The organism is Dyadobacter fermentans DSM 18053, from assembly GCF_000023125.1.
Lineage (GTDB): Bacteria > Bacteroidota > Bacteroidia > Cytophagales > Spirosomataceae > Dyadobacter > Dyadobacter fermentans.
Map to the genome: position 1 here is coordinate 6,157,240 of NC_013037.1, position 230,686 is coordinate 6,387,925.

A 230,686-nucleotide genomic window follows, 5' to 3' on the forward strand; every position below is an offset into this window, starting at 1 on the left:
TCAACTTGATCGACCAGACCTGTATTTTCTTTTCCGATCGGCTGAATATCAATAATTTGTAATAACCGGGCTGGTATGTCAGCTGCACGGGCATTTCCGAAGGGATAGCCTTGTCGCCGAGCCGTCTGCCGTTGACATCAAAAACCGTCGAATAACTGCCCGATTTGATCGTGATAAACCGGTTGTCCACCCCGAAGAAATGGTATCGGATCACCGCATTGGGCAAAATATCCTTGATTTCGAACAACTCGCGGCCTTCTTTGGTAATAATAGCGGTTTTTGAGTTAACCGACCGCACAAGTATCCAATCCAGCGAATTGCGATCGAACAAAATGCGGAAGCGCGACCCGGGCTCGGGGCGGAGCAATTGTTTCCGCGAAGTAACTTTTCCGTCGAGGCTAATGCGGATCAGCTCGCCCGAAACGCTCGCTCCCACAAGTTCGGGCTGGCCGGTTTGCGGGTCCTGCGCCCAAGTGAACGGGCTTTCCGCACGTGTAAGGATATCCACCGGGAAGCCGGGCCTTACCGTCCCATTCTCTTTGAGCAGGTAAATCTTCCCATTCTGCTGCGTCACAATGAAGCCGCGGTTGCCGATCTGGTTAAGCGCCACCACCGGGCCCACGATTTTGTCGAAACGGACCGAATGGTTCAGCTTTCTGAGGGGGCGCGTCACGCTTTCCCACACAAACAATTCTTCCGCCGAGCTTTTCAAAATGAAACGGTTACTGCCGTCCTCGCCGCCGTCGATCAGGTATAATGCCGAAATCGCGTCCTGTCCGGGCAAATGCGCCTGGAAAGTGGAGACGTTCGTCGAGTCGTCTTCGTCGAGCGCGTACACGGTGCGATCGGTCGCAAAAATGCGCTGCTGGCGGCCGATATTAAGGAAATCCACCTTGTAAGCAGCCGTGGCGATCGGGCCGTTCAGTTTCGCTATTTCTTCGGTTTTGCCTTCGCGCAGGTTGTTGGTGCGAAGCAGCTTGTGTTCCTTGTCGGTGAGCAATATTTCCGAACTTCCGTCGATCGGGTTTTGCAATGCGGCCAGTTCGGAATCGTAAATATCCGGCCACTCAATGTCGATATTCAGAAACGTCCGGTTGAGTACCTTGCTTGCCGTTTGCCGCTTTTTCGGGCGGAATGTGAGTTCGGGATAGGCCTCGCTGCCTTCGAAATGGCATTGTAATGTGATGGACTCCATTTTGGCGGTCAGGTCGCTGTATTTTTTGCTCACCTGCGTTTCTTCGCCCGACTGTGCCTTGCGAAGGTTTACGATCATCGAGAGCTGCGCCTCATTGTTCACGTTGGTGAGCACGCTGTCGTATTCAGGCGATTGCTGCCAGGTGATCTGGTTTTCGTAGTCGACAATGTAGTTCTGCAAAACCTGCGAATTGTTGCTGATCACCAGGTAGGGCGCCACGTAAGTAATGTAGCTGCGCGGAAATCCTGTAAACATCGGCCCGTACAAGCCCGACGGCAGCTCGGCAATGGGTACGGAGTAAATGTCGTAACCCTGGTACTGATCCGCCGATACGTTACTTTCCTGATTGGCAAGGCGCGCGAGTTTTTGCAGTACCGGGCGTAGTTTGTCATAGTTGGAGAACTCAGCCAGCAGGATTTTGCCGTCGGTAATGCTGTTGTTCTCTTCCAATTGGCATAGCACAAACTCCGAACCGATGTTGTCGATCAGCAGATTGCTTTCTCCGGCAATGTAATAGTTCAGCTTGTCCCAGGCCGGGGATTTGTATTTTTTGTGCCATTTCGAAAATGCGGCTTTGAATGCAGCTTTATCGGAGGCCGCTGTGCGGTACAGAAATGACGTTTGCTGCGAAATATGCTTGTGGCCGATGAACGGCGTGCCCGGGTTGTCTTTCAGAAGGTCGGCCAGGTAATAATCCGGCGCATCCGCGCCATCCGATTTGATGGTCAGGTTTCCTTTGTTTTCCGTTTTTTCAATGTGAAAATCCTGGTAAACCGGGAATGCCCTGCCAAACTCGGCTAGCGTAGCCACATTTTCCATCGACATGACGGACTTCCAGGCGTCGGTGCGCAGGTAAATGCTCGTGCCGTAGTCGGAGTCGTTGATGTTCGAAAAGCGCGAACGCAGCCTGAACGAGCTGATATTGAGCGAAGAGGCACGCACGGCATCTTCAATCAGGTCGCCGTAGTAGCTTACGATCAGGAAATGGTCTTTGACGAGATAGGAAAACAACGGCCGCGAATTGGCGTCGATGGCGTCGGTAATGCGGTGGTCCTGGAAATTGTGGTGCAGCAGGCGGATATTGGCGTGCTGGGGGCTGGCGAGCCATTTGGTTTCTTCCTCGGTGACGGGAATGTACATGATCACCCCCCATTCCGTGCTGGTGCGCGGGTGGTAGGAGTAGGAGAGGTCTTTGCCTTTGAGGAATGTTTTGAGCTTCTTAGGGTCCTTCGTGAGCAGGTTCAGCAGCGTCAGGTTATCGCTGGCGATGTCGAGAAGCGGAAGGCGTTTGAGGTCCAGGGAGGCTTCGGTGGCCGTGTAGGCCGAATCTTGCAAATGCCCGCTGGTGATTACCACAACGGCATTGGACGGGATGAATTGCCAGGCTGCCGACGAGCCCCTCGACCATTTGAACAGGAAATATCCTGCCGATGCGAGAATGACGATCAGCAGGATAGCAATCAGTTTTTTTTTCGACACAAGCCTGTTTTTTAAGCGCGGATCGCTTTCACTTTACCATTCAGTTCGAGGCGAAACCGCAAGAGTTCTTTAAAGCTTCGGATACAAACTTTCCACAGGTTCCATTTCACAATCGAAACGGTGCCGGTTTCCCGGTCTTTGTGGGTGATAGGGATGTCGAACAGCTCCTGTCCCGATTTTTTCGCCATCACAGCCAGGAAGATGTTCGGTGCGAACGGCTCCGGGTTGGGCAGCTGGTTCATCAGTTTTTGCAGGAATGTCCCTTTGATCAGACGGAACGGAATGTTGCTGTCCATGATGAATGTGCCATACACAGTCGAGATCGTGCCGCGGAGAAATTTCGTGATAAAGAGGCGCACGCCGGCATCGTGCCGCACCTGGCGGTAGCCGAGTATGAATTGCGATTGGGAACGCTTGTCCCAGAGTTTGTCAAAGTCTTCGGAAACGAACTGGTCGTCGCTGTCGGTCTGGAACACATATTCCGAGCCGAGTTCCAGCGCCTTGCGGTAGCCGTTAACGACCGCATTGCCATGTCCGCCGTTTTTCTGGTGAACGACCGTCAAATTGTCGATCTTCTTGTCCAGCTCATCCAGTAACGCTTTCGTATTGTCTTTCGATCCGTCGTTGATGACGATCAGGGTAGTGTTATCGTTGGGGAATTTGGTTTTGAGGAAGGAGGTCCAATTATAAACTACTTTTTCGATACAATCCTGCTCATTGTATGCGGGCATTACTATACTCAGAAGATATGACATGCAAAAGCGTATTTGGTATGGTTGCGCGAAATTAATAAATAAAGCCTGTAACCGGGCTATGGGGTATTATTATTTAGTAAGCGTACTTGTCTTTCAGGGCATTAATCGGCTTTTCGAAGAAGTGCCACGACACCGATGCCACTAAGACAGTGAGCGCTACTACCACCGTTGCTTCGAACGCGATATTGCCTTCGAGAACGGGGACATATTGATAGATTTTCCTGAAAAGCCTGACCGTCGGGTGCATGGGGCCACTGTGAAAGTGGTTGTAGACAAAGTTGTGATACAGATAAAGGCCATAGCTTATTCTTCCCAAATAAATACATACCGGATTTTCGAGGAACGCCGCCATCCAACCCCTGAAACCCATCACAGAGCGTCCTATCAGCATAAACCCGAAAATGGACGACATGGTTCTGTCCAACACCACGTAGGGGAAGTTGAACGGCTGCGCCAGCGATTTGGCCCACCATTGCACCAGCACCCAGCCGAGCAGCCCCAGCAGCACCGGCCACGATTTGTCGAAAAATTTAACAAACAATTCATTCTTGTACAGCTGCATCCAGGCCATAAGCCCGCCTAGTGCGAAGGAATCGAAACAGGTGGGTGTGGAAACGTACGCGACCGTCCATTCACCCATTGTAACGAAGTTCGTACCCGGAATCCGGCCCGAGTAAAAGATGTAGGCACGCAGCAGAATGCTGAAAACGCCCATCAGTCCTAGCACAGGCACCAGCCGGTTTTTTGGAATGAAGAATATCAGGAACGGGAAAAAGAGGTAAACCTGCTCTTCCACGGCCAGCGACCACAAATGGTCCACCGAGCCCATCCAGGTTTTGTGCAGGGCAATGTAAATGTTGGTCCCGTACAATGCGAGCCACGCGAGATTGTCGCGCACGGGCGGTACATTGAAGATGAACAGCAGGGCGATAATCAGGTAATAAACAGGAAAAATACGGATCGTCCTGCGAATGAGGAATTTACGCAGGTATTTTTTGAAACCGCCCGGCGTTCCGTACGTTTTTTCCTTGCTTTTCAGGAGAATGCGTGAAATGAGGAAACCACTCAGTACAAAGAAAATGGTCACTCCCAGCGCCCCGAATGGGATGATGTTGATTTCTACGATGAGGTGATCCAGCAGTACCAATCCCACTGCAATGAAGCGCACGCCGTCAAGTTGAATAATGTGTCCTTCCGAATTGGTGCGCATGGTTACCAGTTAACTTTCACTTCTTTTTTATGCGTTTCTTTGACCGTCACTCGCTGGTCTTTGAACAAAATGCCGGTTTGGTCGCCCTGCTGATGAATCAGCGCAACCTTGTAATTGCCCTTCTGCATTTCCGAAAACGGAATGTCGGCATAGAAGCCTGGAGCAAAATAATACTGTTTCAGGAACAACTGCTTGCGGCTCGTGTTGCGGGTGCGCAAGGCCGGGAAAATGTAAAAGCATTCATCAGAGCTCAGGAGCACATACACGCCGCTATCCTGCAAGCGCTGGCTGGTGAACGTCGTGTTGCTTACCTTAATGGACGCCGTGTCGGTCGTAAAAGTTGTTTTATCATACAAATTCACCATTCCGCGCGAGCTGCCGGCGAAATTCTGCCGGTCGGCGATGGAAATGAGCGAGAGCCATTTGTCGTAAATGACCGGCGTTTTCTCGACGATATTTGCTTCAAATGAAGTGTCATCGGGGTATTTCAGCGATTTATCGGTATAGGTCCAGTTGAACTGCGACGTCACCAGCTGCTTCCGCAGATTGTACGCATCCACGAGGTGATAATGGTAGCTGAACACATTGAATGTCACGGCCAACGCGATTATCGCCGTAATGTAAGGCGATAGGAAGCTGCCGCGGATGGGCACTACCACGTAAATGTAAGCGATGATCAGCAGGAGCACGGAGTAGATTTTGTACCGGCTGGTAATCAATCCTTCCAGCCCGAAACCGGCCCGGGTGTACACGACGATCAATGCGGTCCCCAAAATGAACAAGATCGCGCCGAGGCAGAACAGATCGGTCGTACGCTCAAACTTGACGGAATATTTATTCCTGACAATGCGGAAAAGCGTGGTGGACGCAATGGAAACTGCGACCAAAAACAGCACGACACCCAGAAAGAGGCATACCTTGAAGTGGTCAAGCACCGGAATGGATTCGGCAAACGAACCCAAAAATGCCATGTAGCCTTTGGCCAGCTGCAAAATGCCCGCCTTCGATTCCGGGTTGGATTCCGGTTTGGTATACCAATAAAAATAGCAGAAGATTTCGGCAATGCTGATGACGATCCACAATGCGAACCGCTTCCTGTTACCGGCCAGGAAAAGCAGCAGGGCTCCCAACGGCAGCACCATCAGCCCGTTTCCGCTTGTGAGCACGGTGATTACACTCAGGATGATGGCAATGGCAAATGGCAGCGTTTTGGGGTTAATAACCAGGTATAATGTCCAGAGCACGAGCGTTACCACGCCCAGATTCTGCACAGCGGCCATTCCCCAGTACATATTTTCCCAAAACGCCAGCGTCATCCACAAGAACGGGATGGGTACCAGCGCGAAAAGCGGCTTTTTGTTCTTTTTCAGCAAATCATACCATAGCGGAATCGCACCGAGGAGCAGCAGGTTGCCCGCGGTCATGAGATGCCGGTAGTTGAGTTGCCCGAAAACAGCATAGTCGATCCACGCGAAGAGGCGCGTAAGCGCGATGCGGTGCTCGTTATGCTGTTTGAAAAGTGCCCGGATTTTTCCCTGCCAGTCACCGGCCTGCGCGTACTCGACGATGAACGTCTTCAATGCATGGTCGTCCCACTTGGGGATATTGATGGCATAGTAATCCCAGACCGTAAAATAAATAGCGACGGGTAACAGCAGGATCAGGCTCAGAATAATGGTAAAAGCCTTTTTTGTCATGCCGTGATCATTAGTTGGCTGATGCTCGACAGGATCGAATCCGGGTCAAGGCCTGAAAGTTTCTGGTGGTAAGCCTGGCTGCCGTAGCGGCCATTGGGATAGCCTTCCGCTTTGAGGCTTTTGAAAACCGTCGGAAAAATGCCTTTTTCAAGTAATTGAACTGAAAGCTGCTGCGCGAGGCCCCCCGTGCTGATGTGTTCTTCGGCCACAAGCAGGGCAGGGGCCTTTTTAACCAATGCAAGAAGTTCGTCTGTCAGTTCCAGCGGGAAATGCAGGGCGCTCACTACATTCACTTTGTCAGCGATTTCGGGTGAAAGACCCAGCGCGGAAAGCACATTGTTAGCCACCGGCCCCAGCGCAAAAACCGTAATTTCGGCATTCGCAGGCTGATGAAGGACTTTAAATGAGCCTGTTGCGTAGCTGTTTGCCGGCGCGGTTTTACCGGCTCCGAGACGCAAATAAGCGGGCCGCGCGTCGGCAACGATCTGCTGCACCACCGGTCCTACCTCGTCGGCAAAAGCCGGCACCCACATCTGCGCATTCTGCTGTCCGCTCAGGCATGCCAAATCCTCGATCGTGTGGTGGCTGCTGCCCATGATACCATAGCCATAGCCGCCGCCGTTGCCCACCAGGAATACTGGTAAGTTATTGAAACATACATCATTACGAAACTGTTCGAGACAGCGGTAGACGATGAATGGCGCAATGCTGTAACAAAAAACCTTGTAGCCTTTATGCGCAAAACCGGCCGCTACGCCCACCATATTCTGCTCGGCAACGCCCGCATTGATAAACCGCTTGCCCATTTTGGCCTGCAAGTTTTCCAATGCATTATATCCGAGGTCGCCGGTGATAAAAATAATGGACTCGTCCGCTACGGCAAGCTCTTCTATGGCTGTTGAAAATTCCTTTCTCATCGTTAAGTGGGCCCGTGGCCGGTTATTGTCTTAACTTAAAATACCTACTTTCTCAATTGCTTCACCAGAGCGCGGATCTCGTCGGCCGTTTTATAGGCTTTCGGGCCGCGGCGTATTCTGGTGCGGATGTATTTCGGCCGTTTCTTGGTCTCTTCAAATATCTTGGTAATGTATTCTCCCAAAAACGAAATGCCGAGGATCGTTAATCCGCCGAAGAAAACGATCAGGATAATGACGGTGCTGAGGCCTCGTGGCGTATCCGGGAAGAAGAAAAACTTGGCGAATATTTGCCAGATGATCCCCAGAATGGACAAGCCCGTGAGGCCGAAACCCGCATAACTCATCAGTTCCAATGGCGCGAAACTAAATGAGAAGATCGCCTTTTTGGCCCACCAGATGTTCTTCGTCCAGTTGTTGGTGGACACGCCGAACATCCTTTCCGGCCGCACATACGGCACGCCGGTTTGTTTAAAACCAACCCAGGCACGCAGCCCGCGCAGGAATTGTTCCGTTTCGGGCAGGTCCACGAGCTCTTTCACCACTTTCCGGTCGATCATCGAAAAATCGCCTGCGTCGCGCGGGATAGGTATGTAGCTCAGCCCCTGGAACACCTTATAAAACGATTTGTAGAAGAAATGAATATGCGGCTTCATCTCGCGCTGCACGCGAACGCCGTACACGACGTCGTAGCCATCCATCCATTTTTCGTAAAATGCGGGGATAATCTCAGGCGGATCTTGCAAATCCCCGTCCATCAGCACCACGCAATCGCCGGTAGCGATCTCCATCCCGCTCAGGAATGCCGACTGCGATCCGAAATTTCGCGAGTGGCTGATCCCCACTACATTAGGGTCTTTATCACAAATCGCATTGATCACCTCCTCCTGGTTGTCCGGTGAGCTGTCGTTCACAAAAATGATCTCGTAGCGCACCTTCAATTCATTGAAAGTCTTCACCAACCTTTCGTACATGAACGGAATGGCCTGCGCATCCTTGTAGCACGCGATGATCGCCGTGATGACCGGATTGAGCTTCGGATTTTCGAAAGCGGGAATGACGCGCGCCTCGTACTGAATGGCATCCTGCCACTGGCTGTAACGTTTCAGACCGTCTTCGAGCGATGTTCTGGCTTCCCAGCCGAAGTCTTTTTCAAACGCCGAAGGGTCGCCGTACCAATCGGCGAGGTCCCATTTGCGGTTGGACATGCTGCCCCATTCAGGCTCTTTCGCAATCGCGAACGCCGTGCGGGTCACTTCCACGAGGTCGCCCATGGTTGTTTTCCGGCCGGTAGCAATGTTATACGAGCGTCCCGACTTTTCGTCGTTGATATTCAATGCCGCATCCAGGAACGCTTCCACGCAGTCTTCTACAAACACAAAATCGCGGCTGATATCCGGCGACACGAGCGATGGCAGGCCCTTTTTACGGGCATTCTCGATCAGCCGCGGGATCAGGCGGTCCGGCTCTTCCCAGTACCCGTAAATCGAGTACAGGCGAAGGTTTAGTGTTTTCAGCCCGGCTACTTTGGCATAATATTCCAGCAGATACGCCGCCGAAACCTTGGAAACCGCGTAATGGCTGTTTGGCTCCACGCGGTCGGTTTCTTTGGGAGACGTACAGTTGAAACCATATTCGGAGCTGCTTCCGGCGTGGATATACACCATCTCCTTCGAGCAGTTTTGCAGGATGTTCACCGTTCCGAGCACATTCGTCTCGTAGGTCAGGTTCACATTGCTCTGCTTGCTGTAAGCCCCGTAGGCAGCGAGGTTGAATATGGTTTGCGGTTTGTATTTTTCAAATACTTCCTTAATCGAATTGTCCGAAAGGATATCGCAGTGAATGATGTTTTCAAAAGGTACATTCAGCAGTTTCAGGCGCCATGCTTTGGTGGCGTCGTGCGTGACTGCGTAGCAATCCTTCCGGATTTTGAAAATATCATTGAAAAGATTGGCGCCAATGAAGCCGCTGGCACCGAAAACAAAAACTGGCCCTTTTAATTTCTCTATTTTATCGCGGTAAACCGGTAAATGATCAAGCATTCGTCAATTCATTAAGATAACGTTCTTTTACTTCCAGTGCAGCTTGCTCATACTGGTCTTTATTCATGGGTAAATAGTGCCATTCCAATTTGTTTTCCATGTAAGAAACGCCCTTTCCCTTAACGGTGTTGGCGATAATGGCTTTGGGTAGGCCGTTTTTGTGCTTTTTCAGGCCGGTAATGGCTGCGCTGATGGCCGCAATGTCGTGCCCGTCCACTTCCACGGTTTCGAAGCCGATCGCATTCCATTTTTCAACCGAAGCCGTTTCGCCCAGAACCTTGTCGGTGGTGCCGAAACCTTGCAGGCCGTTCTTGTCGATGATCATGAAAAGGTTGTCCAGCTGGTTCTGAATGGCGTAATGCGCCGCCTCCCAGGTTGTGCCTTCGTTGGTTTCTCCATCAGACAGCAGCGTGAACGAATACGCTGCATCGCCGCCGACCTTCGCCGCATGGGCAATGCCGGTTGCGATGGGCAGTCCGTGGCCGAGCGAACCCGTCGCGAACGGGATTCCTTTGTACTGGCGCGGGGCCGGGTGGGCGGGCAATGTGGTGCCGTCCAGGTAAAACGTGGCCAGTTCTTCGTCGGTAATTTCCCCCAGGGTGTTCAGGCATGCGTAAAGCGCCGCGGCGGCGTGCCCTTTGGAAAGGATAAATGTATCGTCGGCCGATTTTTCAAGGAAAAGGACCGCGATCATCAGGTCGATGCAGCTGAGTGAACAGCCGATATGGCCCGCATTGGCCTGATGGTAAAGACCCAGGATTTTCAGGCGAAGTTCGCCGCTTATTTGTTTAGGGTCATTCAGTATCTCTTCTGCTGTCATGCCTGATGTTGTATGTCGATGTAAGTAATAGCTTACAAAATAACGGTCAAATCTCCGGTTTTAAGTCCGCAATATACGAAATCTTATTGGACAGCCCGGGTAAAACAAGCGCGCCGCTTACTCAAATCCGTACCGTTTGCCTTTCAATTTCATGATTTCCAAAGGCTCGTTGCGCCCTTGCTTTTTGATCCAGATGCGTTCTGTCTGGTTCATATCCATTACCTGCACATATTGCGCATCCTTGGGGAAGTACAGATTGGTGATTTGCGCGTCGTGGATTGAATAGGGCAGGAATGTCCGGTCCATTTCGGAGAGGATCTCGTAACGCGGTGCCGGGTAATAAATAGTGTCGCCCGGCTGGTAAGCCGCTTCGATCTTTTTTGCAGCTTCCATGTAAGGATTCGGCACACGTGGCACGGCGAAATAGCCGTACTTCGGTGAGCGGTCTTCATAGAATTCCTGTAATCTCAACCCGACAAAATAGAGCTGCGCGGCGAGGAACACGAATATCAGCACCCGGAACTCGACCTGCAATGTCGTATAAAATTGCAGCAAGAGGCTGAGCAGGATGATCACATAAGGGAATGAGAACCCGGAATACCGCTGCATGATCCCGTAAGTGTGCCCGTTTTTGAACGACATCAGGATGAGGAACAGTGTGGGCACGAGCGCCATCATGTACAACATCCAGAGCCGCGCCCGCTGCTGGCGGTCGGCGCTTTTGTGTAAATCGGGAATGAAGGATAATGCAAACAGGCTGACGCTGAGGATGCTGAACTGTAATTTGTGGTTATTGTAAAACAAACCCACGAAAATGATCAGCAGATACGGAAAGCGTGGAGTAAGCCAGGCCGGTGTGTTGATTTTGTCCTTGAAACGATACCAGCAAATAAGTATTAATGCCGCCAGCAACGCTACGGCCACGTTTTTCTTACCGCCCAATGCATCGGCCAGGCCATTGGTGAACAGGATGAGATCGGAAAAAATCGGCAGCGATTTGTTGAAGACATTCAAAGGCGTTGCAGGCAGGATATTGCCGAAAGCCTGTCCGCCCGTTTCGGCCTGGTACCGGTATCTCTCCGCCTGGTGCTGCAACGACGACAACGTGTAGACGCCCCCTCCGAACATCAGCCACCAGGTTACACCCGAAAGCGTAAACACCGCCGCAATGGCCATCCTGATCCAGCCTTTGATCGTTCTCAGGAAAAATACAGCGTACAATGCGTGCGCCAGCAGCACCGAAATCACGAGGAAATGGCTTAGCAGGCCCAATCCGGCCGATAAGATGTAACCGACGTAAAGCCAGATCACATTCCGTTTTTCCGGCTTGTTTTCAATGATTTGTAAAAAGAAATAAGTAGCTGTGAGCGTCAGGAAGAATGTGAGCGAATAGTTGCGCGCCTGATGGCTGTAAGCGATAAAAAACGGCTCGATGGCCGTGATGCCCGCTGCTATCAATCCGGTGGTGATGCCGAAAAACCGTCTTGCAAAAAGATACGTTACACCGATAATGAGCAGGCTGAAAATGACTGAAAACAGCCGTATCGAAAAGTCGGAAATGCCGATCAGGTCAATCCAGGGGTGTAAAAGCAGGTAATAGAACGGACTGTTCCCGATGTCGCTGCGCGTCATCGCTTCATAATAATCCGCGATTGACTTCGGCGCCCAGAATTCCGCGGGCGTGAATGCTTTGGGATGATAAAGTTCGTTGGCGGTAAAAGTGCGGAGCACTTGCTTCTGCGGGTGCGCGGGCGTTTTCCAGAAATACGAATCTGCCAGTTCAACGCTCGAAAAGACTTCTTTCTGGTTCGCCCCTTCGAGTACTATTCCCTGGCTGACGAGCAATGTGCTCACTTCGTCGAAAAAAATACTGTAACGGTCGAGTTGATAAAGCCTTAATGCAAGGCCGGCGATCAGAATGAGGAGGAGAATACCCCTGGTTTGCAGGGTTTCTTTGGTATGGTTGGGAGACATTAGTGCGTTCGCTGATGATGGCTGTTTCCGCTTATCCGCAAAGACAAGCTCCGATTGAACATATCAAGATGCCGCGAAAATAAGGAAATTTCCCGTTATAGGATATTTTTTAGATTTTAAGAATTGTAAACTCTACTCTGCGGTTCTTCTGCCGGGTCTGTTCGGTGAGGTTGCTGGCGATGGGCCGCGCCGGTCCCCAGGCTTTGGTCTGGATGCGCCGACCGTCAATGCCTTTGGACAAAAGATATTTTTTGACCTGCTCCACGCGATCGGCCGAGAGCTTCACATTCTTTTGCACTTCGCCCTGGTTGTCGGTATGTCCTTCGAGTAGGATTTCCATCGTCGGGTAGGTTTGCATCGTCTCGGCAATCCGATCCAACTCCACCAGCGAGGCAGGTGTCACTTCCGCGCTGCTTTGGGAAAACATGGTGTTGCTCAGTCGGATCTGCTGCCCGGCTTTGATCGGGTGCAGGTAAATGTTCTTGCGGATGGTTCGGAAGGCGTTGTCTCCGAGCAGGTCCATATCTTCCGAAACTGGGAAATAGCCTTCGCCCGATGCCGAAATGCGGTAAACTTCCTTCAATGGCAGTATGAGCCGGTACTCGCCCGTTTCGGGGTCGAAATTAGCTTTGGCGAAAGTGTTATTGCTGTTTTTGAAATCCGCTGTGATCTCGGATTTGACCGGTTTGGTTGTTTCCGCTTCAAATACATTCCCGCTGACCACCGCCACAGGGTCCGGCTTGATTTCGGGCGTCATTCGAATGCGGAATATATCTTCCTGGCCCAGAACTTTGTCGCTAGCGCTGAAATAGGCGTAATCGCCCGTAGCGGGAATGTTGATAAATGCATCCCAGAGTGGCGAGTTAATGGCCGGTCCGAGGTTTTCGGGCGTCGACCAGTTCAGCCACGTGTCGTCCAGGCGGCGGGTAAGGAACAGGTCGCCCTCGCCGTAGCCCGCGTGGCCTTGTGAAGAGAAGTACAGGGTTTTATTGTCCAATGCGAGGAACGGCGTCCCCTCGTAATCGGCCGTGTTGATCACGCTGCCCAGGTTCCGCGGCTCGGACCACGTGTTGTCTTTTTGCAGAAATGAAATGTAAAGGTCCTTCCCGCCCTCCGAATCGGCCCGCTGGACGGACATAATTAGCACATTTTCGAATGGCGAGACGGTGATTTCGATCGTCGTCGCCGACCCCACCAGGTTTGTTATTTTGGAAGATTTCGGAAAACCCCAGCCCGATTTGGTTTTGAACGACCGTGAAAATCCGAAATACATGCTGCCGTCGGGGCGGTATTCATTGATGAGGTAAATCGTTTTGCCATCCGCTGAAATGCTCGTAATCGCATTGTCGCCTGCATTGTTGATCGGGGAACCCATATTTAACGCATCCGTCCATTGGCCTTTATCATTGAGCGTCGAGTACCACACATCCTGGCGGGACGGCGAGCCGATATTGCCTTCGAAATTATTCCGTGTAAAGTAAAGCGTTTTGCCATCGGGGGAAATAATGGGCGCCACTTCCTGGCCTTTGGAGTTGATCGCCTTGCCCATATTTTCCTTCTGGGTTTTCAGCTGTGTGGCCGTAAAGTTGATCTTAGCCTCAATCGGCGCTGTTTCCGAAGAAATACCGATCGCGTCGATCTGGTTGAAACCCGGTACTTTGTTGGGCTGCAACACCACTTTCACCGCATTGGCCTGGATGTTTTGGGTTGGGAAAATGCGTAGCATCCTTCCTTTCACCGCCTGCTGGGCAGCCGGATTTTCCAGCACGAGGTATTCCTTGCCCGCAGCATCGTAGGCATACACCCGCGCGATGGCTCCCGGATTGAAGTTTTCAGCAATCGCGATCTGTTTCAGTGCAATGGATTTTGCAAAACCGACCTTAATCCACTCTTCATTGCGACCGTCCGGATCAGCCGGCGACCATGCGCATGGGCTGTTACCGAAATCGGGGAGCTTGCTCGGTACGCCCAGAATTTGTTTGGAACGGTAGGCGTGGCCTATTTGCGACGGGCGGTATTCGGACGAGTAACCCAGGACTTTGTTTGCCCACAACACTTCCTGGCAGGATGCGGAAAGCGGCATTACCGCCGTGAGAAAGCCAAAAAGATATTTTCTAAAAGTCAAATGCATGGGGTGATCAGATACCGGCCGGGCTATTCAATATCTGTTAATATAATGATAATACAAAAAAATGTCAATCCTACTGCTTGGCGCCGATCAGGAGAATCCAGTCCCATTCCGGCTGCGAATCGGGCGGCTGGACGATCGCTTCTTCATCCGGTTTCAAATCTTTGCCGTTCCACCGCTTGCCGGTCCGCGGACTGTACCACACAGCCCCGAATACGGTGCCTTCCAGATGTTTGAGGTCGAGCCGGACCGGCCGGGAAGTGGGAATGTAGAGCATCGCCATCTTCTTGTTAGACAATGAAACAATGCCTATTTCGGCCTTATCGACCGAATCCGGGAGCAAATCGGGCTCGTCGGGCTGCATATATTCCCACGGAATGCCTTTGAGGATTTTCACGAGCTGGTGAATGTATTCCGCGCCGTCCTTGGTGATATTCACTTTCCAGGTCGGATTGAAATTCTTAATCGTGCTCATGTGGCAAAAGCCGGCGGCGGAACTGAGAATGGACTGGTAGGCCTGGTTGCGGATGAGCGTCGACTGGTCAGTAATTTCCTTCGGGAATTCCGAATTCGCGATGAGGAAGGGCCTTAATGCGGCTTCGGCTGAATTCTTCTGCCAGTTGGCCAATGCGGCATATTCCGCAGGAGTTACCGTGGAGTCGGGAATGATGAATTTGAGTTGCGAATGGTTGGGCGAATTGTCGTTCACGCTCGTGGGCGAGCAGGTGTTGAGCGACGCCAGGATCTGCCCGTCGGATTCAGAACGGATGCCTTCGGAAATGGCCTTGAACTGGGAAGCGCTCTGGTATTCCTCCTCGCTGACGATCCAGATGATATTGGCATATTTCGAGAAACGCTTTCCTACATAAGTTCCGTAGCTTTTCCAGGCTTCCTCTTTTTGTGTATCAAAAGCCGTGTTCCAGCTCTGCCGCGATACCACAATGCCTACCACCAGGTTGCGCTCACGGGCTGCTATCACAATTTTTTCCAGGTAATCGAAATAGGATTTATTCGGCTTGGTGAGGTCGTTATTATCGAGGAACGGCGCAATCTTGTTGAAGTTCCGCTGGTTAGGCAATGCAGGCAGCAAATGCACGAGAAACGTGTTGAACGACTGCGACTTGCGAATATCCATGTACTGCACCGCTTCGGTGTAGCTGAGGCGCCGGAGCATTTGCCAGGCCACATCGGCCACCATCAGGAACGGCGTGCCGTTGTTGTCGGTAAGGTGCTTTCCGCTCGGGCTGATCTTCAACGGGAACCGGGCCGGGGGTTGATCGGTGCCCCGAAACGTGAAACCGAACGACAGTACGCAGGGGAGCAATACCCAGATCAGCGATCTGGCGACCAACGGATGGATGGTCAGCGGTCTGGAAATTTTCATTGGTGTCGGCTCAATGGGTGCTAGCTATTGCCCAGCTCGGCGATCGTCTTTGCCGGATCGGGCGACGTGAAAACGAAGCTTCCGGCCACCAGGATATCGACACCTTCGCGTACGAGTCGGGGGGCATTGTTGAGATTAACGCCGCCATCGACCTCAATCTTGAAATTGTAGCCAAATTCTTTGCGGTAACGGTCGAGCGTCGCGATCTTCTTATATGTATTCTCAATGAATTTCTGCCCGCCGAAACCAGGGTTCACGGACATGATCAGGATGAGCGAAACATCGCCCATGATTTCGCTCAGCACTTCCACGGGTGTATGCGGGTTGAGCGCCACGCCCGGTTCCGCACCAAGCTCTTTAATGTGCTGGATCGTGCGGTGCAAATGCGGACAAGCCTCATAATGTACCGTAATCCCCGACGCGCCCGCATTGCGGAATGCTTCGAGGTAGCGGTCGGGCTGCTCGATCATCAGGTGCACATCCAGCGGCTTTTTGGCATGCCGGTGAATGGCTTCGCACACGGGTAACCCGAATGAAATGTTCGGCACAAACATGCCGTCCATGATATCCACATGAATGTAACCTGCGGAACTGTTATTGATCATTTCGACGTCGCGTTGCAGGTTCGCAAAATCCGCGGCGAGTATGGAAGGGGCAATTTCAGCCATGAAAATCAGGTGCTAGATTGATTCGTAGGGCCGAAATTAGTGAATTTATGGGCAATGCGGGTTATCCATTGATTGCATTCGCGGGAAATGAAAGGCTGTCAAGCACTTGCGAGCGTACGAGGTCGTCATTGGCGTACGATCCCGACAATGCTTAACGGCCATTGACCAGGGCATATATTTCAATGCCAATTTTTTCCGGCAAAACGAGCCAGCATTCGGGTACGCCGTAGCTTTCGTAGATGTCTTTTTTGACGACAGTATCTATGTAATGCATTTCAGGTGAAACAACCTCGATGACAAGCTTAGGCATGCTGTGAACCGCTTCCTGCAAAATATTCTCACGCTCTTTTGATACGAAAAATAAATCAGGTTGGAGGACATTGAAGTTTTCTTTAAAGATTACGTCGTAAGGGATACGACAAAGCGTTCCCAATTGATGGGTCTTCAAGTGATCGTAAAGTACGTACAGGAGCTGTGTTATGGCTCGCTGATGCGGCATTTTCGGGCATGGCAAATCAATTTCTTTGCCGTTGATAATCTGTGTATATTCTTTGTTAATGGAAACTGCTCCGTCAATAATAGTTTTCATGGATGCTTCGGTTTTTTGACCAAAATACAAAGTGGGCTTGCTTCTGAAAGGGTATCGCAAAGCCCAATGTTCAACTGACATTCCTGGGTTTTCAATCGGAAATGACTGCAACAACTCCACGTTCAAAATTTGAATTAAATCTTAAATTTGGGCCGAATCATTAAAGCCGCCGTGACCACTATGAATCCCGAACAGAGAATCCAGGAGCTTTCAGAAAAGCTGCATTACTACAATGACCGCTACTACCAGGATAGCGTGTCGGAAATATCGGATTACGAATTCGATCAGCTGCTCAAAGAGCTGCAAGCCCTGGAAAGCGAATACCCGCAGTTCCGGCAGGACGATTCACCCACGCAGCGCGTCGGCGGGACGGTCACAAAGTCATTTAATGCCGTGTACCACCGGTACCCGATGCTCTCGCTCGATAATACCTATAATGAAGACGAACTCCGCAGTTTCGACGACCGCGTGCGCCGCGGGCTGGATGGAGAGGCTTACGAATACATTTGCGAGCTCAAATTCGACGGTATTTCCCTCAGTTTTACCTACGAAAACGGCGTCCTTGTGCGCGGCGTCACGCGCGGCGACGGCACACGCGGCGACGAGATCACCAACAATGTAAAGACTATTCGCTCATTGCCACTCCGCGTGAAAGCGGACGGCATTCCGCCTGTTTTCGAGATCCGGGGCGAGGGTTTTATGCCCATTTCGTCATTTCAGAAACTGAACGAGGAAATGGAAACGCTGGGTGAAAACCAGTATGCCAATCCGCGCAATGCCGCGTCGGGTTCGTTCAAGTTGCAGGATTCGGCGGAGGCGGCGCGGCGCGGGCTGGATAGTTACATTTATTCGTTTTTATCGGATAATGCATTTTTCAAAAGCCATGAGGAAAGTTTGCTGGCGCTGAAATCGTGGGGTTTTAACGTGTCGCCGGGCTGGAAGAAAGTTTCTACGATCGACGAGGTGATTGCATACATTCATGAATGGGAGGAGAAACGGGCGCATTTGCCGCTCGCTACGGACGGTATTGTGATTAAGATCAATTCGTTCGAACAGCAGCGGGAGCTTGGATTTACAGCCAAAAGCCCGCGCTGGGCGATTTCTTACAAATACAAAGCGGAGAACAAACCCGCCGTGCTGCGGATGGTGACCTACCAGGTGGGGCGGACGGGCGCGGTGACGCCGGTAGCCAATCTTTGCGACCTTTCGGAGCGGGCATTGCCTTATAATCAGGTTAAAGGCGTGCATTTGTCGGGCACGCGGGTGAAACGTGCTACCCTGCACAATGCCAACGAGCTGGAAAGGCTGGGCGTGCGGCTCAACGACACGGTGTTTGTTGAAAAAAGCGGCGAAATCATCCCTAAAATCACAGGAGTGGACGTTTCGCAACGAGAAAACTACGAAACCGAACCGGTAATATTCCCCACGCATTGCCCCGAATGCGGCCACGAATTGCAGCGTAACGAAGGTGAAGTCGCGTTCTTTTGTCCCAACGACAGCCATTGCCCGCCGCAGCTGAAAGGCCGCATCGAGCACTTCATTCACCGAAAGGCAATGAATATCGAAAGCTTGGGCGAAGGTAAAATCGAGTTGCTTTTCGACCTGGACCTCGTGCGCACACCCGCAGACCTGTACGACCTCAATCACGACAAACTGCTCGGCCTCGAAAAGAACCTGCTGAACGAAGAAACGGGCAAATTGAAAAAGATCAGTTTCAGGGAAAAAACGGTAGAAAACATCCTGAAAGGCATAGAGGTGTCGCGGACCGTGCCGTTCAAAAACGTGCTTTTCGCATTGGGAATCCGCTTTGTGGGACAAACGGTGGCCGAAAAGCTCGCGGCGTATTTCAAATCCATGCGCGCATTGCGGGCGGCAACTTACGAGCAGCTCACCGCCGTGCCCGAAATCGGCGGGCGCATTGCATTGAGTATCGAATCGTTTTTCAGCGTGCCGGAAAATCAAATGCTCGTTGAGCGACTGGAACGCGCCGGTTTGCAAATGGAAAGCGATGAAAAGCCGGTGGAGATCGAAAGCGACTTGCTTGACGGCAAAACGTTCGTGATTTCGGGCGTGTTCGAGAATTTCGAGCGCGACGAGCTGAAAGAGAAGATCGAAGCGAACGGCGGAAAGGTGCTCAGCGGCGTGTCCGGGAAGCTCAATTACCTGCTCGCCGGCGCCAATATGGGCCCTTCCAAACTCGAAAAAGCACGTAAACTGGGCGTTACAATCATCTCCGAAGAAGAATTTTTAGCAATGATTGGAAATTAAGTGAAGAAAATAGCCCCGGAAGGCTAACTTTGTGTTTTAAAATCTAACAATTATATAAGTAAATAATGCCATTGGACCAACGTTTCAAAGGGGTAGGAGCGGCGCTGATCACACCTTTTGATGAACAAAATGAGATTGATTATCCGGGTCTGAAAAGACTGATCGACCTGGTCACGGAAGGTGGTACCGACTACCTCGTTGTACAAGGAACAACTGGCGAGTCGCCAACGGTTACTTCCAAGGAAAAGCGTGAGATCCTGGCATTTACAATCGAAAATAACTACAAAAAGCTGCCGATCGTTTACGGTATCGGAAGCAACAATACCCAGTCGGTACTGAATACAATTAAGGAAACCGATTTTACCGGCGTGGATGCGATCCTGTCTGTTTGTCCTTATTATAACAAACCCACGCAGGAAGGCATTATCGCGCATTTTACGGCAATTGCCGATGCTTCGCCGGTTCCGGTACTTTTATACAACGTTCCGGGCCGCACGGTAATCAATATGAAGGCGGATACGATCGTGAAACTGGCGGCTCATCCGAATATTATCGGTATCAAAGACGCCGGCGGAAGCCTCGAACAAAGCATGGAACTCGCTGCCCGTGCGCCGGAGGACTTTTTGCTGCTTTCGGGTGATGATAACCTCGTGACCACCATGGTGAGCGTAGGCTGGCATGGCGTTATTTCGGTGATTGCCAATGCATTCCCGAAAGAATTCGGCGAACTCACCTGGGCTGCACTCGAAGGCCGTTTTAAAGACGCTGCCAAATTGCAGCTCGCATTTCTGGAATTCGATACCTTGCTTTACATTGAATCTAACCCCGTTGGGATCAAGAAGTGTCTGGAAATCAAAGGCATTTGCAGCTCCGATGTACGTTTGCCGTTGCTGAAAGCGTCGAAAGAACTGGGCGAGAAGTTGGAGAAGGCGATGGTTCGCGAAGGGTTTATCTGATGGGCCGGCTCGTTAAGAGCGGTGAATATTGGTCAGGTGTTGTCATCTGATACTCCGGCTTTACGTTATATTTCGCATCACAGGTTTGGGATTTAAATCCGGCCTGTGATGTTTTGTTTTAAACCAAAAGCGAAATTCTATGATCACCTTTTATCCAGGACCCAGCAAGGTTTATCCAGAGGTCGAACAATTCATTTCGGAGGCATTTGCCAGCGGTTTGATCAGCGCCAACCATCGCAGCGAGGTCTTTATGCAGTTGCTCGAAAAAACGATCGCGGACCTAAAAGCGAAACTGGACATTCCGGCTGGTTACGAAGTGTACCTCGTGTCGTCGGCCACCGAATGCTGGGAAATCATCGCGCAATCGCTGCTCATCGATTCCAGCCTGCATATTTACAACGGCGCATTCGGCGAAAAATGGATGGAATATACCCACCGCATTTCGCTGCGGACGAGCGACGCGGCGTTCGGCCTCAACGAAACGTTGCTCATGGACCGTTCCGCTGTGTTTTCACGCAATGAACTGATTTGCGTCACGCATAACGAAACGTCCAACGGGACCAAAATACCCGAGGACTTCCTGCTCGACATTCGTAAGAAAGTCGATAACCTGATCGCCGTGGACGCAACTTCTTCCATGGCCGGGGTGGTCTTGCCCTGGGAGAATGCGGATGTGTGGTATGCGTCGGTGCAGAAATGTTTCGGATTACCGGCCGGTTTGGCGGTGATGGTCGTTTCGCCGAAGGCTATCGAGCGGGCGATCCAGGTGGGAGAACGGAAGCATTACAATAGCCTGCTGTTTATACGCGATAACTTTTTGAAGTTTCAGACACCCTTTACCCCCAATATCCTCGGTATTTATCTGCTCGGAAAGGTAATGCAACAGGTCCCGGCCATTGAGCAAACGGACAAGCAGACCCGCCGGCGCGCGCACGATTGGTATGCATTCCTGCTCGAAAACGGTTATGAGCTGGTTGTTGAAAACACGGCGGTACGTTCCGATACGGTCATTGCCGTCAGGGAAACGAAAGAGCGGATTTCGGAGCTGAAAGGCGCTGCGAAAAGGGAGGGCATCACGCTTGGTAACGGCTATGGCAAAGAGAAGGATACCAGCTTCCGGATTGCCAACTTCCCGGCTATCAGCGATGCGGAAATCGCGACGTTGAAGGCTTTTTTGGTGAAAATGGCCGCGTATTGACGGAATGAGTAGTAAATGGCATTCAATGTATTTATTACTAAAAACAAATCTACTCACTTGCGGATTTCTAAATTGTGCGATTAGATATTTTAAAGCAATACCAGGCCCAGACGAAATGTCTGGTTGCGCTGGATTCTATCATTTTTGGTTTTGATGGCGAAGAGCTCAAATTGTTGTTGGTAAAAAGGGGCATTGAAGACGAGCATCACACATGGTCGCTTATGGGCGGCTGGGTACAACCCGACGAAAGCCTCGAAGGCGCATCGTCCCGCATCCTGTTTGAATTGACCAATCTCACCGACATTTACCTCGAACAACTTTACACATTCGGAAGTCCCCAGCGCGATCCCGTTGAGCGAACGGTGTCAGTCGCCTATTTCGCACTCATTAATGTGGAGGATTACGACCATAAGATTTCCAAAAACTTCGAAGCGCAGTGGTTTTCGATGCAGGAATTGCCTAAGCTGCTCTTTGACCACGGCATGATGGTCGAAATGGCTATTCAGCACCTGCGTTACAAGGCCTCGCAGCACCCGATCGGCTTCGAATTGCTGCCTGAAAAGTTCACGATTCCCCAGTTGCAGAAATTGTACGAAGCGATTTTCGGAACGGAGCTGGATAAGCGCAATTTTAGCCGTAAACTCTTGTCAACCAACTTGTTGATAAAACTGGACGAGAAGCAGAAAGGCTATTCCAAAAAGGGCGCGTATTTCTACAAAATCGACGAGGAGAAATATAAAAAGCAGTTTAATACCTTCCTGAACTTCCTGCCGGGAAGCGCTTCTTAGCCGCCGCTATTTCGGGGTGATGGTTGTGTAAGCAGTCGGATTTGAGCAACTTTGCGGGACCAAACCTCGCGAAAGTGTAAGCTCATGTTCAATTTCAAGGAAATCATCTCCGTCACGCTGATCCTCTTTTCGGTGATCGATGTGCTTGGCTCATTGCCTATTATCGTCGATTTCCGCAGGAAACTCGGCAAGATCGAGTCCGAGAAAACGACCATCGTTGCCGGAGCCATTATGGTGATATTCCTGTTTTTGGGCGAGCGGTTACTAAGCCTTTTTGGCGTCGATATCGCCTCATTTGCCATCGCGGGGGCCATTATCCTGTTTTTGCTGGGGCTCGAAATGATCCTGGGAAGGGACATTTTCAAGCACGGAAATATCGACGTGGGCGTGGCATCCATCGTCCCCATCGCATTCCCGATGATCGCGGGCGCGGCCACAATGACGACATTACTTTCGCTCCGCTCGACCTACCAGATCCAGAACATCCTGGTAGGCATCGTGCTGAACCTCTTTTTTATTTACCTCGTATTAAAATCATCGAACTGGCTCGAAAGGAAGCTGGGGCAGGGCGGTACGGATATTCTTCGTAAAGTATTCGGAATCATTCTGTTGGCTATATCTATTAAGCTTTTCAAAACCAACCTTTCGATGTAAGTGGCGCCCCGGCGTAACATTCAAGTAAGACCAATTTTTTAAACCATATAACAATGCAACAACTGGATAGCCTTAATCAAGTCGCGGATTTTCACAGAACTTTCAAACACCCGATCCTGGAAACGCCGACGATCCCCTCCGAAGAAAGAAGCCGCCTGCGCGTGGCATTGCTCGCCGAGGAATTGAAGGAGCTGGAAGTTGCGATCCTCGAAAAGGACATTGTGGAGGTGGCCGACGCCCTTTGCGACCTGCAATACGTGCTTTCCGGCGCGGTGCTGGAATTCGGGCTGGGCGAGAAGTTCCGGACGCTGTTCGACGAAGTGCAGCGCTCGAATATGTCCAAAGCGTGCAACTCGATGGAAGAAGCCGAAGCGACTGTGGCGCATTACCAGGCCAAAGGCACGGATTGCTATTTCAAGGAAGATAATGGCAAATACCTCGTGTACCGCACGGCCGACGACAAGACTTTGAAAAACATCAATTATTCGCCGGCTGACCTGGCGTCGATTATCGGTTAGTCGTATTTCAAAAACTTCAATCGATTCATTATGAGCTCTGTTCTCGAACGCTTCCTGCGTTATGTGCAAATAGACACGCAGTCGGACCCTAACTCGGAAACATTTCCCAGCACTGCCAAGCAGCGTAACCTGAGCAACCTGCTCGCCGAAGAACTTCGCGCGCTGGGCGTTGCGGACGCGCATGTGGACGAGCATGGGTACGTGTATGCGACGATCCCGTCGAATTCCGATAAAGCGGACATTCCGGTGATCTGTTTCTGCTCGCACGTGGACACATCGCCGGACGTTACCGGCGAAAATGTGAAGCCGATCGTTCACCGGAACTGGGACGGCTCCGACATAATCCTGCCGGACGATAACATGCAGGTTTTGCGGATAGGAGAGCTGCACGATCTCGACCAGCAGATCGGGAACGACATTGTTACCGCCAGCGGCACCACATTGTTGGGCGCTGACAATAAGGCGGGCGTGGCCGAAATCATGGCCGCGGCCGAACATTTGCTCGCTAATCCGCAGCTGAAACACGGGGATATCAAAATCCTCTTCACACCGGACGAGGAAGTAGGCCGAGGCACCGAAAAAGTCGATTTGCAAAAGCTGGGCGCCGATTTCGGATACACTGTGGACGGCGAGGCGATCGGGACATTGGAAGATGAAACGTTTTCAGCCGATGGCGTGAAAATCACCATTCACGGTGTAAGTACGCACCCGGGTTACGCGATCGGCAAGCTGGAAAATGCATTGAAAATCGCTGCTGAAATATTGGCAAGACTTCCGAAAGACAGACTTTCGCCCGAAACCACGCAGGATAAGGAGGGCTTTATTCATCCGGTGCAAATGGAAGGGATTCAGGAAAAAGCAGTGCTGAACTTCATTATCCGCGATTTTACCGTTGCAGGCCTGCATGAAAAAGAGGATTTTCTGAAAGGCATTATGGAAGATGTTTTGAAAGAATACCCCAATTCGACCGCCGAATTTAAAGTCCAGGAACAGTACCGGAACATGAAAGAAGTGCTCGACCAGCGCCCGGAAGTGATCCAAAACGCATTGACGGCCATGGAACGGGTAGGTTTAAATCCCATCCAACGCAGCATCCGCGGAGGCACCGACGGCTCGCGCCTCTCATTCATGGGCCTGCCCTGCCCGAACATCTTCGCCGGCGAACACGCATTCCACTCCAAGCTGGAATGGGTATCGGTGCAGGATATGGAGAAGGCGGTGGAGGTCATCGTCAGTTTGGCGGGCGTTTGGGAGGAGAAGAAATTTTGAATGATTGAATGACTGAATGACCGAATATTTTTATTCAATCATTCAATCATTCAATCATTCAATCATTCAATCATTCAGTCATTCAATCATTAATCCATTCAATCATTCGATCATTGAAAAAGACAAAGTTCTACGTCGTCTGGCAGGGCCGGAAAACCGGGGTTTTTACCGATTGGAAGGAGTGTGAGGCGCAGATTAAGGGCTTCGAGGATGCGCGCTACAAGTCGTTCGACTCGTTGCAGGAGGCCGAGGCGGCCATTCAGCGGAATTACTGGGAATTTGTAGCCAAAAAGGATAGCAAACCCGCCGTCCAGGAACCGCCTGCTAATGTAGGCCGACCGATTAAAAACAGCATTGCCGTAGATGCGGCCTGGAACACGGCTACCGGCGACATGGAATACCAGGGCGTGTATTACGCCACCGGCGACCGCATTTTCCTGCAAGGGCCGTTTAAAGACGGCACCAATAATATCGGCGAGTTTCTGGCGATCGTGCATGCCTTGGCCTATTTGCAGAAAAAGGAAAGCGACCTGCCGATTTACACGGATTCTAAAACGGCGATGGCCTGGATTAAAAAGAAACACGCCAATACCAATCTGGCTTTGACCCCACGGAACAAGCCGCTTTTTGAAATGTTGCAGCGCGCCGAACGATGGCTTGCAACAAACACTTACCCCAACAGGATATTGAAATGGGAGACGGAATATTGGGGCGAAAATCCGGCTGATTTTGGACGAAAATAAAGCATAATATGCCCCGCAACGCCCATTTCCGTTTCAAGCAGTTCACGGTCCGGCAGGACCAGTGTGCGATGAAAGTGTGTACCGACGCCTGCGTCCTCGGCGCATGGGCGGATGTGGAGGACGCCGACCGCATTCTCGACATAGGGGCCGGAACGGGCCTGCTCTCGCTCATGGTTGCGCAGCGCAACACGTACGCGATGATCGACGCTGTGGAAATTGATGCGGAGGCGTTTTACCAGGCCGGTGAAAATGTGGAACAAAGTCCGTTTCACGACCGCATTACGCTTTTCCATTCGGCGGTGCAAGAATTTGTGTCCGAGCACCGGTATGACGTGATCATTACCAACCCGCCGTTTTTCCAGTCGGACCTGCTTTCGCCGATTGATAAGAAGAATATCGCCCATCATGCCAAATCCCTTGATTTTGAGGAATTACTGACGGCTATTGAGCGGCTTTTGAAGCCGGAAGGTAAATTCAACATTCTTTTTCCGGTAGACGAAGGCAGTCGCTTCGCAGAGAAAGCGGCACATGCTGGCTGGAAACTGACCCGGAAACTGACATTGTTTCATCAGGAAGACAAAAAAGCATTCCGCCTGCTGATGCGCTTTGAGCGTGCGGAAGTTGCTCATAATGTGATCGTTGAGCCTGACTTGTATATTTATGAAAAAGATGGTGTGACGCATGATCCGCGTTTCAGGGAATTGCTAAAAGCTTTTTATTTGAAATTTTGATCAGGAAAAACACGAACTTTGCGGCAAATTACCGGCAAAGCATTGTCACTGAATCGTACATGACCGACCAAGCTATCCAGATTTCCGTTGTTATCCCGCTTTATAATGAAGAAGAGTCGCTGCCCGAGCTATGCGAGTGGATTGCGAGGGTTATGGACGAAAATCATTTCACGTACGAGGTCCTGCTCATGGATGATGGCAGCAGGGACCGCTCCTGGGAGGTGATACAACGGCTTTCACAGGAAAACCCCAATGTGCGCGGCATCCGTTTTGTGAGGAATTATGGCAAAACAGCCGCATTGCAAACCGGTTTTCAGGCGGTAAAAGGGAATGTGGTAATCACGATGGATGCCGATTTGCAGGACAGTCCGGACGAAATACCGGAACTGTACAGTTTGATCGTCAACGACCGTTATGACCTCATTTCGGGCTGGAAGAAAAAGCGCTACGACCCCATCACGAAAACGATCCCTACGAAGCTTTTTAATGCGGCCACGCGCCAGATCTCCGGCGTGCACCTGCACGACTTCAACTGTGGCTTAAAGGCTTACCGCAAGGATGTCGTCAAGAATATCACTATTTATGGAGAAATGCACCGCTACATCCCGGTGATTGCGAAATGGAATGGATTCGCGAAGATCGGGGAGAAGGTGGTGCAGCACCGGGCACGCAAATACGGTCACACAAAATTCGGCCTCGAACGGTTCATTTTTGGCTTTCTGGATTTGCTTTCGATCGCCTTTGTGAATAAGTTTGGACGGAGACCGATGCATTTGTTCGGCAGTCTGGGAACTCTTATGTTTTTTCTTGGAAGCCTTATAGCAATGTGGTTGATCGGGAAAAAAATATATAACATTTACAATTTGTTGCCTTACCGGAATGTTACCGAAAATCCGCTGTTCTTTCTGGCGCTGGTGGCGGTGACGGTAGGCTCTCAATTATTTCTCGCAGGATTTTTGGGTGAATTGTTTGTAAAGCAAGCTGTTTCAAAAACAGGAGACTACACGATTGCCGAGAAAGCAGGATTGTAGAAAATCAGGATTAGTATTCAACGAAATTTAAGTTTAAAAGTTATTACCTATTACACAACTAATGATCGCTAACGTACACAAGGCACATCCGTGGCACGGAATTCCAATGGGTGATAAGGCACCCGAATTAGTTACTGCATTTATTGAGATTGTTCCTACCGATACCGTAAAGTACGAAATTGACAAGGCCACCGGTTACCTTAAAATCGACCGCCCTCAGAAATATTCGAACATCGTTCCTGCATTGTACGGCTTCATTCCCAAAACCTATTGCGCGGATAAAATCGCCGCATTGGCGCGTGAGCGTTCCGGTCGCGATGTGACCGAAGGTGATGGTGACCCGCTGGATATCATTGTATTGTGCGAAAAAATCATTTCACACGGTAACATCATGTGCGAAGCGAAGCCTATCGGCGGTATTCGTCTGATCGACGGCGGAGAGGCAGATGACAAGATCATCGCCGTGCTGAAAGGCGACGAAGTGTACGGTCAGTTCAACGACCTGAGCGAACTGCCCGACGGTATCGTGGAGCGTTTGAAGCACTACTTCCTGACTTACAAAAACCTGCCTGGCGAGAAAGCGCACATTGAAATTACCAATGTGTACGGGAAGGAAGAGGCGCACGAAGTGATCCTCACGTCGGTAGAAGATTACAAGCATTCCTATTATTGAATCGACGCAGCATTGTAACGCCGGTTATCGGATGAGCATCCCATAACGCGACGGAATTTAGAGCCGCTCCTGCTAGGGGCGGCTTTTTTTAATTCGTATCTTTGCGCAAATTTTGACCAACCATTTGGCACTCGCTGCCAGGCATATATGAGTAATTTACAAGAAATTAAGAAGCGCCGCACGTTTGCGATCATCAGTCACCCCGATGCCGGGAAAACCACGCTGACGGAAAAGCTGCTCCTTTTCGGGGGCGCGATCCAGACGGCAGGGGCGGTGAAATCCAATAAGATCAAGAAAACGGCGACTTCCGACTTTATGGAGATCGAGAAGCAGCGCGGTATCTCGGTGGCGACGTCGGTAATGACTTTTGAATACAAAGACCTGCTGATCAACATCCTCGATACGCCGGGCCACAAGGACTTTGCCGAAGATACTTACCGCACGCTCACGGCGGTGGACAGCGTAATCCTCGTGGTGGACTGCGTGAAGGGCGTCGAGGAGCAAACCGAGCGCCTCATGGAAGTTTGCCGCATGCGCAATACGCCGGTGATCGTGTTCATCAACAAGCTCGACCGCGAAGGGCAAAACCCGTTCGAATTGCTCGACGAGCTGGAAAGCAAACTAAATATCCGGGTTCGTCCGCTTACCTGGCCGATTAATATTGGGGCCAATTTCAAAGGCGTTTACAGCTTGTACGAGCAAATGCTGTATTTCTTCAAAATCAACAAAACCAAAATCGAGGCGGACGTCGCGAAGGTGAACCTTGAAGACGAGAAATTGGAAGAATTGCTTGGTGAAAGAGATGCCAATCAGCTGACAGAGGACGTGGAGCTCGTAGAAGGCGTTTACGATGCATTCTCGGAGGAAGCGTATCAGAAAGGCCAGCTCGCGCCGGTTTTCTTCGGAAGTGCGATCAATAACTTTGGTATCAAGGAGTTGCTGGACACATTCTGCGAGATTTCGCCCATCCCGCAACCGCGCCCGACCGACGTACGCGAGGTGGAGCCAACGGAGCCTAAATTCACCGGTTTTGTATTTAAAATCCACGCCAACCTCGATCCCCGCCACCGCGACCGCATTGCGTTTCTACGCATTTGTTCGGGGAAATTTGAAAGGGGTAAATTCTATAAACATGTTCGTTTGGGCAAGGACGTGCGTTTTTCCAGCCCATTCACCTTCATGGCTTCGGACAAGAGCGTGATGGACGAAGGCTTCCCGGGCGATGTGGTCGGTTTGTACGACACCGGTAACTTCAAAATCGGCGATACATTGACCGAAGGCGAAGCCCTGCAATTCTCGGGAATTCCGAGCTTCTCGCCCGAGATTTTCAAAGAGCTGATCAACATGGACCCGATGAAATCCAAGCAATTGGAAAAAGGCATCCAGCAGCTCACCGACGAAGGTGTGGCGCAGCTCTTCACCCTCGATTTAGGCAATAGAAAAATCGTAGGTACGGTTGGAGAACTCCAATTTGACGTAATCCAATATCGACTTGAACACGAATATGGCGCCAAATGCCGCTGGGTGCCGATGAATATTTCCCGCGCCTGCTGGCTCACCGCCGACGACAAGCCGGCCATGGACCAGTTTGTCCGCCTCAAAGGCAACCAGATCGCCTATGACAAGGACCGCAACCCGGTTTTCCTTGCCGAATCCGAATGGATGATTCGTATGAACCGCGAAAACAACCCCGCCATTCACTTCCATTTTACATCCGAGTTTAAGACTGAAATGGCATTGTAATGTGCCGGTTTTAATACTGAATACGCAAAACGGGCTGTTTCACACGTATGAAACAGCCCGTTTTGCTTTCATTTGGCCCTAGTTGCGTGGTTCGCCTCCGCCACCTCCTCCGCCGCGGTTATTCCGGCGGTCTTCCAGCATGGTTTTGTATTTTTCCTGCTGTTCTACGGTCAGGATTTTGGCGAGTTCGGTGTTGAATGTTTCCATTGATGCGCGCATTTGTTCGCGGTCCATTTTCTGGGCATCCCGCATTTCCTGGATTTTCTGTGCGCGTGTCAGGCTCAGGTTGTAGACCTGCTTTTGCTGATCGTCCGAAAGTTTGAGATTTTCGGTCAGGGTTTTGGTCTGATTTTCGGCGCGTTGTTCGGCTGTCATATTGCCGCCGCCGCGTTGGGCGAAAGCTGTAAAGCTTGCAAAAGCCATCAAAATGGCCAACAGTGATTTTTTCATGGTCAAATAAGTTTAGATACCGCGGTTAGATACGAAAATGAACGGCAAGTTTAACCCGCTTTTGGAAATATTTACCGAAGCATCTTCGCGGCCAGTGCCACGGCAATGGCGCAGGTGTAGCTCATGAGCGTTCCCACGAGCACATATTCGGATTTCTTGCTGATGTACGCCGGTGGAATGCCCGTATCGGTCGCTTTATCATTGTACCGGAGGAGCGATTTGGCGGCGATCAGGAAGCCGATGGCTGAATATTGGTTTACTAATACAAAAACAAAAATGAGCAGACGCTCAGACATACCTATCCAACGGCCGGCATTGGCGAGGTTATCGTCGGCGTCCGGGGCCAGTTTGCTGAGTTCTTCCCGCCAGGGCCTGGTGAGGATACCAACCAGAAACGACACCGGAGACAGCGAAAGCAGCGCACCGGACACCGTTGCAAGGGTTTTGGGAGTGTTGATCCACGTAATAAATGACTGAAAACCAATGGGAATGCTGCTTGTCAGAATCACTGCAGTGAGCGCAATTGTGGCCAGGTGAGCAGCCTGGTCGGCGATGAACCATGTAAGCGAGCCCTTTTTGTCGAATGAGATTTTAACAAGGTCGATTACCCCGTGGGCAATGCCCAGCAAAATCGCCGGAAGCGGGTTTTTCCACTGATGCAGGGCAATATACGACACGATGATGACCAGCAATGTATGGAAATACAGGTAGCGCGACTTGTACTTTTTCTCTTTTTTGTCGGTTACCCAGCGGGTCGGCTGCCAGTAGAAATCTACGAGAATATGGGCCAGAAGCAGCAGCAAAAATTCTTTCATTGCAGGTTAGCGTTTGGTGTATAGTGATAACTGCTGCGGAAAGGTAGCAAGAAAACTTTCAATTGCCCACCACCGGGAAGCCGCAATGCGCTGGCTCGCTGCCGGTTGACTGATGGAAAGCATGTCGGCGATTTGAGTTACATTTTTGCCTTGCAGCAGGGCTTCAATCACCTGGCTTTGGGCCACGGTCCAGCTATCGATGACCGTTTCCAGCAGATCCAACGTGGCCGACAGCGGTTCCGAGGGCCTGGGCAGCGCAATGCCGATCCTGGCTTTCTGCCGGCGCATCGTATCAGCCAGGTGCCCCGATAACCTGAACGCCTCGCCATCGGAAGTCCCGGGGCGGTCGGTGAGCTGTTCGGTTTTGCCGATTCCGATGGCTATGCGCAGGTCGGCGGCGGGAGCCTGCTTGCGCATGGATGCGCGGGCGAGGATGGCAACGCGCATGGCTTCTTCCGGGTTTTTCAGCACGGCCTGGAAGCTGTCGCCACGGTATATTTCAGGCGCGAGCGTCCATTTAAAAGTCTGGTTCTGATGTAGAATGGCGAGCATTTCTTCCAGCCACAAAGTTGTTTCCTCGCGTGAAAACTGGGTATAGTTCACCATATCTGCGGTGATAACGGCCTGGAACGTCTTCATGAGTATAAGGCTTTTTGCTTATATATCACAAATATAAGCTAAAAACCTTATATCAGGCAGATATAAGGTAAAAACCTTATGCATTTTCCAGATAAGCCTTTGCCAAATGGGTCCATTCATCTTTCAAACTGCCCTTAAAAACCTCTGCTCCGGCACGTCTGTACCAATATCCGGCATTGAACGTGTCACCTTCGACGCGGTGGAGGTAGGCATGCAAACGGTCGTAAGAGCGCGTTCCTTCCTTGCTTTGTGCGATGTTGTGAGCCGCTTCCCAATCGCCTTTGGCGTCGTGCCAAAGTGCTTCCAGAAGCACTGGAAGGCCATTTGGAGGCGTGGGGAGTGTGAGTGTTTCCTGGAATTGTTCGAATGACATGGTGAGTGGATAATGATGGATGACGGAAAAAACCGGTTGCAAGATGCTAATATTTCGAAACAACATGAAAATTCTGCGGGCTAATTGTAACCTGGCCCGAAACGTGCCCCTGAGCCCTGATTTACCGATTTTACTTGTATATTGTACGGTATAATTGAAATCCCAAATCCATTTATGTTTAAAAAATTATCAACGATATTAGGCTGCACAACCCTGGCGATTTACTGCCATGCGCAGGAAACCTTCCCCCGCAACGGTGCCTACGATGAAAGAACCGGCCGGTACGCTTTCACCAATGCCACGATCGTAGCCGACCCGAAAACCACGATAGAAAACGCAACCATGCTGATCGAAAACGGGGTGATCCGTGAAACGGGCAAGCAGGTGAAAATCCCCGCCGGAACGGTTGCCATTGATTTGAAAGGCAAATTTATCTACGCTTCGCTCATCGAACTGGATTCCGATTATGGAATGCCGGAGGTGAAAAGAGCCCAAGGCGGAGGCGGGCGGCAAACCCCTCAGCTGGAATCGAACAAGAAAGGCGCCTTTGGCTGGAACCAGGCCATCCAGCCCGAAACGGATGCGAGTATCCTCTTTACACCCGATGATAGAAAGGCAGGCGACCTGCGTAAAATCGGCTTCGGCACGGTGCTGGTGCATGCGCACGACGGTATCGTGCGCGGGAACGGCGCACTCGTAACCCTCACCGACGAGCCCGCCAACAAGGCCATGCTGAACAGCCGGGCATCGGCCCACTTTTCGTTCAGCAAGGGAAGTTCCTCGCAAACCTACCCGTCGTCGGGTATGGGCGTAGTGGCGCTGCTGCGGCAGAACTATTACGATGGTGACTGGTACGCGAAAGGGGGAGATAATAAGGAAACCAACCTGTCGCTGGAAGCATTCAACCGGATTAAAGGATTGCCTTCTTTTTTCGAAGCGAATGATAAATACAGCGTTTTGCGGGCCGATAAAATCGGTGATGAATTTGGCATTCAATACATTATCCGCGGAGGAGGCGATGAATATCAGCGCATCCGGGAAATCCGCGAGAGCAAGGCTACATTGCTACTGCCGCTCGTTTTCCCGGACGCCTACGACGTTTCAGACCCGTGGGACGCGGAGATGGTGACCATGAGCCAGCTCAAACACTGGGAACTTGCGCCGGCCAATGCGTCGGAAGTGGCGAAGGCCGATATTCCGTTCGCTTTCACGGCCTCGGGCCTCCGAAACAAAGCGGATTTCTGGAAAAACCTGCGCACGGCCATTGAATACGGCTTGCCGAAGGAAAAGGCATTGGCGGCATTGACCACCCTTCCGGCCTCGCTCATCAAGGCGGACAAACAGATCGGCAGCCTCAAACCCGGCATGCTGGCCAATTTCATCATCACATCCGGCGACCTGTTTTCGAAGGATAATGTGATTTATGAAAACTGGGTCCAAGGCAAGAAATTCGTTCTCACGGCACTGGATGCGCCCGATATCAGAGGCAGCTACTCGTTATCGCTGAATAACCAGCCTGCCGGAAAATTGCAGATCACAGGCTCGCCGGAAAAGCCGGAGTACAAAATCGTTATCAGTGACTCGGTGCAAATCACGCCCAAAGCGATACTTTCCAACGCATTACTCACCTTGACCTACCAGCAGGACAAAAAAACTGGCGGGACGACCCGTCTGACGGGCTGGCTGAGCGGCAGCGGGTTTGCCGGGGAAGGCGTGCTGCCCAATGGAACCGTGATCCCATGGAGCGCGGCACTCACCGAAAAGTACCGGGCCATAGCAGCAGCCGATACGACCAAACCTAAAACCCGGGAAAATGGCCCGATCGTTTATCCATTCGTGGGCTATGGCAATGAAACATTGCCTGCCCGGGAAACCATCCTGATTAAAAACGCGACGATCTGGACAAACGAAAAGGAAGGTATTCTTCAAAATGCGGATGTGATCGTTCAAAACGGGACGATTACCAAGGTAGGGAAAGGGTTGGCTGCTCCCTCCGGCGCCAGGACGGTCGATGGAACGGGTAAGCACCTGACCAGCGGAATCATCGACGAGCATTCGCATATCGCACTTTTCAGTATCAATGAAGGCGGCCAGACGAGCTCGGCGGAAGTGCGTATGAGCGATGTGATCAATCCCGACGATATCAATATTTATCGCCAGCTGGCAGGCGGCGTTACGGCCTCGCATTTGCTCCACGGCTCGGCGAACTCCATTGGTGGCCAGAGCGCTATGATCAAGCTGAAATGGGGTGCCAGCCAGTCGGAAATGCTGATGCCTGGCGTGAAAACGATCAAGTTTGCATTGGGCGAGAACGTGAAGCAGTCGAACTGGGGCGATGTGCAGCGCGTGCGCTTCCCGCAGACGCGCATGGGCGTGGAGCAGGTTTATTTCGACCATTTTCTGCGTGCGAAAGAATACGCGGCAAGCTGGAAAAGCTACAATGCGAATGCTAAAAAGCAGAATGCGACCGCGCCTCGCCGCGATATCGAGCTCGATGCGCTGGCTGAGATCCTGGGCAACGAGCGGTTCATCACCTGCCACTCTTATGTGCAGTCGGAAATTAACATGCTGATGCACGTGGCGGATTCCCTGAAATTCAAAATCAATACATTTACGCACATCCTGGAAGGCTACAAGCTGGCCGATGGCATGCAGAAACGCGGCATCGGCGGCTCCACGTTCGCCGACTGGTGGGCATATAAAATGGAAGTGAAAGAGGCGATCCCGTATAATGCCGCACTCATGTATCACGAAGGTGTTACCGTGGCCATCAACTCCGACGACGCCGAAATGGCCCGCCGGCTCAACCAGGAAGCAGCCAAGACCGTCGAATATGGCGGCGTGCCGGAAGAGGAAGCGTGGAAAATGGTGACACTCAATCCCGCCAAACTGCTCCACGTCGACGATCGCATGGGCAGCGTGAAAGTGGGTAAAGATGCAGACCTGGTGCTTTGGAATGCCAGCCCGCTGTCGGTGTATGCAAGGCCTGAATTCACCATGATCGAAGGCACCATTTATTTTGACCGTAAGAAGGATGAGGAGAAACAGAAACTGATCGCCACCGAACGCGAAAGGCTGATCCAGAAAATGCTGGGCGAAAAGGCCGAAGGCAAGCCGACGCAAAAGCCGGAAGCGACCAAGCCCCACATGTGGCATTGCGAGGATGTTGTCGGCATCCACGCGGAACACGCGGAGGTGGGTAAGTAATACTGTTTCAATAGATTCAATTTGATATTCATGAAAAAATATACATTGATTGCCTGCCTGCTTTTTGGACTGTCGGCAGGATCGCAGGCGCAAAACCCGGCACCTGCCAAACCGCAGGCAAAGCCGATCGTCCTCACCGGCGCAACCATTCATGTCGGGAACGGGAAGGTGATCCCGAACGGAGCCATTGCATTCGACAAGGGCATTATCACGCAGGTAGGGCCTGCCGGTTCGGTAAGCGCACCGGCAGGGGCCGAAACGATAGACGTGAAAGGAAAGCACGTTTATCCCGGCCTCATCTCCCTCAACACAACCGTCGGTTTACAGGAAATTGCTTCGGTAAGGGCCACGCTGGACTACCAGGAAGTGGGTGAGATCAATCCGCACGTGCGCGCAATTGTGGCTTATAATACCGATTCCGAAGTGATTCCTACCTTGCGGGGCAACGGTATTCTATTGTCGCAATCGGTTCCGCAGGGCGGCGCGATTTCCGGGTCGTCATCGGTGTTTTACAGCGATGGCTGGAACTGGGAAGATGCCGTCCTAAAAAAGGACGACGGAATATGGCTAAGCTGGCCACCTTTTCTCGCGGGAAAGTTTGATAACGAGACATTTACCTACGCGATCAAACGGAACGAAAAGCGCCAGGAAACGATCGACCTCTTCAAAAAGACATTTGCAGAAGCAAAAGCCTACTCGGAAATCGCGAACCCAAGCCCGGTGAACCTGCGCCTTGCTGCGATGAAGCCGCTTTTTGAAGGAACAGCAAACCTCTACATCCGCGCCGATTACGCCAAGGATATCATCGAATCCGTGCGTTTTGCGAAGGAAGCAGGCGTGAAGAAAATCGTCATCGCAGGCGGTAACGAGGCCCACAAGGTGACTTCCTTCCTGAAAGAGCACCAGATTCCGGTGATCATCAACACCACACACCGGCTTCCCGACGGCGCCGACGAAAATGTATACCTGCCCTACGAGCTGCCGGGAATACTGCACAAAGCCGGTGTGATAGTAGCGATCACGTACGCCGACGAATGGTGGCGCACGCGTAACCTCGGTTTTCTGGCAGGCACCGCATCCGGTTTCAGCGACGTAGCGCCTGAGGATGCATTGCAATTTGTAACCCGCAACGCTGCCGACATCATCGGGGCCGGACAGCAGGTAGGCACGCTCGAAAAAGGAAAACAAGCCTCATTGCTCGTTTCCGACGGCGACATCCTCGACATGCGCGGAAACGTGGTACAAATGGCCTTCATCCGCGGCGGGAAAGTGAATCTGGATGACAAACAGAAACGGCTTTACGAGAAGTATAAGGAGAAGTACGGGAAGAAGTGATTCCTATGCACGGTTAAAATAAAAGGCATCCATCAACAAATCGATGGATGCCCTTTGCGTTGATATGACTGTCAAACCAGGTAAATCCCGTCTTCCTCAATCCGGATAATGCCTTGCTTGTACAAGCCGCCGATGGCTTTTTTGAAGACTTTTTTGCTGATTTTCAGGCGGGTGTATATTTCTTCGGGGGAGGAGTTGTCGGATAGGTTCAGGAAGCCGCTGCCTTTTTTGACTTCTTCCAGGATTTGCTTTGATACCGGTTCTACCACCTCGTAGCCAGCTTTTTGCAGGCTGATATCGAGCTTGTTTTCTTCGCGGATCTTTTTAACATACCCTTTGATCGAATCGCCTATTTGTAATGGTTGAAACACTTCATTGGCATAAATAAGGCCCTTGTGATATTGGTTTACGACCACATTGTAACCCAGGTCGGTTTTTTGCCAAACGAGCAGATTTACTTCCTCGCCCTCCTGCACCGTCAGTCGTTCGTTTTCCAGGAATTTATCGATTTTGGCGGAGGCTAGCAGGCGCTGCGATTTCTGGTCGAGATAGAGGAATACGACGTGCCATTCGCCTATTTCCATCGGCTGGGGTTGCTCGCGGAAGGGCACGAAAAGGTCCTTGATGAGGCCCCAATCGAGGAATGCGCCGTATTCGGAAACATCCTTCACTTCCAGGAATGCAAACTCGTTGCGGATGATTTTCGGCGTTTGCGTAGTCGCTACCGGCCGATCCTCGGAATCGAGGTAGACGAATACCTTGATCTGGTCGCCGACCTGCATGTCGTCGGTGATGTATTGATTTGGAAGAAGCACTTCTTCACCTTCCACATCGCTCAGGAACATTCCTACGCTGGTGACCCGCTCGATGGTCAGGTAATTGTATTTTCCGATAAATAGCATTATTCAAATAACGAGGTTTGCCGGCAAAGGTAGCGCTTTAAAGCCGTATTTACTCTTCATCACCCATTTCGCCGCCCTTTTCAAAGTTCTGCTTTTCCTTCGAGCGGTTCAGGCGGTATGAAAATGTCAGCAGAAACTGTCGTGGCCGCCATTGGAATACCGAATAGGAGTAATAGCCTGCATTCTCGGTTATGCTGCGTCGTTTTTGTGAATTGAGTAAATCGCGGACGCTCGCCGTGAGGGTGCCGCGGCCTTTGAGGATATCTTTGGATAAACCGAGGTCGATAAAGTAAATGGACAGGTCTTTTCCCTGCGTGGTACGCCTCGGCGCGCGGTAGTTGAACGACGTCTGGAAGTCAACAGACCCGAACAATGTGACACGCGACGATAACCGGCTCGTCCAGGAATAAGTGTCGCTCGAATACAGCCTGTCGTTATAATAACCCTCGTTCATCGCCCTGAAAATATTCGCATTGGCCGTCAGTTTCCACCACGGTGCAGGGTCATAAGTGAGGTTGAATTCAAATCCGTACGAATCGCCTGTGGCGAGGTTAATGGGGGTGATGGTGGTGAAACCGGTAGAGTCGACCGAAGTAATGTTCTCCACCACACCCAGCCTGCGGCGGTAGTAAATGCTGGAAAGCAATGTCCCCTTTTCCATATTAATCAAATGCCCTGCCTCGAATGAATGCGTGAACTCGGGGTTCAGCAGCGGGTTACCGGCGCGGAAAACGCGGGAATCGCTAAAATTTGAGAATGGGAGCAGATCGCGGAAGCTCGGGCGGCTCAGGCGGTAGCTGTAACTGAGCTGCAAAGTTTGCGCGTCTTGCAGCTTGTAGGATAAGTGAATGCTTGGGAAGAGGTTGAAATACCGGCGGTGATTGGTCTCACCGGTCTTTTTCAGTTCGGTCAGGATGTCGGAGTATTCTCCGCGCAAGCCGGCCTGCACAAATACTTTTCCGAACTGGTTGCTGGCCATCAGGTAGGCCGCGTGGATTTTCTCGTCATAGGCCAGCCGGTTGTCGAAGTCCGGAAGGATTACCCAGTAATTGGACTCCTGCTCCTGGTGCACCGAAAAATCATTGTCCAGCAGCCTGATGGAGGTTTTTAACCCGGCTTCCACCTTGCCGTCCTTGCCAAACGGGTGAATGTAATCCAACTGGGCGAGGAAGTTCTTCTCATCTTCGGTGTTGTACGATCGCTGGCGGATATCAACCGAATTGTTGTTAGCCACCTCACGGAACCGCGATGCCTCCGTTTCGTCGCTCAGAATGTATTTCGCGTCGAAAGTCAGGCTTTGCCCTTTTCTCTCAAACGTCTTTACGTAATTGAACGCCGCCTCGATGTTCGTCCGCGGTTCGGTTTCATTCTCCGTACGTGTGACGGTGCGGGTGAGTAGGTTGTTCATGTCAAAGTCGCGGTATTCGAGCTGCGACTTGTTGTCGTTTTGCGAGCGGCGGTAGGAGAGGGTGGCCGTGATGGTGTTGTAGTTGTTCAGGAAATAATCGAGGCCTACGCGGACGTTGTTGGAGTAGCCGGCGCGGTTGCGGCGGTTGGTTTGCTCATACACGAAGCTGGTGTCGGCGCTGTTGTATTCCTGCCTGGAATGTCCCCGGCCAGGGCCGTCGCGGTACATCCAGCCGTAATTTGCGATCAGGTTCACCTTCTTTCTGCGGTAGTTCACATTGAACGACGCCCCGAAGTTGGAAGGATAGCCGGCCGTTCCCGTAAATGTCCCGTTTAGCCCATAGCGGATATTTTTTTTCATGACAATATTCAAGATCCCCACTTCCCCCTCGGCGTCGTAGCGCGACGACGGGTTGGTGATGATCTCCACGCTTTCTATCAGATCCGCCGGAATTTGCCGCAGCGCCTCGGCCGGGTTGAGCCCGACCATACCCGACTGCTTGCCGTCTATCAGAATGCGGACATTCCCGCTTCCGCGTAATGCCACGTTACCTTCCACATCCACGGTCACCGACGGCATATTGTTGAGGATATCCGACGCATTGCCTCCAATATTCGCAAGGTCTTTGCCTACATTAAAAACCCGTTTATCGAGTTGAAGGTCCATCTGGCTTTTTTCGCCCTGCACCACGAGCTCTTCCAGCACGCGGGCGTTGGAGGTAAGGGTGATCGTGCCTAGGGCCACGGGCTGCGCCGCCACGCGGATGTTAGGGACGATTTTTTCGTCCATAGCCAGAAAGGTAATTTTGAGCAGGTAGCTGCCCGGCTCGGCAGGAATGTTGAAAAGACCGTTTTCATCGGCGGTGCCGCCGCCGATCAATGCGGAATCACGCGCTGCGAGGAGCGCGACATTGGCAAAGGGGACCGGTTTTTTGTCCGAATCTTCAAGCTTACCGGTAATGGGGTAGGTGTGTGCAGGTTCATCCTGCGCCAGGAGCTGAAAGCCTGGTAATGCGAGGAATGAAACGATCAGCAATAGTTTCTTCATGACGGCGGTGGCCATAGCGCCCGGCATTGCCCGGCAATATGTTAGGTTGAAGGTGAGCCCGTTAGATTGAAAAGCCGCCCGAAGGTTTAATGGCTTTTTAATCTTCATGAAAAAAAATTGCGTGCCAGCTCCGGCTAGGGTTACGGAATGTGTATCTGACTCATTTCCTGTGCTTTTTGGAGCGTTTCCATGCTGCCGATGTCGATCCAGTACCCCGAGTCCTGGGGCACACCCGCGACATGCAATCCCGCATGCATCGCCGACTCGATCAGCTGCCAGCCTTCGTAGGCAATGCGTTTCGGGAGGAGGTTCAATACCTTTTGGTTGAAAATATAAACACCTGCATTTACCATTAAATCATACTCCGGTTTTTCGGAAAAATGGCTGATATCGCCGTTTTGGTTTATTTCTAACACGCCGTAAGGCACTTTTACGGTGTTAGGAACCGCCAGAACGGCCATATCGGCCTGGCGTGCGAAGTAGGTCGAGCAGAAGTGGTGCACGTCGAAATTGGCATACACGTCGCCGTTGATGACCAGGAAGTGCTCATGCGGCCAGCGCTGTTTGAGGGTTAATGCGCCAATGCTGCCCATCGGAATGCGCTCTTTCACGTACCGCAGCGTCACGCCCGGTTCGCAGCCGTCGCCGAGGTATTCGATCACCTGCTCAGCCAGATGTCCTACCGAAATGTGTATTTCACGGAGGCCGAATGAGGCCAGATGGTCGATCAGATGCCGGATAATGGGCTTCCCGCCCACCGGGATGAGCGATTTGTGGGTATTATCGGTGAGTGGTTTCAGCCGGGTTCCTTTGCCTCCGGCCATGATCACGACATTGACAGGCCAGTAGTTTGGTTCGATGTTCCAATGCATAGGTTTTAAAGGGAATACCTGGATTAACTAATATACCTTTTGATAGTCTTTCCGACCCGTTGTAACTGCGTGTCGGTGATGGAAGTCGAGCAGGGGAGCATCATGCCGCGCAACGAAACTTCCGACGATACGTTTTCCCGCGTAATGAACAGGTTTTGCCTGAACACGGGCAACTGATGAATGGGCGTCCATAAAGGGCGCGTCTCAATGCTTTCGGTAGCCAATGCGACGATCAGCGCGCGGCTTTCGTTCACGAGCATGGCCGAATGCCAGTGGTTGGAATCGGTGCCGGGTGTGAGCTGTTGGAACTGAACCGGTAGTCCATCGAACACCCTGCAGTAGTATTCGGCAACTTCCTTTTTCCGCCGCACAAAGCCGGGCAGCTGCTCCATCTGTGCGGCGCCCATGGCTGCGAGCGGGTTTACGAGTCGGAAATTGTAGCCAAGGGCATCGTGAATGTATTCGGTGGCGTGGCTTTTGGCCTGGGTAATGAGGTGCCTGGCCCGTTTGGCAAGCGCTTCGTCGTTAGTCAGGATGGCGCCGCCGCCGGCTGTGGTGATGATTTTGTTACTGTTGAAACTCATCGTCCCCAGCAATCCCGACGTTCCTGAATGCCTGTTGTGCCGGAACGATCCCAGCGAACATGCCGCGTCTTCCACCACATTAATTGAAAAACGCGCAGCAATATCATTGATCAGCTCCATGTCGCACACATTGCCCAGCAAATGCACCGGCACGACCGCTTTTACGCGTCGGTGGCTTTCGTTGTGGAAGCATCCGCCGGTGTTCCGGTAGGTGTGCTTTTCCAGAAAATCGAGCAGCAGTTCCGTGTCGATCAGCCAGGTAGCCGGGTGAATGTCGATCATTACCGGATCGGCGCCGAGGTATTTGACGGCATTGGCGGTTGCTACAAACGTGAGGTCGGGCACCAGTACGAGGTCGCCGCGCTCCACGCCAGCGAGCGTGAGCGCGACCTGCAATGCGCTGGTACCGTTACTGACGCCGATCGCGTGCGAAGCGCCCGTGTAGTCGGCCAATTGCTGTTCGAAGCGCTTCAAAAAGCTCCCGCCGGAAAGCCAGTTGGAATCCACGGCCTCGGCCATGTATTCTTTTTCGCGACCATTGAGGTTTGGCTCGCAGAGCGGGATGGGGCTAGACGTTTCCATAGCGCGGGTTCATCGGTTCGCTGATTACCTGTTCCCTGAAAAGCGACGCTATTTCCTGAATGCCGTTCGGAACGGTTTTGGAAATTTCGAAGCCCAGCACGCGCTTGATTTTGTCGCAGTTTACCTTGTAATCGCGCGGGTCGGTTACCACCGGATGATAGTTCACTTCCAGCGATGGTATTTCCCTGCCGATTTCGGCGGCGAGCATTTTTTTGGTGTAGTTCTGGGCCGTGTCGCCCACGTTGAATGCCTCGCCGTCGATTTTGTCCTTATCGGCTTCAAGCGCCATTTTTACCGACCGCGCCAGGTCGCTCACGTGGCAGTACGGTCGCCAGAAGTTTTCGCCGTAAATCAGCAGGGGTTTTCCTAATGCCGCGTCACGGGTGAACTCGTTCACGGTAAGGTCGAACCGCGGCCGTGGCGAGATGCCGTAAACGGTGGAAAAACGAAGTATAGTGCGCGTAATAGTGCTACTTTCGTGGCTAAGCAGATATTTTTCAAAGTTGACTTTGGTCTCGGAGTAGAGTGAAATCGGGTTGAGGTCGGCGCTTTCGTCCAGCAGGTCATCCGCGATGGCCATTTTGCCATAATTGCTGCACGTGGAAGCGAATACGAACCGTTCGATGCCGGCTTCCTCGCAAAGCTCGTAGAGGCGTACGGAGGCGTGCCAGTTGACCTGTAATGCCAGGTCGGGAAACTTTTTACAAGGAGGTTCGCCTACAATGGCGGCAAGGTGGCATACATAATGGACACCTTCCAGTGCCTTTTTAACGTCCTCATCGTTCAGCAGATCGCCTTTGATGAACCTGAATGCGGGATTACCCCAAAAACTGAGCAGCGACTCGCCGCCGAAAGAAAGGTTATCCAAAACGACCACGCGGTAATCGTCCTGCAACATGATTCGGACCAGTTCGGAGCCGATGTAACCTGCCCCGCCCGTCACCAGGACCGTCTTGCTATTCTTGTTAAACATGTGTGGATACTTTATGAAATGATAGAATGAGTTCGTCTGTAATGATATCGGGCGACCATTGATCGATGATCGCTTTCCCGTTGCTGCCCATTTGCCCGAATTTTTCGGGATGGTCCATAAACCACAGCAGCTTACTGGTAAAATCCGGCTGACTATAAGGGTCGAACCGGAAGCCGTTCAAACCATCGATCACCAGGTCATGGGCGCTGCCGCAGCGCTCCGACACCAGCACCGGCATCGCATATACCATCGCTTCATTTGTCACAAACCCGAAGGGTTCGAAAGTACTTGGCAGCACAGCCACGTCTGCCAGCGTGTACCGGATCGGTACTTCATACCATTCGCAAGGCTCCATCCATTGCACGGATTCCATGCCGAGAGAGCGGATCAATTCCTGTAACCGCGGCTTCTGGTTTCCCTCTCCGCTGAGGATCAGCCCCCATTCATGCCCGTGCGCCGAAAGCTGCTGCGCTTCGTGAAAAGCCCGGATGAACAGGTCGAGGTTCTTCCGGGCGACGAACCGGCCTGCATATAAAAAATTGTACGGCGGAAGGCCCATTTCCTCCTTCCGTTGAGCGCGTAATTGCCGCTCGCGCGTAAAAATCCCGAGCAGCGCTTCATTATCTACGCCGACGTTCTTTGTGCTCATAATCCGGTCGCGCGGGACGCCAAGTTTCAGGGCGTATTCAGCGGCTTTTTGTCCCAGGCACACGAGCGCGTCGCATTGGTTGAGGAAAAATTTCTTCATCCCCTCTTTCCACCAGACCCTCCGTCTGCTGATTTCGCTGCTTTCGAAATCCAGCACAATTTTGATTTTCCGGAGTTTGCAATATGCAAGTACAACCCAATAGGAGGGGTCGTAATAGCCATTCAGGTAAACTACATCGGGATTGTACGCCCTGAGCGCTGCGATAAGCTTCTGGGTTTTTTCGCGGTGGCCGATATGCTCGATGGCTTTATCGGGAAAAAGGACTTCGTAGGGATATGTGTGGATGCTCAGGTCGGTTTTAAGACCGAGCCGGCTCAGTTCGCTGAAAGCCAGTTGCAGCACAAAAAGGTCGTTGCCTTCCTTGCGAAGCCGATGGTGAAGTTCTGTGAAAATTTTGGCCTTGTAATGCGACCAAAGTATGTTATGGATAGCCAGTACCTTCATTGATTTCTGATTTCAGTCGAAACCGGGGGGCTTTATCCGATGGACAGGACTGAAACGGAAATCAATGCACGGTTCCGGAAAAAAATATCCCGGAACCGCGTAAATGGGTTTATTGAAGCGTGTTGCTGATTCTTTTTAGCTCAATTTCGGCTGCTTTGGCTGCATAGTTGAGGTTGATGAGGCGATATCCGGCCTCTTCGAAGCTGCGTTGCGCCTCACGCACGTCGATAATCGTCGCCTGGATCAGTTCGAAGCGTTGCAGCGTAAGGTCGAGCAGCTGCTTGCTGAGCGAGTAGTTTTTCTTCTGGGTTTCGAGCTGTTCGATCGAACTCTGGTAGGTTTGGTACATTTTGACGGCATTAGCGCTGTAATCGCGCATCAATGTATTTTTCTGCAAATGCGCATTTTTCGTATCGATTTCGGCCGCCTGCCGTTGCCGCTTAAACGCTGATCCGTTGTAAATCGGAACAGCCAGCGTTATCCCCGCCTGCGGGCCGACCACGCGGTTGAGCAAGGTGAAACCTGCGGCCGTCTGGTTGCGGGAGAAGTTGTATGCTGCATTGAAACGGACCGTAGGATAGCGCAATGCAGCCGTTTCTCTCACAATCAGTTCATTAATCCTGATCTGATGGTCTGCTGCCTGAATATCGGCATTGGCGGCAAGGCGATCGAGGACGGACGCCAGCTGCATATTGTTATCCACCGTGATCGTGTCCTTGATCGTCACCGCCGACTTGGGATCAAGCGTGAGCGTGCGGAGCAATTCCGTTTTCGCCACCTGCGCTACCATTTGCTGGTTGAGCAATGTCTGGTTCAGCGTGTTCAGGTCGATTTCCGCCTGGAAAATATCCGCATTATTGGCCATTCCGGCTTCCTTGCGTACGCGCAGGATTTCGAGCCGCTTTTCGGACGCGACAATGGAGGTGCGGATGGTATTGATGTAGCTCAGCTGCCGCACGACATCGTAATAGCTCGTCATCACGAGCGCGATCGTGTTCTGGATTTGCGAATTAAGGACTTCCGCACTTTGATATTGCAGTTCGGCCAGCCGTTTTTTTGTAGCTACCACACGCCTTCCGTTGTACAGCAGCATTCCTGCCGCGAGGTTCACCTGCGTGTTATTACCCGCTGCCGCGTTACGGCTGATCTCCGTGCCGTTGTTCAGTTTCTGGTACACCTGGGTGATCTGCTCGGTATTGGTAGCGTTCAAGGCCACCGTCGGTAAGCCGCCCGCCACGCCGTAGTTGTTCAGGATGGTGTTTGCCTCTACGTTGTTCTTGGCAATTTCAATTTCGTAGCTGTTTTTCAAAGCCGTGGCAACCGCCTCGTCTAGCGTGAGCGCGAGGGTGTCTGCGGGCGAGCCCGCTCCGGGGATGCCGGCCATTGCAGGCCCGGAGCAGAGCAGGAGAAGGAAGAATGTATGTTTGTATTTTTTTAAAACGGTGAGCGAGCCCATGTAAAAAACAATAGTTGATTTTGTATAATAATCTCTTGTAATGGATTGTAACCCAAAAACGCTAAGCAACCAGCTCCTCTGCCATTTTCTGCTCCTCTGTTACCTTGTGTTTTTTAGGGGAAATGAATGTGTAGATCGCCGGGATCACGAACAGCGTCAGGATCAGCGAGAACATCAATCCACCTACGATCACAACGCCCAGCGGCACACGGCTCGTTGCGGCGGCACCAAGGCTCAATGCGATTGGCAATGCGCCGAATGCCGTGGCAAGGCTGGTCATGAGGATCGGGCGTAAACGTTGCGTGGCCGATTCGATCGCCGCGGCCGTCCGGCCCATGCCCTGCTCCCGTTTCTGGTTGGCAAACTCCACAATGAGGATACCATTCTTCGTCACCAGCCCGATGAGCATGATCATCCCGATTTGCGAGAAGATATTAATTGTTAAACCAAACAAATACAAACTCAGCAATGCCCCGGCCAATGCCAGCGGCACGGTGATCATGATAATGAACGGGTCGGTGAAGCTCTCGAACTGGCCTGCGAGTACCAGGTAAACCAGCAACAGCGCCAATCCGAATGCGAAACTCGTGTTGGAAGAGCTCTCCTCAAAGTCGCGCGACGGGCCCGTGAGAGATGTCTGGAATGATTCGTCGAGCAGTTTCGTCCCGATCCGGCGCATGGCCGCTACGCCGTCGCCGATTGTTTTACCTTCCACGAGCGAGGCCGAAATGGTGGCGCTTTTGTAACGGTTATAGTGGTAAATGGTCGGCGGACCCGATTCTTCTTCCATATTCACAACGGCGGTCAGCGGGATATTCTCACCGCGGCTGTTGCGGACGTACAGTTTCTCGATGTCGGCCGGTTTGTTACGCTCTGAGCGTTCTACCTGGCCTATTACCTGATATTGCTGGCCGTTCATGATGAAATAGGCCAGGCGGCGTCCGCTGAATGCAGCCTGAATGGTGGCAGCTATGTCGGTTGTTGAAAGGCCGAGGTCGCGGGCTTTGAGGCGGTCGATCGTGAGGCGCACCTCCGGTTTATTGAACTTCAGGTTCACGTCCACATTCTGGAATGTCGGGTCCTGGCGCGCTTCGTCCAGGAACTTGGGCATGACTTCACTCAGCTTTTCGAAATCGAGGTTTTGCAATACGAATTGGACCGGAAGCGAGCCTCTGGAACCGATACCCACGGAAATAGTTTGCTCCTGCGTTGCGAAAATGCGGGCGTCGTTGAATCTCGATAGTTTTTTATTGATATCCTGCGCAATCTCATTCTGGCTCCTTTTACGCTCGCCGGCGTCCACAAGGCCAATACGTCCCGTACCGCTGTTAACGCCGCCGCCGCCAAAGCCGGGCGTGGCAGAGAAGGTAAATGCTTTTTCGGGGATGGAGTCGTTAAGGAAATTGCTGAGCTGGTCGGATACCTGCTGCATTTGATCAAAACTGGTTCCTTCCGGCGCCGAGAGGTTGAAACGGATACTGTTCCGGTCTTCCATCGGGGCGAGCTCGCTTTGCAGGTTGGTGTAGGTAAACCAGATCATCGCACCGCAGGCTACCACGAGTACCCACGACACCCAGCGTGCCTTCATAAACCCGCGCAGCATCCGGTTATAGCCGTTTTCCATACCGGTGAAGAATGGCTCCGTTTTGTTGTAAAACCAGCCGTGACCGGAGTCTTTGCGGTTCAAAACAACGTTCAATACCGGCGTGATGGTAAGCGAAACGAATGCGGAAATCAATACGGCGGACGCGACCACGATCCCGAATTCACGGAAGAGGCTTCCCACAAAGCCTTCGAGGAAAATTACCGGAAGAAAAACCACCGCCAGCGTAAGCGAAGTGGATATTACCGCGAAGAAAATTTCCCGGCTGCCTTCCAATGCCGCCTGGCGAATGGGTAAGCCGCTTTCGAGCTTTCGGAAAATGTTTTCGGTGACTACAATGCCGTCATCGACCACAAGCCCCGTTGCGAGTACAATGCCGAGGAGTGTAAGGATATTGATCGAAAACCCGCACATGTACATGACAAAAAACGTGGCCACGAGGGAAATCGGAATGTCGATCAATGGCCGTACGGCTACGAGCAGGTTCCGGAAGAAAAACAGGATCACGATCACCACGAGGGAGAATGCGATGATCAGCGTTTCTTCCACTTCTTTGATCGACTGCCGCACGAGGCGCGTGTTGTCGATCAGTACGCTGAATGTAATGTCCGATTTATTGGATCGCTGGATTTCTTCGAGGCGCTTGTTGAATTCGTCAGAGATCTGGACGTAGTTGGCGCCCGGCTGCGGGATTACCGCCAAGCCCACTGCATACATGCCGTTGTATTTCCAGCTTTGCTCCTCGTTTTCAGGCCCTAATTCCACTTTGGCCACATTGCCGAGCCGTACAATGCCGGAGCTGTCGTTGCGGATCACGAGGTCGTTGAATTCCTTCTCCGTTTTCAAACGGCCCATGGTGCGGATCGTGAGTTCGGTATTGTCGCCGTAGATTTTACCGGCGGGCAACTCCACGTTTTCTGACGCAAGGGTGGTGGTGATGTCGTTGAAGGAAATGTTATAGGAACTCATCTGGTCGGGATTGAGCCAGATGCGCATCGCGTAGCGTTTTTGCCCGAAAATATTGATCGCACTCACACCGTCGATCGTTTGCAGGCTCTGTTGGAGCACGTTTTCGGCATACTCGCTCAGTTCAAGCAAACCTTTGGACGGGCTTTGGACGGCCAGGAGGAGGATGAAATCCGAGTTGGCATCGGCCTTGCTCACTACCGGCGGCGCGTCGATGTCCTGCGGCAGGTTGCGCAGGGCCTGGCTCACCTTGTCGCGCACGTCGTTCGCGGCGCCTTCAAGATCGGATTCGAGGTTAAACTCTACGGTAATGTTGCTGGAACCGATCTGGCTGGATGAGCTGATACTCTTGATGCCGGGGATTCCGTTGATGCTCTTTTCGAGCGGCTCGGTAATCTGGCTTTCGATGATGTCGGCATTGGCACCGGTGTAGCTCGTTCGCACGTTCACAATCGGAGGGTCAATCGCAGGGTAGTCCCTCAGGGAGAGGAAGTTATATCCTACCACACCAAACAGGATGATGAGCAGGTTCATCACGACCGCCAGTACGGGCCGTTTCAGGGATAGTTCTGAAATATTCATAGCATGGGGTGGTTACTTACTCGCCACATTCAGGTTTCGTACACTTCTCACTTTCACAGGAGCATCGGGCCGGGCAAAAAGTACGCCCGAGACAACCACCGTATCGCCTACATTGAGGCCCTTCGTCACTTCCACCACATCTTCCCGGCGGTCGCCGGTTTCTACCTGCGCAAAAACGGCTTTGCCGCCCTTCACGGTCACGACCTTTTTGCTGCGTGCTTCGGGAATAATGCTGTTGGAGGGAATAAGTATGCTATTCTTGTTATTGCTGGCCGTGATGTACACCTTGGCGAATGAGCCGGGGCTGGTGTTGCCCGAACTCAGCACCGCGCGGACAGTGAGATTGCGGGTGGTCTGGTTCACCTGTGGCTCTATTGCCAGTACGCGGGCCGTTTCGTACTTGCCCGAGGCCTGGTCGAGCATGACTTCTACGGTGCCGCCCTTGCTGATGTATTGCTGGTAACTTTCGGGAATGGTAAAATCAATGCGCAGGTTGGAAAGCTGCTGCATGGTGGCGATAATGCTCTGTGGGGTCACATAAGCGCCTTCGCTGACTTTTCGCAGGCCTACCACTCCGGTAAACGGCGCTTTGATGATCGTTTTGTCGATCAGCGCCTGGGTGTAGGCCATATCGGCTTTGAGGGTATTGACGTTGTTGGCGGCCAGGTCGTAATCGGCCTGGTTGATGCCATTCACCGCGATGAGCTGTTTCAGCCGCTTTTCTGTTGTTTCGGCCAGGTCCAGCTGTATTTTGGACCTGTTCAGCTGTGCGAGCAGGTCGGCATTGTTGATTCTGGCGATGACGGTTCCTTTTTGGACTGTTTTGCCCTCAGGAACGTCGAGGAAGGTAAGTAATCCGCTTACTTCGGGCCGTAATTCGGCGAACTCGTTGGCCACGATGGTGCCGTTGACTTCGACTTTATCACTGACCTTTTCGGACTTCGCAACGATCACATCGACGATGGTCGGTCCGCCGCCGCCTTTTTGTTGAAAAGTATCCTTTTTTTCTCCGCAGGAAAGCGTAATGAAGAGAGAGCCGACAATGAAAAGTGAAGACAGAGGTTTGGTTAAATTTGGCAGTCCTTCTGCACGGGCAGATCTGGCGATAACATTCATAGGGTTTGTTAACCTGGGCTTAGTGTTTAGGGACCTTCGAACTAAATGGGTTTAGTTCAGAGGTTTGTCCAAAATTAGATATTAATCTCGAACCGATTAGACTTTTCGCCGCTATAAAAGTTTAATGCCAGCTAATTTTTTTAGAAGGAACTTCCGATCACTTTGAGCAAAGTGTCGCATTTGAGCTCTGTTTCGAACCATTCGAGCTCAGGCACAGAGTCTTCGGTGATGCCGGCGCCTGCGAAAAACGTGGCAATGCCCTCTTTGAACCGCACCGTGCGGAGGTTTACGAACAGGTTGGTATCGCCGCCCACCTGTGCCGGACCGAGGAATCCGCTGTAAAAGGAGCGGTTGTACCCTTCCACGTCGTTGATAAATTGCAGGCTGGGCGCTTTGGGGACGCCGCAGATGGCAGAAGTGGGATGCAGCAATTTCAGCATGACCGAAGCAAGCTCGGGGAAATGAAGCGCCACGGTATCCACCTCGAACACCGTTCTGAGGTGGTAAAGATTCCCCGCCAGCACCGTTTTAGGCCCCGTTTCGAGGTATTCGCGCAGGCGTATTTTTTTGAAACACTCAATAATATATCGACTCACAAGTGCCTGCTCTTCAATCTCTTTCTCGCCCCATCGGATGTCGTACTTGGGTATGAGCGCACCGGCGGCGTCGCGCGCGCCCTGCGTGCCTGCGAGGGACATCGTTTTGAACGTGCCGTCCGATAATTGCTCCACGAGCAGTTCGGGGCTGGCGCCGAGCCACATTTCGTTTTCCTCAGGCAGGTTCACCAGCGACACGAATGCGTGCGGGTAAGCTTTTACGAGTTTCTGAAATGCCTGCGCTGGCTGAAAGCCGTCGGTATAGGCAAGGTCTTTGGTGCGCGAAAGGACCACTTTCTTGAACTGGTTCTGGCGAATGGCGGCAACGGCAAGTTCTACCGTCCGCTCAAACCGGGATTTGGCGTCGAGCGGGCCGGTTACTGGTTGAAGCTGGCCGGCGGGTAATTCATCCGCCGCTTGTTCTGCTTGCAGCGATTCGGCCAGCTGAACAAGTCTTTTGACTTCCGTATGCTCTTCGCCGAGCTTGTTGTCGTGATTGGTAATCCGGTTGTCTTCCGAAAATGTGAGGATAATATCGCCTTCCAGGAACAGCACTTCTTGCTCGCATTCCCAGTAGAATGTGCTCATTACAAAGCCAGGGCTCATTTTTTCGAGCTCCGGCAGGCATTTGCGGATGCCGTCGCGGACCGAAATAAGCAGTTTGATTTCGTTGGTATGGGGCAGGCGCCAAAGCGCCGAGGGGAAGCCCAAAATTTTGGATGCCTGCCAAAGCTCCTGAATCTGTAATCCCTCAAATATTGAAATCCTGGTGTCGGTTTGTACTGATAGCATTTATAACGAATGGGCAATGTCCCGTTAGGTCAATTTTGTGCAAAATAATGTCAGCGGTCTGCATTCACAATAGCGACTGTAAGTCTGCTTATGCAAACGAGTTTGTTTTCTTCATTGGTAATGCGAATGTCCCAAATATGGGTGGTCCGGCCGACGTGGATCGGTCGGACAGTTCCGTGCACGTAGCCTTCCTTCACGGGCCGGAGGTGATTTGCATTGATTTCCAGCCCTACGGCGTGTTTATTTTCATTTTCAGGAATGCATAAAAACGAAGCGATGCTCCCGAGCGTCTCCGCAAGCACTACCGACGCCCCGCCGTGCAAAATGCCGAAAGGCTGGTGCGTACGCTTATCCACCGGCATTCGCGCTGAGATATAGTCCGTTCCGATTTCCGTAAACTCGATTCCGATATGGCCGGCGATGGTATTTGTTCCGAAAGATTGAAGTGATCCGAGGGTGGCGCTTTTAACGAACATATCTAAAAATTGTATAAATTTGTGTTGGCTTTGCGGATAAAGAACAAGGTTTTTGTAAATTTAATATTTAAATTATCCTATTATTTTGAAAAGAAAATCGATTTACCTTATTCGCCACGGTGAAACTGATTTTAATCGCAGGGGAGTTGTTCAGGGAAGTGGTGTTGACTCCTTGCTGAATGAATGGGGAGAGGCTCAGGCCGCAGCTTTTTTCAATGCTTATCAACATGTTCCGTTTGACAAAGTTTATACCTCCGATTTAAGACGAACACATCAAACGGTCGCCGGGTTCATCAGGCGCGGCATCCCCCACGAAAGCTACGCCGGGCTGAACGAAATATCCTGGGGCGACCGGGAAGGGCGCGAACCTAACACCGGCGACAACAACTACTACCGCGAGCTGGTGAATGCCTGGAAAACCGGGCAGGTGGAGCTCGCAGCCGAAGGGGGAGAAAGTCCCGTGCAGGTGCGCCAGCGCCAGATTCCCGTGATCGAAACGATCCTCTCGCGCCCGCACGAAAGAAATATCCTCATTGCCATGCACGGCCGTGCCATGCGCGTGCTGCTGACGACGCTTTTCAACGAGCCGCTCGTACGCATGGACGATTACGAGCACAGCAATCTTTGCCTCTACAAAATCAATTATTCCTACGATACCGGGCAGTTCGAACTGGAAGTATCCAACGACATCACACACCTGCTTTCGATCGAAATTCCGCAAACGATATAGCAGCCGTTTGTGTACATTCGTTTCCATTGGTGTATTAATGTACCTCCCCTGAGCGTGCATTAATACATTTGTGGCTTTTCAATACATTACCAGTGTTCCTATGTTCATGTCCAAAAAACGCATCTATTGGACTCTGCAGATTCTTGGCTGGACATTATTAATCATGTTCGAATACGTTCCGTATGTATTGGAATATGGTTTCAACCTGAGTGAATTCTATTCGGCGCTTGCCAATATCCTGCTGGGCATTAGCCTTACCCACGTGTACCGATTGGTTATCAGGCGGTGGAACTGGTCGTCGCTGCCGCTGCCGAGGCTGGCGTTGCGCGTAATTGTCTCGGTACTGCTGATGGGCCTGATCATGACGATGATCAACCTGCCGATGGATAGGGAAGTGCTGCAACACAACTTGCTAAGCCAGCCGTTCATATTCTGGGGATATTATGCGACCTGGTGCAAAAACCTGCTGGCGTGGATATTGTCCTATACCATTTACCATTACGTGGAGCAGAACCGGCTCGCCAGCTATGAGAAGATCATGCTGAAAATGTCGATGCGGGAAGCCGAAGCGAAAGTGCTCCGTTCGCAGCTTAATCCGCATTTTACATTCAATGCCCTCAACAGCATCCGCGCGCTCGTGTACGAAGATCCCAAACGTGCGCAGTTGAGCATCACGCAGTTATCCAACATTTTGCGCAATTCACTGCTGGCCGATCGCCGGAAAACGGTCGATTTGCAGGAGGAGCTACGTACCGTCGAGGACTATCTCGAACTCGAAAAAGTCCGGTACGAAGACCGCCTTTGTTACAGCATTACCACCAATCCGCAGGCCATTTACTGGCAGGTGCCGCCCATGATGTTGCAAACGCTCGTCGAAAATGGCATTAAGCATGGCGTGGCGAAGCAAATGGGAGGTGGATTTATCGGCGTAAAATCGGAAATTGCAAATGAGCTGCTCGTAATCACAATCCATAACTCGGGTAGCCTTGGCAATACGGAGGTGAATGCCGGCAACCTCGGCAATACCGAATCCGGCGGGGTGGGGCTCAGAAATACGGCCGAACGGCTGTCAATTTTATACGGCAAAGCGGCCACATTCCGGATTTTCCAGGAGGACGAAAATGTGGTTTGTTCGGAAATTAAAATCCCGATGCTGTCCGAGGGAGTGCTGATGGTGGGAGAGGGGTCCGAGAAAGAGAACTAATAACCAAATCAATAAACTGTCTATTAATTATTCCTAACTGATCCATCCGCCATGAGGACCTTAATTGTTGATGACGAGCGACTTGCGCGCACTGAATTGAAAAGACTTCTTGAACCATACACCAAAATAGAGATCGTAGGTGAGGCCGCCAATGCCGAAGAAGCCTTGAAACTCATTGAAGAACAGCAACCTGAGCTGCTCTTCCTGGACATTCAGATGCCCGGCAAGAACGGTTTCGAGCTGCTTTCGTCGATCGAGGGCAAAAGTCCCGAGGTGATTTTTACCACCGCATTTGACGAATACGCCATTAAGGCCTTCGAATTCAATGCATTGGATTACCTTCTGAAACCGATTGACACGGAGCGGCTGAAAGAAACCATCCATCGGATCGAGGAAAACCAGGCCCAGCCCGAAACGCCTTCGCACACCAATGAGCGTGCGGAAAAGGTGCTCGGCGAGAACGACCAGGTTTTTGTGAAAGACGGTGAAAAATGCTGGTTTGTGAAGCTCGGCAAGATCCGCCTGTTCGAATCGATGGGTAATTACGTTCGCCTGCATTTCGACGACCAGAAACCTTTGGTACTGAAATCGCTGAACAACCTGGAAGAGCGGCTGGACCCCAATACTTATTTCCGCGCCAATCGTAAGCATATCATCAATTTGCATTGGATCGAAAAAATCGAACCGTGGTTTAGCGGCGGATTGCTCGTGACGTTGCAGGGCGGCGATAAGATCGAAATCTCCCGGCGCCAGGCCATTCGTTTCAAGGAATTGATGAGCCTTTAATTTTTCCTGAACTATCAAACGAGTATTTATGGGACTGAGACAAATAGCGGCCCTTGCGGTAGGAGTAATGTCTGTTTGGGCATGTAACCAGTCGGGTAGTAAAGAGGACGCGAGCAGCAAAGCCGGTGTTTTCGCAGGCGGGGTGAAGAAGGAGGAGTTTGGCGGCTGTGATACGGCCCTGAACAAAGGCGTAACCGTGCAGGTAACCCTTTGGACGCCGTCTGATTCCAGCGAAGCAGCAGGGAATATTCGCAAAATTCTGACGGAAAAGACGGTGACGCGGTTGAATTCCTACGGCGATCCCGCCAGTGTGGATGCCCGTGCGGGGTCTATTACGAGTCCGAAAGCGGCGTTCGACGTTTTTGAAAAGAACTATAACGATTTCAAAAAGGATTTCCCCGACGCGCCCGGCTGCTGGGAGGTGGAGCTGCACGGCGATACCGTGATGACCACCCCGAAAATGCTTTTTTACCAGCTCGACCATTATTCATTCACGGGCGGCGCTCATCCGAACAGTTTCACTTCTTACCATGCATTTGATGCCAAAACCGGCAAAGAAGTCGAGATGAAGAGCTTCGTGGCCGATTCGGTGGCGTTGCTAAGCCTGGTTGAAAAGAAATTCCGCGAACTGGAAAAGCTCACTCCCGAGGTGGATCTCGAAGATGCCGGCTATTTCCTGGCCAATCACAAGTTTTTTATGCCTGCCAACTACGTATTTACACCGGAAGGCGTGCTGTTTTACTATAATCCCTACGAAATTGCCGCTTACGCACGCGGGGCGATCGATTTCACGATCCCGTACGACGAGCTGAAAGGCATCGTGCGCAAGGAGGCGGTTTTCTGATCACATTTCCCCGGAATCGAGGAAACTGTAATAGCCGTCATCGGTAAAGATCATATGGTCCAGAACGGGCAGGTCGAGCAATCGGCCTGCCTCTTTGATTTGCGAGGTCAGCAGGCGGTCGGCCATGCTGGGCACGAGCTGGCCGGAAGGATGGTTATGCACCAGAATCACCGAGCTGGCCATGTGATCGAGGGCGATTTTGAAGATCATTTTAATGTCCGTGGCAGTGCCCGAAATGCCGCCCACACTCACCTGTACGGCGCGCATCACGCAGTTGCCGCGATTGAGCAGCAAAATCCAGAATTCTTCGTGCGTTTTGTCCATCAGGTACGGCCGCATGGCTTCATACACCGGCTGCGAACCGTTGATTTTCCGTTTTTTGTCGCGCACGATATCGCTCCGGCGGCGACCGAGTTCCAATGCGGCCAGGATGGTAAGCGCCTTCGCCTCGCCGATGCCCTTGATTCTCGTCAGGTCCCTGACATTCAGTTTCGCCAGTTCGTTAATGTTGTTGCCCACCGAGGTCATAATGGACTTCGCGAGGTCCACGGCCGTCATATGGGTGGTTCCGGCACGGATCAGAATGGCCATCAGCTCGGCGTCGGAGCACGCGGCGCGGCCTTTGTTCATGAATTTTTCGCGGGGTTTGTCGTCATCGTGCCAATTGATGATCACTTTCGGATTTTCGCTCTTTTTTCTGGGCATCGTCGGGATACATGGTTACTGTATTCCTTGATACGTCGGAAATCGGAATTAGTAACAACCTATTGTCCGAGAGTCGTCAGCGCAGCACGGGCCTTGTTGTCGATGCTGTTCTTGTATTCATGTTTTTTAAAGCTCATGGCTTGCTCGAAATACAGGACGGCCTTTTGGTTTTCTGCCTTCTGCTGGTGAATGTAGCCCATTTGCAATGCGGAAGATGCTGCAAAACCGCCCGCTGCGGCATCGGTCTGCCCCAGCGAGATCGAGCGTTCGTAAAAGGGCATACACTCATTCACCCGAACCGATTTTTGAAGAATCCGGGCCATTCGATAATTGTATTCTGCCTTTTCGTAAGTCGTGCCAAAGCTTTTTTCCGATATGGATTTCATCAGTTCAGATGCTTTGGTCAGGTAGCCGCCATCCGTGGCATATCTGGCCTTGTAAAGCACTTTTTGGCGGGCACTGATTTTTCCAGCTGCGAACTCATTTGCAAACCGCTGGGCAAACTGATCTGCCTCAATGATCGTGCTGCCGGTTTGAGTTACTTGCCGGATGTAAGGAACGGCGTCCTGGTCGCGGTTCATCAGCCAGCGGCACATGAACATTTTGAAATGGCTATCCTTGATGTAATTAAATCCCGAATACTGTTTGAGGAAGCGTGAATAGAACCCGAACGATTCTTCATACTCACCCTTTTGCAATGCGATCTCCCCGCGCAGGTAGTTCAGGAACGGGAATGGCGTGTAATCTTTGCCGGCGGGCGCTTCGGCGAGGATCTGCGCGGCTTCCTCGCTTTTGTTTTCTTTCATCAAAACCGTCGTAGCGAAGAAATAGAGCAGCAGATTATCCGGCTGTTCCTGCGGTAACCGGCGAATGCGCATTTGCTGTTCGGGAGAAAGTTGCAGCGTGTAGGCATGCAGGAGCAGGTCGATGAGCTCGGCTTCCTGCCGGAAAAACGGCTCCTCTTTCACCACTTCCCGAAGTTCGCGGATACCCAGCCCGATATTCCCTTTCAGGCCGAGAATTTTGGCGATCCACACATAATTTTCCGGGATCGAGCCGATGAGCACGTGCAGCAAACCAAGCGATTTGAGGGTAGGTGTAAATTCGGGGAATTTCTTACGGTTTTCAGCCAGGAGCCGGTATGCCTTGATAATATCCCAGGAACCGCTCACTTCATTGCCGAATTTGAGCTTCGCAAAAGCGGAATGCAGGCGGATATCGGCCTGAAACAGCCTTTTATAGGGTGATTTTTCCGAAAGCTTACCTACCTGGTCGAGCCGCTTGTCCTGCTGCTGGGTGAAAACCTTGTACCGGGCGCGATCTTCCGCGATGAGCAGGTAATGTAAATCGGCGTAGCTGTCCAGATAGGCGATGAATGGGTTGTCGGGAGTCTCATCGCGCTGATCATCGATGAGCGCCCGGGCTGCGGGAAGCCGCAGTTTTTGTATTTCAAAATAGGCCTTTTGGAGCTTTGGCGAGAAAACGACATCATTTTGCTCCTCGGCCGCCAGCGCCGGCTGGCAGAGGAAAAGACAGAAAAGCAGGCATTGCAGCCAGAGATTCGCTGCATTTTTGACTTCCTGAAAACTCCTGCTCATAGTCATGCACATAAAAAAAGGTTGTCCGGGTAAGACAACCTTTCAAATTTAATATTTAAATGCTTAGCGACGCTGGTGTACCGGCTGAACGCTTTCTACATCGGCAAGGATACGTCCGCAGTGCTCGCACACGATCAGTTTCTTACGCTCGCGGATATCCGCCTGGCGCTGAGGAGGAACGATGCTGAAACATCCACCGCAAGCCCCACGCTGCACATGCACCACGGCAAGGCCGTTCAGTGAATTGTCGCGGATTTTCTGGTAGGATTTCAGTAGGCGCTCTTCGATTTTCTTGATGTGCTTTTCTCTTTCTGCAATCAGCCCTTGCTCTTCCGCCTGGCTTTCCGAAGTGATTACCGAAAGTTCATTTTTCTTCACTTTCAGGTCTTCGTTTCTTTCATTCAGGATGGATTCCGCGCGGTTGGCGTCTTCTTCGATGAGGCGGATACGCGCTCTGGCTTCGTTGATCTTCTTGTCGGCCAGTTGCATATCAAGTTCTTGCAATTCTATTTCTTTGGTGATGGCGTCGTATTCGCGGTTGTTGCGGACGTTCATCTGCTGATCTTTGTATTTCTTGATCAGTTTTTCCCCTTCTTTCTGTGCATTTTTGAAATTGTCGATCTCCGTATTCAGATTGGCAATTTCAGATTTAAACTTTCCTAAACGCGTTTCGAATCCTGCGATTTCATCTTCGAGGTCCCTTACTTCTTCCGGCAGGTCCCCGCGGGTTTTTAGTATTTCGTCAAGGCTTGAATCGATTTCCTGAAGTTTCAGGAGTGCATCTAGTTTTTGTGCGATTGTGTTTTCCATGTATGTCTTTAATGGACTTGTTTCAATGCTTGAAAAGTGAGGTAGTCAGCCCTAATTTAAACAGATAATCAGCAGAATTCGTTGTCGAAACCGGATTTCAGAAAAAATACCGAACCGGATTAGTGCTGGTTTCTGACAAACAGAGTGCGAAATTACTAAATTTTCCGGATAAATAGTCATGTAATAAATTTTTCGTAAATACTTCGCTTTCGTAATGTCCTATGTCACAGATCATAATGCGACCTTCGGCATCGAAAAATTCGTGATACTTGTAATCCGCCGTCACAAATACATCGGCGCCGCCGGAAATGGCATTGCGGAGCAAAAAACTGCCCGCGCCGCCGCAAACCGCCACCCGGCGGACGGGTCGGCCGGCCGGTTCGGTGTGTTTGATCACCTGTACTTCCATTTGCCGTTTCAAATGGGCCAGGAAAGCATTGGGTTCCAGCGGCTCCGGCAGTTCGCCAATGGCCCCGGCACCCACTTCCTGGTTTTCGTTTTCAAGCGCCGACATATAATAGGCTACTTCTTCGTACGGATGGGCGCGCCTGAGTGCATGCAATACCTGCGCTTGCAAGTGGGAGGGAAGCATTACTTCCACCCGATGTTCCTGCACGGTTTCGAGCTCGCCGCGTGAGCCAACTGCCGGGTTCGCTGACTCTCCGGGAAGGAATGTGCCCAGTCCCTCGCTTCTGAAACTGCAATTCCGATAATCGCCGATCTCACCTGCACCGGCTTCGAACAGGGCATTCAAGACCTCCTGCGTGTTTTCAACAGGGCAAAAGAACGCGAGTTTGGTAAGAATCTGCTTTTTGGGCGCGAGTACTTTAATGTTCTGCAATCCGAGCCGCCGGGCGATCTGCCAGTTCACGCCGCCGGTCACGTGGTCCAGGTTCGTGTGGGTGGCATAGAGTGCAATGTCGTTTTTGATCGCCTGAATGATCGTTCGTTCGACATAATTTTTACCATTGAGCTTTTTAAGGCCCTTGAAAATGATCGGATGGTGGGCGACGATCAGGTTGCAGTTTTTGCGTACGGCCTCCTCGACGATTTCTTCGGTGATATCGAGCGAAAATAAAATGCCGGTAACCTCGTTATCCGGCGACCCGACGAGCAATCCGGCATTGTCATATTCTTCCTGATAAGGCAGCGGCGCGAGTTTTTCGAGTTCGGTTAAAATTTCTTTGATGAAAGCCATAAAATTTCTCCTGGTTCAACTATTTCATTTTCAGATTATTCTTGGCGTAAGAATTATCATTTCACAAATAAAATAACTAAATTGCTGTGTAGGGTGTTGCAATCGTAAATATTAGTGGTAGTTTTGCACCACGTTTTACGAAAACGCTTTGTGAAACGAATCGGTTTGGTAGTTCAGTTGGTTAGAATACATGCCTGTCACGCATGGGGTCGCGGGTTCGAGTCCCGTCCAGACCGCCGATTAAGTTGAAGTTCTTTATTTATTGGTTTGGTAGTTCAGTTGGTTAGAATACATGCCCGGCCCGCGTAGGGTGTCACGCATGGGGTCGCTAACGGATGCCAGATTCGCAATGTTCTTTATTTAATGGTTTGGTAGTTCAGTTGGTTAGAATACATGCCTGTCACGCATGGGGTCGCGGGTTCGAGTCCCGTCCAGACCGCAAAAAGCTCAGAGAAATCTGGGCTTTTCGCATTTTAGGGCGTTAAATTCCACGATCACGCTACGCCATTTCAAACCACCGCAGCCGGGAGTGTCACCAAAAATACAGGAAACTCTCCAAAACAGACTAGGTTTATTAAATATACAAACCTAGAAAAATCATATATGCTCCACAAGTTTTGGATTTGATCCGGGATTCATGCGAACGCGATTGCGTCGCGGAGAAGGGTGTTAACAGGGCATAAAAAAACACGCAGGTTTCAAAATGAACCCGCGTGTCAAATTACACTTCATCAACAAACTAAAAACCAAATAAAACTAATACGAAAAAAATCGCTTGTCAAGTTTTTTTTGCTGTAGGAGGGGGATTCGAACCACCCACGGTGCGGTTAGCTACGGTACAAATACTGTTGGTGGTCCACCCCAGTCGACTTGCGTCGGCATTATGCCGCGTTTATCCCTTATTCACCACCCCCGAGACAGGAGGGCATGGCTGCCAATTTCATCACCCTACAATGTGATCTCAAACTAAGTAAAAGCGATAGTGCTACCGGCTTTTTTCTAATTTGGTTCTGCAAAACTAAAACTTCTGATCTGAATTCTAAAATATTTTCATTTAAAATTGTTAAAATTTACGATTCTTTCATAATTTGAGGCTGATTATTGCGAAGAATTCAAACATTTAACACAAAATGCAAAAATATTCAGATATTGATAATACCGACCTCCGCATCCTCTCGCTGTTGATAGAGAATGCTGCGTTACCGTACACGGAAATCGGTAAGCGGGTATTTGTCTCGGGCGGTACAGTGCACGTGCGCATGAAAAAGCTGGAACAGATGGGCATCGTCAAAGGCTCTCAGCTCGTCATCGATCCTACGAAACTCGGCTGGGACATTAGCGCATTCCTGGGGATCTACCTCGATAAGAGTTCGTTGTATGAGCAAGTTGCGACCGAGCTCGAAGGGATTCCGGAAGTTGTGAATATCCATTATACTACCGGAATTTATAGTATCTTTCTTAAAATCGTGTGCAGGGACACCGGCCACCTCCGCGAAATCCTTCATGACAAGATCCAAAAGGTAAATGGTATCCAGCGTACGGAAACCTTTATTTCCCTGGAAGAGCGGATCAATCGCTCGATTCCGTTGGCTGAGAGCTAGTTGCTGATTTCTCTTGAACTGTTTAAAAGAAATTTGTAGATTTGTGTTGTATATATAAAAAACTTATATATATTTGCTGTATAACAATTTCACTCATGGAGAATAACACAACGAGTAACGAGTATGTACGGGGTACATTGAAAACCATCGTGTTGAACCTGCTGGCGGAGCACGACCGGATGTACGGTTACGAAATCACCCAGGAAGTTAAAGATAGGACAGGCGGCGCGATCGCGCTGACATTCGGTGCGCTGTATCCCGTGCTCCATAAACTGGAACAGGAAGGGCTGCTGCTGACGGAGTCGGTGGAAGTGGACGGGCGTCTGAGAAAATACTATTCCCTGACCCACCGCGGCAATGAAACCGCGCGTACTAAAACCAATGACTTAGAGCGTTTTATAGAGGCAGTAAGATTGCTACTCGCCCCTAAAAACCTGGCAACCGAATAACAACACAGGTACATGGCTAATCTCTAAACAGATCGATCTATGAAACGCCTTCAGGAAAATCGCATTGACCAAATAAGCAAGTATTTGCAGGCAAACAAGCTAGACCCGGAACTGCTTCCGGAGATTCTCGATCACCTGGCTTGTGAAGCGGAGGAAAGTCTTTGGGATGGCAAGCCATTCGAGCAGATTTACCATGACATGGTGAAAACGGCTGATGCGCAAACCCTCCTGAATCTGAGTGTTGATCATCAAAATCTATTAGCCATGGAAAAATCTTTGAATGACATCGTCTTCGAGAACCGTAACAAGTCTTACGGCGCGTACGATCTGAGAAAAGGTTACGGACAGACCGTTCAGCGGTCGGTGGTGATGGGTGTGGCGTTCTTTTTAATGCTGGTGATGTTCCCGCAATTGTACGCGAAGCTGATACCGGATCCGAAGCCCGACGACATTGCGTACATTGTAGAGGCGAAGCCGGTGGACATTTTAATGGAAGAACCGCCGGCCCTGCCTCCTGCCAAAGAGGAATTGCCTCCGGTGCAGAAGACAGTGAAATCGCTCACGCCGGAAGTGCTGCCGGATGAAAAAGTAGAGATAGAGGAGTTGCCGCCGGTGGTAGATGACCTGAGCAATGCACAGCCATCGACAGAAACCGTGAACGGGGTGGCGGATCTGGATGTGATTGTTCCGCCGGTTGAAAATGCGGTGGCGCCGAAAGCAGAGGCTGCGGGGATCGAGATGAAGAAGGAAGAGACATTTACATTTGTGGAGCAGTCGCCACAATATGCAGGAGGAAATGAAGCGATGGCGGCTTTCCTGCGCAAAAACCTGAAATACCCGCGTCCTGCATCGCAGGCAGGCGTGCAGGGAAAGGTATTCGTACAATTTACAGTAGGTTCTGATGGAAAAATAGAGAATGCGGCCGCAATCAAGGGTATTGGGTTTGGTTGCGATGAAGAGGCGGTGAGAGTAGTGAAGATGATGAAAGAGTGGATGCCTGGCAAACAAGCGGGTGTTCCGGTGAGGGTTAGATTCACGCTGCCGATCGCATTTCAACTGGACTAGTCATCACCCAATTGCGTAGATGCCTCCCTGTTATTGAAGAAAATCCTCGCTTTGGCGAGGATTTTTTAGTTTTTTTGCACTTTCAAAACCTTTCCCATGGTCGGCAGGATGATGACGGTATTAATGAGTAACCATTTCAGTGTGAGTAATTAATGTATGCGATAGTTGATATTGAAACCACAGGCGGGGGAGGAACTTCACGCATTACAGAGATTGCCGTTTTCAGACATGATGGTGCCCGGATCGTCGACTTCTTTCATTCACTGATTAACCCGGAAATTTACATTCCGCCCTTCATCACCCGCCTTACGGGCATTGATAACGAAATGGTGAAAGACGCGCCGACTTTCTATGAGGTGCAGGATGCGGTAAGGGCCATGACCCGCGATGCGTGGTTTGTGGCACACAATGCGAAGTTTGATTATGGTTTTATCAAACGCGAGTTTGGTGCATTGGACGAATATTTCCAGCGCGACTTGCTATGCACTGTGCAGCTGAGCCGGAAAATCTTTCCGGGATTGAAATCGTACAGCCTGGGAAATCTTTGTGAAAGTCTGGAAATCATGATCGAGAACCGCCACCGGGCCCACGGCGATGCCGAAGCGACGGTGCGTTTGTTTGAAAAATTGCTGCTCCACGACCGTCAGAAGCTCATACCGATGGACCTGTATCAATAGCCGTAATGCTGTAAATCTTGCGTTGGAATGGTTTTTGAGGGTTAACTGGTATCACTAACCTAAATGATTCCTTCTCATGAAAGCTTACATCAATCTTCTGATAATCCTCCTCTTGTCCTTCACGCTTACCAGCTGCGAACTGATCGGCAACATTTTCAAAACCGGCGTCTGGACGGGCGTTATCCTGGTTGTAGGGATCATTGCGATCGTGATCTGGCTGCTAGCCAAGGCATTCGGCGGAGGCTCGCGGTGACGCTTTTGAAAAAGATGTGCTTTACAACATAAAAATCGCGCAGGTGCTTGCATCTGAAAATTCTCCGTTTCATCTTTGCACTCCTCAAACGAGGGCCGACTGCTCCAACGGGAACGCCGGAAATGCATTGAAACGGGGGATTAGCTCAGTTGGCTAGAGCGCTTGCATGGCATGCAAGAGGTCGTCGGTTCGAATCCGATATTCTCCACTTGATAATCAGCCACTTACAGATAAAATGTAAGTGGCTTTTTTATTTAGGTCGAACATAGGTCGAACATTTTTCTTTGTTTTTATTTGGCTTTCTTAGGTATCTGGTGATTCAGCCACATTACTTTTTAGCGGTTTTTTGCTGGTTTAGCGTTTAATCGAACAGCCGCTACTGTCGTTGTGTTTTCATCTACCTCATTTTTGGGGTTTGAGTATCGAGTGTCAAACATTTTTTTTGCATCATTATAGCTAGTCACTGCACCGAGGATATGCAGAAATTTGATATAATACCATGCAAAATCGATTTGGTATGGTTTAAAACCACTTCTTGCACTTTTAGGAAATAAGTGATGGTTATTGTGCCACTCACCGGCAACAACTCCTGGCCACAGTTGGTTAATAGATCGATCTGCATGGTAGAAATCGATTCCGGGGCGCTGCTTATCCTCCCCCTTGCCGTGCCCTTCGTAATTGAAAGTTCTGACACCTACGGCCCAAAAGCCTGCCGCTCCGAAGAGTGTACATGATAATGCATGCCCTCCAAGCAAGAAAAAGATTAAATACCAAAACGACCAGTTCAGGACCCAACTGACTAAGGCTCTTCTGGGATGTTGGTAGGATCCCCATCTCTTGTACTGCTGGAATGTATTCGGGACGAGACCGGTATGCTTCATTAGTGATTTTACGCGACTATATTGGATTTCATCCAGACTCAGTGAAATGGGCTGGTGATTAACATCCGCCAAAAAGCAGTACAAAAAACCGCCTTCCGCATTATAAGGATCTCCCGGGCGATCAGATTTGGCATGATGTACGTGGTGAGACACCACATATATTTCCTCAGGGATCATACTAATCGTCAAATTCTGTGTGAAAAACCGCCAGAAATGATTGCGAAATTTGTAAGCGCCATGCGTGCAATATCGGTGGTGCCAGATGGTACCGTGTGTTCCCATAACGAACATGCTGTATATGAACGCGGCGATCAGCAATGGAACGGTAAAAAATTTTAAGATAAAAAGTAGTAGAAATGGTACCATGCAGACCACCTTTCCCCAACTCAAAACCGTTAACCAATTTCTTTTGTCTCGAAAAACATTCAATCTCTGGAAAAACTCTGAAAATAATTGTTTAACACTGGGTTTGACAAGGTTTCCCTCGTCGTCTTGCCAGCCATAAGATGGTACGCGTAATACGACATCGATAAAACTCATAATAATAGGTTGAAATAGTGGAAATATTTGATGCGGTTGTTTGCGGCATTAGGCCGTTTCGCTAAACAGGCGGCATAATGCTCAGGCCTTTTCAAATCTCGAAGTCTGAACCTGACCGTTAAGTCAGGTGCGCACAAGTGAAGAATGCTAACGCATTATGATTCTGAAGCAAAGAAGTCTATGCAATTTACCGGCGGCACTGCGGGTGTCTTGGGAATAATTGATCAGTGATGATGAATGCCTACATCCGGCAGGAGCGGTTTGCCGGAGGTTTTTTCCCAATGAGGCGACCGAGCGGTAAAATCTTAGAGAGGCAATGCTGTAAAGGTAGCGTATTTGTGATAAGAGGCCATTGAAAAGCAGTTATTTAATTGATGTACTCTTAGCAATAACCATTTAAGTTCCCTATCTTCCTGAATGGAAAACATACATCTAGTAGGGTCGGTGGTCTCGATGTTAACGGACCCCAGGAAGCGTTTGACGGTCAAAAAGTATTTGAAGCGTATTTACTATTGTGAGGAAATCGGCGACGGTGACAAAAAGATGTTGGCTTTTTTTGAAAGGGAATTGATTCCAATTCCATTGAACTGATCGATTTAATAAAACGGTGCGCGGCGAGCCCAAATGCAATTTGCTAGGGCTCGCTTTTTGTTTACTGCCCTTCACAAGCTTGTGACCCAGCCTTATGGGATCTTAACTGTGGGTAGGTTTTTGCTTCAATTGGCCACCTACCAATCATCGCCTACAAATGAACAGAAACGGAGAAATTATTAATATTGAGGATGACGAGGAGGACAGAAATGTGCTGGAATATGTATTTGAAAAGCTGAGCTATCCCAACAGGAGGGCCTATTTCAAGGATGGAGCGTCAGCGTTAGCCTACATGAATGCGCCCTATGCAGAACCCTTCCTGATACTGTCTGACATTGATCACCCTTATATGGATGGTGCCGACCTTGACACTCAGCTTATTACTGACATTGAAATAAGGCGAACGGGCATCCCTTATCTTTATCTAACAAACAGGGCAAATCACGAGCTGATAATCGATGCATATGGTAAATTGGCGCTAGGCTTCTTCATTAAACCCAATTCGCCAAAGGAACTTGTTTCGACGCTGAAAGCCATTATGGATTATTGGCTGGCATGTGCTATTTCCTCTTGAACGTCGGGAGGCGGCGCAGTGGTGGCTCTTAGTAATCTATGGGTATCTCAACAGTAGATAACCAACGCGTGCGGAGGTATTGTTAAGCGGATCGCCTTCCCGTTTCTCACTTCAATATTTAATTCTGCCGGGCTCAGATCGGAGGCAAACAAGCACTTCATCGAGCCGTCAAGAGGGTGCATCACATCATCGACTGTGACGTATACAATAGCGTAATTTTCCTGGTCTAAATTCATAGCGCATAGTATTTCATTGTCATCCGAGATGCGCGACCACGCGATTACCTCCTTATCGCCGGTTTCGTCATCCGGGTAGCTAAAAATGGTTCCATTCCGGGAGGTCGACCGGAGAAAAAAGGCTCCGGATAGCAACGTAGGATATTTTCGAATCAAGCTTTCAAGACGCTCCATTTGAGAAGGCCGTAACTTTTCCAGACAGTCCTCACGGACACCTAAAAAGTCGGGACTCAGATGGATATCGAGCAGTTTTTGCCTCACAGAATTCAGGTTTAATAAAGCATTTCTGGAAGGTAGCCAAATTTGCGCAGAATAAAATATTATTCTAAATACTTCCAAAAATATTTTTATTGTCAAAATTTTATTTTACCTTTGATAAATATTTTAAAATAAAGTTATGAATAGAGGAACGGTTAAGTTTTTTAATGATACCAAAGGTTTTGGTTTCATTGCTCCAGAACATGGTGGAGCTGATGTTTTTGTACACACCACAGGTCTTAATGATGATATCCGTGAAAATGACAGTGTGTATTACGATGTAGAAGAAGGTAGAAAAGGCATGAACGCAGTTAATGTAACCATTATCTAGGCGGCACAAACATACAAAGCAATAGAAATCCTCCCGGTGCGGAGGATTTTTTGTTTTTTAGACCAAACAGATGAAATTCACTATCCCGCAATACCCGAGATCTTTATGGCGAACAATAGCGCAGCTATTAACAGATCTGCCAGCCGCTCTTTTGAGTAATGCGCTGCTTTGCCTGACGTCACTCCTGTCAATTTTACTATCCTTATTGCTTCGGTTTGTACTGCAATACTGGAAAATAGTGATCCGGAAAAATCTGATAAGTTCTTTCCCCACCAAGTCCGCAGAGGAGATCCGTGGGCTGACAAGCGCATATTACCGCCATATGAGCGACCTATTGCTCGAACCTTTTTTGTTTTACCTGGCTCCTGAAAGACTGAGAAAGCGCCTGGCTAAGTATAATAATCCGGAAGTTTTGGAATTACTCCACGCAGACCAGCGGCCAGTAATAGTCTTCGCTTCGCACTACGGGAACTGGGAATATCTGATTAATCTTCCGCAAGTAACGGACTATCCGGTCTACACAGCTTACTCGCCAATCAAAAATGGTCTGCTCGACAGAATGATGATCAGGTTGCGTTCTTTCCTGGGGGTCAAACTTATTCCCAAGAAGGGATTTTACCGGCAAGCGTTGTCGCTATTGCGCCAAACTGCTATCCCTAACTTACTGGTGGTCATTGCAGATCAGCGGCCTGCGCCTGGCAGCGACAAATTTCATATTTCATTCCTGGACCAGGAGACTGCCGTTCAAACGGGAGGAGAACGGATGGCGGCTTCATCGCAGGCGGCAGTCGTGTACGTTGAATCGCAAAAAAGGTCTCGTTTCAGCTACGAGTTCACATTTCGGCTGATGGAGCACCCTGACCGGTCAACGCCCCTGAGCATTACAAAGTCTTACTATCATTTTCTGGAGAATAGCATCAGCCGTGCCCCATCTTACTGGTTATGGTCACACAACCGGTGGAAAATTCCGGCGGCGGGTGCTATCCATTCATCTTAAATATTGATCATGGCCGTACATCTCATTCGAAAAAACACCGTTTTTCAACCTGATTCAAGCCGGGTCATTGCGCGATTTCTATACAATGGCGAGGATAGGAGTAAAGAACTGATTTCGACTATCCTGGCTCTTGATGCAGGCACCCAGGTACGGCAACTGAACAGCGTTCTGAGAAAATACGCGAAACGGCATCGGAATATCCTCAAGGTATTCGAACGACATTTTCGAAAGCTGGAAGTTCTGCTCAAAGCCATGCAAATAGACCCGCAGGATCTGGAAACGAACCAACGTCTGCTGATCGGTGCCTATTTCACGATGGAATACTCCATCGAAGCTGCGGCCTTTTTCAACCCGTCCATTGTGGCCGATCCCGATCAATCCGGCGTCGAACTAGGTGAAACGCGGGTGATCCTCAGCTTTCGGGCTACAGGGGAAGGACATATATCGTCTATTGTATTCCGTTCTGCGCTCATTGACCAAAACGATGATATTGTCATCGATACGCCTGGCCGGTTACTCGATTCTCCCGAGCATGTGCGCAACCACATCTATAAGAAAAAGTCGTTTCTATCAAAATTAGGCGAAATGCAGGATTTGGATAATCTTGCGTATCCGGCTTTGGAAAGAAAGTTGACCGAGACTTTTACGTACGAAGAACTCAAACGGTACGTGGAAGAAACCAGCGGGTTGTCGGAGATGGACATCGCGGGCGCGGTGTTTCTCCGCGAGGTAATGTGGCTGGCCTCTTCGCACTATGAAATGGATTTTTCCCTTGATACCGACATCTCAGAACGTGTGATCTTTCCCATTGCGGATACGGAAAAAAGAGGTATCGAAGACGCGCGGTTTGTCTGTTTCACCGATGACAAGCAAGAGCAGACCTACTTTGCTACCTACACGGCGTACGATGGCGTCAATATCCTACCCAAGCTCTTGACTACCCGCGACTTCTATCATTTCAAAGTACTGCCGCTGCACGGAGAGATTGCGCAAAACAAGGGAATGGCACTTTTTCCCCGCAAGATCAAGGGTAAATACGCCATGCTTTGCCGTATCGACGGCGTTAATAATTACATTGCCTATTCGGATAATATCAGCGTTTGGCGCAAGGCCACGTTGATCCAGACACCCAAATTTCCCTGGGAATTCGTTCAAATGGGAAATTGTGGCTCACCCATTGAAACCCGGGCGGGATGGCTGGTATTAACGCACGGAGTAGGCCCGATGCGGGAGTACGTGCTAGGTGCATCGCTGTTTGAATTGGAAAGTCCTGAAAATGAGATTGGGCGTCTGATTAACCCCCTACTAATTCCCAACGCAAGCGAGCGCGACGGTTATGTGCCGAATGTCGTGTATTCCTGCGGCGCATTCGTGCACAATCAGAGCCTGATTATCCCCTATGCGACTTCCGACTATGCCTCTACTTATGCAGTGGTCAATTTAGAAGAATTATTAGAAGACCTTATCGTCGACAAGAACTAACGCCGGAGAATTTCTTCGTAGACGCTCATGTAATTGTCCACCATCTTTTCTTTCGAAAACATCGCCTTCGCCCATTGGCGGCATTCCTGCCTGTCAAGCTGTGCAACCCTTTTTACAGCCTGAACGGCCTCACCGATTGTATGGACCAGGAACCCGGTTTTCCCGTCGACAATCAGCTCGCACATCGAGCCACGGTTAAAGGCGATCACCGGTGTACCGCAAAACATCGATTCAGCGACGCTTAAACCGAAAGGTTCGTCGAACTGAATCGGGTGAAGCAGAGCGAGCGCCTTTCCGAGTAACGTTTTCCGCTCGGATGGCCCGACGTTCCCAATATAAAAGACTGATCTTTCATCGACGCAGGGCTCGATCTTTTGCTCGAAATAGGCATCGTCCTGAATCAGCCCCGCTATTAGCAGGACTTTCCCTGACTCTCGGGCTATCTGAATCGCTTCCAGCGTTCCCTTCTCTGGATGGATACGTCCGAAAAACAGGAGATAGTCTTGCGGGTTTCTCTCGAAAGGAAAATCCTTGCCGTCGACACCGTTATAAACTGTTGCAATGTAGTCCAGTTCGTCGCTACGATCGGCATTGCTAATGGATGCGTAAAAACATGATCCGTTATACTTCCGGTAGACATCCCGGATTTTCGGGGATGAAAACCCATGGATCGTCGTCAGCATTGGGGTGGGGATAAGCTTTGAGTAGGTTAGTGGCAGAAAATCGAAATGATTGTGGATCAGGTCAAACCGCGAGGCGTTTTCCATTAGATGGCTGATATGCAAACATTCAGCTACCTTCGGGTCTACCTCCCTGTCTTCCGCATAGGGAGCGTGCGAGGTTCCTTCCAGTTTTGCCGTAGTCATCGAATCGGTTGTGGCAAAAAGCGTTACATCTACCCCCTTCTCGACGAGCCCCTCCGTCAGATAGGAGGCCACCTGCTCCCACGGCCCATATTGCCGGGGCGGCGTACGCCATGCGATCGATGATAGTATAGCCACTCTCATACCAGTTCGGCTTCCATTTTGGTGACTTCCTCAAATGCTTCGAGCACGCTTAAATGGGAGATCAGGTAGGCCAATGTGCTCTCGGCTCCCTGGTTTCGGTTGACGCCTGTGCTTTCCAACCCGTCGCAGCAGCCCTTTGTTTCAAAATCGTAAAGGCTTACCCGGAGGTCGTTTTCTCCCAAAAACCACATGAAACACGTGGATAATTTCTGGATGTAGGATTGATCCTTGGTAAGCCGGAAAGCCTGGTGGAACATCAATACCATGGCAAGGGCATCCAGCGGTTGCTGGGCAAACATCGATTGCTCGCGGTCTCTGCCGTACCAGTTCTCATTGCCCACCACCGACAAATAGCCATTTCGGAGCGTTACATCCGAAAGGAAGTCCATGCTTTCTATTGCTACTTCGAAGACGCGGGGATCGTGCAAAAACTCCGCAGCATGTAGGAGCGCCAAGGGCAAAAAGGCATTGTCGTAGGCCAGCAGCGATTCAAACCATTGCCAATCACTGCTACGGTGGATATCATATTCCGTGAGCAATCTATTGGCTAAGCTCTCCAATACCTTGATCATCCCTTCGTCTGTTGGATTGCTTTTCAAATAGTGGCATATCCCGACAATGGTGTTGGCAATACTTCGGATAGATCTGAGACTGATAAAATTCGGCACGGCGTCGAAGAATATCTCGCGGCCGGTCTGGTAGTAGGCGTCATTAGGCGCGTTACCGAGCAGATAGCCCAACGACCAGATCGTGCGACCAAAAGAGTCTTCTGACCCCACTTCATCCAGAAAGTTCCGGTTGAAGCTCAGAAAATTTCGGAACATGCCATCCTGGGTCTGCATGTAATTGATGTAGCTCAAATAGGTGGGCGACAACTTTAGGGCGAGCGGATGCTTGTTTCTTTTGTAAGTCATCAACACCATCAGCAAGGCCCTTGCATTATCATCCAGGCAATAGCCTTCTTTCAGGTTCGGGATCCCGTATTTGGCATGCTGGATAATGCCGGTGTCGTCAGTGAGGCGCTGCACATGATCGAGCAGGAACGGCGGGAGCGCAAGCGGGTCCAGAATCATCGGATTGCCCGATTCAATTTCAAGTCCGATTTTCGCTATTGACCCCGCCAATTCCAGATATTTTTCCCCGATTTTCGGCCAGGTGATTTCACGGCCATAATCAAATGCATTCTTCCGGAGCTGCTGCATCTGCTCGGGATGATCCAAGAGTTCAAGAAGTATCTGAGTAAGTGCCGACGAGTCGTGGAAATTGAACAGACGGCCCCTGCCATCGGCGAGCAGTTCTGCCGCATGCCAATAGGGCGTTGAGATCACCGCATTGCCGGCGCCGATCGCATAGGAAAGCGTCCCGCTGGTGATCTGGGCCTCGCTGGTATAAGGGGTAATATAGATATCGGATGCGGAGAGGTATTTGAAAAGCTCGGACTGACTTATAAACTCGTTCAGAAACACGACATGCTTTTCAATGCCCAGCTGTTTGACCAGGCCTGCAAGGAATACACGGTATTCTTCCCCGGCATGCCTGACTACATTGGGATGTGTTTTCCCCAGCACAATGTAGACAAGTTGCGGATACTGTTTGACTACCTCGGGTAAGGCCTTTAGGACTGTCTCGATTCCTTTATTACGCCCGATAAACCCGAAGGTCAATAGCACCTGTTTGGAGGAAAGCTTGAATTCTTTCTTGGCCGGAAGTTGGCCAAAGTGTATATCCGGAACACCATGTGCAATAAGGGCGATTTTGTCGATTGGCACCTTGTAGACCTCCGATAGCATATCGACCGCGGTCTGGCTCATCACTACGACCGACTGCGCAATTTTACATATCTCGGTCATCACAGCCTTCTGATTGTAGGAAGGTGTTTTCAGCACAGTATGTAGCGTGACGATCAGCGGAATTTTGAGCCGGTGCAACAACGGCAGAATGTAGATGCCGTCCTGACCGCCAAATATGCCGAATTCGTGTTCGAGGATGCATACATCGGCCCCGCTCAAGTTAATGACATTGGCTGCTTCCAGGTAATCGGTTTGCTCCTCCTGCCGGATAGCGAGCTTCACCTCTTTGGGGTAATCATAATGCAGGCCATTGTCGTCTATCGCGATCACAAAGCCTTGCGAGCCGCCGACCAGCGCTTCCTCTCCGACGGTAGAATGAAATAAGTTCTGGGTAAAAGTACCAATTCCGCACTCCCTTGGCGGGTAGGTTCCTATAAAGGCAATTTTCATTTCGGCCGTTTGTTGATTTGTTGTAAGGTAACCTAATTAAACGGCATTACCCGAGAATATTTCAGCTGCCACCAAATACTTCACAGAATCTCCATGAATCAATAAAACATGTTGAATATCAAGCAAAAGAGCCTACCTTACAACAAAACTAAAAACCATGTCAAAAGAAAAAAACCAGCAGAAAAGTGACAAGAAAAAGCCCGCTAAAAACCTGAAAGAAAAGCGCGCGGATAAGAAGGAGAAGCGGGATAGTAAGTCGAAGGGCGATTAGATGACGCGCGTTTCAGTCAAACATAGGATAGATTACGCCTACGATCACAAGGTCCTTTTGTCCCCACACAGATTCCGCCTTGCTCCGCAGCGCGATACCCAGGCGATCATCGAAGGACACAGTTTTGTTCTGCGGCCGGCTAATCGCTTATACTGGCAACACGATGTTTACGGCAATAAAATGGCACGGGCCGATTTCGATGAGAAAACAGATTTTATGTCGGTGGAGGTTACTCTGGAAATCGAGCTGACCAGTGTGAACCCCTTCGATGTGCTAGTCGACGATGAATCGCAGCACTTCCCATTTTTGTATCCTTCGATTGTAAAAAATGCATTGCTACCTTACTTACAAATTGTAGACAGAAGTTCCGTTCTCACTGCATTCGTTGGCTGCTTCGAAAAGTTCCATGGTGAAACTCTCTCTTTCCTGGTACAGCTCAATCAGCACATTTGTAATTATATCCGTTACGTGCGGAGATTAGAGCCAGGCGTGCAGTCATGCGAGATGACCCTGAGAACCCGTACTGGCTCTTGCCGCGATTCTGCATGGCTCATGGTTCAGGTGCTGCGACGAATAGGATTGGCAAGTAGATTTGCATCAGGCTATTTGATCCAATTAGGTACCGCATCAGGCGACTCCGTTGAATTGCATGCCTGGGCAGAAGTTTTCATACCAGGGGCCAGCTGGATTGGTTTGGACACGACCTCGGGCCTGTTTACCAGTGAAGGCCATATCCCGCTTGCGATTGGACCCGGTCCAGAGCAGGTCGCACTGGTGGAAGGACTAACCGAGCCCTGCTCAGCTACAATGACCTATCAATTTGAACTAACAAATCACTAGACAGCAACGCCGTTTATCCCAGTTGTCCGAACTTTATCGCTAATCTCTTATCGCGATTGTACCTGGGTTATCGTTGAGGTAACACAACAATAAATTGTCGCAAGCGAGTACAGACTTTTGATCTTAATCAAAATCCTGAACTTTCCGCATACGCACAAGGTAATATGGGAAACAAGACCTAGACGCCGGCATTGTTGTTGCAATAAATTCAATTTTTTTCAAAATTGCAGAAAGATAAAGGATACCATGGGGTCCGAAGTATCCGCGGCGCCTGTTCTGAAAAATAAACGTTTAGGCTATACAGACCTCATGAAAGTTTGAAGTATCGGAAAACAGAACTGGCAAAGAAGGAGAATAAGCAGGAATAAAAATGTCTCTTTACGGATACACCTTTTTGGCGGAGGTAGAAGATTTTGACATCGAGGACTACATTGAATACATGGACTGGCTCTCTGCCGCGGGACGACATATAAGAATCTGCATAAAAGAAGGCTCTATTTTCTTTTACCTACACGACGAGCTGAAAGACAGATTGTTTCAATTTTCTGCATTAGACCCCTCAAAGCTAAAAACAAAAGAAGCTTTTGAAGATGTAGTTAAAACCTACCTATTAACAAAACTTTGACAACTTGTCAGACGATGAATGTAGTTACTCTCAGCCCTTGAAGGGAATATAGCGTCCAAATCCGACACCTTATTTTATGTCCGTCTACTTTGTCCCATATCGTTTTTAGCTCGGGAGCTTACATAGCTTAAAATCTAAAAACATTCTTCATGTAGTCGGCTTGATGCAGAAGCAGTCCAATAGCGAACAATAGTTTCCAACAGCTCTTTTATCTCCTCAAAGTCGGCCGGTTTCACGAAAAAACCCTGCACCGAATCGCAGTAGGCTTCGACCACATGAGCATGGTTAAGCGATGTCGTCAAATACAGGTAAGGCACACATTTAAGTGCTATGTCCGCATTCTTCTTTAATTCAACTCTCAGCTCTAATCCTGTGAGCTTTGGCAGATTTACATCCGATAGTATCAAGAAAATGGAGCCATGGTGCGCATGCAAATAGTCTAGTGCTGCAAATCCGTCGGGGAAATAAATCCTTTTGTTGGGGAAATCAAGCTCTACGAAAGCCTCTTCGAGCACGAATTGATCGTCTAAATCATCCTCAATCACTATAATAATGCCTTTTTTGTTCATTTGATATGAGGATTAAAGCGGATGGTTTACAAATCTCGGTCCAGTCCAAGATCGTTGATTTCATTAACAACTGGATACAACGCCACCAGGCCGATTTTTGGCAGGCTCCGGTGTAAGAGCGTAACAGGAAAGTGCCCCGGTTTTGACTCGAAAAATGGCGCTAGCATCGACATCAACCGCTACTTAGTTTATTATCTATTCCGGCGGTTATTATTAAGCTTTCGTGAATTTAAATCCAAAGACGCCCACACATGCCGAAGCGAATCTACTGAGGGTTCCGTTGTTTGGTCGAAAGCTTGATCAATCATGCCCGTTAAACGAGGAGATAATTGCTGAGCCACTTCGTACCTTGCCGCTGTGCGACGCCCCTGTTCAATTTCCTCATTCGAACATCTAACTGTCGCAAGCGAAGCAGCGGTAACACAAAGCAGTACTGCCAATGAGACAAGGTAACTTTTAGCCTTCCAATCGAACGTGACTGGCTTAGGATTTTCCAGAGCATATGATAATGTTTCAAGGCGCTTTCTAACACCCACTAGCTCGGAAAGCATCATTTTGCCTGACGGCATTTTTGCCAGGCTGGCCTGAATATCAGCCAGCATTTGGCGTGCTAAATCATCGACCTGCACTTTGGGATCAATCGACAGGCTTTCCAGCACTGAAATCTTTTTTACCAGGATAGCCAATACCTGCTCGAAGCCATCCAGTTTATCTTCGATATCTTTCATAAATGTAATCCTCTCGATTTTTTGCGTTTGTGTTTTCTTTTAAGCTCTGGATTAGTCGTGTCGTGTTGCGTTACGGGATCCATCAAGTCTTTCAGCAGGTTTTCCTCCGGATAGTTCGGCAAACCATATCGGTGAGATAGCATTTTTTCTTGCGCCGGTGGTGGTGTCCCACGCTCCCACATCCGACGCCTCACCGACATATGTTGCTGAAAATTTTCCCGCAGCTTTTTATCAAGTGCCAGAAAACTCATGCTTCGGTCTACTTTTGAGCCCTTCAACACCGTTCCATCCTTCTGGAAACTAATACCTTCAATCTGATCGGTACCAGACTTGTATTTGTAGATGAGTGTAATTCCGCTCGATGAAAGCGCTCCTTCCAATTGTTTCCAATTCACTGCCGACCTGCTAGCAATTCTAATTTGATCTGCCAGCTCGTAACGCATTTTATCCAGTCCCCTAAGCTTGCCCCGGTTAACCAGCGCTTTTCCTTTGCCTATGTAGTAGCCATGTTCCAAAGTCATCTCCTTGCAAACCTTCTGATTCAATCGCTTCTGAAAGCGGTCCGAAATGGATTTGCCAGCATTATCAACCCGGTTGTAGAGAATATGAATATGCGGCTGATTGGTATCGCGATGTTCAACGATCAGATACTGGGTGTTCTGGATTTTCATTTTGGTCATATATTCGGCAGCCCTCTCGACCATGACTTTTTGTGAGAGCTTATCCTTGTCAAACGCACTCCAACTCAGCACCAGGTGGCCGACAGCCTTTCCCAGCTCGGGATTCATCTGGCGCTGAGCATTGAAGTCATGGATAGCTGACTTCATATCCTGGGTCCTGACGCCTTCGCCATGAAGCACGATAGCCTGCTCTTTCTGCATGACATACCTGACTGCCCCTCCGAAACTTGATCCTATCATTATTTTACCGATCATCGTTGGCTAGTCTTTTGAGTAAATGATCTATGTCTGATAGAAGCTGCGCGGCTTTTCTTGTCTCGTAAAGCAGCCCCTGCATATTCGTAAATCTGAGCAGCTGGTTTAAGTTATTAGCCAGGCCAGCCAGCATTCTGACGAAACCAGCTTCCTCTGCGGAGAGCCGCGCAATAACCCTGGCCTTCTTAGCCGCTTGCCTCAACCAGGTGCTTGGCCGAAGGCCTGCGTCCTTGGCTTTGGACTCAATCAAAAACCGCTCGGTTTCTGAAAGTCGGACCATCAGCTGCGCGTTTCGTTTGACCTTCTTGGGCGGCCGTCCGCCTTTGGATTTGTGTGGCTTTTCCTCCATGCTTTCTTTCTCTTTCATCTCGTTTACGGAATCTGTTAAATACCTTTTGCGACCATCGGGAGTAAAAGCAAGTTTGAGTTTCGGCGCGGCCGGAACGAGTTTTTGCGAAGCGAAAACACAAACTTGCTCCCTTAAAGAAACTTAGAGGCCCAGACCTCGGGACTTCCTGTGACGGTACCGATGTTGTGGCTGTTTTTCCTGATGTTTGCTTGCAACCAGCATCTGGTTCAGATCTTTGTAATCCTGATAAATTCCCGACGCATCAACACCATTAATCCCTTCGCTCTCGAATCTTTCGAGCAACTTTTTCCCAGCTGCATCATGATCCGGATATAGAAAAGCGGTGCTGTAACCTTTGACAATGTCCACACTTCGCTCTGCCAGACTTACCGAATTGAGCACCACAAAGTCGGTCTGGACCTGCTCCTGTTTTCGAAGCGAGAGGAGCGACAAAAAATCCATAAAGCCTTCCAACACGCAGACCGAGCTATGACCATTCTCGATATGGGATATGTCTTTCGGAGATGTCGAGCCCTTGAAGTAGGCACTTCTCAGCTCATAGCCGCCCGACCGGTTTTCGAAACCGGCGGCGAAATAATTTTTGTCGCCAACCCGGTAGTATACCTCGTGACAGTATGTTTTAGCAACGGCCAGATCGATACCACGCGATTCCAGATAATGAGTAATTGCCGGGTTACTGCCTAACTCTTTTAAAGCAGTAATTTGGATGGCAGGCTGATCGATTGCTCTGGCTGGTGTAACGGCACTGCCTATATGCAAGCCAGCCGATTTCAGGTCTTGCGGTTGAAATAGGAAAAGATCGGAATCCAATATCTCCAACAACGCTTTTGTATCGCAACGAAACAGGACGCGCCCTAAATCAATGATATCTCCTCCCTGACCGCTTCCATGGTCATAATAGACATTCAACCGGGCATTGACCTTAAAAGAAGGCGTTTTCTCGTCCCTGAACGGGGAGAGGTACCAATGGTCTTGTCCACGAACATATTGGGGCCGGATATGGCAGTGTTCCAACAGGTCTACCATAGATATCTGTTTGGCTTGCTCACAAGTCATAATTACTGGGGCTTGAAAGTGAAGAAATTGATGAATTGATGCGAAGAGCTTACAACTGATTGGTATTTAATCATTTAAGTCCGCATCAGAAAAGCATCAAAATGCATCAGAGGCCGCATCGTTTTTTTGGGATTGATGCGCTTTGATGCGGATTTGATGCGCTGTAATTATTTATTAATCAATTAATTAAATATGATGCGCATCAAAGCATCAGAAATTAGGGCAAATCATTGAGCTCATTTATGCGCCCTCGGGATAGGGTATAGAACCTGCCCTTGCCGGTCTGCTCGAAGATTGAACCGTCGGTTAAAAATTTGTATTGCGGGTACGTCAGTGAATTACTTGCCGGGCTCAACTTCCAGACATTTTGCAGGATTCGCTTAATCTGTGAGAGGTCTTTAAAACGGATGTGCTTTTTGTTGAGCCAGTCCTGGACATCGCCGGTGCAAAACCGGATTTCGTCCAGCTCCTTTTCGTCTGCGATCGTCAGCAGAATATGGGCGATCTCCACTTCCAGCTTGTTCCGATTTTGGTTCAGCAGCTTTTTTAATGCAGGTGTCGCAATCTGATCAGTTGTAAACCACATTCTCGTTTTACTGGGATGAACGAAGTCACGGCTCACCAGGAAATGCAGAAAGAACGGGATCTGGGCACGAAGCTGGGCAAGCAAGTGGTGATTCTCTGATTTTAGTGGCGGCACCTTTCTCACCCAATACCGAATTTCTCCCGGCTCTGCGATGATAAAATGATCTTCGTTGTTACTACACAAAATGAATTTCCCGAAGAATTCCACCTCCTGCCGGTCATGGCCTTTGGCCTCGACTTTGTAAAACCGAGCCGTGCTAAGATTCTTGATCCGCTCCGAATCCTCCTTTCTATCCAGGAATGTTTCGTCAACGCCGATGACCAGTTTCTGTGCCCATTCGATGTTGAAATTGGAGCGGAAATCCTCATTGCTGTTGATCGTCATGTTTTCGCCGAAGATGGATTTGACAAAATGCAGGAATGTAGTCTTTCCGGTTCCGCGTTCCTCGCTCACCAGGCACAAAATTGGAAGGATTTGGGTCGGACGTTCGAGCAGGATTTTAAAGTAGTCATAACCCATCTCGATCTGCTCACCGAAAATGTGACTCAGGAACTGAAAGATCACCGAGGCATCGCCGTGCCGCGACTCATGTTGGAATGACTGGTAGCGGTTGTAAAACCCTCCGACCTTTTGCTGATAATCCAGATGGCTCGGGACGAAACAAAAGCCATCGTAACAATCTACCCGGTCCTTCAAGTAGTCACGGCTGTGATCCAGGCGGATGCATTCAGCCGACCAGGGAATCAAAGAGGAAATTGTGTCGCCGGAGGATAATGGCCGGTTGACTTTCTTAAAGTAACTGGTACCTATGCGCAGGTAAACCGGATTATCTTTCATGGCTACCTCCGATTTTTTGCTGACCATTGGCTATCCATTCCAGAAGCTCTTTGCGGGAAAAGAGTAGCTTGCCTTCCATTTTGCAGAATGGAATCTTTTTTCTTTTCACCAGCCCATAAATGGAAGTCTCCTTGTATTTGGTCAGGCGCGCGGCCTCCTTGGTGTCGAGTAAAGTGTCACTGGTATCGGCGGCAGCCTCCGGTTTTGACTCTAAAACCCGGCGCAGTGAAGACTCGATCAACTCTGATAATTGCTGATCGTTCATTGAAACTAGAACTGTTGTGCTCATCCCTTTTGCGTTTTGGTGATGGGCAAAGCAAGGCTAGAAAATCGGGGAAAAACAATATGAAGTTGACTAAGTCAGGTCGCCGACGCCGTACTCGTTTATTTTCCTTAATGTTTTCAAAACATTTTTAGAATGCGGGCTATCAGCCAGATTGGCAATACTCTGCACGATATTGCCACGTGCTTTATTGATGTTACTGCGAAGACTTTCGAGCTTGGTTTTCGAGTAGCAGGAAAATGTATCGAGCAGTAATTGACAGTATCTGTCAAGCCCAATATTGTTCCTATCTGTATTCAGCTTGTAGGTGGCATGCATCAGCAGGTTTAAAACCCTCTCATGGTTTCCCGGAGGCATTTCAAAGTACTTGTGTTCAGGTCGTGGAAGTCTGCCTCCTTTTTCTTCAAACATCATTCCCAACAGCTGCAACACTTCCTCTTCACTGGTGAAAACCTGAATGGAGCCCACTGCCTTACATTTCCACGCATCAATTAAAATCAACCACATGGATATGATTTCGTCAACCGCGTAGTCCAGGGGAATTCTCTCCGGCCCTTTCGTTTGCGCTTCGACCACTGGCAATTCTTGCTTCTGTAACCCGACCGGAGTTTTATACTTGGGAAGGCGGAGGGTATTAATTCTATCGCCGCACGCACGTACGAGGTAAGCCTGAATAAATCCGAGTGCGTATAAACAGGATGGAACAGCAAATCCCTCAAAGTATAAATGATAGGAGCAAAATTCAATGAATTGCTCCAAATGAGCGATTTTGCTTTCGTTGTCAGGATTATAGAGAATAGAGATTATTTGTTGTGGATACTCCTTCATCGCGTCGAAGTAACCTTTTTCAAATAGCACTCTCAGTTCGTCGGCATAAGACTCCGAGATTGGGCTATGATGATCTACGATGATATTCTTCTGGTCTTTTAGGTCGAAAATGGCTTCCAGATGCGGTTCACTGAGAAAGAGCGGCGGCATTGTCTTGTCAGCAATGTTCTCAAAGCGGAAGTTGCGTGCTAGATAATCTACTTTTCCTCTGCGAAAAACATAATCTGCAAACCTTAAATATGGAAACCGTCCCTGATCGTCCAGATTTATACCGAGATCAGGATCGAAGCCTGGCAAATTGAAAAAATACATGCGTTCAAAGCGTTGAGTTAATCAGTTCATCCAAAATTGGATCCCCGATGTCTTCCAGATAAATATCAGTTGTTTTTAAGCTGTCATGTCCCAATGATCTGCCTATATTCTCCTTGGATACTCCGTTTCTCCGGAGCGTGGTTGCATATGAATGTCGGGCCACGTACGTAGTCAGGTTCTTCTGAATGCCTAAGATTGCACCCAATTCTTGTAAGTCCTTGTTAACCCGCGTTCGAATCTTCTGCTTTCTATATCTGATCGACTGTATGCTGTCGTGTCTTTTGTACAATATGGGAAAGATGTAGCCGGCATCGCTGTTGCCTCGAAGGTTTCGGTAAAAATCAAGGATCCGCATAGCTTCTGGATGGAGCTTAAAACGAAATTCTTCCTTGGTTTTCGATCTGATATATTCAAGTTCGTCATCAACAATGTTATCCCATTTTAAACTTGCAAGATCCGTAAAATTGATTCCTCGGCAATAAAAACTGAAAAGGAAGTAATTACGTGAATTAATGAGTGTATCATTCATTGGATCGATCACTAGGGCTGAGATTTGATCAATCTGCGATTTTTGAATCGCTCTTTTTTTTGTCCTAGGGTTGTTGTATTTGCCAAATGCGAGCTCTTTAAAAGGATAGTGGCCCTCGGAGCAAAATTTTTCTCGGATTGCCACCTTCCACATCGTTCTAAAGGTCCTTAGATAGACACTTCTTGTGGTAATAGCGCATCCGCGTTCCATCAAGTATTCTTCATATTTCTTCAGAAAATTTAGATTGATAGATAGGAGATCTCGGTCTTTGTTTTTCACAAACCCTTTCAAGCTGCTCAGTGTAAATTTAAAGGTGTCCGCGTAGCCAATCCGGTTTTGCTGATTGAGCAGAGAAATATGGTCCTCAAAGAGCTTAAAAAGTGATTTGCTCTCCGGTTCTTTCGTTGCTCCGGTCAAATTACGAACCACACTTTTCATTTCGTCGAACGTTGGCTTTCGACCTTTTTTTCCTTCGGATATGATGAGAAAATCTAACTCAGAAACGATTGTTCTAAGGAGTAAATTGATCTCCTGATGCTTAGGGTGACCGCGGGCAACTTGCTGTTGATTTTCGAGCCAATTTTCTTGTTTACAGCTCTTCTTTGTGCTGACTAACTGGTTCTTACGGTTAATAATGATGCGGAGCATTATCGGATACTCGCACGAATCGTTAACTTTGGAAGCTAGGATAAACTTGGTTGAGAGTGCCATCAGTGCATATTTTGATCAAAATTAGGTCGAACATAGGTCGAACATTTCTTGTCTAAGGATAATTAAGCAAACTTAAAGAAACTCAATTAAATGACTAATATTCAATATGTTAGACTGTTTTTTATAAAAATCAAATATACAAAAAATCCTCAAAAATCTGGATGGCATGCAAGAGGTCGTCGGTTCGAATCCGATATTCTCCACAAACAATCAGCCACTTACATCCCGTGTAAGTGGCTTTTTATTTTGAGTCAATCGTCGTAACGCTCGCAAATCTGAGTCATTTCTTTTTGTCTCTCAAATAAGCTGATCGGCTTTAAGAGAAATGCGTGGGCGCCCAGGCGCTCGGATTCTTCGCGGTATTCGGGCTGGTCGCGGTTTGTCATCATGATGACGTGCACTTGCTGCCAGATGGGGTTTTGTTTGATGGCCGTCAGCGTTTGGAAGCCGTCCATGTCCGGCATGTCGATATCGAGCAGGATCGCCGAGGGCATTTCGTCTGTGTTAATCGAGGCTGATTCGATCGCATTGACCAGCTCAGCCCCGTTGGCGAAGAACCGGATGCGGTGCTTGGCCAGGAAGATAGTGAATACTTGGCCTACCAGGTATTGATAATCAGCATCATCGTCCACCAGGTAGACTAAGCAAGATCCTGTCATATTCCTCTGTCGATAACTTTATTGATAAAACGAGCGCTATTTTATATTCGTGAAGCGAATTAAAAATATTGTTCCTTTTCCAGCCTCACTTTGCACTTGCAGTTTCCCGCCCAGCTTATTACACAGCTGGCTCACAATCGAAAGGCCTATGCCCTCGCCGCCGGACTTCCGGCTGGTGCTTTCCCGCACGCCTGCTACTTCGCTCGTCTGACCGGTGAGCCGCGAGATTTGCTGGGCCGAAAGGCCTGGACCGGTGTCCGAAACCGTTAATTGCCAGCCGTTTGCATCCTCCAAAGATTGCCAGCTTACCGTTACTCCACCCGTGGTTGTGTATTTGAGTGCATTCAGTACAAGGTTTTGAGCGATCCGCCTGATTTGTACCGGGTCGCTGTCGATTTCCAGGGCATCGGGGCCGTTGCTTCTGAGCCATAACTGGCGCTCCGACGCGAATGCCTCCGTACCGTCGATCAGCTCCTGTAATAGTTCGGCAACATTAAAACGGCTGACATGGATGGCTTCCTGACCGGATTCAAGCCGGGCATAATCGAGTAAATTGCTCATTAAATGGGTCATTTGCCCGATGTTGCGCTGAATCATCTGGATCAGCACATTGCTATCGGTCGCATTGCCGGCCATGCCCAGCAGCTGGGTGGCAGAGGCAATCACCCCCACCTGGCCTCTCAGATCATGGGATGCCGAACGCAGGAGTTCGCCGCGTTCTTTCAATGCATTGCGAAGCTGTTCCACGTTTTCCGCACTGTGGCTCGATTTTTCCAGCTCCGTCAGCCAGAATTGTTGCTGCGACTGTGCCTCTTTGAGTTCGGTAATGTCGAGGCCGGTTAGAACCACGCCGTCGTCCTGCCTGCTGATGGAGACACCCAGCCAGCGCTCGGTACCGGAAAGGCCTGTCAACTTTTCATCATAGCGCGCTTGCTATGATAGGTAAATTTCGCGCAGATTTTCCAGCGTCTCAGGCCCCCACAGCAGTCGCTCGAATAGGCTTGCCGGACTGCCAAGCAGTTCTTCGAGTGGTTTACCTAAAAATGTTGATAGTTTCTGGTTGCCTACGACGAGTGTAAAATCAACGACCTCGTCGGGCGAGCCGTCTTTACGGACCGCTTTGAGCAATGCAATGAATGCAGGGGAGGCGTCTAGCACAGCTTGCAGGTTTTCGGCAAGCTGCCGGATTTGCAGCTGGGCATTCTGCAAGTCGGTAATATCCCGGGCAATGGCGAGCACGGTCTGGATAGAATCGTCCGGGCCACGCTCGGGTACCATTCGTGAATAGAAGGTCAATTCCCCGTCCGGTGTGGGAAAGGCATTGTAATGTTCCTGCGGATGGCCGGTGCGGAAAACCTTTTGCAAACTGGCCATGTAAGGCTTGGCAATATCGTCGGGCTGGCCCATCTGAATATTGTTTTTACCCAATAAATCTTCAAGCTGCTGCCCGGTTTTGACTACAAAAGCATTATTCGCGAAAATAAGCCTGAGGTCGCTGTCCCAACGCGTGATCACGTCCGGGGTGTTTTCAACGAGCGTTCTGAGCTGGGCTTCACTTTGCCGTAGCTGCTCCTGAGCGAGAATGTGATCCGTAATGTCCCAATCGATACCCAGCATTTTTTGAGAAACCTCGTCCTGCGAGGGCAGGGGTACCCCTTTTATTTTGAGATACTTGACCGTTTCTAAATGGTGAATGCGTAACACCTGCTCGAAAGCCTGCTCACCGCTTTCAAGCCATTCAATGAACGCTTCCGCGATGTGCTGATCGGGTCTGACGGTTTTTTGAAGATATACATCCGGCTGCACTGGTTTACCGATCGGCAGTCCGAAAAGCTGGTACATGCCTTCCGACCAACTGAAATTGCCCGTTATCCGGTCGTATTCCCAGCTTCCGGTGCGGGCCATGGATTCGGTTTGCTGTTGCAAAGTGAGGTTCTTGAGGGCTTGCTCATGTTCGGCCAGCTTCCTCATCGTGATATCGCGCGCAATCGTCGATACACCGATCGGCCTGCCGGAAGCATCTTTAACAGGCGACATGACGACCTCCAAATGCATTTCGCGCCCATCTTTATTTACGCGGATCGTATCGAAAATTTCGACGCGTTGCGAGTGCTTGATTTTATCGGTGTCGCTGAGCACGCGGGCCAGGTCTTCCGGGAGTGTGAGCATAGTCAGTGGCTTACCGATCGCCTGGGCTGCGGAATAGCCATAGAGATCTTCGGCTGCCTTGTTCCAGCTGGTGATAATGCCGTCAAAGTTGACGGTCATGATAGAATCCTGCGATGATTCGACAATGGCAGCGAGAAACGAGCGTGCTTCTTCGGCGGCGCGGCGCTCGGTGAGGTCACGCATGATCTTAACCCATCCCAGCACTTTACCATCATCATCCTTCAAAGGTGACATTGAACCGGAGCCCCAGTACCGGCTGCCGTCTTTGCGCACATGCCAGCGCTCGTTTTCGGCGTGCCCGTTTTCGCGGGCTATCTTTTCTTCCAAAGCGGGCTGGCCGCTCTCCTGGTCTTCGGGCGTAAACAGGATGTCCCCTGGCTGCCCGAGAATATCCGCTTCGGTGAAGCCCGTCATCGCTTGCGCACCGGGGCTCCAACTGGTTACCTGCCTTTTCAGGTCAAGCGTCAGGATAGCATAGTCCTTGGCGCTTTCAAATACCAGCCGCATCCGCTCCTCGGATCGCCTCACGGCTTCTTCTGCTGCTTTTCGCCTTGTAATATCCACAAATGTGAGCACGATGCCGTTGATCCGGTCCTCGGCAGTGCGGTAGGGGAGAATGCGCGTGAGGAAAACACGCTGGTCGTGCGTTTGCACCTCACGCTCTACTGGCAGCAGCGTTTCGAGTACTTTGCGGGCATCTTCCTGCAAGCCGCTGTAATCGAGTGAGTTGGTGATGTCGCTCAACGGCCGGCCGCTGTCCGTAGGGATCAGGTTGAAAATAGATCTTGCCGCGGGGGTGAAGAGGTTGACGCGCAGGCTGCGGTCTAAAAACAATGTCGCGAGATCAGTCGAGTTGATCAGGTTCTGGAAGTTGTTGCTGGTCATGGATATTTCTTCCACTTTTACCTTCAACTCCTGGTTCACCGTCGTCAGCTCTTCGTTGATCGACTGCAACTCTTCCTTGCTCGTTTCGAGTTCTTCGGCCGCTGAGCGGAGCTCCTCGTTCATGGCCTGCAATTCCTCGTTGGAGGCTTTGAGCTCCTCGGCCTGCGTCTCATGCTGCTCTACGGCCGAGCGCAGCTGCGTCCTGACGTGCATTAGCTCGGCTTCCAGCTGCTGCGCCATGGGCTCTTCGGAGGTGAGCACACTCTTAATGGGGCCTTCCGGCGTATCGGTTGGTTCAAAAAGGACGAGGATCAAACCCTGTGCCGGGTTATTGCGTGACTGGCTGCCATCCTCCACTACCGGGCGTACGTGGAGGTTAATGACTTCGGTCTTGTCTTCGATCTGCACCCGCAGATTGCGGGCTTCCACGTTGGTTTGCCTTTGAACGGCCTGATACAATGCTGTGCGCAGTTCAAGGCGCAATTCGGGCCTGACGAGTTTCAGGAGGTTTTTGGACGGTTCGCCGAAAATATGCACATATCTGCCTGCCTTGCCCGACAGGTGAAGAATATCATATTCCTCATTTACAATGATGGAAGGCGGCGCATATTGCTCAATCAACTGGTGATGCAGGTCCCCGAAATTGGCCCTTTCGCTGAGATGCCGGCTTTCGCTGCTGGAAACTGCCACGGGCTCGTGCCGTTTCTGGGGTATGGCCAGCGGTGTGTTTTCCGGGACGGGATAGGGACGGATCGCAACCGGCCTGCTTTGATAAATATGGTATTCACGGCTGATATTGGCAAACAGATCACCAGCGCTGTCGGTCGTTTCGGAAAGCCCCAGCATCAGATAGCCGCCGGGCTTCAATGCAAAATGGAAAGTCTCCATCACGCGTTCTTGCGCAGCCTGGTTGAGATAAATCAGCAGATTTCGGCAAGTTACCAGGTCAAGCCGTGAGAATGGAGGGTCTTTGAGCACATTCTGATGGGCGAAAAGGATCATTTCCCTAATTTCCTGGCGGACACGGTATTCGTCGCCTTCGCGGACAAAGAAGCGCTGCAGTCGTTCAGGAGAGATGTCGGCGGCATCGTTGATCGTGTACTTGCCTTCCCGGGCCGTGATAATGGCTCCTTCGTCGATATCGGTAGCGAAAATCTGTACTTTGGGCGCGTCTATGACGCCGAAAGTCAGTTCTGCCATCAGCATCGCGATCGAATACGCTTCTTCTCCTGTGGCGCAGGCTGTCACCCAAATCCGGATAGATTCGTCCGATTTCCGCTCGCGAATGAGACGCGGCAATATGTCCTCTTCCAAAGCCGAAAACACCCTTCCATCGCGAAAGAAGTTGGTCACGGAAATGAGTAAATCCTTCAACAATGCCCTGCTTTCCTCGGGATTCTCGCGTAAATAGCCCGCGTAAGCAGGCAGGCCATCCAGGTTTCTGACGCTGATCCTGCGTTCGAGCCGGCGCATAAGCGTTGGCCTTTTGTAATTGGAAAAATCATGGCCGGTGCGCAGCCTGAGGTGGGTGAAGATCTCGCGCAGGGCTTGCTGCTGCTCCTCGGGCCGCATGCGCGCTTCTGCCGGGATAGAGACCGTATGCAGGCTGTCGCGATACTCGCGTAACCGGGCCGGGATTTCAGATGCCGAGAGGATGCCGTCTACCAGATCAGTAGCGATTGTATGGCGCGGCATTTCATTAAATAGTGCTTCTTTGGGGTTTTGGACAAATATGGCCCCGCCATTTTCCTTGATCCGCTTAACACCCATCGAGCCGTTGGCACCGGTCCCTGAAAGTACAACGGCGATCGCGTGCGGGCCGTGAGACTCTGCCAGGGTTCTGAAAAAAATATCAACCGGCGCCCTGCGGTCTTCGATATGCATATTTTGAGAAACGGTAATAGTGCCGTCCAGCATTCGCAGATGCTGGTTTGGCGAAACCACGTAAATGTGGTCGGTTGCGATAGACATGTCCTCTTCCACCTTCACGACCGGAATTTGCGCGACCTGCCTCAGTACATTGGCCAGGTGGCTTTCGTAATCGGGAGAAAGATGCAGGATCACCACATAGGCCATTCCGGATTCCGGATACACCTGTCCAAAAAAGCTTTGGAGCGCTTCGACGCCCCCAGCGGACGCACCCGATACCGACTACTACCATCGGGCTTTTACCTGGCTCGATTGCTTCGTTCTTTGACTTCTTTTTACCCATTATCGTCAAGAATTTAGAATATTTCTTCAACCGCGCAGCCAGCAGGTCAGCCCGGCAGTTGTTCCTGATTTTCCTGTTGTATCGGTTCAAATGTCGCGGGCAGCATGGCGGCCTGCCGGATCAGCGCGGCACGCTCGGCGGTATGTGCGGCTTGCCGGAAATAGACTGCCGCGAGCCTTGCGTGGTTTGCCTCCGCAAAATGGTCCCCAAGCTGGTTAAGGAGCATGATCGTTTCGTCCAGGCCACGGAGCGTACCGTAGATATCTTCTTCCATTCTTTCGGTTAATGAGCTTAGCAACGAGCCCGACGAGTAGGCATGGCCTGTATGACAACGGAACCGGGTAATGTCCCCTTCCTTAATCAATGTGAGCACGCCATGGCATTCGGGGCAAGCATACGGGCTTAATTGTCCGAATTTTTTGATATCCACGCCAACCGGGTTCACTTCTGTTACCATGCGAATTTCGGCCTTCGTTTTTTCTTTTTCTTTCATTGCCGCCGGTTTTTTTTCACCGACCTGCTCCGAAGCCAGACGGACGAGCAGCTGCGCCGTTTCGGCCAAAGGAACAATGTAGTCGGTTTTTACCTGCCTGATAGCGCTTTCGGGCATGGACGCCACTTCAGCGTCCAGTGGATTTTGAACCAAAGCCAGTCCGCCCAGATACTTTACTGTCCAAAGCCCTGCAGTACCGTCGTCAAGGGCTCCGGAAAGGATCACGCCAATCACACGGTTGCCGTAAATGTAAGCGGCCGAACGAAAAAGGGGATCGACGGCCGGTCGGAACCGGTTCTCCTTTGGGCCATGCGTTACCCTGATCATTCCGTCTTCGAGGATCATGTGGTGGTCTGGCGGGGCGACGTATATCCGGTTCATGGCAATAGGCTCTCCGTCAAATGCATGCGCGGCAGGAATGCCGCATAATTTGTTGAGGGTTTGAGGGAGCACGCCCCGGACGAAAGGCGACATATGCCAGACAATGAAAATGGCTGCATCCAGGTCTGCCGGAAGCTCCGCAAACATTTTTCTAAGTGCATCAAAGCCACCCATGGAAGCCCCTATTACAATGATGTTACGTTTCTCCATGATCGTTTTCTGAATGCAGCCCAATTGTACTGATACCGTACGGCGGCAGGTGGATGGTGGCAGTAGATGAGTACTAAAAAGGTGTTGTTGGCGGCAAGTTGCACAAAAACTGCGCCAGCCAGACGCAAAAAGGGCAAAGGCGGTTTAATGCCTTTGCCCTTCTCAGATAGATGTCCGCTGAAGATGCGGTTGGGAAGTGCCCTGCTTATTGATCGTGCATCATTTCAGCCATTTCCAAATGGTGTTTCAGTGTAGGAAGCGTGGCGGTAGCCCATGATTTGAGATCCGCATCCTGGCCCGAGCCGGACTCCTTTTCGAACAAGGCCACAGTTTCGCGGTGTGAACTAACCATCATCCGGGTGTACATCGTATTGAAAGCCGCGCCGGATGCAGCCGAAAGACTGTCAATCATTTTCTGCTTGGCTTCGGAAAGGGTTGTTGGAATACTTACCTGCTTTCTGTCGGCGATTGTTTTCAGCTCATTGTTTGCCTTGGTGTGGTCTGTGATCATCATCTGGCCGAAAGACTTGATGCTCATCGAGTCGCCTGCCATTACCATTCCGGTTTTGGTGGAATCGCCTTTGGAAACGGCCAGTTCACCGGCTTTGACTTCAAACATTCCCCCATCCGCGGCGTTCATGACAAACATTCTGTCGTTTTCCGGTAGGACGTTATTGGGCTGATTATCATCGTCATCGTTGCAAGAAACTACGGCCATGCCGCATAAAAGGATAAAGATTACACTTAGCTTCTTCATAGGTATTTTAGTTTTTGATTTGGCCGGCGTGCTTATTAAATGTGTGCCAGAAGCGCAGCGGCCGTATCAAAAACTATTGCAAAGGACGCGGCGGGCGAACGGTGTCGGACCAGAAATGAAGCATGTTTTCAAAGTAAAACGACCAGCCCGACAGATCCAGCGGCTTGATCAGGTAGGCACTGGCCTGACTGCTGTAAGCGTCGTCGATATCGCGGGGATCGTCCGAATAACTGAACACGATCACCGGGATGTTTTCAAGCCCTCCCGTGCCGGGCGAGTTGCGTATTTGCCTGATCAGGTCCAGCCCTTGCTGGCGGTCAGGAACATAAAGATCAACGAGGATCAGATCAACCGGGGGGAGAATACTGCTCAATTCGTGGTTTAGAAAGTTGACCATCTGCTCGGTGTCGACAATCCGGATGATGTTGTACTGTTGCATGCAGCTTTTGAGCGCGGTGCTCATCAGGTACCAGTAATCGTCATTGTCTTCTACCACAACTACGCTTTTGACCTTTGCATTATGCGCCGAAGGTGCTTCACATGCACGCCGGTAGCTGTTCAGAAAACACATTCCCACCCCGCGGGCCATGCTCCGGTACTCATCCATGGTAACGGGTTTCACAACAAACGCATTGGCGCCCATGTTGTACGCCTTGTTTACCTGCTGCTGATGCGTAGTAGTTGAAACCATCACTACCGGGATTTTCATGTAGCGCTGGTCTTGCCTGATACTTGCAAGCAGTTCAAAACCGTTCATCGCAGGCATATTTACGTCCATTAATATAAGCCTTGCCGAGCCGTCGCGGTTGGCTTCAAGGGCGCGCGTGAGATGCAGCGGATTTTGCACCTGTATCACCCGCGCCCCGTCGATCGCTTCTGTTAATGCCTCCTGCATCAACTCGCAATCATCTTCATCATCATCGACCAAAAAAATTGTTTTTCCCTGTGCCATGTGTGATCGCATTTTCCTGAGCATTAAATCCGTCAGGCCTTCGAAAATATGCGCACGATGATCAAAAGGTGTGCCAACTTAGTGTGGATTTGGACTTCTACTATTTGATCTTTTCAATTCCGTAAACTCTCGCGTCAAACTGTTGTGAAATCTCCACCGGGATTCCTTTTTCGTTCAGTTCCTTCCCCGTAAAAACCCCCAAATCCTTGCCATCTTCCGGCGAAAAAAGCCGGTACCGACTGCCCGGCTCGCCAAGCGGGAATGCGAATGTGCGCATTGTTTCTACGGATCCATTCCGGAAGAAGAACAGCACGCCGCCCTGTTTTTCCTTGTTGAATTTGTAAACGCCGTCCCAGTTGCTCATGGTCGGGCGCTGGAAGATGTCCGACACGTACGAGAATCGGGTGAACTGGTATTTCTTGTCCATCATTTTGAACCAGGTGTTCCATTTCAGGTACCACGGTTTCAGCTCGGCGGGGAGTTTGCGCGTGTCGCCTACGAGGATGGGCTTCACGGAGGCAAGCGAGAGAAATGTGAATTTGGAATAGGGTGAATCCATGAACTGGTTGCCGATCAGGTTGGTGGCGGTGGGAATGGCGCGGCTGCGGTCGAAGGCCATCTGGCGGATGTTGATCGGGCCTACGGGTGCGTCGTCGTCGTAGTTGGTGAGCCAGTCGTAGTCGGCGTGTTCGATGAGCGCGTAGTCATTAATATAATATTCTCCCCAAACTTCGTAGGTACAGTCCACGAGCAGGTCGGGAAACTCCTTGTGCAGGTCGTCAAAAAGCTGCAATGCTCTTTCATAAATGGCATAGTAGGAGCTTTCGCGGTCTTTATGGTTCTTTCCTTCTGATTTGTAATCTCCTTTTTTGGAGTAATCAAGGACATATGCAGAGTTGGCGATGGCCAGGTCGAGCTTGATGTAAGCAAGATCGTTCTCCCGTACATGGCGCTTTATTTTGGCTAGAATGTAATCGTAGTAGCCGGATGCGAGCGACATCGTCACGCGGTTCTTCATTTCCTCGTGCAGGTAAGCCGGTTCACCGTTTTTATCGTAAATGGCCCATTCGGGATGTTCTTTGTATAGTTTACTGCTTTTATCCACTGAGGCGAGGCCCATCCAAAGGCCGGCTTTCATGCCCCGCTTGCGAATATGATCGGTGATCGGTTTCAGTCCGTTCGGGAATCGCTTCGGATGTGGTTCCCAGTCGCCGTAATTGTTTTCCCAACCGGCGTCCATGATAAACAGGTCGGTGCCGGTGCCTTCGAGGCCGTCGGCTAGTTGCGTTACGAGCGTGTCGTTGATGTTCGTATAAAAAGGCCGCCACGTATTGTAGAATGTGAACGGAATTTCCTTCCGCTCAAACAATTTCACGCCCATGCGTGTACGTACGAAGTCGGCGAAGTGGCCTTCGAATGCATCTTCCCACTTTTGGGACTGCACGAGACAGATGAATGTCCGTGGGCTGTTAAATGTTTCCTGCGGTTCAATCCATTTTTTAAACGGATAATGGTCCGTCAGGCTCGTCATACCGGTCGAAATGCGGTGGTGATCGGTGTATACCTCGGTCTTTTTGAGAATGCTGGGTGCTTCATTACCAAGGATAAAGCCTTCTTTCGCGTAATTATTATACACAAAAACGGCTGCATCGTGGTGGTCGCCGTGGTAGGGCCGCCAGGCGAAACGGGAACCGTAGTTGGTATACATCTCGCTTTGCTGGGAAGAAACGGGCACCAGGTTTAGCCGCTCCACTTCCAGGTCGGCAATGGCAATGGCTTTGGCGCCCTTGTTGGTAATGCCGACCTGCTTCCGGACTACCGGCAGTTCGTCGTAGACTTCATAGGTTAAATCCACTATTACATTTTCGGCTTCCGTACCAGGCTTGCCGGCCAGCTGGACAGTCGCTTTCTGGATGCCGTTGCCCGCCCGGACGAGTGAATGCTTTACGTGCCTGAATAACCCATTCGCGCCGTTGGCACTCGCAGGCTTGCCGTTAATTGTAAAATAAAACTCTTCCGAGCCAGGGCGGCTGTAATCTTTGTTCGTCAGAAGATGCTGGAAGCGGGATGTGTGGAAAGAATTATCACTGATCGTGAATTTTCTTTCCAGGAAGCGGTTTTTAATGATAAGCGAATCTTGCGCAAACGCATTGCACGAAACGAGGACCGCCCAAATGGCGACCCGGATGGAAAGGTTGTACATAGTAATGTGTATAGTTAAATGTAACTACTGAACTAACTATGGATAAGCCATAGTTTGGTCGAATTTAATAAAATATCGAGAACAATTTAAATTTTAAACAGATAATCAAGGAAGATGTGAGCTGGTCTTCGAAAAACCCTGATATTGCAGCTTCTTAATTCAAGACGTTTAATCTATGTCACAGAACTTATTCGATTTTGGAATGATCGGACTGGGCGTAATGGGGCGAAACCTGTTACTGAACATGGCCGATCATGGCTTCTCTGTTATCGGTTTCGATAAGGATGAAACCAAAAATTCCGCGTTGGAATCAAGCGCCACGCCGGGTACTACCGTAAAAGGCGTTTCAGAACTCGCCCAGATGATCCAGCTCCTGCAACGTCCCCGCAAGGTGATGATGCTCGTGCCTGCCGGTCAGCCGGTTGACGATGTCATTGCATCCCTTTTACCTCTTCTTGAAAAAGGCGACGTTATTATCGACGGAGGAAATTCCCATTATACAGATACGCTCCGCCGCGTGAAATACCTCCGTGAAAAGGATATCCATTTCATGGGAATCGGCGTTTCGGGCGGAGAAAAAGGCGCCCGCACAGGCCCTAGCATTATGCCGGGCGGCGATAAGGAGGCTTATGCGCACGTACAGCCCATGCTGGAAGCAATTGCAGCGAAAGTGAACGGCGAGCCTTGCGTGGCTTACCTGGGCAAGGAAGGTGCCGGCCATTATGTGAAAATGGTGCATAACGGTATTGAATATGCGATCATGCAGCTCATCAGCGAATCGTACGCGATCCTGAAAAAAGCCGGTTTGAGCAACCAGCAGCTTCACGAGACATTCAAAAGCTGGAACGACGGCGACCTGCAATCGTTCCTGGTGGAAATTACCGCCGATATTTTCCTGCAAAAGGACGACAAGACCGACGCCCACCTGGTAGATGTGATCTCCGACAAAGCGGGCTCGAAAGGAACCGGTAAATGGACGTCGCAAGATTCGATGGAGCTGCCCGTGGCCGTTCCGGTGATTGACACAGCGGTGGCTATGCGTACGTTATCGGGCTACAAGGATGAAAGAACGGTTGCTGCCGAATTGTACGGCGCAAGCAATGCGATTTCAGAAGAAACCCAGGTGCTGATCGAGCAGGTGCACGATGCATTGTATTTTGCCACCATTCTCGCTTACGCGCAGGGACTTGCAATGCTTTACCAGGCATCGAAAGATCTGCAAATGGAGATCCCGCTGACCGACGTCGTGAGCGTGTGGAGAGGCGGCTGCATTATCCGTTCGTCGCTGCTTTCGGTGTTTACCGATGCCTACAAGCAAACCCCGGATTTGTCCAATATTCTGTTGAACCAAGAAGTAGCCGCATTGGTTAAATCTGCGGAAGGTAACACGCGTTCGCTGATCGCATTTGCCGCCCAGTCGGGCATCCCGGCCGCTGCGCTGATGTCGTCGCTGGCTTATTTCGACGCATACAAAACAGCGTACATGCCGACCAACCTGATCCAGGCGCAACGTGACTACTTTGGCGCGCATACGTACCAACGTACCGATATCCCAGGTACATTCCACACAGAATGGGGTCAACAATAAATCAGAAATTTTATGCAAAGCAATAAACGTCCCCCTGCCTCGGTACTCTTTATTTTCGGAGGAAGCGGTGACCTCAACTACCGGAAGCTCACACCGGCCCTCTATAACTTGTTCCTCGACAACTGGATGCCCGATCAGTTTGCGATCGCGGGTATCGGCCGGAGTGCTTATTCCAATGAAAAATACCATGAGCACCTGCTCGACGGCGTGACGAAATTCTCACGTCGGAAAGGCAAGCAAAATGGCCACTGGACGGATTTTACGCAGCATGTTTCGTACCTGCAAATGGACGGCGACGATGCGGCAGCTTACCACAAAATCACCGATCTGGTAAAAGAAAAGGAAGAAGAATGGGGAGTTCATCCCAATGTCATATTCTACCTTGCGGTAGCGCCTCAGCTCGTTCCTTCGATCGCCCAAAAGCTGGGTGCATTGAAGATCTGCGGAGAAAAAAGCACTACGCGCATTGTTGTAGAAAAACCATTCGGTCATGACCTGGAAAGTGCCCACGAACTGAACCTGCTGCTTTCCAGCATGTTCGCCGAGGAACAAATATTCCGTATCGACCATTATTTGGGTAAAGAAACCGTTCAAAACATCCTGGCATTGCGTTTCGCGAATGCGTTGTTCGAGCCGCTCTGGAACCGTAACTACATCGACCACATCCAGATCACCGCTGCCGAAGCAGTAGGCCTGGAAGGTCGCGGAGGCTATTTCGAGCACGCAGGTGCATTGCGCGACATGGTGCAGAACCACATCCTGCAAATCCTCTGTATGATTGCGATGGAGCCGCCGGTATCGTTCGATGCGAATGAGATCCGTAACAAAAAAGTGGATGTGCTCAATGCAATCCGCCGGATCGGTAAAGACCAGGTTCACGATTTCGCGGTTCGCGGTCAGTACTCGGGTGGCTGGAAAAAGGGTGAGAAAGTGGTTGGTTACCGTCAGGAAGAAGGTGTGAACCCGCAGTCGAATATCGATACATTCGCGGCTGTGAAGTTTTACATCGACAACTGGCGCTGGCAGGGCGTGCCTTTCTACGTTCGTACCGGTAAGTACCTGAACCAGAAAGCGACCCACATTACTTTGCATTTCAAACAGGCGCCGCATTATGCATTCCCGCCTGAGTCTGCTGAAACATGGCGCTCTAACCGTCTGACTATCAGCATTCAACCTAATATGGACATCAGCATCCGGTTCCAGGCCAAGCGCCCGGGACAGACCATGATGCTCGACCCGGTGGATATGACCTTCGATTACGACGCAGTTGCCGGCGAACACGCTCCCGAAGCGTACGAAACGCTGCTTCTGGACGTGATGGAAGGCGACGCGACGCTGTTCATGCGTAACGACCAGGTGGATGCCGCGTGGAGAGTGATCATGCCGATCCTCGAAGCATGGGAAAACCGCCCGCCGCAAGACTTCCCGAATTACGCACCCGACTCATGGGGCCCGGATACGGCCGATGCGCTCATCGCCCGCGATGGTCACACATGGCTCAACCTGCCACCAACCCCGTAAGCTATGGAGTTGCATATCGAGAAGGATACCAAAGCATTAAGCGCCAGCCTTGCTGAATGGATTAACAATTACATTCAGCAGGTGCTTGCCAAACAGGACCGTTTTACATTCGTACTCTCGGGTGGAAGCACGCCGAAAGCACTGTACGCGCTGCTGGCCGAATCGCCTTATAAAGAGTCGGTTCCCTGGGAGAAACTACATTTTTTCTGGGGCGACGAGCGGGCTGTTCCGTTTGAGGATTCGAGGAATAATGCTAAAATGTGTTATGATGAACTGTTGGATAAAGTGCCTGTGAAGGCTGAAAACATCCACATCATGCGCACCGACATTACACCCGAAGAATCGGCTGCGGAGTATGAAAAGATCATGAAAACCTATTTCGAAGGCTCCGAAACCACTTTCGATTTCGTGTTGCTTGGAATGGGGGACGATGGTCATACCTTATCGCTCTTCCCGGGCACCGAGGTGATCCACGAGCAGGAAGCCCTGGCGACGTCATTTTTCCTTCAAGCCCAGGACATGTACCGCATTACCCTCACCGCCCCGGTGGTGAACAACGCGGCTTGCGTGGCCTTCCTGGCCGCCGGCGCCGGTAAAGCGGAAGTTTTGAAACAGGTTTTAAAAGGAGAAAGGAATATCGACCTCTATCCCTCGCAGATCATTCAGCCTTCGAAAGGCCAGCTGCACTGGTTTGTGGATGAAGCTGCCGTTGCGCTGCTTTAAGATTGATATTATTGTTCCAAATACTGCAAAGCACGCTGATCCAACGGCGTGCTTTGTGCTGTTTATGGGGTTTTTGAAGCGTTCAACAATGCGCAGCGCCATTGGATAAAATTCAACGGCCGCTGATCTGCCCGGGTATTAATTTTACGCAAAACAAACCTTACTCACATGATGCACATTCTGAAAATCGTGGCGGTTATCATCGTGGTAACCTACGCGCTCAGGCTCATAAATGCCCAATCCGATTGGCTCGTTTTTGCCGGTCTGGGCGTAATCGGGCTTACATTCTACTTCCTATATATTGTCCTCGGACAAATTGTAAACCAATTGAAATCTAAACTGTAATCGAATATGAAGCGAAACATTATTATCGGAATCCTGACTACCATCGTATTGATCATGGCGCTCGTCATCCAGCCTTTCTCGTTCGAAAACATCGACGCCGGTAATGTCGGTATCCGCATTAACCTGTACGGCAGCGAAAAGGGCGTCGATAATATCACGCTGGTGACCGGGCGCGTTTGGTATAATGCCTGGACCACCAAGATCGTGGAATTTCCGACTTACACGCAGAGTGTTGATTACGAATCGTTTGTGATTACTACCAAGGATGCTGCGGAGTTCAAAGTCGACCCGAAGCTGAACTATCACATCAACCCCGACAAAGTACCGCAGATTTACCGCCAATACAGACGACCGTTAGCGGAAATCCAGCAGGGTTTTATGAAAAATACGATTTATGATGCGTATCGCATCGTAGCCAATTCGTTCACGTCCGACAGCGTGATGTCCAACCGCGAAGTGTTCGAAGACCGTGTGCAGAATGTATTGACCAAAACCCTCGGCAAGGACGGTTTCATCTACGACCAGCTCACGTCGGCCATTACCCCGCCGCCATCGCTTCGTCAGATGATCGACGAGAAGAATGCTTCCATTCAGGCCCGTTTGAAAGCCGAAAACCAGGCAAAACAAGCGGAAGCCGAAGCAAAAGTCCTCATCGCCCGCGCCGAAGGACAGGCCAAAGCGACATTGATTAAGGCGAAGGCCGAATCGGAGGCCAACCAGTTGAGACAAAAGACATTGACACCGTTGCTCATCCAGCAGGAGTGGGTGGCGAAGTGGAATGGCGTGCTGCCGACTACCAATGCAGGCGGCAGCACAAGCCTGATGCTGGGAGTGAAGTAAGCTTACGATTACTCGCATTTGCATCAATGCATCCGACCCCGGGGATTTACCTCGGGGTTAATTTTTGCTCCCGCACCATCTTCCTGATCATACTGCCGGGCAGGCTGATGTACGCCGAGCTGTCGATCAGCGCATCAAAATTGCCGAAAACATCCTTCTCCGCATTGAAAGTGCTCTTATCACGAATATCGATGTCGGCTAATTCCACCTTGCACTCGGGGTTCAGGCGCAGGTAACCATTTTTCGAAATTGTCGCTTTCAGGTTGCGGACGGTCGCGTGGTCGAGCATCAGTGCGTCGCCTTTCTGGTCAACCACCAGGTCGCCGAATTGGTAATTTTTCACTTTCGCACGAATGCTGTCCGACACAATGGCTTCTAGCTGCGGCGCGATAATGTAGATCGAAGGCAGCGTGCCGAATGCGTCGTGTGCCTGGTAGCCCTGCTTCCAGTCGGCTTTGTAGGTGACCACCAGGGTGTCGCCGGAGGTTTTCCATTCGAGGTATTTGGGAAGGGTAATCATGCGGATTTCCGCTTTCGTGCCCTGCTGTATTTCAGTCAGCCCAAATCCTTTGCCTTTCAGGTGCAGGTATTTGAATGTCCCCACAGGATGTTTTGAGAAACCGTGATACTTATCGTCCTTATCGATTTTATCAAACTGGTTTTTCAACACGAAATTGGACGACAATGTCACCAGAACGAATATAGATAATGTGATGATTAACAGAAGATTGCTGGTTTTCATGGGCATTACTTGGTTAACGGGTACATTTCTTCGATGAACTTCTGGTAAAGGCTGTACAGCTCGTCGATCCCGATGTCGAGCAGGTACAAATTCTTGAACACCTCGGGCAGTTCGTTGGTCAGGAAGCGCTCCTTGCGGTAGGCCAGGATTTTCTCGTTCGCGTGCTCGTCGGCCGAGTAGCCGATGCCGCGCTTGTTGAAAATGATCTCCTTGTTTTGCAGAAAATCATAAGTACGCATCACGGTATTCGGGTTCACTTCCATCATCGCGGCAAGGTCCCTCACCGACGGAATGCGCTCGCCGGGCGGCCATTTGCCCAGTAAGATCTGCTCACAGATATAATCCGCGATTTGCAGGTAAATGGCTTGTTTATCTTTAAACTCCATAATGGGTGCGAATTAAATTTCTCGTTCTTTCAGCCGGTAATAAGCTGCAAGCCAAATCATGACTGCCACTGCCACGGTAAATGCCTGCACGGCATGCAGCATCGGCTCCGACAGTGTGATGTGGTAAAAACCGGCCATGTATCTCGGGCGCGACATCCCGTCTTCCACATTAAACCATGTTTTCCAGCCGGTAAGCGGATAAACGGTGAGCATGCTTGGCCGCGAGGCAAACTGCATCGACAGGATGTAATTGAAATAGCTCAATACAGCTACAAAAGCAATCCCGATCGCGGCAGTTTTGATGTACGCAAACTTTTTGAAATAAACCGACCCGCAAAACACCACTGCATGAATGAGAATGTAGGCATAAATGGTGTAATCGGCGAAATCCTTGGGAATGTACTGGTAAGGATTGGCCCCGGGCGGAAGCAATGTATTCGCATGATCGACCGTGCGGTAATGCAACTGCCAGAACAGCAAAAGGAAAGGCAGCACAAAGGCGAGGTTGAGCAGCAGCGAGCTCAGGAATTTTTCGATGCGCGAGGCGGGGATCATCAGCGAGGCAATGCCGGTGTCAGGGCTGGAATATTGGGATAATGCATTGCTGGTGTACAGGCTGGAACCGAAGAGCGCAATCATGAACAATGCCATAAAATGCAGTATCCTGCGAAATTCGCTGTATTCGTTCGTCATGGTGATGGGCAGCAGCATGGCGAGCAGGCAAAAAACAAGCACGCCGGCCATCATCAGGTAGTTTTTTCCTTTCTCTGCCGCGTCGAATCGCAGCATCAGGGCAAATCGGTGAATGTCGAATGTCTGGTTCATAGGATTTCGATTGGGGACACGGGGACTGGGGTTAGGAAGGGCAGAATGTACCGGAGTGTTGCCGCTGCCAATGCAAGCAACAGGATGATGATTATTTTCATGGCTAATAGGCGAATATCTGGCTGATCCGCTGGGGATTCTCGATCACGGCATTGAACAAGTGTTCCAGGTCGACACGGCTCTCTTCCTGCGTAGAATTTTCGAAAACGGCTTTGTACCCGCGCAGCGAAGGCTCCGAATACAGCACCCGTGCATCATACTCAATGCTGGGCAACGTGCCGAAGCACAATCGTTCCGAAATGGTATCGAGGCTGTGGCGGATCAGTATTTGGCTGTTTTCGAGGATGATAATCGCGTCGATGAGGTTATCGAGATCGCGGACCTGGTGGGTCGAGATCAGGACCAGGCGGTCTTTGTCGAGCGCGGATGATACCAGTCTTCGGAACTGGCTTTTGGAGGGAATATCGAGGCCGTTGGTCGGCTCGTCCATGATCAGCACGCGGGTGTTGGTAGCTAATGCGAATGCGATCAGCACCTTTTTCTTCTGGCCGTACGACATACCCGTGAGCTTATTGCCTTCCGGAATGTCGAACTCGGCAATGTAGGCCCGGAAGAGCTGCTCGTCGAATTTGGGGTAAAACGGCGCCATCAGCATCAGGTACTTGTCCACCGTCACCGACGGGAGGTAAATCTCCTCGGGAAGGAAGAAAACATCCTGCAAAAACGCCGGCTGGCGCCTGCGCGGCTCGAAGCCTGCCACTTCAATGCGGCCGCCGGTTGGGAAAAGAAGCCCGGCCATGTTGCGCAGCAAACTCGATTTGCCCGCTCCGTTTTTGCCCAGCAGCCCGTAAATGTGCCCGGCGTCGAGGTGCAGGTCAAGGTTTTCAAACAATTTCTTACGCGTTCCGTATCCAAAAGAAACCTGGTCGAGGTGAATCATGGCTCAATTGTTTTAGTGTTCTAGTTAAATAGTACACTGCAAATGTAACTGATGATTCCAGAAACGCAACAGTTGTGGTTAAAAAAATATTTGGAATAAAGAATGAACGGAATCACGACCGCCTACCTGTCGGAAATCAGGCGTTGATAGTCTTCCTGCGTGTCGATGTCGATGCTGCCTTGCGGAAAGGGGTGGGTAGAAATGTCGGCTGCAAAACGTGCGAAGAGCTTTTTTGCACCTTCGGCGCCGGTGAGTTGGAGCAGGGATGGGAAATAGGAAGCGGCAAAAAAAGCCGGCGTGCCCAGCGAACCGCCATATTCCGAGGCTACAATGCCGGTTTCCGCTTCTTCAAAAATGCGGAGCAATGCATGAAAAGTAGCCGCGGTAACGAATGGCTGGTCGCTCACGGCGAGGATAGCGCCTTTCACGCCCGGAGCATGGGATTGCAGCGCCTTGATGCCGGCTTTAATGGACGCCGACATGCCTTCCGGCCAGTCGGGGTTGAATACGAGCCGGCAGGGCAAACCTTCCAATTCCTTCCCGATCAACTCCGCATTGGCGCCCGTTACCACAACCACCTCCGTCACCGCTTCCAGCGCTGCCTCGGTAATGTGCCGGATCAGGCTTCTGCCCTGGTATTGAAGTATTTGCTTCGGTTCGCCGAGCCGGGATGAGCTGCCTGCCGCGAGGATAACAATGCCATAGTGGTTTGGGATCATGGTAAATCAGGATGCCGGTGTTTGAATGGCGCAAAGGAAATCTTCCTGCTCGTCGCGGGTATAGGTGACAGGCTGGTCGGTCCGGTTGTGGATCGGTTCAAGTTTTTCACGCAGCGAAAGCCCCACGCGCCGTCCCAGCACAGCCTTAATCTCGGCCAGCACCGATAATGCGATTTCTTCCGACGTTTCAGCCCCGATATCGAGGCCCACGGGGCCATAAACCTTGGCCTTCTGCGCGTCGGTAATCACCATTCCTGAATTTTCCAGCTCGGCATACATCCGTTCCAGTTTCTTCTTCGGACCCAATGCACCCACGTAACGGCACGCGTCCACGTCCAGGAGCTGTTTCAGCAATGCGATGTCGTAGTTGTAATTGTGTGTCATGAGCAGCACAAACGTGCGGTCGTCTATGACAATGTGTTTCAAAACATCGTCGGCCCGCGCCACGAGCACTTTTCCTGCTTTGGGAAACCGCTGCCGCGTGGCATGACTGGAACGGCCGTCGACCACGGTAATATCCCAGCCGAGCACGGCCGCCATTTCGGTGATCGGGATGGTATCGTTGCCCGCGCCGGCGATCACAAGCGAGGGCGGGGTGTTGAAGTATTCGATAAAACCAGTCAGCGATTGGTTATCACGCTCGAATGCTTTGAAAAACGAATCGCCGCGCTGGTAGGCTTCATGCGTCTCCGCAAGCAGCGTATCGAGCAATGCCGGTTCGGTACATTTGCAGGTGAGCTCGTCGTCAGTTTGTAAATGCAGGAAACACGTTCCCGGCTGTGCGCCCGTGCGCGATTGGAGCGAGAACAAGGTTATCAGCACCGCATTTTGCCTTTGGGCCAATACCTTTTTCAATAACTCCACGGGATTCTCGGGGTCATCTGTCCGGATAGGCTCGAAAAGGATATGCACAATGCCGTTGCAGCCGAGCTGTACGCCGAGGGTTGTGTCGTTTTCGTCGGTAGTATCGTAGGTAACCAGCTTGTTTTTCTGCTGGGAAATGGCGAGCAGGGCCTTGCGCAGGGCATCTCCTTCAAGACATCCGCCGCTGATGGCGCCTGTGAGCTGGCCTTCGTCCGTCACGAGCATGCGTGCGCCCGGGCGCCTGTACGACGAGCCCTCTACGTGCACGACGGTCGCAAGCGCCATGCGCTTACCCGCCGCCACTTCCTGCTCATACGACCGGATGATGTCCGTGATTTCTTTCATGGCGATGTTGTTTTACAATCTTTGAAATAACAGAAACCGCGTGGTTTACATGCTCCTCGGTAGAAAACCGTCCGAAACTGAAACGGAACGAATTATGAATGCGTTCGTCCGAAAGGCCCATCGCTTTCAGCACATAGCTGGGTTCCAGTGTGGCGGAGGTGCAGGCCGAGCTGCGCGAAAACGCCAGGTCGCTGCCCGCCTCGAAAATCAGTTTCTCCCCATCCACCTGTCCGAACGAAATATTGGTACAATGCGGCAGCCGGCGGGCGTCTTCGGCATTGATCTCGATATCTTGCAGTACCAATAGTTCCACTTCCAACGCATTCCGCAGTGCGCTGAGCCGCTTGCTTTCCCGCGCCATTTCGGCCCCGGCAATTTCACAGGCCCAGCCAAGCCCGACGATCCCCGGCACATTGAGCGTGCCGCTACGCATATTGCGTTCGTGGCCGCCGCCGTCGATCTGGGCGGTGAGGATAATGGCGGGGTTCTTTTTGCGGACGTAGAGTGCGCCCACGCCTTTGGGCCCGTAAATTTTGTGCGCACTTAATGCAAGCAGGTCGATGCCGTCGCTCAGGACATTCACGGGGACCTTGCCCACAGCTTGCGTGGCGTCGGACAGGAAGGGAATGTGGTGTGATTTGGCAATGGCAGCAATCTCACGGATAGGCTGGATCACGCCGGTTTCATTGTTGGCGTACATCACCGCGATCAGGATCGTGTGCGGGGTAATGGCGCTTTCAAGCGCGGTCAGGTCGATCAGCCCGTTGGCATTCACGGGCAGGTAGGTAACTGTACCGCCGAGCCGTTCGATATGCTTGCAGGTGTCGAGCACCGCTTTGTGTTCGGTAGCGACGGTGATGATGTGTTTCTCCGGTTGTAAGGAATTTTCGAAAATGCCTTTAATGGCCAGATTGACGCCCTCGGTAGCACCGGAGGTAAACACAATCTCCTGCTGGTGTGCGCCAATGAGGCCGGCGATCTGCTCGCGTGCAATATCCACCGATTCTTCCGCCTCCCAGCCATACAAATGCGTACGACTGGCCGCATTGCCGAATTTCTCGGAAAAATAGGGCAGCATTTCCTGTAAAACCCTCGGGTCCACAGGGGTTGTAGCATTATTGTCCAAATAAACAGGCAGTTTCAAGGGCTAGGTCGGTTTTTAGATTCAAAAAAGCAAAATGGGGCAGGTTAGTTCAAAATAAACAAAAAACCATCTCATTTTAAACATGAGATGGTTTCCGAAACTAAACGAACAGGTTAACTATAATTATGAAATTGGTAATCAGTTTGCTGAGGCGCTACGGCCGGGCAGCTTGTCAGAGAGCAGCGGGAGCGGTACCAGCGCGGAAGTTTCCAGCAACAGCAGATACGCGAGCGTTACACGATCCATATCCGTTGCTCGTGCGACTCGGGGTCCAGTGCAGCCAAATGCACCCATTCGTTCCTCAGCCAATCGCTATTCACACGGGCGGCTACCTGCCGAACGGTTTCCGGGAAATGTTCTACGATGCAGAGCAGCCGCACGGGCCCGGTTGCATTTCGCGGGCCCGTGCCTGCGTTGGCCGTTTGTGAGAAGAAACATTCAAGGTTTGCGGCGGCACGAAGCGGAAGTTCAGTTTGGAATATTTTTTCCAATGCATCACCATTCAAATCCAGCTTGAAATCGTACCCGGTCACAAAAGCAGCATAGCCGGATGGAATATCCCTTTTTAGCGTCGGTTGGCCGATGATATAAATGCACTCGGGCGCATTAGCAGTATCATTTACATGCATTTGGTTTGCAGGTTCTTCGCGTTGGTGATGAGGATTATGTTTTAATGCGGCCAGCAGGCCTTCGTAATGGCTCCATTCAGATGCTTCCTGCCAGATGCTGAGTACTTCGCTTTTTTCACTCGGCGGAATGGGGGCAAAGAGGTCGTCGGGAAGACCGGTCAGGCGGGACGCCAGCGGTTGCCAGCGATTGCCTGGCTGATCTTCCAGCACGTCGATTTCAAGCAGCAGTTCGAATACAATCAGGTCGTGCAGCGAGATCGTGCTGCCGTTGGGCAGCGAGCCGGGGGTATTTTCGAGAGTCGCCACCAGTCCCGACCAGTCGCGATGCGCAAATTGCTGATCGAAAAGGTATTGTTTGAAAAACCGTTCATCTCCGACAAGTACCGCCAGCAGGTCTGAAATAGAGGGGCTTTCGTGTAGGAGCAGGTTGCGCGCCCGCGGGCTGTTGAATACGCTCACAAAGCTGTGCGATTCCATTTCGCGCATGGAATCGAGGAAACCTTGTCCGCGTACGGGGAATATCCAGTCGGCGGTGCCGTGGTCGATGTAGCTCGCTACAATGCGGAACAACCTCGGGTGGACGCGCTTGCCAAGATCGGTTTTGTATTGGCGCTGCCAGTTCGCCCTCAGCGCACCGATTTTGGGCGGGGCGTCGGGCGGAAATTTCTTCATCAGCACCTTGTCCTGCCATTCGAACAAGCGGTCCGGACCTTTTCGTTTTACCAGCACTTTTTCGAGGATTTCCGGCTTCACTTTTTTGGCATTGTACAGCGAGCGGTATGCTTCCAGCGAAAGGGTTGTCGGCGTTCCGAGCATTCCGCCCGCCTGATGCAGCGCATCTTAGAAATGCAGGTGCTGGAATGCCGCGAGCGGATTCCGGTGATTCGCTTTCCCCGCGGGCGACAGCTCGGGCAGGAATTGTTTCAACTCATCCAGCACGGCGTGTTCTTCGAATGGGTTGTTCCGGGCTGTCACGGGTTGAGGCTGATCGCGTTTAGTCATATCGTTCTTTCCAGCTGCGGCGGGCCGGTACCGGCTGCCGTTTTGCATTTCAAAAGAGCCGAACAGCAATTAAAACACAATTAAACAAGCCTTAAAATGCAGTTAAAATTGGCTGGAATCAACATTATAGTGCCGTGACCGCGAAACCTCCTCAGTTTTTTACCGGCTGATTTATTAATCAGATAATTGGGCGTGAATGAAACTATTTATTTAATTTTGTGTTCTACTCTACAATATTAGTAGATTAATGTTTCATTCTTTAAACCTTCACCATTATGTCACTTCGATTAGGAGATATCGCACCGGACTTTGAAGCAAATACCACGCAGGGACCCATTAAATTCCACGAATGGCTGGGAGATAGCTGGGGATTGTTGTTCTCTCACCCGGCCGACTTTACGCCTGTTTGTACAACTGAATTGGGTAAAACAGCGCTGCTGAAAGGTGAATTTGAAAAACGCAATGTGAAAGTGCTCGCGGTGAGCGTCGACGACCTGGATTCGCATAACCGCTGGATACCGGATATCAACGAGGTAAACGATACGGAAGTGAACTTCCCGATCATCGCCGACGAAGGCCGCCAGGTAGCACAGCTATATGATATGATCCACCCGAACGCCAGCGAAAAAGCGACGGTACGCTCGGTATTCGTGATCGGCCCGGACAAGAAGATCAAGCTTACCCTTACTTATCCTGCATCGACAGGCCGTAATTTCAACGAAATCCTCCGCGTGGTGGATTCCTTGCAGCTGACGGCAAACTACTCGGTAGCCACACCGGCCGACTGGAAAGACGGCGAGGATGTGATCGTGGTGCCGGCGGTAAGCACCGAAGACGCCCAGAAGAAGTTCACCAAGGGTTTGAATATCGTGAAGCCGTATTTGCGCTACACACCGCAACCGAACAAGTAATTGTTCCGGTATGCAAGAAAAAAGCGGATGTCCTGTTTCAGGGCATCCGCTTTTTTTTAGCGCTCGCTTTCGCTCTCGATCACCTCCTCCGGAACGATCGTTTCGTCGCCGTAATAGGTCATGTGCCGCGCGCCCTGGTAGTAGAACCAGATGGACAGGGACATCGGAATGTGGGCAATGTCGTTGTAATTGAACCAATCGCCGAAGCTGAACTTCAATGCGTGGAAACCGGCGGCAATGGCGCCCATTAACGTAGCGATGAATATGTATTTGCTCCCCGGGTCCTTTCTTTTTTTATACACATAAATTTCGATCATAAAGAGCATCAGGAACAGTCCGTAGAATGCGTGAACTTCCACCACACGAAAATCGAGGGTGATGAAAGTCAGTGCGAAAAATATGGCGAGTTCCAGGTAATTGAGCCAGCCGAGGATGAGCCCGTTGCGGCGGTGGAGCAGGGGCTTGATATGCCAGATCGCCGCACGTTCGAACAATGCCACGGCGATCATGCTGGCAAACCAGCCCGGGATTTTCCCCACCTTGCCGGTAAGATACAGGAAGCCGTGGCCCAGGATGCCGCCGATGGCCGTTGCGATGGCCATGAACAGGAAGAAATACTGGATTTGCTTGTACATGCGGTGCGCGCGCCCGAGTTTGTTGAGATGGAAAAACGCGTAAATGCATACAGCGGTCATCATCAGGCTCGACAACACCGTCGAGGGTTCCAAAATGGTTATTCCGAATAGGTTTATCTGGTGGACTTTGCTGAAATCTATGACGACATCGTTCATGAACAGAAGAGTAAGTTAGTGCATCGGCGTCCGGCCGGTTTGCATTTGTATTTCAAAAGTAAGTCTGTCTTTCCTCTTCACCAAAATTATACCAAGTCACGCGCGCCGGCGCGCCGGCTCTGATACACCGTTACCCATTTTCAGTTTGGTATCCCGAAAGTGCCGATTCGCAGATGAATTCGGGGGAGTTGTCTATTATCAAATAATAAATATAAAGTATGTTTTTCCTTTGTATTGAGAATTGTATTTAAGTAGGACAGCACCGAAGCACCCTCGTTAATTAACTTATGGAAACCATGAACACCTCATTCCTGTCAGCCGTCAGATTAGTCTTTTTGACATTATTTCTGGGTATTGCAGCCCATCACACCTTCGCCCAGGCACCGGCACCGGGAAATTCTAAGATTTCCGGAATTGTACTCGACTCAGCGGCCGCTAAGGGCGTGGAGTTTGCGAGTATTGCATTATTCAGTGTCGCTGACAGCAAGGTCATTGACGGCACAACGGCCGATGAAAACGGCAAATTCGCGCTTGCGAAAGTAGCGCCTGGTGCCTACCGTCTGATGATCTCGTTCATCGGGTATAAGGACAAGGCCGTGGATGTGAAGGTGGAAAAGGGCAAAGATGTGGAACTCGGGTCGGTTCAGCTAGCGTCGAGCGTGCAGAATTTGCAGGAGGTGACGATCACAGGCGAAAAATCGCTGATCGAGGAGAAGGTGGACCGGATGGTTTTTAATGCAGAAAAAGACATTACTTCGAAAGGCGGCGATGCGTCCGATCTGCTGCGGAAAGTACCGATGCTTTCAGTGGACCTGGACGGCAACGTGTCGCTGCGGGGGAGCTCCAATATCCGTGTTTTGATCAACAACAAGCCTTCGACGATCATCGCGAGCAACGTTGCGGATGCCTTGAAGCAGATCCCGGCCGATATGATCAAGTCCGTGGAAGTGATCACGTCGCCTTCCGCCAAATACGACGCCGAGGGCTCGGGTGGGATCATCAATATCATTACCAAAAAGAACAACCTGCAAGGCCTGACGCTGAATATCGATTCGGGGGTAGGTAACCGCGGCTCGAACCTCGGCTTGAACGGCAGCTACCGCAAAGGCAAAATGGGTTTCACGCTGGGCGGTTTCGGGCGCGCATTCTACAATAAAGCGACATCCGTGCTCGACCAGACGACTTATTCGGGCGGCAGCTCGTTCCTGACCAACCAGAGTTCTACGGCCAAAGATCGTGGGATGTTCGGGCAATACTCGCTGGGTTGGGATTATGATTTGGGTAAAAACCAGGCATTATCGGCCGGCTTGCGCTACGGAACACGGAATTTTATCCAAAAACAGGACCTGACGATCAATCAATACGAAAATAGCGCGCTAAGCAACAATTCTTTACGCAAAGTCGACCGGAAGGATTTGTCGGGAACCGTGGATTTCAATATCGATTATATCCGGACTTTCAAGCCGCAACAGGAGTGGAGCATTTCGACCTTGTACAGCCGCACGGGCCTCACCAATAATTTTAATACCGATTTGCTCAACGAATCGGGCGCGGTGGATAGCAAGCTGAAAAACGAGAACAAAAATGAAAATTCGGAGTTGACGCTCCAAACGGATTATCAGACACCACTGGGTAAAAATCAGATGCTCGAATTTGGTGCAAAAGGAATTTTCCGGACCGTGGACAGTGATTTCAAATACCTCACCGCAGGCGAATCGGGCGATTTCGTTTTGAGCCCAACCAACCCGTCGGGCGTTTTGAACTACAAGCAGAATGTGGCTGCGGGATATCTTTCCTACACACTTTCGACTCAGAACAAATACACATTCAAACTGGGAACGCGCTACGAATATACGGGCATCACGGCCGATATGGGCGCGGGCAAGGCGATTGACATTCCGGCTTACGGAAACCTGGTGCCGAGCATCAATGTGTCGAAGGTGCTGTCGGGCAGCACTACGCTGAAAGCCGCTTACAACCGCCGTATCCAGCGCCCGGGCATCCAGCAGCTGAACCCCAATGTGAACCTGGCCAACCCGCAGAGCATCAGCACCGGTAACCCGGCATTGAGCCCCGAACTGACCGACAACTTCGAGCTCGGATTGAGCACGAATATCAAGAAAACGTACATTAATGCCTCTGTTTTTGCACGCCAGACCAATAATTCGATCACGCAGGTGAGAATGGCCGTGGATACGCTCCAAGGCGCTATCGTCACCACTTTCGAAAACATCGGCAAGCAGCGCGCATACGGCGCCAACATCTTCGCCAACGTGTACCTGACCCCGAAATGGACATTGAACGGAAGCATCGACATTCTGCATTCGTACCTCGAAGGACAAACGACCGGTCTGGACGGTACTTCGGTGGGCATCAGTAATTCGGGTTTCAATTATGGCGGCCGGTTAATGTCACAGCTTTCGCTGCGGAACGGCTGGGGATTGCAGGCATTCGGCTTTTACCGGGGCAAGGAAATCCAGTTACAGGGAACGCGCACCGGTTTTTACCTATATTCACTAGGGTTCAAAAAGGATTTTGCCAACAAGAAAGGCAGCATTGGTTTCGGAGCGGAGAATTTCCTGACAAAAGGCGTGCGTTTTACGTCCGACCTGACATCGCCGCAATTCGTCCAAACCGGCTCCACGCAGCTTTATAACCGCAATTTCAAGGTGACATTCAGCTACTCGATCGGGAAGATGAGTTTTAATGCGCCGAAGAAGAAGACGAAGTCAGTAAACAATACGGATGTTGTAGGAGGCGGAGGCCAGCAGAACTGATTGCCGGACGACCGCCATAGCGCAGGGGCAATGTGCCTCTGCGCTTTTTTTGTGTGTACATTGTAAAACAGATATTACATTGCCTACTTATTCGTTAATATAGAAAGATATTTTTGTATTTTGTAAATACATTGATACCTTAGGAAAGTTAATTATCAATCTGTGAAGAGGTTGCCATGAAGTGGTCGTTTGTTATTCAGCAGAAGTTCAAAGCTGCGATTTTGTTGGGAGGGATCATGGCAATGATCGTGGGGGGCACGCTGATCTCGCGTTACAATGTGGAGGGGATTGACGAGTCGTTTTCGTCCATTTACCAGGACCGCCTGGTTCCGGCGACTACCATTTTGTACCTCACCGAAAACTTGTACAGGAAGCGGTTATCGCTCGAAAATTACCTTTATTCGGATGAGCGGCAGTTGCCCGCGCATGTGAAGGCGCAGCTGCGCGCGCACGACCGGAGCGTCGATTCGCTGATCCGGTTGTTTGAAAAGACCTATCTGGTGGATGAAGAGGCGAAAAGTCTGCAAGCATTCAAAAGCCAGATTGCCCGTTATTCGAAGCTCGAAGAGCAGGTGCTTGCATTGTGTGCGAGCGGCGCATTTGCCGATGCGAAGCAGTTGTTTTCCGCGCCAGGTGCCACCACATTCGAAAGTACCATATTGAATTTGAATGAGCTGGCAGGCATCCAGTCGACGATCGGCAAGGACCTGATGAAGGCTTCGAAGGTGAATGTGGCGAGTTTCGGTATTATCTCATTCCTGCAAATCGCGCTGGCGATCATCACCGGCCTGGTGGTTATCGTGCTGATCCGCAATTCGCAGATTATCCAAAAGCCGCGTTCGGATAGAAATAAGAGCCAATATTTTAACCTGAACTGATAAAAGGAACACTTAAAAATAAAAGGTCGGGGTTTCCCGACCTTTCATTTTTGGACTGGACCAGCTTACTGGTTCACTTTACGTCCCTTTAATGTTTCTCTTTCGTTTTTAACCTGCTTCAAAAGATCTTTTTTGACAAACAGGCGCGTTCCGTTGCCGCTTTGAAGATCGAACGTGCGCTCTTTGTAATCGAATTTGTTGTTAGGCAGCACATCGAGGAAATAGTTCTGGCCGCTGAGGTTGAACTTCATTCCTTTGGTATCCTGCTGGGTGTCGTCCCACGAAACGTTGATCGTACCGTCGCCGGTGCTCAATGCCACGCCCGGCGTGAATGGCAGCACGTTGATCGTCTGAATGCTTTTTCCGTTGCTCATCGTGATCTGTCCTTCCGGATTGACCTTGATATCGTTCGGGTCGGTCACCTCGCGGCGGATGTTGATCGACTTGTCGTTGAAGAACTGAACTTTCGTGAGGGAAATATTGGCAGCTTCCAGGTCGCGACGGAGGTCTTCGGTAAAAACAGTGTAGTTCGAGAGGGGAACGGAGTTCATGGTGGTGCAGGCAGAGAACCCGCTGATGAATAGTACTCCTACAAAAAGTTTTTTAATCAGATTCATGTCAGAAAATTGGTGTTCGTCTGAACTGGTTTGGTGATTTTAGTTGAGTTGTTTACCGGTCGCAATATTAGTAAAAAAGCCTTTCAGATACCAGCGGATTGAGTGATCGTACCACCGGATAGGCTAGTACTGACAATGTGTCAGCCGATGCGCATTTTGATTGTTATTGGAACGCATATTTCTGGCGTGTATTGCAAAGCGAAATTACATTCTTAAAATATAAAACAAACGACAACATTACTATGGAATCAGTGATTCAGGAAAAAGGGAATTTGAGCATTCACACCGAGAACATCTTTCCGATTATCAAGAAATTCCTTTATTCGGACCACGAAATTTTTCTTAGGGAACTTGTTTCCAACGCGGTTGACGCGTCACAAAAAATCAAAAAACTGGCTTCGTACGGGGAGTACAACGGCGAGCTGGGCGATCTGAAAGTGGTTGTTAAGCTGGATAAAGATGCCAAAACGATCACGATCAGTGACAATGGTATCGGTATGACAGCCGACGAGATCAAAAAATACATTAACCAGATCGCTTTTTCGGGAGCGACTGAGTTTGTAGAGCAGTACAAAGACAAAGGCGAAGGCGACAAAGGCATTATCGGTCACTTTGGTTTGGGCTTCTATTCGGCTTACATGGTGGCCCAGAATGTAGAGATCATTACAAAATCCTACAAAGAAGGCGCTGAGCCGGTCCGCTGGGAATGCGACGGTTCGACGGAATTTGAAATTTCGCCCGTTGAGAAGGCAGAACGCGGTACCGACATTATCCTGCACATTGCCGAAGATTCCGAGGAATTTCTGGACGCACACCGTTTGAGAGGCATTTTGGAAAAATACGGCAAATTCCTGCCGATCGAAATCGAGTTTGAAGACAAGGTGATCAACAATCCGAGCCCGATCTGGACAAAAAGCCCTTCCGATCTGAAAGACGAAGATTACCTCGCATTCTACAAAGAATTGCACCCATTCAGCGAAGATCCGCTTTTCTGGATCCATTTAAATGTGGATTATCCATTTAACCTGACCGGCGTACTTTATTTCCCTAAACTGCGCAACGACTTCTCAGGCCAGCGTGAGAAAATCCAGCTTTACAGCCGCCAGGTGTTCATCACCGATGAAGTGAAGGACATCGTTCCCGACTTCCTGCAACTGCTGCACGGTGTGATCGACTCGCCGGATATTCCGTTGAACGTATCGCGCAGCTACCTGCAAGCGGATGGTAATGTGAAGAAAATCAATGGCTACATTACCCGCAAAGTGGCCGATAAGCTGCTCGAAATCTTCAAAAACGATCGCGAGGGCTTCGAGAAGAAATTTGATGATATCGGCTTGTTTGTCAAGTATGGCATTATCAGCGATGATAAATTCTATGAAAAAGCGAAGGATTTCTGCCTGCTGAAAAATACCGACGGCAAATACTTCACTTTCGAAGAATACCGCGAGCATATCAAGGAAAACCAGACGGACAAAAACGAATCGCTCGTTTGGTTGTACACCACCGACGAGAAAAAGCAGGATGCATTCATTCAATCGGCGAAGAAGCGCAGCTATGACGTGCTTGTGCTGGACACCGTGATCGACTCGCACTTCATCAATGCATTGGAGCAGAAGCTGGAAAAAATCAGTGTGAAGCGCGTTGATGCCGACACGTTGGACAAACTGGTTGAAAAAGAAGTGAAGCTGGAAAGCATTCTTTCTTCCGACGATCAGGAGAAGGTGAAGAAGGTTTTTGAGGGCATTTCGGAGAACAAAACGGCGCAGATTGCCGTGGAGGCCATGCCGGTAGACGAACTGCCGGTGGTGATCACTTTCCCGGAATTCATGCGCCGCATGACGGACATGCAGGCGAGCTCAGGCCAGCGTTCGATGTTTGGCGATATGCCGCTGATGTACACCGTTTCGCTGAACTCGAACCACCCGCTGATCGGCAAGATCGCCGGCTCGGATAATGAAGATGAGCAAAAGGCGCTGGCGAAGCAGCTTTACGATCTTGCATTGCTTTCGCAGGGAATGCTGTCGGGGAACGACCTCACGCAGTTTATCCAGAGAACGGTAGGTACACTTTCATAAAAGTACCTTTTTAATAAGAAGAAAGCCGCTGTAAAAGCGGCTTTCGTGTTTTATGACCTTCCTGAGGTAAGTTTCAGTTTCAATTTGTCCAACTCCTCCCATTTCTGTTGCCTGGCTAATGAGGCCTGCTCCGGCCAGGTGGAGGGATCGTGGAGCTGGTAGCGCGGGCCGGCTTTTTTGAGGAAACCTGCTACCCGGAGCAGCGATGTCTCCATAAGCTGCTCATAAGTGTGGATGCCTTCTTTATTAAGTATTTCTTCAATTTTCGGGCCGATGCCTTCGATAATTTTGAGATCGTCGGGAGCGTGGTCGGGGCTGATGGTGGGGTAAACTGTTTTGTGGGCGTTGGTAGCAATCGGGTAATCCACTGTGGTGTTCGTTAAAGTCCGGATTTGAGCGAGTTCGTATTTCTTTTCCTCGATTAATTCCTGCAAGTTATCAATTCTCTTTCTGATAATCACTTTCGCAAGAAACCAGCCGGCCGTAGCGGCGGCGATCAGCAGCACCGTGATTTCGGCTACTGCCACAGGCAGACTGTCCAGATCGAGAGAAAACATGGGCAGGTTCATGGTTTTGATTGATAGTAAGCCAGCTCGCGGTGAATGCGGTTCAGTTTATAGCGCAGGTCACGTGTTTTCTTCACTTCATAGGCACGCCCGAGAATGAACCCGATGAAGAGCGTCACGCCGATCATGATGGTATGCTGCAAGAAATGCGATAGTTCAATGCGATAGGAGGGTAGCCCGAATTCCCGCAGCGAAACACGCAGGAGTCCGCTTTGCGTGGATGTTTCCGGGAGCAGGGCCTGGGAGTCGAAGAGCATGTCGCAGAACTGCTCGATTTTACATATATGCCAGTAAATAGAACCTGCTATCCAGAATCCCAGGAAGGTCCACCAAAGCGCCTTGCTATTGAACATGCGGAACAGAGTTTGACGGGTGAATGCTGTAACCTAAAAATAGGATTTCGTCAAATAAGATGCAATAGAAGTGCTTATTACAAAACAAAGCCCGGGCTAACGTCCGGGCCTTGTTATTTATCGGTTCATCGAGATCAGGAACTCTTCGTTGTTCCGTGTCCCTTTCATATGTTCTAGCAGGAAGTCCATCGATTCCATGGCGTTCATATCGGCCATGTGCTTGCGGAGTATCCATACTTTTTTCAGGATTTCCTTATCGAGCAGCAAGTCCTCGCGGCGGGTACCGGACGCCATTACGTCGATAGCCGGGAACACGCGCTTGTTGGACAGCTTGCGGTCGAGCTGCAATTCCATATTACCGGTTCCTTTGAATTCTTCGAAGATCACTTCGTCCATTTTTGAACCGGTGTCGATCAATGCGGTTGCGATGATGGTCAGCGAGCCGCCGTTTTCCACATTACGGGCCGCACCGAAGAAGCGTTTCGGCTTGTGCAATGCATTGGCGTCCACACCACCGGAAAGGATTTTACCGGACGATGGCACCACGGTGTTGTATGCACGCGCGAGACGTGTGATGGAGTCAAGCAGAATCACGACGTCGTGGCCGCACTCCACCATTCTTTTGGCCTTTTCCAAAACAATGCTCGCTACTTTCACGTGGCGGTCAGCCTGCTCGTCGAATGTCGACGCGATTACTTCCGCGCGCACGCTGCGCTGCATGTCCGTTACCTCTTCCGGGCGTTCGTCGATCAGCAGGATCAGCAGGAACACTTCGGGGTGGTTACGGGTAATGGCATTTGCAATCTCTTTCAAAAGCACCGTTTTACCGGTTTTAGGCTGTGCGACGATCATACCGCGCTGGCCTTTCCCGATGGGTGCAAAGAGGTCGAGAATACGGGTCGAATATTGTTCCGGGCGCGAGCTCAGGCGCAGACATTCGTCGGGGAACAATGGGGTAAGGTATTCAAATGGAATACGGTCGCGGATTTCTTCGGTGGTTTTACCATTCACCGTCTCCACGCGGAGCAATGCAAAATATTTCTCACCTTCTTTCGGCGGGCGGATCTGGCCTTTTACCGTATCACCCGTTTTCAGACCGAACAATTTGATCTGCGAGGGCGAAACGTAAATATCGTCGGGGCTTGCGAGGTAATTGTAATCCGCAGAGCGAAGGAAGCCGTAGCCGCCATCCTGCATGATTTCGAGTACGCCTTCGTTGACGATCAGTCCGTCGAACTCCCTGACGTAGTTGTTATAGTTGCGTTTGATTTTGGAAGACGGATCTTCACGCTGAGCCTGAGGCTGCTGGTGCCGCTCCTGGCCCTCATGCTGGGGGCGTGGCTGGCGCTCTTCTCGTGGCTGACCAGCGGACTCCTGGGCCTGTGCGGCAGGTTTTTCCTCCTCTGTGTCTGCCACGGCTACTTCCGGTTCGGTGGTAGCCTCCACCTCGGAAGCAGTGTCGATTTCCTCTCTGCCGAGATCATTGAGCGTGTCGTTATCTTCGTCGATTTCGAGCGAAGTGTCAATATTTTTAGGCCTTTCTTCCTGGCGTTTCGGGAACTCCTGGCGGGCAGGCGTATCGAATAACGGTGCAGAAGAAGCCATGGACTGATTGATATCTTTTTTGTTACGGGCCGGACGGTTATTTCCGCCTTTGCTATTTACCGCAACGGGCACGGGAGTAGCCTCAACAGGCCTTCTGGCGCGTTTTTTCTTCGGTTCGGCGGCGTCGGCTGCGTTGATTTCCCCGGCGGGAGCTTCTGCTGTGGCTATTTCGGCAACAGAAGCGGGAGCTTCCTGCTGCGACACAATCCGGTTAATCAGTTCTTTTTTAGGAAGTTTGGCATGATCGGGTATTCCCAGAGCACCCGCTATTTCTCGTAGCTCTGATAAAAGCTTAATGTTTAAATCATCAATTGTAGGCATACAGAAAATGGAAAGTAAAGGGTCACTTTACCAATTGGACAATAAGGTTGTGAATATAATTGGATGTAACAGGACAGCGCGCCCTGCGGTCACGTGATGGTCATTGATAGGTTTATAAGCATTTGATGCGAAAGCCCGCGCGAAAGGCTTTACTAACTGCAAAACTTTGATGGATCAAATCTGAAAATTGTAACTGGTACAAACAGGAAGTATTGACAATAAATCGGCAAGATTTTGAACCTCGATAACGCTGGGATAAGAAGTTACCGCAAGATGGAATTTGGATTTATAAGTCGATACTGACTTGGATGGACGAAAGTAAATAGATAACGTTTAATTTCCAAATATTTAGCTTAAAAACCGTGCCAAGCGGCTTGTTATTGCTTTTTAATGTCAAAAAATCTTGGACAAAGTGGTTGCACTGATTATTTGGCGGAATGCAACGGCTTAATAGTCTTAGTTTTTGTGCCGGGAAAATCGGATTTTTGCCGGACTATGAACATTGTTGTGGATTCGGGGAACACCTTTTCGAAAATCGGATGGTTCGAAGGGGAAAAACTTATACGATATACGACGCACCTGGATTTCCCGGAATTGATCCGCAATATCCAAGCGGAGCTTCCGGAATACCTCTTCTTTTCGTCGGTCGGACCTACGCAGGAAGAGTTCCAGCAGGCGCTCGGAGCATCGCTGCCGGTGATCGGACTCACGCCCGACACGCCATTGCCGATCGTTAAGCATTACGACACCCCGCAAACGCTTGGCGCCGACCGCATTGCCGCCGCCGCGGGTGCCAATTTCCTGTTCCCGGGTGAAGACCTCGTCGTGATCGATATGGGCACCTGCATTACTTACGACGTGATCGACCGCGACGCGACGTTTCAGGGCGGGTTAATTTCTCCCGGCGTGCGGATGCGATTCAACGCCATGCATACGTTTACCAAAAGGCTCCCGCTATTCGAACCCGAAAAAGGCCCGGAACTGATCGGGAAAAGTACACGGCAAGCCATGCAAAGCGGCGTCATGAATGGTACCCTGGCCGAGATCGAAGGAATTATTGAACGTTACCGTCACAAATACCCAACTTTACGCGTAGTATTATGCGGTGGCGACGCGGCTTTTTTTGAAAGTAGCTTGAAACCACCCATCTTTGCGGTGCCGGAACTGGTTTTAATAGGATTGAACAGAATTTTAACATATAATGTCTCTTTACAGTAGAATAGGAATAGTCACGCTTGCCATTACACTCGGTTGGGGTTGTACAAATCTTGCAAAGGCACAAGGATTGGGCAATTCTCCGTATTCATCCCTGGGAATGGGTGAGTTTTACGGAGATGCATATTCCGATAATACTGCAATGGGAGGTTCCGGTGTGAGCACGGGAGGTGGTTTTCAGATCAATAACCTGAACCCCGCACTTTGGGTCCGCAACCGCTTTACCACGCTCGATGTGGGGCTGGTAGGCCAGTACAAAGAGGTTGCATCGGGCAATCTGCAACAGCGGAATGCCGGCGGAAACCTGGCGTATTTGTCGCTGTCGTTTCCCGTTACGCCCCGGTGGGTAATCGGTGCCAGCCTTAAACCTTACAGTTTCATCGACTACGAAAACTCCTTCACCCGCCCCGTTTCAGGATCCACGGGCGTTGCCGAATATACGGTTTCAGGAAAAGGCGGTGTGAACAAAGCTTCACTCGTCAATTCATTCCAGATCGGAAGATACGTAAGCCTGGGGTTGGAGAGCAGCTATTTCTTCGGCAACGTTCGCCGCTCTTCGGATGTACTGCTTTATGCCAACGGCGCTGCGTCCGATTACCTGGTAAGCCTCAACGAGCGTAACACCTATTCCGACATCGCTTTTCGTGCGGGCGGTACCGTACGAATTCCTCTCAAAAAGGCAAACAAGCTGAACCTGAACCTCGGTGGTGCATACAGTTTCGGCACGTCGCTGAATGCTACGAAAACCACCTCATTCGAATTGACACAAGGCTCTTTCCCGGTTGCATTGCCGGATACGCTGGAAAACAACCTCGGAGGTTCCATGAAAGTGCCGGAGCAATACCAGGTAGGCGCCAGCCTCGAATGGCCATTCAAAATGATTGTCTCGGTGGATTACAGTCACCAGAGTTGGTCACAATACAGAGGCTTTGGAAATGTCAATGAATCGCTCAACGATGTGAACCGCATGCACGTCGGAGTCGAGTACCTTCCGCGTTTTACGTCACTCAATTATTTCGACATTGTGCGCTATCGCCTCGGTTTCAGCCATGGCAATACGCCTTACACCATTGGCGCGACCAAAATCAAAGATACGAATGTAAGTCTCGGCTTTACGTTCCCAATGGGCCGTGGGTATGCCAACTTCCTGTCGGTAGCGCTGGTAGGCGGTCAGCGGGGCGTCAACTCCAACGGCGCGATCCGCGAGCGTTACGGAAAGGTTGTGCTGGGTATTACATTGTTGGAAAAGTGGTTCCAGAAGCGCTTGATCGAATAACAGATTGCTATGCGTAAATGGCTGATAGATATTTTTTTACCGAAAGGAGATAGTTGCTTATCTCCTTTTTGTATTGTGGCCATCTGCTCGATGCTTTTCCTGGCGTGCGAGTCCAAAAAGGATAAGATCGGCGCTGTGTACAACGGCCCGCTTGAAATCGTCAACGATCTGACGCTCAAATACAGCGAGCAGGGCAATATGAAGGTTTTGGTAAGAACACCGAAGTCCCTCACTTACCAGAACGAAAGCCGCGTTTTCCCGGATTCCGTCAACATCAGTTTCTTCGATTCGCTGGGTACCGTCGTAACGACGCTCCGTTCCGATTCGGGCCGGTACGACCGCAGTGCGGACGTGTATATTGTGAAGGGAAATGTGCGCGTGGTGAAGTCCGAGACGCGCGAGATTTTGACCACTTCCGAACTCAGCTGGAGCCCCGGCACGAGAAAGGTGTTTACGGATAAGGCTTTGTCCGTAAAAAATACGCAGACCTCGGAAATCACCAATGCGATCGGGATGGATGCGGAGCAGGATTTTTCGCGGATCAAGTTCCGGAAAGCGACGGGCGTCTACAAATTTACGGGCCCTTAGTCAGGCTTGCATTCCACCAAAGCCTTGTGCACAAATTCGATCGGCGTGTAAACGCTGTCCTTCCCCCATTTCATCGATACAAAGCTTACGATTTCCGCAATCTCGATCTCCGTTAATTTCGGGTTAGGAGGCATTGGCCGGCTGAATTTCTTGCCGTTCACGATAATCGTGTCGCTCATTCCGTACTGGATAATGCAGGCGACGCGGGCTTTGTCGGTCAGGATGGACGATCCCTCGATAGGCGGGTAAAGGTTGGACATTCCCTTGCCGTCCATTTGATGACAGTTGGCGCAATTCGTCATGAACAGCTGCTGCCCGGTCACGAAATACTGCTCACTTTTCAGTTCTTCGGAATTGCGGCAGGATGCCAGGCCCAGCATGGCCGATGCGAGCACAAGAGCCCTGGCACCCCGGTTACCTTGGAATAGTTTCATTTCTTGTACTCGGCCAGTAACCGTTCCATGTCGTTAAGCAGCTTTTTTGTACCCTCTTCGGTAGTGCCATCGTACATTCCGCGCACGTGTTTCTCCTTGTCTACGAGGATGAATGCACCACTGTGAATGTAGCCGCCTTGTACGGTGGAATCTTCCTTTGCGGTAGACATGTAGTTATTTTGTCCTATTTCATAGATCTTCGCTTTGTCGCCCGTAAGAAACTGCCATTGCTTGCCCTCCACGCCCAGATCTTTCGCAAACTTGTTCAGTACCGCCGGCGTATCGTGTTCGGGGTCGATAGAGTGGGAGAGGATCATGACGTCGGGATTATTCTTATACGCCTCGTAAACCTTCACCATTTGCTTTTTCATAACAGGGCAAATGGTAGGGCAGGTGGTGAAAAAGAAATCGGTCACATAAATTTTATCTTCCACGATCTTCTCAGTGATCGTGTCGCCGTATTGATTTACGAATGCAAACTTGGGAATCTTGTTATAAATGGTGTCAACAACTTCTTTTCCATCCACGGTCTTTTTTACCCAGTCGCGCTCGCCCAGGATCGGTAGTTTCTGGTCCGAACTACCGCAGCCGGCAACAGCCGCAACGCAGGACGACACAAACAGGGAGCGGAAAAGAATTGATTTTACTTTCGAGTTCATAAACGGGTTATTCTAAAAATGTTTTTGCCTCCTGAATGGATTTCAACGTGGCTTGTTTCACGAGCATGATCCTTTCTTTTTCTTTCTCAAAATATTGGACAGCTTGCTGGGAATCCAGTTTTTTGGCCGAATCTCCCCGGTATTCGTGCATCCAGTCCATCATCAGCTTGTCGGCATCGGCGAGTTTTTGGTTCAGGTCCACGGCCTTGATGCGCTGCTCGGCCATCGTGTTGCTGCTCACGCCTACATTCTGAAGGCTGTCAATGTCCTGGATTTTTTTTGAAATCTGCGTTTTCAGGCTCATAATGTCTTCCTGTTTCGGCATCACTTCGTCGTGGATCGCAAGCACTTCGGTTTCGAGGCCGGCTACCTTTTCCTGGTCTTTGTCGGTTCCGCAAGCCAGGCTGAATGCAGCCAGTAATGATAGAAGGATAAGGTTTTTCATGTAGAACAGAGTTTGTCGATGTAAGTACAGCGTTTTCAGCCTTTCAGAATCATTTCGCGCGCATTGTGCAGCACGGCTTCCGACGGGTTATTTCCGCCGATCATCTGGGCGATCTCCTGTACACGTTCATCGATGGTGAGTTTTTTAATCCTGCTGACAGTCCTGTCGGAGGAATGGTCCTTATAAACGAAATAGTGCGCGTCGCCGCTGCTGGCGATCTGATGGAGGTGTGTGATGGCAATAATCTGGTGGTTAATAGCCATATTATGCATCATTTTACCCATTTTCTTGGCGATCTCGCCCGAAACACCCGTATCGATCTCGTCGAATATAATGGTCGGCAGCTTTCGCTTGTCGGCGAGTATATATTTAATAACCATCATCAGCCGGGAAAATTCCCCGCCGGAGGCGACTAATTTCAATTCCTGCGGCACAATGCCCTTATTCCCGCTGAAAAGAAACGTTACCGAATCGATTCCGGTCGTGGAAGGCGCTGTTTCGTTGATCTGGATGCTCAGCGACGCGTTAGGAATCCCCAGCTCGATCAAACGGTCCAGAATGAGTTTTTCAATGGCCTTCGTCACGTTCCTTCGCCGCTCGGAAAGCACTTTCGCGCCGGCGAGCATTTGGTCGTGGGCTTGTAGCGCTTTTTTTTCAGCAGCCGCGAGGGCATCGTCCAGGTTGAGTACAATGCTCAGTTTCTCCTGCAACTCCGCTTCGAGCTCCAACAGCTGCTCGACGCCCGACACCTGGTGTTTTTTCAATAATGAATAAATCAGGTCGAGGCGCTCCTGCACGACCTCCGTGCGCGCCGAGTCGAGTTCGACATTGCCGTTTACCTGGTCGATCTCATCGGCAAGATCGCGCAGCTCGATAAGCGCACTTTGCGCGCGCTGGCGCAACACGTCATATTCCGACACGAGGCGCGATGCCTGCGTAAGCGAGCTGACGGCGTTTTTCAACAAATCGAGTGCAGAATTTTCGGGATTGTCCAGGTATTCATGCGCCAGTTGAAGCCGCTCCTTAATCTCCACGGCGTTTTCAAGGATCGTGAGCTCCTGTTCCAGCTTTTCCTGCTCTCCGGCCTTTAAACCCGCATTATTCAACTCCTGGAAGAGGAATTGGTCATAATCGAATTCTTTGCGGAGCTGGTGCGCCTGCTTTTTCAGCTCGTCGGAAGCTTTCAGCGCTTCGCGGTATGCATTGAAATTTGCCTGGAATGCTTTCAGCAGGTCGCCGTTTTCGGCATAGGCGTCCACCACGCGCAACTGAAATTCGTTGTTGCCGAGCAATATCGAATCGTGCTGGGAATGGATATCGAGCAGTTGCATGCCGATTTTCCGGAGAATTTCGAGGTTAACCGGCGTATCGTTGATAAATGCCCTGGATTTGCCGGCAGCGGAAATTTCACGCCGCACAATGCATTCGTCTGAAAAGTCGAGATTTTCATCCTCGAAATTGGGGGCGAGGTCGTAACCTGCCAGGTTGAATGTGCCTTCGATAACGCATTTCTCGCTGCTGTCGTACAAGGACTTAGCGTCCGCCCTATTGCCCAATAGCAAGCCGATCGCCCCAAGCATAATGGATTTACCGGCACCCGTTTCGCCCGTGATGATGTTCAGGCCGGGATCAGGGGACATTTCGAGGTGCTTTATCAGCGCATAATTTTTGATCAATAAATTAGATAGCATGTCTAATTCAGGCCGCCGATTGCCGGAGATAATGCAACCTGGCAACGATGAAGGGAATCAAGTTCGTCTCCGATACGAATATAGCTACGATCTTCCCAATTAAGAAATATAAGCGGAAGTAACCCGGATTTTATAAAGTTGCGTGCCTGCTGGGCGGTACAACGCCGCTATTGTCATCGTACACCAGCTCGTAGAGCTCGCCAACGGCAATTTCGTGCCGGTGGTCGCGGGTGTCTTTCACAATAAGCTGCGTGGCGTCGGCGGAAAGCAGTCTGCCGAAAATCGTGTTTCCGTTTGCGACGACGATGTTGAGGGGATGTTTCAGCAAAACGTCGATTTTGCCTTGTATATCAGCCGGTTTTATCCGAATTAATCTTTTACTCATATTACATGGACAGCCGCTGGTACAACTGGGTTTTGGCGGGATCGAGGCTCACGAGCAGGGCATAGGCTTCGGCGCGCTGTTCGGGGAGGCCTTCGATCATGATCTTGTAAAGTTCGTCCGACTTGGCGTCGAAGAAGGAGTTGATCACCAAACTCGCCGGGCGCATTTGATTGACGTCCCTAACGGTATTAAGAAATTCGAGGACCTTCGCGCGGGTTTCGGCCGGATTCTGCGTCGCTACGTCGAGGCCCTGGCGATAGTATTTGTAAAGTCCTTCGCGGAATGGAGTAAATTGTTGGCTTTGAAGGTTTTCGATCAGCCAGTAACGATTTTTTGAATCGGCGTTCGAGTCCCATCCGCGTTTGTTGGGAGAGGAGTTCCGGGCCAGGTTCACCAGGTTGAAAGCTTTCTGGACATAAGGCGATCCGCCCAATTTGCTGAATGAGTCGTAATCGAATATCAGTGCGATATTGGCGTAGAAGGCCAGGATGTAGGGAAGCTCCTCGGTGTAGCTGTTTTCATTGAAATACAGCTGTGTGCTGGGCAGATATGTGAATGCGAAATTCTTATCGACATACGTGAAAAGCACCGTTTCGTAGGTCGAGCCGTACACCGGACGCGAAACGATCAGTTGGGCATTCGCCTCGTAATTCCCTTGCTGCGGCGAGCGGGTCAGGTTTACATTGAGCTTGCATTTAATCTTCTCGTCCTTGCCGAACTGGTCGTTGGTCCAGCGGGTATTGTTGAGAAAATCGTTCATGTAAGTCTGCAACTGGCTCATCGACTGCGGGTCGGTCTTTTGCTGAGCTACCAGCTGCTCGTAATTGAGATTGACCGTAAACTGAAATTCCTGCGCATGTGCACGTGGCGCAAGCGCGGCGAAAAGCAGCGGAATGATCAGTACAAATGCTTTTATGCTTCGTTCCATTGAGCTAGTACAAGATTGAGAATGTCCCGGGCAACTTCATCTTTGGATTTAAGATCAAATTGCTGCACATTATTATTTTTGTCAATAACGGTTATTTTGTTGGTATCGTGTGCAAAGCCTGCGCCCGGATCGTTGAGGGAGTTTAAAACAATGTAATCGAAGTTTTTCCGGACCAGCTTGTCGTGGGCATGTGCTAGTTCGTTTTCCGTTTCCAGCGCAAATCCGATGATCAGTTGCCCGTTTCGTTTCCCCGGACCGAGCGTTCCTGCAATATCGGTTGTTTTGGCGAGGTCGAGCGACATGCTATCGCCTTGTTTTTTAATTTTTTGTTCGGCAACGACGCGCGGCGCATAATCGGCTACGGCAGCGGCAAAGATCACCAGGTCACTTTCGCCGAAATGGTCTTCTGCCGCCTCGAACATTTGGTGCGCTGTCTCCACATGCACCGTCGAGATATTTGCATTAAATGCTTTCAAATGGGTAGGCCCGCTCACGAGCGTTACCTGCGCACCCGCCGCGGCAAATGCCTCGGCCATCGCATAGCCCATTTTACCCGATGATCGGTTGCTGATGAAACGGACCGGGTCGATGGGTTCCACGGTAGGGCCGGCGGTGATCAGCACACGTTTAGAAACAGCCGAGGGTTGTTTTGCGAAATGTGAATCGAGCACTTTAATAATGTTCTCGGGCTCGGCCAGTCGTCCGTCGCCGATGAGCCCGCTCGCCAGTTCACCATGCTCGGGATAGACGAAGAAATTGCCGTAAGCGACGAGCTGCCGCATATTCTGCTGTGTGGACGGGTGGCGGAACATATCCACGTCCATGGCCGGCGCGAAATAGACCGGACAACGCGCGGAAAAGTAAATGGCCGTCAGCAGATCGTCGCAATGGCCGGTAGCGCATTTCGAAAGCGTTTTTGCCGTCGCCGGTGCGATTATCATCAGATCCGCCCAAAGCCCGAGTTCGACGTGGTTGTTCCATTCGCCGGTTTCGCTTTTGGTAAACGACAGCAGGACCGGGTTTTTGGACAGCGTCGACAACGTGAGCGGCGTAATGAATTCCTTCGCCGACTGGCTCATCACCACCCGGACTTCGGCTTCTGCCTTCACCAGCAGCCGGACGAGCAATGCGGATTTGTAAGCGGCAATGCTTCCCGAAACGCCCAGTAATATCTTTTTACCTTTCAGATTCAATTGACAAAGATTTGAGGCTCGCGGCGGGGCCCATGTTCATTGGATGTAAAGTTAAAGAGATAAAAACAAAAAGCCCGCCATCAATCAGATTCATGGCGGGCCGGGATGTGTACGGTTGTATTATTCTTCGCTGGCGTCGCGGTAGCTGTGGTACGTTTTGCCCTCGATAAATTCATCGATCGCAATGCTTCCAGCCTTTGGCATACGCTCGTAAAACTTCGAAATTTCGATTTGCTCTCTGTTTTCGAACACTTCTTCAAGGTTGTCCACTCCGGAAGCAAACTCGGCCAGTTTGTTGTTCAGCTCTTCCTTCATTTTGCTGGAAATCTGGCGTGCCCTTTTGGAAATGACAGATACGGATTCATACAGGTTACCTGTTACCGCCGCTATCTTGTCTGTATCACGGGTAATGATCGATGGATTCGTTGCCATAATGGTCTGATATAGTTAAAATTTTTAAAACAATGTAATTAAATCCCTATTGGCCATTGGGTTCGGTGACCGCCGGGGTGGTAACCTTCGCCGGTTTGGTGGCAGGGTCGGGTTGTGATTCTTTCAATTTCTGTCTTTCCGCTTCGGCCTTGGCGATTACCTCGATCTGTTTCTGGCTCTCGTCGTACATTCTTTCAGCGTCGCGGTTGTATTTGCCGGTTGGATATTTGTCCACAAGCTCCTGGTAAAATTTTACTACTTCCTGGTACCGCTCTTTTTGTTTGTCGATGAAGCTGTTGGAAGCCAGGTTGTACTGCGATTCCACTTTCAGGAATGCAAGTTCTTCATTGTATTGGGAATCAGGGAAATCTTTCCGGAAATTCTCGATCGAAATAACGGCCGATTTAAGTGACATCGGGTTAAAATCGCTGATCTTGTGGTACAGCCTCGCACGTTCATAGGCCTTCTTTTCCAGTTTCGAGCGCAGTTCGAGGATGTAACGAGTACATTCTTCGCGGAACGGGCTGTCAGGATATGCATTGATAAAATCCTGCATGGCCGAAATGGCTGTGAAAGTGCTCGACTGGTCAAGATTATACGGCGACGAATCCTTATACAGCGAAAATGCATGCATATATAATGCTTCCTGAGCGTAATCGCTGCGTGCGTAAGTGTCGTAAAATTTCTTGAAAAGAAACTGGCTGGTATTGTACTGGCCCTGATGGTACTGGGTGTAAGCGTAATAGAACTGCGCCAGCTCCGACTCGGTGCTGCCCTTGAGCAGGGGAATCAATTCCTCAAAAAGCAGTCCCGCGCGGTAATAGTCCGCCTTCTTATAATAGGCCATAGCAGCATCGTATTTCTGCTGATCCGTACCTGTCTTCTGTAACTTGGAGAACTTACTGCAGGAAGTAACAACAAGGATTGCAATGAATAGCAAGAAATAGCTTGCCGGACTGTTTTTTCGCATATTAACTGCAAAGGTAATAAAAAAAGCTACATCATCCATAACGAATGCGTAGCTGATATAGTGTTAAAAGTTAGCCTATTGCTGATGGCGAACGAGCATTTTTTTGGTTGCAACCTTTTTGCCGTCGACGGACAACTGATAGAAATAAAGCCCGGTAGGCAAGTCTTTGGTGTTCACGCGCAGCTTACGGTCATTTCTGTTCAGCGTAAATTCCTGCAAAACCTGTGAGCCTAACACATTGTAGAACGTCAGCTTCGCGTCGCGCAGGCCGGTTGAAATAGTAAAATCCAGTTCTGCGTACTCGCTGGCGGGATTAGGGTAGACGTTCGAAACTGAAATTTTGTCATTCACGAACAACAATTCTTCCGCTCTCATCTGGGCCTCCAGTGCCGGAGACTTCCTTTCACTGCCTTTTTCGGCTACTTCTGCCGCGAGTGTGTTATTATCGGCCGGATTGCCGGATGCAAAAAGAAACGAAGTGTAGAATCTATTCAGCGCTTTTGGATTTTGCAAAGTCAGTGGCTTGTAACTGACACGACCTGAAAAGTTCGAAAATTTAATGTTCTGAGCGGCGGGGGCTTTCTTCTTGCCAACCATGTTCAGGCGGCTTCCCCCTGAGACGCTTTGGGCCTGTAACCCTTGAAAACTCAGGGCCAGGGCTAAAATTATATATAGAAGACGTATAGTTCTTTTCATAGCTGCAATCGGATACTTTTTACTAATGCGTTATGTGTTTTTAGCTGAAAAGTACGCTACAAAAATATAGAGAAATAATTGTATATTCAAAATATATTGTGCGAACGGGTCACTTTATTTTTCTAAGGTAAAAAACCGTGCCGAGTGTGTGTATTATAACTGAAATTGTCAGTCTAAATCTATTTTTCCTGCCAGGTCGCCTTTTCCTTCGTCGGCTTCTCTGTAATGCGCCAATTGAAGCCATCGAGCTGTCGCTCGGCGGGCTTTATTTTGGATGGAGGGATCAGCTTTCCATCCGGTTTCCCGATGAATGCAATCCGCTGCACCCGGTTATCCTCGAAAAGCAGGTTCATTCTCCCGCATTCGACCCTGTTCAAACCGATATTTTTCTGCTTATCGTCCACTGCATAGTAAGCACTTTCCCCGTTGCCGTCCACCAGGACCTGTTTTAACTTATTGCCCGTCTGGAAATAGGCATTGATCGTCCGGCCCTTCACCTGGTTAAATTGCTTCACCAGGGTATCCTCGGTGATCACAAAAGACTTCCCTTTGAGCAGCATCCGGTTGATCTCGTTGCTCACAAGGAACGCGGTGATAGAATCGGCTTCCATCTGGTAATGCTGGTCGCTCCAGAGGATCGGTTTGCGGAAGAAGCGGATGATCGAATCGGCGGTGTCGTAAGTGATCGAATCACATTTTCCCTGGAAATCCGACTTGTAAATGAACACGTTACGGTCTCCGATGAGCTTTCTCGTGCTGTCACGGGCATTTTCATACGAATGCAGCGTGTCGGCGCGGATGTAAAGAGTATCTTCCGATACGACATTTCTAACAAATGCATGTCCGAATATTTTGGAGTAACCCTTTGTTTTCCAGTAATATCCCTCGTCGCCATTAAGGACCGTCCGGTCTTTTTTGGCTACAATCACCACATTACCTTTTCCTTTACCGTCGTTGCTTTTGCCATCGACCACCAGTGAATCTGCGGTGAGTGTATACGTTTCGTTATCGACCGTCGTGCGCGTGTGAAATGACGACTGTGTAGACTCCGTGTTGTATTGCCCCTTCGTGCCAACCACCGTGCCGTCTTTGTTAACGATCTTGGTCTTCCCATTGAAGTACGACCATTTGTTGATCGAATTATAAAGCAGCGTGTCCGTTGTGAGGGTGTACTTTTTATTCACCAGCTTCACATTCTGGTAATAGGTAAACTCCTTGGTGGCTGTGTTGTAAAAACCTTCCTTGCTCGTGAGCACGTTTTCCTCGTCGACGGTCCGGCCGGGCTGCTTGTAATAGGCAATGCCATTGGCCATGTCGTACTCGATTTTACGGGTCGTAAGCGTTTTTTTGGTGTCTTTCAAAACGGTTTTCTTTCCGCTTACAATGGCCAGCCGGGTGTTTCCGTAATAATACAGCGTATCCCCGGTGACCGTCACTGTATCGCCCTGGACGATTCTTACATTACCAAAAGCTTCGATTACGTTGGAATTGATATGCTGAATGGCCAGGTTGCTATACAGAAGTGCGCCCTTGTGCTTGAAAACGCCGTTGGTAACACGCCGGGAATCATCGCCCGGTTGGTTGATGATTTCGAGCTCATCCGATTTAAGGATTTCCACAAGATCCTCACTTTGAGGAGACTGCGGCTGAGCCGGTGCTTTCTGTGCAAACAGATAAGGCGAAAAAATCAGTAAGGCAAAGAACGTCAGTTGAAATATATTTCTTTCGATATGGATGACGCCGAAAAGTTTAAAAGGGTTGCAGATTCCCGCACTAATTTTTTTATTCATGTTGCTTTTCTTTCTCTTACCTTTGGCTGGTTCGTGTCCCAACACCATCATTTTGGGAAGAGATAAACCGGTTCTCTTTATTCAAAAGTACATCAAATACGATTCGCAGGTTCATGTTGGATTCGTTTTTAACTTTTATTAACCAACACACGCCGGATCTGAAACACCAGCCGACCTTGCTCGCCGTAAGCGGGGGAATCGACTCGGTGGTCATGGTGCATCTTTTTCACGAACAGGGACTTCCGGCGGGCATTGCGCATTGTAATTTCGGTTTGAGAGGGGAGGAGTCGAACGCCGACGAGGCGTTTGTGCGTGCGCTGGCGGCCCGCTGCAACTTCCCGGTTTTTGTATCGGATCCCGACGTCAAAACCTTTTCAAAATCACATTCGATCTCTACCCAGATGGCGGCGCGGGAGCTGCGTTACGAATGGTTTGAAGAAATCCGGCGTAGCTCTGGTTACGGGTGGATCGCCACCGCCCACCACAGCAACGACTCCCTCGAAACACTCCTGCTCAACCTCGCCCGCGGGACCGGGCTGCCGGGTATGTGCGGGATCGCGCCTGTGAGAGACCACCTGATTCGTCCGTTAATCCTTTCTAATCGCGCTGAAGTCCGGAGGTATGCAGAAGAAAATGGCATTACCTGGCGGGAAGATAGGAGCAATGCGTCCGACGATTACCAAAGAAACAAAGTTCGCCACCACGTAGTCCCGGTGCTCACGGACCTGAATCCATCGTTGGAAACGACATTCAATGCCTCTGCGGAACGCCTGCGGGCGGCGAATACCTTGCTGGACGAATACCTGGGAGCATGGAAGTCGCGGATTATGCGTGACAGCGGGGGCAGCATGAACATCCCGATCGACGAGATCCTGGGGAAAAGTGAACCCATTTACCGGCTATGGTACATTTTGCAGGATTTTGGCTTTTTGTATAGTCAAGTGCGCGCCATCGCAGTGGCGCTTCACGGAAAGCCCGGAAAGCAGTTCCATTCACCGACGCACGTTTTATTAATTGATAGAGCGTTGCTGATTCTCAAAGCACATGGAGAGCAGTCGAATGAGGGCCAACTCTTAATCGAGGATACTGAAACGCCTGTTGAATGGCTTGGAATGACACTATGCTTTGAAAAGCTTCCTTCGGCCGGGGCTTTGGATTCCGGTCCGTTCGCAATTGCCGTCGATGCAAACCGGCTCACATTCCCGCTCATGCTTAGGAAATGGCGGCCAGGCGACATTTTCCAGCCTTTTGGCATGGCTGGCCGTAGTAAAAAAGTAAGTGACTTGCTCATCGACCGCAAAATAGACCGCTTTGAAAAAGACCGTATTGTGGTTTTACTGGATGGAAATGGCGAGATCATCTGGGTGGTGGGCCAGCGTGCGGACGAGCGTTTCAGGGTAGGGGAGACTGCGCAGGAGATTCTGAAAATTTCAATTGGCGCATCATAAAGCAAAAATGGCCAGGTTATCAACCTGACCATTTTCCACGAATTTCTATCCTAACGTATTGCGGTTAGCTCTATCGCTTGCAATAACGGAAGAGCGTACGAGCGGAAAAATGACATTCGTCATGTGCAAGCCATTCGTTTTCGAAATACGCTACACCTATTTGCTGCGCGCAGGGATCGCGAAGAACAAGCTGAATTGGATCACGCTGTTCTTGAAATCCGGGTTCATCGCTGCATTCTGGTCAAAATCGCCTACTTTGGAAAAACCTGCGATATAACGCGCTCCGATACCCAGCCCGAAGTTTGCCTGATACCCCAGTCCGACCGCACCGGCCAGATCCAGGTTTTTGGCGAAGTGATCGATGGTCTGATCGGGAATATCCTCGCCGGTTTTGAACGATGCCTGCGGACCAAACTCAAAATAGAACCCGCCTCTCGCACGGAATTTCAGCATGACCGGCACGGAAACGTAGGTGGTTTTAAACTCCTGTTTGCTACCGTTGTTGATTTTGGCGCCCTGGGTAGAAAAGAGAACCTCAGGCTGGATTGAAAATACCTGTCCGATCCCAAAGTTGAGAATCCCGCCCAAATGGTAACCCACGCGGGCATCTGATTCAATATCGCTGCCGGTGTAATTACTTACATTGATCCCCGCCTTAGGTCCGAAGGAAAACGACTGTGCAAATGCGGCACTTCCGAACATCGAAAGAAGAGCGAGCAGAAAGATTTTTCTCATGGTTGTTGATTTGCTAATGTGATTTTGAAGTTGATTTGGTACTGTGACTTTGATGTTGATTTATTGATGTGATTTAAAATGTGGATTACGGGAAGGAATTCAAAAAGCGTGCCAAGGGCCTTAGCGGAGCGGCTGCGCGAGCAATGCGATGCCTAGCATCCCTTTGTTCGAAGACCTAGCAGTATCACAGGATTGTGCCCCACAATTTAATTTGCCACAAGCGCCTGTGCAAATATTCTCACAGTGAGCTGCTTACGAATAGTATAAAAAAATTAACCAAAAAATTCTTGCGCTTATCGTCAATAACAGTACCTTTGCACCATGAATCGCGTACGGCGAATCAGATAGAGAGATGGCAGAGTGGTCGATTGCGACGGTCTTGAAAACCGTTGACTGTAACAGGTCCGGGGGTTCGAATCCCTCTCTCTCTGCAGGACATGATGTCAAAACATTCAAAAACCCCGTTTAAACGCTTTAAACGGGGTTTTTGCTTTTTACGGGCTACCAAAAAATTCAAAAATTCCCAATGTTTTTTGACGTTAATCGTGGAAAACCTGATCCAAGAAAAATTGCGCACAAAACTGCACTTAACTAACTGGTTAGCAACCTGTTCACGCCGTGGACATCTTGCGTTTCAATGGTAACAATTCGACTTTTGTTCATCTAAAACAGTCGTATTATGTTAGAAAACAGTTTCGGGTTAAATTTCTTTTTGAAAACACCAAGTACCGAAAACGAAGATGGCACGAGAGCTATCTACATGCGCGTGACCGTGAATCGCCAAGCAAGGGACATCGCTACGAGGCGAATTTGGCACCCATCCAAATGGAATGTCAGAGCAGGTAGAGCCACAGGAAACAAAGAGGAAACCAAGGAGCTAAATGCCTACTTGGACTCGTTGACCGCCAAAGTATTCCAGGCAAAGAAAGCTTTACTTGATGCCGACAAGGAGTTGACCGCAGACGCGATCAAAAATTTGATGCTTGGCAAGGAGGAAAGCAAAAGAACTATTCTCAAAATCTTCCGGGAGCATAACGATCAAATCGCAGCCCTAGTGGGTGCCGATTTCGCTCCTGGCACGCTTGAACGTTACGAGACGTCCCTCAAACACACTCGTGACTTCATTAAATGGAATTACCAGGAGGACGATTTAGACATCAAGAAGCTGGACTACGAGTTTATTTCGCAATTCGAGTTTTGGCTTAAAGCCAAGAAAAAGATTAGTCACAATACCACTATGAAGTATTTGGCGAACTTTAAAAAAATCGTTCTGCTCTGCGTCAAGAGAGGCTGGCTTATGCGTGATCCTTTCTTTGCATTCAAGTTTACGAAACGAGAAGTTGATCGACAAGCTCTAACTGAGAGTGAGTTGAAAAAAGTTTGGGAGAAGGATATGGGTACAGGCCGTTTGGCTTATGTGAAAGACATCTTCCTATTCTGCTGTTACACTGGACTCGCATATGCTGATGTATATAAGTTAAAGCGAACGGAGATCATCGAGGGAATTGATGGCGGGAAGTGGATTACGACGAAACGACAGAAGACTGACACACCTTCCAGAATCCCTCTTCTGCCGATGGCGCTGGAAATTATGGAGAAGTATGAAGATCATCCTCAATGCGAGAATGAAAATCGTGTACTGCCTGTGCTATCTAATCAAAAGATGAATTCGTACTTGAAGGAGATTGCGGACTTATGTGGGGTTAAGAAAAATATCACTTTTCACTTGGCGCGGCACACGTTCGCTACAACGGTTACTCTGACTAATGGGGTACCGATTGAGAGTGTATCCAAGATGCTAGGGCATCGGAATATTAAGACTACTCAGCAGTATGCGAAAATTGTCGACAGGAAGATTAGCGATGATATGGCAAGGTTGAAGGATATTCTATCTAAGTAACGCAGTACTTTCGGCACGCAGGACTTAAAAAAAATCCTGTGAGCCGAAACGCTCCTACGAGTTCGATTTCCCTACACTGCACTGATCATAAAAGAGTTACGACGAACATTGTAACTCTTTTTTTATGCAAAATATTTCGTGCCGAACATTTGCCAAACAATTCGGCGTGTAAGCTTTCCCGATTTTGTAAGCTGTGTTTACGATAAGGCTTCAGGACTATTCTCAAAGATAGACACAATCACCGGATGAAACTACTATTCCATAATAGTAAAATCACCGCGGATATGAATACACACCAAGCCAGAGCAATCCTGGACATCCCTCACAAAGAATGTGCGGTTAGTGATTTTTAATATATAATATCTCTCTCAATCAGAATACACGATTGACAGTCTCCAGCACGAAATGTTTGGCGAGGAGCATCAGAAACTAATCCTGGATAAGATAATTTTAAACTTGAATGATAAATCTCCCAAAGAAAAACTACTTGGAATTCAAGTAGTTTTTGAATACGACAGCTGACTGAGATGTGCGACCCACAACTTGCCAATTATAAATCAGACGTCTTTAAAAATATTTGAAATCATCTCTTTGATGGTGCTGTTCTCTAGTCTTAGCCCGAGTGATTGAGACACATCTTGCCCTTCTGTTAAATGTAATGAGGTATTATAAACGATTCCCAGCAGAAAATATATTTCTGGCAACACTACGTTTATACTTTCTGCATAACGAAGCTTTTCTTTGGTCCCTCTCTTTTCGTTCAAAAATATTTCTTTAAACTCATCGCTTTCAATTTTGTCATAAACTAGTTTTTCTATCCTCACACGCGCTCCAAAACAAACAGAAATGGGGTCGAACGGAGAATCTTCAAGTAAATATCTTCTGACTTCTCGGGCAATTTTTTTCCAGAAATTCGAAGGCGTTGCCCAATCCGTGTTGAGCTTTAGCGCTGTGAACTCGGCCAATAAATTGACATCGTCGAAATTAGGGTGATAATGGAAATAGTATAGATCTAAGTCGATTTTTACCTTTGGATCTTCACGCTTGTAAATGATTTTAAGTATTTCTTTATTCGGTCGAAGCCGCACCTCTTTCAAGTAACATACCTTGATCCTGTTGTCGTTAAAACAAAAATGATTGAAAAATTTGGGATCCAAGTGTGTTAATAGAATAGGAAATATTCTTCGCTTAGCACGCTTCATTTCATCTATAAAGGTGGAGATGTAATATTGAAAAGCAATCAAATTAGCATCATCCAAATAGTCGAATATTTCGTCTATTATAAGAATACAATTGTCCTTTTTAAAATCTCGCCTTGATTTTAGTAACAAAGCTATGAAAGTAAGAATATCGCGTTGCCCATTGGAAACCTCATGGGCTTTTGGCCACTTGATAGTGAGCTTATTTCTCACTTCTTTTGGACTCAAATCAAACCTGTCGCCTACCGGATTGAAGGATGATATAGTCTGAGTTAGTTGATCCTTCTCCCTAAGATAATCAAGATATTTCACAGCTTTCTTAAAGCGCCCCCCCATCGAATCCTTAACTTGAATGATCTGCCATGCTGACAAATAAAGATCTACTTCATCGCTGATTATTGAGAAATTATATGTCGCGATCACATTTGCTAGTTTTGTGAGCTCTTCCAATGCCCGAAACGAGGGTAAGAGTTCTCTTTCAATCCATTGTTTAATATCCGAGCCAGTTCCTGTTTGCTCATTGATTGAGGTTACTCCATGGGCAATAGTGCGGCTATTATTTACGAGACCAAATCGAGAAAAATCTATCTTCGCAACTATCTCGTTCAACAGGTTTGCCGACGAAAACAATTCGCCGATATTGAGTAAAACTCTATTACCATTGAGACCAAAAGCCCGCTTCATATTCGCAGATGAATAATCAAAGCCAATTCGTTCTGGAATAGTATTTACCAAAACAGTTGTAACAATATCTAACGAAGTCTTCGCGAATGACCGACCGCCGAAAGATTGTACAACTGATTTTGGCTCCGTCTGATTATTTATAACGAAAACATCAAATACATCACCTATGGTGTTCTGGTTGTCATCGGCAATTAAAATTCGACCATCAGTTAAGGAGATAGAAAGCGATGGGCGGTTTTCCGATTTTCCTAAATAGTAATTATTTTCATCAAGTTCGATACGATTGGAACGCAATGAGTTAAATGCAATTGCAAATGAGCTTTTGCCAAACCCATTTGGAGCAACCAAGATATTTGGCTTATTAGGAATAGCATCAAGGCTAAACTCCCGCTCCTCAATTCCTTTCACATTTTCAATTTTTACAGTTTTAAGATTCATATGGACATTTATATGGAGGGGTAAGTAGGAACTAAGTTTATATTACATGTTCCTGCGTCAAGATTAAACTTCATCGCTGATTTAAAACGCTATTTACCACAAAATGTTTTCTATTCGCTACAAGCGACAACGAGCTCAACACCTACAGTCTCTTTGATATAAGATGCAGCCGCTGCCAGCAGCATTTTTTGACTGCCTGATACAGTTGTTCGAGATATCCCGGGCTGTACGATCACAATCTCTGGCCTTACTTCCTTAAAACGGGACGCACGCAATAATTTGTTAACGTCAGCAATGTTTCCATTCAACACAAACGTGCGATGGCCCGTTGACGGTCGTCTAGCTCTATTTGTGATGTGACGACAAAGCTCTTTAAATCTTCCTGCCCACTTGGCTGACCTTATTGCCTGAGAGGCTACTTCTGCAACGTCTCCAACCCTATTCCCCGCCTGTTCGCTTTTTGAAAATTTACAATGTACAAGCACAAGACGTATGAAATGCGCCTCCTCCTTTAAGCACACTAAATCAGCAGCCTCACCAGGACCATCATCATCAATAACGACCTCGAAGTCATCATTGATAAACTTTTGGGCCGCAGCCCATTGAACTGAATTCCTCCTTTCAAAGCCATCTTTCCAAATGGATTCCCTTGTAATGTCCACCCCAACCCAATCCCACGGATCTAAACTATCTTCTGGCAATTCGAAATTGTAGGGATTTTCAGGACGTAGTACGAGGTTTCCGTCTAGCTCCGTAAGGTCAAAGTATCTAACCAACGGTGGGTAGTCAGAAAAATAAGATTCTGCTATAAATTCCTTAGACCCTACGTGAAATATGATTTCTTCGTCCGAAACTCGAACAACCTCGAATCCCTGCGGGCCACCAATTTTCAAATCAAAAGTGCCTAGTACATCTGCCTGACTGTCTAGAAGCTCGAACCTTATTGAATTACCTGCTCGGTCTACCGAGCTAAGTTGAATATCGCATAGGTAAATTGGTATCTCTTTGCCGCCTAAACTAAGATCGACTCGATCCTCCGATTGCCGTAGTATTTCAAATGGCCATTCAATTCCCATTATTTCCCCATCGGGTAATGAAGTCACTTCAATCGGAATGAGAACATTTTCGATTATCTCCTCTGTTGTGATAGTTGCATCAAGAAGCTTTTCACCGACAGCCTCTGACCAGCCAATAAGTTGAGGTATTGTGCCGGATTCTTTTGACCAAACTCTTCCCTTATAAGAGCAACCAATTGTCACGTGTTTTCCTCTTTCCCAGCCCGACCCGCTCAAGTTTGCTTTTCTTGACCCTGGCGCTGCTGCAAAGGTCAATGCATCCCTTACATTTGCTCCAGTATACATAGCATAGCTAAGATTCCGTCGACCATGCTTACTGACTCCAAGATTGTTAAATACAAGTCTGCCAATATTCCCCAAACTCTTAAAAATTGGCTCTCCATCAATTATTGTAGTTGCTCCAACAGCGGCAGCAAGTTTCGCATGGTTAGATGTTTTGTCTGAAGAAGCCAGATAAAGTAAATTGCGCTTTTCGTCGAAGTGTAAAACAAAGAGATGCCAATCAGTCTCCACGAGGTCTTTTGATCTAGACCATTTGACGCGGACCTTCGACCTGGTAACAAAATACAATGTCTGACTGTCCACATGCAACCAGACGCGTGTCACCTCAACATCTTTGGATATTGCTTCATGAAATTTCTTCGGGCTAAATGCAGGACAATTGTAAGTCAGCGTGCTAAATACTGGACGTAACAAATGGTGGGAAATACTAGGAGCATCCTCTCGATCTTCTCCAAGCGATATAGAAGAATTTAAAAAGTCGACTAGCTGAGCATGATCCCGAGAAGCCTCGGAACTCATTTCACTGAGTAGCACATTCCAATCAGAGTCCTCACTATAAAGTCGTTCAAGCGCAGAGGATATATTCGTATCTGTAATATTTGCGATTACTGTTGCATCACCAAGGTGCTCCCCTGATGTTCGAGTAAAACGTCCAGTAAACTGAAGAAGTGGGGCTAAACTTTTCTGCGGATCGTGTAATGCCGCTATTTTCAATGGTGGCAAATCAAATCCTTCACCCAACATATTTACACAGACGGCTATTCGGCTGTCCCCAGTTATCAAGCGATTGATACGCTCTTGACTATCTTGCAACTCAGAATGAATTATTTGAGGAGAGAACTCTGATCCATGCACTCGATAAAGCATAAGGATTTCTTGGGCTCTATCAATTTTTGAACATCGAGCCATGATTAGGTGGTTATTTCCAACAGCCAGATCTTCACGTAGTGTTTTACAAGCGAGATGCGCTATCGCGTCATCAGCAGAATCTTGATGGAGTTCATGAACAGGAAGAAACTTAATCGGCTTAAAGTAACCGTCCTCCTGAGCTTTTCGAAGAGAATAGCTATATATGACGTCCCCATCAACGAGTTTTCCATCTTCGCGGAATGGTGTCGCTGTGAACTGCAGTGTGTATTTTCCGGAGAACGCCGAGCGAAGGTCACTCCAGCTGGTTGCCGCGACATGATGGGCTTCATCAACTATAAGAACACCACTGCGGTTAGCAATTTTCGAAGCAAGGTTTTTTGCTTTACCACCCGTAAGAGATGCCATCGCGGATACAACAACATTGCAATCCTCAAAAATAGCCAAGTCGTTCTCGCCACCCGGCTGCTTTGACAACAAGCCAACGATGGGATTTTCAACTTCTTCTGGTAGCAACGTCAACTTTCGTAACAACCCGAATGTTAAGAATTTTCGGGTCGTCTGATTCCGTAACGCCTTAGAGGGGACAGCGACTACCATCGGGCCGCGCGGGAATGCCGCCAATGCTGATAGCATTGTTTCGGTCTTTCCAGTTCCGGTCGGCATAACTACAGTGGCGATACTACTATTTTGAGTCCAATGAGATCCAATAGCGTATAAAGCCCCAAGTTGTGGCGGCCTCAAACCCTTACGATCTCCAATTGGCTTTCCCTGTGCATCATATTCTTGGGCGGCAAAGCGGAAGGATCTTGGCCAGGTTCCAGCTATCGCTGCAGATCTTGACTTCATGCCAACAGCAACTGTTCGTTCCATTGCTTGGTCCAATAGCTTATGAGATATCCATCTCTTTCCACCGTCATCATACAGCCTTATGACTCCATCAACATCGGCAGGCCTCTCGAGCTTTGTCCTACTGGTTACAATGATCCGTTCGCCATTTTCAAGAACATAGCATTTTTCGCTAGTTCTTGGTCCGGTTCTAACATCCTCAATGTTCAGAACGCTGACTGTTGTTTCGTTACGCAAAAGTTGACAAGCGATACCAACCGAATACCGTTTCAAAACAAGCAGTAACTCGGGCAAGACCAAGTTTTCGTTTATGATAGAAGAGAATTCCACAATGCCTTCAAGGGTAGGTGTTCACAAACTATAAACTTACCCATAAAGAATTTCAATATATTAATCCCAGATGCGAATCTTATTTATCGGCCAAAAGAGCCATTATCGGTGCATGCCTCAAACCGAATTTTCTATACAGCTTGTCAACATCAATTACGCGACCTATCAGCCCGGAAAAACGCACTGTTTATCGTTATAGAATTGTCACCATTCAAAATCTAATTCGTTTCAATCTTGTACCTAACAACTTCAAACTTGACTGTCATGGCGCTAAATCCTGCGGTAGATTTGTACCCCAATAGGTCCGAAAATCTTCGAAGAAGAAGTGACAAAAATTTGACATTGGAAATAATTGAGCGATTACAGGAATCAATATCTCCCTAGTAAATAGCGTGCGACGGAATTGAAACTATGTCTTGGAAGGGGATCATTCAAGGAGGACTCAACCTGTTCACCTGTAAAGCTTTTACGATCGTGACTTGCAAGGGTGGTGCTAGATAGGATCGGGCAACTCGTACTGTCCCACATGACTTCTTGCGATACTTACCGTACCAAAGTCTCTAAACTTTTCTCGTAGTTCTGCAATTTGATGTTGAGCTCTACTTTTCGATTGAACTGCCTGCACCTAGCAATTTGGGCTTTCAAACTCGCGATAGCCTTTTGTAGCTCCGTTCTTGTTCTCTCAGTTGTTACCAAATCAGACAAAGTCTCCTTTTGCCTTCCACTTATTTGCTGACAGATATCCAGGTAGACGGAATCAAGGCTCTTTCTTAAATTCAGAGAAAAATGTTGCTGGTCCTCGAAAATCCACGGGCTATTGAACATCCAGTCGATCACAGCGACATCAGTATTCAAAGGATTGGGATGCTTCTGACAGGCTGATATCAATAATTCATGTCCATAGGTAGCACAGCAAATCAAGTGATACGGAATTGCCTTATTAATGAGTTCAAGGACGACTTCAATCCCTTCTTTCTTTCTCAGTTCGAGGCTGAAAATCTGTATTTCCTGAATTTCATCTCCCGTTAAATTAATTGTATCGAAACTGAGCTTGTTTATCCATCGCATCCTCTCGATTACTTCAATTAAGAGCTTTTTTTGTTGCGATGTAGCATGTGCATCAAAAGCATTTTTGGGAATGCTCCTGCCGATCATAGTTCTTGAAGGAAGGTTAAATACATCCATCATTTCACGATAACAAAACTTACAAGGGTAAAATCTTCAATTCCCTTGGGCATTCCTATTGTTGCAGTTCCACCTGCTTTAAATAGGCTAAGTACCTCTTTCTCATCTCCAGTTTTCAGAATGGAACGGATACTTTTCTGCAATAACTGGGAATAGTCGTGCATATCGCGGAAATCCCGTGTTTCCAGATTAAGCTGCTTGCAAAGTTCCTTCAACGGTTCAGTTTTGCCCTTGCAAAGTAGCCGTAGCATATCCAATGATTTCTTCGCTTCTAAATAGCCATGTAATACATTCTCATTTTCCTGAATGTACACCACGTAATACGGGGCTAATCGGTTCAGTTTATCCTTGTCTACAGAATCACTTATGTTCTTTAAAACAAAAATCACCCCGCGTTGATCGACATCACTTGCTGGCGTAACCGCATGCAATCCCAAGGGAATAGAGTCGGGATTGGGATATATTTTAACGAAATTAGCCAGATCCACCCTAAAATCATTTAATCCAAGATCAGTTATACTGACCCCTTCACGAAGATCTTCCAGGTCAACAACTTCTTCTTGCAGCCTTTTCAGTTGGATTTTTCTGTATTCCAGATCTTTCTCATCGGCATTGAGTATATTGTCATCGCCTGTGCTGGCGAGGTTACTGATGGCCATTTTATTCTCAACGCGCTGCTTGAGATTAATATAGGCGTCCAGTGTAACGTCCGGCCAGAAATTAACCATGGTGATGGTGTCGTTCGCTGAGCCAATCCTATCAATACGACCAAACCGCTGAATGATACGAACGGGGTTCCAATGAATATCGTAATTAATCAGGTAATCACAATCCTGTAAGTTCTGGCCTTCCGAAATGCAATCTGTTGCAATCAGAATATCGATTTCTTCCTGAATATCGGGATAAATGATTGCCTTCCCTTTTGAGCGTGGGGAAAAGCAAGTCAATAGCGTATTCAGATCAGACGGAACAGTCTTCGATGAACAAGCACGTTTTGATCCCGTGATTAGAGCGGTATTCAGGCCATACTCATTCCTAAAATAATCTTTCAGCTCTGAATAAATATAATTTGCTGTGTCTGCAAAAGCGGTAAATACGATCACTTTTTTGTTCCCGGCATTAGCCGGATTTTGGATCTTATCCACAATAATCTTTCTAAGCTTGCCTAGCTTCAGATCACATTTCCCTCTCAGTAATTCGATTTCTTTCAGGAGTTCATTGATTACCAAGAGATCAGCAGAGAGGTCTTCCTGCCATCTTACTTTATCCATATCAGCGATATGAACTTTCACCTTGCTCCCGAAAACATTTTCCTCTTCTCCCCAATCCGGCTCCCAATCGAACTCTTCAGATGTAGGGTCTGCCGGAAGGCCTGAATACGTGTTAGCATCCCCCCGCGCAATTGCGCCTAAACCTTCTTCAATTAGCGCACGAATATTCAGGAGAGTCAGAGCAAAAGAATCGACGGAACTTTCTATTCGCTTTAAAAGATTGATGCGCATCAAGAGTTGCAAGCTCTTTTCACGGTCCCTTTGCTTGAAGGTTCCCGACTTTACGCGCTTATCATATTTCTCCGCGTAAAACGGAATTTTGCTTGGCAGAATATAATTTAAAGGTGAGTAAATAGAAAGATTCAGAAACTCTAACCAATCGGCGATATGTTTGTAATTTAACTCCGTTCCTTCTTTTAGTGGGCTGTAAATCGAGATTGGTTTATTCCGTTGAGGAAATTTTCCGATTGCTGCTGTGTCGTAATAATTGGTTATATGTTTTCGGGACCGAGCAATCGTCAAACTGTCCAATATTTGGAAAAAATCAAAATCTAGCGCTTCCAACAGCCGGTCTGAGGTTCTTTCTTCGGTAGGTAGTTTAGACCAACTGTTGAAAGCCTGCTGTGCCCGCCGGAAGACCAGTTCGATTCCAAGGTCTGTATCCAGTTTCTCATCAATTTGCCCTGCTGCACCCTCATAGGCCAGGGCAAGCTGATTACGCAGATCGTTAAAGCGGTTGTTGACAGGAGTGGCCGAAAGCATCAATACTTTCGTTTCAATACCCTCCTGAACAATCTTCCGAAGCAATTTTTGATAGCGGTTTTCTTTCCCTACGACTGTGTTGTTGTTACGAAAATTGTGTGATTCATCAATGACTACCAGGCCATAGTTCCCCCAGTTAACACTTTCAAGATTCCTACCATTGCTAGTTCCTTTGTCTCGCGATAAATCTGTGTGAAACAAAACGTCGTATCGGAAGCGATCTTTACCCAAGATATTGTTTTTATCGTTGTGGCGGTAGGTGTTCCAGTTGGCCTCAAGCTTTTTAGGGCATAATACCAGAACATCTTTATTTCGCTTCTCGTAGTATTTGATAATCCCCAGAGCTGTAAAAGTTTTCCCCAGGCCCACACTGTCGGCGATGATACAGCCGTTGTACTTTTCCAGCTTGTTAATTCCACCAATGACAGCATCCTGCTGAAAATTATACAGCCTATTCCATATGACGGTTTCTTTAAAACCGATGCTGTCATTTGGTAGATTGTCCAGCGACAAGTCACTGAGGAAGTCGCGAAAAATATTGTAGAGCGTTACAAAATAGACAAATTCCGGACTGTTCTCCTGATAAGCTCCCGCCAGATAACGGAGCACGCTTTCCGTTACTAGATCCGTATTTTCATCGTTATTCCATATCTCGTCAAACCATTCCAAATAGCCTTCGGCCATGGGGTAGTTGACTTTTGTTATCATTGAGCGATGGCCTTTCCGGGAAGTAAAACCCAGGTCGGGAGATGTAAATCCAGCAAATCCTGAATAGGATGCACTATCTTCAGGCCCATTATCAACGTGAATCAGGCTATTCATAGGCGAATTACCAAGGGTGTTTGTTTTAAACACAGCTTTGTCCTTAACCCACTGGGCGCACTCCCGTGAGATGGCTCTCTGAGTCATCTCGTTTTTTAACCGTAACTCAAACTCACCACCACACAAATCAGACTCTTTCCGGATGTTCGGAATGTAAAATTCCCGCAGCTTTGGTTTAGACTTCTCCTCCAGAAAAGTGGGAGTTGTAAAAATAAACCGAAGCTCTTCAACGCTTTTCAGCTCTTTCCTTAGTGCTTCAAACGCATAGATTGAAAAAGCAGACGCTGCTACACTTAGCTTACTACCCTTTCTGAATTCAAGCTTCAGATCGTCTCCCAGCCGACTATCTATGTTATTGAATATTTTCATCCGTGATTATTTCACTTGCACTATTTCCAGCATTTGCTGGTAGTTGCTGACTTTTGAAAACTTCATCTCTTGTCCACTGATTGCTTTGAAATGTTCCCCGGCACAATGGATTTTCAGCTTTTCTATCTCGCGTAGCTCTAGGTCTGAATCCGTACCCTTGGTTTCTGCTACAAAATAGATGTGGCGGATAGTGTCCTTATCAAACACAATCGCCCAGTCAGGACTATAATTAGCGACAGGCGTGGTAATGTAAAAACTTTTCGGAAGCTTAGCGTATACCTGAACATGGTTGCTGTTTTCCAATGCTTCGGCAAAACGTGCTTCGGTTTGTGAATCAGTAGTCAGAAAGTCATAAACATGCTTTTTCAATATTTCTGACTGCCGAATAACGGATTTGTCATTCACAAATACGGTTTTAGCATCATGCCTGTCATCAACTTTGTGATAGACGATGTTATTGATGATCAGACTGGCCTTAACTTCATTGATTAGCTTGCTGGTTCGGGCTATAAACTCCTCTGGATTTTTCCGGATCATCAGGAACTTGCTCGTGTCAATGCTCTTTAATATCTCGACGATGGTTTTTCGGGTAAGGTTGGTATGTTTGACAATCTCTCCAACCACATCATATCTTGTATTTGTATAGACATCGGAATTGAGCTTCTTGTGTTGGCGGGAAGTCTCCTGAAAGGCATTCTTTTCCTGCAACTGCTCTTTCGTACTCTCCTCCAGCTCTCCGCTGCGGATTTCATACGTACGCTCCGAAATATTCAAATCTGCGTTTATCCGAATTTTGGCATCAGAAACCAGCTTTTCCGAGTTAAACTGTACTTCATAAATGGTTTTCAGGTTGATCTTATTCCAAAGCTTCTGAAATTCCTTCTTATGAAAGTTACTGTTCGTCTGAATTGTAATGCTTTGCCGGTCATTCTCAGGTTTGATGGCTTCGCCCATATAAACGGATCGTAGCAATTGATTTATGCTATCCCGAAATGCTTCCAATTGGTCAGGAAGGGGGATATTGTTTTCTTCAACCAACCTCCGTCCATCATCCGTAATTTTATCGTCATCGTCCAAAACATCCTCTTTATAAAGATACTTGTTCAACTTTTTCGCTTCTTCGAAGGTCAGGCGTTTTTGATTTCCATGCTCGTCAGTCAAAAGTTTACCAGTCAAAAATTCAACGGTCGCTTTTTGAGGTCGATCTTTTAAGGTCGCGGCAATTTCTGATTGCAGGCCTCGGGCAAATTCTTCATAGCTTTCAGAGGCGATAATCGTCAGTTTATTGATTTCATGTACCTGCTCGCCAATGGCCTCTTCGTCCTGCCGTATGCCATGTTTATTGACCGAAAGACGCATACCGCGCCCTACTTCCTGACGGCGGCGAATGGACGCATCCGAATGCTTGAGGGTACAAATTTGAAAGACGTTCGGATTGTCCCATCCTTCTTTCAAGGCAGAATGCGAAAAAATGAAGCGGGTGGGTTCGTCAAAACTTAGCAATCGCTCCTTATCCTTCATAATCAAGTCATAAGCGCTGATATCATCCGTCTCTTCACTTCCCCGCTTTACTAAGGGGTCAATCATTTTCCGTTGCTTATCAATGGAAAAATACCCGTTGTGCACCCTCTCTGCCGGATCACGTTGCAGATATTGATTGTAATCGGGATAGAACAGATCTAGATATTCGTTCCTTAGTTGAACGTATTCCTCCTCAAACATCTGGGCATATTCACCTAAACCAGGATTACCTTCCTTATCATAGATACGGTATTTATCTACTGTATCTATGAAGAAGAGCGATAGTACCTTGATTCCCTTGTCAAAAAGCTCTCGTTCTTTTTTTAAATGAGAACTGATCGTTTCGCGGATTTGTATTCGCCGGAATGCCTTTTCGTCCAGATCGCCAATAGCCTCTCCGGCTTCAATTATTTTCCCATTGATCACCACCCGGTTAAAATAGCCATCAACCTCCTCTAACAGCCAGTTTTTATACTGGGGCATTTCGCCGGAAAGTTCAAACAGGTTGGCTCCTTTTTCAAGTTTCTCGCGTACCCGCCTGACGCCCGTCCCATTACGCTTTTCGTACTCCAAGACAGCAAGTGGGGGACGTGAGGTAGAAAGCTGGATTTGTTCCAGATATAGATATCCACTGGTACCCGTAGTACCTTTGATGTTGATACCTTTTACCTGGATTTTCTTTACGAGCTTCTTGTTATAGGCATCCAGTGCATCGAGACGATATACCTTGTTATACTCAAATTTATGGGTAGCGGAATAACGGAGTGTAAAAAGCGGGTTGAAATCCTGCATACTCTCCAAGGTTTTATCGCCTTCTACCGATTGTGGTTCATCAATAATCAGAATGGGATTAGTCTGAGCGATAATCTCGATGGGCTTTCGAGTGCCGAACTGATCAAGTTCCATATAAATACGACGTGCATCTTTACCTTTAGCATTAAATGCCTGCGTATTGATGATCATCACACTAATGCGGCTATCCGACGCAAAACTCTCAATGTCCTGTGGACGAGATGAGTTATAAATAAATGGGCTAATGCGGTGTCCGTATCGCTCCTGGAAGTGGTCTTGCATCACCTGGAACGACTTATAGACCCCTTCACGGATTGCAATACTGGGAACAACCACAATAAACTTACTCCAGCCATAAAGCTGGTGCAGTTCATACATGGTGCGGATATAGGTGTACGTTTTACCCGTTCCAGTCTCCATTTCAACGGTGAACTGATAGCCCTTTTTTACACCTTTGGGTTTTTCAAGGGATTTACTTTGAGTGATATCATTTTGCCGCTGAACCTGCTGAATGTTCTCTAGTAACTGATCTTCGGTAATCTGGATCTGCCGGTTTCGGTACCCGATCAGCTCCTCTACCTCCAGATCCATACCAAACTGACCTTTGCTTGCCGACCTTGCTTTGGCAATCAGTTCCTTGCTTTTTTCCAGTGTAAAACGGTTCGTTTCTCTGGGTTGCCCCAGAAAGCAGTCGGTGATGGCCTGAACAGCATCTAACTGAAAGCTTTGCTCTTTAAATTGTAGTTTCATACTTTAAATCACACGCATTTCAGTATCAGGGCTCAATTGCTTCAACAACTGGCGAACATTTTCCTTTGCTGTATCATCTTTGAAACTCTGGTCCCGAAACACAATTCGCAGCGGTTTATAGGATGCTATTTCCTTTGCAAAGGCCTCATCTATTCCCTTATCGAAACAGGCTAGCAATGAGTCCTGGGCAACGCGGAACACCTTTTTATCAAGTACAAACAGTTGCTCAATCTTATAGGAAAGCGGCAAGCCCCAGTCCAGCATTACTTGGGCTAATAGATCATCAGCCGTACGATCAGGTTTGATATTGTCTGTAAATATGTCCATTTGATCCTGTTGATAATCCTGCGGACGGTAATATACATCTTGCATATTACTGGAATCTAAGCGGAATGCACGAAAACCTATGTCTGGTCGTTTCTCGCTCCGATCCCTAAAATCCAGTTCTGCCGTTCTCTTTTGATCGTACTGTTCGCCCAGCGCTTTTCCTACTTGTCGGATGCGTTCCCTGCCTATCTGACAAATATCTGTGTACCCGTTAATGTATGCTCCCGATTCATTAGGAGTTGGTTCTGGAAGTTGCACCATGATGAATTTTCGATGCGAGTTTTCACTACTGTTTGAATCTAGAATGGCATGCGCCATTGACGCCGAACCTGCAAAAAAATCAAGCACAATATCATCTGGGCCTAAGTTTGCCACTCGAATTAAGTGTTTCAAAAGCCGTAATGGTTTAGGGTTACTAAAAATCTTTGGGCCTATTAACTTAGCTAATTCTTGTCCACCATCTCGATTTCTACCGTGTATATTCTCAACTAAAAGACTTCTAGGGGTAACTCCATCAAGAGACTCCCAAGTACGTGTATAGACCCTCCACTCTCCGGTTTTTTTATCCCTATGAAATTCTATCTCACTTTTTTCCGTTTCAATTTTGTCCTTGCTCCATCTCCAAATTGTTGTCCTATTCCTTAGATCTGGCTGCGGTGGATATATTTCAGTGCCATCTGGAGCAACTATTGGAAAGTCCATCGATTTGCTGTAAGTCAAGCTCGTCTTGTCGAGTCTTTCTAGATAATATCTCCTTCCGTTTTCCACTTTATTGTACTTAGCAGTCATCGAAGGGCTTTCATGTTCGATTTGTCCAAGCTGGACACTTTCTTTTGCCTTTGCGTAAAAAGCGACATACTCATGCTCTAAGGCAATTTGGCTGCTATCGTCACCACCACCCGCTTTCTTTTTCCATATGAAATTCCCCAATGCATTTTGTTCTCCAAATATTTCATCACATAGCGATAGAAGGTTTTTTACTTCGTTTTCATCGATTGAAATAAAGATTACTCCATTGTCCCCGAGTAAGTTTCTTGCAAGTTTTAATCTTGGGTACATCATACTTAACCAATCCGAATGATATCTTCCTGAGGTCTCGGGGTTTACAATTAAACGGTGGTTGTATTCGTCCTTCTGACCACCTTCAAATAGCTCAGCCTGTGTATCTCTCGAAAAGTTGTCTTTATAGACGAAGTCCTTGCCTGTATTATAAGGTGGATCAATGTAGATCATCTTGATCTTCCCGAAATAACTTTCCTGCAACAGCTTCAGTACATCTAGGTTATCGCCCTCGATAAACAGGTTTTCTGTTTCATCAAAGTTAACGGAGTGTTCACGGCTTGGACGTAGAGTCTTCGTAGTCGGCAGGTTTGCCGTGACAATGGCCTCCCGCTTGCCGGGCCATTCCAGACGATAACGTTCTTTGTTGCCTTCAATCACTTGATGACTGAGTTCCTGCTTCAGCAGATCAAAGTCAACAGCTTTGCCGTTTTCCGTCTCAGTGATACAGTTCGGAAATAGGGCAGCAAGTGCTTCTAGGTTCTTACTCACCAGATCGGGGCTGGCCATGTCAAGACGGTCTTCCTCTGATAAATAGGGCATAAGGTATTCTTTGTTTAAAAATCTAATTGTCGAATGTTCAAACACACATTGTGTGTTGCGCCTTGCAAAAGCGCAGTAACCACTTGTGGCGAAACGGAAAAATACGACAATCAAGCCATTTAGTTACTATTCGGCTTTGCCCTGCTTCTGTCATATTTTGTAAGAGTTTGGGAACATATGCAATTCTAGACAAGTCGAAGATTTTCAATTTTCTTGAAAAGAATACACTTTATCATTGATATAACAATCTCATTCACAACCTGTCCACCAGGTGAACATCTTGATTTTCAATAATATCAATTCGATTTTTGTCTCTCTAAACAACAAATGTTATGAGAGGAAACAAATTCAAATTGATCTTCTACCTGAAGATCCCAGGTGTCAATCGTGAAGAAGATAGGCGAGCGATTTATTTGCTCACGACGGTTAATCTTCCCAGAGACATCGCGGGGAGGCGATGCCGTCGATTATTCAAATGGAGTCTGCGCTGTGAAGGTAGATAAGAATATCCTCATTGACCTTTTCGAACGGAAGGACAAGAAACGTCGGAAGATTCTGTATGAGCTCTATGCAGAGCTAGTGATGACATCACTTTCGGCTTACTACGTCGCCGAGATGATCTGTTCTGATTTGGGAAAGCCGGATCTGGTCGATGCTGATGACGTGCGGTATTGTCGATTCTATTTCTGCAAAAAGCCAAAGACGCTTTCAAGTGCTCCGGAGAGGGAGCAGCGGCTTCTTTCTTCACCAGCTTCTAAACGGGAGCAGCAGGTTACTCAAGAAAAAGCTAAAGACTTATCCAAGGCGGTATGGTCGGATGGGGAGACGATGGATATGCAAGTCAATTTTTTTAGGGGAACCAAACTAGGTAAGAAAAATGAGACGTAAATTCAATTTAATACTTCAAGCTAAGGGTGGTGTCGGTAAAAGCCTGCACACCTATCTGCGAGCCTTGTCTGAAAAGGACAAAACTTCACTTTTTGTTGATCTCGACAGTTCTACGCAAACATCAACGCGACAGCTCGCCTTTCTGGGCGACGAGCGGTTAGAAACAGTTTCGTTGATTGATAATCGCGATATGCTTGTCCGGGATATTTTTGTCGGGTATATCGAGAGTTTAATGGAGGCACCGTACAATGAAATCTATTTTGATTTTGGAGCACCAGAGAGTGAACAATTTCCTGCGCTTATTTCGCGTGACCTGGATTTCGAGGAATGGTGCGAGGAAGTAGATGCCGAAGCGATATTCCATATCGTAATTGGTGGCGGTGGAGCGTACCGCCCAAGTGTCGAATACCTACAAAAAATGATTGAAGTATTAGGCGACAAGTTTCGAATCCTGGTGTGGGAAAATGTTTTTAGTTTCAGACAATTCCCGAAGCTTTCCGATGAATTAGCCGCCAACTGTGCGGCGCTGGGTTTGGAGCATGTAAGGTTTGGCGATTTCGAGGCTAACTCTTTACTGGGTAGCCAGATTTTAGATGGCATCAGGAAAGGCTTTCCGTTGGAGAGTTACGGTCCCGGGGCAAGATTGAGATTGAAAAAGGAAATCCGTGAAAACTTTTGCCATGACTGATAGAGCTGAATTGAATCATATCAAAGGAAAGTACTTGCAAAAGTATGCGCAGGAGATCGATGACTGGTCTGCGTTGTTGCTTGCCGAAGTCGAGGAAAACTTTGGCCGCATGACGTCAGATCTGGATCAATCCATAGACGCAATTGACAAAGCGGCTGCTGCAATTAAAAGCAATCAGCGTTCGGTACATTTTTCTGACAAAAAGCTAGCTTTCTGGCATGGCTTGGCAGTGAGTCTTCCGTGGTCTGTTGTCGCTATTGTTTCGTTGTGTTTGTTTTCCTGGCTGATATCAACCGGCGAGGAGTATCGAGAGCTTCGCAGAATAGTCGACGCCTACAAGAATGCACCTCATTATCGACTGTTAATGGAGAACGGAGAGATCTTGCAGAAAGATGGCAGCAGCTATTTGAAGCTTCGACCACAGGCGAACAAAGGGGATTTGCTGATCGGGCGAGAGTATATTTTTGACAAGAAGAGCAAGGAGATGCTTGTTCCACTTGGACGGAAATAACGCACTGTGTGTCTGAGATCAAAATCTCGAATATTTTCAAACAAAGACAAACAAACTCAAACATTTTCGGGAACCACGGTGGTTTTTCCACAGCCAGCTATCGCCGGTACGTCGCAAAAAAGCGACTACCCGGCGGCTGGCCATGGGAAAACCCCTGGACCCCTGCTATTCGCCTCACGGCTCATAGCTTAATTTGAAAGACAATATGGAAAGCAAAAGAAAAGGAAGACCACCGAAAGAGGAGAAGGTTGTGAGAAGGGATCACTTTTCTGTATGGGTTACCAAAGATGAAAAAGCGAGGATTAACCAGTTGATCGAGAAGAGCGGACTTTCAGCAAGTCAGTTCTTTCTCACGCTCGCATTGGATACTCCCATCAAACGACCGCAAAAAAAGACACTTCCCGCCAGGACGGCAGAAATGATCAAGACACTTGAACAGCTCAGCGGCATTTTGTCGCTTGCTGTTTTGAAAACGAAGGATCATCAAATGCAAAGTCAGCAATGGATGCAAAGCAGTCGGTACGTGCGGCTACTTTCACAAATCATAACCTTATGGGTGTTTGAAGACTTTGAGATCAGGACGTTCTCAAAGACGCTCAACAAAGTTCAGGAATGGATGCGTCAGCTCAGATTATACATCCGCCGCGTGTTGCCGGATTCTCATAACAAAACCAGCATTATGGAAACGACTGAGAATCTGTTTCATAGTGCCAAGGAGCTGCTGGCAAAATATGAGCGCCACTACCAACCAGCGGAAATGACCGCCCAGCTTTCGTCATGGAAATCCGATGTATCAAGCAATCCGGATCTCGTACATCGGATGATTGAAGAAAAAGTTACCGCAATGCTTAAACGTCTTGATGCATGATCGGAAAAGTCGGACTGGGTAATTTCGCGAAAGGAATATTGAGCTATTGCTACTACGAAAAAGAATTGTCGGCAAAGCAAGCGAAGCAAATGACGCTCGACGATGTTCGGGGAGAGCTCATCTATATCCAGCATCTTGGCATCAGCACGTTGAAGGACGGCAGACTGGATTTGGATTACCTGGCAAAACAGATGCTGGACAATAGGGACAAGAACAGAAACCTTAATAAATATGTATGGCATCAGTCATTCAGCTTTCCACCGGGCGAAGATCCGCCCGAAGAGAAGTTGACTACGCTCGCGCAAGAGTTTGCAAAGGAATTTGGTTTCACAGAAAATCAAATGCTTGTATTCCGGCACAACGACACGAAACACAAGCATATCCATATCGTGGCCAACCGTATAAACTACAATGGCAAAAACACTGCTGACCATTTCAAAAACTATGCACGAACGGGTGAGTTTTCAAGAAGAATGGAAATGGAGCTCGGGCTGACCATAACTCCCGACATGAGCCTGAATCAGAACGTAAAACAGCAAGTCCCGACACAAGACACTGCGATCATTAAACTAAGAAATCTAGTCGACCAAACGCTGGCAAAGGTATCCGCATTTGACGACTTCGCTAACCAAATGCTCGCTCATGGTTTCAAAACGTATAGAGGGAGAGGTGTAGCTTTTTTCAATATGCAGAATCGGATGAAAGTGAAAGGTTCTGACCTGGGTAAAGACTATTCATTGCAAAATCTCGAAAAGCGAATGGGTATGGGGATGCCGCAAGCTTTATTACCTATTAAAAAGAAGAAAAAGTCTCGCAGGAAGCAACAGGGATTAGGTATGTAAAAGTTTGAAATAGAAAAGCAGCTTATGGTATGCTTTCCTGAGTTCAAAACTACGCACACACTTGTCAGTCAGTGCAACGAAAGTTACGAAGTAAAAAGTGACGGGTGCAAAGTCTCCGGCTATTTACCGCGGCTAGGCGCCCCCGGCCCTCGCCGCTCCTTAAACCGCCTCCCGACTTTGCACCCAAGGGGCAGGCCCCGTCACTTTTTCTTCGATTGAAGAAGGCGATTGCCCTGAGCACAAAGCCGGGGCGGCCCCGCCGGGGCTCGTAACTTCAAAGACTTTCAAACATGAAATCATTAGAAAATGCTCCAAGAATCTATGTAGGTACTTACGGAATGTACAACAGCGGTTCACTCTTTGGGAAATGGTTTGATTTGACAGACTATGCTGATGCAAAGGAGTTTTACCAGAATTGCTATGAATACCATAGGAATGAGTTCGATCCAGAATTGATGTTCCAAGACTGGGAAAACATTCCGGAATTCCTGATCTCCGAATGCAGTTTAGATGATAAGGCGTTTGATTACTTCCAGGCGCTGTACGAGATGGATGATGATACAGCGGAAGCATTCAAGATTTACTCCGAACAGATTAATAGCTGGCCTGGGAATGGAAAAGTGTTAGGCGATCAAGTCGAAAGTTTTCAGGAGAGCTACCGGGGGTACTTTGGTGGATCGATGAAGGATGCGAAGATAGAGTACACTTACCAGTACATTGAGGAGACAGGATTGTTAGCAGATGTACCTGCGACGCTTGAAAGGTATTTTGATTACGAGGCCTTTGCTCGTGACTTGTTTTTGGAAGGATATACCGAGGTGGATGGATATGTGTTTGCTGACTATTAAGTCTTTCAGAGAGATAGCTAATAATTAGCTATCTCTCTGAATATTAGCATCATAATAATTCGCATTACTGCCGAAATCCGGGATAACCCGTGAATCATGGATGATCACCAGTTCAACAATTGAACTGGTTGACCAGCAACCAATTGAGCTACCCGTTCTAATACCTCGCTAACATAAGCCAGACTTTATTAAATGGAAGAATCACTAGATGACTTTGAAATCGAAACACTAAACTATTGTAGGCTTACATATCCGCTTTCACCTTATTGGGAAAAAATCGGTTACTAGTCTAGTACTGGAAAGCGTTAAGACGGTAAGTATCGAGTTTTCAAAAAGCCACTACTGATGCTTTGGTAGAAGCATAAAAGATACGCAAAACTCGAGTATGCACCTGTGTGTCACCGTTCAAAAGGTAATCCAAAATTTGAAATGTTAGGCTGAATTTCCGAGTCTGAGTGGAACTGCTTATTCGGTATCGTCAGTCAACTTTTTCAATATTGCTCGCGAATATAATCACATATCGCTTTTTTGGCTTGTCATAGAAGTATTCCATTCTTCCAATTGCGCTCCTTGACTTGGAGTACGCCCAGTAAGCTTTTCCATTGTAATCCTTTTCAGTCCGATAAAACTTACTGATGATCGAATAAATGTTTCTGTATAATCGTAATGTCTCTTTTCTAAGGCTACGTTTTGCTATTGTTGAATTTTCTAAGCTCCATTCAAATGACATGTTTCTAATTGTGTCGATGTTTGTTTTCAAATCCTCACCCGGCCGCGAGTTTGTCAAAAAAGTGTATGTCTGTTTTACTTGGTAGCCAGCGGCGGCCTCAACCATTTCATGTCCAACTGCCTTTTTAAAGTATTTTAGGTAATCTATTTGGGGGCACGCTCTTGGCGGTGTGACTGCTATAACCTGGCAAGGATCATGCCAGACCGTATCGGTGGTCAGTTTGTAGTATGTTAGCGTATTAGAAGGCCTGAGATAATCTATCAATGAGTTCCACGCGACTGATTTGTTCGCCACGAATGCGAATTTATTTTCAAAATTAGCTTCGATCGATTCTTGACAATAGCTGATTGGCGAATACAGAATGGAAATGAGTAAAATGACTAGTTTCTTCATCATATTATTGTTCGATTTTTGGTTTTAAATATTTTCGCTAGTTTTCATTTTAGTATTTTTATTGTCTTAGTGGATAGCAGTTGTATCCAACGATTCGTCAGGGTCGTATAAGTTGAAAGGTCTTAACAATGATTTTTATCTCGTGCCGTGTCACAGGATTACTCTCCCAGTTACTTGTAAGAAAAAGCAAAAGCTAAATTCTAAAATAGAATGCTCTTTCTACATGCTGCTCAACCCGACTTCGTTTCTGTGTAGGGTTGTTTGTAGGAAACAACGGAAAAGAACACTGCACCTCGTATTTAGAGAAAGTGGAGACTTAATATCATTCGGCAAGTCACCTTTTTTATCTCGATGATTGTCTAGCCCCACTATTTTGCTTTATTTCGATCAGTAAAGTATGACCCTGTGTCATTGACCCGATAGTTGCCGAATTAAATCCTTTACCTTTACAAGATTTACATACCCAGGCGCATTAAGTCTCTGGCGACCTGTTAAATAAGTGTCAAATGACCCATAGGAGCTGCTACGTGAAACTGAGCCTGATAGATCAGTTGATCCGCCGGCTTGAGCGATACCTATCCCGAGACCACCTTTCGCTGAAAAATTAGCTGAACCATTAAATCCTTGTTCACCCTTACTGGATGCCCAAATTACTTCATATGACATCATTAATTCTATTTCATCTGAATCCACTATTCCAGGAGTTGATACTAATGCGTTGAGCAACTCCACTCGGTCTGCGTCCGCCATTTTCACTCCGGATGCACTGCCGAAAAATGCGGAGTAAAGAGGCGATATGACTACTCCGGCTCCGACAAACATTGAACTTTTTTTATTCATAGCTGCGGCTGCGGACGTTTTTATGTCTGCACCAGGTACAGTGGCTGTTCCATCAATGGATGCGTTCATTAACCCTGAACAATCGAGAGTGTATCCAAAGCTGTTGTTGCTACTTTTACTAATCCATTCGTTGATATTTATATTAGAAAATGTTGGAGCACCTATAACAATATGGGTCTCAGATTTACCATTTGTATGCTTTACATTTATGCTATGTAACACAACTGTGAGCCCTGTCCCTTTTAAATATAGTGCTTTATCTGGCATTCCGCCTAGAAGGCTCGCTAGCTCCCTTGGCACCCATGACTTTTTTTCATCCTTAAACTTTCGTAGTTTTTTAAGCACTTTTTCAGGAATAGGGCACGGTTGTAAATCAGGGTCAAATAATTTTGAGACAGAGTCTTTAACATTTACCAAAATGGGTGAGATAGCTATATGTTCAGGCGCTAACACACCGTTTTTGAAGTCCCCATTTGCATTCAGGCGTTTCAAACGAAATTGGATATGCTCCATACTACTGGAACTGCTCTTTAAAGCCGCAAAATGATCCTCAATGTCGTTCAGTATTTTTAAATTGCTTGAATCCGAGCTTGAGCGAATGATGTTTTCCTGCTTTATGTTCTCATCGTTCCCAGAACAGGAATGAAATATGATGAAGATCCAAACGCAAACTGAATAGAACAAAATCTTGATGTAAAATGAGGCTTTCATAGAGAGGTTTTGATTGATTTGTATATATAAAATAGCCAGCCTAGCGACAAAAAATGCCTATTTATAAACGTAGCAAAATTGCCACTACGGCCCTTGTAAATTTTTCACTTTGTATGCTAAAAATGGGGCATAATTCCAGGGAAATAGCTTTTAATTTATTTGCCATAGGCGGCTATTTAATTTTTAAAAGAGAAAAAATAGAGATATTTTCCTTCGGAATTTATTAACATCAAATATCCAAACTGTCGCGAGTTTTCGAAGATACATATCCGACATAAAGATCTCATGGGCGTCATTTCTTAAAATTTAGCCTACAATACCAACCATATGCCACACTGATGCTTTCGTAAGGATGGTTTCTGTTAAGACACAGCTCCAAATCCCAGCGGATGCCATATCAATTTCTCGAATTTTTAGCTTCCAGGGCACATGCCAATCGTGAGGCAGCGCTTGTAGAAACAACTATGACCAATCTCCAGGGCTTACAGGCTGCTGCCTTTCGTAAGTGTAAGTCAATTCTGCACGCAATTGTCCATTGAGCTACCGCAGCATGCCTACGCTGAACTAGCCGCAATTCCCAATTCATCGTGCGTTGTATGTGGAACGAGAGGTAAACGAGATGGTCATATACATACTTTTATGTAACATGGTGTGTCAAATACGAAAGATTCTGTAGTAGTAATTTGTTGTCGAGTTTTCCGATTTTAGATGTGCATACCTTTTGTACTAAACCATCAGAATTAGTTGAAAAAATAATATCTGACGGTTACGAAAGCTAAGCTTGGTATACAAGCGATTTTCTTCACAAGGCAACATTAGTCGAAGATTAGGTCAAACAAATGATTACATAGTATTAATTAAGAAGTCGATGACTATATCCAGCACAATCTTTTTTAGAGGCGGCTAGTGCAATAGACTCAGCTATGAAAATATTGACTGGATTTAGGTATCAAAAACATCACACAGTTACAGAGCTTCGCTAAATCGACGTTCTGAGGCTTATGAGCCCTTTCCATCGGACAATACATTGCTTCCACGACTAGGCTTAAACCCCAGCCAACGGGGAGTAATGTTCATAATATACAAAATTGCATTTGCTTCGGTGAAATTTATGGAACTCAAGCTAACAACGATTTCGAAAACAGGCGACATGACAAACGGTTACTTGCTCGAAAGTCAATGAGGTCTTTAACATACGGTAGATAAAACTAGCCGATGGGACAACATGCCGTCCCGTGGTCGTAAGCGACGGGCGGATCGTCCACCCACTCACCATCTATTTTCGTTACTTCAAGCTCTGTGGTGATCTCACTGACAGCAAATACAACGCTAAGTGTTTGCTCTCCCAAGACGTCATCCAAAATAAAATAAGCATAAAATGGCTTATACTCTTTTTGGCCGTTAGCCTGAAATACTTCGTTATCGTCGTACATTTTTTGTACAACTTTCTTCATATCCCGAGTAATTAGATGTGCCCTGCCTTCCCTGTCTGATTGAAAATCAGGAATATGAAGGTCATTGACAATCTTTTTCCTGCGGCCCAGATAGCTATCCTTCCCAATTTTCAAATCTCCTGTCGTTACCTCCCGTCCATCCGCCCAATAAATCTTGCTTTTAGCAGTATCATCCCGGCCTATGATCTTTTTTTCCTTATACAAAAGCCGATCGTTAAACCCTTAAATCCTCTGTCTTCCGGTTGACACATATATTGCGCGACGAGGTAATGCCCCTCTTGCGCTGATTGGATCAGTTCATTGAGCTTTACAGCATCAATAGCCACTGATTTTGTTTCATTGGTAAAATCCAATCCACGATCTCTCAATTTGTTATGACGTTTCTTGAATTCCTTTCGATATTCATAGATTATACCAATGTCAATTTCGTCCCAATCGAGAATACCCAATTGCTTTGCTTGTGAAGATCTGATGATAAATGGCATAGTGACAGAAGATAGGTTGAGCAGTCAATATAATGTAAATCAATTCTCGAGAAAAACCGGTTGATAAATTCTTTCCCAAAAACCGGGTTATATCAATTAGGATAACTCAAAGCCCCAATCTGCGATGTCGTCGTACTCGGACTTTGTGCATTTGACTGATATGTGAACGTGCCTATCGTGCGGGTTGCTTCCTGCATACGGCCTCCAAGCCCATGCCGCCGTTCCGCCAACAGGAGCTGAATTAACAATTCGTCTATTCCAGATAATATATTTAATCCGAGGATCTTTGTTTGTGACAAGAGATGCGACAAGAATGTTGCAGTCGCATTTACCCGCCGGGTCGTGGGTCACATCCAATGCGGTTACCACCCCTCTCTCTGTATTTTCGTCCCATACCCACGGATTATGATCCGAATTCCGGTTTCTGTGGGCCATATCGCCGATGGTCCCGTCAGAATTTTTCTTTCTCGCAGGCGCGACGGCATTAATTTGTGCCAACAATTTTTTCAGACTTTCTGCAACGCCATACATTCCACTGCGCGCTGGGATTTACAGGGCAGTCCTGGATTAAATTCACTCCCGCACCTCCGAATTCGTTGGCAGCCGTTTCATCTTGCGGGGTGATCTCTGTTGAAAAGGTATTTGTTGTCGATTTAAGGTCGAATGTATGCCTGAAATCTACATTCGCGGCAAGCTCAGGGAAATCGACAAATGGGTTGCGGTTTCCCTGTAATTTGTAAATAGACTGATTTCGATGGAGCTCATACAAGGTAACGGGATTATTTTCATGCCATCGAACCAGCATCGCAACATCCTCAAATTTATATCTATTTCCAATTATCCCCGGATATCGCACTAAAAAATACAATACAGCTCTTGCCACCGCACCCTTGTTTTCGATAGGCTTAAATTTTTGCTCGTTCAAACCATTTACATTGTCCACCAGCCCACATCGCGGTTTATCGAAATCATTGGTACCATATCCTTGAAAATCATAGTATGGATAATTTTGACGAAACGCGATACAAACAAGTTCGCATGCAAACAGGTGGTGTAGGTCCCCCACCATGGGCGCATTATGCCCAAACCAACTCTGCGGAATTACATGCTCGCAATTGTAAGGGAGCTCGCGCCGTATCTGCTGCTCGAATTCGGCATTAGACATTTCGAGGCAATCAAATTGCTCGCGTTTCTTTTCCCGTAAAAAATCAATCTGCTGATCCATAGCGATTAACGCATTAGGATCAAAGGCTGTCTCTGGATGGTATACGCTGCGAAGCAAATTATCAGGATGCAGATCTACCAAAGAATAAAGGTAATTGAGGGTTTGTAGGGCAATTTATTGCGATGCGTCTTTGTCAGCAATCGAACCAGTGATCCAAAAAGATTCTGCGGCGCGGCCCAGTCGATTCCGGCGTAATATGTTCGTTTCTCAACCTCGTTCTGTACCTCATTGAAATATTCGTTTATCGACCCCTGAGTTCCTCCGATCTACCTGTTGGCAAATAAAGATGCCGGTGAAGTCGGAGCCTTTTGCAATGAATCTACCTTCGCTTCAAGCTCTTTAATTTTGGCATTCGCTTCGAATAATATTAAACCATCCAGGGAAAATTTCCATGTATCACGCAAGGCCTTTTGAAGTCAAAAATCAACGTATTAACTTTACAAAAACACAGAATTGCTACTTATTGATAATCAACCAGTTAAGCAAACGGTATTTATCGGGATTTTGGACGAGTCGCGCATCATGGAAGGGGATTTTAGAAAATCAGTATTAAACTGATTTTCAGAACGTTAAGTGAATCATTCGAATCCCTCTCTCTCTGCAACCTATTGAAAAGTTAAAAGAACCTCGCGTTAAGCGGGGTTTTTTGCTTTTAAAGCTGCCCTGAAATCCTAAGTAAAGAGATCAAGCAGCTAGCTTATCTTAAATATAGCAAGCCGCGAACCTATGAAAGAGCAGGACATCCGTTGGGAAGAGCGCTTTGAGAACTACAAAAAAGCACTTGCAAAACTTGGCGAAGCAGTACAACTGGATTCGCAGCGCGAACTCAGCGAGCTGGAAAAGCAGGGAACTATACAGGCGTTTGAATACACCCACGAACTGGCCTGGAAGGTAATGCAAGACTTTTTCATCTAACAGGGCAATTCAGAAATCAGAGGTTCGAGGGATGCAACCCGCCAGGCTTTCAGTGCCAACCTCATTACAGATGGTGATCATTGGATGGAAATGATCAAAAACAGAAACCTCACCAGCCACACCTACAACGAGCAAATTTCCGAAGAGATCTACAAAAATATCATTAGCGACTTCTATCCGCTTTTCGTCGCATTTGAAGAAACAATGGAGACGATCAAAGCCAAAAATAACTGATGTACGGATTATCAGAAAAAACGATAAAGGCCATTCACGGCGTCTTCGCCAACCATCCCCCAATAGAACGCGCTATTCTATACGGATCCCGTGCAAAAGGAAATTACCGAAAAGGCTCTGATATTGATCTGGTATTGGTGGGCGCGGCGCTTGATTTGTCGCTGATATTCAAAATTGAGCTGGAACTGGATGATTTGATGCTTCCTTATCGGATTGATTTAAGTGCCTATCATCAAATTGAGAATCGGGAGTTGGTGGAGCATATTGATCGGGCTGGGGTGGTGTTTTATGAAAGAGTCGATACATCAGCTTAAATTTTTCTTTAAGTGAAATTACAAACGCTCAATCGGTCAAAGAATAGATTTAAAAATCACATAACCGCTCCGACTTTTTGAATCTACATTATACTCTTTAACAATATAGCCCTGGGATATCCAAGCCCTCTTTTGTCGATTAGTTTCCCAGCCTCCATTTGGCCAAAACGATGAGGGAGTTTTGAAGCAAGTATCATTTAAAGGAATATCTAATTCTGTTTCAATAAAGTTCAAATCAATTGTAATTTCAGTTTGCCAAAGTTTCTTCAACGAAGCTATGTAATATTGCAAATTGAAATATTTATCTCCTTCGAACAATTCCGGACAAGTCTCATCATTTGCATTTTGTTTTTTAATTGAAGTAGTCTTCGAGTAGACAATTAGCTCTGATTTTTGAGATTTAACAAATTTTCCAGCTGCAAAAAGTATTCGGTCAATATGAAAGGCATAGCCATTTTCTTCTTTCAGTTTAGAACTCAACTCATCAGACAATAGCCAATTTTTGTACTGATCTATGATAGGTTTATGCTTCTTTGTAACGCCTTTTATTGCCAAATACTCAGCTGGATCTTTTCCGTCTCTGATCGCTCTATAAACGGAGAAAGCCCTGATAACATGCTGATCTACAATTGGCTGATTAACGGCGCCAGTTAGATATTTGCCAAACTGATAGAAAACCAGTGCATCTTTTTGGTCCGTAAAATCATCATTCACATACCTCTGGCTATATGCTTTATTTTCTTCAAGTCCCCGTTTTTCCAGGCCAATGCATATAGTATTCTAGCCAGCGGATCTGTCAGAGTTTTGGAAATATCACTAGCGATATTTAATTCGGAATTCAAAAATCCTAAATTAATCAGTGATCCGACATCTTCACTATCCAACGTAAATTCAATTTTTGGATAAGTTTTTGGATCTAACTGATACTTCTTTGGAATAGCGCATTTTTCAGGAATTGACACCAATTCCTGAATTGATTTTGCCTTCTTCAAGTGGCTAAAGACCATTTCAATAAAGCTAATCTTTTCGTTCTCCGACATTTTACTTTCTTTTTTTGATTCTAACTCTCACCCAACAATCCCCTCAACAAAAGTTTCAATAAACCCCATGATCTTACTCAAAACTCTTTCCCCAACTTTCTTCCTTTGTAAAACCGTTGGCATATTTCCTTCCAATAAGCCAAGTACTTCCTCCCGTAATGGCTCGCGTTCTGAGAAGAGGATGCTTTCAATCAGTTTCTCGGTTTTGGGTTCGGAAAGTTTTTCTTCCTCCACCAATTGTTTGAATGCCTTCACCTGCTCTTCATTCCAGAATTTCTCAAATTCATCGGGCAGTGTTTCATTGTCTTCTATCCGGGGCAGGTTTTCGGCAATGAATTTTTCGATCAGTTCGCGTTTACTGCGCAGGTTGGCTTCCCCGGTGAGGAGATCGATGATTTCTTTGCGTTTCTTTTCCTGGTCTGCCTTGCTGCCATTGTTCAAGTTTGCCAGCAATTTCAGAATGTAGGCGACATTTATCTCGTCGCGGTGGATGAGTTCCAGTTCAAAATCCACATCTTCCAGGATCGATACCTTTTCTTTCTGCGTATCGAACTTCACCTTGTCATGCAGGTCGAGGTATTTGCTTTTGTAATCCTCAAAGAGCTGCTCGCTCATCGCCAGGTCTTCCCATTTGAAATCGGCAAATGTGGTCAGCACGTTCTTGATCCGCATCAGCTCACGGAATGCCTTGATGAATTCCAGCTCGTCGTATTCGGTTGTCAGCTGATTTACGCTTTCGACAGTCGGAGCAACCGTGAGTAACTTATCGAATGCAGCGCCAAACTTCTCGGCATAATCCTCATACGGCTCCATGATGATGATGTCCTTCGCATCCTTATTACTGAACAATGCAATGGCTTCGTCGGTGGCCTTTTTCAGGTTGCGAAAGACAATGATGTTCCCCTGTGATTTCACATCATTATCGATCCGGTTGGTCCGCGAATAAGCCTGGATCAGTCCGTGGTATTTCAGGTTTTTATCGACGTAAAGCGTGTTCAGCTTCTTGCTGTCGAAGCCTGTCAGAAACATGTTTACAACCAGCAGAATGTCGATCTGCTTTTCCTTAACCTTTTTGGAAACGTCGTTGTAATAATTGTAAAATGAAACGCTGTCTTTGGTGGAGTAAGCCGTTCCAAACATTTTGTTGTAATGCCCGATGTATTCATCCAGCTTTTCCCGGCTGTGCTTATTGATGATCACAGGTGCAGTCGGCGCAGCCTCTTCGCCTTTTTTCAGGTAAGGGGCCGGAGGATCGGCCACCATTCGCAGTGGAGGCGGATCGGATTCATAGCTCATCGATCCGTTTGCATCCTGATCATCTTCATTGGCTGTATAGCTGAAAATCGTGGCAATTTTGAGGTTATGCTGCCCGGCGAGTTTTTTAGCCTGCAGAATTTCGTAATAGCGGATTAATGTTTCCACACTGCTCACGCAAAACATGCCCGTGAACTCGCGGCTGTGTGTTTTCCGTGCATGGTTGGCGAGGATGTAATCCGCGATCTTTTCCAGACGAACCGGCGAATCCATCAGTTCTTTGGTGTCAATGTCTTCTACCTCAATGTCTATATTTGTACGGCTTTCGTCTTTTTGCTTGTACCTGCCCACATATTCGACGGAGAATTTTAAAACATTTTCGTCGCGGATCGCGTCCGTAATCACATACTTGTGCAGGCACTCGCCAAACAGCTCCGTGGTGGTCCGTTTTCCCAATTCATTCTTGACTGCATTATCTGCAAAAATGGGCGTCCCAGTAAAGCCAAAAAGCTGTATGTTATTGAAAAATGATTTGATCCGCGTGTGCGTTTCACCAAATTGCGAACGGTGGCATTCGTCGAAAATGAAGATAATGCGCTCATCTTTCATCCGCGCCATCTGATCGAGATATTGCTTTTTGCCGATCGCCGAATTGAGTTTCTGGATCGTGGTAACGATGAGCTTGGTATCGTCGGCAAACTGCTTCACCAGCGCCCGGGTATCGTCCGTCCCGTCGACGCTGCCTTTGCTGAAAATGTTAAACTCCTTATTAGTCTGATAATCCAGATCTTTCCGGTCGACCACGAAAACGACTTTCTTCACTTGCGGCAAATGCATCAGGATCTGGCTGGCTTTAAAGGACGTCAATGTCTTCCCCGAGCCGGTGGTATGCCAGATATACCCGTTTTTATGCGGGCCTTTGATTCCTGAATTCTTCACCCGCTCCACCAATGCTTCCACTGCATAAAACTGATACGGACGAAGCACCATCAAAACCTTATTCGTTTCGCTGACGACAATGTATTTGCATATCATTTTGGAGATATGGCACGGTTCCAGAAACTGGCTCGTGAAGCCATTGAGAATATTCGTCAGCCGTTTATTAGCGACATCACTCCAGTAAAAAGTCTGCTTAAAAGTCTGGTTCTTGTTATTGGCATAATACTTGGTATTCACACCATTGCTGATCACGAAAATCTGCACATACTGAAACAGCGCCGAATTGACGCCGAAAGAATGCCGCTGATATCGGTTGATCTGGTTGAATGCTTCTTTGAGTTCCAGCCCGCGCCGTTTGAGCTCGATCTGCACCAGTGGCAAACCATTGATGAGCAGCGTCACATCATAACGGTTCTTATAAACGCCCTCCATGCTCACCTGCTGCGTCACCTGAAACTGGTTCTGGCACCAATGTTCCTGGTTCAGAAATTCAAAATACAGGCTCTCCCCATTATCCCGCACGATATGCTGCTTCTCCCGTAGTGTTTTAGCTTTTTCAAATACGGAACCCTTATTGAGGATGTTGAGGACTTTATCGAATTCCTTATCTGAGAAAACAATACTATTATGTTTTTCAAGCTGGGATTTGAGGTTAGAAATCAGCTGCTTTTCGTCTTTGATGGCCACAAAAGCATAACCCAACTTTTGAAGTTGATCAACTAATTGTTCTTCAAGGATCTGTTCTGGTTGCTTAGCCATGCTTATTGAGGAGAAATAATGCTAGTATTGTTAAAAACGATTCCTAAGTCATCTACTCCTCAGACAAACCATTTAGGTCCAAGTAATCAAACAACTGTTGTTTATACGTTTTTATCTCTTGGTCAAACAAAGCCTTGCTATAACTAATACTACCTATGGGATTAACTGTATCGAGCCATTCATTAAAATTCATGTAGTCTTCATACCTGATCTCTTTGGCTAGGTTAACATCACAAAAACATTTCAATTTGTAATGTAACACACTGTCAGTAATACTCATCACTAAATCAGAAAAGAGCAAATCACTCTTTATTTCTTTTGGTGACAACCTTCCATGTGAAATATCACCTCTTTTATTACGTATATTACCTACGACCTTCATTAGGTCTTCTAGCTTTCGAACAAAGTCGACTTCAAAGCTTAGCGAATATTCACCTAATTTGAGCGATGATTTCTTAACAATTTGATGGAAATCTAAGTTATCTATGGCCTGTCCGTTGTAAGTTGTGTCGATCTTCTTTAAAATGAATTTGGAAATCCCCTCCAATAGAGATTTACAAGTTTCTATACATATATCAGGATTCAAGCCCTTATTTGACTCAATGGTCTCAATTAACAAATAGTAATACTCGACCTCAAAATGTTCTTTTTCGACAAGCCCTATAATTTCCCTAGCTAATTTCATGATTAAACAAATAACCTTTGGAGTAAACCTTTCTTCCAGATTTCAAGTAACTGAATCTCATTTGTGCAGCAGGCAATTGTCGAATCTAAATTTGACAAAAAATCAACTATTTTCTTTTGCTCGAAGATTATTGGAAGGTCGATTTCAATATTAGACAATCTTGATGTTGATATGCTGAGTACTTTTGTCCCCTGCGCAATAAACATTAACTGCAACTTGACTTTTTCTGACCGCATCAGATAGCCTCCAAATCCAGGCGACATCGTATTACGATTGGGCCGTGCAAGAAAAGTGTGAAGTCCGGCTAGTACTTTTTCGCCGTCTAGGTTGAAGATTTCAATACTTTTACCAATGTCATTGTAGTCCTCCGACGCATCTGCAATAACCAAATCACCCTCTTTGCAATAGCTGTCCTCGCTAAGCCTATTCAATAAAACATCGTCGTTTACAAAGGGAACCGGCTCCTTCTTGATGTCGAAAAGTATGTTAAACTTTGTATGTATGTCTCCATAATGAATGTTTCTGACTTCGCCTTCGGTATAGTTCAGTTTGTCTCTCGACAGTGAATTGGTAACCTTAAAGGTATATACCTCACCAAACTTAACTTTCTGCCAATCCGGAAACGCCTCTCCATTATCACCCTTAAATCTCAACTCCTGCGAAAAGATTTTTTGCATCACCCCTTTTTTGTATTGTTCCAAAAGGCTTTTCTTCTTTTTGAGGGCTTGCAGTTTTTCGTCTACTGCGGTTAGGAAGGAGGCAATTTTTTGTTGTTCCTTCTTTGAGCATATTGATATTTTGCATCCCCCAATGTCCCCTAGGTTAATCTTTTTGGGGAACGCGGTATGGATAATCCTTTTATGAAGTTCTTTTCTAAAATAAACTGAATTAATATTTTGGTTGAAAAATTCTACACTACCATCAATTTTAATGCGAAGCAGAGCTAGGCTAACATAGATACCAAGAGGCTCGTCATCCCTTACAATAGCGGTGTCACCAATTGTACCAGCAGTTATGCGGGTCATCAAAATATCATTAGTTTTTGGTTTTATTTTGAAATCTTTTCTAAATGCTGCCTCAGATATGTATTTTCTTGACGCTTTTAAATCTTTTATATCTTCTACACTTACAAAATTTACACCTTCACTTGTGTAAGTTGGGGTTTGATGAGTACCGTCGTAAATTTCAAAAATATCAACTAAATCAAATCTGTTCCAATCTCCCGAGAATTCAGGAAACCGCAACCTCGGCACATTACTTTGCTGTTCCATAAATCAAAAAGGAGTTGAAATACCTAATTCTTTACAAAAAGCGGCAATGGTAGCATCGGTCTCGCCAATTTGCTTTTCCAATGAGACCAATTCCTGCGCAATCGCATTGATATCAATGCTATCCTCGGCTTCAAACGTATCTACATAGCGCGGAATGTTCAGGTTATAATCATTAGCTGCAATTTCCTCCAAAGTCGCACGCTTGCTGTATTTTGGTTCTTCGGCGCGGCTGCGGTAGGTTGCAATGATCTTGTCCACATGCTCATCGCGCAGCATGTTCTGGGTTTTTACCTTTTCATAATGCTGGCTGGCATCGATAAAGAGAATGTCTTCCGGCTGCTCCCGGCATTTCTTGAAAACAAGGATGCTGGTCGGGATGCTGGTCCCGTAAAAGATATTGGCAGGCAGACCTATCACAGCGTCCAGATAGTTGCGGTCCTCGATGAGATACCTGCGGATATGCTGTTCAGCTCCGCCGCGGAACAAAACGCCGTGCGGTAGTACAATCGCCATCGTTCCATTGTCGGCCAGATGGTAAATCATATGCTGCACAAAAGCAAAATCGGCTTTGCTGGAAGGTGCCAGTTTTCCATACTGGCTGAAACGGTCATCGGTCGTGAAGAGGGGATTGGCGCTCCATTGTGCCGAGAAAGGCGGATTGGCGACGATCGCTTCAAACTGTTTGTCGAGATGCTGCGGATGTTCGAGGGTGTCCTCCTGTTTGATGTCGAACTTGCGGTAATGCACATCATGCAGGATCATGTTCATCCGCGCGAGGTTATAGGTCGTGCGGTTGAGCTCCTGCCCGTAAAAGTTGCTCACCCTCCTTCACTTCCCTGGCCACGCGCAGCAACAAGGAGCCCGACCCGCAGGCAGGATCATAAACGGACCGGAGCTTGTCTTTGCCCGTGGTGACGATTTTGGCGAGTACTTTACTAACTTCCTGGGGCGTATAAAACTCGCCGGCTTTCTTTCCGGCATTGCTCGCAAACTGTCCGATCAGGTATTCGTAAGCATCTCCAAGAATGTCCAGCTGCGTGTTATGTAATTGAAAATCAATCTTGTCCAAGTGCTGCAAAACTTTCGCAATCAGTTCATTCTTGGCAGATTCTGTTCTTCCTAATTTCGTACTCGTTAAATCGAGGTCTTCAAATAAATTATCAAAATCATCCTCGCTTTCGGTCCCCATCGTGCTTTGCTCGATGTTGTTGAGGATTTTGGCCAGGTCTTCCAATATGAACTTATCCTCACGTTCCTTATCGCTGTTCCCACGCTTGGCAACCTCGCTAAACAGCTCAGAAGGTTTTAGAAAGTACCCAAGTTTGGACAATGATTCTTCTCTGATCGCCTCAATGTATTCTTTGCCATTGTCAGTCTGCTCATCGATCTCCTTGAATTTCAGACCATCGGGCTCTAAAATGGAGTCGGCATAGATCTCCATTTTCTCAGATAGATATTTATAAAAGATAAAACCCAGAATGTAGTCGCGGAACTCATCCGCATTCATTTTCCCGCGAAGGGTATTGGCAATATTCCACAGCTGTTGTTCAAGCTGCTTCTTTTGGTACTCGGACATTAAAAATCAAATATGTTGAAGTTGTAATGTCGCAATTTCCATCAAAACAACTAGAAAATGAATATTTATCTTTAAGTTGTTTCAATGGTTCACCGACTTCGGCTGGATGCCAGTCCCTGTCTTCGAGTCCATTGTACCGCGAGCAGATCTTGCCATAATCATCGACGCTATGCTTGTGCATTGAAATCACCTATCTGCAAACCCCGCAATGCGCTCCCTGCAAATCCGCTCCGTCAAATCTCTCAGCAATGTCACCCGACTGCCGAGGTATTCCAATTCTTCCTTTTCGATCTTGTAATTCTTGTTGTAGCGCGCATCGATGTACGCTTTTTTGAGAAGTATAAATAGTCTATCCTCTTCGGCTGTTTTTCTTGGAAAAACGGTTGCAAAGTTTGTGTCCAGTTTCTCGACCTGATTTCCCAAAATCTCGATGTCGTGGATTCTTGGCTTGTAATCAGTGAAAACCAGCAAGATGGCCGCGTAAAATCTTTCCGTGGCCTGGTGAAGTTGAAATGCAGCGATTTTATACCAGGTTTTTTCAATCTGGATATATGCTGTCTCCAAGAACTGGCAAGCACCTTCGAACCAATGCTCAAATTCCTCTGTCGATTTTTCCACCCGCTGCGCCACATTGAGATTTTTAGGCTCGGACAAAATGAATTTCCCGGAATCATAAAGCATAATCCCTTCTTTCAGAATATCTACAAAGAAATAATAGTTCCGCTCGATTTTGTCGTTCACGAAGCCAATGCTGTGGTAGATGATGCTGGTCCTGGTGATTTCCTCATTGGCCATCAGCTCCACTTCCAGCTCCCGCGATTTCTTAACCTGCTTGGCGGAATTCTTGTCTTTGGTGACGATCAGAATGTCAAAATCGCTCACGTACTCGTATTTCTCCTGGTAGTCTTCCACCCAATCGCCACGCGCATAGCTGCCGAATAGGATGATCATTTCGGCCGGGACTTTGCCGAGAATGATCTGGGTGAGGGCTTTTAGTTGCTCTTGTTTGGTTTGCGGGAGGTGGGTGAGGGTGGTTTTCATGGTGTGTGGTTTTTGCTTGGCAATTTATGCTTTTTCGGCTTGATCCCGAGCACTCCCTTTTCCGAAAAATTCTGCAACCGGCACGTTCTTCATTTAGCTAATAAGCTCGGCCCTGGCACGATAAGCGTAAGACGGATGATGAGATTCTTCCCAACACCATGCCTGACCGACTTCAAATTCGAGAGCTTAAACAAGGATTAAACAAAGAAAAAATTTAATTTTCAAAATTTCTTTTCTAACAAAATTTCTCTAAGTTTACCACTGTACACTAAATGTGGCACCCGAACGAAGGCTGTCATTTAGTTTCCTTTCAGCACCCAAGAATCTCAGAAAAATTGCAATCCTTATTCTATCCGCTGGCCGCTGGCGGAATAAGGAAACTCATGTCTTTACTCAAATGACATCATTTCACAGGCAATAATCATTTTAATTCCAATAAAGTTTTTTAGGCAGTCAGGTCTCACATTCTCAACATTTATCATAATTCTTTAAAACGGTTGCTATGCTTAACTTCTTTAAAGTTTCCGGAGATAATGCCACCGATACATTGTATAGCCTGCTGCGAAATCTGAATGCAAAAGTGACCTGGGAAACCGTTCGGGAAACGATGTTGCAGCATCCCGATTCTCCGAGTTTACTGAGTTTGAGTGAAGTTCTGTCGGGTTGGAACATTGATAACGCCGCGCTTCAACTGAATACAGTGGAACAGCTCCGCGAGATTCCTGTGCCATTTATTACGCAAATCAAAAAGAAAGGTGGATGGTATATTCTGATCAATCAAATTCGCGAAAAACATATCCAATACACCGACAGTGAGCAGGGAGAGGTAACTTTATCGCTGAGCGATTTTGAAAAAAGGTGGACTGGGATAGTGTTATTGACAGAAATCAATGAGCAATCCGGTGAAGTTGATTATGATTCAAAACGATTAAAGGAGCAATTGAGGAAGTGGCGGAGCCCGTTTGTATCAGGAGCGACGTTACTCGTTTTATTTAGCGCTCTAATGTTTGCCGGACGAAGCTTTTCAACTCCCGAATGGCTATTGTTTTTTACAAAAATTTCCGGCTTGTTTTTTACGGGTTTGTTGATTGCCAAACAATTAGGTAGTAAAAATGACTTGACGGACCGGCTATGCAGGATTAATGACAAAACCAGTTGCGAAAACGTTCTGAATTCACCCGGCGCTAAGCTGTTCGGCTGGCTAAACTGGTCGGACTTAGGCTTACTCTACTTTGCAGGCGGTTCTTCTGCTTTGCTCTTCACAGGTGAACAGCACAATGAATTCAATCTTTTAAATGCCCTTGCTTTGCTAGCGATGCCTTACGTCGCTTTTTCGATTTATTATCAAGCCTATAAAGTGCGTCAGTGGTGCACATTATGCCTTGGGGTACAGGTAATTCTTATTGTCGAAGGAGTAATAGCACTGACTCAATTGAAGGCCTTACCCGGACATATCCAGCCATATTTAGTGCTGCTGATTGGCTTTTTGCTTCCAACTATTGCATGGGTAATTATAAAGCCGTTATTAGATAGCCGAACCCAAATCCGTCGTGAGCATGAAGAATTATTGGCTTTAAAGCGAGATCCGGCAATATTCAAAACCTTGTTAATTCAACAGCCTCAATCACCGCCAATTTCTGCTGATATTTACCCGCTTGTGCTCGGAAATCCTGATGCTGAAATCAAAATTACAATGGTGACGAACCCTTATTGCAGTTCGTGTTCCAGGGCACATAAGGAATTGGAACAGTTGGTTTTGCAAGATGAGAATGTGAGCGTGACGACCATTTTTTCTACAACCGGCGATTCCAGTCCCGCGACGAAGGTAGTTACACATTTATTGGCATTGGCCAGGCACGAAACGTCGGCTCGCAGTGCTTTAACTGAATGGTATAGTCAAAAAGAAAAGGACTACAATGCATGGGCTAAGTCCCATCCAACGACCACAGATCCCACGGAGATGATGGCAATATGCCGAAACCAAAGGCTATGGTGCCATGAAGCGGATATCGCCCTAACTCCCACTATTTATATCAACGGCTACAAAATGCCCGAAATATATAAACTAGAAAGCTTGCAATGGATTTTAAAGAGAGTGGAGTTTGATAAAGTGTTAGAATCAAACGTATGAAAACTGCTCTTTTTATCATGCTTCCGGTTCCGAGCCACTATAACGCCTGTTTTGGCCTTGCAAATCAACTGCGGATGCAAGGATACCGCGTAGTGTTTTCGGGCACTCGGGACTTACAAAAGCATGTCGAAGCACAGGATTTCGAATTTACTATACTACACTGCTTGGAAGAGTATCTGGTAAACAATTGGCGGGCGGCTTTGGGTTTCTTTTTGAAAAATATTGTTAACAAAAGATTCACGCTTCTTCGCTACCGGGAGTTTCTCGAATCCCTGCAAGCAGTTCGTGAAATTTGTCTCGCTGTTGATCCTGATGAGATTTTTATTGACCAACATTTAAACCATTATTATTTCTTACTTCATCAGCAATACAAAAACATAACGTTAGTCAACAGTAAGCTGCCAACGCGCCGGCAAAAGGGCATACCTCCTTTAACTTGTGACACGCCGTTTAGGGACAGTTTTGTTTATCGCTTGTTGGCGAATGTTCTTTGGAGAGCTTACCTGGCTAAACGTGGGGCATTGTCCATATTAAAGAAAGCAGTGTTTTTAGGTGCCGATGATCAGTACTTTTTAAAAAGATTTTCATCGAGGCAAGGTGTGGACATTGATTTGTTTCGCCGGAGGGACAATGCCCTTTACGAAAGTATAAGGAATGTGCCGATCATTCATCTTCGGCCTCGGTTCCTGGAATATGATTGGTATGTGCCGGACGAATATGAGCGGTTTGTCTATTATGCTTTTGAAAAAAAATCCAACGATTCACAGGATTCTTCTGCCATCTGGACGAGCATTTATGCGTTACGTAACGATGCAAACACGAAAAAGAAGAATTTGATTTACGCTTCATTGGGAACGCTGGGTGCATTGCACAAAGCAGTCGCAACCGGTTTTTTCCGTAGATTAATTACTGCTGTTGAGCACATACCAGATACTTACCTGATTATCTCCGCTGGTGAGATGTACACGGATATCGCAAACCGACAAAATGAAAAAGTGTTGATCACGCGGTTTATGCCTCAAACCGAATTGCTACCATATTGCGATTTGATGGTCACGCATGCCGGGATGAACTCGATATGTGAGTGTTTAACGGCAGGTGTCCCAATGCTCGCGTATCCACTGAACTATCAAAGCGATCAACCGGGAAATGCTGCGCGATTGGTGGCGAAAGGGTTGGGCATAAAGGGGAATTTGCGGAGAGATTCGGCACGAAATATCAGAATGAAGATAATGGAATTGTTGAATAATTTGACCTATCGAGACAATGTCGGTCAGGTTAACATGAACCCAATCAATGATTGGAATTTAGAGACGGATTTGGCCAAATCACCATAGATCAATTACTTACTTAAACAATTTCCAATCATGAAAAAGTTGCTAATGGATTTTGCTGCAAACTTGCTGTCAAAGCAGCAGATGAAAGAAATTAAGGGTGGCGGTAGTTATCGGTGCGTATGTGCGGATTCCAGTCAGAACTCGCACTGCATCGAGGCTGTGGATAAATATAGCATTTATTGTCCTTGTTGGGGCGGTTCCGTAGAAAACTGTTAAGAGCTTGGGGGCACTTTGGATGCCCCCATCTTTAACCATTATCGCATTGATCAAATTTGCAATATTAACTGCATTCATCCGCTGCTTCATTTATGTTGGACAGGTTGTTTGGTAGAAGGAAAATACATGCGGGCGATGAAAATGGACTCGTAACGGTTATTCTAACGGTTTGGAAAAGAAATCACTTGGAAGAACAGATTGCGGCGCTTTTGAGCCAGACCGAGCAGCCGTACCAAATATGGATATACCAATGCGGGGCCCATGTTAACATTGAAAAGGTCCTGAGAAAGTACAGTAATATCCAGTTTGTTAGTTCATCGGTTAACCTAAAATACTTCGGTAGATTTTCTCTCGCATTGCATGTGAAATCTGAATACGTTTGGATACTGGATGATGACGTTATCCCGTCACCGAACTGGCTTGAAGAAGCCCGAAGAATGTCAGAAGCTAGAAATGCAATTATAGCCAGTGCCGGGAGAATCATCAGTTATCAAGCGAGGTCGAATGGACCGGAAATAACTGATCTGAGACGTTTCCTGGTAGGGGATGGCGATGAGGAAAAATTTTGTAATTACAACAGAACTGACACAGAAACAGATTTTGGTTGCAATAGTTGGCTGTTCAAAAGAGATTGGGTGTCTTTATTTTGGCGAATTAAACCTTACACGCTCGAAAATGCGGAAGATATTCACTTATCTGCTGCTTGCAAGATATTCGAAAATATACCCACCATTGTACCTGCCCAGAGCGAGTTGTTATTATGTGGCAATTTAAAGAAGTATTATGGCCATGACGAGGTTGCGTCCTGGAAAAGATTTGACTTTCAGAAAGAGAGAATCGAGGTGATCAATTACCTGATACGCGAACATGGATGGCAGATATTGCAAAGAACATATCGAGAGCATCCGACGCTTTGAAATCTCTTCACTAGCATCATACTATGGCCTTTCCTATTTACAAGCAGCTGGATCAAATGGACTGCGGCCCCACTTGTCTTCGCATGATTGCGAAGCATTTCGGGAAGCATTATACAGCACAAACCCTTCGGGAAAAATCGCAAATCAGCCGCGACGGAGTATCCATGTTGGGCATTGCGGAAGCAGCGGAAACAATTGGTTTCACGTCGATTGGTGTGAAGGTAACGGTAGAAAAACTGATAGATGAGGTTCCACTTCCCTGCGTATTACATTGGGGGCAAAATCATTTTGTGGTTTTGTATGAGGTGAGTGGTCGCTCATCCGTGATTGACAGACACCTATTAGGAAAGGCCTGGGGAGGGAGGGCATCAGGTAATTCCCTGGATAGTAGAATAATTACGCCTTCTGTTCATGAGAAAAATGTACACGACAGAGAAAATGGGTATGGCAATAAGAAAGCGATTTTTCACATCGCCGATCCTGCCAGCGGCCTGGTTTCGTATACAGCTGCTGAATTCAATAAACAGTGGCTTTCGGGTGGTGTTGAAGATAGCAGGGAGGGTTTAGCGCTGCTGCTGGAACCTACCACGCGCTTTTACGAGGAAGAGGGGGAGAAAGTGAAAGGATTGCATTTTTTTCAACTGCTGGGTTATCTCTGGCGGTATAAAAAACTGGTTGTTCAGTTAGGGCTCGGCATGTTGGTAGGCAGTGGACTGTCATTGCTTATGCCTTTCTTCACGCAATCAGTGGTCGATATAGGAATTAATAACCAGAACTTATCTTTTATATATCTGATTTTAATTGCTCAAATTGTTCTTTTACTGAGCACAGGAGCAGTTGATTTTCTTCGCAGCTGGATATTGCTTCATATAAGCACAAGGCTCAACCTGACGGTTTTGTCGGAGTTTCTTTCCAAACTAATGCGCCTTCCTCTTTCCTTTTTTGATGTCAAGCAATTCGGTGACATTATGCAGCGGATGGGCGACCATAGTCGCATTGAGGCTTTTCTCACGGGGCAAACGCTGAGTCTTTTGTTCTCGATTTTCAATTTAATTGTTTTTGGTTTTGTACTTGCTTACTACCATATATCGATATTTTTTGTAGCTGCTGGTGCGTCCATTTTGTACGCGGTTTGGGTGTTGTTATTCCTGAACCGGCGCCGGGTTTTGGATACGAAACGTTTTGATGTTTCGTCTTCCAACCAAAGCAAAATTGTTCAGCTTATCCAGGGTATGCAGGATATTAAGCTGGCAGGAGCCGAAACCGCCAAGCGCTGGGAATGGGAGCGGGTACAAGCGCAGCTTTTTAAATGGTCGATAAAGAGTTTATCGCTATCGCAGTATCAACAGGCAGGGGCACTTTTGATCAATCAGGGGAAAAACATTTTTATCACCTTTTTGGCAGCAAAGGCTGTGATTGACGGGCAGTTAACCTTGGGCGGAATGGTGTCTGTCCAATATATTCTAGGGCAGTTCAATGCACCCATTGAGCAAATGATCAGCTTTCTGCGCTCGTGGCAGGATGCGCAAATGAGTTTGGAAAGGTTGAATGAGGTCCATGAACTCGCCGACGAAGAGCCCGCCGGGGAACCGAAAAGAAGGACCTGGGACCAAGAACAAGATATTAACTTAAATAACATCACTTACACTTACCCGGGTGCAGGAAATGAGCCTGTTTTGAGGAACATCAATTTCACTATTCCATATGGTAAAACGACCGCTGTTGTAGGGACAAGTGGAAGTGGCAAAACGACGCTATTGAAATTATTGTTACGATTTTACGAGCCTCAAAGTGGATCTATTTCATTAAGTAAATGCGCAATACAAGAGTCAGATTCAACAGGAAAAAAAGTTGGAGATGCAAGTCATCAAAACATAATTGGAAATGCGCTTGATTTGAAATACATTTCTCATAAGGCCTGGCGGCTTCAATGCGGCGTTGTAATGCAGGAGGGATTTATTTTTTCCGATTCCATTGCCAGAAATATTGCCGTGGGCGACGAGGTAATTGATCAGGAGCGGTTATATCAGGCTGCGCATATTGCTAATATTCATGAATTTATAGAGTCACTCCCCCTGGGCTATCATACCAGAATAGGAGCGGAAGGAAACGGGATAAGTCAGGGGCAAAAACAACGCATATTAATCGCCCGCTCCGTTTATAAAAATCCTCAATTGTTGCTTTTCGACGAAGCGACCAATGCACTTGATGCCAATAATGAAGCCATCATTATGCGAAACCTGGACGAATTTTTTAAGGGCCGTACCGTGATAGTCGTAGCCCATCGCCTGAGTACAGTCAGGCATGCCGACCAGATCGTGGTTATGGACAAAGGAGAAATTGTAGAAATAGGAACGCATGATGAGTTGGTACTTGCTCATGGAAAATATTTTGAGCTGGTTAGTAATCAATTGGAATTAGCAGCTGGATAAGTTGGCATAAAGCCCGACGAAACTTGTCGTCGTAATTGGCTTTTGACCGTTAACCCATAACCTGTATGCCGCAAAATCAGGACTTTACGCCACGTGCAACTCCCTTCAACGAATTTAATTCGGAGGAAGTACAGGAGATCATCAGCCGCCCGCCGAATTGGCTGATAAGCTGGGGCATTACATTGTTTTTTGGAGTAATGGTGTTGTTAGGATTAGGGACATGGCTGATCCGCTATCCGGATACTATTACCGCACCATTTACACTCATAGCAACCGAGGCTCCGCGGGCAATTGTGGCGCAAACCGAAGGTGAACTAACTAAGCTTTTTGTCAAGAATGGACAACAGGTTTTGAAGGGTCAAACGGTTGCTTATCTAGAAAGCGCGGGCGATCATGAGCAGATCATAAAGTTGGAAAAGGAAATGGAACAGATCAGTCATGCGATTTCAAATAATCGCTGGGATTCGGTCCGGCATTTTCCGATCGTTTCTTACAAGCAATTGGGTGAGTTACAAAATGACTTTCAATTTTTTAATCAAAAACTTACCGGATTGAAATCCTTTCTTGTAGGTGGAATTTATTATCAAAAGCAAAAAGGGGAAATACTTGGAGTTGAGAATGCTATTGAGGAACGCAAAATTGACTTTTTGCAATCATTGCATGCATTGTGCAATAGCATCGATCGTTGGCGGCAGAAATACATTCTTACGGCGCCAGTCGCTGGAAAAGTATCTTTCTCAATGCCATGCCACGAGGAACAATATCTAATCGCAGGCCAGGAGCTTATGACGGTGGGGCCGACAATTAATTCATTCCAGGGGATTGTTAAAATCCCGCAACCAAACATCGGCAAATTGAAGGAAGGGCAGACAGTTTTGATTAAACTGGACGGATTTCCACACCGGGAATATGGCATGGTGGAAGGCAAATTGGCCCAACTTTCGAATTCACCCGGGAAAGATGATAGCTACTGGGGATATATCGAATTGCCTGACAAACTGAAAACGCGCTACGGGCATACGCTATCCTACCGAAACGGCCTGAAAGGCCAGGCCGAAATCATTACGGCTGACAGGCGACTGGCGGAAAGGCTGCTATCCACGATTCGGGTCGGAGGGAAGTGACTTGGCGTTATCCACGCCCCCGCACCACAAAAAGCGACCCCGCCAGCGGCTGCGCCAGCAGCTCAACATCCGTAAGTCCCGTGCGGGCGGTGGTGATGTAGAGGTCGCGCAGGGTGGGGCCGCCGAATGTGCAGGAAGTGACGAGTGTGACTGGTAAATGTATTTCGTCGAGGCAGAGGCCTGTGGCGGGGTTGAATCGCTTCACTTTTCCGCCGCCCCAGATTGCTACCCAGAGCATTCCTTCGCTGTCGATCGTCATCCCGTCGGGGTAGCCTTCTTCCGGTGCGATGCGGATGATGGTCCGTTTGTTGGAGATTGTTGCGTCGGCGGGGTGGAAATCGTAGGCGACAACTTCTTGTGTGCCGGTGTCGATGTAGTAGAATGTCCTCTGGTCGTGGCTCCATGCCAGGCCGTTGGAGCAGCTGACGCCGTCGATTTTCGTTTGTACCGAATGGTCGTTGTCCAGCATATATAGCTTCCCGGCATTGGCTTTGCCGGTTACCGACATTGTGCCGGCCCAGAACCGTCCGGCGGGATCGCATTTGCCGTCGTTGAAACGGTTTTCTGGTAGATTGGCTTCGGGGTCGGTGATTTGTTCGAGAAGCTCGTTTTCGAGGTCGATATGGTAAAAGCCGTGGTGCAGCGCGCCTATCAGGCTACCGGTTTTGGTCAAGGCAATGGCCCCGACCATTTGTCCGGCTTTAAAAATGTGGTGTTTTTCAGTGAGCGTAAAATATTGGTGGATCTCGCCCCGCAATATATCAACCCACAATATACGCTGCCGATCCGCGTCCCACACCGGGCCTTCGCCCAGCAGGCATCGGTGTTCCAATACGGTTGCGATCGTACTCATTTCGGTCGGTTAGGCGTATTTGACATAAAAAAATAGGACGATCGCCGTGATGAGCGCCCACCAGTAGAATGGGTTCCGGATGCCGCGCTGCTGCTCGCGCTCGGCTGCGGGTAATGTGAGGCTGGCACGGTTCCAGATCAGCCCTTCCAGCTCGGCCTCGGGCTTGGGCGCGGTAACGAGGCTCACGAGCACGCACGCCGCCATGCAGGTCCAGAAAACAATGCCTGTGCGGTTCAGGAAAGGCATTTCAGGGAAAATGAATTCAATCAAAAGAGAAAGGGGGATCGTCATGATGCCGGCAGTGAGTGCGCCGGCGTGCGTGGTTCTTTTCCATAAAATACCCAGCAGGAACATCGCTGCAATGCCCGGCGTGAATAGTCCGTAAGCGTTGATGAGGTAGAGAAATACGGGCTTGTCGGAATGTGCCAGGAACAATCCCGTACACAAAATGCCGATCACGATAATGGTCGCGCCAGACACTCTTCCGAAGCGCACAGCGTCTTTTTCCGATGTTTTTTTGCTGAAATAGGGCAGGTAAATGTCCATGGTCAGGATGGTCGTGCAGGAATTGATCGCCCCCGAAAGGTGCGACATAACCGCCGCAATCAGTCCCGCCATCACGAGCCCTACCAGCCCGGACGGCAGCAGGTTTTGCACCAATGTCGGAAATAGCAGGTCGGGTTTTTCCAAATTGGGGAACAATTTCGGGGCTACCAGCGCGGGTACCGTGATGATCAGCGGAATGAGGAATTTGAGGTAATCGGCAAAGATCACACCCATGCGCGCGTGCCATTCGTTTTTCGACGCGAGCACTCTTTGCACGATAAACTGGTTGGTGGCACAGTAAAACACGCTGATGCAAAGCGAACCGCCCAGGTACATCGTCCACGGGAAATCCGGGTCGTTTGCCGGGAGGATCAGCTCCCAGTTTTCGGAGGTGGCCATCACGGCCGATACACCGCCCGCGGCGTCCACCGTGGCCACGGTGAGGATAATCCCGCCGAGCACCAGCACGCCCAGTTGCAGCATTTCTGTCCAGATCACCGCGCGTAACCCGCCGATAATGGTGTACAGGCCCGTCAGTACCGCCAGCACCACCACGCTCGTCAGCACAGGAATGTCCAGCAGCGAATGCAGCGAAAGTGCTCCCAGATACAGCACCGCGCTGATTTCCACCAAAACATAAGTAAGCAGAATCAGCACCGCGTACGTCGTGCGCGCCGCTCCGCCGAACCTTTTATGCAAAAATTCAGGAACGGTGTAAAATCCGTTTCGGATGTAAAAAGGCAGGAAAATCCATAGCAATGCATTGAACCCCATGAAAATCGCGCCCCATTCCATTGCCACAGCAATGAAGCCGCGACTATAAGCCATGCCCATTGCACCTACCAAATGATGGCTGCTGATGTTGGAAGCGATAATGCTGCCGCCGATCATCCACCAGGGCAGCTTGTCGCCAGCCAGGAAGTAGTCGCGTTTGGTTTGTTCGCCTTTTCGGGAGGCGTACATGCCCAGGCCGATCACGCCCAAAATGTAAATGCCAAATATCGTTGCGTCGAGCGCGGTGAGGTTGATATCCATTATTTTTCAGAAGTGAGGAGACGAACCTCCGAGAGTACGGTTTCGGTGAGCAATTCGAGGGAGCCTTTGTCAAAAGGGGTTTGCCATACTGCGTACATATCTTCGGCGTACAGCTCGGCGGGCGGCAGGTAACCGATACTTCCGTTCACGACATTCATCACCGCCACCGCATGGTGTGGAAATGCAGCGCGCACATCCGTTTGGAACCGCGAGTAAGCTTCATTGCATTGGGCGACGATTACGCTGTCGCCCAGCTGCCATAGCCACACGGGCATATTCGCCGTGCTGCCGTCGCCCACCACTTTGCGGATGCACCGTTTGCGCCAGAGGCGTTCCTTCAAAACCCGATCGTCGCAGGCCGCCCATTCCGCTTCCAGGTCGGACAGCGCGGGCATGGGTTTCAATGACAGTGGAATGTCTATTTTGTTGATTTCGAGCTTATTGGAAACGACTCCTTTCTCCTCGCGCCACAATGCCAGCGGAGCGCCAGACTCTACCGCCTGCTGGTAAGTGAGCACGGATGCCGGCCCCAGCATGCTTTCCAAAACCGCGAGCATCGCATATCCCAGCTGCTTTCCGTAGCGGTCGGCCAGGGTGTGGTCGCCTGAGTACTGCTCGGCAGGGGACAGGTCGCCCGACGCTCCTTGTAAAAACAACAACGGAGCCTGCGTTTCGGCCTCCACGAGCTCGCGCATGCCGCCGATGAAGTCGGGCGAAATGAGGCGATTGTCCCAGGCGAGGGTAGTAGGGTGGCAGGCATAGTTGGCAATGGTCGCGATGATCTGCCCTTGCGTGCCCGTAACCCGTCCCACGAGCAATGTGTCGTCGGCAGGGATTTCAGCATTGTATCCGACCAGAAACCGGTTTTTCTCCGGTTGAGGCAAATCGCGGTTTTTGGCCAGGTTGCATTTGCCGTATTCCCAGGTGAGCACCGCTTCGCCGGCCGCTGCCAGCGCCTCGTTTACTGCGACTGCCGTTACTTCAATAATGCGGTCGAGGTAGGGGGCGATCAGCTCGCCGCCCGGCTTGGCGGCATCGTCGCGGCACAGGCTGGGACCCGCGTGGGTGTGCGACAGGCAGAACAGCAGCCGTCCTTCATCGAGCGACAATGCATTCAGAATGGCCTTGCGGACAAACCGTTCGTCTTCTGCATTTTTCCACCATCCCAAATCGGCCGCTACGAGCACGAGCGGAGTTTCCGCCGGCTCGGCCTGGATCGTGAGGCAGGTGAGTGTGAGCGGTCGGTGAATGCCCGCCGCCGTGTCGAATTGGGAGGCGCCCCAGTTGCGGGAGTAAATGCCGGCAGGAGGAGTGATGTCTTTTTGCGCCACACCGATCCATCCCCGGAAAGAGGCATTTCGGACGGTTGGGTAATGCTGTGGATCCATTCAAATTTGGTTTTTAAGGGTCAGGTTAGTAGCGATAGTCCGCCGTCCATGAGTACGGTGCTGCCGGTCATGTGCTCGTTTTGAGGGTGACAAAGCTGCACCGCCTGCCAGGCGACGGCCTGCGGGCTTATGATTTTTTTGATCGGTATTTTCTCGCGCGAAACCTCTTTCAGTCCCGGGTTATCGGCCCAGATACCGGCGCTCAAACCCGCCTCGACGTAGCCGGGCGCGATTTCGTTCACCAGGATCTGATGCGGCGCCAGTTCCAGTGCCATGCATTGGCAAAGCATCCGCAAGCCCGCTTTGGAAACGGAGTAGGAGGGGCAATGCACGTGCACGGATGCCGCCGCCCAGCTCCCGACAAATACCACCCGGCCCGGCCGACCGTGGTGAAGCAGCCGCGCTGTGGCCGCCTGGGCGAGATAAAATGCGCCGTCGAGGTTCACCCGCAGCTCCCGTGCCCATTGCGCGGGGGTAATGTCATGAATGCCTCCGAGGGTCACCGTGGCCGCATTGGCGATGATTAAGTCGGGCGGGCCCAGCGTATTTTCTACGTAGAGCACCCAGCGGGCTACGGCTTCGGGATCGGTGATGTCCACCTGCCGGTAATGCGCTTTTACTTCCAAAATCCTGATCTGTTCCAAAAGTCCGGCTGCGTCGTTTTCCGGTAAAATATCGCCTATGCCAATGTGAGCGCCCTGCCGGGCAAATTCCAGGGCTAGCGCACGACCAATGTCGCCAAGCCCGCCGCTGATGATGAGTGTTTTTTCTCCGAATATCTTTTCCATTAAAACTGCCGTTTGCCCTTTTTGCTTGAAGATTACCAGTCGCCCACGCTGCCGTCGCTGTAAAATGAGCGTTGCAGCACTTCCTGTTCAAAGGGATGACGCCGGACTTCTTCCTCATTGATTTCGATGCCCAGGCCGGGTTTTTCGTTCGGAAAGACGGTCCTGCCGTGTTTTTCGACGGTAAAACCTTCGCTCACCACGGCCTCGCGCCAGGGAACGTCGCTGTGCACGCTTTCGCAAATGATGTACGACGGCGTGGCAAAGCCGAATTCAATGGACGCGGCGGTGCTTACGGGTCCTTGCGGATTATGCGGCGCCACGGCTACCCGGTAAGCCTCGGCCATCGCCGCGATCCTGCGCACTTCACTCAGTCCGCCGCAATGCGTGATATCGGGCTGGATCACACTCACCGCCTGTTTTTCCAGCAGCTCGCGGAATGCATGCACGCCCACGAGCCGCTCGCCGGTTGCGATGGGCGTTTTCACGGCCCGCTGAATGAGCGCAATGTCTTCCAGCGTCTCCGGCCAGCACGGTTCTTCAAAAAAATACAAACCATAAGGTTCCAGCGCTTTGGCAAACTGCATGCCCATACGCGGACTAGGCCGGGCGTGGCAGTCTACCATGATGTCGATATGGTCGCCTACGGCTTCGCGCATGGCTGCCACGCAGGCCTCGGCATAATGGACCGGTTTGAGGCCTTCTAGCGGCATCGTTTCCGGCACGGCCATGGATTTGAAAGCTGTGAAGCCATCTTCCACCGCCGCCTGGGCCAGCTCACCGAAGCGGTGGGCGTCGTCGGGGCGCGTTTGGTAAAAATCCTCCATTTTGCCGCCTCCCAGGTGGCAGTATAGCCGGATATGGTCGCGTACGCGGCCGCCCCAGAGATGGTGCGTCGGCACGCCGTGGATCTTGCCCGCAATGTCCCACAGGGCAATGTCGATGCCGCTGATCGCCGTGCCGCGGACAATGCCGTTTCCGTGCCAGAAATGCTGCCGGTACATCATTTGCCACAGATGCTCGATCCGCCGCGGGTCTTCGCCGATAAGCAGCTGCGAGAGGTCTTCAATCGCCCCCACGACCGATCGGGTGTGCCATTCGAGCGTGGCTTCTCCCCAGCCCCAGAGCCCGGGCTGGTCCGTTACAACTTTCACAAAGATCCAGTTACGCATACGGGCGTTACAGACCATTGTTTCAATGGAAGTAATTTTCATAAAATGTTTTGCAAACAAATGGATTACAGGACCGGGCTTTTCTGCAAAAGGCGCTGCACTACGTCCTCGGTTTTTTCAAGTGTTTCTTCAATGTCCTGTAACGTGTGGGCAAATGAAATGCTGCCTTGCTTAATAGGGAGGGGAAAATTGAAGATTCCCTGTTCAATCAGTTTCAGGCGGTATGTTTTATCAAACCCGAAATCGTGGTTTTTAAGAATGTCATGAAAATCCATCGGCGCGTGGTCCATAAAGTACACGCAAAATGCCGACCCCTGCCGGGCTACATGAAAAGGCTTGTCCATTCCCGAAAAGATGGAATGCAGCCCGTCTTCCAATACCTGTCCGAGCTGGTTAACGTGCTCATACACATTATGTTCCGGCGAAGCCAGTTTTTCCAGCGTTGCAATGGCGGCAGCAGTAGTGAGCGGAAATGCATTGAATGTACCCGCGATCAGCACCCTTTTTGATTTTTCGGGGTGAACAAAATAATCCATATACTTTTTCTTTCCGCCAATCACCCCCAGTGGATAGCCATTCGCTACCGCTTTTCCGAACGTGCTCAGGTCGGGCTGGACGCCGCAAATGCTCTGGTAGCCGCCCAATGCGTGGCGGAAACCGGTTTTTACTTCATCAAATATTAATAAAAAGCCTTCTTCATCGGCCAGTTTGCGCAGCTCCGGCAGGTAACCGGGCAGCGGCTTCACGATACCGATATTTTGCAGGATCGGTTCGAGCAGGATGCAGGCGACGGGGAAGTTTTTCACGATGTGCCGCACCGAATCAAGGTCGTTGTAGTTGATCACATGCACCAGCGACTTGTGCTCGTCGGGAATGCCTGCCGACAGTGAATCGAACGGATACTCGCCCGGGCTCACCCGCTCACCCACGTCGGCGAGCGCGCTGATCACGTTGCAGGCGACGTCGTTATGCCAGCCGTTATAGCCGCCCTGCATCACGATAATGTGGTTGCGCCCGGTAACTCCCCTGGCTATACGAATAGCGTGGTAGGTCGCTTCGGAGCCTGTGGTGGTGATCTGGATGCTTTCCACCGTGGGCACCGACCGGCAGAACAGCTCCGCAAACCGGCCTTCCAGGTCCGTCGGCCCGGCGCCCATGAGCACGCTGTCGTCTTGGAGCGTCTGCATTACGGCCGCATTCACGTCGGGATCGTTGTGTCCGAGGAAAGAAGCTGCGAAACCGGCCTGGTAGTCGATGTATCTGTTGCCTTCGAGGTCCCACACGTGGCTTCCCACGCCTTTGGTAAAACATATATTCGGGTCGGACTTCCGGTTGAGCGATACCACGCCGCCGGGAATCCATTGTTCGTTATTTTTCAGTATTTCCGATGACTTCGGCCATGTTGCATTCATAATGTCAGTATTTAAAATCATATGGATCGAAACAGAGTAGGGGCTTTGGGCCCCCGAAGACCTGCTAAACCTTGTACTGGGGAATTTTGAGTGTTTCGCCGTTTTTCATGGCCGAGTTGTGGGCCACAATGCCCGCTACGGTCATGTTCAATGCTACGGCGATGTTGACCAGCGGCTGGCGGTCCTGCAAAACCGCGGCGATAAACTCGTCGGTAAGTCTGCCGTGCGATCCGCCGTGCCCGCCCTGGTCCACACCCGGGGGCAGCGGAGGCCGCACGATGTCGGGCAGTTGCTTTTCGTGGCCCTCGTATTTGCCGTAGTAAGATCCCTTTTGTCCCCTGATCCGGCCTTTTTCGCCATGATCGCCCGGCGAATCCCAGCTCACGGCCATGCGCGACATTCCGCCTTCGCTGGTCCTGAAAAGCGCGATTTCAGTTCCAAAAGGGTTTTTATAAGTGTTGTTCGAAGGCTGCAACTGCTGCACAATGCTCGGAATGCCCAGGCACGACACTTCGGTGAAGCTGCCGCCCGTCACGCCCACATAATAGGCATTGGAATGCGTAGGGTAATACTGCGGCGGAAGCCCCACGCGCCAGTTTTTGTACGAGGCCAGCGGCTCATCCATATAATGGTAGTATTCGCCCTCCGAGTACACCAGCTTGCCGAATCCGCCTTTGTCATAAATTTGCTTCATCGCATACAGGTCTTCGTGGAAGCACGATGTTTCGAACATCATGTACTTTTTACCGCTCGTTTTCACCGCTTCATACAACCGGTCGGCATCTTCCAGCGAGCCGAAGACCGCCGGCACCGCAACGGCCACGTGTTTTCCGTGTTTGAGCGCTTCAATGGCATGTTTGGCGTGGCTCGGGGCATCGGTGGCGATGAATACCGCTTCGATGGAGTCGTCCTTCACGAGTTCTTCCAGGGATGGGTAGGTTTTGGAGCAGCGGCAGGCTTTGGCAAGCTCGGCGCAGCGGTCGGGAAAGAGGTCGCTTACGGCGACGATCTCGACGTTCGGGTGATTTTGAAATTCAAATGCCGCTCCGAATTTGCAAAGGCCGTAACCGATAATGCCCACCCGCACTTTTTTGTCCGACACCGGCACCCATTTTTTGGTGGATTCGGCCGTGGGCTCCGTTTTTTCAAAACCCTGGATATCCGGATTTCCCTTGCTGCCGTCGTCGCCCTGCTTATCGGAAGAGCAACTGGCCGCGAAAGCCCCCAATGCCGCCGAACCCAGCCCGATGGACTGCAAAAAAGAGCGTCGGTTGAATGGGTTTTGGGCTGTTACCGGTCGGGATGCACTTTCGTCGCGGGTTGTGGGAGCCTGGTTTTTGTCTGGATTTTTCATGTTTTTGGAATTAAATGAATAAATGGTTCGGGTATAGGAATAACTAATAACCTGGATTCTGTTTTAAGGTTGGCGTACCGTCTTTCATACTCAGGTCGATCTGCGCTTGCGGGATCGGGTACACCTCATTCTTTCCTTTGGTGAAGTTAGTGTTGGGCATGTAGGCCTTGTTGTCGTACTTGGGCACGTTGGTTTCGAAGTTCAGGTAAGTGTTGAGCGTCGTGGCCATAAAGCCGGTGCCATTGTCGTAGCGTTGCAGGTCGAAAAACCGGTGGTGTTCTAGCGCAAGTTCCAGTCTCCGCTCAAAGCGTACGGCTTTTCTGGCGTATTCTTTTCCCTGCTGCGTGAAATGCCCTTTGTATAACCCGACTTTGTAATTAGCGGCTGGAATGTCGGTAAAGCCTTTTAGCGGCGCTTTGTCATCGATATACTTTTTAACCCAACCCGCCGGATTCGCCGCCCGGGCGCGCACGCGGTTCACATATTCCTCCGCTTTGGCCAGGTTACCCACTTCCACCTCCGCCTCGGCCGCCCAAAGCAGCACGTCGGCGAAGCGGATCATATTATAGGGCGAGTTCATGGCGGCATTCTCGCGGTCGAGCGATACGCGCTCCTGCGTGGTGATGTTTTTGATCACACTGTAAGGCCCGCCGGTTAGCTGCTGGCGAATCCACGCCTTTCCGGGATGCAGTCCCCAGTCGAGGTAGGGGATGCCGCGCCGGCCCACATTCCAGTCGAGGCGCGAATCCAGCGTGCCGGTATGCGGCGTGAATGGCTCCGACGATTCGAGGCCCTGGTCGTTTTTGACCGGGTTTTGATTATACGTGTCAAACAGCGGGAGGCCTGTGACCGGGTCGGTTTGGTAGGAATTCACCAGGTCGAATGAGGGTTGCAGCCAGCCGTAGCAGCACGAAGGCGGACCGCCGAAAGGACCGTTGTACAAATCGGCCCCGTTGCCGTTCGCGCCGTTGGAACCGTCGTATACCGACATCTGAACTGCGAATACGACCTCGGCCCCGTGTTTTTTGGCGGTCAGGAAGTTGTCGAAATAAGCTTCCGCCAATGCGTACTTTTTGCCATTCACCGTCACGCCATTCGCGATAATGTCGTCCAGCAGCGTTTTAGCTTCATTGAATTTATTTTGAAACATATACACTTTTGCCAGAAACGATTTGGCTGCCCAGCTGTTGGCGCGCCCCACGTCCGATTTGGTGGGCGTCAGATTTGTTGCGGCGAATTGCAGGTCGGCCTCGATTTTCGGCCATATCGGGTCGGTATTGGTCACATTGTAGTTACTGGCATCGTAGGTGATGGTTTCGTCCACAAATGGCACATTGCGCCATAGCTTGGCGAGTTCGAGGTGGTACACCCCGCGCAGGAACGTGGCTTCGGCCTTAATTTGCAATGCGTCGGCTTCGGAAATATCCTTAACCTTAGGCAATATACGTAATACATCATTCGACCGCTGGACGGCCGCGTACAGGAACCGCCACTTTTCATCTGTGGAGGAGGTCGTGGGATCGTGGCTGTAACCCTCGTAAGATGCGAGCAGGCCATTGGGCTCGGTGCCGGTATGCGCGTCGTCGGAAGCAATGCTGGCCATCACGGTGAGGCTGCCCCAGATCCCGCCGCCCACGGCCCCGGCGCCGTCGAGCAGGGAGTAAGCGCCGATCAACACCCCGTCCACGCCCGATTTGGTAGCCAATATCGATTCATTGACCGACCCAATCGGGTTCAGTTCAAGGTAATCCTTGTTGCAGGCCGATAGCATGACGAGCGAAAGCAGCAGGATTTTACGGAATGGGTTAGAATATCTTTTCATCCTATTGTTAAATTAATAAGTTGATAATCAAAAAGAAAGGTTGACGCCGAACAGGAAATTCTGCTGGTTGTTCGGGTAGTTGCCGTAATCCACCCCAAAGCTCGAACTGCTGCCGCCCAGCTCGGGATCGAGGCCCGAATATTTGGTAATGGTAAACAGGTTGGCCGCCTGTGCGTAGAGCCTGAGTTTGGACACCTTGATCTTCTGCAATATCCCCGGCTTGATCGTATAGCCCAATATCAGCGACCGGAGCCGGAGGTACGAGCCGTCTTCGATGAAGTAGGAATTCAATGCACCCGAGGTACTTAACGTGGCGCCGGTTTCAATTTTGGGTACGGTCGTGTTGGTGTTTTCGGGCGTCCAGGCATTCAGCAGCGCATTGCTTTTGTTGCCGATGTATCCCGCATAAAAGTGAGTGTAGGAACGAATGGTGTTGACGATCTCGGCCCCCTGCGAACCGTAGAAAATGGCGGAGAAGTCGAAGCCCTTGAAATTCAGGCCCAGGTTGAGGCCGTAGGTGAAATCCGGGTTGGGGCTGCCCAGCATGGTGCGGTCTTCGGGGGTGATCACGCCGTCGCCGTTCACATCGCGGTAACGGAACCGTCCCGGAGCGGCGCCGGTTTGTGCTGGTGCTTCGGCCACCTCCTGGTCCGAATTGAATAGTTTAATCACCTCGTAACCAAAGAAAGAGCTCACTTCTTCGCCCTGCTTGTTGCGGACGAGTGTGCCCATTCCCTGCTGGCTCACGCCGTCGAAATAGCCCGGACTCGGAATGTCCACCACGAGGTTTTTGTAGGCCGTAATGTTGGTCCCGATCGAGTACTGCAGCCCGTTGCCGACGCGGCCGCGGTAGGTGAGGGCCACGTCGAAGCCCTTGTTCTGAATGTCGCCGATGTTTACCACCGGTGCGGCAGCGCCTCCCACCGTGGCGGGCAGCGGCTGCGTGAAGAGCAGGCCGTTGATCGATTTTTTGTAGTATTCGAATGAAAAATCCAGGCTATTGTTCAGAATCGTAGCGTCGAGCCCGATGTTGGTCACCACATTCTCTTCCCAGCTGGCATTCGGGTTCCCGATTCTCGTTTGAATAAAACCTTGCTTAACACTGTTGCTGGAACCGGTAATGTCGTAATATGCATTGCCGTAGCCTCCGCCGAAGAGGGTGTAGGCATTTTCCGGGGCCACATTGTTTTGCGAGCCGAGCACACCGTAGCTGGCCCTCAGTTTCAGGTCGTTGAGCCAGTTGACCGACTTCATGAATTCCTCGCCCGACAGCCGCCAGCCGAGCGAAACCGACGGGAATGTGCCATATCGGCTCCGCGAGCCAAACCGCGAAGAGCCGTCCCGTCTGATCGTGGCGCCGATCAGGTATTTGTCCTGGAACGCGTAATCGACGCGGCTGAAAATGGAAAACAGGCTGTTGACGTACGCATTGCTGAAATTGGTCACCCCGGAAGTTCCGTTGCCGAGGATGAGGTAGTCGAATTCAGTGGAGAAAAAGCGCTGCGACGCCCCGCCGACACTTCTTCCCATACTTTTGATCGACTCTGAGCCCAGCAAAACCTGCAAGCTATGCTTGCCAAACTGCCTGTTGTAACCCAGCGTGTTGGTCCAGGTGATCATGTTGTTATAGCTGGCGCTTTCGGAGTAGCTGTTCGGGCTGCTGTTGCCCTGCTTGTTGTCGTATTGGGTGTAGTTAAAGCTCTGGCTGTAAGGATTGTTGATATTGACCCCGAAACTGGTGCGTGCCGTCAGGTTTTTGAGGATTTCGACTTCCGCATAGGCATTACCGACGATATTCCAGGAGCTGTTACGGTTGTTGAGCGTGCGCTTTTGCTGCGCCACGGGGTTCTGGTTGCTGCCCAGGTCCGGGCCCGCAAATGTGCCCCCGAAATTGCCCCGGATATCGTATACCGGTACGATCGGCATCATTTTGTACACCGCCGAGAGCGTCCCGAATTCCGACTGATTCCCGAATCCGGGGTTGTCGACATGGAAAATATTGACATTTTCACCCACTTTAATGCGTTTGCTGATCCGGTATTCTGTATTGATCCGCGCGGAATACCTTTTCAGGTAAGTTTCGATCAATGTGCCTTTCTGGTGAATGTAACCGAGGGAAAAAAGGTAGCTGGCCTTCTCATTTCCACCGCTCACAGCCAGGTTATGGTTGGTCATTATCGCTGGTTTGAATAGCTCGTGAAACCAATCGGTTCCCTGCTTGTTGACCTTCTGGATCAGGTAATTTTTGGAAGTGTTAATAGGGTCGAGGAAATATTTGGAAGGATCTACGGCCGGATCGCCTTCCTTCGCCACGCCTGCCACGCCCGGGCCAGCATAGAGATAATCGGGCATTCCGTTTCGGAAAAGCGAATTGTTGGGATTGGCAATGTTGACCACTTTCATATAATCCTCCGAATTGAGCAGGTCGAACGGATTGCCCTGAAGTGGCCGCTGTACACCCACGTAACCGTCGTAAGTCACGGTCGGTTGACCGGATTTCCCCTTTTTCGTAGTCACCACAATCACCCCATTGGCACCCCGCACGCCGTAAATAGCCGCGGCGCCCGCGTCTTTCAATACCTGCACGGATTCGATATCATCGGCACTGATATTGTTGAGGTCGGCCTGTATACCGTCCACAATGACAAGCGGTTGTGTATTTCCGAACGAGGTAACGCCCCGGATGAAAATGTTGCTGCTCGCGCCCGGAACGCCCGAGCTAATCACATTCACACCCGCCGCCTGCCCTTGCAAAGCCTGCACCGCCGACCCTGCCGGCACCGATTTCAGGGCTTTCATGTCCACCACCGACACTGAGCCGGTAATATCCTGCTTCCGCTGGGATGAGTAGCCCGTCACGACGATCTCGTTCAAGGCTTGGCTGTCCGGCCGCAGATTTACGTTGATATTCGAGCTGTTTCCGATCGTAATTTCCTGGCTGGCATATCCTACGAAGCTGAAAACCAATGCACTAGCGTCGGTAGGGAGCGCCAGTGAGTATGCGCCGTTGGCGTCGGTGGTAGTGCCCACGCTGGTAGTGCCTTTGAGAACCACACTCACGCCCGGCAGGGCCGTCTGGCTCAGGCTATCGAGCACCACCCCTTTAATCTCTTTCGAAGTCTGCGCCTCCACCCGCGCGGTCTGGCCCAAACACAGGGCGATCAGGAGAAAAACGGCGATTCTTAACTGGTAAAGCTTTTCTTGTTTCATAGTTTTTCAGGTTAAGGAAAGAGTTTAAGAAAGAACTGACGCGCAAAAACGACAAGGTGTTTGGAGTAACCCTACCAGTGATGTAGTGTGCCGGAGTGAAGAAGAAGCCCGTCGATCAATCGTGACTGTAATACATTTTTAATACAAAATGTCTACGAAAATCGGCCAGGCTTTGTGGATATAACAGGAGTAATAATGTTTACAAATATATATCTGTTTTGTAAACAAAAAATATTTGAAGCAGATTTTTTCTAAAAACCCGGAACGGCGTTCTTCTGACGGTGCCGTTATTGCGCGCAGGAAGAAGGTGTCCACGGAGTGGGGACATTAAAATGATGGCAAAAGAAGATAGGCGGGGCAGCGGCGCGGAGCGTGGCTTACTCCAAATCCAGAACGGAAACTTCGCCCCTGATCAAGTGCTTGATGAGCGTTTCTTCGGCTAGCTTGAGGTCATTTTCTTTCATGGCCTGCACGATTTGCCGGTGCTCGAAATCGGTTTGCTCGTAGTCGTTCAGGTGTGTCTGGGCCTGTCCGAGCTTGTGGTGAAACAGGGGGATATTGCTCAATTGGTACAAATCCATCAGCTTTTTGTTGCTCGCGCTGTCGATCAACGTCTCGTGAAATTTGACATCCGCCTCGCAAGCCCCGCCAAAATACCCGCCGCTCACCATGGAAGTGAAATCGTCGCAAATGTCTTCCAGCTTCTTAATCAGTACATCGTCCCTTTTTTGGAAAGTCAGCCGTAGCGCGCCGAGTTCGAGCACCTCGCGCAACTCCCTGATCTCCTTAATGTCCGCAGCACTCAGCGACTTTACAAAATAGCCACCTTTCTCGCCAAAAACGATCAGATTTTCGCCCAGCAACCTGGTCAGCGCCTCCCTCACGGCCATCCTGTTGACCTCCATCCGTTTGGCCCAGACATCCTCTTTAAGCCGGATGCCCGGCACGAGCTGGTTAGACAAGATTTTTCTCCGTAGTTCAACATACACCTTGCTGGCCAGCGAATCCTCTTTCATTTGCGGAAAAGTAATGTGATAAAAATGTAAACATAAAGGTAGGGATTTTTGATAAAAATAGTTGCTGGATTTGTAAGTCTTGGAATTATTGGTTTGGGGTTTACATAGGGCCGGGCCCATAAGGGATCACTTCGGCTCCTATGTGCCCGGTTAAAACTTGAAAGAATGTAAATACCCCGATCGGGGTATTGGATGCGATCGGGGGGCGAATTTATTTTTGTAGAAAATCCTCTTCTATCTTTTTCATGACAAAACTTCTACGCTCCGGAGTACATCTACTTCTTTTCAATCTTATGTCATTCTGCGCCCTTTCCCAGGTGACAGATCTTCTCAATCCATCCGGTACAGAACAATTTGGCACGCTGGTAACAGCACTGGAAAACGGCAACTATGTCGTTTTGGACCATATGTACGATCTCAATGGGGTTTCCAATGTTGGTGCTGTGTTTCTATACAATGGTAAAACGCATGAACTGATCAGTACATTAACCGGAAGTACGGCTAACGATCAGGTCGGTAGTGGACTGATCATTCCCCTGAAAAACGGCAATTTTGTCGTTCGAAGCGTTTATTGGAATAATGGTACCGCTACTTCGGCCGGTGCGGTTACGTGGGTAAACGGAACCACAGGATTGAACGGCGTTGTCAGTGCCGCAAATTCGCTGGTCGGCAGCTCGACAAACGACATGGTTGGATCAAACTGGATTGAGGTTTTACCCAATGGTAACTACATTGTCGGAAGCCCATCGTGGCGAAATGGGACGGCGGCCAGCGCAGGCGCCATTACCTTAGGAAATGGCACGACCGGAACGACAGGCCCTGTTTCTGAAACCAACTCTCTGGTAGGCTCCTCGGAAAATGACTACGTCGGAAGAGTGGTAGTGTTGAAAAATGGCAATTTCCTGGCCCAAAGTCATAGTTGGAATAATGGAAATGTTACCGATGCCGGTGCAGTCACATGGTGCAATGGTTCTGCACCCGTTACCGGCGCGATAAACGCAAGTAATTCTCTGGTAGGCACGGCGACGAACGATCGTGTCGGTATCGAAGATATTACGGTTTTGGCCAATGGGAATTATGTTGTCAGTAGTTCGAGGTGGAATAATGGAGCAGCCAGTGCGGCTGGGGCGGTAACTTTCGGCAATGGCGCGACTGGCGTTACCGGGGCGGTCAGCAGTGCCAACTCGCTGGTAGGTAGTTCGCTGGGTGATCAAGTGGGCAATGATAGGATATTGGTGCTCAGGAACGGTAACTTCCTGGTGCGGAGTAGATATTGGGATCGTGGAAGCATTACGGATGCCGGCGCGGTCACCTGGGTAAGTGCGGTTACGGGATTGTCGGGTGTTGTGAGCAGCGATAACTCGCTCGTAGGCACCAGTGCAAATGATGCGGTAGGGCAATATATCCCGGCCCTTTTAGCAAATGGTAATTATATAGTAGGGGTCCCCGCCTGGGACAATGGTTCCCTCCAGAATGCAGGGGCGGCAACGTGGGGAAATGGTTCAACCGGCATTACAGGGAGCATTTCGCAGAGTAATTCTCTGGTCGGAACGTCTGCCAATGCCTATGTCGGGGGCATTGTTACTGAGCTGACAAACGGGAACTATGTTGTCAGTAGCTCCAATTGGAGCAACGGGTCAGCTGTAAGCGCCGGAGCTGTTACCTGGTGTAGTGGGGCTGGGGGATTAGCAGGTGAGGTCACTGCCCAGAACTCCCTGGTTGGCTCAACAAGTTACGATCAGGTGGGGACTCAGGTAACTCCCCTTGCTAATGGTAATTATGTGGTAACCAGTTTTAACTGGGGAGCCGGGTCGGTTCAAAAAGTGGGCGCCGTCACATTCTGCGACGGTAGCCAGCCTACAAGCAAGGTGGTAGGAGCTGATAATTCCCTTGTCGGAGTTTTGCAGAGCGAAATGATCGGAAACGGAGGGGTAACTGCCCTTGCGAATGGGAATTACGTCGTAGTTAGCACCTCGTGGCGAACCGGTACGGCGTACCAGCGCGGTGCCGTCACCTGGGGAAGCGGCACATCGGGAATTGCAGGCCATATTACTGAGCAAAATTCTCTTGTAGGCAGCAGAGATCAGGATAACATCGGAAATAAGGGGATCGTGGCCCTGCCCGATGGAAACTATCTTGTGCTAAGTAGCCAATGGGCCAATGGAACAACTCTATATGCAGGTGCTGTGACATTTGGCGATGGCCAAAACGGGACTGCCGGGCAGATTTCCCAGCTGAATTCGCTGATCGGCTCGTCGGCTAATGACCAGATCGGCAGCCACGGGGTTACCATTCTCCGGAATGGAAATTACCTGGTCAGAAGTCCTTTTTGGAACAATGGCAGCACAATGCGTGTGGGCGCAGTTTCGTGGGGCAAACGCAATGTGCCGTTAACTGGAATAGTTGGTCCTGATAACTCGTTCGTGGGGTCCATCGCTTACAGTAATATCGGGATAGGAGAACCACGGATCTTAGCGAACGGGAACTTTGTGTTGTACAACGCTTTCTCAACAACGTGGGGTGATTCGGAAAGAGGGCTGGTAGGTTTCTGTACCAACCAAAATTCTCTTGGAAGTTACGGGGGAAACAACGTAGGCGTGGTGGAAGTTTCTGACAATTACTACTACGTGATCAGCATATATAGTCTCACAAACCCTTACACATATCAATTCAGGTCTGTTACGCTTTGCAATGCAGTCACCGGCACGTCGGGATCGCCAAACACTTGTAATTCCGTACTCGGCAACTTTAGTACGCCTTTTGCAAATACCGCATACAATGCCCAACACGGGTATATGGTTGTGGGACAGCCGCTTTTAAACAAGGTAAGTATTTACGACCCGCTCGGAGCGCCGCTTGCCAACTCTCAGGACGAGAGTAATTTAAATATCGCCGCAGAAGGCAAGGCTGAGCTCGAAGTTGCATCCGGATGCAGTATTTTGGGTGTGATAGCGTCTACGGGCCCGGAGGGGATAAGAGGAACTGTAAATGCCAAGGTTTGGGTAGAAGACGAGGTGCCGGATTACAAAGGAGAACCGTTTGTGGCCCGGCATTATCAGATTACACCCGAGTCGAACCCTGGTACGGCGGAGGGACGCGTCACCCTTTATTTTTCCCAGCTCGATTTCGACAATTTTAACAGCCATCCCAAAAGCATTGAAAAGCTACCGACGAGCGGCTCTGACACGCAGGGGATCATTAACCTGCGCATAGGCAAGTTTTCCGGCGTGAGCAGTGACGGCTCCGGGCTGCCTGGCTCTTATCCAGGCGAAGCTGGCGAGGTGATCAACCCCGAGGACAGCTATATCGTTTGGAATGCAGCTTATAGCCGTTGGGAAGTCAGCTTTTTTGTAAAAGGATTTAGTGGGTTCTTTGTGCAAACGAACGCAAATGCATTGCCGGTAACGCTCGTTTCTTTCTCCGGATCTCAGCTTGAAAATGACGTCCTTCTGACCTGGAACGTGACGGACGCACAAAATTTCAGCCATTTTGATGTTGAAAGAAGTGTGGATGGAAAGCGCTTTTCCGTGTTGCAGACGGTCCCCTACGTAGACCAGCAGGCCCTATACAATGCCATTGATCCAGGCGCCGCCCATTATTTTCCGGGCAAAACGCTCTACTATCGCCTCAGGATGAATGATATCGATCAAACTTTTGCTTACTCCAGGATGATCCCCGTCCGTATTGCGGGGGACCGGAATGATGTGGTGGTATATCCCAATCCATCCGCCGGAAAATTTATGGTGACCGTTCATTCGACCGAGGGCGAACTTGCCGATATCACCGTGGTGGACCTGCTGGGGAGGGTGGTATCGAGGAGCAGTGCGCGTGTGTCCGCGGGTAAGATAGAGCTGGATGCCGCCGGTCTTTCTTCCGGATCTTACACGCTGCGCATAGAGGTTCAGGGTAAGGTACAGAGCAGGGTGATTGTGAAGCGATGAATGGATGATGGCAGGAGGCTGTCGGGCAGATTTGATAACTGCGTATGGTGATAATCGTTCAAATTGAATAGGCTGGTGCCTGCCTGACAGTTTTTTGTCGAATGACTCCCGACTTGATGTTCTTATTGGGTAGTGAAATTTTATTGTAACCTTTTCTAACTATTTACTTTACGGTAAAATAAGATGTAGAAATCTGATCTAAATTGTGCCACGTCAATTAGTTAACAGCTATTGATTAGCTATCTCACGTTTCCATTCTTCTCCTCTATCGGTATGTTAAAACACTGTTTCCTATTTTTAATCGCCCTGTCATGCCTGTGTTGCGACAAGGATGCGAACGAATTACCCAAAATCTCACCGCCAACTCCCACAATTCTTACCGCTTATCAGAACAGTGAGGCGATTCTGCAGATATTGCTGACTAACAAAAGTGACGAATGGCGGAAACAGACCCAGGTTGAAATCAAGAATCTTACAGGGGCAGCTATTAAAGGATTGGCTTTCCATATAGAGGGCTGCAAGACTGCTGAATCAGGATCATATAACTGCGAAAATGTTTACAGTTATCAAATGAAAGCAGGTGAGGAGATCGCGAGTGAGGGAAGTAAGACAGTTACAACTATCGATGATTTTTTTTACGGAAAAGATTTTAAAAACAATCTGTATGTAACTAGGCTTAGTCCGGTTGCAGACGATTCAGGCCTTCCGGCAGGATATTACAGAAATATAGATGTTGACTATGCAACAGTTGATACATCGGTATTCTACTACGGTAATGGCCGCTGTTTTATCACCGTTGACAACGACGTCGTTCTCAGATATAACCTTTATCGCAGGGGCAACGCGGGCGTTGAGATGAAGGATATTGTTGGGAAGATATCGAGAGACACCGTTGTAAACGCCCGATTGGACCAGCGAAAGGCGTCGGACACATTCGACTTTCTTACGGGAAAAATCAAGGAACTGGAAATTCTGCTGAATCCCGACGATGATACCAGCGTAAAGTCCATCAAGGTGACGCTCAATTGAATCTCCGTACTCTTCTTCCTCTTAATACAATGAAATTAACTTCTACAATTACGTGGTTGCTGTTGCAGTTTTGTGCCTTAGCAGCACTGGCACAATCTGAAAAATCCAGTCAGAAACTTGTCAAGATTACCCAGACGATTGATTCTGATGTCGTGTATTCCGATCTGGACCGCATTTCGGTAACTTTTACTGTGTACTACACAAATCAGCCTGATAAGGAAAAGAAGGAAACCAATTACGTTATAACCTACAAATGCCCGGCCCCTGACGCCCTGCTGGATACTGCGAGCATTAACCTGGATGCGCCAATCAATTTTTTAACCTTGAAAACAGAACTGAACCAAAAAATTCAGGTTAAAGGTGATTCTGTCAGGCCCATTCAAGGTAATACGATTATGAAACTTTTCGTAGCGTTTACTTCCGTCGGTCAGCTCGATGGGAAGCGGTTGCCGGCGGGTAATTTGCTGGTGCACGACTATATTGGTACATACAAAAAGGACATATTCAAGCATCACGAAGAGAGGCAGGCATTTGTCAGTTCTCAAACCAGTAAGGTAATGGTATTGAATATTGGAATAGACAGCCTGACTAAGGAAATGGGAGTGCTTGCGGATACTATATCAAAATACGCCAAATTTATCAAGATTGAAGATGAAAAGATTTTAAACTCACGAACGCTGGTTGAGGATAATAATAAGAAGATCGATGAATTGAAAGCGAAGAAATCGGAGCTGGAAAGACGGCTAGCTGATCAGAACGGAAATATAAGCAAGAATGATGCGTTATTGAAAAATTCAAGAGAAAAAAGAGATAGCGTAATAAAATTAGAAAAGGCTAAGTCACTTAATGTTTCGGATACGCAAAATACAATTAATGTCGCTGAAACGAATAAGCTTAAACTGGAAAAATACGTAGTAATATTGGATAAACTAATTAAGTCAAATGTTTTCAAATTGGACAGCGTATCTGGAACATATAAAATTGATGCGGATGTCTTGAAGAAAAACTTACTACAAGGTGACTCGATCATTCTGACAAGCCTAATAAAGGATGGATATTTAAAAGAAGATAACCAAAAAATAATTGAATTAGCCACTACTGATTTAACTAGTAAAATTAAAGAAGACAAGTCCAAAATTGACCGCTATAATAGTGAATTGGTGTCTTTTAGAGCTAAATTAGATAAGCAGAGGGATTCGGTCTTGGTGTCTCGTATTGAGCTAGCGAAGGTGGAGGAAGAATATTCTGGTTTCAAAAGACTTGTAGATATCCAGGTTGACGAACGGGCAAAAACCGAGACTGAACTGGATAAAATCAAAAAGGATATTTCTGAGGCAGAAACTGTTGGTAGAAAGCTTGCCGATATACCCGGTTTGCAACGTGTGCGGGATGAGAAGGTTAATCTAAACAAGGCACTGATGTCAAAGAGTGATAGTCTTGGTAAAACGCTTACTGCATTTCGTAGAGAGGTAAAGGAAGAAAATAAGAAACTGATCGCGGCGGGAATATTTCAGATTTTTAAATTACATGTCCAGATCGAGCGGGGTTACATTGAGCGTGTTCAGGTATTTATTCCTGATGCTACGGGCAACCTTGCTATTTATGAAAATATTTATGCTATCGGGTTTTCTTCTGTGAAGAACTTTATGCGGTTTTCGAGAACGAGATTGTACGCCCGCCTCTCGCCGGATAAGTTCGTGTACCTGAGCGATGTATTCGCCAATTACGAAAACTTCCTGGAAAATTATACCCGGGATTATTGTCCGGCCGATACTACCATTAACGATTTTAAACCGTCGGACGGCTTCATGAGCTTACAGCGTGACACATTCAAGAATCTTTTTGACACGAAAGTGTACACTGATTTTGAAGGAATAGACCCGGGGAAACCGAATGGTCTGATTCAATTTGAGGTGTCGCGACGATTTAACATTAAGACGTCCAGGATTCAGGTTCGTAATTCTCGTTCCGATATCGGATGGCTAACATATTTCAATGCATTCGGATCACTTAATAAAATTGAAAAGGATAAGCGCGTCCTCGAATTGCGCAATGAGGATGTTGTGCGGAACAATCAGGTGATATCACCTTACTATGCAACGGCGCTCGATATCCGCCGGTATCAGAACTTTGCATTAGGAGGCGAACTCAATCTCTTCCTGTTCGACTGGCCGGACGGTAAAATGACATCTTATTTGGATATCGGGGCAACATATGGCCACACGCCGCTTGTTCAACGCCCATTGAATGTTGCCGACCCTTCTGCACGCAGGGATTCTATTTCACTGAGCGGACATTCATCCACAGTGTACCCGAAAATTTCCGTCGAGCTTTTGTCTGAAAAGCGTATAGGGTTTGTGCTATCATTTCAATTTAATCGCACGGTACTTTTTAGCAATAATAATTTCAAGCCTATTACCAGTTACGCAAAATCGGATCTTACCAGTAGGGTTATCGAGCCATCGGCCCGCAATTCACATATGGTGGAATGCTATATCCGTGCTATGCCTACCAGTAACAGAGACGGGCAGTTTTTCTTTCGCGCGCGATATTTTATTCAGCAGAGAGATCGGAATACATTTTTTGCACAATTCCAGTTTGGTTACAGCTATAACATAAAACTTAAAGGATTCGACTCATGAAAAATTTAGTATTAATGTTATTCTGCTGGCACATTGCAAACTGCGTACATGCGCAGTTCAATACAACTTATAAATCTCCGGACGTGTCGTGGAAAATAATGTATCCAATCGGATGGCGCGTAGGAAAAGGAATAGTAATAGGATATGATTCTACTTCCTATATGAGAGATGGGAAAATTAGCAGGGAAATGACGACGCGGTTTATACAAATCTTTAAAAGGAGTGGTGTCGAGGAGTTTCAGTTTATTCCTACAACGGATGATGTTTTAACCCAAACCAATATCCGTAAATGGATTGCCATTCCTAAAAATGATAAATACACTTACTATGAGAACGCAGCTGATCAGTCTTTCTCGAAGCCTTTGCAGGCTTTCTACAATAATCCGAAGCTGGCCACAAAAATTAGTATTAAGACAATAGTTTCGAATCGGGATAAATTGGTAATCGAGGAATGGGTTGCCGGCGGCTTTGTTGAAAACCCTCAGCCACTCTTATCGCCTAAAAATCGTTTGCAAACTTTCTATACGCGCAATCAGCTTCGCAACGCTTTTAGAATGTACAAAACACCAAAGGTTCTGTACTTAGAGGCAAGCGTAATGCCCGGTGTGGGTGGCAGGGTTCTCCAGGTAATGAATCGCCAACCGGACATTTCGATGTATAGTGACAGGGAACAAAATGAAATGGGTATTTTTAACTGGGGAGTTTCTCTTAAAGTTGGGTTTAATGTAGATAGCCGAAATTCGTTTTATTTGTCGGGAGTTTTGCAACAACAAGGGTTTCGTACACAGGGGCACATAATAAATTGGAGCAACGGATTGAGCACAGGTAATACCGGTCGCCGTTATGATTTCCGTTATTCTGGATTTGAAACTGGTTATAGCTTTAATCCCTTTAAAGAAAATACTTCTTTTTCATCCGATGTAGGCCTTCATTTTCTATTCGCATCGCGCGCTTTTGATGCAAGTGACTTCACATGGGGTTCACATTTGTCGATTGGGCCTAAATTCAGAATCGGAGGACGTTTAGATCTAAGAGTGTTGCCTACGGGCTATTTCAATTTTAAGCGCCTGGAGACCGGATCTCAAGACATGGAACTGGTTACAAGGTTATTCACTGCCGGACTTAAAGTTGCAGTGCGCCAGTATTTTTGATAGCCTGATTATAGTAACAAAATACAACCCTCTTCATAGCCAAAACTGCCAGACAATGCTTACAGATGCTGCAAATTCGGGTACATTACGACATTATTTATTACAGCACGGTCTTACAAAAAAGGAAATCGAGCGCGATCTGCCGACCAGCCAATTGGATAAGCCATTTAGACAGGCTGAAAGAATTCTTTTCTATGAAGGAACTACCAGCGGAATCGCGAACTGCCAATTGAATATAAACCGCGAATTCAAGCCAAGCAGATCAGGTGACCGCAGGCCATGGAAGGAGCGGGAAAAAGTAATCCGCTCGGAGTTTTTGCAGTTTCTTTTTAGTCCTCAGTGGTCCAAAAGATTATTACACGGGCAAACATTGAAGATAGTTGGCGCAAATATCAGGTCTACTGCCGAAGACATGTGGGAGATGAACAGTTGGAAACAGCCAGGATCTCGTATGAATCCTTCCCAACGCCCCAATGCGTATTCCCTTGACCTGCGCTATTCTGAGATCCCGGTGGAAGTATTATTTCAGGATTGCTCGTTTGCAAGTGGAATTAATGTAAAGAACAGTTCTACTAAAACTATCAAGTTTTTAGACTGTCAAATTGGCTTTACAAGGAACAAGGGACTGCAATATCAAGATGATGCAAACGCAGGAAAAGTAAGCTTTAATGGCATCGGCTTAAACATGAATGGCAGTTTGGTTTTCCAGAGGAGGTCTGTGCGTGGCCAGGGATTCGTAAGTAAGAGCAGTGAAACCGGAGAGCGTAAGGGGCCGGAGGATCTAAGCGGAGATGTCGTCCTAAGTGAATCACGTATTACAGGCGAGCTTAGGTTTAAAGGCGAGGGCGATCAGGATTCAAGGATACATGTTGATGGTCGTATCAATCTTGAAAAGGCCAACATAGGAGGGATTACATTTGAATCTGTCGTTTCAGGAGGGCTAGCAGGACAATTCCTTAAATGCCGGAGTATTGACTGTATCACCGCCATTTTTAAAAAGGAGTTCAATCTCGATTTCGCTATGGTAGCGGAACGAGTTTCAAGTTGGTTGATATCGAGCGACTATACCATCCGGATGAATAAATTCAACGCAGGAATTTCTATGCGAGGTATTGAGGCCGTAACAATATCGCTTATGCAAATGGATACGACTTTTATAAACCTAGTCGGCGCCAGAATTTCATCTTTTTGCTCCTTTGCCGGATCTCATGTTTTGTCTGGCAACCCAGCGGATAATGGGGTAACTCTCCGGGACGCTATTATCAAGGGTGATTTGATGCTTTCCTCTGGTTTTCAAACAGATGGCTTAGTTGACCTTCGCTCAATAGTAGTTGAAAACCTGGTTTTTGCCGGCGGAACATTTATTCACTCCAATGCCTTCGATGACTACGGCTCAGAAAGAGAAATAATATCTGCCCAGGATGCGGTCGTAAATGGGTCGGTCTTTTTCAATTTCAGATCATTCAAGAAAGATAGTTTAGCGCAGCAGGAGGGGGAGGAACAAAACAGACATTTCGGCGATGTCGATTTGAGGTTTAACCGCAGACCATCAGTGGAAGAATCCGGAAATGCTATTCTTCAATCGAACGACTTAACAAGTTCGCAGTCACAATTCCAGAAGCAGCTAAATCGCTTAATGGTTGGTGACATCAATACTAACTATCAATTAGAAGAAAAAAAGTATAGTGCCGACGTTTGCAATGGGCCGTTCAGCCAGTTCTTTTGGCTGACGTTTTTTGATGAGTTCGGAGATAAGCAGCAGTGGCGTGCGCTAAGTAACCAAGCCTTAATTGGTATGGTCGAAGCTCGTCAGATTCTAGCAAAAATTGAAAGAAAGATTACATTTTTCCGACGTGTCATTGTTAACTCGAAGCAGCAAGGCAGTCGGAGTCAGCATTTTAAGGCCAGGCTGTATACTTTGTTTGCGCTTCGGCGAGAAATCAAACGAAAACACCGACGGAAGCATCCACTCGGCGTTACGCTTGTTGCTGGAAAAGTGAATTTTGAGAGAGCCATTGTTAAGCGCAACTTTATTTGTAACGGAAGTTTTTTCTATGCCTGTTTGCCCGCTCAGTCAACATCTGCAAAGGGCGCTCAAACATTTGGCAAGCGGGTATTTTCCGGATTTCCCTATGTCAGGGATTGGCTTGATTCTCAGACTTGGAAATCCGATTTGGTTACAGACCAAAAAAAGTTGCCAACGGCAATTAGTCTTCGGCGAACCAGGGTTTCGGGTGACCTTTATTTGAACGAGGGCGACGACCTCGAAGCAATCCCTTTTCGTGTTTTCGGGAGAGTCGATTTACATTCGTCCGAGGTCGGGCAATTCTTTGTCAATCCTGTCCGTGGAATGCACGAGCAAACAGAGTGGAAGATAGTTGGCATGAAATACAATTATATTTACAGCTACTCTTCACGGGCAATAAAGGATCACGAAAAGGTTTTAGATCAATGCTTATGGTTTAAAGATTATACTGAGGAATCTAATTACAGGCAGCCATATGAACAATTTGCTAAAACATTATTGCATTCAGGTGAGGATTCCAGAGCACGACGAGTATTGTTAAGAACAAAAACCCGAGGTGTTGGTGAACTTGGTTTGATGTTCATTCTTAAGTCGTTTGCATTCCTGGGGTTGCCTGCCTATCGAGCGCTGGTATCACTTTTCGGTTTGTGGCTTTTAGGAGTAATCATATTTGATTACGCATTCAATAGTGGCCAGTTTTGCGCCCCTTGCTCTTCGCTACAATTTGACGCTAAATTTTTATCAGCTGAAAATATGCTGCCTCCACTTTTGTCTCGAATGACCCGAGATGTTTGCAGGCTTGAAGTAAACGCTGCATCTGGAGTCCGTTTTTTCTACTTAATCCAACCTTTAATCGGAACGATATTGAGTACCATGTTCCTGTTGGGTATCGGAAGAATAATTCGCAGGTCGTAGTCTCGGTACTTATAAATGTAATCAGGAGAGAAAAGTTAAATCCATCTAAATAATCCTTAATCGACTATCACATTGGAAAATACACAGGTTAACTATGACAAGCTGAATCTTTTGAAAAGGCTTCGTGACGAGTCGTTATACGGGTGGACCATTTGGGAGCCCACAGATATTCACTCTCACGGTATTCCGAATGAGCATAAAATAGCACGAAGAGTCCGGCATTTTACGATTATCAACGAGTCACTGAAAAAGCATCGCTTTAATCCCGATACAACAAAGGTTTACTATGCGCAACGCTTTGACGAAACATGTGGGCCATTTCTCCGGAATACAACCAGTAGATTAATGTTACTGGAACTGGTTAATGAGGAAGTAATACACGGCGCTCTGAATATCAAGTCGGTAAGGGGATTCTATATCCCTGAGCATGGGAGGTGGTTTGAATTTGATATGACCAACGTGCCGATTTACGATGCAGTTAAACCATACTTGACCTCCCAAAATCAGAAAGCAGAGTTTTTGAAAGATCTCAACAATCAAATAGGTGCAGGTCTATCGTTTTCATTACAAGAATCAGGGCAGTTTAATGTCAGGATTGATAAAATCATTGATGCGGACTTTGAAATAACCGCAAATCAGTCTCAGGGATGGCAGATATTCATCCACAATTACTTTCGATTTTTCTTCGATAATGTAAAAGGTCGGTTTGGGCACTTCTGGATATGCGAGAGCCCGGCGGAAGCTTTGAATGTGCTTTGGCTTGCGACTTATGTCGAGGGTAAAGAAGAACATGAGTATTCGGAGAATGGTACCTATGACGGTTTGAAGCGAAACGACGAGGGTAAGATAGAGTTTGTGATTAAACCAAAGGATGGCGAGCAACCTACCCAGGTTGAAACCAGTTCGATGGAAATGAAGCAGTTGACACTTGCTTTTGCGGATGGCAAGTTTCAGGCAAAATCTTCTGCGTTTTTGATTTTCAAAGATTCATTATTCTCCACCTCTGTTGTTTTAATGGACGAGGGATTGGTGAAGCTAGAAGGTGAAGAATTAATCATAGAAGGAATTAACCCCTTTCAAATGGAACGGGACTATGAAAATTTGATGAATGTTTAATAGCCTGAAAACCGGTAGATTTCCCCCCAACCGCCGTTTTCCCGCAAACAACCAACGCTCTCATCATGCGACGCAGTTTACGGGTCACCATTCAGCTTCTTTTAATATTTATCACCGTTCTACCCGCATTCGCGCAGCAGCCTGTGCGGGTGGAGGTCGATTTTGCCAAAAAGGTGGGGCCGATGAATCCGGCCTGGGCGTGGTTCGGGTATGACGAGCCCAACTATACTTATATGAAGGATGGTAAGAAATTGCTGTCCGAAATTGCGGCGCTGAGTCCCGTGCCGGTGTATGTGCGGGCGCATTGCCTGCTGTGTACGGGCGATGGCACGCCGGCGCTCAAATGGGGTTCCACCAATGCCTACACCGAAGATAGCCAGGGCAAGCCCGTTTATAATTGGGCTATTGTCGATAGTATTTTCGACACCTACGTGCAAAGGGGCATGAAGCCGCTCGCGCAGATCGGCTTTATGCCCGAAGCGCTGTCGACCAACCCCACGCCTTACCAGCACGACTGGAAGCCCGGTGACCCTTATTTTAAAATCATCACCGGCTGGGCCTACCCGCCAAAAGATTATCAGAAATGGACCGATTTGGTTTACAATTGGGTAAAACATTCAGTAGAACGCTATGGCCAGAAAGAGGTGGAGAGCTGGTATTGGGAGGTCTGGAACGAGCCGAATGGTTACTGGAAAGGCACGATGGAGGAGTTTTTCAAACTTTACGATTACTCCGCCGATGCGGTGAAAAGGGCATTGCCTACGGCCCGCATTGGCGGACTGAATATTGCCGGCACTTCGGGCAAGACGGGCACGCAATGGCTGGAAGCATTCCTGAAACATTGCGCGGAAGGGACCAATTATGCAACCGGCAAAACCGGATCGCCGCTGGATGCCGTGTTGTTCCATGCCAAAGGATCGCCCAAGCTGATTAACGGCGTGGTGCGGATGAACATGAGCCCGCAGCTGCGCGATATCCAAACCGGCTTCAAGTCCGTTCTGGCCTATCCGCAGTTTAAAAACCTGCCGCTGATCGTCGGCGAATCGGACCCGGAGGGCTGTGCGGCTTGCGGAATGGCCACGAATCCTTCCAATGCCTACCGCAATGGAACCATGTATTCGAGCTACACCGCAGCCACATTTGCCCGCAAATATGCCCTGGCCGATCAGTATGGTGTCAATTTCCTCGGTGCGGTGTCGTGGTCTTTTGAATTCGAAAACCAGCCGTGGTTTTACGGCTTCCGCGACCTCGCCACCAACGGCGTCGACAAGCCGGTATTGAACGTCTTCCGGATGTTTGGCAAAATGAGCGGCGACCGCGTGGAGGCCCGCAGCGAGCGGATGTATCCGCTGCAAATGGTGCTCGACTCCAGCATTCATGGCGAAAAGACGGAAATCGGCGTGCTTGCATCCAAAGCGGGGCGGAACGCCGCGGTGATGCTTTGGAACTACCACGACGATGACCGCCAGGGCGCGGCCGAACCCGTCGAAGTCCAACTGAGCGGAATCCCGGCAGGCTCGGTAACCTTCACCGAATACCGCATAGATCACGAACACAGCAATTCCTACGAGGTTTGGAAGAAAATGGGCTCGCCCCAGCAACCCACCGCCGCGCAAATTACGACGCTCGAAAAAGCCGGCCAGCTCGAAACAATGGGCAAACCCCGTAAGCTGAAAGTTGCCAACGGCTCAGTACGAATCCCCGTGGCATTGCCAAGGCAGGCCGTATCGCTAATCAAGCTCGATTGGTAGGCGGATTGGAATCAGTAAGATTTACCGTTTGGGATTTTGTATGCCATTGGTGGTGATAAGTCATTTATAGACGTGTGATTGACAATGATTTCACTTGTAGATCAATGCTTGTCGAGCGGCGTCAGGCAGGCCAGGAGCACCAGCACGAACGACAGGACCGAAGCGTAGGTGCGGATCGCGTGCAGCCGGTTCCAGGGCATTTCAAACCGCAAGCGGTGGGCGGCCAGTTCGTCCGTGGAAGCTCCGGTCAGGTTCATCTTGCTTAGTAGTTCGTTCAAAGGCACATTACCGGCCGCGGTAACGCCGAACGTCCCGATCACATACACCAAAGTAGCGCCCAGCAGAAGGTAGAAGCGTGTGCCCGTGCCCAAATGCTGGTAAGTGCTCAATGGAAGTAGTAGTAATGTCCCCATGAAGCTGAAAAAGAACACGGGATTCAAAATAGCCCGGTTAATCGATTGCATCGCGGAGAGGTAACCCGCATCCGGTAGCGCGCCTAGCCCGGGGTTCACCGAGCAGGAGTAGCTGTAAAACAATCCGGCGATGAGGCCGCTGGTAAGGGCTGTCGCAAGCAGGAAGAGATTGATCGTCGTCATATTTTTTTCTTCAAAGTTCGCCGGTGCATGACCGGAAAAATAGAAGAAAAGCGACAACGGCAGGCAGCGCGCTCCGATTGCATCGCTAACCTGCCCGAAACAACCAACTCCCTGCTTGCAGATGCTAGTTGCGTTCGAAGCGGATCACCCACATCCAGTTCATAGGCCAGTGCGAGTTGATGCCGTCATGGCTGAGTAATATGTTGTTTACCAGCTCGTAACCCATCAGCGACCCTCCCTTTTGAGCGAGATCTTCCTTGGCGCGATTGTAAAGTTGTATCCATGTTTCAGGGGAAATCAGTTCCTGGGATGCGCTTTTGAGTTTTTTCCAGTTAAAATTTTCAGAAGTGCCGTATCGTTCGATCAGGTAATGCTTGAAGCTTTCGTCGTTCAGCGTGATCACGGCCTGTTTTTCGTTTTCGCTTTCCATAACCATCATGTTAAATTTTGGATAAATAGGAAATTGTAACCGACGTTAGCATTAAAACTGTACCATTTATTTTTACTCACTTGTAGAATTATTTCAAATCAATATTTTCTTGATCAAAATGCCGGCTCAAATGGCTCCTAAGCCAGCAGCCCGATCATTTTTGCACTCTGTAATGCCTCGATGGAATTGTCGGCATGCAGCTTTTCAAGAATGCGCTGCCTGTGAGTGTTGACAGTATGGACACTGATGTCCAGCAATGCGGAAATTTCTTTACTCAATTTGCCCTTGCCGATCATCCCGAGTATTTCCTTCTCCCGCGACGTCAGTTTGATCCCGGGATCAATGCGGCTGGCCACTGGCTGGATGAGCTCGCCCGTGCGGAAGTTGATGACCTGGCTGCGGACATCGGTCTGGGACTGGTTCGGCGAAACGTCGATCACGCCCAGCGATAGCCATATGTTTCCCGACGCATCCAGTTCAAGCACCTGGTGTTGTTCAGTTACCCGCAATACCTGGTCGTTCAGCACGAGCCGGTATTCAGTTACCATTTTAAAATGCTTCCGCAGGTGCACCGGCTGCCCCATAAGGAACTTCATCGCATCGTAGCCATTGCGCGCCAGCGTTTCGCGGTCGTCGGGGTGTATTTTTCGGTCAAACAATTCATTGGGAATGCTCGATTCCGTTTCTGCGAATTCATAACCGTAGAGTTCATAGAAATTCCGGGAGACGTACACGTGCGTTTGTTTTTGGAGATCATAAACCGTCACGCCGCTGCTGCTGAGCTGCGCCATAGCCCGGATAAGCGCCAGTTGCTTGTCCAGGCGCTCGGGTTCGAAGCCGTCGAAGTCGTAATATTTATTCAGCAATGGCAGGTAGTCGGGCGCAATCCTCGCAGGGCGGCCCGGCGTGTTTTGTAATGATAAATCAGTATTTCCTCTCATGGGCTTCCCGGTTTTCTTTGCGGTATGTTGTAAGGACAACTCTGGTGGCATTTAACCTAAAATGCCCTCATTATTTCGCAAAAAATTATCCTACGCCATGAATTTCTCGGTAATACGCCAGGCCGACACGCCTTGGGGAAAAGCCTTTGCCAATGCGCTGGCCGCCAATCACCGCCATCTCATCCTCACCGGCACCAGCGAACCCGCGCTCGAAGCGCTGGTGAGGGATATTGTGAGGAAATATCCCGTGCTCGTCCATTACCTGGTCACCGACGACGCCGATACCGGAAGCATCATCGTCGCCTGCGAGAAGATCAACGATCGTTTCGAGGTCGACCTGCTTGTGAATTATGCCGAAACCGGTTTTCCGCTGACGCTCGAAAACGAGGACATCCGCGCGCTCGACCGAAGGTTGAAAACCAGTCACGCGAGCCACATTTTGTTCCTGCACCAATTGTTGCCGAACCTGCTCCTCCATGCACACGCCCGGGTGGTAGACCTGTGGTGCAGCCCGCAGCCCGTTTCGGTGTGGGAGCAGGCGCTGCTCACCTACCACATACGTTTTGCGGAACATCTGAACGCCGAAATGGATGATGCCGGGCTGGGCATTGCCAGCTTTCACCTGCCGGTTTCGGACGGGCCGGAGCTTCCTGCGATGGCTGTGACGATGCTCGAAGAGGCAGTGCCCGGTTTTTGCGGGAGCAGCGTGATGGCCGGATAATGCCGTTCGGAATGCACATATTAATGCACCCGCAATGCATATCGGTCGTCGGAATGCAGTCAGGCAGGCATTACAGGATTTCATAGGCAGGGCCGGAAGCGGCGCGGGGTTTTCTTTTTTGTACATAAATCCGCATTTTAGCGACGTACAAAAATCCCAACGTCCAGCCATGAACCTCGCCGACATTGCCGCATTGCGTCTCGCCAACCAGCAGATACTCAACTCTCGCTACACCGAGCCGGCCGAGCTGGTCGCCTGGATGGGCGCGGTGCAGGCGCAGGATTTTGGAATGGCAAAATGGGCGCTCGGACTTCGGCTGAAACAAGCCACCGACGCCCGGGTGGAGCAAGCTATTGACGCCGGGGGTATCATTCGCACACATATCCTGAGGCCTACCTGGCATTTCGTGACGAAAGAGGACGTTCGCTGGATGATGGACCTCACCGCGCCGCATGTGGTGAAGCTGGCCGGGAGTATGTACCGCCAGCTGAAACTCGATAGCTCCGTGTTTAACATCACTAATGACCTCATAGGGAAACTGCTGGCCGACGGCGAGGAATTAACGCGCGAAGAAATCATTGCGGAGGTGAATAAAGCGGGCATCGAAACAGATAACCTCCGCGCCACGCACATTATGTTCCAGGCCGAGCTCGATAAGGTAATTTGCAACGGTGCCCGTCGGGGGAAGAAGTTTACCTACGCATTGTTTGATAAAAAAGTGCCTTCTGCGCCACCCGTACCGCGTGAAGAGGCACTGGGTGCATTGGCGAGGCGCTATTTTGCAAGCCACGGACCGGCCATCGTCCACGATTTTGCCTGGTGGAGCGGCTTGCCGGTAGCCGACTCAAAGCTGGCTTTCGAAGCGGTCCGCAGCGAGTTTGAAACAACTAATGTCAACGGCCGCGAGTACATCTTCACCGGCGTATCCGAAATACCGAAGGTCCCGGCCAAGGCGATGCTCATACCCGCTTACGACGAGCTCACCATCAGTTACGCCGACCGCAGCGCGGCCATGGACGAAGCCGTGGCGAATAACCCGGCGTCGGGTAGCGGCATTTTCAAGCCGGTTGTGATGGTGAAAGGCAAAATCGTAGCCGCTTGGAGGCGAACCGAGAAAAAAGATGCTGTCCACATCGAAATATCGACGCTGACCGACATGCCGGCCGCCGCGGAAAAGTCGCTGGATGCGGCCGGCACTGCTTATGCGCGTTTTGTGGGTAAAAAGAATGCAGTATTCGATTAAAGGTCGTCAAAGCATCCGCTCGATCTTATAGTAACTGATGTGTTCTTTCAGGAACGGTTCGGAGAACTTTTGAAAGCCGAACCGCTCATAAAACCTGAGCGCATCGGTGCGGGCATCGCACCACATGCGCTTGTAGCCTTGCGCCTTCGCATATGAAATGGCATGTTGCAATAACTTGGAACCCAATCCTTTGCCCTGAAAGTCTGGGAGCGTGGCAAACTTGCGAAACCGGATATCCTGCCCATCGGCGAACAGCGAAATAACTGACACCAGCTCGCCGCTGAAATATAATCCAAAGTGAATGCCGCTGTCGTCTTCCGGTACTTTTACAAACTCGCGGGGCTTATCGGGCCACAGCACCGAATGCCGGATATCAATGAGGTCGCCGGCAGTAACCTTTTGAATTTCAATTGAATCCATTTATTTATTGTTGCAAAAAGAGGCTGATACACAGTAATTTTTGCAAAAATAGCGCTATTCCGGCCCGCCACAAGGCGATCACCCAGCTGGATTTCTTGCGCCGGACCTGGTGCCAACGGAATACCATTCGCACCAGGAAATAGAAAACGGCAGGCATGTCAATCCGCGTCGTGAGGCGTGTAACGCGGCACCGCGTTTTTCACGGGTTCGAGCGATTGCAGGAAATAGTACAGCGCTTTCAGGTCATTGTCCGTCAGCACACCGAACGATTTCCAGGGCATGGGCGAATCAGGAAATAACGCTCCCTGCCTGAACCGTTTGATGAAATCGGTTACCGACCATTGGGCGATGGTCCCCGTTTCCGGGTCGGGCGTCAGGTTGGGCGTGCCGTACGTGCCGGTTTTGGCGGGCATCCGGTATCCTCCCGCAAACTGGGCGCCGATGAAATCACCGGTTTTGCCGCGGTTGGTGTGGCATCCCGCACAATTCCCGACCGACAGCGCCAGGTATTTGCCATATCGGGCCGTCGTATCGGGCACTACCGATTTCGGCGGAGCTTCGCCGGCCTGGAAAGGCTTCAATGCGAAGCGATGGACGATTTTGCCGAGAATGTTGAGATCGTGCTCCGGGACATCGTTCGGCACCGGGCGGATGCTCCGCAGGTAGGAGATTACCGCCGCAATGTCCTCATCGCTCATCGTGTTGTAGGACATGAAGGGGATCAGCGCCGTGCCGTCGTGCTTCACCGAATGCCGCAATGCCGATGCCAGTACTTCATCGCTATACTTGCCGATGCCGGTTGCTTTGTCCGGTGTGAGGTTGGGTGTGTAAATGATACCGAACGGTAATTTGATCTCTAATCCGCCGATGAGCCCCTTCAATGAGCCGGTTTGCAGCCGCTCGGTGCCGTCCGGCGCGTGGCAACTTTCGCAATGCCCCGGCCCGGTTACCAGGTAGCGGCCGCGGGCAATGGCTTCGGGGCTGTTGCTCGCGCGAATGCCGGTGGGAGCGGTGCTGAATTTTTGCCGGTAGCTGAACTGTACATATAATAATAGTGCAGCAAGCGGAATGGTTACACCCAGCGCAATGCGCAATGTCCATTTAATCAATTTTCTTTTCATGGCTAATTTGACTGAATACTGATACTGAACTTTTTGTGTTACTAACTGCCTGGCTGGTAGCTTTTAACACTGCAAAAGTATTTTGCGAATGCGCGTCCAAAAGATGTATTTTGTGACAAAATCAATGCTTTTGTGTGATTATGGAGTTTCAGATGTCTATTCTCCGCGATCTGATCTATGAAGGCGTCGCGCACGGGATCAATTTCCAGCAGCTGTGCCGGAAAGCGGGCGTTACCGTTGCTGACCTCAATGATTCGGAACGGATGATCGATTGGGAATTTGCGCCCAACCTTTGGGAAGACATGATGTCGCTGAGCGGCGATGAAATGATCGGCCTGCACATGGGTACGCACATGCGCCCGACCAGCTACGGAATGATCGGCTACCTGCTGCAATCGTGCAAAACGGTGAAGACGGTCATGGAAATGGTGTGCAAATACAATGACACATTCTCAATGATTTACAAGTACAATATTGAATATCAGGGAGATCTGGCCGGGTTTTACATGGAGCCGGATGCGCTATGGTCGAACAAATATCCCATCAGTGCACGGCAGGCGGCCGATATCGGTAAGTCCTCGGCGCTCCACGTACTCCGGACGCTCACGGGCCGGAAGATTACGCCGGTCCGGGCATTGTTTACGCATCAGAGAATCCATCCGCAAGCTTACCAGAAAGTGCTCGAATGCGAATTGACGTTTAATGCCCCGCGTGACGGCCTGCTTTTTCACAAGGCCGATCTGGATATTCCGGTGTTGAGCTATGATGTGTCGCTTTTTGCATTGTTCGATAAGCTTTTGCAGGAGAAAAAAGAGCGGCTTGCCTCGACGAAGACCTTTGCAGAGGAAATCAGAATGGCAATCCTCTCCGGTTTCAAAGGCCAGATCCCGCCGATTGAAGCCATTTCTGCCTACCTCAATACCAACACCCGCACATTCCAGCGCCGGCTTTCCGCGGAAGGCAACAACTACCGTGCGATCTGTAACGAACTCCGCAAAGAACTCGCGCTGGCGATGATGGAACGGTCCGACAAGAGTATTACCGATATAGCCGAAATGCTCGGTTACGCTGACCATACAAGTTTCAGGCGCGCATTCAAGACCTGGACCAATGCCTTACCCGGCGATATCCGCAAAAACACCGCATCCAGACGATCGGAAGCGCTGCTTGACCTTTAAAAAACTAAATCGACTCCATGCTAGCCCCTGACGAAAAGTCCGAACCGTTTATTTCTCACGCAGAGCCGGTGCTCTCGGTCAACGATGTGGCTGCAACCGTTCGGTACTGGCACGAGGTGCTGGGTTTTCCCGGGCACTGGACGTGGGGCACGCCTCCCACTCATGGCGGTGTATCGTGGCATGGTGCGTTTATTCAGTTTTCGCAGGACGCCGAGGCCGCCGAGCGGCATCGTGGGCAATGTGTGTGGTTGCGGGTTAAAAACATTCGCGAATTGTATCAAATGCACCGGGATAGGGATGCGCAAATCGTCATGCATCTGGAAAAGCAGCCGTGGGGTTTTGAGGAATATGTCGTGAAAGACCTCAATGGCAAGTACATTACCTTCGCGACGCCTGCTTCAACCGGCGGTGAACGGAAATCGGAGCCGCTACCGGCATCGGTACGCGTCGTCGGGCGTGCCATCACCGTTGGGGAATATCGAAAACTGGCCGAATCTGTCGGTTGGAGTAATATGCAGTCGGAAGAAGTGCTTCAACAAAAGCTCGACGCCACACTTTTCGTGGCTGTTGCCGAAATTGCGGAAACCGGTGAGGCCATTGGCTGTGCGCTCGTGCTCGGTGACGGGCTGAGCTTTTTCTATGTCAAGGATGTGATGGTTCACTGCAACTGGCAGCGAAAGCAAGTGGGCTCTGCGGTGATGCGGGAGGTCAAACGCTGGCTTGACGCAAATGCGCCCGATGGCGCACTGGTGGGGCTTTTTACCGGTGAAGGACTGGCCCCATTTTACCAGCAAACCGGCTTCGGCCAGGCCTTTGGCATGATCCGCCTTATCGATCGCTCACAGTTATAGCAGCCCCATGTGTATAGCGAGCCTAAGAGGCTGGTGAGCATTCGCGAGGCCGCTACTCCGTTCCCTGCTACCGGCCCGGCATCGCATAGCAATCTTCGAATGTCCGAAGATTACCACCCGAAACCATAGTCTTCACCATGATTACTCGATCCGCCCCAGAAGCTGCCATGCTGCCAATCGAAGTAAATCGCATTGATAGGGCCGCTGGTGCGGGGCTGATAGGTTAGTTTATAACCCATTTGCGAAAGCTCTTTCCGCGTCCAGTCGGGCATGGCCTGGTTGAGGATCAATCCACCGGGGTCCTTCTCATGCGCCCCGAAACTGGCATACATTTGTAATGTTTTAAAACTGGGCGCCTCCGTCGCTTCCTGAACGGTCATACCGAACTCCACGATATTCAAAAAAAACTGCAAAAGCAGCTGGTCCTGCTCGTCGCCGGCCTGTTTCGCAAACGACAGGAATGGTTTTCCATTCTTCATGGCGAGGCTCGGAGTGAGGGTTACCCTCGGCCGCTTGCCGGGTTCCACCACATTGAACGGGTTCTCACGCGCGTCGAGCACGAATGACTGCATACGTTGGCTCAGGCCTACGCCCGTGTTGCCCGCAATGCACGCAGGCACCCATCCGCCGCTGGGCGTGATGCTCACCACCCAGCCTTCCTCGTCGGCTGCTTCTACCGATGTGGTTCCGGCGGTGAACTCTTCCATGAATTTTTCGTCTAGGCCGTTCGCATTGCGGTTCAATGATGCCTGCGAACTACCCCAGGTCTTGATCTGCTCCGAAAAAGGGTTCTTTTTGCCTTCAAAAGGGTAGGGGTCGCCCGGGAGTGTTTTCGCATCGTTTTCCTCCCAGTTGATCTGCTTGATCCTTTCTTTTGCATATTCTTTCGAAAGCAATCCTTTCATCGGTTCTTCCGGTGCAAATGCAGGGTCGCCGTAGTAAAAGTCGCGGTCAGCAAATGCGAGGTTCATTACCTGGTACAGGGTATGCACATACTTCGAAGAATTATAGCCCATTCCCTTCAAATCGAAGTTTTCGAGCATATTCAGCGCTTGCAGCATCACCGGGCCCTGCGTCCATTGCTGCATTTTGTACACTTCTATGCCCTTGTAATTTGTCACCAGCGGCTCCTCGATTTTGACCTTCCAGTTGGCCATATCCTGCTCGGTGATCAGCCCGCCCTGTTCCTGGCACCCACGTGCGATTTCTTTGGCGATGTCGCCTTTGTAAAACCGGTCATATGCTGCATAAATAGCCTGTTTGCGTTCTTTACCGCTTTTCAGGGCCTGTTGTTCCGCATCGACCAGCTTCTGCAATGTTGCCCGAAGGTCTTTCTGAACGAATATCTCGCCTGCATCCGGCGCCTCGCGCTTCTGGCCCAGGTGTGGCAGGAATACCTTCGTAGAATACGGCCATTTCTTGATCTCAGCTTTGCCTTTTTCAATAGAATTGGCCGTTTGCGCCTCGATGGGGTAGCCCTCGGCCATCTGTATGGCCGGTGCGAGCACTTCTTTGAGGCTCATAGTTCCGTATTCGGCCAGCATGGTCATCAGGCCGCCGGGTGTGCCGGGCGTGGTAGCCGCCAGCGGACCATATTCCGGCGGATATTTCATGCCCTTATTCTTGAAAAATGCGGCCGTAGCGCCCGCTGGGGCCACACCCATGGCATTGATCGCGATCACCTTTTTCGTTTTGGGATTGTAGATCAACGCCTGCGTTTCGCCGCCCCAGCTCAGCACATCCCACATGGTACACGTCGCAGCGAGCATCGCGCACGATGCATCTACGGCATTGCCGCCTTTGCTGAAAATCATCGCGCCGGCCGTAGCCGCAAGCGGCTTTCCGGTGATACCCATCCAATGCTTCGCATGCAGCGGCGGCTTTTGTGTGGTGACCGGAAAGTTGTTGAAAGACTGTGAAAAGGCCGTCAGGCCGCAAAGTATCAGCCCGATCGTTGCTTGTAGATGGAATTTCGGTTTCATGCGCAGGTGTTTAGGATGCGTCAAATTACGAAACACCTGTCTTCCTTCAAAATCCATTCATGCGGCTGTCGGGCCATTTTCGCGGGGTTCAAAACAGGCTGGCCTGCACCAATGTCTGGTCCGGAAGACCAAGCAGCGGCATACGGGCGATTTCACGGAATTTGGACCCATTCACCAGAGATCGTCTCAGCAAAATCATTTCGGTAACACGGAAGGACGAGCGGAACTTCTTATTCTTCCATTCCCTGGCGGCGCTATCCACCTGAGCCGGCGTCATCTGCCGGGCAATGGTGACGTGCGGGTCGGTATAAAACTTGAACTCGCCCGAAGCCCATTTGGACAAGTGGCCCACCGTTTCGTTTCGGAGGCTTTTCGCCAGCTGGCTTACGCGATCCGAGGCATTTTCTTCCAGATCCACATAAAAAGTGCCGCCTTCGTACCTGTCAAATCCATTCAATTCGATGCGGAAAGGCTCGACATGCCGGGCGACTTTCTCAAAACCCTGCACAATTCTATCGAGCTTGTAATCGTGGATGATGCAATTGAAAAGGGAGAGGTGAGGGCGGAGGCCCGTGGCCATCTCACAACCATAGGCCTTTTGGAAATACTGCTTAATGCTGCCGATCGCGGCTTCCGTGACCGGATCACAGGAAAAAACCAGGAGATACTCATAAAGATGCTCCCGGATGTTCCTGATCGTACTCAAATCATTGTTGTTGAAGTGAATAGATTTCATGTTGATGAAGTGTAATAAAATTTTTGCGATAAAAATTTCACTTGTAAAGATAGTAAAGATATTTTAAATACCAAATATTTGATTTTAAAAATATCATACATTTTATTATAAATATCGTTTCTTGAACGCTGAGGGGTTTTCGCCGACAATCTTCCGGAAAATTTTGTTGAAATAGGACAGGCTTTCGAACCCTACCGCAAAACATGCTTCTGATACTGAGCGGTCTTGGAGCAGGAAGTTTTTCGCCTGATTGACGCGGTACCGGTTTACGAAATCGGTGAACGTCATGCGGGCATTGGCTTTGAAGTAGCGACAGAATGCGGGCGTGCTCAGGTTCACAGCCGCCGCGATCTCGTTTACATCCGGCGCCTGGTCGAAATGCGCTTCCACGTAGGCATATATATGTTGCATGCGGTGCTGCTCTTTTTGAAAAGATTTGCTGCCGGCCGGTCGCGGATTCAATATCGTCGCTTCGTTGGATTCCGCCATGATTTTCAGGATGCCAAGAAGCGCCAGCAATTGATCGAACGGCGCAAGCGAGGGCAATTGTTTCAGCTTTTCACCGACGAGTGATTTGGTGTGCCCCGCAAACGACAGGCCGTGATGCGACGTCTCGAATAGTTTTTTGATACCCGCCAGCTCGGGCGCGAGCAGAAATTCCTTTCCCAGAAAATCCTCCCGCATTTGCACGATCACCTGCTCGCATTGCGTACGGACGCCATAGTCGAAATTCAGGTGCGGGATATCGGGGCCGATGAAGACAAGGTCGCTGCCCTCGTACACCGACGTGTGGCCGCCCACATGCCGCGTGCCGGCGGAACCTTCTACATACACGATCTCATACTCGGGATGGAAATGCCAGAGAAACGTATCATTCAACCCCGGGCTCAGCAGGATTTTGAAAGAACTTCCCTGGTCGGGGCGGATGTCTTCGCGGATGATCTTCATAAGTGGAAATGTTGCACTTGATTTGCCAGCATTTTATGATTAGCCTTCATAGAATGTTAACAGAGAGCAAAAATAGGCAATTACAGCGGTAGTCGGGGCGCGGACAGTGCATTAGTTTTGTTTTATTCAATCATGAAAAAATATTATTGGTATGGAAACGAAAACGATGGCTGCCACGATGGCGCCCGCCAATGCGCACCAGGATATCCCCGGAAACCCTTCCACAGCCAAATCGAGTAACATCAGGCTGAACGACAGAAGTAACGGTCGACCGCTTCGCTTGCTTTCCGAGGACGACTGGAACTTCTGGATTACCAATGGGTACATCGTGATCAAAGACGCCGTACCGAAGGACCAGGTGAAGCGAATGGCCGATTTTCTATGGGAATTTGAAGAAAAGGACCCGAACGATCCCGAAACCTGGTATGCGCCTCCGCGTGCCGAAATGAAGATGAAAGAGCTCACCAACACGGGAATGGTGGAGGTGTACAACCACCAGTATTTGTGGGATAACCGGCAGTACCCGAAGGTGCACGAGGCATTTTCCGACATTTGGGGAACCGAAAAACTCTGGGTAACAATTGACCGCGCCAACCTCAACCTCCCGCTCCGCCCCGGCTTCGAGTACAAGGGCTTCATTCACTGGGATTACGACCCCGAAACCAAGCCGCAAAACGTGCAGGGCGTGCTTGCTTTGGCCGATCAGGACGATGAAAATATGGGCGGATTTCAGTGCGTGCCGGAGTTGTTCAGAACCTATGACACCTGGAAGCTCACACAGCCCGAAGACCGCAACCATTTCCAGCCTGATGTGACCGGTTTTGAGATCGTCAAAGTAAAGATGAATGCAGGCGACCTGCTGATTTTCAACAGCTCCCAGCCCCACGGCATCCGCGCCAATCGCAGTAAAGACAAAGTCCGTCTGGCACAATACATTTCGATGATGCCCGCGCAGGAAGACGACGAGGCGCTTCGGCAATGGCGCATCCGCTCCTGGCGCGAACGCGAGGCTCCCCAAGGCTACGCATTCCCCGGCGACCCAAGAAATTGGGAAAAAACACGCTACCAAACCGCAGAACTGAGCGACCTTGGGCGGAAACTGCTGGGGCTGGATCGGTGGTGAGGTGGAAGTGGCGCTGTATTAAACGCTTTTTAACGAATATTCTCGGATCAGCAGGTCGGCAGGGATATGCAAAAACTGGCCGAATTTGCGAATCATGGATAGCGACAGGGCCTGTTTGTAATTTAAAACCTTACTGACAGTCCCTTTGTCGCCGTAAATGTGGGCCAGGTCGGCGGGTTTATAGCCGAAATCTTCCATTCGGGTTTTGATGAGCTCGATCGGGTCCACTTCCGGAAGCGCGCTGTGCTTTGCTTCATATTCGCTGATCAGATGCACCAGCAGCAATTTCTCTCTGTAATACGTTGAAGCTTTTGTAGCAAACTTTACCTGATCGTAACGGTTGAGTGCCGCCTCATATTCCTCTTCCGTTTCTATTAAATACCATTGGTTGTGTTCCATAACTCAAATTGTTTCTGCATTAATGCGGTCGTAAGCGGCATGCGTGCCAATGAAGCGCACCTCGACGATTGAATCGGGATAATGAATTTCGACGATCAGGCGATATTTGTTCCCATTAATCTTAAACCGGGCCCTGCGCCCTTTAATCAGTTTTGCATTCGGGAAATCTGCGAGCACGTCGGAATTCCGTTTTCAATCGGCTCGCTCCACCACTTGTGTCCACACCCGGAGGCTTTTGCCCGAATCAACATGTTCCCGGGCAAAATGAGTCAGTAGTAGGGCCCGAACGATTTTCATAATGCAACTTTCATTAATGAAGCTGCAACGGTCAAAGGTTACGGAAAGATAGCAGAAGGTTGGTATTTTGCCAACTTTCCGGATTGGTACTTGCAGCTTACGGTTGGAATTTTACCAAATAATAGAAACTCAACCCCAGCACAACATAATCCAATGACCCACTGGCTAAAACCATTTACCACCAATTCAAACATGCTTTCTGTCAGTTAAATCGTGCTTTTTGGCATCGGAAGCGGAATGGCGTTCGTGATTGGCCGTTGAAATGAGAATTTTGTATCGTTATGAGATGCATGGTACTCGTTTTAGCGGCTCTTTTTCTGTGTGTTACGCTCGCAGTGGCGCAGGACGGGTGGAGGCGCGTGGCCAGGCGGGATGGCATTCAGGTTTATGCCAAAACGGTGGCTGATTCGAAGATCAAAGCCATGAAAGCCGAGTGTGCCCTGGATGCGGGTGTGGAGGAAGTGATCGCATTGCTGCTGGATGTGAATGCTGCCGGGCAGTGGGTTTGCCATACAAAATCGTGCAGGCTGGTCAAACGGATTTCGGATACCGAGCTTTTTTACCACACTGAGGTCAGTTTGCCGTGGCCTTTGGATAATCGCGATTTTGTGACGCATTTGAAAGTGATCAGGAATGCGACGAGCGATGTAGTAACTGTTGATGCCCCGGCGGTGCCGGGAGTTTTGCCCGTGAAAGAAGGTATTGTGCGGGTTACGCATTCGGTGAACCGGTGGCACATCCGCCCGTTGCCGAATGGTAAAACATGGATTGAATATGTGCTCCAAGTGGATCCGGGCGGGCATATCCCTGCGCATGTGGTGAACATGTTTGCCAGTCGAGCTCCAATCGAAACTTTTCAGAACATGCGGAAGGTGCTGGCGCAGCGGAAAGCGGTGCCGGCTGGCGGCCGTTGATTAGGTTGAAGCATATCGTTTCGGATATTTGGCATGCATTTTTTGAGATTTTTTATGATTATTTTTCTAAATTGGGCAACGAGAGTTTGAAAGCGCAGAAATCCGCAACAAACCAGTGACCTGAAAATCAATGTAAAACATATAATCATGGGAAAGGGAAAAGATCTTTTCGGACATTACAACGACCTCGCCAAGGAAAAAGGCCCCGGCAGCGAAGAAAGTAAATACGCCGGCGTGCTTTTCCAATCGCTCCTGATGTTCGGTGAGCGGCGTACTTTCGAACTGCTGGAAGAAGCGGACGAAAAAGGTAAGAGGCTCAAACTGGAATATACCAACGGCCCCCAGCGGGGAGCGGCATGCCCCTGCGGCGTAACGCTGGTGTAAATACCCCCGTCCGAATCCATTGCTAAACTTAAATACCCGGATAGGCGTTACCTTTGTATGGGGTTTCGATTCTCCCTCCGGATTTAAGATAAGCAATGGATTCTAGTTCTTACAAGGTTAAAAAAATTAAAAGAGTGTTTGCGGTGATCCTGGCCGCCGCCGTTACAGGCATCTTTTCCGCCCTCGTGGCCGATACGCTCAAAGTCATCACCGAACATTATGAAGAGGCATTTCTCGAAAACCTCCGGCATAACCGATATCTGATCTTCATTATTCCCCTCATTGGTCTCACAACCATTCACCTGCTGCGCCATTTCCTGTTTCGCAACAAGGCCAACAAGGGTATCAAGGAGGTGCTTGACACCATTAATAAAAATGCCCACACGCTTCCGGCATACAAAATTCCTTCCCATTATTTCAATGGCCTGCTGACGGTGATTTTCGGCGGTTCCACGGGCATTGAAGTGTCCACGGTAGTTTCCACGGCGGCAATCGGAGCATTGTCGAGCCGCAAGGTGAGTTACTTGCGCAACTACCGCACCGACCTCGTGTGTGCGGGCCTCGCGGCAGGGGTGACGGCCCTTTTTAATGCGCCTGTCGCTGGTTTCCTGTTTGCATTCGAGGTTTTTACGAAACGGAAAAGCAAGTTGCACACGGCAGCGGTGGTCACGGCGGTGCTTTCGTCGTATCTCGTCACACGGTTTTTCTTCTATAAGCAAGTCTTTCATTTCAGCGTCACCAATTGGCGCACCGAGGCATTGCCTTACATCGTATTGCTGGGCGTGATTGCCGGGTTCAATTCGGTGTACCTGACTAAATGTGTGCTGTTTTTCAAAAAGTTTTTTGGCTCACTGAAAAACGATTACGTCCGCATTATCGGCGGGTCGCTGCTGATCTCGACGCTCATTTTCTTCGTGCCTAATTTGTACGGAGAAGGTTACGATGGCATTAAGCACGTATTCCAGCACGCCACGGCGCCGTCGCTGGCGGTGATCCTTCCGTTGCTTGTGGTGGTGCTCTTGAAGCCGGTAGCCACTTCCGTTACGCTCGGGGCGGGAGGCGATGGCGGTGTTTTTGCGCCCAGCCTGTTCATCGGAGCGTTCCTGGGGCTGATCGTTTGTGTGGTATTGAACCACTTTTTCGGGCTCGGGCTGATCCCCGTTAACTTCGTACTGATCGGCATGGCCGCCGTGCTTAGCGGAAGCATTCATGCGCCGTTCACGTCCATTTTCCTGGTGTGCGCGCTGGCGGATAATTACGTCCTGTTCATCCCGATCGTCGTGGCGAGCCTGGTGTCGAAATGGGTAGCCGCCGCTATTTTTCCGTATTCGGTTTATACTTATCAGGTTAAACACGCGCAGGCGTCTATTGCTCCGCAACAACGGCCATAACCAGCGTGGCGGCATTTTGCGCGGCGACGTTGTAGAACCGGTCCATATCTTTCCCTGCTTTGCCATCGGCCTTGTCGCTCAGGCTGCGGATGATCAGAAACGGCGTGTTTTGCTGGTAGCAGGTCTGTGCAATGGCAGCGCCTTCCATTTCCGTGGCAGCGGCATGCAGGTCGTTGAACAGCCGTCGCGTGGTTTTTTCGGATGAAACAAAAACGTCACCGGTGACGATGATCCCCTTTTTGATTGCGGGCACAAAACTGCCGTTGTCACGCTCTACTTTGGCCAGTTGGAGGTTTTTAGAAACCTGGACCGCCTTGCCCACCAGCGCCGAATCGCAATGGAACTGTAATGGGTTTTCTTTTTGGGTAAACGGATTTTTCGTCGCCCAGTAATGCATCCCCGAGTCGTCTATCTGCCCGAAATCGTGGTAAGCGACATGCGTCCCGATCACCAGGTCGCCGGGTGCCAATGCTGGGTCAATGCCGCCTGCGATACCTGAAAATACAATTTCGCGTGGTTTGAAATGCTCGATCATGAGCACGGTGGTGATGGCCGCATTCACTTTCCCCACGCCCGTTTCGGCCAGCACGACGCGCCTGCCCCGTAATTCGCCCCGGATGAAGCGCACCTGCGCAATGATTGTGTCTTTCTTGTGCATCATCTGACTTTCCAGCATCACCAGCTCCGGCGGGAATGCGCCGAGAATGCCGGTAATGCTTTGAGATTTGGATGAAAACGTGATGAGTAGGAAGAGGAATGTGAGTACTGATAGTTGTTTCATGTTGAGTTTTAAAAAATCAGCGCCAGAATGGCGAAGATGTCGATGATCAGGAGGGCGATGCTAATGTCCCTGGCGCGCCCGGAGAGCACTTTCAGGGCCGTCCAGCTGAGAAACCCCCAAATGATGCCTTGCGTGATCGAGTAGGTGAATGGGATGAGGACCATCGCCAGGAATGCCGGAAATGCCTCGGACAGGTCGTTCCAGTTGATGCGGATGACCGGTTTCATCATAAACACACCCACCAGCACCAACGCCGGCGCCGTGGCAATTGCCGGAATGGCACTCAGCAGGGGCGACAGGAATAGAAAGGGCAGGAACAAAATAGCCCCGGTAACGGCGGTAAGGCCTGTTTTTCCACCCTGTTCGATCCCAACGGCGGATTCGATGTATGCCGTGCCGGGGCTGCTGCCGGTGAGCCCGGCGATGGTCGTCGAGATGGCGTCCACCATCAGCGACCGGCGGATATTGCGCGGCTCGCCGTTCTCGTCGAGCAGGTTGGCGGCTTCGGCCAGGCCTACGAACGTGGAGAGGCTATCGAACATGTCGGTGAAAACAAATGCAAGAATAATAGGTGCGAGGCTCCATTGCAATGAATTGGCGAGATCGAGCTGGAAAAGCAGGCTGAAATCAGGCTTCGACACGATGTTGCCGATGGTGATCACCGTTTCGGGGCCGCCCCACCAGCGGCCGATCGGCCAGGCGAGCAGGCTTGTTGCGACGATGCCGATCAGAATGCCGCCTTTCACCCGGCGGATCAGCAGCAGCACCGTAACGAGCAATCCTGCGATAAACGTGATCGTGGGGGCGTTCAGATTGCCCAGGCTGATCATCGTTGCAGGATTGGGAACGATGAATTTCGCATTAGCGAAGCCGATCAGCGTGATAAATAGCCCAATTCCCGCGGCGATGCCGAACCGCAACGGTTTTGGAATAGCCATTACAATGTAGGACCTGATATTGAATGCGGACAGGATCAGGAAAAATATCCCCGACCAGAACACTGTGCCTAGCGCTACCTGCCAGGAAAGCCCCTCGGTGAGCACGGCAGTGAATGTGAAAAACGCATTGAGGCCCATTCCCGGCGCGACGAGGATCGGGTTGTTGGCATAAAGCCCCATCATCAGACTGCTGAAAAACGACACGAGGATCGTCGCCGTAAGCACCGCGGAGAATGGCATGCCGGTTTGGCTTAGGATCGACGGGTTGACGACGATGATGTACGCCGTGGCGAGGAATGACGAAATCCCGGCCAGGATTTCGGTGGCGACCTGCTCTTTACGAAGCCCGGAGAATAGGAACATATCGTTTTGGTTTAGTTCAAATATATTGATTTAAATTGAAGGGGGCGGCTTTTTTAGGGCCTGTAAGGGATAGGCGAGCGAAAATTGGTCATAACTATTCCAGTAAGTTCCTATTTTGCATTGCTTTAAAAATTGTTCTTTTATCACCTGAACCATACATGCTTAACTTTTTCAAGTACCCGGGCAGGCAATGGGGTGTTGCCTTGCTGAGCGGCATTACCCTGACCTCGGTTCTCCTGACCGGCTACACCTACACCCGCAACACCGCCTCCGACCGCCCCGATTCGTTACAACTGGCGTCATTCGTCGAGCCCGGTTTTCCTTACATTTCCACATCGGTAGACGCCCGCAAGCTTGGTGGCGGATTCCCGAAAGATAACCAGGCGGCCCGCACGCTCGCATTGCAGCTGGGCGACAGCGCCTACGCCTGTTTCGACACCGACCTGCTGCGCTGGTCGGTGGCGTGGACCGGCAAGTTTTTACCGATGGTGCTGATGGCCCAGGTTTCCTACAAGGATTTTTTTAATAAAAACAACAACATTGCCACTGTTACCGGCACACCCGTGCTGGCAACCGGCGCTTACGCAGGCTGGACTACCGGCAAGCCGTCCTACCGCACCGACCAGTCGCTTCCGCCCACCTGGAAACCGCTTCCTGCGGGACAGGGACGGTACAATGGCGTGTATGTGTACGGCAACCGCTCCATTCTCGACTATTCGGTAGGGAAAGCGCGTATTTACGAAATGCCCGGCAGCGCGGAGTTCGACGGTCGGGTTGCATTCACAAGGACCATCCGGGCCAGCGACGTTACCGAAGAATTATTTCTGACAGCCGCTGAAATTGATAATGCTACCGGAAGCGAAATCAAAGGACGCATTGCTTATGTGTACCAGGGTGCCGGCAAAGACACGGTTACGGCAGTGGCCGTTTTGGGTAAAGGGAAGCCTGCATGGCAGCCAGGGATCGAGGAAGGAAAATACCTTACCGTGCACGTTGCCGCGGGTGGAGATGCCACTGTGGCTATCTGGAAGGGCCTTTCGAAGGATAAAAAGGCATTCGAGAAGTTTTGTAAAACTAAACCTGCCGCATTGCCCGACTTCCAAAAGGGCGGTCCGGCATTGTGGAAAGAGGCGGTTGCTACGCAAGGAAAACTTTCACCTGACACCGCAGCTTTCGTAACCGATCAGTTGGCATTGCCCCTCAACAATCCGTGGAAAAGAAATGTGCGTGTGGCTGACGTGGGCTTTTTTAAGGACGGAAGAGCCGCGGTGGTGACATTTGAGGGCGACGTCTGGACAATCGACGGCATTGATAAAAATTTGCAAAACATCCGGTGGCGGCGCTTCGCATCCGGACTTCATGAACCGATGAGCATCGAGATCGTGAAGGACAATATTTATGTGTTCGACAGAAACGGGATTGTCCACCTCCGCGACCTGAACAACGACGGCGTGGCCGACTACTACGAAAACTTTTCGAATGTGATGACGCAATCCGCCGAGTCGCGCGAGTGGGCGGCGGACCTGGTTACGGCGCCGGACGGCAGTTTTTACATTGCCAAGGGCGGGAGCCTCAGCAACGGGCCCGGCATGACGAAGGCGACGGGCAAAGGTTTCAGGGCCGGTTCGGAGCAGAACGGGACGATCGTGAAAATTTCGCAGGATGGCCGCAGCTCGGAAGTCATAGCGACGGGTTTACGCGGGCCTTACCTGGGCATCCATCCCACAAAAGGCATTCTTACGGCCTCCGATCAGCAAGGTAACTTCGTTCCTTCGACCCCCATTTTTGTGATCCACAAAGGAGATTACTTTGGTGTGGAACCGACACTGCACCGCAAAGACAATCCGGCCGTAACGCCCCCGCTGACGTGGATACCTCACAGCGTGGACCGTTCGGCGATCAGCCAGGCCTGGGCTACCAGCACCAAAATGGGCCCTTTGAATGGTAACCTGATCCACTTTTCGTTTGGAAGGCCGGGGTTGTTCCGCGTGCTGATAGACAGCACCACGAGTGTGGTACAAGGAGGCGTGTCGGTGATTAATGCCAATTATCCTGCGCCCACTTCAAAGGGAGCAATGAACCCGGCGGATGAGCAAATGTACGTTGCCGGTTTCAATCTGTGGGGGTCCAGCTCGAATGGTATCAGCGCATTGCTGAGGCTTCGTTACACCGGCAAGCCGAGCTACATGCCCAACCATTTCAGGGCAGGCAAGCAGGGCATTATGCTGCGTTTCGATTCCCCGCTCGATAAGGCTACGGCCAGCGACCCCCGTAATTTCGAAGTGAGAAGATGGAACTACAAACGCACCGAGGAGTACGGCTCCGGACATTTTAAACCGGATGGCTCAACGGGACAGGAAATTATGCATGTGGCGGCATCGTACCCGTCGGCCGACGGTAAAAGCGTGCTGCTTCTGGTGCCCGAAATGTCGGAAATCATGCAAATGGAGGTTACCTACCATGTAAAGGCGGCCGACGGTAAAAAAATCGACGACCAGTTCTGGTTTACGGTAAACCAATCGACCGACATTGATTTGAAGGGATTTGAAGGCGTGGACCTGGCATTGCTGACTGCGAAACGCCCCGAAGCGGCGACGGTAGCCGTGGCCGAAACGGCTGCATCGGCGGAAAAGGGGCGGGAGATATTTCAAAAAATGGCATGCGCCGGATGTCATTCGGAAGGTACGCGCACGAAAGGCATGTACGGCCCGCCGTTCCAGAACCTCTACAAATCGGAGCGTCATTTCGACGACGGCAGCAAGGTGATTGCCGACGAGGCATACCTGCGAGAATCGATCCTGATGCCTTCGAAACGGATTGTAAAAGGGTATAACGAGGAAATGCCGTCGTTTGTAGGCGTGCTGTCCGACAATGATATCGAATCTGTGATTTTGTATATCAAATCACTTTCCGGGAAATAATTCTTTGCGGAGATTCATCCAGACTGACCGGCCGGCGCATCACGCGCCGCGCCAGTTCGTCTACGGTCAAGCGACCATCGTGGACAGCCTGTTCAAATCCCACCGTTTTTCGACGCAGGCGATGCTTACCACCTCTTTCAGGTTATCGGCCAGCGGTGAAGTTTCGTCATTGACCATTTCCAGGAGGTTACCCAGATAGTCTGCAGTGCGGCGGTCGAGAAATGTATCGGCTTCGGGAGAATTGCGGTAAATGGCGGTGAAGCCCTTGCCCTGGCGTTCCACAACGCCCCATGCGACGAGGGCATCGAGAAATTCGAGTGAGGTATGGCTTTGCAGGCCCAGCTTTTGCCGGATTTCGGACACAAATAGCGGGCCGTCGGCGAGTTCGGTAAAGAGCCCGAGCCGGATGGCCGTCAGCAGCGGTTTGGCAGACCAGAACCCCGTTCCGATCCGGATGATGTTCATCGGAGTAATTTCCTTTTCTTGTTCAATTTCGATCGTAATCATGGCTAAATGATGTTAATGTTCCGGAAGACGTTCGCTTCGCGTTGGAATAAAACATGCTCTAAAATAATGTCGTAAACCACACAGGCAGAACGTCATTGTGATGAACTGCCTAAACCCGGGGTTAAACCGTTCGAAAACCGGTGTGGCCTGTTCCTCTCGTTAACGTCCATTTCGCAGAATTCTGTCAATAAGTTGCAGGAAATTTGATTTGATCTGATAAAAAATCAGGGCTTGATGACGACCTGGCTGGCTGCGGTGCCGTCGGTAAACACCGCCCGCATGAGGTAGCGCCCCGCTGTGAGTTGTTGCAGTTGCATTTGAACGGGCAGACGGTCTGTTTCCAGCACGACTTTCCCCGAAAAATCGAAGAAAGCGATTCGCAGAATCTCTTTATTTTCTGTCTTTAATGAAAATGGCTCATCCGGTGTAAGCGGGTTGGGAAAAGCGACGATTTCAGTCTCGCCCGACTCGACCCAGCGGACGCGGCTGTACGTGAAGGTATTGTCTCGGTCAATCATTTTCAGCCTGTAATACGTAATTCCGGGGAGATTGATTTGGTCTGAAAACGTGTAATGGGTGGTTGCGATGCCTGCATCCACGCCAGCGACCTCGCCGATTTTCGTCCAGTTCTTTGCATTCGCACTCCATTCGATTTCAAAATGATCGCTATTCATTTCGCTGGCAGTCGTCCATTCCAGCAGGTTTGCCGCACCTTCGTGTTTGACGTTGAATTCCGAAAGCGTAACAGGCAACGGGTCACGCGGGTCGGCTTCTGCAAACAGCTGCACAAATTCCGGAAACATGCCTGCGGCTTGCAGCTGGCTGGCGGGCACGAACGTCCCGTCGGCTCTGGCCGCATACAAAATCGCAGGAAGCGTCCCTTCATAATGCGCAAATACGGCAACTGAATCCGGTTTGGGCGTGGTTAGCAAAAAGTCGTTTTCCCAAATATCGAAAATGCTGATATCCGGATCGATTTGCGGCGGGATCTGCGGGTTTTGCGGCAGTGTGAGCGGATCTCCGCAATTGGTCACATTAAACGTCACATCGTGCGTCGACTCCAAATCCCTCCGATTGGGATAGGTGCGCGTACAAATGACCTGATACTGGCCAGGATGTTCAGCCTGAAAAGTAATCTGATCTCCGGTAGTCGTAAATGTTTGCTGAGTAGGAAGTATCAGCCAGTTATGAACATACTGGCCACCCGATGGCGTAGCGAGCGAAACACTAATGTTAGCCGTATTCCCTTCCGTCGTCCGGTCTTGATTGAACGGGTAGCAAACATTGTAAACGGAGATGATAGGCTGGGGCGGGATAGGGAGTGCAGGACAGGTGGTGGTGCCTGTGAGGAGGTTTTCGGACTGGCCGATGGCCGTCCAATCGTGAATGCGCGCGTTAATGTGGGCGCTATTCTCATTTCTACCGTAAACCTGTACAAATGGCGTTTGCCTTGCCGGGCCATTCACGGCATTTACTGTATTTACATTCAGTAGTTTTCGCTGATCTTGAGTGTTTACCGGCCCCGAGTAATCAATGGAGCTAAACGTGGGGACAAAGCAGAATGGAAAAGTAGATGTTTCCGAGAATAGCTTGTTTGGCACAGAGGAAGATGTGATGCCCCCGGGCAAAAAGTCGTCGTTGAATGGGCTGTTGTAGCTGCGTGCAACGCCAATCCGTTTAGCAAATATACCCCACGTGGCAAATCGGCAAACATTGGTATTTTGTCCAGGGACATTTGTGTGCACATCAATATTACTGTTCTGTAAACCGAAAGGTGTCCAGCTTCTTAATATCCTGCTTCCATAGCTGTAACCAGCTAATTGAGGATTTTCTTGTGCAGTCATACTGCCATTAATCACTGCTATATTTCGGCAATTCGCGGGATAGCCGCCATTTCCGAGGTTAAAGAGATTCGTTCGAAATGCGTCAAAAGCTGGTGATTTCGATCCTACACCTCCGGTCAAAGCTCCGCCCCAATGCATCAGCATTTGAGAAGCAGCGGGAGTTAACATTGCATTGTAATAGTTGCGCCATCCCTTCGCAAAAAACTTCAAAACCACCTTGGTCAAAAGAGTAGGGCTTGATTCCCAAAGAAGCTGGGTCATACCAACGGGTACATTGGCTCCCTGATGCGGGGTGTCAAAACATATTAGCAGCATTACATGATGCTGGATTCCGTCGACCTCCATTTTTCGGATTGCGTATCTAGCGACAAGTCCGCTCATACTGGCACCTATAACAACATTATCAATATTGCCTTGTTTAATGGAGTTGACGTGCTGTATAACAGCTTTCAAAACTTGTGCATTATTTTCAATTGCCGCTCGCGCATCATCATAGTCGACAAGCACCAAGTCATATCCTTCACTTAGCCATCCATCCAGAGGGTCACGAAACGCCGCTTCTAATGCATCGAGATTGAGATCGTTGCCCATGTCAAATCCTTCTGCAATAATTACCGGTTTGTCAAGAATGGCGTCGCACCCGGTTATGACTCTGATATTTGCGCCTAGAACTTGCGTCGCGCGTTCCTGGTCAATGAATCGACAATGAACGCGGGAGCTGAAACACGAAATTCCATTGCAGGAACTACGCGGTCAAGTTGACGAACGTTCACATACGTTTCAAATTTGTAGCGCTTAGACTCAATCTTAAAGCTGATAATAATGGCATGTTTGCCCGTGGTCTTGTAACGGTGATGCACTAGCTGCTCATTGCCTGAATATTCTTCGAATCCTTCTCCGTCTCCGAAGTCGATAGATATTCGACTAATTCTTGTCAGCTGGTTTGTGATGAGGTATTTCTGACTGAGTCTAAACCAAACATCGGCTTGATAAATATCTTGTTGCAAAGCAGCGGCATATACAATATTAAATCCGTTGTAGGAAGAAATGTCGACTGCTTTTCCAGCTGACTTTTGAGCTTCATTCATACGTAACTCTCTATCAGTAAGATAAGTGGCTTTCAAAGCCATAATGCCTATGGGGACAGTATCATGACGGGTAAGTTTCGACGGATTCGTTTCCATCAACTCTTCCAAGCCGGGCATGTGCTGGTCTGCTGGCCGAAGGTCAGCATCGCACACACGTTCATACAAATTATGCCATTCTTCGGCAGTGACGGAAGTCGCTTTGATCAATGACCTTGAAGAGACGTTTTTGAGATAGTTGATTTCATTAGGTGTGGTAGCTGCAGCATTCATAAAAAGTACATTGCCAAAGGCCGTAAGATCAAGCTTGTCAAGCGCTTTCTGCCGCGTCACTTGGTAATCCTGTGCTAAGAGGAACGAGCATGGGAAGAGGATTGACACCAGGAAAAGGCATAGCTTTCCTGTGTCACATTTTTTCAAATGCGTCATCTTATATGTAGTTAAGTGATGAAAATTTATTTAGGCGCTAACTCAAAATCCCATTGCGTTTTTTTTCCGATGTCAGCGAAA

Annotated in this window: 190 protein-coding genes, 4 tRNA genes and 2 pseudogenes (2 of these 196 running past the window's edge); 75 read left to right on the top strand and 121 right to left on the bottom strand. The window is 49.1% G+C overall.

The genetic code is table 11. The features are described from left to right. The 12 genes from DFER_RS25405 to DFER_RS25460 form a co-directional block, all read right to left on the bottom strand. Positions 1-2,674: the 5' portion of a DUF3352 domain-containing protein gene (locus tag DFER_RS25405; RefSeq protein ID WP_015814540.1), read on the bottom strand. 5 nt of this gene lie to the left of the window's left edge; the window shows 2,674 of its 2,679 coding nt (coding positions 1-2,674); its start codon is at positions 2,672-2,674; the stop codon falls past the left edge of the window. Positions 2,675-2,685: 11 nt separating this feature from the next. Next, positions 2,686-3,429 carry a glycosyltransferase family 2 protein gene (locus tag DFER_RS25410; protein WP_015814541.1) on the bottom strand — a complete coding sequence of 248 codons (744 nt, stop codon included), beginning with the start codon at positions 3,427-3,429 and terminating at the stop codon, positions 2,686-2,688. Positions 3,430-3,502: 73 nt separating this feature from the next. After that, a complete protein-coding gene (locus DFER_RS25415) occupies positions 3,503-4,639 on the bottom strand; it encodes an acyltransferase family protein (protein WP_015814542.1) in 1,137 nt (378 codons plus the stop codon). A gap of 2 nt (positions 4,640-4,641) precedes the next feature. Then, a complete protein-coding gene (locus DFER_RS25420) occupies positions 4,642-6,336 on the bottom strand; it encodes a hypothetical protein (RefSeq protein ID WP_015814543.1) in 1,695 nt (564 codons plus the stop codon). Then, positions 6,333-7,253, bottom strand: a complete 921-nt coding sequence (locus DFER_RS25425) for a transketolase family protein (protein ID WP_015814544.1) — start codon at positions 7,251-7,253, stop codon at positions 6,333-6,335. The genes DFER_RS25420 and DFER_RS25425 overlap by 4 nt, the downstream gene beginning before the upstream one ends. A gap of 44 nt (positions 7,254-7,297) precedes the next feature. Beyond that, entirely contained in the window at positions 7,298-9,292 is a 1,995-nt protein-coding gene (locus DFER_RS25430; RefSeq protein WP_015814545.1) for an NAD-dependent epimerase/dehydratase family protein, read from the bottom strand. Then, a complete protein-coding gene (locus DFER_RS25435) occupies positions 9,285-10,112 on the bottom strand; it encodes a transketolase (protein ID WP_015814546.1) in 828 nt (275 codons plus the stop codon). Before DFER_RS25435 ends, DFER_RS25430 begins: the two co-directional genes overlap by 8 nt. A gap of 117 nt (positions 10,113-10,229) precedes the next feature. Next, positions 10,230-12,086 (bottom strand): glycosyltransferase family 39 protein, encoded by a 1,857-nt coding sequence (locus tag DFER_RS25440; protein WP_015814547.1) that lies wholly within the window; start codon positions 12,084-12,086, stop codon positions 10,230-10,232. Between the two features lie 109 nt (positions 12,087-12,195). Beyond that, entirely contained in the window at positions 12,196-14,217 is a 2,022-nt protein-coding gene (locus DFER_RS25445; protein ID WP_015814548.1) for an OmpA family protein, read from the bottom strand. Between the two features lie 70 nt (positions 14,218-14,287). Beyond that, a complete protein-coding gene (locus DFER_RS25450; RefSeq protein WP_015814549.1) occupies positions 14,288-15,598 on the bottom strand; it encodes an apiosidase-like domain-containing protein in 1,311 nt (436 codons plus the stop codon). 20 nt (positions 15,599-15,618) lie between these two features. Then, entirely contained in the window at positions 15,619-16,266 is a 648-nt protein-coding gene (gene rpe / locus DFER_RS25455; RefSeq protein ID WP_015814550.1) for a ribulose-phosphate 3-epimerase, read from the bottom strand. Between the two features lie 151 nt (positions 16,267-16,417). Then, complete coding sequence (locus tag DFER_RS25460; RefSeq protein ID WP_015814551.1) at positions 16,418-16,855, bottom strand: Uma2 family endonuclease; 438 nt, start codon at positions 16,853-16,855, stop codon at positions 16,418-16,420. Between the two features lie 180 nt (positions 16,856-17,035). On the opposite strand from DFER_RS25460, the gene ligA reads away from it, so the two are divergent. The 12 genes from ligA to DFER_RS25520 all read left to right on the top strand — a co-directional run bounded on the left by ligA (position 17,036) and on the right by DFER_RS25520 (position 29,427). After that, complete coding sequence (ligA, locus tag DFER_RS25465) at positions 17,036-19,123, top strand: NAD-dependent DNA ligase LigA (RefSeq protein ID WP_015814552.1); 2,088 nt, start codon at positions 17,036-17,038, stop codon at positions 19,121-19,123. Positions 19,124-19,188: 65 nt separating this feature from the next. Then, positions 19,189-20,079, top strand: coding sequence for a 4-hydroxy-tetrahydrodipicolinate synthase (gene dapA / locus DFER_RS25470; RefSeq protein ID WP_015814553.1), 891 nt, complete (start codon positions 19,189-19,191; stop codon positions 20,077-20,079). A 139-nt stretch (positions 20,080-20,218) separates the two neighbouring features. Next, entirely contained in the window at positions 20,219-21,277 is a 1,059-nt protein-coding gene (locus DFER_RS25475) for an aminotransferase class V-fold PLP-dependent enzyme (protein WP_015814554.1), read from the top strand. A 74-nt stretch (positions 21,278-21,351) separates the two neighbouring features. After that, positions 21,352-22,065 (top strand): NUDIX hydrolase, encoded by a 714-nt coding sequence (locus tag DFER_RS25480; protein ID WP_015814555.1) that lies wholly within the window; start codon positions 21,352-21,354, stop codon positions 22,063-22,065. A gap of 84 nt (positions 22,066-22,149) precedes the next feature. Next, entirely contained in the window at positions 22,150-22,719 is a 570-nt protein-coding gene (locus DFER_RS25485) for a MarC family protein (RefSeq protein ID WP_015814556.1), read from the top strand. A 53-nt stretch (positions 22,720-22,772) separates the two neighbouring features. After that, on the top strand, positions 22,773-23,237 hold the full coding sequence (locus DFER_RS25490) for a pyrophosphohydrolase domain-containing protein (protein WP_015814557.1): 465 nt from the start codon (positions 22,773-22,775) through the stop codon (positions 23,235-23,237). Between the two features lie 30 nt (positions 23,238-23,267). Next, entirely contained in the window at positions 23,268-24,506 is a 1,239-nt protein-coding gene (gene pepT / locus DFER_RS25495) for a peptidase T (protein WP_015814558.1), read from the top strand. Positions 24,507-24,619: 113 nt separating this feature from the next. Beyond that, positions 24,620-25,249 carry a ribonuclease H1 domain-containing protein gene (locus DFER_RS25500; RefSeq protein ID WP_015814559.1) on the top strand — a complete coding sequence of 210 codons (630 nt, stop codon included), beginning with the start codon at positions 24,620-24,622 and terminating at the stop codon, positions 25,247-25,249. Between the two features lie 8 nt (positions 25,250-25,257). Beyond that, positions 25,258-25,980, top strand: coding sequence for a tRNA1(Val) (adenine(37)-N6)-methyltransferase (locus DFER_RS25505; protein ID WP_015814560.1), 723 nt, complete (start codon positions 25,258-25,260; stop codon positions 25,978-25,980). Positions 25,981-26,039: 59 nt separating this feature from the next. Further along, positions 26,040-27,011: a glycosyltransferase family 2 protein gene (locus tag DFER_RS25510; protein WP_015814561.1), complete on the top strand. Its 972-nt coding sequence runs from the start codon at positions 26,040-26,042 to the stop codon at positions 27,009-27,011. 61 nt (positions 27,012-27,072) lie between these two features. Next, entirely contained in the window at positions 27,073-27,684 is a 612-nt protein-coding gene (locus DFER_RS25515) for an inorganic pyrophosphatase (protein ID WP_019942513.1), read from the top strand. A gap of 147 nt (positions 27,685-27,831) precedes the next feature. Then, entirely contained in the window at positions 27,832-29,427 is a 1,596-nt protein-coding gene (locus DFER_RS25520; protein WP_015814563.1) for a peptide chain release factor 3, read from the top strand. A gap of 78 nt (positions 29,428-29,505) precedes the next feature. Here the strand turns inward: DFER_RS25520 and DFER_RS25525 are convergent, their stop codons facing one another. The 4 genes from DFER_RS25525 to DFER_RS25540 form a co-directional block, all read right to left on the bottom strand. Beyond that, positions 29,506-29,877 carry a DUF4890 domain-containing protein gene (locus DFER_RS25525; protein WP_015814564.1) on the bottom strand — a complete coding sequence of 124 codons (372 nt, stop codon included), beginning with the start codon at positions 29,875-29,877 and terminating at the stop codon, positions 29,506-29,508. A gap of 71 nt (positions 29,878-29,948) precedes the next feature. Then, on the bottom strand, positions 29,949-30,692 hold the full coding sequence (locus DFER_RS25530) for a DUF3307 domain-containing protein (RefSeq protein WP_015814565.1): 744 nt from the start codon (positions 30,690-30,692) through the stop codon (positions 29,949-29,951). 6 nt (positions 30,693-30,698) lie between these two features. After that, complete coding sequence (locus DFER_RS25535; RefSeq protein WP_015814566.1) at positions 30,699-31,331, bottom strand: hypothetical protein; 633 nt, start codon at positions 31,329-31,331, stop codon at positions 30,699-30,701. Positions 31,332-31,407: 76 nt separating this feature from the next. Next, positions 31,408-31,704 (bottom strand): hypothetical protein, encoded by a 297-nt coding sequence (locus DFER_RS25540; RefSeq protein ID WP_015814567.1) that lies wholly within the window; start codon positions 31,702-31,704, stop codon positions 31,408-31,410. Between the two features lie 174 nt (positions 31,705-31,878). Between DFER_RS25540 and DFER_RS25545 the strand changes: the two genes are divergently transcribed. Both DFER_RS25545 and DFER_RS25550 read left to right on the top strand, forming a co-directional pair. Next, positions 31,879-34,911, top strand: coding sequence for an amidohydrolase family protein (locus DFER_RS25545; RefSeq protein ID WP_015814568.1), 3,033 nt, complete (start codon positions 31,879-31,881; stop codon positions 34,909-34,911). A gap of 30 nt (positions 34,912-34,941) precedes the next feature. Continuing rightward, entirely contained in the window at positions 34,942-36,246 is a 1,305-nt protein-coding gene (locus tag DFER_RS25550; RefSeq protein ID WP_015814569.1) for an amidohydrolase family protein, read from the top strand. A 71-nt stretch (positions 36,247-36,317) separates the two neighbouring features. Here DFER_RS25550 and DFER_RS25555 read toward each other — a convergent pair whose 3' ends face one another. The 11 genes from DFER_RS25555 to DFER_RS25605 all read right to left on the bottom strand — a co-directional run bounded on the left by DFER_RS25555 (position 36,318) and on the right by DFER_RS25605 (position 51,354). After that, the gene (locus DFER_RS25555) at positions 36,318-37,148 is read right to left on the bottom strand and encodes a CvfB family protein (RefSeq protein WP_015814570.1); all 831 of its coding nucleotides are present in this window, start codon (positions 37,146-37,148) and stop codon (positions 36,318-36,320) included. 49 nt (positions 37,149-37,197) lie between these two features. Further along, positions 37,198-39,603 (bottom strand): TonB-dependent receptor, encoded by a 2,406-nt coding sequence (locus tag DFER_RS25560; RefSeq protein WP_041736684.1) that lies wholly within the window; start codon positions 39,601-39,603, stop codon positions 37,198-37,200. A 140-nt stretch (positions 39,604-39,743) separates the two neighbouring features. After that, positions 39,744-40,475 carry a nucleotidyltransferase family protein gene (locus tag DFER_RS25565; RefSeq protein WP_015814572.1) on the bottom strand — a complete coding sequence of 244 codons (732 nt, stop codon included), beginning with the start codon at positions 40,473-40,475 and terminating at the stop codon, positions 39,744-39,746. A 23-nt stretch (positions 40,476-40,498) separates the two neighbouring features. Further along, positions 40,499-41,641 (bottom strand): LegC family aminotransferase, encoded by a 1,143-nt coding sequence (locus tag DFER_RS25570; RefSeq protein ID WP_015814573.1) that lies wholly within the window; start codon positions 41,639-41,641, stop codon positions 40,499-40,501. Further along, the gene (locus DFER_RS25575; RefSeq protein ID WP_015814574.1) at positions 41,628-42,614 is read right to left on the bottom strand and encodes an NAD-dependent epimerase/dehydratase family protein; all 987 of its coding nucleotides are present in this window, start codon (positions 42,612-42,614) and stop codon (positions 41,628-41,630) included. The genes DFER_RS25570 and DFER_RS25575 overlap by 14 nt, the downstream gene beginning before the upstream one ends. Then, positions 42,607-43,767 carry a glycosyltransferase family 4 protein gene (locus tag DFER_RS25580; RefSeq protein WP_015814575.1) on the bottom strand — a complete coding sequence of 387 codons (1,161 nt, stop codon included), beginning with the start codon at positions 43,765-43,767 and terminating at the stop codon, positions 42,607-42,609. The genes DFER_RS25575 and DFER_RS25580 overlap by 8 nt, the downstream gene beginning before the upstream one ends. A gap of 109 nt (positions 43,768-43,876) precedes the next feature. Beyond that, the gene (locus DFER_RS25585) at positions 43,877-45,223 is read right to left on the bottom strand and encodes a TolC family protein (RefSeq protein WP_015814576.1); all 1,347 of its coding nucleotides are present in this window, start codon (positions 45,221-45,223) and stop codon (positions 43,877-43,879) included. A 61-nt stretch (positions 45,224-45,284) separates the two neighbouring features. Further along, positions 45,285-48,374: an efflux RND transporter permease subunit gene (locus tag DFER_RS25590; protein ID WP_015814577.1), complete on the bottom strand. Its 3,090-nt coding sequence runs from the start codon at positions 48,372-48,374 to the stop codon at positions 45,285-45,287. A gap of 12 nt (positions 48,375-48,386) precedes the next feature. Beyond that, on the bottom strand, positions 48,387-49,490 hold the full coding sequence (locus DFER_RS25595; protein ID WP_015814578.1) for an efflux RND transporter periplasmic adaptor subunit: 1,104 nt from the start codon (positions 49,488-49,490) through the stop codon (positions 48,387-48,389). Between the two features lie 140 nt (positions 49,491-49,630). Further along, entirely contained in the window at positions 49,631-50,878 is a 1,248-nt protein-coding gene (locus DFER_RS25600; protein ID WP_015814579.1) for a chorismate-binding protein, read from the bottom strand. 50 nt (positions 50,879-50,928) lie between these two features. Continuing rightward, positions 50,929-51,354 (bottom strand): hotdog fold thioesterase, encoded by a 426-nt coding sequence (locus DFER_RS25605; RefSeq protein WP_015814580.1) that lies wholly within the window; start codon positions 51,352-51,354, stop codon positions 50,929-50,931. A gap of 85 nt (positions 51,355-51,439) precedes the next feature. On the opposite strand from DFER_RS25605, the gene DFER_RS25610 reads away from it, so the two are divergent. The 4 genes from DFER_RS25610 (at position 51,440) to DFER_RS25625 (ending at position 54,918) form a co-directional block, all read left to right on the top strand. Next, on the top strand, positions 51,440-52,084 hold the full coding sequence (locus DFER_RS25610) for a histidine phosphatase family protein (protein ID WP_015814581.1): 645 nt from the start codon (positions 51,440-51,442) through the stop codon (positions 52,082-52,084). Between the two features lie 106 nt (positions 52,085-52,190). After that, on the top strand, positions 52,191-53,288 hold the full coding sequence (locus DFER_RS25615) for a sensor histidine kinase (protein WP_041736685.1): 1,098 nt from the start codon (positions 52,191-52,193) through the stop codon (positions 53,286-53,288). Positions 53,289-53,339: 51 nt separating this feature from the next. Then, positions 53,340-54,074, top strand: coding sequence for a LytR/AlgR family response regulator transcription factor (locus tag DFER_RS25620; RefSeq protein WP_015814583.1), 735 nt, complete (start codon positions 53,340-53,342; stop codon positions 54,072-54,074). A 28-nt stretch (positions 54,075-54,102) separates the two neighbouring features. After that, entirely contained in the window at positions 54,103-54,918 is an 816-nt protein-coding gene (locus tag DFER_RS25625; protein WP_015814584.1) for a PdaC/RsiV family protein, read from the top strand. Here DFER_RS25625 and radC read toward each other — a convergent pair whose 3' ends face one another. From radC to DFER_RS25645, 4 genes are all read right to left on the bottom strand, one after another. Then, positions 54,919-55,623 carry a RadC family protein gene (radC, locus tag DFER_RS25630; protein ID WP_015814585.1) on the bottom strand — a complete coding sequence of 235 codons (705 nt, stop codon included), beginning with the start codon at positions 55,621-55,623 and terminating at the stop codon, positions 54,919-54,921. It abuts the gene before it with no gap. A 59-nt stretch (positions 55,624-55,682) separates the two neighbouring features. Next, the gene (locus DFER_RS25635) at positions 55,683-57,221 is read right to left on the bottom strand and encodes a hypothetical protein (RefSeq protein ID WP_229206113.1); all 1,539 of its coding nucleotides are present in this window, start codon (positions 57,219-57,221) and stop codon (positions 55,683-55,685) included. A 63-nt stretch (positions 57,222-57,284) separates the two neighbouring features. Continuing rightward, entirely contained in the window at positions 57,285-58,031 is a 747-nt protein-coding gene (locus DFER_RS25640) for a zinc ribbon domain-containing protein (protein ID WP_015814587.1), read from the bottom strand. 97 nt (positions 58,032-58,128) lie between these two features. Beyond that, entirely contained in the window at positions 58,129-59,229 is a 1,101-nt protein-coding gene (locus DFER_RS25645; RefSeq protein ID WP_015814588.1) for a Nif3-like dinuclear metal center hexameric protein, read from the bottom strand. Positions 59,230-59,391: 162 nt separating this feature from the next. Here DFER_RS25645 and DFER_RS25650 point away from each other — a divergent pair. The 8 genes from DFER_RS25650 to DFER_RS25680 all read left to right on the top strand — a co-directional run bounded on the left by DFER_RS25650 (position 59,392) and on the right by DFER_RS25680 (position 63,482). Further along, positions 59,392-59,465 (top strand) — tRNA-Asp (locus tag DFER_RS25650). A 129-nt stretch (positions 59,466-59,594) separates the two neighbouring features. Further along, positions 59,595-59,668, top strand: a tRNA-Asp gene (locus tag DFER_RS25655). A gap of 691 nt (positions 59,669-60,359) precedes the next feature. Beyond that, positions 60,360-60,830, top strand: a complete 471-nt coding sequence (locus DFER_RS25660; protein ID WP_015814589.1) for an Lrp/AsnC ligand binding domain-containing protein — start codon at positions 60,360-60,362, stop codon at positions 60,828-60,830. A 95-nt stretch (positions 60,831-60,925) separates the two neighbouring features. Continuing rightward, a complete protein-coding gene (locus DFER_RS25665) occupies positions 60,926-61,279 on the top strand; it encodes a PadR family transcriptional regulator (protein WP_015814590.1) in 354 nt (117 codons plus the stop codon). Between the two features lie 39 nt (positions 61,280-61,318). Further along, the gene (locus tag DFER_RS25670) at positions 61,319-62,344 is read left to right on the top strand and encodes an energy transducer TonB (protein WP_050774720.1); all 1,026 of its coding nucleotides are present in this window, start codon (positions 61,319-61,321) and stop codon (positions 62,342-62,344) included. Between the two features lie 152 nt (positions 62,345-62,496). Beyond that, entirely contained in the window at positions 62,497-63,021 is a 525-nt protein-coding gene (locus DFER_RS25675; protein WP_015814592.1) for a 3'-5' exonuclease, read from the top strand. A 76-nt stretch (positions 63,022-63,097) separates the two neighbouring features. Next, positions 63,098-63,274: a hypothetical protein gene (locus DFER_RS30215; RefSeq protein ID WP_015814593.1), complete on the top strand. Its 177-nt coding sequence runs from the start codon at positions 63,098-63,100 to the stop codon at positions 63,272-63,274. A gap of 134 nt (positions 63,275-63,408) precedes the next feature. Next, positions 63,409-63,482: transfer RNA gene (locus tag DFER_RS25680), tRNA-Ala, on the top strand. Positions 63,483-63,609: 127 nt separating this feature from the next. Here the strand turns inward: DFER_RS25680 and DFER_RS25685 are convergent. Further along, positions 63,610-64,695 (bottom strand): fatty acid desaturase, encoded by a 1,086-nt coding sequence (locus tag DFER_RS25685; RefSeq protein WP_015814594.1) that lies wholly within the window; start codon positions 64,693-64,695, stop codon positions 63,610-63,612. A gap of 748 nt (positions 64,696-65,443) precedes the next feature. On the opposite strand from DFER_RS25685, the gene DFER_RS25690 reads away from it, so the two are divergent. Then, positions 65,444-65,860 (top strand): response regulator, encoded by a 417-nt coding sequence (locus DFER_RS25690; RefSeq protein ID WP_015814596.1) that lies wholly within the window; start codon positions 65,444-65,446, stop codon positions 65,858-65,860. 47 nt (positions 65,861-65,907) lie between these two features. On the opposite strand, the gene DFER_RS25695 is transcribed toward DFER_RS25690, so the two are convergent. Continuing rightward, positions 65,908-66,357: a hypothetical protein gene (locus tag DFER_RS25695; protein ID WP_143828809.1), complete on the bottom strand. Its 450-nt coding sequence runs from the start codon at positions 66,355-66,357 to the stop codon at positions 65,908-65,910. A gap of 136 nt (positions 66,358-66,493) precedes the next feature. Here DFER_RS25695 and DFER_RS25700 point away from each other — a divergent pair, with 136 nt between their 5' ends. The 3 genes from DFER_RS25700 (at position 66,494) to DFER_RS25710 (ending at position 69,164) form a co-directional block, all read left to right on the top strand. Continuing rightward, positions 66,494-66,685 carry a cold-shock protein gene (locus DFER_RS25700; RefSeq protein WP_015814597.1) on the top strand — a complete coding sequence of 64 codons (192 nt, stop codon included), beginning with the start codon at positions 66,494-66,496 and terminating at the stop codon, positions 66,683-66,685. Between the two features lie 70 nt (positions 66,686-66,755). Continuing rightward, positions 66,756-67,682: a lysophospholipid acyltransferase family protein gene (locus tag DFER_RS25705; protein WP_015814598.1), complete on the top strand. Its 927-nt coding sequence runs from the start codon at positions 66,756-66,758 to the stop codon at positions 67,680-67,682. 9 nt (positions 67,683-67,691) lie between these two features. After that, complete coding sequence (locus tag DFER_RS25710) at positions 67,692-69,164, top strand: glycoside hydrolase family 130 protein (protein WP_015814599.1); 1,473 nt, start codon at positions 67,692-67,694, stop codon at positions 69,162-69,164. On the opposite strand, the gene DFER_RS25715 is transcribed toward DFER_RS25710, so the two are convergent. Both DFER_RS25715 and DFER_RS25720 read right to left on the bottom strand, forming a co-directional pair. Continuing rightward, positions 69,161-70,171 (bottom strand): glycosyltransferase family 4 protein, encoded by a 1,011-nt coding sequence (locus tag DFER_RS25715; RefSeq protein ID WP_015814600.1) that lies wholly within the window; start codon positions 70,169-70,171, stop codon positions 69,161-69,163. The two genes, DFER_RS25710 and DFER_RS25715, sit on opposite strands and share 4 nt — an antisense overlap. Beyond that, on the bottom strand, positions 70,168-72,411 hold the full coding sequence (locus DFER_RS25720) for a glycosyltransferase family 4 protein (RefSeq protein WP_015814601.1): 2,244 nt from the start codon (positions 72,409-72,411) through the stop codon (positions 70,168-70,170). Before DFER_RS25720 ends, DFER_RS25715 begins: the two co-directional genes overlap by 4 nt. Positions 72,412-72,739: 328 nt before the next feature. On the opposite strand from DFER_RS25720, the gene DFER_RS25725 reads away from it, so the two are divergent. Next, positions 72,740-73,522, top strand: a complete 783-nt coding sequence (locus tag DFER_RS25725) for a transglutaminase family protein (protein ID WP_229206114.1) — start codon at positions 72,740-72,742, stop codon at positions 73,520-73,522. A 759-nt stretch (positions 73,523-74,281) separates the two neighbouring features. Here the strand turns inward: DFER_RS25725 and DFER_RS25735 are convergent. From DFER_RS25735 to DFER_RS25810, 16 genes are all read right to left on the bottom strand, one after another. Next, a complete protein-coding gene (locus tag DFER_RS25735) occupies positions 74,282-74,716 on the bottom strand; it encodes a response regulator (protein WP_015814605.1) in 435 nt (144 codons plus the stop codon). A gap of 191 nt (positions 74,717-74,907) precedes the next feature. Further along, positions 74,908-75,444, bottom strand: coding sequence for a hypothetical protein (locus DFER_RS25740; RefSeq protein WP_015814606.1), 537 nt, complete (start codon positions 75,442-75,444; stop codon positions 74,908-74,910). Further along, positions 75,441-76,325 carry a relaxase/mobilization nuclease domain-containing protein gene (locus tag DFER_RS25745; RefSeq protein WP_187293405.1) on the bottom strand — a complete coding sequence of 295 codons (885 nt, stop codon included), beginning with the start codon at positions 76,323-76,325 and terminating at the stop codon, positions 75,441-75,443. The genes DFER_RS25740 and DFER_RS25745 overlap by 4 nt, the downstream gene beginning before the upstream one ends. Before the next feature lie 43 nt (positions 76,326-76,368). Further along, the gene (locus DFER_RS25750; RefSeq protein WP_015814608.1) at positions 76,369-76,746 is read right to left on the bottom strand and encodes a plasmid mobilization protein; all 378 of its coding nucleotides are present in this window, start codon (positions 76,744-76,746) and stop codon (positions 76,369-76,371) included. A gap of 123 nt (positions 76,747-76,869) precedes the next feature. Further along, positions 76,870-77,775 carry a DUF8464 domain-containing protein gene (locus DFER_RS25755; protein ID WP_187293406.1) on the bottom strand — a complete coding sequence of 302 codons (906 nt, stop codon included), beginning with the start codon at positions 77,773-77,775 and terminating at the stop codon, positions 76,870-76,872. Positions 77,776-78,022: 247 nt separating this feature from the next. Next, positions 78,023-79,228, bottom strand: a complete 1,206-nt coding sequence (locus DFER_RS25760; RefSeq protein WP_015814610.1) for a primase-helicase family protein — start codon at positions 79,226-79,228, stop codon at positions 78,023-78,025. Further along, positions 79,218-79,517: a helix-turn-helix domain-containing protein gene (locus tag DFER_RS25765; protein WP_041735500.1), complete on the bottom strand. Its 300-nt coding sequence runs from the start codon at positions 79,515-79,517 to the stop codon at positions 79,218-79,220. Before DFER_RS25765 ends, DFER_RS25760 begins: the two co-directional genes overlap by 11 nt. 66 nt (positions 79,518-79,583) lie before the next feature. Beyond that, positions 79,584-80,651, bottom strand: coding sequence for a hypothetical protein (locus DFER_RS25770; protein WP_015814612.1), 1,068 nt, complete (start codon positions 80,649-80,651; stop codon positions 79,584-79,586). A gap of 4 nt (positions 80,652-80,655) precedes the next feature. Then, on the bottom strand, positions 80,656-81,891 hold the full coding sequence (locus tag DFER_RS25775; protein ID WP_015814613.1) for a site-specific integrase: 1,236 nt from the start codon (positions 81,889-81,891) through the stop codon (positions 80,656-80,658). A 251-nt stretch (positions 81,892-82,142) separates the two neighbouring features. Continuing rightward, positions 82,143-82,550: a response regulator gene (locus DFER_RS25780; protein ID WP_015814614.1), complete on the bottom strand. Its 408-nt coding sequence runs from the start codon at positions 82,548-82,550 to the stop codon at positions 82,143-82,145. Between the two features lie 36 nt (positions 82,551-82,586). Next, positions 82,587-83,462, bottom strand: a complete 876-nt coding sequence (locus DFER_RS29345) for a sensor histidine kinase (RefSeq protein ID WP_015814615.1) — start codon at positions 83,460-83,462, stop codon at positions 82,587-82,589. Between the two features lie 21 nt (positions 83,463-83,483). After that, complete coding sequence (locus DFER_RS30220) at positions 83,484-87,698, bottom strand: PAS domain S-box protein (RefSeq protein WP_015814616.1); 4,215 nt, start codon at positions 87,696-87,698, stop codon at positions 83,484-83,486. 164 nt (positions 87,699-87,862) lie between these two features. Beyond that, positions 87,863-88,900, bottom strand: a complete 1,038-nt coding sequence (locus tag DFER_RS25795; protein ID WP_015814617.1) for a chemotaxis protein CheB — start codon at positions 88,898-88,900, stop codon at positions 87,863-87,865. Positions 88,901-89,105: 205 nt separating this feature from the next. Beyond that, a complete protein-coding gene (locus DFER_RS25800) occupies positions 89,106-89,657 on the bottom strand; it encodes a DUF4142 domain-containing protein (protein ID WP_015814618.1) in 552 nt (183 codons plus the stop codon). Between the two features lie 73 nt (positions 89,658-89,730). Further along, the gene (locus DFER_RS29350; RefSeq protein WP_015814619.1) at positions 89,731-90,609 is read right to left on the bottom strand and encodes a response regulator; all 879 of its coding nucleotides are present in this window, start codon (positions 90,607-90,609) and stop codon (positions 89,731-89,733) included. A 100-nt stretch (positions 90,610-90,709) separates the two neighbouring features. Further along, positions 90,710-92,812 carry an alpha-galactosidase gene (locus DFER_RS25810; protein ID WP_015814620.1) on the bottom strand — a complete coding sequence of 701 codons (2,103 nt, stop codon included), beginning with the start codon at positions 92,810-92,812 and terminating at the stop codon, positions 90,710-90,712. 175 nt (positions 92,813-92,987) lie between these two features. Here DFER_RS25810 and gnd point away from each other — a divergent pair, with 175 nt between their 5' ends. The 5 genes from gnd to DFER_RS25830 all read left to right on the top strand — a co-directional run bounded on the left by gnd (position 92,988) and on the right by DFER_RS25830 (position 97,829). Beyond that, the gene (gene gnd, locus DFER_RS25815) at positions 92,988-94,400 is read left to right on the top strand and encodes an NADP-dependent phosphogluconate dehydrogenase (RefSeq protein ID WP_015814621.1); all 1,413 of its coding nucleotides are present in this window, start codon (positions 92,988-92,990) and stop codon (positions 94,398-94,400) included. A 12-nt stretch (positions 94,401-94,412) separates the two neighbouring features. Continuing rightward, a complete protein-coding gene (gene zwf, locus DFER_RS25820) occupies positions 94,413-95,921 on the top strand; it encodes a glucose-6-phosphate dehydrogenase (RefSeq protein WP_015814622.1) in 1,509 nt (502 codons plus the stop codon). 3 nt (positions 95,922-95,924) lie between these two features. Continuing rightward, a complete protein-coding gene (pgl, locus tag DFER_RS25825; RefSeq protein ID WP_015814623.1) occupies positions 95,925-96,644 on the top strand; it encodes a 6-phosphogluconolactonase in 720 nt (239 codons plus the stop codon). A 168-nt stretch (positions 96,645-96,812) separates the two neighbouring features. Next, positions 96,813-96,989 carry a hypothetical protein gene (locus DFER_RS30225; RefSeq protein ID WP_015814624.1) on the top strand — a complete coding sequence of 59 codons (177 nt, stop codon included), beginning with the start codon at positions 96,813-96,815 and terminating at the stop codon, positions 96,987-96,989. A gap of 6 nt (positions 96,990-96,995) precedes the next feature. Further along, the gene (locus DFER_RS25830) at positions 96,996-97,829 is read left to right on the top strand and encodes an SPFH domain-containing protein (RefSeq protein WP_015814625.1); all 834 of its coding nucleotides are present in this window, start codon (positions 96,996-96,998) and stop codon (positions 97,827-97,829) included. A 46-nt stretch (positions 97,830-97,875) separates the two neighbouring features. Here the strand turns inward: DFER_RS25830 and DFER_RS25835 are convergent, their stop codons facing one another. From DFER_RS25835 to DFER_RS30230, 9 genes are all read right to left on the bottom strand, one after another. Further along, complete coding sequence (locus tag DFER_RS25835; RefSeq protein WP_143828811.1) at positions 97,876-98,571, bottom strand: hypothetical protein; 696 nt, start codon at positions 98,569-98,571, stop codon at positions 97,876-97,878. 5 nt (positions 98,572-98,576) lie between these two features. Beyond that, the gene (locus DFER_RS25840; RefSeq protein ID WP_015814627.1) at positions 98,577-98,957 is read right to left on the bottom strand and encodes a GntR family transcriptional regulator; all 381 of its coding nucleotides are present in this window, start codon (positions 98,955-98,957) and stop codon (positions 98,577-98,579) included. 12 nt (positions 98,958-98,969) lie between these two features. Beyond that, the gene (locus DFER_RS25845; protein WP_015814628.1) at positions 98,970-99,782 is read right to left on the bottom strand and encodes a hypothetical protein; all 813 of its coding nucleotides are present in this window, start codon (positions 99,780-99,782) and stop codon (positions 98,970-98,972) included. A gap of 103 nt (positions 99,783-99,885) precedes the next feature. Continuing rightward, a complete protein-coding gene (locus DFER_RS25850; protein WP_015814629.1) occupies positions 99,886-100,722 on the bottom strand; it encodes an ABC transporter ATP-binding protein in 837 nt (278 codons plus the stop codon). A 122-nt stretch (positions 100,723-100,844) separates the two neighbouring features. Then, positions 100,845-101,441, bottom strand: coding sequence for a nucleotidyltransferase family protein (locus DFER_RS25855; protein WP_015814630.1), 597 nt, complete (start codon positions 101,439-101,441; stop codon positions 100,845-100,847). A gap of 6 nt (positions 101,442-101,447) precedes the next feature. Then, on the bottom strand, positions 101,448-102,650 hold the full coding sequence (locus DFER_RS25860) for an XdhC family protein (RefSeq protein WP_015814631.1): 1,203 nt from the start codon (positions 102,648-102,650) through the stop codon (positions 101,448-101,450). Then, positions 102,616-103,794 carry a cysteine desulfurase family protein gene (locus tag DFER_RS25865; RefSeq protein ID WP_015814632.1) on the bottom strand — a complete coding sequence of 393 codons (1,179 nt, stop codon included), beginning with the start codon at positions 103,792-103,794 and terminating at the stop codon, positions 102,616-102,618. Before DFER_RS25865 ends, DFER_RS25860 begins: the two co-directional genes overlap by 35 nt. A gap of 233 nt (positions 103,795-104,027) precedes the next feature. Continuing rightward, entirely contained in the window at positions 104,028-105,239 is a 1,212-nt protein-coding gene (locus tag DFER_RS25870; protein ID WP_041735503.1) for a putative inorganic carbon transporter subunit DabA, read from the bottom strand. 24 nt (positions 105,240-105,263) lie between these two features. Continuing rightward, positions 105,264-105,494, bottom strand: a complete 231-nt coding sequence (locus DFER_RS30230; protein ID WP_041735504.1) for a hypothetical protein — start codon at positions 105,492-105,494, stop codon at positions 105,264-105,266. Between the two features lie 206 nt (positions 105,495-105,700). Between DFER_RS30230 and DFER_RS25880 the strand changes: the two genes are divergently transcribed. Next, entirely contained in the window at positions 105,701-106,336 is a 636-nt protein-coding gene (locus tag DFER_RS25880; protein WP_015814633.1) for a peroxiredoxin, read from the top strand. Positions 106,337-106,392: 56 nt separating this feature from the next. On the opposite strand, the gene DFER_RS25885 is transcribed toward DFER_RS25880, so the two are convergent. Further along, positions 106,393-107,127, bottom strand: a complete 735-nt coding sequence (locus DFER_RS25885) for a DUF6962 family protein (RefSeq protein ID WP_015814634.1) — start codon at positions 107,125-107,127, stop codon at positions 106,393-106,395. A gap of 287 nt (positions 107,128-107,414) precedes the next feature. On the opposite strand from DFER_RS25885, the gene DFER_RS25890 reads away from it, so the two are divergent. Then, complete coding sequence (locus DFER_RS25890; protein ID WP_015814635.1) at positions 107,415-109,904, top strand: TonB-dependent receptor; 2,490 nt, start codon at positions 107,415-107,417, stop codon at positions 109,902-109,904. 176 nt (positions 109,905-110,080) lie between these two features. After that, positions 110,081-110,782 (top strand): MCP four helix bundle domain-containing protein, encoded by a 702-nt coding sequence (locus DFER_RS25895; RefSeq protein ID WP_015814636.1) that lies wholly within the window; start codon positions 110,081-110,083, stop codon positions 110,780-110,782. A gap of 65 nt (positions 110,783-110,847) precedes the next feature. Here the strand turns inward: DFER_RS25895 and DFER_RS25900 are convergent, their stop codons facing one another. After that, complete coding sequence (locus tag DFER_RS25900) at positions 110,848-111,399, bottom strand: hypothetical protein (protein ID WP_015814637.1); 552 nt, start codon at positions 111,397-111,399, stop codon at positions 110,848-110,850. A 242-nt stretch (positions 111,400-111,641) separates the two neighbouring features. Between DFER_RS25900 and htpG the strand changes: the two genes are divergently transcribed. Further along, a complete protein-coding gene (gene htpG / locus DFER_RS25905; RefSeq protein ID WP_015814638.1) occupies positions 111,642-113,474 on the top strand; it encodes a molecular chaperone HtpG in 1,833 nt (610 codons plus the stop codon). A 50-nt stretch (positions 113,475-113,524) separates the two neighbouring features. On the opposite strand, the gene DFER_RS25910 is transcribed toward htpG, so the two are convergent. The 3 genes from DFER_RS25910 to rho form a co-directional block, all read right to left on the bottom strand. After that, positions 113,525-114,031: a helix-hairpin-helix domain-containing protein gene (locus tag DFER_RS25910; RefSeq protein ID WP_229206115.1), complete on the bottom strand. Its 507-nt coding sequence runs from the start codon at positions 114,029-114,031 to the stop codon at positions 113,525-113,527. Between the two features lie 8 nt (positions 114,032-114,039). After that, positions 114,040-114,393 (bottom strand): hypothetical protein, encoded by a 354-nt coding sequence (locus DFER_RS25915; RefSeq protein ID WP_015814640.1) that lies wholly within the window; start codon positions 114,391-114,393, stop codon positions 114,040-114,042. 117 nt (positions 114,394-114,510) lie between these two features. Continuing rightward, positions 114,511-116,319, bottom strand: a complete 1,809-nt coding sequence (gene rho, locus DFER_RS25920; RefSeq protein WP_015814641.1) for a transcription termination factor Rho — start codon at positions 116,317-116,319, stop codon at positions 114,511-114,513. Positions 116,320-116,814: 495 nt separating this feature from the next. Between rho and DFER_RS25925 the strand changes: the two genes are divergently transcribed. The 3 genes from DFER_RS25925 (at position 116,815) to lptC (ending at position 119,398) form a co-directional block, all read left to right on the top strand. Continuing rightward, positions 116,815-117,537, top strand: coding sequence for a type III pantothenate kinase (locus tag DFER_RS25925; protein ID WP_015814642.1), 723 nt, complete (start codon positions 116,815-116,817; stop codon positions 117,535-117,537). Positions 117,538-117,634: 97 nt separating this feature from the next. Beyond that, positions 117,635-118,810, top strand: a complete 1,176-nt coding sequence (bamG, locus tag DFER_RS25930; RefSeq protein ID WP_015814643.1) for a BamG family beta-barrel-assembly machinery protein — start codon at positions 117,635-117,637, stop codon at positions 118,808-118,810. Positions 118,811-118,885: 75 nt separating this feature from the next. Then, complete coding sequence (gene lptC / locus DFER_RS25935) at positions 118,886-119,398, top strand: LPS export ABC transporter periplasmic protein LptC (protein ID WP_229206116.1); 513 nt, start codon at positions 118,886-118,888, stop codon at positions 119,396-119,398. Here the strand turns inward: lptC and DFER_RS25940 are convergent. From DFER_RS25940 to DFER_RS25990, 11 genes are all read right to left on the bottom strand, one after another. Then, positions 119,395-119,832: a c-type cytochrome gene (locus tag DFER_RS25940; protein WP_015814645.1), complete on the bottom strand. Its 438-nt coding sequence runs from the start codon at positions 119,830-119,832 to the stop codon at positions 119,395-119,397. The two genes, lptC and DFER_RS25940, sit on opposite strands and share 4 nt — an antisense overlap. After that, on the bottom strand, positions 119,829-120,491 hold the full coding sequence (locus tag DFER_RS25945; protein WP_015814646.1) for an SCO family protein: 663 nt from the start codon (positions 120,489-120,491) through the stop codon (positions 119,829-119,831). Before DFER_RS25945 ends, DFER_RS25940 begins: the two co-directional genes overlap by 4 nt. A gap of 7 nt (positions 120,492-120,498) precedes the next feature. Further along, on the bottom strand, positions 120,499-120,936 hold the full coding sequence (locus DFER_RS25950; protein WP_015814647.1) for a hypothetical protein: 438 nt from the start codon (positions 120,934-120,936) through the stop codon (positions 120,499-120,501). Positions 120,937-120,971: 35 nt separating this feature from the next. After that, positions 120,972-122,627, bottom strand: coding sequence for a DNA repair protein RecN (gene recN / locus DFER_RS25955; protein WP_015814648.1), 1,656 nt, complete (start codon positions 122,625-122,627; stop codon positions 120,972-120,974). Between the two features lie 130 nt (positions 122,628-122,757). After that, positions 122,758-122,955, bottom strand: coding sequence for a hypothetical protein (locus DFER_RS25960; RefSeq protein ID WP_229206117.1), 198 nt, complete (start codon positions 122,953-122,955; stop codon positions 122,758-122,760). A gap of 58 nt (positions 122,956-123,013) precedes the next feature. Next, positions 123,014-123,940, bottom strand: a complete 927-nt coding sequence (gene porD / locus DFER_RS25965; protein WP_015814650.1) for a type IX secretion system protein PorD — start codon at positions 123,938-123,940, stop codon at positions 123,014-123,016. Then, positions 123,925-125,133 (bottom strand): bifunctional phosphopantothenoylcysteine decarboxylase/phosphopantothenate--cysteine ligase CoaBC, encoded by a 1,209-nt coding sequence (coaBC, locus tag DFER_RS25970; RefSeq protein ID WP_015814651.1) that lies wholly within the window; start codon positions 125,131-125,133, stop codon positions 123,925-123,927. Before coaBC ends, porD begins: the two co-directional genes overlap by 16 nt. Before the next feature lie 120 nt (positions 125,134-125,253). Then, on the bottom strand, positions 125,254-125,565 hold the full coding sequence (locus DFER_RS25975; RefSeq protein WP_015814652.1) for a DNA-directed RNA polymerase subunit omega: 312 nt from the start codon (positions 125,563-125,565) through the stop codon (positions 125,254-125,256). A 46-nt stretch (positions 125,566-125,611) separates the two neighbouring features. Further along, a complete protein-coding gene (locus tag DFER_RS25980; protein WP_041736701.1) occupies positions 125,612-126,535 on the bottom strand; it encodes an outer membrane protein assembly factor BamD in 924 nt (307 codons plus the stop codon). Positions 126,536-126,610: 75 nt separating this feature from the next. Further along, a complete protein-coding gene (locus tag DFER_RS25985; RefSeq protein WP_041735507.1) occupies positions 126,611-127,231 on the bottom strand; it encodes a T9SS type A sorting domain-containing protein in 621 nt (206 codons plus the stop codon). Positions 127,232-127,410: 179 nt separating this feature from the next. Further along, positions 127,411-128,850: an OstA-like protein gene (locus DFER_RS25990; protein WP_229206118.1), complete on the bottom strand. Its 1,440-nt coding sequence runs from the start codon at positions 128,848-128,850 to the stop codon at positions 127,411-127,413. Between the two features lie 284 nt (positions 128,851-129,134). Here DFER_RS25990 and tilS point away from each other — a divergent pair, with 284 nt between their 5' ends. Continuing rightward, positions 129,135-130,469: a tRNA lysidine(34) synthetase TilS gene (tilS, locus tag DFER_RS25995; protein ID WP_015814656.1), complete on the top strand. Its 1,335-nt coding sequence runs from the start codon at positions 129,135-129,137 to the stop codon at positions 130,467-130,469. A 156-nt stretch (positions 130,470-130,625) separates the two neighbouring features. Here the strand turns inward: tilS and DFER_RS26000 are convergent, their stop codons facing one another. Next, positions 130,626-131,204 carry a porin family protein gene (locus DFER_RS26000; protein WP_015814657.1) on the bottom strand — a complete coding sequence of 193 codons (579 nt, stop codon included), beginning with the start codon at positions 131,202-131,204 and terminating at the stop codon, positions 130,626-130,628. A gap of 346 nt (positions 131,205-131,550) precedes the next feature. On the opposite strand from DFER_RS26000, the gene DFER_RS26005 reads away from it, so the two are divergent. Beyond that, positions 131,551-131,635: transfer RNA gene (locus tag DFER_RS26005), tRNA-Ser, on the top strand. Positions 131,636-131,883: 248 nt separating this feature from the next. Then, positions 131,884-133,104 (top strand): site-specific integrase, encoded by a 1,221-nt coding sequence (locus DFER_RS26010; protein WP_015814658.1) that lies wholly within the window; start codon positions 131,884-131,886, stop codon positions 133,102-133,104. Between the two features lie 557 nt (positions 133,105-133,661). On the opposite strand, the gene DFER_RS26015 is transcribed toward DFER_RS26010, so the two are convergent. The 6 genes from DFER_RS26015 to DFER_RS26040 form a co-directional block, all read right to left on the bottom strand. After that, the gene (locus DFER_RS26015) at positions 133,662-135,395 is read right to left on the bottom strand and encodes an ATP-binding cassette domain-containing protein (protein ID WP_222837291.1); all 1,734 of its coding nucleotides are present in this window, start codon (positions 135,393-135,395) and stop codon (positions 133,662-133,664) included. Positions 135,396-135,535: 140 nt separating this feature from the next. Then, entirely contained in the window at positions 135,536-138,793 is a 3,258-nt protein-coding gene (locus tag DFER_RS26020) for a DEAD/DEAH box helicase (protein ID WP_143828812.1), read from the bottom strand. A gap of 579 nt (positions 138,794-139,372) precedes the next feature. Further along, on the bottom strand, positions 139,373-139,984 hold the full coding sequence (locus DFER_RS26025) for a DUF4391 domain-containing protein (protein ID WP_187293407.1): 612 nt from the start codon (positions 139,982-139,984) through the stop codon (positions 139,373-139,375). A 29-nt stretch (positions 139,985-140,013) separates the two neighbouring features. After that, positions 140,014-143,238, bottom strand: a complete 3,225-nt coding sequence (locus DFER_RS26030) for a helicase-related protein (RefSeq protein ID WP_015814664.1) — start codon at positions 143,236-143,238, stop codon at positions 140,014-140,016. Between the two features lie 6 nt (positions 143,239-143,244). Continuing rightward, positions 143,245-146,301 (bottom strand): type III restriction-modification system endonuclease, encoded by a 3,057-nt coding sequence (locus tag DFER_RS26035; protein WP_015814665.1) that lies wholly within the window; start codon positions 146,299-146,301, stop codon positions 143,245-143,247. A 3-nt stretch (positions 146,302-146,304) separates the two neighbouring features. Then, positions 146,305-148,230 (bottom strand): site-specific DNA-methyltransferase, encoded by a 1,926-nt coding sequence (locus tag DFER_RS26040; RefSeq protein ID WP_015814666.1) that lies wholly within the window; start codon positions 148,228-148,230, stop codon positions 146,305-146,307. A 387-nt stretch (positions 148,231-148,617) separates the two neighbouring features. Between DFER_RS26040 and DFER_RS26045 the strand changes: the two genes are divergently transcribed. The 6 genes from DFER_RS26045 to DFER_RS26070 all read left to right on the top strand — a co-directional run bounded on the left by DFER_RS26045 (position 148,618) and on the right by DFER_RS26070 (position 152,875). Next, the gene (locus tag DFER_RS26045; RefSeq protein ID WP_143828813.1) at positions 148,618-149,118 is read left to right on the top strand and encodes a hypothetical protein; all 501 of its coding nucleotides are present in this window, start codon (positions 148,618-148,620) and stop codon (positions 149,116-149,118) included. Beyond that, positions 149,108-149,806, top strand: coding sequence for a P-loop NTPase family protein (locus DFER_RS26050; protein WP_015814667.1), 699 nt, complete (start codon positions 149,108-149,110; stop codon positions 149,804-149,806). The genes DFER_RS26045 and DFER_RS26050 overlap by 11 nt, the downstream gene beginning before the upstream one ends. After that, the gene (locus DFER_RS26055; protein WP_015814668.1) at positions 149,799-150,317 is read left to right on the top strand and encodes a hypothetical protein; all 519 of its coding nucleotides are present in this window, start codon (positions 149,799-149,801) and stop codon (positions 150,315-150,317) included. The genes DFER_RS26050 and DFER_RS26055 overlap by 8 nt, the downstream gene beginning before the upstream one ends. Positions 150,318-150,522: 205 nt before the next feature. Then, positions 150,523-151,185 (top strand): plasmid mobilization protein, encoded by a 663-nt coding sequence (locus DFER_RS26060; protein ID WP_015814669.1) that lies wholly within the window; start codon positions 150,523-150,525, stop codon positions 151,183-151,185. Then, a complete protein-coding gene (locus tag DFER_RS26065) occupies positions 151,182-152,027 on the top strand; it encodes a relaxase/mobilization nuclease domain-containing protein (protein ID WP_015814670.1) in 846 nt (281 codons plus the stop codon). The genes DFER_RS26060 and DFER_RS26065 overlap by 4 nt, the downstream gene beginning before the upstream one ends. 290 nt (positions 152,028-152,317) lie before the next feature. After that, positions 152,318-152,875 (top strand): antirestriction protein ArdA, encoded by a 558-nt coding sequence (locus tag DFER_RS26070; protein ID WP_015814671.1) that lies wholly within the window; start codon positions 152,318-152,320, stop codon positions 152,873-152,875. Between the two features lie 478 nt (positions 152,876-153,353). Here the strand turns inward: DFER_RS26070 and DFER_RS26075 are convergent, their stop codons facing one another. The 5 genes from DFER_RS26075 to DFER_RS26100 form a co-directional block, all read right to left on the bottom strand. Further along, positions 153,354-154,001: a hypothetical protein gene (locus DFER_RS26075; protein WP_015814672.1), complete on the bottom strand. Its 648-nt coding sequence runs from the start codon at positions 153,999-154,001 to the stop codon at positions 153,354-153,356. A 405-nt stretch (positions 154,002-154,406) separates the two neighbouring features. Continuing rightward, complete coding sequence (locus tag DFER_RS26080) at positions 154,407-155,549, bottom strand: hypothetical protein (protein WP_015814673.1); 1,143 nt, start codon at positions 155,547-155,549, stop codon at positions 154,407-154,409. A gap of 1,208 nt (positions 155,550-156,757) precedes the next feature. Continuing rightward, on the bottom strand, positions 156,758-157,207 hold the full coding sequence (locus DFER_RS26085; protein WP_041735512.1) for a hypothetical protein: 450 nt from the start codon (positions 157,205-157,207) through the stop codon (positions 156,758-156,760). Continuing rightward, the gene (locus tag DFER_RS30235; protein ID WP_015814675.1) at positions 157,183-157,488 is read right to left on the bottom strand and encodes a hypothetical protein; all 306 of its coding nucleotides are present in this window, start codon (positions 157,486-157,488) and stop codon (positions 157,183-157,185) included. The genes DFER_RS26085 and DFER_RS30235 overlap by 25 nt, the downstream gene beginning before the upstream one ends. 484 nt (positions 157,489-157,972) lie before the next feature. Continuing rightward, a complete protein-coding gene (locus DFER_RS26100; protein WP_143828814.1) occupies positions 157,973-158,794 on the bottom strand; it encodes an endonuclease I family protein in 822 nt (273 codons plus the stop codon). A 645-nt stretch (positions 158,795-159,439) separates the two neighbouring features. Between DFER_RS26100 and DFER_RS26105 the strand changes: the two are divergent. After that, positions 159,440-159,862, top strand: a pseudogene (locus DFER_RS26105) (nucleotidyltransferase substrate binding protein). Continuing rightward, positions 159,862-160,176 (top strand): nucleotidyltransferase domain-containing protein, encoded by a 315-nt coding sequence (locus tag DFER_RS26110; RefSeq protein ID WP_015814676.1) that lies wholly within the window; start codon positions 159,862-159,864, stop codon positions 160,174-160,176. Before DFER_RS26105 ends, DFER_RS26110 begins: the two are co-directional and overlap by 1 nt. A 36-nt stretch (positions 160,177-160,212) precedes the next feature. Here the strand turns inward: DFER_RS26110 and DFER_RS26115 are convergent, their stop codons facing one another. The 7 genes and pseudogenes from DFER_RS26115 to DFER_RS26145 form a co-directional block, all read right to left on the bottom strand. Further along, on the bottom strand, positions 160,213-160,890 hold the full coding sequence (locus DFER_RS26115) for a hypothetical protein (RefSeq protein WP_041735514.1): 678 nt from the start codon (positions 160,888-160,890) through the stop codon (positions 160,213-160,215). Continuing rightward, the gene (locus tag DFER_RS26120; protein ID WP_015814677.1) at positions 160,887-161,216 is read right to left on the bottom strand and encodes a hypothetical protein; all 330 of its coding nucleotides are present in this window, start codon (positions 161,214-161,216) and stop codon (positions 160,887-160,889) included. The genes DFER_RS26115 and DFER_RS26120 overlap by 4 nt, the downstream gene beginning before the upstream one ends. Before the next feature lie 27 nt (positions 161,217-161,243). Beyond that, positions 161,244-164,168 (bottom strand): type I restriction endonuclease subunit R, encoded by a 2,925-nt coding sequence (locus DFER_RS26125; protein ID WP_015814678.1) that lies wholly within the window; start codon positions 164,166-164,168, stop codon positions 161,244-161,246. Positions 164,169-164,220: 52 nt separating this feature from the next. Then, entirely contained in the window at positions 164,221-164,853 is a 633-nt protein-coding gene (locus DFER_RS26130) for an abortive infection family protein (RefSeq protein WP_015814679.1), read from the bottom strand. Between the two features lie 2 nt (positions 164,854-164,855). Then, on the bottom strand, positions 164,856-166,124 hold the full coding sequence (locus DFER_RS29355; RefSeq protein ID WP_015814680.1) for a restriction endonuclease subunit S: 1,269 nt from the start codon (positions 166,122-166,124) through the stop codon (positions 164,856-164,858). 3 nt (positions 166,125-166,127) lie between these two features. Next, positions 166,128-167,700: pseudogene (locus DFER_RS26140) on the bottom strand (type I restriction-modification system subunit M). A gap of 186 nt (positions 167,701-167,886) precedes the next feature. Then, positions 167,887-168,741, bottom strand: coding sequence for a HEPN domain-containing protein (locus DFER_RS26145; protein WP_015814681.1), 855 nt, complete (start codon positions 168,739-168,741; stop codon positions 167,887-167,889). Between the two features lie 502 nt (positions 168,742-169,243). On the opposite strand from DFER_RS26145, the gene DFER_RS26150 reads away from it, so the two are divergent. From DFER_RS26150 to DFER_RS26175, 5 genes are all read left to right on the top strand, one after another. Beyond that, positions 169,244-170,872: a vitamin K epoxide reductase family protein gene (locus DFER_RS26150; protein ID WP_015814682.1), complete on the top strand. Its 1,629-nt coding sequence runs from the start codon at positions 169,244-169,246 to the stop codon at positions 170,870-170,872. Further along, positions 170,869-172,209: a glycosyltransferase gene (locus DFER_RS26155; RefSeq protein ID WP_015814683.1), complete on the top strand. Its 1,341-nt coding sequence runs from the start codon at positions 170,869-170,871 to the stop codon at positions 172,207-172,209. Before DFER_RS26150 ends, DFER_RS26155 begins: the two co-directional genes overlap by 4 nt. Positions 172,210-172,517: 308 nt before the next feature. Continuing rightward, a complete protein-coding gene (locus tag DFER_RS26165; RefSeq protein ID WP_015814684.1) occupies positions 172,518-173,342 on the top strand; it encodes a glycosyltransferase family 2 protein in 825 nt (274 codons plus the stop codon). Between the two features lie 23 nt (positions 173,343-173,365). Continuing rightward, positions 173,366-175,774, top strand: a complete 2,409-nt coding sequence (locus DFER_RS26170) for a peptidase domain-containing ABC transporter (RefSeq protein ID WP_015814685.1) — start codon at positions 173,366-173,368, stop codon at positions 175,772-175,774. 65 nt (positions 175,775-175,839) lie between these two features. Continuing rightward, positions 175,840-176,898 carry an HlyD family secretion protein gene (locus DFER_RS26175; protein WP_015814686.1) on the top strand — a complete coding sequence of 353 codons (1,059 nt, stop codon included), beginning with the start codon at positions 175,840-175,842 and terminating at the stop codon, positions 176,896-176,898. A 7-nt stretch (positions 176,899-176,905) separates the two neighbouring features. On the opposite strand, the gene DFER_RS26180 is transcribed toward DFER_RS26175, so the two are convergent. From DFER_RS26180 to DFER_RS26225, 10 genes are all read right to left on the bottom strand, one after another. Next, positions 176,906-177,751 carry an SMP-30/gluconolactonase/LRE family protein gene (locus tag DFER_RS26180; protein ID WP_015814687.1) on the bottom strand — a complete coding sequence of 282 codons (846 nt, stop codon included), beginning with the start codon at positions 177,749-177,751 and terminating at the stop codon, positions 176,906-176,908. A gap of 9 nt (positions 177,752-177,760) precedes the next feature. Continuing rightward, on the bottom strand, positions 177,761-179,332 hold the full coding sequence (locus DFER_RS26185; protein ID WP_015814688.1) for an SLC5 family protein: 1,572 nt from the start codon (positions 179,330-179,332) through the stop codon (positions 177,761-177,763). Beyond that, positions 179,332-180,720: a hypothetical protein gene (locus DFER_RS26190; RefSeq protein WP_015814689.1), complete on the bottom strand. Its 1,389-nt coding sequence runs from the start codon at positions 180,718-180,720 to the stop codon at positions 179,332-179,334. Before DFER_RS26190 ends, DFER_RS26185 begins: the two co-directional genes overlap by 1 nt. A gap of 20 nt (positions 180,721-180,740) precedes the next feature. Beyond that, complete coding sequence (locus DFER_RS26195; RefSeq protein WP_015814690.1) at positions 180,741-181,508, bottom strand: SDR family NAD(P)-dependent oxidoreductase; 768 nt, start codon at positions 181,506-181,508, stop codon at positions 180,741-180,743. Between the two features lie 32 nt (positions 181,509-181,540). Then, positions 181,541-182,719: a galactonate dehydratase gene (dgoD, locus tag DFER_RS26200; RefSeq protein ID WP_015814691.1), complete on the bottom strand. Its 1,179-nt coding sequence runs from the start codon at positions 182,717-182,719 to the stop codon at positions 181,541-181,543. Positions 182,720-182,742: 23 nt separating this feature from the next. After that, positions 182,743-184,089 (bottom strand): aspartate aminotransferase family protein, encoded by a 1,347-nt coding sequence (locus tag DFER_RS26205; RefSeq protein ID WP_041735518.1) that lies wholly within the window; start codon positions 184,087-184,089, stop codon positions 182,743-182,745. A 64-nt stretch (positions 184,090-184,153) separates the two neighbouring features. Beyond that, positions 184,154-185,443, bottom strand: coding sequence for a Gfo/Idh/MocA family protein (locus tag DFER_RS26210; RefSeq protein ID WP_083769172.1), 1,290 nt, complete (start codon positions 185,441-185,443; stop codon positions 184,154-184,156). Between the two features lie 43 nt (positions 185,444-185,486). Further along, entirely contained in the window at positions 185,487-187,265 is a 1,779-nt protein-coding gene (locus tag DFER_RS26215; protein WP_015814694.1) for a RagB/SusD family nutrient uptake outer membrane protein, read from the bottom strand. A gap of 27 nt (positions 187,266-187,292) precedes the next feature. Then, positions 187,293-190,475, bottom strand: coding sequence for a SusC/RagA family TonB-linked outer membrane protein (locus DFER_RS26220; RefSeq protein WP_015814695.1), 3,183 nt, complete (start codon positions 190,473-190,475; stop codon positions 187,293-187,295). 377 nt (positions 190,476-190,852) lie between these two features. Then, positions 190,853-191,491 (bottom strand): GntR family transcriptional regulator, encoded by a 639-nt coding sequence (locus tag DFER_RS26225; RefSeq protein ID WP_015814696.1) that lies wholly within the window; start codon positions 191,489-191,491, stop codon positions 190,853-190,855. A 293-nt stretch (positions 191,492-191,784) separates the two neighbouring features. Between DFER_RS26225 and DFER_RS26230 the strand changes: the two genes are divergently transcribed. From DFER_RS26230 to DFER_RS26260, 7 genes are all read left to right on the top strand, one after another. Then, positions 191,785-195,432 carry a T9SS type A sorting domain-containing protein gene (locus DFER_RS26230; RefSeq protein WP_015814697.1) on the top strand — a complete coding sequence of 1,216 codons (3,648 nt, stop codon included), beginning with the start codon at positions 191,785-191,787 and terminating at the stop codon, positions 195,430-195,432. Positions 195,433-195,705: 273 nt separating this feature from the next. Then, on the top strand, positions 195,706-196,461 hold the full coding sequence (locus DFER_RS26235; protein WP_015814698.1) for a hypothetical protein: 756 nt from the start codon (positions 195,706-195,708) through the stop codon (positions 196,459-196,461). A gap of 29 nt (positions 196,462-196,490) precedes the next feature. Further along, positions 196,491-199,103: a coiled-coil domain-containing protein gene (locus DFER_RS26240; protein ID WP_015814699.1), complete on the top strand. Its 2,613-nt coding sequence runs from the start codon at positions 196,491-196,493 to the stop codon at positions 199,101-199,103. After that, positions 199,100-200,254, top strand: a complete 1,155-nt coding sequence (locus DFER_RS26245) for a hypothetical protein (RefSeq protein WP_015814700.1) — start codon at positions 199,100-199,102, stop codon at positions 200,252-200,254. Before DFER_RS26240 ends, DFER_RS26245 begins: the two co-directional genes overlap by 4 nt. Before the next feature lie 55 nt (positions 200,255-200,309). Continuing rightward, positions 200,310-203,195: a hypothetical protein gene (locus tag DFER_RS26250; RefSeq protein ID WP_015814701.1), complete on the top strand. Its 2,886-nt coding sequence runs from the start codon at positions 200,310-200,312 to the stop codon at positions 203,193-203,195. Positions 203,196-203,267: 72 nt separating this feature from the next. After that, positions 203,268-204,311: a hypothetical protein gene (locus DFER_RS26255; RefSeq protein ID WP_143828815.1), complete on the top strand. Its 1,044-nt coding sequence runs from the start codon at positions 203,268-203,270 to the stop codon at positions 204,309-204,311. Between the two features lie 65 nt (positions 204,312-204,376). Then, complete coding sequence (locus DFER_RS26260; RefSeq protein ID WP_015814703.1) at positions 204,377-206,062, top strand: GH39 family glycosyl hydrolase; 1,686 nt, start codon at positions 204,377-204,379, stop codon at positions 206,060-206,062. Between the two features lie 101 nt (positions 206,063-206,163). Here DFER_RS26260 and DFER_RS26265 read toward each other — a convergent pair whose 3' ends face one another. From DFER_RS26265 to DFER_RS26275, 3 genes are all read right to left on the bottom strand, one after another. Continuing rightward, complete coding sequence (locus DFER_RS26265; RefSeq protein WP_015814704.1) at positions 206,164-206,658, bottom strand: anthrone oxygenase family protein; 495 nt, start codon at positions 206,656-206,658, stop codon at positions 206,164-206,166. A 124-nt stretch (positions 206,659-206,782) separates the two neighbouring features. Then, entirely contained in the window at positions 206,783-207,088 is a 306-nt protein-coding gene (locus DFER_RS26270; RefSeq protein WP_229206119.1) for a hypothetical protein, read from the bottom strand. A gap of 137 nt (positions 207,089-207,225) precedes the next feature. Beyond that, on the bottom strand, positions 207,226-208,029 hold the full coding sequence (locus DFER_RS26275; protein WP_015814706.1) for a LuxR C-terminal-related transcriptional regulator: 804 nt from the start codon (positions 208,027-208,029) through the stop codon (positions 207,226-207,228). 61 nt (positions 208,030-208,090) lie between these two features. On the opposite strand from DFER_RS26275, the gene DFER_RS26280 reads away from it, so the two are divergent. Together DFER_RS26280 and DFER_RS26285 are read left to right on the top strand one after the other, a co-directional pair. Next, positions 208,091-208,750, top strand: a complete 660-nt coding sequence (locus tag DFER_RS26280) for an SDR family oxidoreductase (protein WP_015814707.1) — start codon at positions 208,091-208,093, stop codon at positions 208,748-208,750. Positions 208,751-208,919: 169 nt separating this feature from the next. Continuing rightward, complete coding sequence (locus DFER_RS26285; protein ID WP_015814708.1) at positions 208,920-209,993, top strand: winged helix DNA-binding domain-containing protein; 1,074 nt, start codon at positions 208,920-208,922, stop codon at positions 209,991-209,993. Positions 209,994-209,999: 6 nt separating this feature from the next. Here DFER_RS26285 and DFER_RS26290 read toward each other — a convergent pair whose 3' ends face one another. After that, positions 210,000-210,413, bottom strand: a complete 414-nt coding sequence (locus DFER_RS26290; RefSeq protein WP_015814709.1) for a GNAT family N-acetyltransferase — start codon at positions 210,411-210,413, stop codon at positions 210,000-210,002. A gap of 158 nt (positions 210,414-210,571) precedes the next feature. Continuing rightward, entirely contained in the window at positions 210,572-211,534 is a 963-nt protein-coding gene (locus tag DFER_RS26295; RefSeq protein WP_015814710.1) for a c-type cytochrome, read from the bottom strand. A 140-nt stretch (positions 211,535-211,674) separates the two neighbouring features. Here DFER_RS26295 and DFER_RS26300 point away from each other — a divergent pair, with 140 nt between their 5' ends. Further along, a complete protein-coding gene (locus tag DFER_RS26300) occupies positions 211,675-212,712 on the top strand; it encodes an AraC family transcriptional regulator (RefSeq protein WP_015814711.1) in 1,038 nt (345 codons plus the stop codon). Between the two features lie 17 nt (positions 212,713-212,729). Further along, positions 212,730-213,563: a GNAT family N-acetyltransferase gene (locus tag DFER_RS26305; protein ID WP_015814712.1), complete on the top strand. Its 834-nt coding sequence runs from the start codon at positions 212,730-212,732 to the stop codon at positions 213,561-213,563. Positions 213,564-213,673: 110 nt separating this feature from the next. Here DFER_RS26305 and DFER_RS26310 read toward each other — a convergent pair whose 3' ends face one another. The 3 genes from DFER_RS26310 to DFER_RS26320 form a co-directional block, all read right to left on the bottom strand. Continuing rightward, complete coding sequence (locus DFER_RS26310) at positions 213,674-215,545, bottom strand: gamma-glutamyltransferase family protein (RefSeq protein ID WP_041736717.1); 1,872 nt, start codon at positions 215,543-215,545, stop codon at positions 213,674-213,676. An 88-nt stretch (positions 215,546-215,633) separates the two neighbouring features. Continuing rightward, on the bottom strand, positions 215,634-216,281 hold the full coding sequence (locus tag DFER_RS26315) for a 2'-5' RNA ligase family protein (RefSeq protein WP_015814714.1): 648 nt from the start codon (positions 216,279-216,281) through the stop codon (positions 215,634-215,636). 105 nt (positions 216,282-216,386) lie between these two features. Continuing rightward, on the bottom strand, positions 216,387-217,229 hold the full coding sequence (locus tag DFER_RS26320) for a helix-turn-helix domain-containing protein (RefSeq protein WP_015814715.1): 843 nt from the start codon (positions 217,227-217,229) through the stop codon (positions 216,387-216,389). A 151-nt stretch (positions 217,230-217,380) separates the two neighbouring features. Here DFER_RS26320 and DFER_RS26325 point away from each other — a divergent pair, with 151 nt between their 5' ends. Further along, positions 217,381-218,352: a phytanoyl-CoA dioxygenase family protein gene (locus DFER_RS26325; protein WP_015814716.1), complete on the top strand. Its 972-nt coding sequence runs from the start codon at positions 217,381-217,383 to the stop codon at positions 218,350-218,352. Between the two features lie 18 nt (positions 218,353-218,370). Here DFER_RS26325 and DFER_RS26330 read toward each other — a convergent pair whose 3' ends face one another. Then, complete coding sequence (locus DFER_RS26330; protein WP_015814717.1) at positions 218,371-218,751, bottom strand: helix-turn-helix domain-containing protein; 381 nt, start codon at positions 218,749-218,751, stop codon at positions 218,371-218,373. Positions 218,752-218,754: 3 nt separating this feature from the next. Further along, entirely contained in the window at positions 218,755-218,928 is a 174-nt protein-coding gene (locus tag DFER_RS30390) for a type II toxin-antitoxin system HigB family toxin (RefSeq protein ID WP_085938718.1), read from the bottom strand. Positions 218,929-219,338: 410 nt separating this feature from the next. On the opposite strand from DFER_RS30390, the gene DFER_RS26340 reads away from it, so the two are divergent. The 3 genes from DFER_RS26340 (at position 219,339) to DFER_RS26350 (ending at position 221,737) form a co-directional block, all read left to right on the top strand. Continuing rightward, entirely contained in the window at positions 219,339-219,962 is a 624-nt protein-coding gene (locus tag DFER_RS26340) for an START domain-containing protein (RefSeq protein ID WP_015814718.1), read from the top strand. A gap of 147 nt (positions 219,963-220,109) precedes the next feature. Continuing rightward, positions 220,110-220,346 (top strand): hypothetical protein, encoded by a 237-nt coding sequence (locus DFER_RS26345; protein WP_015814719.1) that lies wholly within the window; start codon positions 220,110-220,112, stop codon positions 220,344-220,346. Positions 220,347-220,441: 95 nt separating this feature from the next. After that, on the top strand, positions 220,442-221,737 hold the full coding sequence (locus tag DFER_RS26350; RefSeq protein ID WP_015814720.1) for a chloride channel protein: 1,296 nt from the start codon (positions 220,442-220,444) through the stop codon (positions 221,735-221,737). Here the strand turns inward: DFER_RS26350 and DFER_RS26355 are convergent. After that, positions 221,712-222,518, bottom strand: coding sequence for a 5'-methylthioadenosine/adenosylhomocysteine nucleosidase (locus DFER_RS26355; RefSeq protein ID WP_015814721.1), 807 nt, complete (start codon positions 222,516-222,518; stop codon positions 221,712-221,714). The genes DFER_RS26350 and DFER_RS26355 overlap by 26 nt on opposite strands. Positions 222,519-222,526: 8 nt before the next feature. After that, a complete protein-coding gene (locus DFER_RS26360; protein WP_015814722.1) occupies positions 222,527-223,819 on the bottom strand; it encodes an NCS2 family permease in 1,293 nt (430 codons plus the stop codon). Between the two features lie 158 nt (positions 223,820-223,977). Between DFER_RS26360 and DFER_RS26365 the strand changes: the two genes are divergently transcribed. After that, the gene (locus DFER_RS26365) at positions 223,978-226,740 is read left to right on the top strand and encodes a DUF6797 domain-containing protein (RefSeq protein WP_015814723.1); all 2,763 of its coding nucleotides are present in this window, start codon (positions 223,978-223,980) and stop codon (positions 226,738-226,740) included. Positions 226,741-226,806: 66 nt separating this feature from the next. On the opposite strand, the gene DFER_RS26370 is transcribed toward DFER_RS26365, so the two are convergent. From DFER_RS26370 to DFER_RS26385, 4 genes are all read right to left on the bottom strand, one after another. After that, entirely contained in the window at positions 226,807-227,247 is a 441-nt protein-coding gene (locus tag DFER_RS26370; protein WP_015814724.1) for a methyltransferase family protein, read from the bottom strand. A 224-nt stretch (positions 227,248-227,471) separates the two neighbouring features. Beyond that, a complete protein-coding gene (locus DFER_RS26375; protein ID WP_015814725.1) occupies positions 227,472-229,682 on the bottom strand; it encodes a T9SS type A sorting domain-containing protein in 2,211 nt (736 codons plus the stop codon). 74 nt (positions 229,683-229,756) lie between these two features. After that, entirely contained in the window at positions 229,757-230,605 is an 849-nt protein-coding gene (locus DFER_RS26380) for a hypothetical protein (protein WP_015814726.1), read from the bottom strand. A gap of 26 nt (positions 230,606-230,631) precedes the next feature. Beyond that, a protein-coding gene (locus DFER_RS26385) for a hypothetical protein (RefSeq protein WP_050774724.1) crosses the window boundary here: on the bottom strand, positions 230,632-230,686 show its 3' end. The gene runs 359 nt beyond the window's last position; 55 of the gene's 414 nt are visible here — the last part of the coding sequence; its start codon lies beyond the right edge, outside the window; its stop codon occupies positions 230,632-230,634.

Bases quoted from the DNA above. Each gene is read 5' to 3' on its own strand.
- DFER_RS25595 (WP_015814578.1), bottom strand. From the start codon at position 49,490: ATGAATGTTATCGCCAGATCTGCCCGTGCAGAAGGACTGCCAAATTTA.
- DFER_RS26380 (WP_015814726.1), bottom strand. From the start codon at position 230,605: ATGACGCATTTGAAAAAATGTGACACAGGAAAGCTATGCCTTTTCCTG.
- DFER_RS26310 (WP_041736717.1), bottom strand. From the start codon at position 215,545: ATGAAACCGAAATTCCATCTACAAGCAACGATCGGGCTGATACTTTGC.
- DFER_RS25715 (WP_015814600.1), bottom strand. From the start codon at position 70,171: ATGAGAGTGGCTATACTATCATCGATCGCATGGCGTACGCCGCCCCGG.
- DFER_RS26250 (WP_015814701.1), top strand. From the start codon at position 200,310: ATGCTTACAGATGCTGCAAATTCGGGTACATTACGACATTATTTATTA.
- DFER_RS25430 (WP_015814545.1), bottom strand. From the start codon at position 9,292: ATGCTTGATCATTTACCGGTTTACCGCGATAAAATAGAGAAATTAAAA.
- gnd (WP_015814621.1), top strand. From the start codon at position 92,988: ATGTCACAGAACTTATTCGATTTTGGAATGATCGGACTGGGCGTAATG.
- DFER_RS25625 (WP_015814584.1), top strand. From the start codon at position 54,103: ATGGGACTGAGACAAATAGCGGCCCTTGCGGTAGGAGTAATGTCTGTT.
- DFER_RS25755 (WP_187293406.1), bottom strand. From the start codon at position 77,775: ATGGTAGACCTGTTGGAACACTGCCATATCCGGCCCCAATATGTTCGT.
- recN (WP_015814648.1), bottom strand. From the start codon at position 122,627: ATGCTATCTAATTTATTGATCAAAAATTATGCGCTGATAAAGCACCTC.
- DFER_RS25985 (WP_041735507.1), bottom strand. From the start codon at position 127,231: ATGAAAAGAACTATACGTCTTCTATATATAATTTTAGCCCTGGCCCTG.
- DFER_RS25800 (WP_015814618.1), bottom strand. From the start codon at position 89,657: ATGAAGAAGCTAAGTGTAATCTTTATCCTTTTATGCGGCATGGCCGTA.
- DFER_RS26350 (WP_015814720.1), top strand. From the start codon at position 220,442: ATGGATTCTAGTTCTTACAAGGTTAAAAAAATTAAAAGAGTGTTTGCG.
- DFER_RS25810 (WP_015814620.1), bottom strand. From the start codon at position 92,812: ATGTACAACCTTTCCATCCGGGTCGCCATTTGGGCGGTCCTCGTTTCG.
- DFER_RS25745 (WP_187293405.1), bottom strand. From the start codon at position 76,325: ATGCAGAAAGAGCAGGCTATCGTGCTTCATGGCGAAGGCGTCAGGACC.
- DFER_RS25505 (WP_015814560.1), top strand. From the start codon at position 25,258: ATGCCCCGCAACGCCCATTTCCGTTTCAAGCAGTTCACGGTCCGGCAG.
- DFER_RS26290 (WP_015814709.1), bottom strand. From the start codon at position 210,413: ATGGATTCAATTGAAATTCAAAAGGTTACTGCCGGCGACCTCATTGAT.
- DFER_RS25575 (WP_015814574.1), bottom strand. From the start codon at position 42,614: ATGTTTAACAAGAATAGCAAGACGGTCCTGGTGACGGGCGGGGCAGGT.
- DFER_RS25420 (WP_015814543.1), bottom strand. From the start codon at position 6,336: ATGACAAAAAAGGCTTTTACCATTATTCTGAGCCTGATCCTGCTGTTA.
- DFER_RS26110 (WP_015814676.1), top strand. From the start codon at position 159,862: ATGTACGGATTATCAGAAAAAACGATAAAGGCCATTCACGGCGTCTTC.
- rpe (WP_015814550.1), bottom strand. From the start codon at position 16,266: ATGGCTGAAATTGCCCCTTCCATACTCGCCGCGGATTTTGCGAACCTG.
- DFER_RS25705 (WP_015814598.1), top strand. From the start codon at position 66,756: ATGAAATTCACTATCCCGCAATACCCGAGATCTTTATGGCGAACAATA.
- DFER_RS26120 (WP_015814677.1), bottom strand. From the start codon at position 161,216: ATGTCGGAGAACGAAAAGATTAGCTTTATTGAAATGGTCTTTAGCCAC.
- DFER_RS26355 (WP_015814721.1), bottom strand. From the start codon at position 222,518: ATGAAACAACTATCAGTACTCACATTCCTCTTCCTACTCATCACGTTT.
- DFER_RS25435 (WP_015814546.1), bottom strand. From the start codon at position 10,112: ATGACAGCAGAAGAGATACTGAATGACCCTAAACAAATAAGCGGCGAA.
- DFER_RS25720 (WP_015814601.1), bottom strand. From the start codon at position 72,411: ATGAAAATTGCCTTTATAGGAACCTACCCGCCAAGGGAGTGCGGAATT.
- ligA (WP_015814552.1), top strand. From the start codon at position 17,036: ATGAATCCCGAACAGAGAATCCAGGAGCTTTCAGAAAAGCTGCATTAC.
- DFER_RS25770 (WP_015814612.1), bottom strand. From the start codon at position 80,651: ATGTATTTTTTCAATTTGCCAGGCTTCGATCCTGATCTCGGTATAAAT.
- DFER_RS25850 (WP_015814629.1), bottom strand. From the start codon at position 100,722: ATGATTCACCTCGACCAGGTTTCTTTTGGATACGGAACGCGTAAGAAA.
- DFER_RS25410 (WP_015814541.1), bottom strand. From the start codon at position 3,429: ATGTCATATCTTCTGAGTATAGTAATGCCCGCATACAATGAGCAGGAT.
- DFER_RS25450 (WP_015814549.1), bottom strand. From the start codon at position 15,598: ATGAAAATTTCCAGACCGCTGACCATCCATCCGTTGGTCGCCAGATCG.
- porD (WP_015814650.1), bottom strand. From the start codon at position 123,940: ATGGAACGAAGCATAAAAGCATTTGTACTGATCATTCCGCTGCTTTTC.
- DFER_RS26030 (WP_015814664.1), bottom strand. From the start codon at position 143,238: ATGAAAATATTCAATAACATAGATAGTCGGCTGGGAGACGATCTGAAG.
- DFER_RS26325 (WP_015814716.1), top strand. From the start codon at position 217,381: ATGGAAACGAAAACGATGGCTGCCACGATGGCGCCCGCCAATGCGCAC.
- DFER_RS26295 (WP_015814710.1), bottom strand. From the start codon at position 211,534: ATGAAAAGAAAATTGATTAAATGGACATTGCGCATTGCGCTGGGTGTA.
- DFER_RS26260 (WP_015814703.1), top strand. From the start codon at position 204,377: ATGCGACGCAGTTTACGGGTCACCATTCAGCTTCTTTTAATATTTATC.
- DFER_RS26035 (WP_015814665.1), bottom strand. From the start codon at position 146,301: ATGAAACTACAATTTAAAGAGCAAAGCTTTCAGTTAGATGCTGTTCAG.
- DFER_RS25735 (WP_015814605.1), bottom strand. From the start codon at position 74,716: ATGAACAAAAAAGGCATTATTATAGTGATTGAGGATGATTTAGACGAT.
- DFER_RS25765 (WP_041735500.1), bottom strand. From the start codon at position 79,517: ATGAGCACAACAGTTCTAGTTTCAATGAACGATCAGCAATTATCAGAG.
- DFER_RS25880 (WP_015814633.1), top strand. From the start codon at position 105,701: ATGTCACTTCGATTAGGAGATATCGCACCGGACTTTGAAGCAAATACC.
- DFER_RS25620 (WP_015814583.1), top strand. From the start codon at position 53,340: ATGAGGACCTTAATTGTTGATGACGAGCGACTTGCGCGCACTGAATTG.
- DFER_RS26195 (WP_015814690.1), bottom strand. From the start codon at position 181,508: ATGGAAAAGATATTCGGAGAAAAAACACTCATCATCAGCGGCGGGCTT.
- DFER_RS26010 (WP_015814658.1), top strand. From the start codon at position 131,884: ATGTTAGAAAACAGTTTCGGGTTAAATTTCTTTTTGAAAACACCAAGT.
- DFER_RS26220 (WP_015814695.1), bottom strand. From the start codon at position 190,475: ATGAAACAAGAAAAGCTTTACCAGTTAAGAATCGCCGTTTTTCTCCTG.
- DFER_RS26265 (WP_015814704.1), bottom strand. From the start codon at position 206,658: ATGACGACGATCAATCTCTTCCTGCTTGCGACAGCCCTTACCAGCGGC.
- DFER_RS26305 (WP_015814712.1), top strand. From the start codon at position 212,730: ATGCTAGCCCCTGACGAAAAGTCCGAACCGTTTATTTCTCACGCAGAG.
- DFER_RS30215 (WP_015814593.1), top strand. From the start codon at position 63,098: ATGAAAGCTTACATCAATCTTCTGATAATCCTCCTCTTGTCCTTCACG.
- DFER_RS26215 (WP_015814694.1), bottom strand. From the start codon at position 187,265: ATGAAAAGATATTCTAACCCATTCCGTAAAATCCTGCTGCTTTCGCTC.
- DFER_RS26370 (WP_015814724.1), bottom strand. From the start codon at position 227,247: ATGATTACGATCGAAATTGAACAAGAAAAGGAAATTACTCCGATGAAC.
- DFER_RS26210 (WP_083769172.1), bottom strand. From the start codon at position 185,443: ATGAAAAATCCAGACAAAAACCAGGCTCCCACAACCCGCGACGAAAGT.
- zwf (WP_015814622.1), top strand. From the start codon at position 94,413: ATGCAAAGCAATAAACGTCCCCCTGCCTCGGTACTCTTTATTTTCGGA.
- DFER_RS25545 (WP_015814568.1), top strand. From the start codon at position 31,879: ATGTTTAAAAAATTATCAACGATATTAGGCTGCACAACCCTGGCGATT.
- DFER_RS26225 (WP_015814696.1), bottom strand. From the start codon at position 191,491: ATGAAAGAGGATTCGCTGGCCAGCAAGGTGTATGTTGAACTACGGAGA.
- DFER_RS25615 (WP_041736685.1), top strand. From the start codon at position 52,191: ATGTCCAAAAAACGCATCTATTGGACTCTGCAGATTCTTGGCTGGACA.
- DFER_RS25490 (WP_015814557.1), top strand. From the start codon at position 22,773: ATGCAACAACTGGATAGCCTTAATCAAGTCGCGGATTTTCACAGAACT.
- DFER_RS26060 (WP_015814669.1), top strand. From the start codon at position 150,523: ATGGAAAGCAAAAGAAAAGGAAGACCACCGAAAGAGGAGAAGGTTGTG.
- DFER_RS25890 (WP_015814635.1), top strand. From the start codon at position 107,415: ATGGAAACCATGAACACCTCATTCCTGTCAGCCGTCAGATTAGTCTTT.
- DFER_RS26315 (WP_015814714.1), bottom strand. From the start codon at position 216,281: ATGAAATCTATTCACTTCAACAACAATGATTTGAGTACGATCAGGAAC.
- DFER_RS26130 (WP_015814679.1), bottom strand. From the start codon at position 164,853: ATGAAATTAGCTAGGGAAATTATAGGGCTTGTCGAAAAAGAACATTTT.
- DFER_RS25690 (WP_015814596.1), top strand. From the start codon at position 65,444: ATGAACAGAAACGGAGAAATTATTAATATTGAGGATGACGAGGAGGAC.
- DFER_RS25560 (WP_041736684.1), bottom strand. From the start codon at position 39,603: ATGAAGAAACTATTGCTGATCGTTTCATTCCTCGCATTACCAGGCTTT.
- DFER_RS26025 (WP_187293407.1), bottom strand. From the start codon at position 139,984: ATGATCGGCAGGAGCATTCCCAAAAATGCTTTTGATGCACATGCTACA.
- rho (WP_015814641.1), bottom strand. From the start codon at position 116,319: ATGCCTACAATTGATGATTTAAACATTAAGCTTTTATCAGAGCTACGA.
- DFER_RS26300 (WP_015814711.1), top strand. From the start codon at position 211,675: ATGGAGTTTCAGATGTCTATTCTCCGCGATCTGATCTATGAAGGCGTC.
- DFER_RS25645 (WP_015814588.1), bottom strand. From the start codon at position 59,229: ATGGCTTTCATCAAAGAAATTTTAACCGAACTCGAAAAACTCGCGCCG.
- DFER_RS25590 (WP_015814577.1), bottom strand. From the start codon at position 48,374: ATGAATATTTCAGAACTATCCCTGAAACGGCCCGTACTGGCGGTCGTG.
- DFER_RS30235 (WP_015814675.1), bottom strand. From the start codon at position 157,488: ATGCCATTTATCATCAGATCTTCACAAGCAAAGCAATTGGGTATTCTC.
- DFER_RS25780 (WP_015814614.1), bottom strand. From the start codon at position 82,550: ATGACAGGATCTTGCTTAGTCTACCTGGTGGACGATGATGCTGATTAT.
- DFER_RS25740 (WP_015814606.1), bottom strand. From the start codon at position 75,444: ATGAAAGATATCGAAGATAAACTGGATGGCTTCGAGCAGGTATTGGCT.
- DFER_RS26230 (WP_015814697.1), top strand. From the start codon at position 191,785: ATGTCATTCTGCGCCCTTTCCCAGGTGACAGATCTTCTCAATCCATCC.
- DFER_RS26150 (WP_015814682.1), top strand. From the start codon at position 169,244: ATGCTTAACTTCTTTAAAGTTTCCGGAGATAATGCCACCGATACATTG.
- DFER_RS26170 (WP_015814685.1), top strand. From the start codon at position 173,366: ATGGCCTTTCCTATTTACAAGCAGCTGGATCAAATGGACTGCGGCCCC.
- pgl (WP_015814623.1), top strand. From the start codon at position 95,925: ATGGAGTTGCATATCGAGAAGGATACCAAAGCATTAAGCGCCAGCCTT.
- pepT (WP_015814558.1), top strand. From the start codon at position 23,268: ATGAGCTCTGTTCTCGAACGCTTCCTGCGTTATGTGCAAATAGACACG.
- DFER_RS25665 (WP_015814590.1), top strand. From the start codon at position 60,926: ATGGAGAATAACACAACGAGTAACGAGTATGTACGGGGTACATTGAAA.
- DFER_RS25685 (WP_015814594.1), bottom strand. From the start codon at position 64,695: ATGAGTTTTATCGATGTCGTATTACGCGTACCATCTTATGGCTGGCAA.
- DFER_RS26145 (WP_015814681.1), bottom strand. From the start codon at position 168,741: ATGAAAACCACCCTCACCCACCTCCCGCAAACCAAACAAGAGCAACTA.
- DFER_RS26340 (WP_015814718.1), top strand. From the start codon at position 219,339: ATGGTACTCGTTTTAGCGGCTCTTTTTCTGTGTGTTACGCTCGCAGTG.
- DFER_RS26185 (WP_015814688.1), bottom strand. From the start codon at position 179,332: ATGGATATCAACCTCACCGCGCTCGACGCAACGATATTTGGCATTTAC.
- DFER_RS26080 (WP_015814673.1), bottom strand. From the start codon at position 155,549: ATGAAAGCCTCATTTTACATCAAGATTTTGTTCTATTCAGTTTGCGTT.
- DFER_RS25540 (WP_015814567.1), bottom strand. From the start codon at position 31,704: ATGTCATTCGAACAATTCCAGGAAACACTCACACTCCCCACGCCTCCA.
- DFER_RS25795 (WP_015814617.1), bottom strand. From the start codon at position 88,900: ATGGAGAAACGTAACATCATTGTAATAGGGGCTTCCATGGGTGGCTTT.
- DFER_RS26320 (WP_015814715.1), bottom strand. From the start codon at position 217,229: ATGAAGATCATCCGCGAAGACATCCGCCCCGACCAGGGAAGTTCTTTC.
- DFER_RS26205 (WP_041735518.1), bottom strand. From the start codon at position 184,089: ATGAATGCAACATGGCCGAAGTCATCGGAAATACTGAAAAATAACGAA.
- DFER_RS25445 (WP_015814548.1), bottom strand. From the start codon at position 14,217: ATGCATTTGACTTTTAGAAAATATCTTTTTGGCTTTCTCACGGCGGTA.
- DFER_RS26240 (WP_015814699.1), top strand. From the start codon at position 196,491: ATGAAATTAACTTCTACAATTACGTGGTTGCTGTTGCAGTTTTGTGCC.
- DFER_RS26000 (WP_015814657.1), bottom strand. From the start codon at position 131,204: ATGAGAAAAATCTTTCTGCTCGCTCTTCTTTCGATGTTCGGAAGTGCC.
- DFER_RS25510 (WP_015814561.1), top strand. From the start codon at position 26,040: ATGACCGACCAAGCTATCCAGATTTCCGTTGTTATCCCGCTTTATAAT.
- DFER_RS25870 (WP_041735503.1), bottom strand. From the start codon at position 105,239: ATGCTCGGAACGCCGACAACCCTTTCGCTGGAAGCATACCGCTCGCTG.
- DFER_RS25915 (WP_015814640.1), bottom strand. From the start codon at position 114,393: ATGTTCAATAGCAAGGCGCTTTGGTGGACCTTCCTGGGATTCTGGATA.
- DFER_RS26275 (WP_015814706.1), bottom strand. From the start codon at position 208,029: ATGAGAGGAAATACTGATTTATCATTACAAAACACGCCGGGCCGCCCT.
- DFER_RS26245 (WP_015814700.1), top strand. From the start codon at position 199,100: ATGAAAAATTTAGTATTAATGTTATTCTGCTGGCACATTGCAAACTGC.
- DFER_RS25710 (WP_015814599.1), top strand. From the start codon at position 67,692: ATGGCCGTACATCTCATTCGAAAAAACACCGTTTTTCAACCTGATTCA.
- DFER_RS25670 (WP_050774720.1), top strand. From the start codon at position 61,319: ATGAAACGCCTTCAGGAAAATCGCATTGACCAAATAAGCAAGTATTTG.
- DFER_RS26175 (WP_015814686.1), top strand. From the start codon at position 175,840: ATGCCGCAAAATCAGGACTTTACGCCACGTGCAACTCCCTTCAACGAA.
- DFER_RS26285 (WP_015814708.1), top strand. From the start codon at position 208,920: ATGAACCTCGCCGACATTGCCGCATTGCGTCTCGCCAACCAGCAGATA.
- DFER_RS25950 (WP_015814647.1), bottom strand. From the start codon at position 120,936: ATGAAAAACCTTATCCTTCTATCATTACTGGCTGCATTCAGCCTGGCT.
- DFER_RS25475 (WP_015814554.1), top strand. From the start codon at position 20,219: ATGATCACCTTTTATCCAGGACCCAGCAAGGTTTATCCAGAGGTCGAA.
- DFER_RS25975 (WP_015814652.1), bottom strand. From the start codon at position 125,565: ATGGCAACGAATCCATCGATCATTACCCGTGATACAGACAAGATAGCG.
- DFER_RS26125 (WP_015814678.1), bottom strand. From the start codon at position 164,168: ATGGCTAAGCAACCAGAACAGATCCTTGAAGAACAATTAGTTGATCAA.
- DFER_RS25580 (WP_015814575.1), bottom strand. From the start codon at position 43,767: ATGAAGGTACTGGCTATCCATAACATACTTTGGTCGCATTACAAGGCC.
- DFER_RS25440 (WP_015814547.1), bottom strand. From the start codon at position 12,086: ATGTCTCCCAACCATACCAAAGAAACCCTGCAAACCAGGGGTATTCTC.
- DFER_RS25640 (WP_015814587.1), bottom strand. From the start codon at position 58,031: ATGGAAAACACAATCGCACAAAAACTAGATGCACTCCTGAAACTTCAG.
- DFER_RS30225 (WP_015814624.1), top strand. From the start codon at position 96,813: ATGATGCACATTCTGAAAATCGTGGCGGTTATCATCGTGGTAACCTAC.
- DFER_RS26040 (WP_015814666.1), bottom strand. From the start codon at position 148,230: ATGCCCTATTTATCAGAGGAAGACCGTCTTGACATGGCCAGCCCCGAT.
- bamG (WP_015814643.1), top strand. From the start codon at position 117,635: ATGGGTGAGTTTTACGGAGATGCATATTCCGATAATACTGCAATGGGA.
- DFER_RS25700 (WP_015814597.1), top strand. From the start codon at position 66,494: ATGAATAGAGGAACGGTTAAGTTTTTTAATGATACCAAAGGTTTTGGT.
- DFER_RS26050 (WP_015814667.1), top strand. From the start codon at position 149,108: ATGAGACGTAAATTCAATTTAATACTTCAAGCTAAGGGTGGTGTCGGT.
- DFER_RS26055 (WP_015814668.1), top strand. From the start codon at position 149,799: ATGACTGATAGAGCTGAATTGAATCATATCAAAGGAAAGTACTTGCAA.
- DFER_RS26190 (WP_015814689.1), bottom strand. From the start codon at position 180,720: ATGGATCCACAGCATTACCCAACCGTCCGAAATGCCTCTTTCCGGGGA.
- DFER_RS26180 (WP_015814687.1), bottom strand. From the start codon at position 177,751: ATGAGTACGATCGCAACCGTATTGGAACACCGATGCCTGCTGGGCGAA.
- DFER_RS25840 (WP_015814627.1), bottom strand. From the start codon at position 98,957: ATGGAGTTTAAAGATAAACAAGCCATTTACCTGCAAATCGCGGATTAT.
- DFER_RS25675 (WP_015814592.1), top strand. From the start codon at position 62,497: ATGTATGCGATAGTTGATATTGAAACCACAGGCGGGGGAGGAACTTCA.
- DFER_RS26235 (WP_015814698.1), top strand. From the start codon at position 195,706: ATGTTAAAACACTGTTTCCTATTTTTAATCGCCCTGTCATGCCTGTGT.
- DFER_RS25535 (WP_015814566.1), bottom strand. From the start codon at position 31,331: ATGAAGACGTTCCAGGCCGTTATCACCGCAGATATGGTGAACTATACC.
- DFER_RS25565 (WP_015814572.1), bottom strand. From the start codon at position 40,475: ATGCATTGGAACATCGAACCAAACTACTGGCCTGTCAATGTCGTGATC.
- DFER_RS29355 (WP_015814680.1), bottom strand. From the start codon at position 166,124: ATGGAACAGCAAAGTAATGTGCCGAGGTTGCGGTTTCCTGAATTCTCG.
- DFER_RS26165 (WP_015814684.1), top strand. From the start codon at position 172,518: ATGTTGGACAGGTTGTTTGGTAGAAGGAAAATACATGCGGGCGATGAA.
- DFER_RS25830 (WP_015814625.1), top strand. From the start codon at position 96,996: ATGAAGCGAAACATTATTATCGGAATCCTGACTACCATCGTATTGATC.
- DFER_RS26075 (WP_015814672.1), bottom strand. From the start codon at position 154,001: ATGATGAAGAAACTAGTCATTTTACTCATTTCCATTCTGTATTCGCCA.
- DFER_RS25860 (WP_015814631.1), bottom strand. From the start codon at position 102,650: ATGAAAGAAATCACGGACATCATCCGGTCGTATGAGCAGGAAGTGGCG.
- DFER_RS25900 (WP_015814637.1), bottom strand. From the start codon at position 111,399: ATGAATCTGATTAAAAAACTTTTTGTAGGAGTACTATTCATCAGCGGG.
- DFER_RS25530 (WP_015814565.1), bottom strand. From the start codon at position 30,692: ATGAAAGAATTTTTGCTGCTGCTTCTGGCCCATATTCTCGTAGATTTC.
- dapA (WP_015814553.1), top strand. From the start codon at position 19,189: ATGCCATTGGACCAACGTTTCAAAGGGGTAGGAGCGGCGCTGATCACA.
- DFER_RS26070 (WP_015814671.1), top strand. From the start codon at position 152,318: ATGAAATCATTAGAAAATGCTCCAAGAATCTATGTAGGTACTTACGGA.
- DFER_RS25600 (WP_015814579.1), bottom strand. From the start codon at position 50,878: ATGCTATCAGTACAAACCGACACCAGGATTTCAATATTTGAGGGATTA.
- DFER_RS26280 (WP_015814707.1), top strand. From the start codon at position 208,091: ATGCCCTCATTATTTCGCAAAAAATTATCCTACGCCATGAATTTCTCG.
- DFER_RS25910 (WP_229206115.1), bottom strand. From the start codon at position 114,031: ATGTTTTCTCTCGATCTGGACAGTCTGCCTGTGGCAGTAGCCGAAATC.
- DFER_RS25945 (WP_015814646.1), bottom strand. From the start codon at position 120,491: ATGAACTCGAAAGTAAAATCAATTCTTTTCCGCTCCCTGTTTGTGTCG.
- DFER_RS25835 (WP_143828811.1), bottom strand. From the start codon at position 98,571: ATGAAAACCAGCAATCTTCTGTTAATCATCACATTATCTATATTCGTT.
- DFER_RS25750 (WP_015814608.1), bottom strand. From the start codon at position 76,746: ATGAAAGAGAAAGAAAGCATGGAGGAAAAGCCACACAAATCCAAAGGC.
- DFER_RS25585 (WP_015814576.1), bottom strand. From the start codon at position 45,223: ATGGGCTCGCTCACCGTTTTAAAAAAATACAAACATACATTCTTCCTT.
- tilS (WP_015814656.1), top strand. From the start codon at position 129,135: ATGTTGGATTCGTTTTTAACTTTTATTAACCAACACACGCCGGATCTG.
- DFER_RS26375 (WP_015814725.1), bottom strand. From the start codon at position 229,682: ATGGGCAACGATCTCAATCTCGATGCATTAGAAGCGGCGTTTCGTGAC.
- DFER_RS26270 (WP_229206119.1), bottom strand. From the start codon at position 207,088: ATGGAAAGCGAAAACGAAAAACAGGCCGTGATCACGCTGAACGACGAA.
- DFER_RS25485 (WP_015814556.1), top strand. From the start codon at position 22,150: ATGTTCAATTTCAAGGAAATCATCTCCGTCACGCTGATCCTCTTTTCG.
- dgoD (WP_015814691.1), bottom strand. From the start codon at position 182,719: ATGAAAATTACTTCCATTGAAACAATGGTCTGTAACGCCCGTATGCGT.
- DFER_RS25660 (WP_015814589.1), top strand. From the start codon at position 60,360: ATGCAAAAATATTCAGATATTGATAATACCGACCTCCGCATCCTCTCG.
- DFER_RS25460 (WP_015814551.1), bottom strand. From the start codon at position 16,855: ATGAAAACTATTATTGACGGAGCAGTTTCCATTAACAAAGAATATACA.
- DFER_RS25570 (WP_015814573.1), bottom strand. From the start codon at position 41,641: ATGGAAACGTCTAGCCCCATCCCGCTCTGCGAGCCAAACCTCAATGGT.
- DFER_RS29350 (WP_015814619.1), bottom strand. From the start codon at position 90,609: ATGGCACAGGGAAAAACAATTTTTTTGGTCGATGATGATGAAGATGAT.
- DFER_RS25635 (WP_229206113.1), bottom strand. From the start codon at position 57,221: ATGAGCAGGAGTTTTCAGGAAGTCAAAAATGCAGCGAATCTCTGGCTG.
- DFER_RS25980 (WP_041736701.1), bottom strand. From the start codon at position 126,535: ATGCGAAAAAACAGTCCGGCAAGCTATTTCTTGCTATTCATTGCAATC.
- DFER_RS25555 (WP_015814570.1), bottom strand. From the start codon at position 37,148: ATGCTATTTATCGGAAAATACAATTACCTGACCATCGAGCGGGTCACC.
- DFER_RS25605 (WP_015814580.1), bottom strand. From the start codon at position 51,354: ATGTTCGTTAAAAGCGCCACCCTCGGATCACTTCAATCTTTCGGAACA.
- DFER_RS25520 (WP_015814563.1), top strand. From the start codon at position 27,832: ATGAGTAATTTACAAGAAATTAAGAAGCGCCGCACGTTTGCGATCATC.
- DFER_RS25895 (WP_015814636.1), top strand. From the start codon at position 110,081: ATGAAGTGGTCGTTTGTTATTCAGCAGAAGTTCAAAGCTGCGATTTTG.
- DFER_RS25885 (WP_015814634.1), bottom strand. From the start codon at position 107,127: ATGAACGATGTCGTCATAGATTTCAGCAAAGTCCACCAGATAAACCTA.
- DFER_RS25425 (WP_015814544.1), bottom strand. From the start codon at position 7,253: ATGAGAAAGGAATTTTCAACAGCCATAGAAGAGCTTGCCGTAGCGGAC.
- DFER_RS25760 (WP_015814610.1), bottom strand. From the start codon at position 79,228: ATGAAAGATAATCCGGTTTACCTGCGCATAGGTACCAGTTACTTTAAG.
- DFER_RS25775 (WP_015814613.1), bottom strand. From the start codon at position 81,891: ATGGCACTCTCAACCAAGTTTATCCTAGCTTCCAAAGTTAACGATTCG.
- DFER_RS25940 (WP_015814645.1), bottom strand. From the start codon at position 119,832: ATGAAACTATTCCAAGGTAACCGGGGTGCCAGGGCTCTTGTGCTCGCA.
- DFER_RS25415 (WP_015814542.1), bottom strand. From the start codon at position 4,639: ATGCGCACCAATTCGGAAGGACACATTATTCAACTTGACGGCGTGCGC.
- DFER_RS26345 (WP_015814719.1), top strand. From the start codon at position 220,110: ATGGGAAAGGGAAAAGATCTTTTCGGACATTACAACGACCTCGCCAAG.
- DFER_RS26155 (WP_015814683.1), top strand. From the start codon at position 170,869: ATGAAAACTGCTCTTTTTATCATGCTTCCGGTTCCGAGCCACTATAAC.
- radC (WP_015814585.1), bottom strand. From the start codon at position 55,623: ATGCCCAGAAAAAAGAGCGAAAATCCGAAAGTGATCATCAATTGGCAC.
- DFER_RS25855 (WP_015814630.1), bottom strand. From the start codon at position 101,441: ATGATCCCAAACCACTATGGCATTGTTATCCTCGCGGCAGGCAGCTCA.
- htpG (WP_015814638.1), top strand. From the start codon at position 111,642: ATGGAATCAGTGATTCAGGAAAAAGGGAATTTGAGCATTCACACCGAG.
- DFER_RS26360 (WP_015814722.1), bottom strand. From the start codon at position 223,819: ATGTTCCTATTCTCCGGGCTTCGTAAAGAGCAGGTCGCCACCGAAATC.
- DFER_RS25845 (WP_015814628.1), bottom strand. From the start codon at position 99,782: ATGAACCAGACATTCGACATTCACCGATTTGCCCTGATGCTGCGATTC.
- DFER_RS25525 (WP_015814564.1), bottom strand. From the start codon at position 29,877: ATGAAAAAATCACTGTTGGCCATTTTGATGGCTTTTGCAAGCTTTACA.
- DFER_RS26065 (WP_015814670.1), top strand. From the start codon at position 151,182: ATGATCGGAAAAGTCGGACTGGGTAATTTCGCGAAAGGAATATTGAGC.
- DFER_RS25925 (WP_015814642.1), top strand. From the start codon at position 116,815: ATGAACATTGTTGTGGATTCGGGGAACACCTTTTCGAAAATCGGATGG.
- DFER_RS25515 (WP_019942513.1), top strand. From the start codon at position 27,073: ATGATCGCTAACGTACACAAGGCACATCCGTGGCACGGAATTCCAATG.
- DFER_RS26365 (WP_015814723.1), top strand. From the start codon at position 223,978: ATGCTTAACTTTTTCAAGTACCCGGGCAGGCAATGGGGTGTTGCCTTG.
- DFER_RS25550 (WP_015814569.1), top strand. From the start codon at position 34,942: ATGAAAAAATATACATTGATTGCCTGCCTGCTTTTTGGACTGTCGGCA.
- DFER_RS26330 (WP_015814717.1), bottom strand. From the start codon at position 218,751: ATGGAACACAACCAATGGTATTTAATAGAAACGGAAGAGGAATATGAG.